234 protein-coding genes, 1 other RNA gene, 4 pseudogenes and 3 riboswitches (2 of these 242 only partly in view) are annotated in these 230686 nt (G+C 36.2%); of the genes and pseudogenes, 71 read left to right on the top strand and 168 right to left on the bottom strand.

All coding sequences use genetic code 11. From position 1 onward, the window contains the following. Nucleotides 1-417 carry the 5' portion of a sigma-70 family RNA polymerase sigma factor gene (locus ACK3CR_RS13670; protein WP_243513212.1) on the bottom strand. Its footprint begins 123 nt before the window's first position, so the window shows 417 of its 540 coding nt (coding positions 1-417); it begins with the start codon at nucleotides 415-417; the stop codon falls past the left edge of the window. Between the two features lie 115 nt (nucleotides 418-532). Between ACK3CR_RS13670 and ACK3CR_RS13665 the strand changes: the two genes are divergently transcribed. The 3 genes from ACK3CR_RS13665 (at nucleotide 533) to ACK3CR_RS13655 (ending at nucleotide 2211) form a co-directional block, all read left to right on the top strand. Next, complete coding sequence (locus ACK3CR_RS13665) at nucleotides 533-778, top strand: hypothetical protein (protein WP_124050512.1); 246 nt, start codon at nucleotides 533-535, stop codon at nucleotides 776-778. A gap of 315 nt (nucleotides 779-1093) precedes the next feature. Further along, nucleotides 1094-1234 carry a YrzI family small protein gene (locus ACK3CR_RS13660; protein ID WP_019393291.1) on the top strand — a complete coding sequence of 47 codons (141 nt, stop codon included), beginning with the start codon at nucleotides 1094-1096 and terminating at the stop codon, nucleotides 1232-1234. A gap of 182 nt (nucleotides 1235-1416) precedes the next feature. Next, the gene (locus ACK3CR_RS13655; protein ID WP_243513224.1) at nucleotides 1417-2211 is read left to right on the top strand and encodes an ABC transporter ATP-binding protein; all 795 of its coding nucleotides are present in this window, start codon (nucleotides 1417-1419) and stop codon (nucleotides 2209-2211) included. Between the two features lie 10 nt (nucleotides 2212-2221). Here the strand turns inward: ACK3CR_RS13655 and ACK3CR_RS13650 are convergent, their stop codons facing one another. The 5 genes from ACK3CR_RS13650 to ACK3CR_RS13630 all read right to left on the bottom strand — a co-directional run bounded on the left by ACK3CR_RS13650 (nucleotide 2222) and on the right by ACK3CR_RS13630 (nucleotide 7997). Beyond that, nucleotides 2222-3466, bottom strand: coding sequence for a DNA polymerase IV (locus ACK3CR_RS13650; RefSeq protein ID WP_488975571.1), 1245 nt, complete (start codon nucleotides 3464-3466; stop codon nucleotides 2222-2224). Between the two features lie 102 nt (nucleotides 3467-3568). After that, a complete protein-coding gene (locus ACK3CR_RS13645; RefSeq protein ID WP_243513235.1) occupies nucleotides 3569-4015 on the bottom strand; it encodes an OsmC family protein in 447 nt (148 codons plus the stop codon). 46 nt (nucleotides 4016-4061) lie between these two features. Beyond that, nucleotides 4062-5183, bottom strand: a complete 1122-nt coding sequence (locus ACK3CR_RS13640) for a GerAB/ArcD/ProY family transporter (RefSeq protein WP_243513243.1) — start codon at nucleotides 5181-5183, stop codon at nucleotides 4062-4064. 17 nt (nucleotides 5184-5200) lie between these two features. Next, a complete protein-coding gene (locus ACK3CR_RS13635; protein WP_328123560.1) occupies nucleotides 5201-6412 on the bottom strand; it encodes a Ger(x)C family spore germination protein in 1212 nt (403 codons plus the stop codon). Further along, the gene (locus ACK3CR_RS13630; RefSeq protein ID WP_488975570.1) at nucleotides 6402-7997 is read right to left on the bottom strand and encodes a spore germination protein; all 1596 of its coding nucleotides are present in this window, start codon (nucleotides 7995-7997) and stop codon (nucleotides 6402-6404) included. The genes ACK3CR_RS13635 and ACK3CR_RS13630 overlap by 11 nt, the downstream gene beginning before the upstream one ends. 133 nt (nucleotides 7998-8130) lie before the next feature. On the opposite strand from ACK3CR_RS13630, the gene ACK3CR_RS13625 reads away from it, so the two are divergent. After that, on the top strand, nucleotides 8131-8352 hold the full coding sequence (locus tag ACK3CR_RS13625; protein WP_476744325.1) for a YczF family membrane protein: 222 nt from the start codon (nucleotides 8131-8133) through the stop codon (nucleotides 8350-8352). Between the two features lie 38 nt (nucleotides 8353-8390). Here ACK3CR_RS13625 and ACK3CR_RS13620 read toward each other — a convergent pair whose 3' ends face one another. The 3 genes from ACK3CR_RS13620 to ACK3CR_RS13610 form a co-directional block, all read right to left on the bottom strand. After that, entirely contained in the window at nucleotides 8391-9128 is a 738-nt protein-coding gene (locus ACK3CR_RS13620) for a TspO/MBR family protein (RefSeq protein ID WP_488975569.1), read from the bottom strand. Between the two features lie 119 nt (nucleotides 9129-9247). After that, entirely contained in the window at nucleotides 9248-10657 is a 1410-nt protein-coding gene (locus ACK3CR_RS13615; protein ID WP_243513253.1) for an amino acid permease, read from the bottom strand. An 88-nt stretch (nucleotides 10658-10745) separates the two neighbouring features. Continuing rightward, a riboswitch (Lysine riboswitch) is annotated at nucleotides 10746-10921 on the bottom strand. A 111-nt stretch (nucleotides 10922-11032) separates the two neighbouring features. Continuing rightward, the gene (locus tag ACK3CR_RS13610) at nucleotides 11033-11914 is read right to left on the bottom strand and encodes a Cof-type HAD-IIB family hydrolase (protein ID WP_268582792.1); all 882 of its coding nucleotides are present in this window, start codon (nucleotides 11912-11914) and stop codon (nucleotides 11033-11035) included. Nucleotides 11915-12255: 341 nt separating this feature from the next. Here ACK3CR_RS13610 and ACK3CR_RS13605 point away from each other — a divergent pair, with 341 nt between their 5' ends. Both ACK3CR_RS13605 and ACK3CR_RS13600 read left to right on the top strand, forming a co-directional pair. Beyond that, entirely contained in the window at nucleotides 12256-13041 is a 786-nt protein-coding gene (locus ACK3CR_RS13605) for a hypothetical protein (RefSeq protein ID WP_243513257.1), read from the top strand. 90 nt (nucleotides 13042-13131) lie between these two features. Further along, nucleotides 13132-13548, top strand: coding sequence for a putative periplasmic lipoprotein (locus ACK3CR_RS13600; protein ID WP_328123556.1), 417 nt, complete (start codon nucleotides 13132-13134; stop codon nucleotides 13546-13548). Between the two features lie 77 nt (nucleotides 13549-13625). On the opposite strand, the gene ACK3CR_RS13595 is transcribed toward ACK3CR_RS13600, so the two are convergent. The 9 genes from ACK3CR_RS13595 to ACK3CR_RS13555 all read right to left on the bottom strand — a co-directional run bounded on the left by ACK3CR_RS13595 (nucleotide 13626) and on the right by ACK3CR_RS13555 (nucleotide 21524). Then, nucleotides 13626-14183 (bottom strand): GrpB family protein, encoded by a 558-nt coding sequence (locus ACK3CR_RS13595; RefSeq protein WP_243513268.1) that lies wholly within the window; start codon nucleotides 14181-14183, stop codon nucleotides 13626-13628. 104 nt (nucleotides 14184-14287) lie between these two features. Then, nucleotides 14288-15016, bottom strand: a complete 729-nt coding sequence (locus ACK3CR_RS13590; RefSeq protein WP_488975568.1) for a glycerophosphodiester phosphodiesterase — start codon at nucleotides 15014-15016, stop codon at nucleotides 14288-14290. Between the two features lie 50 nt (nucleotides 15017-15066). Continuing rightward, nucleotides 15067-15363, bottom strand: a complete 297-nt coding sequence (locus tag ACK3CR_RS13585) for a hypothetical protein (protein ID WP_019393275.1) — start codon at nucleotides 15361-15363, stop codon at nucleotides 15067-15069. Between the two features lie 248 nt (nucleotides 15364-15611). After that, entirely contained in the window at nucleotides 15612-15902 is a 291-nt protein-coding gene (locus ACK3CR_RS13580) for a hypothetical protein (protein ID WP_243513271.1), read from the bottom strand. A 117-nt stretch (nucleotides 15903-16019) separates the two neighbouring features. Next, nucleotides 16020-16859 carry a glycerophosphodiester phosphodiesterase gene (locus ACK3CR_RS13575; protein WP_243513272.1) on the bottom strand — a complete coding sequence of 280 codons (840 nt, stop codon included), beginning with the start codon at nucleotides 16857-16859 and terminating at the stop codon, nucleotides 16020-16022. A gap of 193 nt (nucleotides 16860-17052) precedes the next feature. Continuing rightward, on the bottom strand, nucleotides 17053-18345 hold the full coding sequence (locus ACK3CR_RS13570) for an amidohydrolase (protein WP_488975567.1): 1293 nt from the start codon (nucleotides 18343-18345) through the stop codon (nucleotides 17053-17055). 112 nt (nucleotides 18346-18457) lie between these two features. Beyond that, complete coding sequence (locus tag ACK3CR_RS13565) at nucleotides 18458-19360, bottom strand: extracellular catalytic domain type 1 short-chain-length polyhydroxyalkanoate depolymerase (RefSeq protein ID WP_328123553.1); 903 nt, start codon at nucleotides 19358-19360, stop codon at nucleotides 18458-18460. A gap of 281 nt (nucleotides 19361-19641) precedes the next feature. Next, nucleotides 19642-20898 (bottom strand): SulP family inorganic anion transporter, encoded by a 1257-nt coding sequence (locus ACK3CR_RS13560; RefSeq protein ID WP_488975566.1) that lies wholly within the window; start codon nucleotides 20896-20898, stop codon nucleotides 19642-19644. Between the two features lie 41 nt (nucleotides 20899-20939). Beyond that, nucleotides 20940-21524 (bottom strand): beta-class carbonic anhydrase, encoded by a 585-nt coding sequence (locus ACK3CR_RS13555; protein ID WP_488975565.1) that lies wholly within the window; start codon nucleotides 21522-21524, stop codon nucleotides 20940-20942. 294 nt (nucleotides 21525-21818) lie between these two features. On the opposite strand from ACK3CR_RS13555, the gene ACK3CR_RS13550 reads away from it, so the two are divergent. Beyond that, a complete protein-coding gene (locus ACK3CR_RS13550; protein WP_040058141.1) occupies nucleotides 21819-22259 on the top strand; it encodes a YtoQ family protein in 441 nt (146 codons plus the stop codon). A gap of 37 nt (nucleotides 22260-22296) precedes the next feature. Here ACK3CR_RS13550 and ACK3CR_RS13545 read toward each other — a convergent pair whose 3' ends face one another. The 8 genes from ACK3CR_RS13545 to ACK3CR_RS13510 all read right to left on the bottom strand — a co-directional run bounded on the left by ACK3CR_RS13545 (nucleotide 22297) and on the right by ACK3CR_RS13510 (nucleotide 29998). Further along, nucleotides 22297-23664, bottom strand: a complete 1368-nt coding sequence (locus ACK3CR_RS13545) for a PTS transporter subunit EIIC (RefSeq protein ID WP_243513277.1) — start codon at nucleotides 23662-23664, stop codon at nucleotides 22297-22299. A gap of 27 nt (nucleotides 23665-23691) precedes the next feature. After that, nucleotides 23692-24576: an N-acetylmuramic acid 6-phosphate etherase gene (murQ, locus tag ACK3CR_RS13540; protein ID WP_328123551.1), complete on the bottom strand. Its 885-nt coding sequence runs from the start codon at nucleotides 24574-24576 to the stop codon at nucleotides 23692-23694. A gap of 111 nt (nucleotides 24577-24687) precedes the next feature. After that, the gene (locus ACK3CR_RS13535) at nucleotides 24688-25530 is read right to left on the bottom strand and encodes a MurR/RpiR family transcriptional regulator (RefSeq protein WP_243513281.1); all 843 of its coding nucleotides are present in this window, start codon (nucleotides 25528-25530) and stop codon (nucleotides 24688-24690) included. Nucleotides 25531-25645: 115 nt separating this feature from the next. Further along, a complete protein-coding gene (locus ACK3CR_RS13530; protein ID WP_328123550.1) occupies nucleotides 25646-26116 on the bottom strand; it encodes a TraR/DksA C4-type zinc finger protein in 471 nt (156 codons plus the stop codon). Nucleotides 26117-26212: 96 nt separating this feature from the next. After that, complete coding sequence (locus ACK3CR_RS13525; RefSeq protein ID WP_488975564.1) at nucleotides 26213-27511, bottom strand: nucleotide sugar dehydrogenase; 1299 nt, start codon at nucleotides 27509-27511, stop codon at nucleotides 26213-26215. A 99-nt stretch (nucleotides 27512-27610) separates the two neighbouring features. Beyond that, nucleotides 27611-28498 (bottom strand): diacylglycerol/lipid kinase family protein, encoded by an 888-nt coding sequence (locus tag ACK3CR_RS13520; protein WP_488975563.1) that lies wholly within the window; start codon nucleotides 28496-28498, stop codon nucleotides 27611-27613. A gap of 169 nt (nucleotides 28499-28667) precedes the next feature. Next, nucleotides 28668-29429 (bottom strand): TPM domain-containing protein, encoded by a 762-nt coding sequence (locus tag ACK3CR_RS13515; protein WP_243513285.1) that lies wholly within the window; start codon nucleotides 29427-29429, stop codon nucleotides 28668-28670. Further along, nucleotides 29426-29998 carry a LemA family protein gene (locus ACK3CR_RS13510; protein WP_243513286.1) on the bottom strand — a complete coding sequence of 191 codons (573 nt, stop codon included), beginning with the start codon at nucleotides 29996-29998 and terminating at the stop codon, nucleotides 29426-29428. Before ACK3CR_RS13510 ends, ACK3CR_RS13515 begins: the two co-directional genes overlap by 4 nt. Before the next feature lie 184 nt (nucleotides 29999-30182). Between ACK3CR_RS13510 and cls the strand changes: the two genes are divergently transcribed. Beyond that, complete coding sequence (cls, locus tag ACK3CR_RS13505) at nucleotides 30183-31652, top strand: cardiolipin synthase (RefSeq protein ID WP_243513287.1); 1470 nt, start codon at nucleotides 30183-30185, stop codon at nucleotides 31650-31652. Nucleotides 31653-31683: 31 nt separating this feature from the next. Here cls and ACK3CR_RS13500 read toward each other — a convergent pair whose 3' ends face one another. The 4 genes from ACK3CR_RS13500 to ACK3CR_RS13485 all read right to left on the bottom strand — a co-directional run bounded on the left by ACK3CR_RS13500 (nucleotide 31684) and on the right by ACK3CR_RS13485 (nucleotide 34858). Further along, on the bottom strand, nucleotides 31684-32301 hold the full coding sequence (locus tag ACK3CR_RS13500) for an NUDIX hydrolase (protein ID WP_328123548.1): 618 nt from the start codon (nucleotides 32299-32301) through the stop codon (nucleotides 31684-31686). 84 nt (nucleotides 32302-32385) lie between these two features. Then, the gene (locus tag ACK3CR_RS13495; protein ID WP_019393257.1) at nucleotides 32386-32841 is read right to left on the bottom strand and encodes an NUDIX hydrolase; all 456 of its coding nucleotides are present in this window, start codon (nucleotides 32839-32841) and stop codon (nucleotides 32386-32388) included. A 124-nt stretch (nucleotides 32842-32965) separates the two neighbouring features. Next, the gene (locus ACK3CR_RS13490) at nucleotides 32966-33451 is read right to left on the bottom strand and encodes a DinB family protein (RefSeq protein ID WP_243513289.1); all 486 of its coding nucleotides are present in this window, start codon (nucleotides 33449-33451) and stop codon (nucleotides 32966-32968) included. Between the two features lie 90 nt (nucleotides 33452-33541). Then, entirely contained in the window at nucleotides 33542-34858 is a 1317-nt protein-coding gene (locus tag ACK3CR_RS13485) for an MATE family efflux transporter (protein ID WP_488975562.1), read from the bottom strand. Nucleotides 34859-35242: 384 nt separating this feature from the next. Between ACK3CR_RS13485 and ACK3CR_RS13480 the strand changes: the two genes are divergently transcribed. After that, a complete protein-coding gene (locus tag ACK3CR_RS13480) occupies nucleotides 35243-36154 on the top strand; it encodes an ABC transporter ATP-binding protein (RefSeq protein ID WP_061803758.1) in 912 nt (303 codons plus the stop codon). After that, entirely contained in the window at nucleotides 36151-37068 is a 918-nt protein-coding gene (locus ACK3CR_RS13475) for an ABC transporter permease (RefSeq protein WP_243513294.1), read from the top strand. The genes ACK3CR_RS13480 and ACK3CR_RS13475 overlap by 4 nt, the downstream gene beginning before the upstream one ends. 46 nt (nucleotides 37069-37114) lie before the next feature. On the opposite strand, the gene ACK3CR_RS13470 is transcribed toward ACK3CR_RS13475, so the two are convergent. From ACK3CR_RS13470 to ACK3CR_RS13450, 5 genes are all read right to left on the bottom strand, one after another. Next, nucleotides 37115-37333 (bottom strand): hypothetical protein, encoded by a 219-nt coding sequence (locus ACK3CR_RS13470; protein ID WP_243513295.1) that lies wholly within the window; start codon nucleotides 37331-37333, stop codon nucleotides 37115-37117. Between the two features lie 68 nt (nucleotides 37334-37401). Then, complete coding sequence (locus ACK3CR_RS13465; protein ID WP_243513297.1) at nucleotides 37402-37842, bottom strand: hypothetical protein; 441 nt, start codon at nucleotides 37840-37842, stop codon at nucleotides 37402-37404. 83 nt (nucleotides 37843-37925) lie between these two features. Next, nucleotides 37926-38276, bottom strand: coding sequence for a polymorphic toxin type 35 domain-containing protein (locus ACK3CR_RS13460; RefSeq protein ID WP_328123545.1), 351 nt, complete (start codon nucleotides 38274-38276; stop codon nucleotides 37926-37928). Between the two features lie 92 nt (nucleotides 38277-38368). Beyond that, nucleotides 38369-38593 carry a hypothetical protein gene (locus tag ACK3CR_RS13455; RefSeq protein WP_243513301.1) on the bottom strand — a complete coding sequence of 75 codons (225 nt, stop codon included), beginning with the start codon at nucleotides 38591-38593 and terminating at the stop codon, nucleotides 38369-38371. A gap of 115 nt (nucleotides 38594-38708) precedes the next feature. Further along, nucleotides 38709-39809: a M24 family metallopeptidase gene (locus ACK3CR_RS13450; protein ID WP_243513306.1), complete on the bottom strand. Its 1101-nt coding sequence runs from the start codon at nucleotides 39807-39809 to the stop codon at nucleotides 38709-38711. Between the two features lie 190 nt (nucleotides 39810-39999). Between ACK3CR_RS13450 and ACK3CR_RS13445 the strand changes: the two genes are divergently transcribed. Beyond that, nucleotides 40000-41100, top strand: a complete 1101-nt coding sequence (locus ACK3CR_RS13445) for a mechanosensitive ion channel family protein (RefSeq protein ID WP_243513307.1) — start codon at nucleotides 40000-40002, stop codon at nucleotides 41098-41100. A 41-nt stretch (nucleotides 41101-41141) separates the two neighbouring features. Here ACK3CR_RS13445 and ACK3CR_RS13440 read toward each other — a convergent pair whose 3' ends face one another. The 4 genes from ACK3CR_RS13440 to ACK3CR_RS13425 all read right to left on the bottom strand — a co-directional run bounded on the left by ACK3CR_RS13440 (nucleotide 41142) and on the right by ACK3CR_RS13425 (nucleotide 44304). Further along, nucleotides 41142-42509, bottom strand: a complete 1368-nt coding sequence (locus tag ACK3CR_RS13440; protein WP_243513308.1) for a hemolysin family protein — start codon at nucleotides 42507-42509, stop codon at nucleotides 41142-41144. Nucleotides 42510-42621: 112 nt separating this feature from the next. After that, nucleotides 42622-43017 (bottom strand): MerR family transcriptional regulator, encoded by a 396-nt coding sequence (locus ACK3CR_RS13435; protein ID WP_410914930.1) that lies wholly within the window; start codon nucleotides 43015-43017, stop codon nucleotides 42622-42624. A 123-nt stretch (nucleotides 43018-43140) separates the two neighbouring features. Beyond that, the gene (locus tag ACK3CR_RS13430; RefSeq protein ID WP_243513309.1) at nucleotides 43141-43881 is read right to left on the bottom strand and encodes an NAD-dependent protein deacylase; all 741 of its coding nucleotides are present in this window, start codon (nucleotides 43879-43881) and stop codon (nucleotides 43141-43143) included. A 12-nt stretch (nucleotides 43882-43893) separates the two neighbouring features. Continuing rightward, nucleotides 43894-44304 (bottom strand): CBS domain-containing protein, encoded by a 411-nt coding sequence (locus ACK3CR_RS13425; protein WP_243513310.1) that lies wholly within the window; start codon nucleotides 44302-44304, stop codon nucleotides 43894-43896. Nucleotides 44305-44475: 171 nt separating this feature from the next. Between ACK3CR_RS13425 and ACK3CR_RS13420 the strand changes: the two genes are divergently transcribed. Continuing rightward, on the top strand, nucleotides 44476-45015 hold the full coding sequence (locus ACK3CR_RS13420; protein ID WP_243513311.1) for a 5' nucleotidase, NT5C type: 540 nt from the start codon (nucleotides 44476-44478) through the stop codon (nucleotides 45013-45015). Nucleotides 45016-45061: 46 nt separating this feature from the next. Here ACK3CR_RS13420 and ACK3CR_RS13415 read toward each other — a convergent pair whose 3' ends face one another. The 4 genes from ACK3CR_RS13415 to ACK3CR_RS13400 all read right to left on the bottom strand — a co-directional run bounded on the left by ACK3CR_RS13415 (nucleotide 45062) and on the right by ACK3CR_RS13400 (nucleotide 48194). Further along, nucleotides 45062-45193 carry a hypothetical protein gene (locus tag ACK3CR_RS13415; protein WP_260393240.1) on the bottom strand — a complete coding sequence of 44 codons (132 nt, stop codon included), beginning with the start codon at nucleotides 45191-45193 and terminating at the stop codon, nucleotides 45062-45064. Between the two features lie 331 nt (nucleotides 45194-45524). Beyond that, on the bottom strand, nucleotides 45525-46862 hold the full coding sequence (locus ACK3CR_RS13410; RefSeq protein WP_243513312.1) for a sensor histidine kinase: 1338 nt from the start codon (nucleotides 46860-46862) through the stop codon (nucleotides 45525-45527). Next, nucleotides 46859-47521 carry a response regulator transcription factor gene (locus ACK3CR_RS13405; protein ID WP_243513313.1) on the bottom strand — a complete coding sequence of 221 codons (663 nt, stop codon included), beginning with the start codon at nucleotides 47519-47521 and terminating at the stop codon, nucleotides 46859-46861. Before ACK3CR_RS13405 ends, ACK3CR_RS13410 begins: the two co-directional genes overlap by 4 nt. 133 nt (nucleotides 47522-47654) lie before the next feature. After that, entirely contained in the window at nucleotides 47655-48194 is a 540-nt protein-coding gene (locus ACK3CR_RS13400; RefSeq protein WP_243513324.1) for an HD domain-containing protein, read from the bottom strand. Between the two features lie 249 nt (nucleotides 48195-48443). On the opposite strand from ACK3CR_RS13400, the gene ACK3CR_RS13395 reads away from it, so the two are divergent. From ACK3CR_RS13395 to ACK3CR_RS13375, 5 genes are all read left to right on the top strand, one after another. Continuing rightward, nucleotides 48444-49751, top strand: coding sequence for a hemolysin family protein (locus ACK3CR_RS13395; protein WP_243513326.1), 1308 nt, complete (start codon nucleotides 48444-48446; stop codon nucleotides 49749-49751). 23 nt (nucleotides 49752-49774) lie between these two features. Continuing rightward, nucleotides 49775-50032, top strand: a complete 258-nt coding sequence (locus ACK3CR_RS13390) for a DUF2651 family protein (protein ID WP_243513329.1) — start codon at nucleotides 49775-49777, stop codon at nucleotides 50030-50032. 127 nt (nucleotides 50033-50159) lie between these two features. After that, nucleotides 50160-50639, top strand: a complete 480-nt coding sequence (locus tag ACK3CR_RS13385) for a helix-turn-helix domain-containing protein (protein WP_243513332.1) — start codon at nucleotides 50160-50162, stop codon at nucleotides 50637-50639. A 97-nt stretch (nucleotides 50640-50736) separates the two neighbouring features. Next, a complete protein-coding gene (locus ACK3CR_RS13380; RefSeq protein WP_430239320.1) occupies nucleotides 50737-51492 on the top strand; it encodes a DUF4397 domain-containing protein in 756 nt (251 codons plus the stop codon). After that, nucleotides 51459-52016, top strand: a complete 558-nt coding sequence (locus ACK3CR_RS13375) for a class F sortase (protein ID WP_243513342.1) — start codon at nucleotides 51459-51461, stop codon at nucleotides 52014-52016. Before ACK3CR_RS13380 ends, ACK3CR_RS13375 begins: the two co-directional genes overlap by 34 nt. Nucleotides 52017-52154: 138 nt before the next feature. Here ACK3CR_RS13375 and yidC read toward each other — a convergent pair whose 3' ends face one another. The 4 genes from yidC to ACK3CR_RS13355 all read right to left on the bottom strand — a co-directional run bounded on the left by yidC (nucleotide 52155) and on the right by ACK3CR_RS13355 (nucleotide 54589). Then, the gene (gene yidC, locus ACK3CR_RS13370; protein WP_243513351.1) at nucleotides 52155-52916 is read right to left on the bottom strand and encodes a membrane protein insertase YidC; all 762 of its coding nucleotides are present in this window, start codon (nucleotides 52914-52916) and stop codon (nucleotides 52155-52157) included. Between the two features lie 11 nt (nucleotides 52917-52927). Then, nucleotides 52928-53221, bottom strand: a complete 294-nt coding sequence (locus ACK3CR_RS13365; protein WP_243513354.1) for a hypothetical protein — start codon at nucleotides 53219-53221, stop codon at nucleotides 52928-52930. Nucleotides 53222-53387: 166 nt separating this feature from the next. Then, the gene (locus ACK3CR_RS13360; RefSeq protein WP_328123537.1) at nucleotides 53388-53879 is read right to left on the bottom strand and encodes a PTS sugar transporter subunit IIA; all 492 of its coding nucleotides are present in this window, start codon (nucleotides 53877-53879) and stop codon (nucleotides 53388-53390) included. Between the two features lie 134 nt (nucleotides 53880-54013). Next, nucleotides 54014-54589 carry a hypothetical protein gene (locus ACK3CR_RS13355; RefSeq protein WP_488975560.1) on the bottom strand — a complete coding sequence of 192 codons (576 nt, stop codon included), beginning with the start codon at nucleotides 54587-54589 and terminating at the stop codon, nucleotides 54014-54016. Nucleotides 54590-54917: 328 nt separating this feature from the next. Here ACK3CR_RS13355 and ACK3CR_RS13350 point away from each other — a divergent pair, with 328 nt between their 5' ends. Then, entirely contained in the window at nucleotides 54918-56093 is a 1176-nt protein-coding gene (locus ACK3CR_RS13350) for an FtsW/RodA/SpoVE family cell cycle protein (protein WP_243513360.1), read from the top strand. Between the two features lie 212 nt (nucleotides 56094-56305). Here the strand turns inward: ACK3CR_RS13350 and ACK3CR_RS13345 are convergent, their stop codons facing one another. Continuing rightward, nucleotides 56306-57607: a hemolysin family protein gene (locus ACK3CR_RS13345; protein WP_410914269.1), complete on the bottom strand. Its 1302-nt coding sequence runs from the start codon at nucleotides 57605-57607 to the stop codon at nucleotides 56306-56308. Nucleotides 57608-57743: 136 nt separating this feature from the next. Between ACK3CR_RS13345 and ACK3CR_RS13340 the strand changes: the two genes are divergently transcribed. Further along, on the top strand, nucleotides 57744-57911 hold the full coding sequence (locus ACK3CR_RS13340) for a twin-arginine translocase TatA/TatE family subunit (protein ID WP_243513362.1): 168 nt from the start codon (nucleotides 57744-57746) through the stop codon (nucleotides 57909-57911). A 159-nt stretch (nucleotides 57912-58070) separates the two neighbouring features. Here ACK3CR_RS13340 and deoD read toward each other — a convergent pair whose 3' ends face one another. Continuing rightward, complete coding sequence (deoD, locus tag ACK3CR_RS13335; RefSeq protein ID WP_019393224.1) at nucleotides 58071-58775, bottom strand: purine-nucleoside phosphorylase; 705 nt, start codon at nucleotides 58773-58775, stop codon at nucleotides 58071-58073. Between the two features lie 181 nt (nucleotides 58776-58956). Here deoD and ACK3CR_RS13330 point away from each other — a divergent pair, with 181 nt between their 5' ends. After that, nucleotides 58957-59085: a hypothetical protein gene (locus ACK3CR_RS13330; protein WP_019393223.1), complete on the top strand. Its 129-nt coding sequence runs from the start codon at nucleotides 58957-58959 to the stop codon at nucleotides 59083-59085. Nucleotides 59086-59110: 25 nt separating this feature from the next. Here ACK3CR_RS13330 and ACK3CR_RS13325 read toward each other — a convergent pair whose 3' ends face one another. From ACK3CR_RS13325 to ACK3CR_RS13305, 5 genes are all read right to left on the bottom strand, one after another. After that, the gene (locus tag ACK3CR_RS13325) at nucleotides 59111-59419 is read right to left on the bottom strand and encodes a hypothetical protein (protein WP_243520917.1); all 309 of its coding nucleotides are present in this window, start codon (nucleotides 59417-59419) and stop codon (nucleotides 59111-59113) included. Nucleotides 59420-59523: 104 nt separating this feature from the next. Beyond that, nucleotides 59524-60027: a hypothetical protein gene (locus ACK3CR_RS13320; protein WP_243513363.1), complete on the bottom strand. Its 504-nt coding sequence runs from the start codon at nucleotides 60025-60027 to the stop codon at nucleotides 59524-59526. A 36-nt stretch (nucleotides 60028-60063) separates the two neighbouring features. Then, nucleotides 60064-60705, bottom strand: a complete 642-nt coding sequence (locus tag ACK3CR_RS13315) for a phosphatase PAP2 family protein (RefSeq protein WP_243513365.1) — start codon at nucleotides 60703-60705, stop codon at nucleotides 60064-60066. A gap of 54 nt (nucleotides 60706-60759) precedes the next feature. Further along, nucleotides 60760-60891, bottom strand: coding sequence for a hypothetical protein (locus tag ACK3CR_RS13310; RefSeq protein WP_276517191.1), 132 nt, complete (start codon nucleotides 60889-60891; stop codon nucleotides 60760-60762). Nucleotides 60892-60951: 60 nt separating this feature from the next. After that, entirely contained in the window at nucleotides 60952-61704 is a 753-nt protein-coding gene (locus ACK3CR_RS13305) for a serine/threonine protein kinase (protein ID WP_488975559.1), read from the bottom strand. Nucleotides 61705-61917: 213 nt separating this feature from the next. Between ACK3CR_RS13305 and ACK3CR_RS13300 the strand changes: the two genes are divergently transcribed. Further along, nucleotides 61918-62991 carry a DUF2515 family protein gene (locus tag ACK3CR_RS13300; protein ID WP_488975558.1) on the top strand — a complete coding sequence of 358 codons (1074 nt, stop codon included), beginning with the start codon at nucleotides 61918-61920 and terminating at the stop codon, nucleotides 62989-62991. A 36-nt stretch (nucleotides 62992-63027) separates the two neighbouring features. Here ACK3CR_RS13300 and ACK3CR_RS13295 read toward each other — a convergent pair whose 3' ends face one another. Then, nucleotides 63028-63201 carry a YozD family protein gene (locus ACK3CR_RS13295; protein ID WP_019393216.1) on the bottom strand — a complete coding sequence of 58 codons (174 nt, stop codon included), beginning with the start codon at nucleotides 63199-63201 and terminating at the stop codon, nucleotides 63028-63030. 144 nt (nucleotides 63202-63345) lie between these two features. On the opposite strand from ACK3CR_RS13295, the gene ACK3CR_RS13290 reads away from it, so the two are divergent. After that, the gene (locus ACK3CR_RS13290) at nucleotides 63346-63516 is read left to right on the top strand and encodes a hypothetical protein (RefSeq protein WP_243513371.1); all 171 of its coding nucleotides are present in this window, start codon (nucleotides 63346-63348) and stop codon (nucleotides 63514-63516) included. Here ACK3CR_RS13290 and ACK3CR_RS13285 read toward each other — a convergent pair. Then, nucleotides 63511-64179 carry a hypothetical protein gene (locus tag ACK3CR_RS13285; protein WP_019393214.1) on the bottom strand — a complete coding sequence of 223 codons (669 nt, stop codon included), beginning with the start codon at nucleotides 64177-64179 and terminating at the stop codon, nucleotides 63511-63513. The genes ACK3CR_RS13290 and ACK3CR_RS13285 overlap by 6 nt on opposite strands. A 153-nt stretch (nucleotides 64180-64332) precedes the next feature. Further along, nucleotides 64333-64548 (bottom strand): YozE family protein, encoded by a 216-nt coding sequence (locus ACK3CR_RS13280; RefSeq protein WP_019393213.1) that lies wholly within the window; start codon nucleotides 64546-64548, stop codon nucleotides 64333-64335. Nucleotides 64549-64912: 364 nt separating this feature from the next. Between ACK3CR_RS13280 and ACK3CR_RS13275 the strand changes: the two genes are divergently transcribed. Then, complete coding sequence (locus ACK3CR_RS13275; RefSeq protein WP_019393212.1) at nucleotides 64913-65944, top strand: acyltransferase family protein; 1032 nt, start codon at nucleotides 64913-64915, stop codon at nucleotides 65942-65944. A gap of 114 nt (nucleotides 65945-66058) precedes the next feature. Further along, nucleotides 66059-66895 (top strand): aminotransferase class IV, encoded by an 837-nt coding sequence (locus ACK3CR_RS13270; RefSeq protein WP_243513373.1) that lies wholly within the window; start codon nucleotides 66059-66061, stop codon nucleotides 66893-66895. Nucleotides 66896-66933: 38 nt separating this feature from the next. Here ACK3CR_RS13270 and ACK3CR_RS13265 read toward each other — a convergent pair whose 3' ends face one another. Both ACK3CR_RS13265 and ACK3CR_RS13260 read right to left on the bottom strand, forming a co-directional pair. Beyond that, entirely contained in the window at nucleotides 66934-67206 is a 273-nt protein-coding gene (locus ACK3CR_RS13265) for a YokU family protein (protein WP_243513385.1), read from the bottom strand. Further along, a pseudogene (locus tag ACK3CR_RS13260) lies at nucleotides 67206-67628 on the bottom strand (lysine 2,3-aminomutase); the annotation flags it as partial. The gene ACK3CR_RS13265 and the pseudogene ACK3CR_RS13260, both read right to left, overlap by 1 nt. Nucleotides 67629-67674: 46 nt before the next feature. On the opposite strand from ACK3CR_RS13260, the gene ACK3CR_RS13255 reads away from it, so the two are divergent. Beyond that, the gene (locus ACK3CR_RS13255; RefSeq protein ID WP_488975556.1) at nucleotides 67675-69231 is read left to right on the top strand and encodes a recombinase family protein; all 1557 of its coding nucleotides are present in this window, start codon (nucleotides 67675-67677) and stop codon (nucleotides 69229-69231) included. A 208-nt stretch (nucleotides 69232-69439) separates the two neighbouring features. On the opposite strand, the pseudogene kamA reads toward ACK3CR_RS13255, so the two are convergent. The 6 genes and pseudogenes from kamA to ACK3CR_RS13225 all read right to left on the bottom strand — a co-directional run. Then, nucleotides 69440-70444: pseudogene (gene kamA, locus ACK3CR_RS13250) on the bottom strand (lysine 2,3-aminomutase); the annotation flags it as partial. 43 nt (nucleotides 70445-70487) lie between these two features. After that, a complete protein-coding gene (ablB, locus tag ACK3CR_RS13245; RefSeq protein WP_488975555.1) occupies nucleotides 70488-71354 on the bottom strand; it encodes a putative beta-lysine N-acetyltransferase in 867 nt (288 codons plus the stop codon). 14 nt (nucleotides 71355-71368) lie between these two features. Then, nucleotides 71369-72637 carry a peptidase gene (locus tag ACK3CR_RS13240; RefSeq protein WP_243513393.1) on the bottom strand — a complete coding sequence of 423 codons (1269 nt, stop codon included), beginning with the start codon at nucleotides 72635-72637 and terminating at the stop codon, nucleotides 71369-71371. Nucleotides 72638-72649: 12 nt separating this feature from the next. Further along, a complete protein-coding gene (locus tag ACK3CR_RS13235) occupies nucleotides 72650-73306 on the bottom strand; it encodes a 3-oxoacid CoA-transferase subunit B (RefSeq protein ID WP_243513396.1) in 657 nt (218 codons plus the stop codon). Beyond that, on the bottom strand, nucleotides 73285-73983 hold the full coding sequence (locus ACK3CR_RS13230) for a CoA transferase subunit A (protein ID WP_276517192.1): 699 nt from the start codon (nucleotides 73981-73983) through the stop codon (nucleotides 73285-73287). Before ACK3CR_RS13230 ends, ACK3CR_RS13235 begins: the two co-directional genes overlap by 22 nt. Continuing rightward, nucleotides 73980-75329, bottom strand: a complete 1350-nt coding sequence (locus ACK3CR_RS13225; RefSeq protein WP_243513398.1) for an aspartate aminotransferase family protein — start codon at nucleotides 75327-75329, stop codon at nucleotides 73980-73982. Before ACK3CR_RS13225 ends, ACK3CR_RS13230 begins: the two co-directional genes overlap by 4 nt. A gap of 189 nt (nucleotides 75330-75518) precedes the next feature. Here ACK3CR_RS13225 and ACK3CR_RS13220 point away from each other — a divergent pair, with 189 nt between their 5' ends. The 5 genes from ACK3CR_RS13220 to ACK3CR_RS13200 all read left to right on the top strand — a co-directional run bounded on the left by ACK3CR_RS13220 (nucleotide 75519) and on the right by ACK3CR_RS13200 (nucleotide 81952). Continuing rightward, the gene (locus tag ACK3CR_RS13220) at nucleotides 75519-76214 is read left to right on the top strand and encodes a response regulator transcription factor (RefSeq protein WP_488975554.1); all 696 of its coding nucleotides are present in this window, start codon (nucleotides 75519-75521) and stop codon (nucleotides 76212-76214) included. Next, a complete protein-coding gene (locus ACK3CR_RS13215; RefSeq protein ID WP_243513405.1) occupies nucleotides 76211-77194 on the top strand; it encodes a sensor histidine kinase in 984 nt (327 codons plus the stop codon). Before ACK3CR_RS13220 ends, ACK3CR_RS13215 begins: the two co-directional genes overlap by 4 nt. Before the next feature lie 112 nt (nucleotides 77195-77306). After that, nucleotides 77307-78077, top strand: a complete 771-nt coding sequence (locus ACK3CR_RS13210) for an ABC transporter ATP-binding protein (protein ID WP_488975792.1) — start codon at nucleotides 77307-77309, stop codon at nucleotides 78075-78077. Beyond that, nucleotides 78052-79947, top strand: coding sequence for an FtsX-like permease family protein (locus tag ACK3CR_RS13205; RefSeq protein ID WP_488975553.1), 1896 nt, complete (start codon nucleotides 78052-78054; stop codon nucleotides 79945-79947). Before ACK3CR_RS13210 ends, ACK3CR_RS13205 begins: the two co-directional genes overlap by 26 nt. Before the next feature lie 19 nt (nucleotides 79948-79966). Further along, nucleotides 79967-81952, top strand: coding sequence for an ABC transporter permease (locus ACK3CR_RS13200; RefSeq protein WP_488975552.1), 1986 nt, complete (start codon nucleotides 79967-79969; stop codon nucleotides 81950-81952). Nucleotides 81953-81982: 30 nt separating this feature from the next. Here the strand turns inward: ACK3CR_RS13200 and nagE are convergent, their stop codons facing one another. From nagE to ACK3CR_RS13180, 4 genes are all read right to left on the bottom strand, one after another. Then, nucleotides 81983-83344 carry an N-acetylglucosamine-specific PTS transporter subunit IIBC gene (nagE, locus tag ACK3CR_RS13195; protein WP_243513420.1) on the bottom strand — a complete coding sequence of 454 codons (1362 nt, stop codon included), beginning with the start codon at nucleotides 83342-83344 and terminating at the stop codon, nucleotides 81983-81985. A 414-nt stretch (nucleotides 83345-83758) separates the two neighbouring features. After that, nucleotides 83759-85159, bottom strand: coding sequence for an ATP-binding protein (locus ACK3CR_RS13190; RefSeq protein WP_243513423.1), 1401 nt, complete (start codon nucleotides 85157-85159; stop codon nucleotides 83759-83761). 149 nt (nucleotides 85160-85308) lie between these two features. Then, nucleotides 85309-85437: a sporulation protein YjcZ gene (gene yjcZ, locus ACK3CR_RS13185; protein ID WP_243513426.1), complete on the bottom strand. Its 129-nt coding sequence runs from the start codon at nucleotides 85435-85437 to the stop codon at nucleotides 85309-85311. Nucleotides 85438-85509: 72 nt separating this feature from the next. Beyond that, nucleotides 85510-85827 carry a hypothetical protein gene (locus tag ACK3CR_RS13180; protein ID WP_243513428.1) on the bottom strand — a complete coding sequence of 106 codons (318 nt, stop codon included), beginning with the start codon at nucleotides 85825-85827 and terminating at the stop codon, nucleotides 85510-85512. A 331-nt stretch (nucleotides 85828-86158) separates the two neighbouring features. Here ACK3CR_RS13180 and ACK3CR_RS13175 point away from each other — a divergent pair, with 331 nt between their 5' ends. After that, nucleotides 86159-86902: a DUF4397 domain-containing protein gene (locus ACK3CR_RS13175; RefSeq protein ID WP_243513430.1), complete on the top strand. Its 744-nt coding sequence runs from the start codon at nucleotides 86159-86161 to the stop codon at nucleotides 86900-86902. 40 nt (nucleotides 86903-86942) lie between these two features. On the opposite strand, the gene ACK3CR_RS13170 is transcribed toward ACK3CR_RS13175, so the two are convergent. From ACK3CR_RS13170 to ilvA, 5 genes are all read right to left on the bottom strand, one after another. After that, complete coding sequence (locus tag ACK3CR_RS13170; RefSeq protein ID WP_019393190.1) at nucleotides 86943-87518, bottom strand: YpmS family protein; 576 nt, start codon at nucleotides 87516-87518, stop codon at nucleotides 86943-86945. Next, nucleotides 87515-88336, bottom strand: coding sequence for an SGNH/GDSL hydrolase family protein (locus ACK3CR_RS13165; protein ID WP_243513432.1), 822 nt, complete (start codon nucleotides 88334-88336; stop codon nucleotides 87515-87517). The genes ACK3CR_RS13170 and ACK3CR_RS13165 overlap by 4 nt, the downstream gene beginning before the upstream one ends. 124 nt (nucleotides 88337-88460) lie before the next feature. Continuing rightward, nucleotides 88461-89066, bottom strand: coding sequence for an SCO family protein (locus ACK3CR_RS13160; RefSeq protein ID WP_488975551.1), 606 nt, complete (start codon nucleotides 89064-89066; stop codon nucleotides 88461-88463). An 85-nt stretch (nucleotides 89067-89151) separates the two neighbouring features. Then, nucleotides 89152-89403, bottom strand: coding sequence for a DUF2535 family protein (locus ACK3CR_RS13155; RefSeq protein ID WP_019393187.1), 252 nt, complete (start codon nucleotides 89401-89403; stop codon nucleotides 89152-89154). A gap of 93 nt (nucleotides 89404-89496) precedes the next feature. After that, on the bottom strand, nucleotides 89497-90765 hold the full coding sequence (gene ilvA, locus ACK3CR_RS13150) for a threonine ammonia-lyase IlvA (RefSeq protein WP_243513437.1): 1269 nt from the start codon (nucleotides 90763-90765) through the stop codon (nucleotides 89497-89499). Between the two features lie 207 nt (nucleotides 90766-90972). Here ilvA and ACK3CR_RS13145 point away from each other — a divergent pair, with 207 nt between their 5' ends. Then, the gene (locus ACK3CR_RS13145; RefSeq protein WP_243513441.1) at nucleotides 90973-91212 is read left to right on the top strand and encodes a hypothetical protein; all 240 of its coding nucleotides are present in this window, start codon (nucleotides 90973-90975) and stop codon (nucleotides 91210-91212) included. Between the two features lie 11 nt (nucleotides 91213-91223). Here ACK3CR_RS13145 and ACK3CR_RS13140 read toward each other — a convergent pair whose 3' ends face one another. The 11 genes from ACK3CR_RS13140 to ACK3CR_RS13090 all read right to left on the bottom strand — a co-directional run bounded on the left by ACK3CR_RS13140 (nucleotide 91224) and on the right by ACK3CR_RS13090 (nucleotide 102429). Further along, on the bottom strand, nucleotides 91224-91967 hold the full coding sequence (locus ACK3CR_RS13140; protein WP_243513442.1) for a lysophospholipid acyltransferase family protein: 744 nt from the start codon (nucleotides 91965-91967) through the stop codon (nucleotides 91224-91226). Between the two features lie 67 nt (nucleotides 91968-92034). Beyond that, nucleotides 92035-92520, bottom strand: coding sequence for a type 3 dihydrofolate reductase (gene folA, locus ACK3CR_RS13135; RefSeq protein WP_243513444.1), 486 nt, complete (start codon nucleotides 92518-92520; stop codon nucleotides 92035-92037). Continuing rightward, nucleotides 92517-93311, bottom strand: a complete 795-nt coding sequence (locus ACK3CR_RS13130; protein ID WP_243513446.1) for a thymidylate synthase — start codon at nucleotides 93309-93311, stop codon at nucleotides 92517-92519. The genes folA and ACK3CR_RS13130 overlap by 4 nt, the downstream gene beginning before the upstream one ends. Nucleotides 93312-93343: 32 nt before the next feature. Further along, entirely contained in the window at nucleotides 93344-94246 is a 903-nt protein-coding gene (gene purU, locus ACK3CR_RS13125) for a formyltetrahydrofolate deformylase (RefSeq protein ID WP_243513448.1), read from the bottom strand. Between the two features lie 231 nt (nucleotides 94247-94477). After that, entirely contained in the window at nucleotides 94478-95071 is a 594-nt protein-coding gene (locus tag ACK3CR_RS13120; RefSeq protein ID WP_488975550.1) for a YpjP family protein, read from the bottom strand. 314 nt (nucleotides 95072-95385) lie between these two features. Continuing rightward, complete coding sequence (locus ACK3CR_RS13115) at nucleotides 95386-96174, bottom strand: class I SAM-dependent methyltransferase (protein WP_243513450.1); 789 nt, start codon at nucleotides 96172-96174, stop codon at nucleotides 95386-95388. Nucleotides 96175-96238: 64 nt separating this feature from the next. Further along, nucleotides 96239-96676: a BrxA/BrxB family bacilliredoxin gene (locus ACK3CR_RS13110; RefSeq protein WP_019393178.1), complete on the bottom strand. Its 438-nt coding sequence runs from the start codon at nucleotides 96674-96676 to the stop codon at nucleotides 96239-96241. Between the two features lie 143 nt (nucleotides 96677-96819). After that, complete coding sequence (ilvD, locus tag ACK3CR_RS13105; RefSeq protein ID WP_243513454.1) at nucleotides 96820-98535, bottom strand: dihydroxy-acid dehydratase; 1716 nt, start codon at nucleotides 98533-98535, stop codon at nucleotides 96820-96822. 202 nt (nucleotides 98536-98737) lie between these two features. Then, nucleotides 98738-99859, bottom strand: a complete 1122-nt coding sequence (locus ACK3CR_RS13100) for a conserved virulence factor C family protein (RefSeq protein WP_488975549.1) — start codon at nucleotides 99857-99859, stop codon at nucleotides 98738-98740. A gap of 46 nt (nucleotides 99860-99905) precedes the next feature. Beyond that, nucleotides 99906-101786 carry an ABC-F family ATP-binding cassette domain-containing protein gene (locus tag ACK3CR_RS13095; protein WP_328123592.1) on the bottom strand — a complete coding sequence of 627 codons (1881 nt, stop codon included), beginning with the start codon at nucleotides 101784-101786 and terminating at the stop codon, nucleotides 99906-99908. Continuing rightward, a complete protein-coding gene (locus ACK3CR_RS13090) occupies nucleotides 101767-102429 on the bottom strand; it encodes an HD domain-containing protein (protein WP_243513458.1) in 663 nt (220 codons plus the stop codon). The genes ACK3CR_RS13095 and ACK3CR_RS13090 overlap by 20 nt, the downstream gene beginning before the upstream one ends. A gap of 150 nt (nucleotides 102430-102579) precedes the next feature. Here ACK3CR_RS13090 and ACK3CR_RS13085 point away from each other — a divergent pair, with 150 nt between their 5' ends. Further along, a complete protein-coding gene (locus ACK3CR_RS13085; protein ID WP_243513461.1) occupies nucleotides 102580-103041 on the top strand; it encodes a polyadenylate binding domain-containing protein in 462 nt (153 codons plus the stop codon). Between the two features lie 36 nt (nucleotides 103042-103077). On the opposite strand, the gene ACK3CR_RS13080 is transcribed toward ACK3CR_RS13085, so the two are convergent. After that, complete coding sequence (locus ACK3CR_RS13080) at nucleotides 103078-103584, bottom strand: glutathione peroxidase (RefSeq protein WP_243513463.1); 507 nt, start codon at nucleotides 103582-103584, stop codon at nucleotides 103078-103080. A 182-nt stretch (nucleotides 103585-103766) separates the two neighbouring features. On the opposite strand from ACK3CR_RS13080, the gene metA reads away from it, so the two are divergent. Then, the gene (gene metA / locus ACK3CR_RS13075) at nucleotides 103767-104675 is read left to right on the top strand and encodes a homoserine O-acetyltransferase MetA (RefSeq protein ID WP_243513465.1); all 909 of its coding nucleotides are present in this window, start codon (nucleotides 103767-103769) and stop codon (nucleotides 104673-104675) included. A gap of 42 nt (nucleotides 104676-104717) precedes the next feature. Here metA and ACK3CR_RS13070 read toward each other — a convergent pair whose 3' ends face one another. Then, on the bottom strand, nucleotides 104718-105410 hold the full coding sequence (locus tag ACK3CR_RS13070) for a class I SAM-dependent methyltransferase (RefSeq protein WP_243513467.1): 693 nt from the start codon (nucleotides 105408-105410) through the stop codon (nucleotides 104718-104720). 92 nt (nucleotides 105411-105502) lie between these two features. On the opposite strand from ACK3CR_RS13070, the gene ACK3CR_RS13065 reads away from it, so the two are divergent. Then, on the top strand, nucleotides 105503-105730 hold the full coding sequence (locus ACK3CR_RS13065) for a DUF3892 domain-containing protein (RefSeq protein ID WP_019393169.1): 228 nt from the start codon (nucleotides 105503-105505) through the stop codon (nucleotides 105728-105730). Nucleotides 105731-105745: 15 nt separating this feature from the next. Further along, complete coding sequence (locus tag ACK3CR_RS13060) at nucleotides 105746-105916, top strand: hypothetical protein (protein ID WP_019393168.1); 171 nt, start codon at nucleotides 105746-105748, stop codon at nucleotides 105914-105916. 26 nt (nucleotides 105917-105942) lie between these two features. On the opposite strand, the gene ACK3CR_RS13055 is transcribed toward ACK3CR_RS13060, so the two are convergent. From ACK3CR_RS13055 to ACK3CR_RS13045, 3 genes are all read right to left on the bottom strand, one after another. Further along, nucleotides 105943-106827, bottom strand: a complete 885-nt coding sequence (locus tag ACK3CR_RS13055) for an EamA family transporter (protein WP_488975547.1) — start codon at nucleotides 106825-106827, stop codon at nucleotides 105943-105945. 92 nt (nucleotides 106828-106919) lie between these two features. Then, nucleotides 106920-108224, bottom strand: a complete 1305-nt coding sequence (locus ACK3CR_RS13050) for a Na+/H+ antiporter NhaC family protein (RefSeq protein WP_243513469.1) — start codon at nucleotides 108222-108224, stop codon at nucleotides 106920-106922. A gap of 214 nt (nucleotides 108225-108438) precedes the next feature. After that, complete coding sequence (locus ACK3CR_RS13045; RefSeq protein WP_328123521.1) at nucleotides 108439-109026, bottom strand: VanZ family protein; 588 nt, start codon at nucleotides 109024-109026, stop codon at nucleotides 108439-108441. Between the two features lie 257 nt (nucleotides 109027-109283). Between ACK3CR_RS13045 and ACK3CR_RS13040 the strand changes: the two genes are divergently transcribed. Together ACK3CR_RS13040 and ACK3CR_RS13035 are read left to right on the top strand one after the other, a co-directional pair. Then, the gene (locus ACK3CR_RS13040) at nucleotides 109284-109961 is read left to right on the top strand and encodes a GntR family transcriptional regulator (RefSeq protein ID WP_113754544.1); all 678 of its coding nucleotides are present in this window, start codon (nucleotides 109284-109286) and stop codon (nucleotides 109959-109961) included. A gap of 14 nt (nucleotides 109962-109975) precedes the next feature. Beyond that, a complete protein-coding gene (locus tag ACK3CR_RS13035) occupies nucleotides 109976-110482 on the top strand; it encodes a GNAT family N-acetyltransferase (RefSeq protein WP_488975546.1) in 507 nt (168 codons plus the stop codon). Between the two features lie 28 nt (nucleotides 110483-110510). Here the strand turns inward: ACK3CR_RS13035 and ACK3CR_RS13030 are convergent, their stop codons facing one another. Further along, nucleotides 110511-110858: a winged helix-turn-helix transcriptional regulator gene (locus tag ACK3CR_RS13030; RefSeq protein WP_019393162.1), complete on the bottom strand. Its 348-nt coding sequence runs from the start codon at nucleotides 110856-110858 to the stop codon at nucleotides 110511-110513. 185 nt (nucleotides 110859-111043) lie between these two features. On the opposite strand from ACK3CR_RS13030, the gene hxlA reads away from it, so the two are divergent. After that, entirely contained in the window at nucleotides 111044-111676 is a 633-nt protein-coding gene (gene hxlA, locus ACK3CR_RS13025; RefSeq protein WP_243513478.1) for a 3-hexulose-6-phosphate synthase, read from the top strand. A gap of 3 nt (nucleotides 111677-111679) precedes the next feature. Continuing rightward, on the top strand, nucleotides 111680-112237 hold the full coding sequence (gene hxlB / locus ACK3CR_RS13020) for a 6-phospho-3-hexuloisomerase (protein WP_243513483.1): 558 nt from the start codon (nucleotides 111680-111682) through the stop codon (nucleotides 112235-112237). 29 nt (nucleotides 112238-112266) lie between these two features. Here hxlB and ACK3CR_RS13015 read toward each other — a convergent pair. Then, a pseudogene (locus tag ACK3CR_RS13015) lies at nucleotides 112267-112935 on the bottom strand (DNA topoisomerase); the annotation flags it as partial. A 207-nt stretch (nucleotides 112936-113142) separates the two neighbouring features. On the opposite strand from ACK3CR_RS13015, the gene ACK3CR_RS13010 reads away from it, so the two are divergent. Genes ACK3CR_RS13010 through ACK3CR_RS12995 form a run of 4 tightly spaced genes read left to right on the top strand, consistent with a single transcriptional unit; the run spans nucleotide 113143 to nucleotide 119638 of the window. Continuing rightward, nucleotides 113143-114492 carry a site-specific integrase gene (locus ACK3CR_RS13010; protein ID WP_488975545.1) on the top strand — a complete coding sequence of 450 codons (1350 nt, stop codon included), beginning with the start codon at nucleotides 113143-113145 and terminating at the stop codon, nucleotides 114490-114492. After that, complete coding sequence (locus ACK3CR_RS13005; protein ID WP_488975544.1) at nucleotides 114473-117184, top strand: hypothetical protein; 2712 nt, start codon at nucleotides 114473-114475, stop codon at nucleotides 117182-117184. The genes ACK3CR_RS13010 and ACK3CR_RS13005 overlap by 20 nt, the downstream gene beginning before the upstream one ends. An 11-nt stretch (nucleotides 117185-117195) precedes the next feature. Next, a complete protein-coding gene (locus ACK3CR_RS13000) occupies nucleotides 117196-118941 on the top strand; it encodes a site-specific integrase (RefSeq protein ID WP_488975543.1) in 1746 nt (581 codons plus the stop codon). After that, nucleotides 118919-119638: a hypothetical protein gene (locus ACK3CR_RS12995; RefSeq protein ID WP_488975541.1), complete on the top strand. Its 720-nt coding sequence runs from the start codon at nucleotides 118919-118921 to the stop codon at nucleotides 119636-119638. Before ACK3CR_RS13000 ends, ACK3CR_RS12995 begins: the two co-directional genes overlap by 23 nt. A gap of 127 nt (nucleotides 119639-119765) precedes the next feature. Here the strand turns inward: ACK3CR_RS12995 and ACK3CR_RS12990 are convergent, their stop codons facing one another. Both ACK3CR_RS12990 and ACK3CR_RS12985 read right to left on the bottom strand, forming a co-directional pair. Next, complete coding sequence (locus tag ACK3CR_RS12990) at nucleotides 119766-121922, bottom strand: type IA DNA topoisomerase (RefSeq protein ID WP_488975540.1); 2157 nt, start codon at nucleotides 121920-121922, stop codon at nucleotides 119766-119768. Nucleotides 121923-122037: 115 nt separating this feature from the next. After that, complete coding sequence (locus ACK3CR_RS12985) at nucleotides 122038-123336, bottom strand: GIY-YIG nuclease family protein (RefSeq protein ID WP_488975539.1); 1299 nt, start codon at nucleotides 123334-123336, stop codon at nucleotides 122038-122040. Nucleotides 123337-123458: 122 nt separating this feature from the next. Here ACK3CR_RS12985 and ACK3CR_RS12980 point away from each other — a divergent pair, with 122 nt between their 5' ends. After that, the gene (locus tag ACK3CR_RS12980) at nucleotides 123459-123689 is read left to right on the top strand and encodes a helix-turn-helix domain-containing protein (protein WP_488975538.1); all 231 of its coding nucleotides are present in this window, start codon (nucleotides 123459-123461) and stop codon (nucleotides 123687-123689) included. A 411-nt stretch (nucleotides 123690-124100) separates the two neighbouring features. On the opposite strand, the gene ACK3CR_RS12975 is transcribed toward ACK3CR_RS12980, so the two are convergent. From ACK3CR_RS12975 to ACK3CR_RS12965, 3 genes are all read right to left on the bottom strand, one after another. Then, the gene (locus ACK3CR_RS12975; protein ID WP_488975537.1) at nucleotides 124101-125153 is read right to left on the bottom strand and encodes a YncE family protein; all 1053 of its coding nucleotides are present in this window, start codon (nucleotides 125151-125153) and stop codon (nucleotides 124101-124103) included. A 44-nt stretch (nucleotides 125154-125197) separates the two neighbouring features. Continuing rightward, entirely contained in the window at nucleotides 125198-125818 is a 621-nt protein-coding gene (locus ACK3CR_RS12970; protein ID WP_488975535.1) for a hypothetical protein, read from the bottom strand. A 633-nt stretch (nucleotides 125819-126451) separates the two neighbouring features. Then, nucleotides 126452-127003 (bottom strand): adenine nucleotide alpha hydrolase family protein, encoded by a 552-nt coding sequence (locus ACK3CR_RS12965; RefSeq protein ID WP_488975534.1) that lies wholly within the window; start codon nucleotides 127001-127003, stop codon nucleotides 126452-126454. 289 nt (nucleotides 127004-127292) lie between these two features. On the opposite strand from ACK3CR_RS12965, the gene ACK3CR_RS12960 reads away from it, so the two are divergent. Continuing rightward, the gene (locus tag ACK3CR_RS12960; protein WP_488975533.1) at nucleotides 127293-127433 is read left to right on the top strand and encodes a hypothetical protein; all 141 of its coding nucleotides are present in this window, start codon (nucleotides 127293-127295) and stop codon (nucleotides 127431-127433) included. 75 nt (nucleotides 127434-127508) lie between these two features. Here the strand turns inward: ACK3CR_RS12960 and ACK3CR_RS12955 are convergent, their stop codons facing one another. The 10 genes and pseudogenes from ACK3CR_RS12955 to ACK3CR_RS12910 all read right to left on the bottom strand — a co-directional run bounded on the left by ACK3CR_RS12955 (nucleotide 127509) and on the right by ACK3CR_RS12910 (nucleotide 141402). Continuing rightward, nucleotides 127509-130214, bottom strand: coding sequence for an AAA family ATPase (locus ACK3CR_RS12955; RefSeq protein WP_488975532.1), 2706 nt, complete (start codon nucleotides 130212-130214; stop codon nucleotides 127509-127511). 1 nt (nucleotide 130215) lies between these two features. Further along, entirely contained in the window at nucleotides 130216-130737 is a 522-nt protein-coding gene (locus ACK3CR_RS12950; RefSeq protein WP_488975531.1) for an ABC-three component system middle component 1, read from the bottom strand. After that, nucleotides 130738-132444: a dsDNA nuclease domain-containing protein gene (locus ACK3CR_RS12945; RefSeq protein WP_488975530.1), complete on the bottom strand. Its 1707-nt coding sequence runs from the start codon at nucleotides 132442-132444 to the stop codon at nucleotides 130738-130740. 360 nt (nucleotides 132445-132804) lie between these two features. Beyond that, nucleotides 132805-134301 (bottom strand): annotated as a pseudogene (locus tag ACK3CR_RS12940) (DNA topoisomerase); the annotation flags it as partial. Between the two features lie 397 nt (nucleotides 134302-134698). Then, nucleotides 134699-135670 carry an arabinan endo-1,5-alpha-L-arabinosidase AbnA gene (gene abnA, locus ACK3CR_RS12935; RefSeq protein WP_488975529.1) on the bottom strand — a complete coding sequence of 324 codons (972 nt, stop codon included), beginning with the start codon at nucleotides 135668-135670 and terminating at the stop codon, nucleotides 134699-134701. 161 nt (nucleotides 135671-135831) lie between these two features. Further along, complete coding sequence (locus ACK3CR_RS12930) at nucleotides 135832-137079, bottom strand: MFS transporter (RefSeq protein WP_243513489.1); 1248 nt, start codon at nucleotides 137077-137079, stop codon at nucleotides 135832-135834. A gap of 115 nt (nucleotides 137080-137194) precedes the next feature. Then, nucleotides 137195-138175: a glycoside hydrolase family 43 protein gene (locus tag ACK3CR_RS12925; RefSeq protein WP_328123591.1), complete on the bottom strand. Its 981-nt coding sequence runs from the start codon at nucleotides 138173-138175 to the stop codon at nucleotides 137195-137197. Nucleotides 138176-138656: 481 nt separating this feature from the next. Next, nucleotides 138657-139550, bottom strand: coding sequence for an AEC family transporter (locus ACK3CR_RS12920; RefSeq protein ID WP_328123481.1), 894 nt, complete (start codon nucleotides 139548-139550; stop codon nucleotides 138657-138659). A 131-nt stretch (nucleotides 139551-139681) separates the two neighbouring features. Beyond that, nucleotides 139682-140533 carry an MBL fold metallo-hydrolase gene (locus tag ACK3CR_RS12915; protein WP_488975528.1) on the bottom strand — a complete coding sequence of 284 codons (852 nt, stop codon included), beginning with the start codon at nucleotides 140531-140533 and terminating at the stop codon, nucleotides 139682-139684. A 14-nt stretch (nucleotides 140534-140547) separates the two neighbouring features. Then, nucleotides 140548-141402, bottom strand: a complete 855-nt coding sequence (locus tag ACK3CR_RS12910) for a manganese catalase family protein (protein WP_243513499.1) — start codon at nucleotides 141400-141402, stop codon at nucleotides 140548-140550. Nucleotides 141403-141601: 199 nt separating this feature from the next. Between ACK3CR_RS12910 and ACK3CR_RS12905 the strand changes: the two genes are divergently transcribed. After that, nucleotides 141602-142735: a zinc-dependent alcohol dehydrogenase gene (locus tag ACK3CR_RS12905; protein ID WP_410915313.1), complete on the top strand. Its 1134-nt coding sequence runs from the start codon at nucleotides 141602-141604 to the stop codon at nucleotides 142733-142735. A 238-nt stretch (nucleotides 142736-142973) separates the two neighbouring features. Continuing rightward, on the top strand, nucleotides 142974-144434 hold the full coding sequence (gene katA, locus ACK3CR_RS12900; RefSeq protein WP_328123476.1) for a catalase KatA: 1461 nt from the start codon (nucleotides 142974-142976) through the stop codon (nucleotides 144432-144434). 34 nt (nucleotides 144435-144468) lie between these two features. Here the strand turns inward: katA and egtD are convergent, their stop codons facing one another. Both egtD and egtB read right to left on the bottom strand, forming a co-directional pair. After that, a complete protein-coding gene (egtD, locus tag ACK3CR_RS12895) occupies nucleotides 144469-145410 on the bottom strand; it encodes an L-histidine N(alpha)-methyltransferase (RefSeq protein WP_243513505.1) in 942 nt (313 codons plus the stop codon). Next, nucleotides 145411-146676 (bottom strand): ergothioneine biosynthesis protein EgtB, encoded by a 1266-nt coding sequence (gene egtB, locus ACK3CR_RS12890; RefSeq protein WP_488975527.1) that lies wholly within the window; start codon nucleotides 146674-146676, stop codon nucleotides 145411-145413. Between the two features lie 178 nt (nucleotides 146677-146854). Between egtB and pbp4b the strand changes: the two genes are divergently transcribed. Then, on the top strand, nucleotides 146855-147994 hold the full coding sequence (pbp4b, locus tag ACK3CR_RS12885; RefSeq protein WP_328123474.1) for a penicillin binding protein PBP4B: 1140 nt from the start codon (nucleotides 146855-146857) through the stop codon (nucleotides 147992-147994). A 16-nt stretch (nucleotides 147995-148010) separates the two neighbouring features. Here pbp4b and ACK3CR_RS12880 read toward each other — a convergent pair whose 3' ends face one another. Continuing rightward, nucleotides 148011-148154, bottom strand: coding sequence for a DUF4025 domain-containing protein (locus tag ACK3CR_RS12880; protein WP_082023622.1), 144 nt, complete (start codon nucleotides 148152-148154; stop codon nucleotides 148011-148013). A 301-nt stretch (nucleotides 148155-148455) separates the two neighbouring features. Between ACK3CR_RS12880 and ACK3CR_RS12875 the strand changes: the two genes are divergently transcribed. From ACK3CR_RS12875 to ACK3CR_RS12865, 3 genes are all read left to right on the top strand, one after another. Then, nucleotides 148456-148743, top strand: coding sequence for an ABC-2 transporter permease (locus ACK3CR_RS12875; RefSeq protein WP_243513508.1), 288 nt, complete (start codon nucleotides 148456-148458; stop codon nucleotides 148741-148743). Between the two features lie 97 nt (nucleotides 148744-148840). After that, nucleotides 148841-149614, top strand: coding sequence for an alpha/beta hydrolase (locus ACK3CR_RS12870; RefSeq protein ID WP_243513509.1), 774 nt, complete (start codon nucleotides 148841-148843; stop codon nucleotides 149612-149614). Nucleotides 149615-149695: 81 nt separating this feature from the next. Beyond that, nucleotides 149696-149968 (top strand): DUF2564 family protein, encoded by a 273-nt coding sequence (locus ACK3CR_RS12865; protein WP_243513510.1) that lies wholly within the window; start codon nucleotides 149696-149698, stop codon nucleotides 149966-149968. 38 nt (nucleotides 149969-150006) lie between these two features. Here the strand turns inward: ACK3CR_RS12865 and ACK3CR_RS12860 are convergent, their stop codons facing one another. Both ACK3CR_RS12860 and ACK3CR_RS12855 read right to left on the bottom strand, forming a co-directional pair. Beyond that, nucleotides 150007-150207 (bottom strand): zinc-finger domain-containing protein, encoded by a 201-nt coding sequence (locus ACK3CR_RS12860; RefSeq protein WP_019393143.1) that lies wholly within the window; start codon nucleotides 150205-150207, stop codon nucleotides 150007-150009. Nucleotides 150208-150223: 16 nt separating this feature from the next. After that, nucleotides 150224-150877, bottom strand: a complete 654-nt coding sequence (locus ACK3CR_RS12855; protein WP_243513511.1) for a reverse transcriptase-like protein — start codon at nucleotides 150875-150877, stop codon at nucleotides 150224-150226. Between the two features lie 227 nt (nucleotides 150878-151104). Here ACK3CR_RS12855 and ACK3CR_RS12850 point away from each other — a divergent pair, with 227 nt between their 5' ends. Next, the gene (locus ACK3CR_RS12850; RefSeq protein ID WP_243513512.1) at nucleotides 151105-151491 is read left to right on the top strand and encodes a reverse transcriptase-like protein; all 387 of its coding nucleotides are present in this window, start codon (nucleotides 151105-151107) and stop codon (nucleotides 151489-151491) included. A 31-nt stretch (nucleotides 151492-151522) separates the two neighbouring features. Here ACK3CR_RS12850 and ACK3CR_RS12845 read toward each other — a convergent pair whose 3' ends face one another. The 9 genes from ACK3CR_RS12845 to ACK3CR_RS12805 form a co-directional block, all read right to left on the bottom strand. Then, nucleotides 151523-151846, bottom strand: a complete 324-nt coding sequence (locus ACK3CR_RS12845) for a hypothetical protein (protein WP_243513513.1) — start codon at nucleotides 151844-151846, stop codon at nucleotides 151523-151525. Between the two features lie 108 nt (nucleotides 151847-151954). After that, nucleotides 151955-152215 carry a YpbS family protein gene (locus ACK3CR_RS12840; protein ID WP_019393139.1) on the bottom strand — a complete coding sequence of 87 codons (261 nt, stop codon included), beginning with the start codon at nucleotides 152213-152215 and terminating at the stop codon, nucleotides 151955-151957. Between the two features lie 30 nt (nucleotides 152216-152245). Continuing rightward, complete coding sequence (locus tag ACK3CR_RS12835; protein ID WP_488975526.1) at nucleotides 152246-155875, bottom strand: dynamin family protein; 3630 nt, start codon at nucleotides 155873-155875, stop codon at nucleotides 152246-152248. Nucleotides 155876-156219: 344 nt separating this feature from the next. Further along, nucleotides 156220-156780 carry an isoprenylcysteine carboxyl methyltransferase family protein gene (locus tag ACK3CR_RS12830; protein WP_243513516.1) on the bottom strand — a complete coding sequence of 187 codons (561 nt, stop codon included), beginning with the start codon at nucleotides 156778-156780 and terminating at the stop codon, nucleotides 156220-156222. 4 nt (nucleotides 156781-156784) lie between these two features. After that, the gene (locus ACK3CR_RS12825) at nucleotides 156785-157873 is read right to left on the bottom strand and encodes a type III polyketide synthase (RefSeq protein WP_243513517.1); all 1089 of its coding nucleotides are present in this window, start codon (nucleotides 157871-157873) and stop codon (nucleotides 156785-156787) included. Between the two features lie 124 nt (nucleotides 157874-157997). Then, entirely contained in the window at nucleotides 157998-159302 is a 1305-nt protein-coding gene (locus ACK3CR_RS12820; protein WP_243513518.1) for a nucleobase:cation symporter-2 family protein, read from the bottom strand. Continuing rightward, nucleotides 159299-159889, bottom strand: coding sequence for a xanthine phosphoribosyltransferase (locus ACK3CR_RS12815; RefSeq protein ID WP_019393133.1), 591 nt, complete (start codon nucleotides 159887-159889; stop codon nucleotides 159299-159301). The genes ACK3CR_RS12820 and ACK3CR_RS12815 overlap by 4 nt, the downstream gene beginning before the upstream one ends. A gap of 151 nt (nucleotides 159890-160040) precedes the next feature. Further along, a riboswitch (purine riboswitch) is annotated at nucleotides 160041-160143 on the bottom strand. Nucleotides 160144-160281: 138 nt separating this feature from the next. Then, nucleotides 160282-161790 (bottom strand): carboxypeptidase M32, encoded by a 1509-nt coding sequence (locus ACK3CR_RS12810; protein WP_488975523.1) that lies wholly within the window; start codon nucleotides 161788-161790, stop codon nucleotides 160282-160284. Nucleotides 161791-161868: 78 nt separating this feature from the next. Then, nucleotides 161869-162060, bottom strand: a complete 192-nt coding sequence (locus tag ACK3CR_RS12805; RefSeq protein ID WP_019393131.1) for a DUF3921 family protein — start codon at nucleotides 162058-162060, stop codon at nucleotides 161869-161871. A gap of 132 nt (nucleotides 162061-162192) precedes the next feature. Between ACK3CR_RS12805 and ACK3CR_RS12800 the strand changes: the two genes are divergently transcribed. Next, entirely contained in the window at nucleotides 162193-163176 is a 984-nt protein-coding gene (locus ACK3CR_RS12800) for a Gfo/Idh/MocA family protein (RefSeq protein WP_243513525.1), read from the top strand. A gap of 40 nt (nucleotides 163177-163216) precedes the next feature. Here the strand turns inward: ACK3CR_RS12800 and ACK3CR_RS12795 are convergent, their stop codons facing one another. From ACK3CR_RS12795 to ACK3CR_RS12765, 7 genes are all read right to left on the bottom strand, one after another. Then, nucleotides 163217-164368 carry a THUMP domain-containing class I SAM-dependent RNA methyltransferase gene (locus tag ACK3CR_RS12795; protein ID WP_151583984.1) on the bottom strand — a complete coding sequence of 384 codons (1152 nt, stop codon included), beginning with the start codon at nucleotides 164366-164368 and terminating at the stop codon, nucleotides 163217-163219. 140 nt (nucleotides 164369-164508) lie between these two features. Further along, an RNA gene (gene rnpB, locus ACK3CR_RS12790) (RNase P RNA component class B) lies at nucleotides 164509-164896 on the bottom strand. A 78-nt stretch (nucleotides 164897-164974) separates the two neighbouring features. Next, a complete protein-coding gene (gpsB, locus tag ACK3CR_RS12785) occupies nucleotides 164975-165307 on the bottom strand; it encodes a cell division regulator GpsB (protein WP_243513527.1) in 333 nt (110 codons plus the stop codon). 168 nt (nucleotides 165308-165475) lie between these two features. Next, nucleotides 165476-166021, bottom strand: coding sequence for an SLOG family protein (locus ACK3CR_RS12780; RefSeq protein WP_113754523.1), 546 nt, complete (start codon nucleotides 166019-166021; stop codon nucleotides 165476-165478). A gap of 57 nt (nucleotides 166022-166078) precedes the next feature. Further along, nucleotides 166079-166342, bottom strand: a complete 264-nt coding sequence (locus ACK3CR_RS12775) for a spore coat protein (RefSeq protein ID WP_111923369.1) — start codon at nucleotides 166340-166342, stop codon at nucleotides 166079-166081. Between the two features lie 311 nt (nucleotides 166343-166653). Next, nucleotides 166654-167877: a ribonuclease H-like domain-containing protein gene (locus ACK3CR_RS12770; RefSeq protein ID WP_243513529.1), complete on the bottom strand. Its 1224-nt coding sequence runs from the start codon at nucleotides 167875-167877 to the stop codon at nucleotides 166654-166656. A gap of 27 nt (nucleotides 167878-167904) precedes the next feature. Next, nucleotides 167905-170151, bottom strand: a complete 2247-nt coding sequence (locus ACK3CR_RS12765) for a DEAD/DEAH box helicase (RefSeq protein ID WP_488975522.1) — start codon at nucleotides 170149-170151, stop codon at nucleotides 167905-167907. Between the two features lie 501 nt (nucleotides 170152-170652). On the opposite strand from ACK3CR_RS12765, the gene ACK3CR_RS12760 reads away from it, so the two are divergent. Then, on the top strand, nucleotides 170653-171741 hold the full coding sequence (locus ACK3CR_RS12760) for a GntR family transcriptional regulator (RefSeq protein WP_243513532.1): 1089 nt from the start codon (nucleotides 170653-170655) through the stop codon (nucleotides 171739-171741). 136 nt (nucleotides 171742-171877) lie between these two features. Next, on the top strand, nucleotides 171878-173275 hold the full coding sequence (locus ACK3CR_RS12755; protein ID WP_328123465.1) for a sugar porter family MFS transporter: 1398 nt from the start codon (nucleotides 171878-171880) through the stop codon (nucleotides 173273-173275). Nucleotides 173276-173337: 62 nt separating this feature from the next. Here ACK3CR_RS12755 and ACK3CR_RS12750 read toward each other — a convergent pair whose 3' ends face one another. The 5 genes from ACK3CR_RS12750 to ACK3CR_RS12730 form a co-directional block, all read right to left on the bottom strand. Continuing rightward, complete coding sequence (locus ACK3CR_RS12750) at nucleotides 173338-174165, bottom strand: sugar phosphate isomerase/epimerase family protein (protein WP_488975521.1); 828 nt, start codon at nucleotides 174163-174165, stop codon at nucleotides 173338-173340. Between the two features lie 31 nt (nucleotides 174166-174196). Continuing rightward, on the bottom strand, nucleotides 174197-175576 hold the full coding sequence (locus ACK3CR_RS12745; protein ID WP_488975520.1) for a sugar porter family MFS transporter: 1380 nt from the start codon (nucleotides 175574-175576) through the stop codon (nucleotides 174197-174199). A gap of 60 nt (nucleotides 175577-175636) precedes the next feature. Further along, the gene (locus ACK3CR_RS12740) at nucleotides 175637-176641 is read right to left on the bottom strand and encodes a LacI family DNA-binding transcriptional regulator (protein WP_243513538.1); all 1005 of its coding nucleotides are present in this window, start codon (nucleotides 176639-176641) and stop codon (nucleotides 175637-175639) included. A gap of 78 nt (nucleotides 176642-176719) precedes the next feature. Next, on the bottom strand, nucleotides 176720-177745 hold the full coding sequence (locus ACK3CR_RS12735; RefSeq protein ID WP_488975519.1) for a Gfo/Idh/MocA family oxidoreductase: 1026 nt from the start codon (nucleotides 177743-177745) through the stop codon (nucleotides 176720-176722). 149 nt (nucleotides 177746-177894) lie between these two features. Continuing rightward, nucleotides 177895-178365, bottom strand: coding sequence for a GNAT family N-acetyltransferase (locus ACK3CR_RS12730; protein ID WP_243513545.1), 471 nt, complete (start codon nucleotides 178363-178365; stop codon nucleotides 177895-177897). A 155-nt stretch (nucleotides 178366-178520) separates the two neighbouring features. Between ACK3CR_RS12730 and ACK3CR_RS12725 the strand changes: the two genes are divergently transcribed. Together ACK3CR_RS12725 and yyaC are read left to right on the top strand one after the other, a co-directional pair. After that, on the top strand, nucleotides 178521-178766 hold the full coding sequence (locus tag ACK3CR_RS12725) for a hypothetical protein (protein ID WP_019393115.1): 246 nt from the start codon (nucleotides 178521-178523) through the stop codon (nucleotides 178764-178766). 123 nt (nucleotides 178767-178889) lie between these two features. Then, on the top strand, nucleotides 178890-179423 hold the full coding sequence (gene yyaC, locus ACK3CR_RS12720) for a spore protease YyaC (RefSeq protein ID WP_243513547.1): 534 nt from the start codon (nucleotides 178890-178892) through the stop codon (nucleotides 179421-179423). Between the two features lie 43 nt (nucleotides 179424-179466). Here yyaC and ACK3CR_RS12715 read toward each other — a convergent pair whose 3' ends face one another. Next, entirely contained in the window at nucleotides 179467-180777 is a 1311-nt protein-coding gene (locus ACK3CR_RS12715; RefSeq protein WP_430239779.1) for a CitMHS family transporter, read from the bottom strand. Between the two features lie 198 nt (nucleotides 180778-180975). Next, complete coding sequence (locus ACK3CR_RS12710) at nucleotides 180976-181836, bottom strand: LysR family transcriptional regulator (RefSeq protein WP_243513549.1); 861 nt, start codon at nucleotides 181834-181836, stop codon at nucleotides 180976-180978. 144 nt (nucleotides 181837-181980) lie between these two features. Between ACK3CR_RS12710 and ACK3CR_RS12705 the strand changes: the two genes are divergently transcribed. Continuing rightward, nucleotides 181981-183108 carry a 2-methylaconitate cis-trans isomerase PrpF family protein gene (locus ACK3CR_RS12705; protein ID WP_243513550.1) on the top strand — a complete coding sequence of 376 codons (1128 nt, stop codon included), beginning with the start codon at nucleotides 181981-181983 and terminating at the stop codon, nucleotides 183106-183108. A 140-nt stretch (nucleotides 183109-183248) separates the two neighbouring features. On the opposite strand, the gene ACK3CR_RS12700 is transcribed toward ACK3CR_RS12705, so the two are convergent. Next, nucleotides 183249-183422 carry a hypothetical protein gene (locus tag ACK3CR_RS12700; RefSeq protein WP_328123457.1) on the bottom strand — a complete coding sequence of 58 codons (174 nt, stop codon included), beginning with the start codon at nucleotides 183420-183422 and terminating at the stop codon, nucleotides 183249-183251. Nucleotides 183423-183877: 455 nt separating this feature from the next. On the opposite strand from ACK3CR_RS12700, the gene ACK3CR_RS12695 reads away from it, so the two are divergent. Beyond that, entirely contained in the window at nucleotides 183878-185077 is a 1200-nt protein-coding gene (locus tag ACK3CR_RS12695) for an AGE family epimerase/isomerase (RefSeq protein ID WP_488975518.1), read from the top strand. Between the two features lie 126 nt (nucleotides 185078-185203). Here ACK3CR_RS12695 and ACK3CR_RS12690 read toward each other — a convergent pair whose 3' ends face one another. Next, the gene (locus tag ACK3CR_RS12690) at nucleotides 185204-185689 is read right to left on the bottom strand and encodes a spore coat protein (RefSeq protein ID WP_243513566.1); all 486 of its coding nucleotides are present in this window, start codon (nucleotides 185687-185689) and stop codon (nucleotides 185204-185206) included. Nucleotides 185690-185866: 177 nt separating this feature from the next. Between ACK3CR_RS12690 and ACK3CR_RS12685 the strand changes: the two genes are divergently transcribed. Beyond that, nucleotides 185867-186628: an SDR family oxidoreductase gene (locus tag ACK3CR_RS12685; protein WP_328123453.1), complete on the top strand. Its 762-nt coding sequence runs from the start codon at nucleotides 185867-185869 to the stop codon at nucleotides 186626-186628. Between the two features lie 37 nt (nucleotides 186629-186665). Here ACK3CR_RS12685 and ACK3CR_RS12680 read toward each other — a convergent pair whose 3' ends face one another. Continuing rightward, the gene (locus ACK3CR_RS12680) at nucleotides 186666-187190 is read right to left on the bottom strand and encodes an NAD(P)H-dependent oxidoreductase (protein ID WP_243513571.1); all 525 of its coding nucleotides are present in this window, start codon (nucleotides 187188-187190) and stop codon (nucleotides 186666-186668) included. 155 nt (nucleotides 187191-187345) lie between these two features. Between ACK3CR_RS12680 and psiE the strand changes: the two genes are divergently transcribed. From psiE to ACK3CR_RS12660, 4 genes are all read left to right on the top strand, one after another. Further along, complete coding sequence (psiE, locus tag ACK3CR_RS12675) at nucleotides 187346-187750, top strand: phosphate-starvation-inducible protein PsiE (RefSeq protein WP_243513575.1); 405 nt, start codon at nucleotides 187346-187348, stop codon at nucleotides 187748-187750. Nucleotides 187751-187827: 77 nt separating this feature from the next. Beyond that, nucleotides 187828-188478: a DUF421 domain-containing protein gene (locus tag ACK3CR_RS12670; protein WP_488975517.1), complete on the top strand. Its 651-nt coding sequence runs from the start codon at nucleotides 187828-187830 to the stop codon at nucleotides 188476-188478. Between the two features lie 146 nt (nucleotides 188479-188624). Beyond that, nucleotides 188625-189845, top strand: a complete 1221-nt coding sequence (locus ACK3CR_RS12665) for a DUF819 family protein (protein WP_488975515.1) — start codon at nucleotides 188625-188627, stop codon at nucleotides 189843-189845. A 63-nt stretch (nucleotides 189846-189908) separates the two neighbouring features. Beyond that, nucleotides 189909-190301, top strand: coding sequence for a YxiJ family protein (locus ACK3CR_RS12660; RefSeq protein WP_328123449.1), 393 nt, complete (start codon nucleotides 189909-189911; stop codon nucleotides 190299-190301). Between the two features lie 67 nt (nucleotides 190302-190368). On the opposite strand, the gene ACK3CR_RS12655 is transcribed toward ACK3CR_RS12660, so the two are convergent. The 4 genes from ACK3CR_RS12655 to ACK3CR_RS12640 form a co-directional block, all read right to left on the bottom strand. Further along, nucleotides 190369-190593 carry a hypothetical protein gene (locus ACK3CR_RS12655; protein ID WP_243513580.1) on the bottom strand — a complete coding sequence of 75 codons (225 nt, stop codon included), beginning with the start codon at nucleotides 190591-190593 and terminating at the stop codon, nucleotides 190369-190371. Between the two features lie 131 nt (nucleotides 190594-190724). Continuing rightward, nucleotides 190725-191456, bottom strand: a complete 732-nt coding sequence (locus ACK3CR_RS12650) for an alpha/beta fold hydrolase (protein WP_328123448.1) — start codon at nucleotides 191454-191456, stop codon at nucleotides 190725-190727. A 57-nt stretch (nucleotides 191457-191513) separates the two neighbouring features. Further along, entirely contained in the window at nucleotides 191514-193718 is a 2205-nt protein-coding gene (locus ACK3CR_RS12645; RefSeq protein WP_488975514.1) for an MMPL family transporter, read from the bottom strand. 258 nt (nucleotides 193719-193976) lie between these two features. Then, the gene (locus ACK3CR_RS12640) at nucleotides 193977-194573 is read right to left on the bottom strand and encodes a TetR/AcrR family transcriptional regulator (RefSeq protein ID WP_328123445.1); all 597 of its coding nucleotides are present in this window, start codon (nucleotides 194571-194573) and stop codon (nucleotides 193977-193979) included. A gap of 331 nt (nucleotides 194574-194904) precedes the next feature. On the opposite strand from ACK3CR_RS12640, the gene ACK3CR_RS12635 reads away from it, so the two are divergent. Genes ACK3CR_RS12635 through kduD form a run of 3 tightly spaced genes read left to right on the top strand, consistent with a single transcriptional unit; the run spans nucleotide 194905 to nucleotide 197212 of the window. After that, entirely contained in the window at nucleotides 194905-195558 is a 654-nt protein-coding gene (locus tag ACK3CR_RS12635; RefSeq protein WP_243513586.1) for a bifunctional 4-hydroxy-2-oxoglutarate aldolase/2-dehydro-3-deoxy-phosphogluconate aldolase, read from the top strand. Nucleotides 195559-195584: 26 nt separating this feature from the next. Further along, nucleotides 195585-196415 (top strand): 5-dehydro-4-deoxy-D-glucuronate isomerase, encoded by an 831-nt coding sequence (gene kduI / locus ACK3CR_RS12630; protein ID WP_243513588.1) that lies wholly within the window; start codon nucleotides 195585-195587, stop codon nucleotides 196413-196415. 14 nt (nucleotides 196416-196429) lie between these two features. Next, nucleotides 196430-197212, top strand: coding sequence for a 2-dehydro-3-deoxy-D-gluconate 5-dehydrogenase KduD (gene kduD / locus ACK3CR_RS12625; protein ID WP_243513589.1), 783 nt, complete (start codon nucleotides 196430-196432; stop codon nucleotides 197210-197212). Between the two features lie 154 nt (nucleotides 197213-197366). On the opposite strand, the gene ACK3CR_RS12620 is transcribed toward kduD, so the two are convergent. The 14 genes from ACK3CR_RS12620 to ACK3CR_RS12555 form a co-directional block, all read right to left on the bottom strand. Then, nucleotides 197367-198494 carry a glycoside hydrolase family 88/105 protein gene (locus ACK3CR_RS12620; RefSeq protein WP_243513590.1) on the bottom strand — a complete coding sequence of 376 codons (1128 nt, stop codon included), beginning with the start codon at nucleotides 198492-198494 and terminating at the stop codon, nucleotides 197367-197369. A gap of 43 nt (nucleotides 198495-198537) precedes the next feature. Continuing rightward, nucleotides 198538-200052, bottom strand: coding sequence for an MFS transporter (locus tag ACK3CR_RS12615; RefSeq protein ID WP_328123439.1), 1515 nt, complete (start codon nucleotides 200050-200052; stop codon nucleotides 198538-198540). A 462-nt stretch (nucleotides 200053-200514) separates the two neighbouring features. After that, nucleotides 200515-201813: a Gfo/Idh/MocA family protein gene (locus ACK3CR_RS12610; RefSeq protein ID WP_328123438.1), complete on the bottom strand. Its 1299-nt coding sequence runs from the start codon at nucleotides 201811-201813 to the stop codon at nucleotides 200515-200517. Between the two features lie 18 nt (nucleotides 201814-201831). Beyond that, on the bottom strand, nucleotides 201832-203322 hold the full coding sequence (locus tag ACK3CR_RS12605) for a UxaA family hydrolase (RefSeq protein WP_328123437.1): 1491 nt from the start codon (nucleotides 203320-203322) through the stop codon (nucleotides 201832-201834). A gap of 14 nt (nucleotides 203323-203336) precedes the next feature. After that, entirely contained in the window at nucleotides 203337-204797 is a 1461-nt protein-coding gene (locus tag ACK3CR_RS12600) for a tagaturonate reductase (RefSeq protein ID WP_488975513.1), read from the bottom strand. A gap of 67 nt (nucleotides 204798-204864) precedes the next feature. Then, nucleotides 204865-205863, bottom strand: a complete 999-nt coding sequence (locus ACK3CR_RS12595) for a LacI family DNA-binding transcriptional regulator (RefSeq protein WP_243513597.1) — start codon at nucleotides 205861-205863, stop codon at nucleotides 204865-204867. 101 nt (nucleotides 205864-205964) lie between these two features. Further along, complete coding sequence (locus ACK3CR_RS12590; RefSeq protein WP_488975512.1) at nucleotides 205965-207341, bottom strand: glycoside-pentoside-hexuronide (GPH):cation symporter; 1377 nt, start codon at nucleotides 207339-207341, stop codon at nucleotides 205965-205967. Nucleotides 207342-207378: 37 nt separating this feature from the next. Beyond that, a complete protein-coding gene (uxaC, locus tag ACK3CR_RS12585) occupies nucleotides 207379-208806 on the bottom strand; it encodes a glucuronate isomerase (protein WP_430239408.1) in 1428 nt (475 codons plus the stop codon). Nucleotides 208807-209003: 197 nt separating this feature from the next. Further along, nucleotides 209004-209618, bottom strand: coding sequence for a malonate decarboxylase holo-ACP synthase (locus tag ACK3CR_RS12580; protein ID WP_243513607.1), 615 nt, complete (start codon nucleotides 209616-209618; stop codon nucleotides 209004-209006). Then, nucleotides 209609-211294, bottom strand: coding sequence for a biotin-independent malonate decarboxylase subunit beta (gene mdcD / locus ACK3CR_RS12575; protein ID WP_488975511.1), 1686 nt, complete (start codon nucleotides 211292-211294; stop codon nucleotides 209609-209611). Before mdcD ends, ACK3CR_RS12580 begins: the two co-directional genes overlap by 10 nt. Beyond that, nucleotides 211287-211583, bottom strand: a complete 297-nt coding sequence (locus tag ACK3CR_RS12570) for a malonate decarboxylase subunit delta (RefSeq protein WP_488975510.1) — start codon at nucleotides 211581-211583, stop codon at nucleotides 211287-211289. Before ACK3CR_RS12570 ends, mdcD begins: the two co-directional genes overlap by 8 nt. Then, entirely contained in the window at nucleotides 211558-212421 is an 864-nt protein-coding gene (locus ACK3CR_RS12565; protein WP_488975509.1) for a triphosphoribosyl-dephospho-CoA synthase, read from the bottom strand. The genes ACK3CR_RS12570 and ACK3CR_RS12565 overlap by 26 nt, the downstream gene beginning before the upstream one ends. Nucleotides 212422-212425: 4 nt before the next feature. Then, nucleotides 212426-214063 carry a malonate decarboxylase subunit alpha gene (mdcA, locus tag ACK3CR_RS12560; RefSeq protein WP_410914367.1) on the bottom strand — a complete coding sequence of 546 codons (1638 nt, stop codon included), beginning with the start codon at nucleotides 214061-214063 and terminating at the stop codon, nucleotides 212426-212428. A 15-nt stretch (nucleotides 214064-214078) separates the two neighbouring features. After that, complete coding sequence (locus tag ACK3CR_RS12555) at nucleotides 214079-215011, bottom strand: ACP S-malonyltransferase (RefSeq protein WP_488975508.1); 933 nt, start codon at nucleotides 215009-215011, stop codon at nucleotides 214079-214081. 186 nt (nucleotides 215012-215197) lie between these two features. On the opposite strand from ACK3CR_RS12555, the gene ACK3CR_RS12550 reads away from it, so the two are divergent. Further along, nucleotides 215198-216094 (top strand): LysR family transcriptional regulator, encoded by an 897-nt coding sequence (locus tag ACK3CR_RS12550; RefSeq protein ID WP_243513619.1) that lies wholly within the window; start codon nucleotides 215198-215200, stop codon nucleotides 216092-216094. Nucleotides 216095-216166: 72 nt separating this feature from the next. Here ACK3CR_RS12550 and ACK3CR_RS12545 read toward each other — a convergent pair whose 3' ends face one another. From ACK3CR_RS12545 to ACK3CR_RS12520, 6 genes are all read right to left on the bottom strand, one after another. Beyond that, the gene (locus tag ACK3CR_RS12545; protein ID WP_430239422.1) at nucleotides 216167-216637 is read right to left on the bottom strand and encodes a FixH family protein; all 471 of its coding nucleotides are present in this window, start codon (nucleotides 216635-216637) and stop codon (nucleotides 216167-216169) included. A 32-nt stretch (nucleotides 216638-216669) separates the two neighbouring features. Beyond that, nucleotides 216670-218055 carry a PepSY-associated TM helix domain-containing protein gene (locus ACK3CR_RS12540; protein ID WP_488975507.1) on the bottom strand — a complete coding sequence of 462 codons (1386 nt, stop codon included), beginning with the start codon at nucleotides 218053-218055 and terminating at the stop codon, nucleotides 216670-216672. Nucleotides 218056-218252: 197 nt separating this feature from the next. Then, entirely contained in the window at nucleotides 218253-219440 is a 1188-nt protein-coding gene (locus ACK3CR_RS12535; protein ID WP_243513627.1) for an MFS transporter, read from the bottom strand. Between the two features lie 254 nt (nucleotides 219441-219694). Continuing rightward, complete coding sequence (locus ACK3CR_RS12530; RefSeq protein WP_328123424.1) at nucleotides 219695-220255, bottom strand: GGDEF domain-containing protein; 561 nt, start codon at nucleotides 220253-220255, stop codon at nucleotides 219695-219697. A gap of 48 nt (nucleotides 220256-220303) precedes the next feature. Further along, on the bottom strand, nucleotides 220304-221269 hold the full coding sequence (locus tag ACK3CR_RS12525) for a histidine kinase N-terminal 7TM domain-containing protein (protein WP_488975506.1): 966 nt from the start codon (nucleotides 221267-221269) through the stop codon (nucleotides 220304-220306). A gap of 88 nt (nucleotides 221270-221357) precedes the next feature. Next, nucleotides 221358-221915, bottom strand: a complete 558-nt coding sequence (locus ACK3CR_RS12520) for a YdhK family protein (RefSeq protein WP_243513636.1) — start codon at nucleotides 221913-221915, stop codon at nucleotides 221358-221360. Nucleotides 221916-222169: 254 nt separating this feature from the next. Beyond that, a riboswitch (cyclic di-AMP (ydaO/yuaA leader) is annotated at nucleotides 222170-222312 on the top strand. Nucleotides 222313-222429: 117 nt separating this feature from the next. Between ACK3CR_RS12520 and ACK3CR_RS12515 the strand changes: the two genes are divergently transcribed. Together ACK3CR_RS12515 and ACK3CR_RS12510 are read left to right on the top strand one after the other, a co-directional pair. Further along, nucleotides 222430-224259 (top strand): APC family permease, encoded by a 1830-nt coding sequence (locus ACK3CR_RS12515; protein ID WP_243520931.1) that lies wholly within the window; start codon nucleotides 222430-222432, stop codon nucleotides 224257-224259. A gap of 319 nt (nucleotides 224260-224578) precedes the next feature. Further along, nucleotides 224579-225040: a hypothetical protein gene (locus ACK3CR_RS12510; protein WP_234962031.1), complete on the top strand. Its 462-nt coding sequence runs from the start codon at nucleotides 224579-224581 to the stop codon at nucleotides 225038-225040. A 14-nt stretch (nucleotides 225041-225054) separates the two neighbouring features. On the opposite strand, the gene ACK3CR_RS12505 is transcribed toward ACK3CR_RS12510, so the two are convergent. From ACK3CR_RS12505 to ACK3CR_RS12480, 6 genes are all read right to left on the bottom strand, one after another. Beyond that, the gene (locus tag ACK3CR_RS12505) at nucleotides 225055-225603 is read right to left on the bottom strand and encodes a hypothetical protein (RefSeq protein ID WP_243513637.1); all 549 of its coding nucleotides are present in this window, start codon (nucleotides 225601-225603) and stop codon (nucleotides 225055-225057) included. 95 nt (nucleotides 225604-225698) lie between these two features. Further along, nucleotides 225699-226427, bottom strand: a complete 729-nt coding sequence (locus ACK3CR_RS12500; protein WP_488975504.1) for an exonuclease domain-containing protein — start codon at nucleotides 226425-226427, stop codon at nucleotides 225699-225701. Between the two features lie 3 nt (nucleotides 226428-226430). Then, nucleotides 226431-227408 carry a DUF294 nucleotidyltransferase-like domain-containing protein gene (locus ACK3CR_RS12495; RefSeq protein ID WP_488975503.1) on the bottom strand — a complete coding sequence of 326 codons (978 nt, stop codon included), beginning with the start codon at nucleotides 227406-227408 and terminating at the stop codon, nucleotides 226431-226433. Nucleotides 227409-227525: 117 nt separating this feature from the next. Further along, nucleotides 227526-228797 carry an ammonium transporter gene (locus tag ACK3CR_RS12490; RefSeq protein WP_124050337.1) on the bottom strand — a complete coding sequence of 424 codons (1272 nt, stop codon included), beginning with the start codon at nucleotides 228795-228797 and terminating at the stop codon, nucleotides 227526-227528. A 227-nt stretch (nucleotides 228798-229024) separates the two neighbouring features. Further along, on the bottom strand, nucleotides 229025-229771 hold the full coding sequence (locus ACK3CR_RS12485) for an ABC transporter ATP-binding protein (RefSeq protein ID WP_243513645.1): 747 nt from the start codon (nucleotides 229769-229771) through the stop codon (nucleotides 229025-229027). Next, on the bottom strand, nucleotides 229744-230686 hold the 3' portion of the coding sequence (locus tag ACK3CR_RS12480) for an ABC transporter permease (protein ID WP_328123415.1). Its footprint extends 209 nt past the window's final position; 943 of the gene's 1152 nt are visible here — the last part of the coding sequence; its start codon lies off the right edge, out of view; it ends in the stop codon at nucleotides 229744-229746. Before ACK3CR_RS12480 ends, ACK3CR_RS12485 begins: the two co-directional genes overlap by 28 nt.

Here is a 230686-nt window from a genome sequence, read left to right as displayed (position 1 = left end):
AAGGTAAATAACTTCTCTATATTTTATAGGTAGATTCATGACAACACTTACTAAACTTTCATCTTCACTTTTTTGGATTACTTCTTCTTCAACACTTTTTTGCTTAGGAGAAGAAAAAAGCGAGAGTTTTTCAGATACCATAACTTTTCGGTAGTGCCAGCTTTTAAAATAATCTTTACAGTGATTAATCGCAATCCTCCATAGCCATGTTTTCATTTTAGCTTGCCCTTTATATGTAGGAAGTGCTTTGTAGCACTTTACGAAAATTTCTTGCGTCAAGTCTTCCGCAATTTCGCGACTTTTCACATATGAATACACAAGCTGCAGCACATCTTGGCCATAATCAATCATGAGTTCTTGAAGTACTTCATCACACTGATCCTCTTGGATTAGCTTTTCGAGTGCAACCTCACTCATTCTGACACCCCCTTCTTCTCTTTTCATTTGACGAACTCCCCTCTCTAAAAGTTTGGTTTTTTAACTTATGTTTTTATGGACATACTAATGCTATATGTATGAAAGGAGAGATTAGATGAGTCAATACTCTGGTTTAATCGTTTCAGGACACTATGTTAGAGAAGAAAATATGTTTTATATTCGAGCAATTAACGATATTTTTCATTCTTCATCTTATACAAAGGATGAACTGAACTTTTTTTATGAACAAATAAAAAAAGGTGGCTTCCTCAATTTTGAAGACCCTGCTCCTCTTTCACATACTGAACAACATATGCTTCTTAATGATTTAAAAGAGATTAGCCATCTATACTCTCTTTAGCTATTTTCTTAGAAACCTTTTATAATTTCTACCCTTTTTGCCTATTTTTTCAAAAATACCTTTACCTTTTTCTGATTTTTCTATATAATTACATCGTTAAGAAAAAAATTCCAAGGAGGTCGACATTTATGAAAAAGTTTGCGCATACTCTTGATTGCTGCCGTTTTTCTGTATTCCATCCGACCTTCCGTGGAGTGAAATAAGTTTTATTCTTTTCACGTTCTACGCCACAGGACGGATGATGTTCTGTGGCTTTATTATGTTTAAAGCCATGAGTATTCTCGTGGCTTTTTACTTTGAAAGGAGGTGAAAAGAATGACGCTCAACTTAATATTTTTTACCATTTCATTTAAAAAGCGGAAGTATACAAACGAAGAAATCGAGTACAACGAGTTTGTAGAAAAGATTATGAAAGAACAGCACGATAAGATTATTAACTATTACTACCACAACTAATAAATCCATTTTGAAAGGTGATGATATGTATGAAAAGAATGACACTATGGAAAAGAATCCAAATTACACACTATATAGAGAGTGACTCAACATAGCCTTTTTGGAAACGGTAAGCTGGACGAATTCAGAAAATAAAGTAAACTATACTAATAGACTTTTATTTTTTGGTAGGAGGAACAGCAATGAATACCGTTATTTCGCTAGACAACATTTCATGGATCAGACAAAAGCAACCGATTATTAAAAATGTGTGCTGGACCATACAGGAAGGTGAACACTGGGCACTTGTTGGTCGAAACGGCTCTGGGAAAACGACACTTTTAAATATGATTAACGGCTATCTTTGGCCAACAAAAGGAAGCATTTCTGTTCTTGGAGAAACGTTTGGTCGCGTTAATTTACAAGAGCTTCGCAAGCATATTGGAATTGTTAGCTCTTCTCTTAGCGAACGATTTTCTTCAACAGTGCTCTGTGAAGAAGTTATTGTAAGCGGAAAATTCGCTTCTATTGGATTATATGACCAAACAGAAGAGGCAGATTTTGAAAAAGCGACTGAGCTTATGAAGATGCTTGGAATCAAAGGTCTAGCAGCCCGAGAGTATGGTATCTGCTCACAGGGTGAAAAGCAAAAGGTGCTTATTGCACGAGCTCTTATGGCAAATCCCAAGCTTCTCATTCTTGATGAGCCATGCAATGGCCTTGATTTACTTTCACGTGAAGCATTTTTAGAAAGTATTGAAACACTAGCATGTCTTGAGGATGGTCCGACCTTAATTTATGTAACACATCATATTGAAGAAATTTTACCTGTTTTTAACAAAACTTGTTTATTAAAAGATGGAGAGGTCTATGCTCAAGGAAATAAGGAAGAGCTTTTAACCTCTAAAACGTTATCAACTTTTTTCAACGTTCCTCTTGAAGCTCAAACAGAAAACGGAAGAACTTACGTTAAAATTCTTCAACAAGAAAAGCGCTAAACAATTATGTTTAGCGCTTTTTCCATGCTCCATATTTTTTCTTGAAGTTTTCTTCAAAAGAAGAAGATTTTTGAATATGATGAACTCCTCGGTGTAAAAGCGGCTTATCAAATTCTTTATTAATATCCTCTACAACATCTAGGATTTCTTCGTCTTGGATTTCATTTTCATATGTAAACAAGCTAAGCTGTTTTAATGATTGCTCTTTTTCTTCAACCCGAAGAGCTGTTACACCAAGAAGGCGTACAGGAGAACCGTTCCAGTGTTTGTCAAACAAAGAAGAAGCAACTTGAAAAATATCTTCTTTCTCTTCAATTGGATTCATCAATTGCTGACTTCTTGTTACAGTTTGGAAATTGGCGTACCGTATCGTAATTTGGATATCGTCTGTTACCGTATTTCTCAATTTCATTCGTTTGCTAACCGTTTGAGACAAGCTATTTAACGTGTTTAATAGTAGTTCATCATCGTCACTATTAAAGGCAAGCGTTGTTGAATTTCCTATGCTTTTTACCGTTGCTGCCGCATCAGGATCAACAGGGCGTTCATCTATTCCATTTGCACGCTTTTTTAGCTGTGGTCCTAGAATACCAAGTAAAGAAGATAACTTCCTCTCTTCTTCCCGAGCAAGGTCCCCTATCGTTTGAATTCCAATACTGTGAAGCTTTTCAGCCGTTTTTTTGCCAATGCCGTGCATTTCATGTACCATCTTTGGCCACAGCTTTTTTTGAACATCTCTTTTTCTTAAAATAGTAATGCCAAGCGGTTTTTTAAAATCAGAAGCCGTTTTCGCTAAAAATTTGTTCGGTGCAATTCCGATTGAAACAGGCAAATCGTATTTTTGTAAAATATCTCTTCTAATTCTTTCAGCAATTTCAACAGGCGTACCAAGCTCATGGCAGTTCGTAATGTCTAAGTACCCTTCATCAATTGAAGCAGATTCAAGCAACGAGCTTATCGTTGATAAATAGGTGAAAAGGTTTAGGGATGCTTCTCGGTATAGAGAAAAGTTAGGCGTGCAAACAACAAGCTCTGGACATTTCTTCCTTGCCTCCCACAAAGGCATTGTTGTATAAATTCCATATTTTCTCGCTTCATAATTGCACGTTAAAATAATTCCTCTTCGCTTCGTTCCTGCTACTGCAACTGGTTTACCTCTCAAAGATGGATTGTTCGCAATTTCAACAGAGGCGAAAAAAGCATTTGCATCAATATGTAAAATAACACGTCCCTTTTTTGGATACATCGATTTCATGAGCATCTTCCTTTAATATCGCTTTCCCTTTATCTTACCAAAAGAACGTATGTTCCTCAACAGATATAAAAAAGGATAAGTCCATATAGGACTCATCCTTTTTCAAACTACCCGAACAGTTTCTTCTGTTGCTAATTTTACATTTCCAGCTAAAGCTCTTGAAATCATACATGACTCTTCCGCTTTATGTGCTAGACGACGCGCTTTCTCAACTTGAAGAGGAGTTGATTCCGCTTTTAATGTAATAACAGGCTTATGCATTATGCTTTCATATGTAAAGATGTTGTTTGTAACATCCACAACAGCATCTGAATGAAGAGTTAAACTCTCTACCCCAATGTCTGCTCTCTCAAGCATAGCAGCAAGTGTTATCACATAACACGTTGCAGCTGCTCCGAGCAGCATTTCATCAGGATTTGTTCCAACTCCAGGGCCGCCCATTTCTTTTGGAATCGAAATAGAAGACGTTAAATTCCCTGCTTCAATATGCCCGTCGCTGTTTCTTCCTCCATTCCAAACGGCTTCTAATTGAAAAGGATGTTTAGCCAATGTAATTCCTCCTTCTAAGTGTTTGACTTTGTCACTATAGCACACATTACGAAAGGCGCGTACTTTTATGCTCTTTGTTTTTCCTTATCTTTTTTTGTATATAAGCAATAACTAAAAGAAGCAGTGGAAGCATTTGTGGCACAATATGAATCATAATAATATTATGTCCTGTTCCTTCTTTAATGTGCTCAGGATAGCTGCTTGCAATTGACATTGAAAGGAAGAGAAGTAAAATGCCGAATGGATATGTGAGCTTTTTATAGTCTTTAAATTTAAATAATTCTGCAGTGCCAATCAAAACAGCGTAAAAGAAAATACTAATTTTAAAGAATCCACCAAGAATAAGATAAACCATAAAAAACACATCAAGACGCTCTAAAAAATTAGCTACTTCAATTCTTTGAATTGTTCCGAGTAAGGGAAATTGAGAGCGCTCAAAAAGATCTAATCCAAGTACAGATATGTTAATCACCATTGTAAGCGTTAAGTTAATTCCACTTAACAAAATAGCTGAAATTCCTGCTATTGTACTTTTAGACTTATCCTTTAAATAAGGAAGAAGCATTAAAAATACAACCATTTCTCCGAACGGAAAATAGATCGTTGACGTTACTAATGTTTTCAATACAGGTTTCCAGCCATTTTCAAGAATCGGTTTTAAATTACTTAAATCAATAAGGCCTGACGCCATGATTAAAATAAAACCAGGTATAGCTAATAAATAAAGAAGGGCAAAAAACAGCTCACCTGTTCTAGCAATAACTTCAAACCCTTTATAAACGGCATATACCATCGTCATCATCATTAGCATACTAATGATAAATAAAGGGGTATCTACGTACGAGAATGCAATAAGAAACTCTCCGAAATCACGCAGCACCCGTGCAGATATATAAAGAAAATAGATAAGATACATCACAGCTACAATACGTCCTAGAAATGGGCCAAGAATTTTTTGAACATAGCTTGTTAGAGGTTCATCTGGATAATATTTGTACAGGCGATCGTAGAGAAAAAAGAGACATATCCCACTAAACATCCCAAGCAAAACAGCAATCCACGCATCCCTGTCAGCGCCTCCGCCAAGACCAACAACAAGAGCACTTCCATGTTCAAAAAAGATAATAAGAAAGAATAGTTGTTTTGTACTGATTTTAATATTTTCCACGTTATTCACACTTTCTGTTACCGATTAGGATTAGAAAGGAACGGTTGATTACGAAGACCTGTTCTACGGATAAAAGCGTTGACGTTTACCTCCACATCTACTTCAGTAAATCCTTTTACATTCCAATCGTCTTTCACTTCTTTCCATTTTGTTGGACTATGTTCATAAATCGTTCTTCCAAACCCAAAAATATCACTTTTATCCTTTTTCGCTCTTTTTACTGTTTTCATTACTTCTTGTTCAATTCGCTTCTCCCATAATCTTTCTATTTTTTGAATAGTCTGTGGATCTCTTAAATCAACAGAAACATTAACTCCATTAATGTTTCCTTCTGTTTCGATATTCATCAGAATAATAGGGCGTCCATGCTTCCATTTGACATTAAGTTTTGATTTTGCTCTTATTGTTTGTAGTGCAATTGCTTTTTTATGATTTTCCCAGTCTATGCTATCTACAATGTCTTTCACTTTATTTGTTGACCACAAAATTCCGTGCACATTGTCTCCTTTTACCCAATCAATTAGTTTTCCTTCTCTAAAAACAGCAATGCCGCTTGCTTCTACCTTTCCCTTTGGGTCACTTCCTTGGATACTTTCTTGCATTGATCCTTCTTCTGCACTACCTTGAATCGAAATACCGTTAATAATAGGTTCTATTCCATGAGAAGTGATTTTTTGCAAAACTTCATCAACATTTACTTTTATATTCTGTCCTCCATTGTCTTCCGCATTTTCAAGCATTTTGTTCACATAAACGGCTGGAATTCGATCAATAGGAGTTAAGTTTTTAATTACGTTCTCAGCACTTGTACCTTTTGCAATCACAATTGTAGCCGTTTCCCTTAGTTGATTACTTCGTTCAATAAAATCAAATAGTTCATATAGTCCTTTTGTTCTTGCTAATTCTTCATCAATGACAATTAAGTTTGTATGAGCATAGTATAAATTTCGTGACATTTTGCTTGTCACATGTCGACTAGCTTCAAATGGATTAACTGCTGTACTAGACATAATCGTCACAGGAGCATCTTGAACACTTGCTTGTTGTCCACCTGCAACGCTTCCTGGATTCACCACCTGCAGCGAAACTTTATATTTTTTTCCTTCTTTATCTTTACTAATTCCAACTGCTGTAACAAAAGCTAAATCAGACATTTCTTTACTGCTCCAACAACCTGATAAAAAAAAACAACACAAAATGATCATAAAAGCCCGTAGACTACGTTTCATCTTGATTTTCCTCCTCTTCTGTTGGAGGATATGGACGTTGATTTTTTCCTTGTCTTTTGACATTATCTTCATTTATAAGCGCAGGTCTACGATCAAGTGACCAAAAAGGAGCTCGAATAAACGTATCTCTTAGACCTTGAAAATCGAGTGGGGAAAGAGGGGACATATAAGGGACACCAAACGACCGCAAACTACATAAATGAACAACCATTATGATTAGTCCTAGGAAAATACCATAGAAGCCAAACGCAGCTGCACAAACCATTAAAGCAAAGCGAATAACACGGGCTGAAATAGCAATTGAAAAAGACGGAGTAGCAAAGCTCGCAATTGCTGTTAACGAAACAATAATAATCATAGCTGGAGATACAAGCCCAGCCTGAACAGCTGCTTGTCCAATAACAAGTGCTCCTACAATAGAGACAGCTTGCCCGACTGCCCTTGGCATTCGAACTCCTGCTTCTCGTAAAATCTCAAAAGTCACTTCCATAATTAGGGCTTCTACAAATGATGGAAATGGAACAACTTCTCGTTGTGCTGCAATCGAAAAAGCAAGCTGAGTTGGAATCATTTCTTGGTGAAACGTTGTTGCTGCTATGTAACTTGATGGCGCAATTAAAGAAATAAAAAAAATCATAATGCGCAAAAAGCGTAACCCTGAACTAATATCAAACCGAGTATAATAATCATCAGGAGACTGAAAAAATTGAATGAATAAAGCAGGCACAACAAGGGCGAACGGCGTCCCGTCTACAAGAATAGCTACTCTCCCCTCAAGTAAATTGGCTGCTACAACATCAGGACGCTCTGTATGATAAACGGTCGGAAATGTTGTAAATGTTTCGTCTTCAATAAGCTCTTCAATATTTCCCGACTCTAAAATGCTACCAACATCAATTCCTGAAATCCGGTCTCTTACTTCCTGAACAATTTTATCTTTTGCAATGCCATTGATGTAGAGAATGCTCACATCTGTTTGAGTTGCTTTTCCAAGCTTTTTTGTTTCCATTCTAAAATCCGTATTTTTAATTCTTCTTCGAAGCAGCGCTGTATTTGTACGAATTGATTCTGTAAAACCATCTTTTGGTCCTCTAATGGAAACTTGCGTCTGTGGCTCCTCGATAGCTCTTTGTTCTCCCCCTCTAGCGCTTCCCGAGAGTGCTTGTGGATATCCATCAATCAAAACAATGGTTTCTCCATCTACTAAAGACTGAAATAGCGTTTCCCAATCCAACACTATCTTCACGTCATCAAGAGCTACCACTTTCGTTTGCAAAAGTTGAATAGGATTCCACTCCTTAAAATAGCGTTCAATATTAGGCTCCTCAAGCAGCATCTTAAGGAGAGAATCATTAATAATACTCGCCTCAACTAGTCCATCAATAAAAACAATGGCAGACGGAATCTGTTCGTTATAACCAATTGAAAATTCTCTTATAATAACGTCTGAGCTATATCCAACTTCTTCCTTTATCCTTTTAATATTACACGTTAAATCACGCTGAAGAAGTTCTGCTGGAGATTGCTCTTCATGGGTGTCACCTGATTTGCTGTCTTCTTTCTTTTTTCGTTTCTTAAAAAACATGGCAGAGACCTACCTTTTTTTATCCATTTTCTGCAGAAAAGAGCACAATTATGCATTCATCTGTATAAAGAGAACTTCAAATGAAAAAAGTAAAAAAACAAATGATAATCGCTGGAGGAAGACTACTTTGAAAATGCTTCTTGCTCTTTTGCTTATGAGTTCTTTATCTTTCTCTTTAGTCATTGTTTTAGACCTTTTTATGAACTACTCTGTAGCGAGAGCTATTTATAACGTATTTTATGGTTTTCGCGTTATGGCAGCTTTAGAGTTCTTTTTGCTTTGTTTTCTGCTTTTGTCTCTTTTTATTTATGTAGGCAAAGAAATATGGCAACAAAGAAAAAGCAAAAAAAATTAAGAGCCAGCTTTATTTTGATAACAAAGCTGGCTCTTATATTATGAAAGACGTTTTTTTCTTCTAATAAGGTTTACAATAATGGAAATAATGATAAGGATGATAGAAATAGATGCTGTGATAACGATAGCATTCATCTCTTGTCTTTGAACGATGATAGCAATGTATGCCCAAATGAAAACAAGAGAGTAGGCAATATCTCGATTTTTCAGTGTAAAGTAAATACTTAGTAATCCTCCTACTAATAGCATAATAATTGTCCATCCATATTCACCAACACCGAAAAGTTCTGTAACTCCTTTATATTTTAGGAGGGTAAAAAAATTTACAATTGTCGCAACTGAAACCCAACCAATATAAATAGAGAATGGAAGACGCATGAGCCATGAATGATGCTTTGTTGTATTCTGTGTTTTCGTGTAAATTACAATAAGCGTAACTAAAACGCCTAAAATGATAATAAGAGAAAGTGCAATATTTCCACTTCCAAAAACAGGACTCCATAATCCATTAAAAATTAAGTTAAGTGCAAACCAAAGGCCAACTCTTTCATAAATTTCTTTGTCTATCCCTTTGGCAAAAAATTGACGAATAACATAAAGAGCTAAAAGAAGAAAAATGAGGCCCCAAATTGAAAAAGCGTAGCCAGCTGGTGTTATAAAAGCATTGATGCTGTCCGAGATTTTAGACACATTGCGGCTTTCTGGAAAAAAATAATTTGTACTGATCGTAAATAAGAATGCTAAAAGATTAATAGCGCTTATAATAAAATATTTCATCGTTATTCCTCCTTCTTCACCTTGTATTCCACTTTTTATCACTTGATAAACACTATTCAGAACACTGCCTTTTCATCCATAAAAAAGCTGAGGGAAAGTTCCCCTCAGCTTTTTATACTTTATTGTTTTTTTCCTTTACGCTTTACAAGCGGATAAAATACAATTCCAATTAAAAAGAGACCAATTCCTAAAGAAAAAGTTTTCATATCTGCAGTTCCGGAAATAATAACCCATGCCGCATAAATGAATGCAAGACCCGCAATAATTCCGTCTTTTATGCGTGAAGATCTTCCACCTAGTTCTGCGTATGTTTCACCTTTAATGACAACTTTTAAGAAATAAATAGTTGAAATTAAATATGGGATAAGATAAGCAAGCGTTGATGATGTTGTTAAGAAAGAATACGCTTGACTAATCGTTCCCGAAACAGTTGAAAAAATAAAGATTTGAGACATAATATTCGTTACAAGTAAAGCATTACTTGGGCTTCCTTTTTTGTTTGTCTTTGCAAAAAAGGCTGGAAAGTTTCCTTCACGGGCTGCTCTGTATGGAACTTCTGAACTTAATAAGATCCACCCAAGCATTGATCCAAACAAGGAGACAAGTGCAAGAAGTGCCATAATGATACTGCCGCCACGACCAATTAAAACGTTTAAAACGTCTACGAAAGGCTTATCTGATGCTTGAAGTTCACTATGTGGGAGTGCCCCCATTGTGATCATTGTAATTGTCATATAAATAATAATAGCAATTGTTACACCTGCAACAGTGGCCTTTTTAATATCGCGCTGTGAAGATGCTCGACCTGATAAAATAACGGCTGACTCAATACCAACAAATGCCCATAGTGTTGAAATAGCGGCATTGTACACTTGACTCGAAAGTCCAAGCGGATTTCCTCCATCTGTGCTCTCAACAGGATAATAAAAACTTCCCATTGTGGAGAACTGAAAAGCAAATAACCCAGCAATAATGAAAAGAGCGAATCCCACGACTTTTGAAAATGTCGTAACAAAATTCAGTTTACCTGCTGCATTCATACTTGTAACTAAGATGGTATGAGTTCCCCATAAGAAGATAGAGCAAACTACAAAAGTAATAAGCTTCCCTAATTCAATCGGTTGAGACCCAACATGAAATAATACTCGACCGTCTCTCATAATTGGTAGAAAAGTAGATAAATAACCTGCAAAACTTGTAATAATCGCTACGTTGCTAATCCAGTTTGCTACCCAATATCCCCAAACGGTTGTAAAACTTGCTACATCACCTGTTTTTTTATTTTCAAATAACGCTCTCGCATAACTCTGCGGTCCCGCTTGTAGCTCTGGTTTTCGAATTGATAGCGTTCCAAAAGTTAGGGCAAGCATTAATACACCAAACCCAGTAACAGCCCATGCTGTCATAACGCCAAGTGGACTTGCCACTTGTGCAAGCGTACTTGGAAGCATGAAAATTCCTGATCCTACCATGTTTCCAACAACAAAAGCTGTTAAGAGCCAAAAGCCCCATTTTTTCGTTTGTTCCATGCTGCAAAAATCCTCCAATAAGTAATTTTTAGCAGACAAAATAAAAAAGTATGGAAATGCCCATACTTTTGCATTCACTCTGCCATATCTCTCTGATAGCCCTCCACAAAAACTTGTGGCAGTCCTGTACTTATTTAATACAGGCCCAGCTTATAAAAAAAGTGGTTTTTTATAAGCTTCGGCGCTCATTCCTTTCACATATGTTCATAAGCTCCACTTGCTTCCCATATGTTACTCCTAATACGCGCAACCTCTACCTCACCGAGAAAGAGTGAGGATTTATATTATTTTTACTACGTTATAATACCAAAGAGAGCATGCGCTGTCAAAGCCCTATTTTGTGTAAAATAAGGAAAAACAGCTCATGTTTGTTTCTTATGCTTTTAGAGAACTTTTTAATACTTTCTCAATCGCTTTTGCTACTCCATTATTATCATTCGTTTCGGTTACATAGTCACATAATGACTGCACTTCAGGATCTCCATTTCCCATTCCAAAACTTGTAGCTGCTTCATTAAACATACTAATATCGTTGCGATTGTCTCCAATAGCGACTGAATGTTTCATATCAACTTTTAAATGCTCTGCCATTTTACGAAGCGCAATTCCCTTTGTTGCCTTCAAATGGTTGACCTCCACGTTATGCAAAGCAGATGAGCTAATAGCTACGTTATCGCTTTTTCCTAATTCATCTTTTACAACTTGTAGCTTGTTTAAGTCGAAGGAGAAAAAGAGGAATTTAAAAATATTAGTATCTTCTTGGAGCGCTTTTTTCATAAGCTCTTCTTTTGGTAAAAAGGTAACGCCAGCCTGTTGTGACTGTTTGGCAGCTAAAAGATCAAGTTCAAAACGAGAAATTTTTTCATTGGAGCTTCTCACTCGGTCTGCTTCTGCTTTCATTACATCTCCTGCATTTTCATATGTATAAACACCGTCTTGCACATACATTTCAAAATAAACTTCCTCATCGTTATGGAAGCGAAGATTCATAGCATTTTGAATGTCTTGCTCCTCTAGAGATTGGCGATGAAGAACGTTTCCTTCTTCATCTCTTACGTCTGCTCCATTTGCACAAATCTTAGGAAGTTTAAGATCGAACGGTTGTAAAGGACGCATTGCATCCTCATAGCTTCTTCCCGTTGCAATGACAACCTTAACCCCAGCGCGTTGTGCATTTTTGATCGCTTCTACATTCTCAGCAGGCACCTTACCTTCACTATTTAATAATGTTCCATCCATATCAATTGCAATAATCATCAATTGTTCCCCCTTGCTGTATTTGTTTTTACTATAGCGTATGAAACGCTTTTCACTGAAAGATTTTTTATTATTTCATGTTATTTTTTAGACATAGTAAAAATATTATTCCCTATTTCATATGTTTCAATCAAAAATTAGAGTTCCATGAAATGATTGTGAATTATTGCTCTTTTTTGTTGTTCTCTTCTCCTTATCTATAATACTATAGAAAGAAGAAGATTTTTTACGATTTCTTGGTCTATTCACAAATTTTGTCGATTGTTTTTTCACATGCTGTATATTATCTTGTATGTAAGTACCTTTAGGAACTATCCTAGAAAGGGGGGAAAGAAAAAACATTGATTCGTTCATTAAAAAAAGCTCATCGCCTATCATCTGTTTCATACCTTGATTCACCAACGGCTTTTTCGTTTTATGCCTTGAATTTTACATATATCGTACACATCGGGATATTAACGTTTAAACCACTTTCTACCGAGCATTATATAAGCGCTTTCGTCAACTTTCTTATTTTGTTGATTAATGGATTTTTATTAGCTACAGATAAAAGGGTTATTAAAAGCGTACGCTATAACAAACAAGCTCGGTTTCTCTACTTCTCAACAGCAGCCATCTGGTTATCTGCAGGAGCTATTTTTACAGAAAACTACTTTTTAATGGCTGTAACAGTCACTTTTATCTTTTATTTAATTGTAGAAGCTGTAAGACTTCTTTTATCCTTTTTCTACTATTGGGGAATTGCGCTATTTTTCCCTTATGAATACAAAGAAAAAAGTGACGATATGATCCGTTCAGGTCAGGAACTTTCTATGTTTTTAACAGCACCTGAACAAAAAGGACTTGCTTTCATAAGGCTTGTACATGGAATGTTGTATATAGCTGCTATTTTTGTTCTTTTTATGATTGTTTCTATTACAATGCCTATTCCAAACGAGAGCCTGTTTTCTTTATTTGATCAAGGAAGAAAACTTGCTACTGAAGCAGAGATAACAAAACCATTTCATATTTTTATTTTTGGGGCGCTTTTCCTCTCTGTTCTTGCTTTTACAGTTCCAAAAGTGAAGCAGCTTGAACAACTTGCACTAGAGCGAAAGGCAGCTATTCAAAAATCACATGCTGTATAACGTATAAGTTAAAAAGACTTATACGTTTTTTTGTGTAGAGTAACGTAAAGTATAGTAAGATAGTGGGTAAGAGTAGGAGGCTTTTTTCTTATGAAATACCTATTAATCTTTTGGGTGGTGATTGTATTGGCTGGATGCTCGAATGATCGACAAGCTCGGAAACAAAAAGTGGAAGATAGCATATTAAGAGCCGAGGTAAATATTTCCTATCAATCTAAAACAGAAGAATACACAATAGAGGCTTCACTACACAATAAAACAACCAAAGATATTCAACTCTTATTTGATCATGGCACTCTTCTCTGGCTTAATAAAAATGGAACAACTCAATCTTCTAATACGTTTTCAACACAAGTATACTCAATGCTTCTAGAAGGAAAAACAAGTGAAACCGTTAGTAGAACTCTTACAAAACAAGAGTGGAAAAAAGAAGACTATGCCCTTTATGTTCAATATAAAGATCAAAATGGAAAAAAGCATATTCTTGCTCTTCATTCTCCTACGTAGCTAAAAAAGCTCATGCGTCTAGACGCATGAGCTTTATAATAAGTTAAATGAATATAACAATTTCAGCGTGGTTGAATTTAGCGACTTAAAATGCCTGTAATGACGCTCGTTTTCGCTTTCGCGTATTCATTTGTACTTTCCCATTCTCGCAGTGCAAGTTTTCGCTTAACAGAAGCATATGCCTCTAAACTATCTTCACTACTTCTTAAAATATCACGAAATTGTAGATGCCTTTCCCATAAGTTGCTCCCCTTTACAACAACATGAAGATGTGCTTCATGATGAAAATCGGCATCCTGTGAAAAATCATGATCTCCATCCCTGATAATGTCCGGAAGACCTTCCTCTTTAAATCGAACGAAATAGCGTCGATTTGGCAAAATGGTTTCATATTGTTGCACATATGTATAACCAAGCTCTCGAATTGGATCAATAGCATACTGTAGTTCTTCTTCTTTTTCCACTCCTACAATTACGTCAATGATTGGTTTTGCCATCATATTTGGTACAGAAGTGCTACCAATATGCTCAATGCTAACCTTCATTGGTGCTAACTTTTCCTCCAACTGTTCTTTCAGAACTCTAAACTTTTCTGGCCACTGTGCATCATACGGAACAAGCTGTACTTTTGCCATTCTTTCTCCCCCCTCATCACTTTCCCATATTATTATATAATAGAAAGATTAATTGGGAAAAGAAGAATTATTGTTTTTTCAGAAAATAAGCGTATTTTGTCGGTTTAACGCGCTTTTTGATTTTCCACTACAAGATCAGGATAATCACAAATAATACCATCAACACCTAGATTATGAAAGCTTTGAATTGTTTTTTTACGATGCACAGCATAAGGAATAACTTTCATACCATTTTTATGAATACGTTTCACAAGCTTCTTTGTAATCAGTCTTCTGTTTGGATTCACATATGTAGCATATGCTGATAGTTCTTTTAATTTTGCAGAAGATATCCCCCATATACTGTACTTTACAAGAACCCCTACTGAAATTTTCGGAAGACGTTTCTTAATCCGTTGGACAGCTTTCTCATCGAAAGACTGAACAATAATGTTGTCAGATTCCGCTAATCGAAAACTTTCAAGCGTTCGTGCAAGCTTCTCCTCAATCCCAGGATATAAAGAAGGATGTTTTAGTTCGATTAGAAAACCTACTTTCGTTCGGAATGTTGCAAATACTTCTGGAAGTGTAGGAATACGCTCGTTTTTAAACTCTTCGGAAAACCACCCTCCAGCGTCAAGTTCCTTTAGCTCATGAAGCGTTCTTTCACTAACAAGACCATTTCCATTCGTTGTTCGCTCTACTGTCTTATCGTGTATAAGAACAAGTTCTCCATCTCTGCTCATTTGAACATCAATTTCAAGATAGTCTGCCTTCATTTTCAATGCTAAAAAGTAAGCTGCAAACGTATTTTCTGGAGCATACCCTGAAGCACCTCTATGAGCAATATTCATGACTTCTCCCCTCTTATCTTTTTTCTTCATAAAAAAGGTGGAGTAATAACTCACTCCACCGAAATTTTGCTTGCTAATTCTCCATTTTTTAACCATACGTGTACTTCTTGACCCTTTTTCAGTCCAAACACGCCTTGATCTCCGCCCTCAAATTCTGTATCTTTATCTGCTGTTACTTCAATGATTTGATATCCTTCATCTTGAGTTAATGGACCAAGGTATACTTTGCTTCCGCTAATATCAACTACTTTCCCATGATAATCCGCTCTTGTAAAAATAAAAAAAGCCGCACATACAAGAACAACAACTGCAACAGCAGGTATAACGATTCTTTTTTTAAGCTTCACTGGCTTTCGTTCCTTTCATCTCTTTTTCTTATATTTTCTTATTTATTCGTTCTTTTCCTTTAAGAGAAAAAGAGGAAATATGCAAATGTTTCTGTCATTTTTTGACGACTCTAAATGTATTTTTTAGGATTGTACTTTATATAAAATTTCATTTCTATTGCTCTCAAGCGTTCTTTAATAAAAGAGGAGGCTTTTCAATAAAAGCTTAAGACCTCTCTAGAGCTTCTTTAGAAAACTTCCTCTTTTGATTAATACGCACTTGGCATGTGAGCCGCTGCAATAGAAAGAAGAATAAAGACGATGAGTACAGCACCATTTATAATGACCGATACGATAGACATTTTTGTTTTCTCTTTAAAAAAGCTGACAATCGTTAATACGATTCCAACAAAAGATAAGAGAAAAGCCCCGAAGAAAAAGAAAATGCCAAACGCAAATTGTAAAACAGTCGGTATAAAGAAGATCCCTGTACAAATAAGGCTTGCTATGCCGAACCATAACGAAGTTTTTGCAATATTCTTTTTTGTTTCTCTATACAATGAAACCTCCCCTTTTGTTTTCATTTCAAATATGACCGGTAACTTGATAATTATTCCAACACTGTACATCTTATCACGAAAAAGAGAAAGAACAAAACATAGAAAAAAGAGAAAATTCTATGAGTTCTGATTCTCAATTACATCCTTTAATACGTCAGGATTATTGGTAAAAAGACCATCTACGCCCCAATGTATCAGCTTCCCCATTGCCTTTTTATCATTGACTGTAAAAGCATGAAGAAACAAACCTTGACTATGGACTTTTTCAATATATCCTTTATCTAAACACGTAGCACGGGGACCAATTCCGTCTGCATACGTTTTAATTTCCTTTATTTCCTGTAATGATGGACGACAAAGAGAAAGCTTAATGAGTGAAAGTTCAGGCTTCTTCTCATGAATGCTTTTTAAACTTTTCGCACTGAAAGATTCAATTAAAAGATGCTCTTCTGGAATATTGTATTTATCCACAAGCTTAAGCAAATTCTCTTCCATTCCTTTATAACTTTGAGGCGATTTTGTTTCAATATAGTAATGCTGATCACGCCCAAAGTAAGCAAAAATTTCTTCGAGTGATAGTATTGATTCTTTTTCAAACGACCCTTTTGCTTGCTTAGGATATTTTCGATTAAACCATGAACCAGCATCAAGATTCTTTAATTGATCATATGTGTAATCTTTCACACGACCTTTTCCATTTGTTGTTCTTTCTAATTTTGAATCATGGATCGCAACAAGGACGCCATCCTTTGTTTGCTGAAGGTCTATTTCAAGATAGTCTGCTCCCATATCAAGAGCTTTTTTATAAGAAATCATCGTATGTTCAGGTGCATATGCAGACGCACCACGATGAGCAATATTTAAAATAGGATGAGTAGATTGTGCTAGAACAAATCTATGCTCAGAACTCACGAGAAGCAGAAGTAACCCAATCGCGATAAAAATGCGTTTTGTCATCGTTTTCTCCTTTTTATGTAAGCCGTGTTTTTTACTATTCACGGTTCTTTCTTTTTTTATGTAAAAAGATTGTGTTTCTTTCATTATCATCTGTTATCCGCATTTCAAATGCTATCATAATTCTCTCATGTTGGGAACATTAGGAAAGGAGAAAGCGTAAAAAAGGTGCTAAAAGTAGCACCTTTTTTACATTTTATAATGTTTTATAGTAGTAATTTAGATCGTATATGATTCTTTCTTCATCTAGCGTTAAGAGAACACGGTTCTCCATTACGACATTTCCGTTAATAACACTATCAGAAACATCTTTTCCACTTGCTGCATATAGGAGATGTGAAGAGGCATTTTCAAGAGGTTGAAGATGGATTTTATCTCTTGGATCAATCGAAATAAAATCTGCTTTGTATCCTTCTTTTAATACACCTGTATCCTCATATCCTAACGCTTTTGCTCCATTCAAAGTTGCCATTTTTAGCATGCTATAAGCAGGCATTGCTTCTGGCGTTTTATGTGTACCTTTTTGCAAAAGTGCAGCTGTTCTCATTTCTTCGAACATATCTAAATTATTATTAGAAGCAACGCTATCTGTTGCAATAGCTACATTCACGCCTGCACGATTTAGGCGAGAAATATCAGCAACTCCAGATCCTAGCTTTAAATTACTAATAGGGTTATGAGCAATTGATGTTCCTTTTTCATTTAAAAGAGCCACATCTTCGTCTGTTAAGACAACTCCATGAGCAAAAATGGTGGGCTGTTCGTAAAAATCAAGATCTGCTAGATATTGTACAGGAGTTGCTTCATGTTCGCTAAGACAATCATTCATCTCTTTTTCTGTTTCAGACACGTGAATGTGAAGAGGCAAATCAAGCTCTTTTGCAATTGAAACAGATGAACGCAGAAGCTCTTCACTACAAGAGTACGGACTGTGTGGAGCAACTGTTGTTCTAATTAATGAACGATCTTTCTTAATATATTGAGCGATATCATAGGCTTCTTTTGCTATAGCTTCATCTCCCTTGTCATTAGAAAACAGGGTATACGCCAAATTACCTTTCATTCCGGTATCTTTTACCGCTTCGTAAAGTTTAAATACATCAAGACCAATTGGATTAAACATGTCGTTAAAAAGCGTTGTCCCGCTCTTTATCATTTCAACAATAGCTGCTTTTGAGCTTGTAATAGCAAGATCTGTTGTGAATTTCGCTTCAAGCGGCCAAATTTTTTCCGTTAGCCATGGATGAAGAAGCATATCATCTCCAACGCCACGTAGAATGTTCATGACAATATGAACATGTGAATTCACAAGCCCTGGCATAACCCATTTTCCGCTCCAGTTGTAAGTTTCTTCACAATCTTGCAATCGCTCTTCTTCCATTTTTCCAATATAGGCAATTTTCTCGTCTTCCGTTATAATCATTCCGTCTTTAATTATTTTTTCCTGATCTAAGGTGAATATATCGCAATGATAGAACGCTTTTTTCATTATATGCTTCCCTTCTTTTAAGGTTTGAAGTTAAATTTTTTCAAGTATAGCATACCTGCTAAGCTCTCCGTAAGGCGTTCGTTTACTTTCCTAACATTCAAAATAATCAAGCTTATTGCTGTTTAAAAAAGTGCCACATCATTTCACTAGCACTTGGAGCAAGAGGATCTGTGAACGTTCCTTTTACGCTTCCTCCTGGCCATGAATGAAGCATGCTATTGATTGATACGTAGTGAATTTTGATGCTTTTATCCGGAGATTCATATTCTTCAATTTTATACGTCTTCCCAAGCGGTACCGCCCCCTTATGTGTTCGAACAGGAGTAGAGGGAATTGTGCCATCCTTTTCATTTTTGTTCATTAAATTACACAAAGTGATCCATTGTTTTATTAATTTATTGGCGTTTATTGGATGAACAACACGGTCATATGTACCGTGAAAGACAATAAGAGGCACCCTTTTATCGTATACAGCCGTTTTTTCGTATAAAAGCTCTCCCATCTTTTCAGCATCATGCTGTGGTCCGTTAATCATAGCGAGTGCACGCTCTGATTTGGTTTCGGCTGCTTTATAAGGGAGACCTCCTACAACTCCTATTCCTGAAAAAAGATCTGGATAAACGCCCCCTACGATCAGAGCCATTGCCGCTCCGGCAGAAAGACCTGTTATGTATATATCAGATATTTCATATTTTTCTTTTACATGATTAATCATGCTAACAATTTTGTGAGGCTCTCCTTTCCCTCTTTCTTGATGCTCTACATCATGCCAACTCCAGCATTTCCCAGAATCTTCACTTCTTGGCTGATCAGGATATAAAACAAGAAAATTGTTTTGTCGAGCCGTATCATTCATTTCTGTTGCCGTAGCAATAATGAAAGGATTTTGCGTGCATCCATGCAAGACAACCATAAGTGGAGACTTTTCATGTGGGCGATTATTTGGTGGTACATAAAGATAGTAAGAGCCCTGTTTAGATTCATATTCTTCAAATCTTTCTTCTGCATTTATCATATACACCCTACTCCTCGTTATTTTCAGAATAAAATTCGCTTCATCATAGCTTCATCGTTTCCTACTCTTATTCCTTCTTTTTTTAAAAACAAGATAAAAAAAGCATTCTCTCTTGTTTAGAGAAAATGCTTTAATAGAGGATGAACTTTTACCTAAAGTCCACCATGGACGGAGTTTCTTAACCATATACCTGCACTCAAAGGACTTACCTTTACTGTAGGTTAATTTACATGTTTTGTCTTCTTTTTTGTTAGAAGAACGAACACATCATATCATTTTTCTTACATTCCAGCAGTTGAGCGAACTTTTTTCCCTATTGCTGTCTTATTAAAGTTAAGGACAAAGTATGCGAGCATTCCAATGCCAATTCCAACCATCAGATCAAAAAAGACGGTAAAAAAGAAGGTAACAAGCAATACAAATGATTCACGTGATTTTTCTTTTACAATGCCCGCAAAATGTTTACGTTCACTCATATTCCACGCTACCACCATTAAAACTGGAGCAAGGCTTGCAAGAGGAATATGAGAGGCATAAGGAGCGAGCACAAGGAGGACAATTAAGGCGAATAAAGCATGCACAACGCCTGAGAATTGAGTTGCTGCTTTGTTTCGAATATTTGTTGCCGTTCTTGCAATAGCTCCTGTAGCAGGAATTCCCTGAAAAAAAGGTAATATAGTGTTTGCAATGCCTTGGGCAACAATCTCTCGATTACTTTTATGCTTTGTACCAGCCATTTCATCTGCTACAACAGCCGAAAGTAGAGATTCCAAACCACCTAAGAAGGCAATGGCTAACGCTGCAGGAATAAGGGTAATAATTTTTTCTAGCGTAATTTCAGGAAGTCCAAACTGTGGAAGCGTGTTCGGGATTGCTCCGTAGAGAGTATTAATGGTTACAAGCTTATCAGGGAAAAGCAAAAGCGCAAAAGCAGTTGAGACAAGCACCCCAATAAGAGCACCTGGAATTTTAGGAACAAAGCGAGTTGCTAAAATAATGCTTACAAGACCAACAATGCCTGTTAACACTCCATAAAAATTGGCTTCTGGTAGACTTTTAACAATGGAAATCATGCCAGCTAAAAATCCAGCTTCATCATTTGTATCGTATAGCCCTAAAAAGTGTGGAAGTTGACCGTAGAAAATGATAATCGCAATCCCGGCTGTAAAACCGATAATAACAGGTTTCGGAATATATTTAACAAGCGAACCTGCTTTACATAGTCCAAGCACAATGAGAATAAGCCCTGCCATAAAAGTCGCAATCATTAGATTATCAAATCCATACTGTGTGACAATCCCAAGCAGTATCGGAACAAATGCCCCTGTTGGTCCTGCAATCTGAAATTTCGAACCTCCTAATGTAGAAACAATAATCCCGGCAATTACAACGGTATAAATTCCGTGTACAGGTTCCGTTCCTGAAGCAATAGCAAATCCCATCCCAAGTGGAATAGCTACGATTCCTACAATAATCCCAGCAATCAAATCACGCCTCAGCATCTCAAGCGTATACGGCTGTTTCTTTGTTTTATTCATCTTCTTCCTCCTCCCCCATCTTCCTTCGTCCTCACTTTTTCTTAAACAGTACGCTCTGCTCTTTCTTCTTTTGTAAGCGATGTGACATGATCAACCTTTCCATTCTCTGGATCAATGATAAGACCGTGAATTTTTATATCTTGAGGCAGGAGTGGGTACTCATGGAGGAATGAAACGCTCTCTTTCACGCTATCTTCTATATGATCAAATCCTTTGAGCCATCTTTTGAAATTAACTCCTTCATTTGATAATTGTTGCACACCTTGTTGAACGTCACTTCTATCCTTCCATTTTTCAAGTAAATTGTCGCAGCAAAAGCCTGCCATACCGCAATCATAATGTCCTACGACAAAAATTTCTTCAACACCAAGCTCATAGACAGAAACAAGGATGCTTCTAAGAACATTTTCACTTTTTCCACAAACAAGAGCACCTGCTGTTTTAATAATGTTGGCATCTCCATTTTTTAAACCAAGGGCTTCTGGCAACATTTTAATTAAACGAGCGTCCATGCATGTAATGACAAGCATGTTTTTATTAGAAAATTTACTTGCTTTAAACTTTTCTCCTTCACCTTTTGCTACAAATTCCTCATTTTTCTTTAACATGCTTTCTAATCGTTCCACCTTATTCATCCTTTCTTCCCTACAGCTTTTTAAGTTGAACCGTTTTCTTTTATGTTCTTTTAAAGAATAAAAGGAAAATATGAGAGAATAATTAGATAAATATTAGAATTCTATTAGATTTTAGAAAAATTAAAATATATTTAACTTTCTTAACTTTTAACAATACTCAATTTTGTTAACTTATTGTAAATTAAACAACAAGTATTACAGAACTAATACAAAAGCACCTTTCTAAAGAAAGGTTTCTTTCTTATGATAAAAAGGTATAATGAACTGAAAAAGGAGGATTACATAATGGAACTTACTGTTTACTTAGCAGGACAGATTCACGATAATTGGCGCGATATATTAAAAAATGAAGCAAGCGACTTAAATTTACCACTAACATTTGTTGGTCCGATGGAAAATCACGATCGTTCTGATAACATTGGTGAAGAAATTCTAGGAAAACAACCTAATAATATTTTCAAAGATGAAGCAGCTTCTGCTATTAATAATCTACGAACTGAAATTTTAATGAATAAAAGTGATGTTGTTATTGCTCTTTTCGGAGATAAATATAAACAGTGGAATACAGCAATGGATGCATCACGCGCAATTGAAAAAGGAAAACCGCTTATTTTAGTTCGCCCAGAAACTCTTCATCACCCGTTAAAAGAACTGTCAAACAAAGCACAAGTTGTTGTGGAAACACCACAGCAAGCTTTGCAAGCTCTTTCTTATGTATTCTCATAAAAAAAGCGTCTCGCATATGCGAGACGCCTTTTGCCTTCTATTCTACTGAAATCTCTTTTTCTTTCCTAAGATTTTGAGCCATTTCTTCTTTATAGCCAAAGAAGTAAGTGAAAATGAAACCTGCCCCGTAAGAGATTAAAAGACCAAGCAAGTATAAAATAATTTTCCCATCTACAACAAGCAGTGTAAGCGGGAGCCCTGAGATTCCTACTGCTTTTGTTGCTGTTGCGAAAACAGCTTGTGAAGCTCCTCCAACAGCAGCGCCTAGACATGCTGTAATGAATGGACGTCCAAGCGGTAAAGTCACCCCGTATAAAAGCGGTTCTCCTACCCCTAAAAATCCTACAGGAAGCGCTCCATACAAGTTTTTCTTAATGCGCTCGTTTTTCGTTTTTGCTAAGATAGCAAGCCCTGCTCCAACTTGACCTGCCCCAGCCATCGCTAAAATAGGAAGAAGCGGAGTAGCTCCTGTTGCTTGAATAAATTCCATATGAAGAGGAATCAATCCGTGATGAAGCCCTACCATTACAAGAGGCAAAAATGTACCTGCTAGTACGGCGCCAGCGAGAGGACCACCTATTTCTAGTACAGCAGTTAAGATGCTTAAAATTCCTTCTGAAAGAAGCCCTCCTAGTGGCTGAATAATATACATTGTACTTATTCCGACAATAAGAAGCGTGAGAAGAGGAGTTAAAATAATGTCTACAGCATTTGGAATAAACTTTCTTACATTTCGTTCAATAACAGTCATAAACCAAGCTGAGATCAAAACAGCAATAAGTCCGCCCCGTCCTGCTGTTACTTCTTCTCCCATAATTGTAAGATCAAGAGTATCAAGAGCTGGGTTAATAATTAATAAACCTGCAATTCCCCCCAGAACTGGCGTACCCCCAAATTCTTTTGCAGCATTAATCCCAACAAAAACTCCCAGATAGGTGAAAATACATCCTCCAATAAACTTCATTAACACAATCAGTTCATTTGCTTCATCAACACCACCGTTGATAAGCGTACTTACGATCCCATTAATAAGTCCTGAAGCAATAAGTCCTGGCAAAAGAGGGATGAAGACGTTCCCAATTTTCTTTAGACCATTTTTAAAAGGTGTATTGTTCTTTTCTTGAGTTTTTCTTTTTTGATCTTCTTCAACTGAAGATTGATTAAAAAACTGCTGAAATTCTGAAGCCACTTTATTCACAAAACCAGGTCCTAAAATAATTTGAATTGTTTCATCTTCTACAACTCCAATAACGCCGTCTATTTCTTCGAGTTTTTGAATATTGACCTCTTCTCGGTTATAGACGTTCACTCTAAGCCTTGTCATACAATTTGTAAAATTAGCGACATTCTCCTCAAACCCAAGACAAGCTAAAATTTTGCGTGCGACTTCCCGCTCTTTTGACATTGTACTCCCCCTCTTTTTTTACCTCTCTTAAAGAGCCTGACGTACAAATCCATTGCTAGTCTGCAATTTTTTTAGTGCTTCCTCTACTGTACAATTTGTTAGGACCATTAGAATAGCAACTTTAATATTTTGTTTTGATTGATCATAATAGGTAGAAGCCTCTTCATATGATATACCTGTTGCCTCCATAATGATTCGTTTTGAGCGCTCTACAAGCTTCTCGTTTGTTGGCTGTACGTCCACCATTAAGTTTTTATATACTTTGCCTATTTGAATCATTGAAACAGTTGAAATCATATTTAGTAAAAGCTTTTGGGCTGTTCCTGCTTTTAGTCTTGTTGAACCTGTAAGAACTTCCGGTCCTGTATCAACTTCAATTGCCACGTCTGCTAGAGCGCTAATAGCTGTTTCTTTATTACATGAAATTGCACATGTTGATGCACCTCTTTCTCTAGCATATCGTAAGGCTCCTATAACATATGGCGTTCGTCCACTTGCCGCAATACCAATTACGGTATCATTAGAGGTAATGTTCAGCAATTTCATATCTTCTGCTCCTAAATCTTCACGATCTTCTACTGCTTCAACAGCTTTGATAAAAGCTGATTCTCCTCCTGCCATGACCCCTTTTACAAGGCCTGGATCTGTACCAAACGTTGGTGGACATTCAACAGCATCAAGAACACCAAGACGTCCGCTCGTTCCTGCTCCAACGTACAAAAGCCTCCCCCCTGATTTAAAGCTTTCTACAACTAGACTCACAGCTCTTTCAACATTTTCTAATTCCTTTTGAATCGCTTCTGGAACTTTCTTGTCTTCTTCGTTCATAGTACGCAAAATATCTTGAATACTCATTGTATCTAATTCCTCTGTTTGATTGTTACGACGTTCTGTTCCTAAACGTTCTAACACTTCTCCACCCCTTTGATAGCGTTTTCATATATTCTTATTTTATGAAAAATTGAAACAAATAGTCAATATATTTATTAATTTTAATGAAATTATATTTCATTAAACATATTGCTACCTTCTTAAATTTATGACGGCTTCTCTTGTTTCATGAAACTTTTGAAGAATATCATCGCTAAGACGATTAAAGACATTAATATATAGGGCATCCACAATGTTAAGCTGGGAAGTTCTAGAAGCAATGCTCCCAATTCGGTAATCTTGTTCAACATCTGGAATACAAAGGGGAAAATCAGCTGTTTTATAAAGCGGCGTTTTTTCAAGCTTTGTAATAGCTACGACACATATCCCTCGTTTCTTAGCTAGTCGAGCTAGTTCGACGACCTCTTTTGTTTTTCCAGATGTTGAGATTCCGACAAAAAGATCTTTTTTCTCCATGCTTGTCATTAAATTGATAGCCATATGAAAGTCGTATGAAACTAACGAAGGATAGCCAAGCTTTGAAAATTTATATGTAGCATCCATAGCACTTACAGCAGATCCACCAACACCGAAAAAAAAGATTCGATTTGCTCCTAAACATTTCTCAATGACACGTTCAAATACCTTTCCATCAAGAGAACTTTCCGCCATATCAAGCGCTTTTCGACTAGCATTCGTTACTTTCATAAAAAGCTGCAACGGAAGATCATCCTTATGAATTCTCGAAACTTCGTTAATATAATCGTTTCCACTGAGTTCACGTACCAAAGACATCTTAAATGTTTTATAACTTTTAAGCCCTATTTTCCTACAAAAGCGAACAATGCTAGCTTCACTTACCTTACAACGAATAGAAAGCTCTTTTGTTGTTAAAGTTGGAATTTCTTCAACATTATTTAAAATATACCCAGCAATCTTTTCTTCTGACTTTGTAAACCCTTTTTTACCTTCTTTGATTTGTTGCAATAAGCTCACTGACAATCCCTCACTTTTTGTAAAGTAAATCTATTTTCTTTATTTTACGGTCTAAAAAAATGGAATACAATCTTTCTTTTCCATATAAAAAGCACAATCACCTCTTGTGATTGTACTAGAACGCATCCTGTTCTTTTTTTAATGAGTCAACGGTTAAAGTCTTTTCTTCATCAATGTGTCGACTTGGCTGTGTCGCTCGGTCTGCATTTGGAGAAGGCTGTCCTTTTTCAAACTTCTCCTGTGCTTTAGCTGTTCGTTTTGCATAAGGATTAGCTTTTAAGCGTTCATATGGAATTTCTTCGCCAGTATCTACACAAATACCGTATGTTCCATCTTCCATACGCTGTAATGCTTCATCTACTTGTTGAATTAAGCGTTCATCAACTTCCCGAATCGTCTCATCTCGTTCACGCTCGTATTGCTCTGTCGCAATGTCTGCTAGATGATTGTCAACTCCGTTCGTTAATTCACCTGTTGATTCTTGTAAACCTTCTTTTAGCGTTTCTTCTACTCGCTCTGTTTTATATTTTTTCATATTTAAAAGCATTTCTTTTAAATGCGTTTCTTGTTCTTTGGTTAAAGCCATTTTCTTCTCTCCTTTTTCCTTTACTATTTTCATTCCCCCTTTCCTATTGTTTAAACATATAAAAAAGCTATCTCAAAAACAGATAGCTTTTTCCCCTTACTTCTTAAAGAAAGCTGTTCCGCCACCAAGCTCAACTACTTTAGCTTTTCCTTTTGCGTCTTGGAGCACTCCGCGCGTGTCAAAAATAAGGTTTGCTTTTTCTAAAATCTGCTCTTTTGGAAGCACGCTATGATCTGTTAAAATTACCACACAGTCGCTTTCGCTTAACTCTTTGTCAAGTAACGAGACACTATGATGAACTTCTCCATTGATCATAATACGTTCAAAGTGTGGATCATGATAAGTTACATTAACCCCTTTTTCAAGAAGATATTCCATCACTTCTACAGCTTTTGAATCTCGCACATCTGGCACATCTCTTTTATACGTTAATCCATAGAGTAAAACGCTTGTTTCTCCAGGTGCTTTGCCTACTATTTCTAATGTTCTTTCAACAATATACTGAACAATTTTTTCATTTGTAAAAGTTGACAACTCAATGAAATTGCTAGTAATTCCTTTTTCTTTTGCTTTAAATTGCAAATAGAGAGGATCTACGGGAATGCAGTGGCCACTAATACCTGGGCCTGGATAAAAAGGCGCGAATCCATATGGCTTTGTGCTTGCAGCTGCAATCACTTCCCATACATCAATGTTAATTTGGTCACAAAGCATCGCCATTTCATTAATAAAAGAAATGTTGATAAATCGATACGTGTTTTCTAAAAGCTTTGTAAGCTCGGCAATTTCAGGCGAGGAAACAGGGACCACCGTTTGATAAATCTTTGAATATAAATCACAAGCAACTTCCTGACAATCTGAAGTAATGCCTCCAATTACTTTCGGAATATCTCCAAGCGAAAATTGAACATTCCCAGGGTCAACGCGTTCTGGAGAATATGCTAAATGAAAGTCTTTCCCTGCTTCAAGCCCACTTTCTTCTAAAAGAGGTTGAAGAATCTCTCTTGTTGTTCCTGGAAACGTAGAACTCTCGAGAACAACAAGCTGACCTTTTTGAAGATGAGCTTTCAACGCCTCTGCAGCTTTCTCGATATAAACAAGATTTGGAGCATATTCTTCCTTAAGAGGAGTTGGAACACAGATAATGATTGCATCTGCTTCCTCTACATTTTTATAGCTAGAAGAAACAGAAAATCGTTTTGATTTCATACTTTCTTCTACACTCTTGTCACTAATATCTGAAATATAGCTTTTCCCATTGTTTAAAGAGCGAATTTTATTTTCATCTAAGTCAATTCCAACAACCGTAAATCCTTTTGATAATAGCAACATAGATAGAGGCAATCCAACAAATCCTAACCCTACTACAGCTATTTTCTTCTTATCATTATACATATAAAAACCCGCCTTTGCTCTATTCCTTTTATAAGGTATGCATAATGAAAGAAGTTGGCATGGACACCACACCAGTTATAAAATATTAATTCTTTTATTTTAGAGATTTCCTACAATCACTTCTAGAAATCGTGGTAGAACGATAATAGAATCCGGAGTATAATATTTGCGCTCGCCATCACAGTCAATTTTTTGTGCTGATGATGTAGTTACTTTAACATGCTTAGCTTGAAATTTAAGAATACTTTCCTCTTGAATAACTTTCTCATCTGAAAAATTTGAGAGAAAAAGCTTCCAAAACGTCTGGACGTTAGATTCCGTCACAACAAGCACGTCCAAACAAGAATCTTGAAGATGGTTTTTCGGAAAAAAAGGTCTTAGCCCTCCTGTAAAAGCCCCGTTTCCTATTACAACCATAACAGCCTCTCCTTTAAACTCCTCTTTATCCCCTTCTATTTCTACATAGAAAGGTTCAATATTCGTAATTGTTTTAGCTGTACTCATATAATAAGAGAGTTTACCAAAACGAGCTTTTGAATCTTCCTCAATGTTTTCAGATACTTCATTAATGAGCCCAATTCCCCAAAAGTTTGAAAAGTATTGATGTTCACTCTTCCCAATGTCTACTTTTTCAACTCTTCCTGTTGCAATTTGCTGTGCCGCTTTGATAATATTTTGATCCATTCCAATACCTCGTGAAAAATCGTTACATGTTCCACCTGGAAGCACTGCAAATAAAGGTCTTGTTTCTAGCTTACACATAGCATTAATAAGCTCGTGAATCGTTCCATCCCCCCCTGCTCCAATAATTAAATCAACTTTGCTTTCAAGCTCTTTTACTAAACGAGCGCCATCTCCTTCTCGTTTTGTTTCATAAACAGAAAGTGGAGCATACGTGCTTTCTATGATTTCTTTTATATGTTGTAACTCTTTTTTTATTTTTCCATTTCCTGCATTAGGATTTAAAATTAGTGCTGCTGACCTCATCTTCATCTTCCCCCATTCATAGTACTTTATCTTTGTTTATTCCCTTTTTCAAAAAATTGTACACCATCCTCCCTGTATTGCTTGGCTTGGCCTTTTTCACATGAGTTTTAGAGAAACGCTCACAAAGAACTTATCGTTCAAATGAAAGAGTTTCTCTCACTTTTATTTTCTACCATTTCCGGCTTGCTCCCCCACCACCAGCGCTTCCACCACCGCCGCCGATATTACCTCCACCTCCACCTCCTCGAAAAAGAAAGAGAAGCTGAAGCAATAAATTTGTAAGAAAGCCACCAAAAAACTTTACATCAATCACAATAAGAATAATTAAGATAATACCGATAATAATTACAACAAACGGATTCATTTCTTGTCCTGAAGAAGCTTCCTTTTCAGCTGGTGTGGCTGTTTTTCCTTCCCATTTTGTTTCCACTCCGTATTCTTTAGCTGTTTCCGCATAAAGAACGCGATATGTTTCAACAATTCCTTTTCCATACTTCCCTTGTTTAAAATAAGGAAGAGTAAATTCATCCAAAATAGCTCCTGCTTTAGAATCAGGTATTGCTCCCTCAAGACCATATCCAACCTCAATACGAACTTCTCTTTGTTCACTCCCTTTTACAACAAGAAGAAGAATGCCATTGTTAAGCTTCTTGTCCCCTAGCTTATACTGTCTAAATGCTTCAATTCCGTACTCTTCAATTGTCTTTTCCTCTGTTGAGGAGACCGTTAGTACCGCAATTTGAGCTTTTGTTTTTTGTTGAAGACTTCTCCCCATTTGCTTCAATTCCTCGGCTTCTTCTTTTGTTAGAAGCCTTGCAAAATCCTGAACATAAATATCGCCAACTGGTGTTGGAGCATTAGCACTTGCTGAAAAAGGGGCAAGAAATAAAGTAAAAAAACAGAGAAACATAAAAAAACGGGAGAGGCTCATTCGCTTCCACTCCCAAAGTCTACTTGAGGATTTTCTTGATCTTTCTCACTTACTTCATAATACGATTTTTTTGAAAATCCAAAAATATTAGCCATAATGTTTCCTGGGAAACGTCGAACTTTTAAGTTGTATGTTTCGACACTTTCGTTGTAATCACGGCGAGCAACAGCTAAACGATTTTCTGTTCCTTCAAGCGTATCCATTAAACTCCTAAAATTCTCGTTTGATTTAAGATTTGGATAATTTTCAACAACAACGAGAAGACGATTCAAAGCTCCGTTCAAGTTCTCATCTGCGTTTGCATATTCCTTTGGAGTATTTGCTCCCGCAAGCTGGGCGCGAGCATCTGTTACAGATTGAATGACTTCTTTTTCTTGACTTGCATATCCTTTTACAGTTTCAACTAGATTAGGAATTAAATCTGAGCGACGTTTTAGCTGATTTTCTACCTGTGCCCATGACGTATCTACTTTTTGTTCCTGTGTGACAAGTCCGTTATATGAACTAAACGAAAAGATTGCAAGCAGTACAATGACGCCAAGGACAACCCAAATCCCCCATTTTTTCACGTTATTCACCTCTTTTTTTGATCTTAGTTATAGTATGAACGAAAAACATTTTTTATTTCATACGTTGTTAAAATAGCTATTTCTTTTCTTTCTAACGCTTTTTTTCTATAATTGAACAGAAGTAGCGGTTAAAAAGATAAAGATCAACTAAACCTACTACAACAGCAAACTAAAGGAGCATTCTATGGAAGTAAACGATTTCTTTGCCGGGATCATGCCTCCTTATGTCCCAACAGTGCTGCTTGTTCTAAATATTTTGCTTGCAATGGCAATTGTCTTTTTAGAACGACGCAACATTACAGCAACATGGGCATGGGTTATGATATTAGGGTTTATCCCAATTGTTGGATTTATTTTATATTTAATATTTGGTCAAAATTTAAGCAAAAGAAAGATTTTTACTTGGGATAAAAAAAGTAAGGAATATATTAAGAAAATCGTTGCAAATCAGCGCGAACTTCTTCAATCACATATGTTTGATTTCCATAATCCCATCAATAAAAAGCATCAGCATTTAATTGCTATGCTTTTAAATAACGATCGAGCTATTTTCACTCAGGATAATGAAGTTGATCTTTTTATTGACGGAAGGGAGAAATTTGACTCTCTTTTTCAAGATCTTGAAAACGCGAAACATCATATTCATATGCTGTACTACATTTTGAGATCAGACGAGCTTGGAACTAAACTTGGGAATTTGCTTATTAAAAAAGCGAAAGAGGGCGTTAAAATAAGGCTTCTTTACGATGATATGGGTTCTAGAGGACTCAGTCGGAAGCTTGTCAAAAGCATTCGAGCAGCAGGGGGAGAAGTTGAAGCATTTTTCCCGGCTCGCTTTCCACTCGTTAACCTCCGCTTAAATTACCGCAATCACCGAAAGCTTGTTATTATTGATGGAAGCATTGGATATATTGGTGGATTCAACGTTGGAGATGAATATTTGGGGTTAAATGAAAAGTTTGGATATTGGAGAGATACGCATTTACGTGTCAAAGGTGAAGCTGTTCACCATATTCAAAGCCGCTTTATTTTAGATTGGAATCAAGCTTCAAAACACGATATTTCTTTTAAGGGACATTATTATCCTCCAGCTTCTCCAAGAGGAGACGTTGGTGTTCAAATTGTTTCAAGCGGTCCTGATTCTCAATGGGAACAAATAAAAAACGGCTATATTAAACTGATTTTGTCAGCAGAGCGCTATATTTATATTCAAACTCCTTACTTTATTCCTGATGATAGCTTACTTGATGCACTTCGAATTGCAGCTCTTTCAGGTGTGAAAGTAAAAATTATGATTCCAGACAAACCTGATCACCCTTTTGTATATTGGGCAACATATTCGTATATTGGAGAGCTTTTAAAAGCAGGAGCAGACGTTTATATTTATGAAAATGGCTTTCTTCATGCAAAAACTATTGTTATTGATGATGAGATTGCTTCAGTTGGTACTGCCAATATTGATGTAAGAAGCTTTCGTCTAAACTTTGAAGTAAACGCTTTTCTTTATCATTACAAAACGGCTATGAAGCTTGCCGCAATCTTTGAAGATGACATGCTAAAATCAAAGAAATTGACTCGTGAGATTTATGATCAGCGTTCCTACTATATCCGCTTTAAAGAATCGATTTCGCGCTTATTATCACCTATATTATAAAAAAGAGACAAAGCTAGGCTTTGTCTCTTTTTTAATCAACAATCGTCTCCATATTAGGATTTTCAAGAAACCGGAAAAAGGTGTCGATTTGGGCCTTTGTCACACGTTTGACAGAAAGCGGTGGCAAATTTTCTTGCTCACAATATTGAACATCAAGTGTTTCCATCCCTGCTTTAAGCTCTCCGCCTTTTACTTCACAAAGAAGATAGAGATTGTAAATGTGGAAAAATGATGGCGGGTGATCGTGGTGATGCTGATCAAAAACGGCAAGAAGACGTACAGGCTCTACCTCAATCCCTGCTTCTTCTTTCACTTCTTTTACAACCACTTCACGCGGACTTAATCCAACATCTGCCCATCCTCCAGGAAGAGACCATAGCCCGTCTTGTTCTTCTTGCACCATTAAGATTTTATTTTCCTGAAACACAACTGCTCTTACCGCCACTTTTGGAGTTGGATATCCTACTTCCCCCGCCAATAGGATGTCTAATGTATTAGCATCTACTTTTGTATACTGAAGCAAAATTTCTTTGCTTAGTTCTCTAAGTTGTTCGAAACGTTCAATATCATACTTATCTTTTGAGTATGCTAATCCCGCTTGCGCAATTCCCTGCATTTGTTGTACCCATGCTAACCAGTTTTCACTCACGGTCTCTCACCCTTTATCTAGTTTTCGAGCAAAAAGACGCTCGTCTTTTATAGTATGCAAAGATGAAAAGGCATGTTTCTCTATTTATTCTAGTATTGTTGCACCTACTTTTAGCAACACTTTACTCGTTCTCTTCTCAAGCGGCGGTAAATTATCTTGAGAAAAGAAAGAAAGTTTCTTTGCTTCCTTAAAGTTACACTGCAAGCTTCCATATGGGTCAATAGCTAAAAAAACGGAAATGATATTATACACTTCATCACCGTTAGGATATTTAAAATAGTAGTCTTCCCCTGAAAGAATATCCATAAATTGAAGTTTATGAGCTGTTAACCCTGTTTCTTCTTTGAGCTGTCTTGCGGCTGCTTCTTCAAATGTTTCTCCAAGCTCCATAGCTCCACTCGGCAATCCCCATGTTTCTGTATCTTTCCTATGTAATAAAAGTACTTTATTTTCCTCATTCACAACGATAATCATGGCACTTGGGACAAAAAGAGAAGACGCCCCTATTTTCTTTCTCATCTGCTCAACGTATCTTTCCATAACAATCCTTCCTCATAACAGCGATTTTTCCTAATCTTAACATAGATTTCATCCCTGTTGTGTACTGCTTTATATTTATTTTCTTCTAAATAAGAAAAAGGCCGTCCGATGAACGGCCTTCTCCTTATTTATTTTGCCCTTTTAAAGCATAATTCAATCCTTTAATTACACCATCATGAAGAGTTTCGTGCCAAAGGCTGAAAGAAAAAAGCTCTCCAATTGTTTTCATTTCCACGCTTCCAAGTTTGAATGGTTCAACAAGCTCCTCATCAAATTTCCCTGCAAATGTTTGAGGAAATTGTTCAAGCTGACGAGTCAATTCTTTCTTGACTTCTTGTAGTGATGGAGCTGTTTTTTCCCATCCGTCTTCTTTTGGGTCTGTTCCCATATCAAAATGAGAAATAAATTCTTCTGAAAGCTCTGGTTTTTGTCGTAATCCTAATCCATATAGCACGCGTTCTTGAATAACGGCAATATGTCCTAAGTTCCAGTGAATAGAGTTGCTGAATCCTTCTGGAATAACGTCAGCCTTTTCCTCTGACGTTGTCTCTAGTAAACGAATTGTCCCTGAACGTAAAAATTGAAATTGACTTATTAAACCTTTTTCCATAATATCGCCTCCCATTCCTATCTTACACTTTTCAATTAGGAAATATAAAGCAATAACGTCTGAAACTCTACTAAAATAGAGCAAATATATTTAAACAGACATCCCTTTGGTCAGTACCTGTTTTTTCAGATTTGGCAAAGAAGCAACCAAAAATAAAGAACGACCAGCGTTAAATACTAAAAAGGCAATCCACAACCCGTGATTTCCATAAAACGGGGGAAGCAAAAAATATGAAGCTAAAAAGAAAAAGAGTGCAAAAATAGTAGAATCTCGAATTGGTTTTGCTCTTGTTGCTCCTGTGAAAACACCGTAAAAAAGCAAACCAGCACCTGTAGCAAAAGGAAATAGAGTGAGCCAGAAACTATACTCTTTAGCGGCTTCAATTGTGCTCATGTCGTTTGTAAATAACGAGAACAAAGCGCTGTCTATAAAGAAGTAGCACAAACTTAAGAAACAAACAACAATGAGGCCCCAATATATTGTAAGCGAAAGACCTTTGTTATACAAAGATTCGTTATTACCTCCAACAGCTCTTCCTATAACAATACTTGTAGCATTAGCAAAACCATCTAAACAATAAGCCATAATAAATTGAATTTGAAGAAGAATGGCGTTTGCTGCTAGTATTTCTGTACCAAAATCCGCTCCTTTTGCTGTAAATAGATTGTACATAACAATTAAACAAAACGTTCTAATAAAAAGATCACGGTTGACTTCAAGCATTTTTTTTAAAGAGGAAAAATCAGCAGTGCTCCCAAATGACCATTTTTTTAAAGAAAGGTTAAATGTTTGAGCAATGATAATTATTCCCACGACAGCTCCCGAAACTTCAGCAATGAGGGTTGCAAAAGCAACGCCCTTGACTGCCCACCCAAATCCTTGCACAAATAAAAAGTCTAGAGCGATATTTACAACATTCATTCCAATTTGAAGAAAAAGAGACGCTTTTACCCGCCCAGTGCCTATTAAAAAGCCTAATATGACATATGTTATAAGTGCAAATGGTGCTCCCCATATGCGGATATAAAAATAGTTTACTGCAAGTTCCTGAACTTCCTGACTTGGTTTGATAACCATTAATGCTATCTTGCCGATCGGCCACTGCAATAAAATAAAAGAAACGCCAACAAGTAGAGCAAGAAACATCGGCCGTGTTAAAGCATGAAGAAGTTCTTCTTTTGCTCCCTTCCCTACTGCTTGGGCTGAAAATCCCGACGTACTTACTCTTAAAAAACCAAACAGCCAATAAATCGTGCTGAAAATTAAACTACCAATAGCAACTGCTCCAATATATGTAGCTCCGCTTACGTGTCCAACAACTGCTGTGTCAACGGCACCGAGAACGGGAGTTGTCATTGTTGACAGCATAAGCGGAATAGCTAAGCTAAGATATTCTTTATGTCTCATAGTTTCACTTCCTTACTCTTTTAAAAAGCAAATGTTCTGGCTAACATGTATCAACACTAGCTCCTTCTTTCATTAATCTATTTTTGTCGCTCCCCCCTACACAGAAGTTAGATTATGCGAAAGAAACAAATAAGGGATTCCATATTATTCTTTTAAAAATTCTAAAATAGAAAAAGCAGTTAAAGATAAAAACAACCCTTTAATTTTCTTCATGGCACCCCTATAATGCGTAATGATTACGATTTATCCTTACTAAGGATAATGGATTTTCAAAAGAAAGTAAATAATTTATTTAAAAATGAACTTTTAACGAAACCAACTTCTTCCTTCTTCGTACTACTATATTGTGAAAGAAACTCACAATCTATCAAAGGAGGAAATAGAATGGAAAACATGGTTGAAGTTCGTGAACTTCAGAAAGTAATTGGTAAGAACACCATTATTGATAATCTTTCTTTTTCAATTCGAAAAGGCGAGATTATTGGACTTGTTGGTCCAAACGGCGCAGGTAAAACAACAACGATCAGGATGATGGTTGGCCTTATTTCAATGAATAGCGGGGATGTTTTAATTAACGGCCACAGCATCAAGCAGGAATTTGAAAAAACGCTTGAGGGAGTTGGAGCAATTGTTGAGAATCCGGAGTTCTATCCTTATTTAACAGGACGTCAGAACCTTCTCCATTTTGCTCGTATGCATAAAAATGTTACAAAGGAACGAATGAAAGAAGTTGCAGAATGGCTAGAAATTGATTCTTACCTTGATAAAAAGGTAAAAACATATTCACTCGGCATGCGTCAGCGACTAGGTTTAGCTCAAGCTCTCCTACATAATCCTAAGTTTTTAATTTTGGATGAGCCAACAAATGGTCTTGATCCTGCTGGTATTCGTGAGTTCCGTCTTCTTTTAAAGAAGCTTTCTCATGAAAGAGGACTATCTGTGTTAGTTTCTTCACATTTACTTGCTGAGATTGAACAAATGTGTGATCGTATTGTTGTTATTAGTAAAGGGAAACTTGTTCGCGTGCAAGATGTGAATCAAAACAGTACTGATGATACTTCTTCTATTTATGAATTGCAGTGTGATCAAGCAGAAAACGTTGTCGCTTTCTTAACGGAAAAAGGACTAAAAGCGGAGCAAAAAGAAGATCTTGTCCAAGTTTCAATTACAAAGCTTGAAGCTTCTCCTCTTATGAAAGAACTTTTTGACAATGGATTTACGCTTTATCGCTTTAATCCTGTTCGCAAAACACTTGAAGATTCATTCTTTGAAATGACAGGAGGCGACCAAAAATGATGAGTTTAGTACAAAATGAATGGATGAAAATCTTTAGACGTCGCGGGACGCTCGTAATGCTGATTTTAACCGTAGTTGCGGCAATTGGAATTGCCATCATTAGTCAGCAAACAACTAACTTCCTTGCAGGAGATGACTGGAAGCAGACAGTGCAAGATGAAATCAAAGATGATCAAAAAACATTAAGTGATTCAAAAGCTTCAGATGCAGAAAAGCAAATGGCTCAAGAAAATATTGCGACAAATCAGCTTGCACTTGATAACAATGTTAATCCTTATGGATATACACTTCCTGAGTTTTTAAATGACTCTACCTTTTTAATCTCCTTTGTTGCTCTATTTATGGTTGTGATCGCAGCAACAACAGTTTCAAGTGAATTCTCTTTTGGAAGTATTAAACTTCTTATGATCCGTCCGTTTAAACGCTACAAAATTTTAACATCAAAACTTATTGCTATTTTCTTAACTTCTCTTGTCTTTCTTGCTGTATTGCTTGCTTCTTGTTTCCTTATCGGAATCATCTTGTTTGGATTTGAAACAAGCGCTACAATTCTTGATATGAGTTCTGCAAGTGGAATTAAAGAAGTTGCTATTGATGGAGATTTCTTTTTGTCTTATCTTTATGGAATTATGAACATTATGCTTGTCGCTATTTTAGCATTTGCGCTTGCAACTGTTTTTAAAGCAAACGCCATTGCAGTTGGAATTTCTATTTTCCTTATGCTCTCAAGTAACGCAATTGATTTCTTCCTTCAGTCAAAATTTGACTGGGCAAAATATTTATTCTTTGCAAATACTTCCCTTGTTGGAGCTGAAGACGTATCATTTACGTTTATTGTCCAAATTGTTCACATTGCTGTCTTTTTATTTGCTGCCTATTTTGTCTTCTCAAAACGGGACATCACAAATGGTTAATATCAAAAAAGAGGTGGATGCGTACGCATCCACCTCTTTTAAATCTTTAATCACATCCTCCTCCACCGCCATCACTTCCGCCACTATCACACGAACTTGAATCACTTGAAAAAAAGCTAAAACTGCTCGTATGGCCAGCATCGCTTGACACTTGGCTTCTTTTCTTTCTATCTTTTTTCTTTTCATCATTACTCATATTTACAAGTAAAAGAATAATACCTGCCATAAATAATAAAATAATGGCTCCTATTACAAAAAAATTCATCTTTTTCCCTCTCTTTCCTTATTACAGTAATACGAAAAGAGAGGCTATAAGTTTCAATTTTCTGAAATTTAAGCAAGTAAAGATAATGTAAAAGATGAACCTCTTAAGAAAAATGTTAACCGCTGCTCCATTTTAGCTAACAAATCTCTAATATCTGTTGCAATTCGTTCATGTTGCCAATAAATAGAGCCTGTATGATCTATGAACATATAAATATCTTCTTTTACTTCTAAAAATGGTAGCATTTTCGCTTCTCTAGAAGATAGCTCCATTAATTCTGAAGGACTGATAATTCGATTAAACAACCGCTGCGACGCTTCAGGATACACAAATCCAAACCCTACTTCTTTATAAAAAACGGCAAGCTCTTTTGGTAATCCTCCCGTAAAATACTGCTCACATTGTTTGATTTCTTGAGAAGAAGCAGGAAAGAAAACGTGAAGAGCGGCAGGAAAAGATGTTAAAGGTTTCTTATGAACATAGCTTTGCAAATACTGAAATTTTTTCATTTTTTTCTTCCTTTCTTTTCACAAATAATTTTATAAATAAAATATAAAAAAAGCAGTACACGACGCACCACTTTCTCAGCATGCTATAACGTTTTTCCTTCGAAGTTTATCCATGCGTTTGAAAGTTTGTAGGATCCGTCTTTTAATTGTAAATAAACAACTTCAACAGGTTCTCCCTCAATCCTCTTTGTACGCTTAAAAATTTTTTTATATTTTTGATCTTGTCCTGTTTGAATTACAAGTCTAATGATTTTATCAATCTCGTCCCAATTTCGATTTGGTACAAGACGCTCCCAATAGTGATTGCTTCGCCTACTCCCATAAATAACATGGTGAATTTGATTTTCATTCATTGCTTGCAGATGAACTAACAAATGATCCACTAACAGAGAGGTAGAATATACGGGTGAAAACGGAGCTAAACCAACGGGCAACACCTCGCTAACGTTTAATACTAGCTTATTGCAAACTTTCTGTTATAATGACAAATCTCCATAAAAAAAGAAGCACTTTTTGTGCTTCTTTTTTAAATATGAAAGTGATCCATATCTACTATATAGCTTGTTGACTGTTCATGAGGAACTTTTGGCGCTGGTGGTCCAATATCACGAGGCTTTTCATTTGGCGTTGGCTGCATTAAAAAGGCCACAGCCGCCACAACAAGTGCTCCTATAATTGGAACAATCCAAATTAGCCAAAATATTCGCTTTCCTTTTCTGTATTCATCTTCATTTTCATTAGGTTCATTCATTTTTTGTAGCTCCTTCCCTCCTCCAAATTAGACCATATATTGAGGAGTGAAAACAAGAAAATAGCGTTTTAAAAAATACCTTTTCTTATTAGTGTCACCACTTGTTCACAATTTATTAAGAAATAACGAGAAGCTCTTTTGGAAATTTTGTGAGTGTTTCATATCCATCTTTTGTAACTAATACATCATCTTCAATTCGAACTCCTCCAAGATCTGAGAGATAGATACCAGGTTCAATTGTATAAACCATTCCTTCTTTTAACGCTCCGTCATTATTTTTACTCATTGATGGAAACTCATGAACGCTAATTCCTAGTCCATGCCCAATGCGATGCGTAAAGTACTCCCCATAACCTGCTCTCTCAATTGTATCTCGTGCTACAATATCAAGATCACCAATTCTTGTTCCTGGACGGCTCTCTTCGAGTGAAGCATTGTTAGCTCGAAGTACTGTATCGTAAATTTCTCTTTGTTTATCACTTACACTTTGATAAACAACTGTTCTTGTAATATCTGAGCAGTACCCGTCAAGCACAACACCAAGATCAAAAAGTACAAAATCGCCCTTCTTCAAAGTGCGGTTTCCTGGATTACCGTGGGGCTGGCCTGATTTTTCTCCGAAAAGTACAAGCGTTGAAAATGACATTTCACGAATTCCTTTTCGCTTGAGCTCATATTCAATTGTTGCAACAACGTCCATTTCTGTAACGCCTTCTTTTAACGCTTTTACCCCTACTTCAACTCCATAGTCCGCAAGCTGTGCTGCTTTTCTCAAGATCTCAATTTCTTTTTCTTCTTTAATAAGACGAAGTTCGTTCATCTTCTTCGATCCATCCACAAAGCTCGCTTTTTCGAAAATCTCACTAAGTTTTTCAGCTCTTTCGTATGTTAAAACTTCTTTTTCAATTGCTACCTCTTCTGCTCCTTGAAGCCCCAGTTCACTTATTTTTTGACCAAGAATCTCCCATGGATCTTCATGATCTTCATATGATAGCATTTCATCTTCCCATCCTGCATCTCTCGCTTGTGTTGCTTCCATTTTAGGAAGGATGAGAATCGCATCTCCTTTTTTTGATGCTAATAAACCTAAAAGACGCTCATGTGGATCTGTATAAAACCCGCTAAGATAAAATACATTTTCTGTTGAAGTAAAAAAAGCTCCATCAATGTTTTCTTCCTCTAACCATGTTGTTACTTTTTTTAATCGTTCATTCATTATTCTTCCTCCTTAATTATTTCATCTTGTTTACTTTTCTAAGATAGCATTTCTCTTTACTCTTTTAAATCTTATCAAAAAGTTTTATTATAAGTATAATCATGCTAATTAAAGGGTATCATATATATACATTTGTTACTATTTTAATAGAATGATTAGGCGTGAGATTTATATATTTGGAGGGAAAGGCTTGGAAATCTTAGGTTTAAACATTGATATTGAAACATGGAAAAGAATTGGAATAGCAGTAGTGATCTTTGTTATCTTTTTAGGACTTCGCAAACTATTTACGTCATACCTTTTCAAACTTGTTCTTGGTTTTGCTCGTCATAAACGAATTAATCTTATTACAACAATATTAGAAGGCTTTGAAAAGCCAATAAGATGGCTATTTGTTATCATTGGTCTTCAGTTAGCACTTAAATATTTCCCATTTACAGTGCTAGAGCATGATCTTCATCGTCATCTTTTTCGTTCATTATTTATCGCGATGATTGGATGGGGAGTTTACAATGTAGCAGGCTCAACTGCTATTTTTATGGCTACCTTTATTAAAAAATTTGATATTCAAGTTGATAGAATTATTATTCCATTTGTACAAAAGCTTATTCGCTCACTTGTTATTGTTATGGCAATTTCTATTATTGCACAAGAGTGGGGCTTTAACGTAAGTACATTTGTAGCAGGCCTTGGGATTGGAGGATTAGCATTTGCTCTTGCGGCAAAGGATGCGATCGCAAACCTTTTTGGCGGGATTATTATCATTACAGAAAAACCTTTTACAATGGGAGACTGGATTAAAACACCAAGTGTTGAAGGGGTTGTAGAAGATATTACGTTCCGAAGCACAAAAGTACGAACATTTGACCAAGCACTTGTTACTGTACCAAACGCGACCCTTTCAAGTGAATCGATTATTAACTGGTCTAAGATGGGAAAACGTCAAATTTCCTTCACCTTAAGTTTGACATACAATACGCCTCTTCACGTCGTGAAAGCGTGTGTGGAAGAAATTCAAAGTATGCTTGAAAATCATGATGAAGTTGATAAAGAAACCATTATCGTTCGTTTTGAAGACTTTAGTCAATCTAGCCTTGATTTACTTGTCTACTTTTTCTCTAGCAACACTGCCTATGTAGAGTATCTTCGCATTCGTGAAGATGTAAACTATAAAATAATCGGTATCTTAGAAAAGTACGACGTTTCTATTGCATATCCAACACAAACGCTTGTTGTCCAACAAAATGACCATCCACTTGCTGAAAATCAATTTCAACGCGCAAACAGCTAATCGCAAAAGCGATTAGCTGTTTTCATTTCTTTCTTCTGTTATTAAGACATTGCTTCAGACTGCTGTGCCGTCTGCATTGGAGCTGACGCTTGCTGCGTTTTTAACAACCTTGGAGCAGATGGTTTTGTTACTTCAATATACTTGATGTGATGGCTATCCATTTCCACCACTTTGAATTTGAATTCTCCGTGCTCGACAACGTCTCCTTGTTTCACATCAAGCTTTTCTGTTAGAATCCATCCTCCAATGGTATCAATATCTTCATCGTCAATTTCAATTCCTAATAAGTTATTAATCTCACTTACAAGTAATTTTCCATCAACAAGATAGTGGTTTTCTTTAATTTTACGAATCTCTGGGATTTCGTCTGTGTCAAATTCATCGCGAATTTCGCCCACAATTTCTTCTAAAATGTCTTCAACAGTTACAAGACCGCTTGTTCCACCATATTCATCAATTAAGACTGCCATATGAATTCGCTCTCTTTGCATTTTAAGCAGAAGATCGTGAATTGGAATAGAATCAATTACTTGAATGATTGGTCTCGTATATTGTTCAAGTGACTTCTCGTCTGGCTGTTTTTCGTGAACAAGATCTGCAAACATTTCTTTTACATTTAATAACCCGATAATATGATCTTTATCTCCGTCAATAATCGGATAGCGAGTAAATTTTTCTTCACGGATAATCTCAATTGCTTTTGTAATAGACTCATCCTTTGAAAGACTTATCATCTCTGTACGAGGAACCATAATTTCTTTCGCTACACGATCGTCAAATTCAAAGATTTTATTTACATATTTAAACTCAGATTGGTTAATCTCGCCGCTTTTATAGCTTTCAGATAGCAAAAGACGGAGCTCTTCTTCCGAGTGAACCATCTCGTGTTCGCTTGCTGGACGAAGCCCAAACATTCCTACAAACAAACGAGCTGAACCGTTTAATACCCAAATGAATGGATACATTACTTTGTAGAACAAAATAAGAGGACGCGCTGATAAAAGCGTCACTTGCTCAGCTTTTTGAATGGCTACTGTTTTTGGTGCAAGCTCCCCAACAACAACGTGTAAAAACGTTACGGAAGCAAATGCGATACCAAATGTAAGAATATGAGAAAGTGTAGATGGTATGTTCAGCTCTACAAACAGCGGGTTAAGCAACCTTTGAACAGTTGGCTCACCAAGCCATCCTAATCCTAGAGCTGTTACAGTAATACCAAGCTGACACGCTGATAAATACTCATCAAGATGTGAGACGACTTTTTTAGCTGCAAGAGCATTTCGTCCTCCCTCTGCAACGAGCTGATCAATTTGTGAGCTCCTCACTTTCACAATGGCAAACTCCGATGCTACGAAGAAAGCAGTTAAGGCGATCAAAATCGCCACAAGCACCAAGTTTAATATGTCCAAATAAAGCCCCCACTTACCAAAAGTAAGCGAGGTGTCACCTCCTAATAATCCAAAATTTTTACTATTATATCTTTATTTTTAAATATTCAGACTAACTTTTATACGAATAAGCTCAAATATTTCGCAATGATGCTAGCGAGTTCATAAGTGCTGAGCTACGATTGGACAATTTGTGATTTATTGTACGTTTTTCCCCGTCATTTAACAACTGAAAAAAAGGCAAAAGCTCACAAATATCGTGTTCTAGCCGTTCCATCCGTCCTTCTAAATATTCAGCCTGTTTTTTAAGAGCCTCATTGTCTTTTTCTAATGAGCGAACCATATCTAAGCGCTGTTTAATTTCACACAAAGGCATATGTTCATTTTTACATTGCTCAATAAATTTGAGGTCTTCTAAAGCTTGCTCCGAATAGAAGCGATAGTTTGATGGAGAACGAACAGCTTTTAATAAACCTTTTGTTGTATAATAATCAATTGTCCGTTTAGATACATTAGCTTTTTGAGCCAATTCACTTATCCGATACTCTGCCCCATCCTATCACCTCTTTCATTTTAATTAAATTAATCATACAATACAAAAACCATACAGTCAAACGTGACAGTTTGGCTTCTAACATAAAAGCTTATTTTCTTATACGTTATGCAGCGGTCCTAAAATGTGTTGAAAAGCATCGCTAATATTCATATGAAAAGTGTAATCGAAAAGCGAGTCAAAGCGCGTCTCCTCTCGATTAATGATAATGAGCTTTGCATCTGTGTGTTCTTTCACGATAAGTGGAATTTGGTTTACTGGTCCTACTTCAAGTGACGAGCCAAGCACAAAAAACAAATCGGATTGTAGAGCATCTCTTACCGCTTCTTCAAATTGCTGAATTGGATCGCCAAAAAGTACAACATTAGGTTTTAAAATTTCCTCGCATTCCTTACATCTTGGACAATCATGTTCATTTAAATATTCTAAATCATACTCATGATAGCAATAACGACAGTGCGCTTTTTTAATTGTACCGTGAATTTCATAGACCGGTTCATGTCCTGAATCATAATGAAGGCCGTCAATATTTTGGGTAATAACGCGAATATTCTTCCCTTTTTCTTGCAGTTTTGATATGTAATGATGCCCCTTATTTGGTACATAGTTATGAAGCATTCTAATTCTAAAAATATCTTTAAAAAGCGTCCAAAATAAGACAGGATCTTTTTCATAAAAATCAAGCGAAATAATGTCTGTAAAATTCATATTTTGTTTATACAATCCATTTGAAGAACGAAAATCCGGGAGGCCTGATTCTGTGCTCATTCCTGCTCCTGTGAAGAAGGTAATTGTATCTGCTTGCTTAACTAGCTTTTGAACTTTTTCAATATCTGTCATGAAAATTAATATTCACTCCTCTATGACTAGTCTATTAACATAGAACTCCATAATTTCGCGTCTTCTAATAATCCCAATAAAAATACCTTGATCGTCTACCACTGGGACAAAGTTGCGCTCCATCACACTTAAAAACATATGATCCACTTTCTCATTAATCGAGATTGCTTCTACTTTCTCATGCCTTGGCACGTTAGAAAGAGGAATGCGTGGCGTATCTTCAAATGTAAGATGCTGTTCACTTTTTAGCTTCCAGAGTAAATCTCCTTCTGTTAAGACCCCTATGTAATGACCTTGCTGATCAATAACTGGAATGGATTTGTAACGGTGATATTCCATTTTTTCTAACGCTTGCCTCATCGTCCATTCAATGTTAACAGTAACAACTTCTTGTTTTGGTATCAGAAAAAAAGCAATATTCATGTATAATTCCCCTTATCGTTTGTTCGTACAACAGCAATATCCCCTTGCCTTGCTATTCTTCATTTTACCGTAAATTCACGCTACGCTCAAAGAATAATAGGAAACTTCATTTTCTTTTCAGGATTATGTTTTATATAATAAAAAATAGATTGCACAAAAGGAGTAACTATAATGAAGACACTGCTTATTGATATGGATTCTGTTTTATGCGACCTTATGACAGATTGGCATAAGCGGTACAATGAAGATTATAACGATAATTTATCAGTGGATCGTTTACTATGCTGGGACTCAGCAAAATATGTAAAAAAAGAGTGTGGAAATAAAATTTACGACTATTTAGATGAAGAAGGACTTTTTCTACATTTAAAGCCGCTGCCAAACGCTATTGAAGTTCTAGAAAGGCTTCATAAACACTTCAACATTTTTATCGTTACAACAAGCCATACATATGCATACACCGAAAAAGAACTGTGGGTCAGAAATCATATCCCTTTTATTGGGGCAAAGAAAATCATTTTTACACACGAAAAAAATCAAGTAAAGGGTGATCTGCTTTTTGACGATGCTCCTCATAACTTAGAAGCATTCAAGAATGCAGGACGAGAGGTTGTTGCAATGGATTATCCATACAACCGCAACATCGGTGTTCCTCGTGTAAAAAGCTGGCTCGAATTTGAAGAGTTTCTTCAAACAAAAGCATTTTATTAAAAAGGAAGCACGAGTTTGCGTGCTTCCTTTTCTATAAACTGAACGTTTATTTATCATACGTGTTGTGAGAAAATAACGCTTGAAAAGCGTGTGAAATCTCAATTGATTGAAATACTAATAAAAATGTTGCCGTTATTGAGAAAAACCCAATAAGTAATGGTCTCATAATCGCTAACATATATTTCAACTCCCCTTTGTTTGAAAAGTTAACAATTACTACACTTAGTATAACATTAATTTAATGAAATAAAAAGTTAATTGTTCCCAATTTCATTTTTTTAAATAAAAAAGAGCTCTAGGCTATATTAAAACCTAGAGCTTTCACTTATTTACAGTATCCGTAATAGTCGTTAATTAAATCTAAAATGGTTGGAAATTCTTCAACAGGCGTAAAAATTTGTTGCTCTTTTCCTTTTTCTTCTCCTTGTTCCATTTTCATGTCCCCTTTCCTTCATTCTGTTATAATACATATGAAAGAAAGTATGGATTGTTGCATAACAAATCAAAATTCATTGCTTTTGATTTGGAAATTCAAGTGAGAATAGAACTCCATGCTCATTATTTTCTACTGAGATTTCTCCTTCATAAAGCGTCACAAGGCGCTTCACAATCGCTAATCCAAGACCAAAGTTTCCCTTGTCTCCTTTTTGAAAAGGTTGAAATAATCTTTGAATTAAATTTTCTTCAATATGTGGACCATCGTTATAAAAAGAAAGAAAAACCGTGTCTTCTCTTTCTTCCAAAGAGATTGAAACGTGCTCTTTTGCATATTTTAACGCATTATCTACCATGTTTTCACATATCACACGAAAATGCTCTTCTTGACCATAAACAACAAGGGACGGACATGCTACATTAACAGCAACATCCGGTCTATTTGTTCGCAGTCGCTGAACAACCTCTTTTACAAGAACGTTCATTTCCACTTTGTGCTTCTCTTGATTTTGTTGCGAAATATAGTCAAGCTTTGTCAAATAAAGCAAATCTTTAATTTTACTTTCCAAACGATTAGCTTCACCATCAATCGTTTCAAGTGTGCTTTCAAACGTTCCGTTTGGATGAATACCATCACGTAGGGCTTCCGTATAGCTTCGAATAACCATAATGGGGGTTTTTAAATCGTGCGAAATATTTTGAAGCATCGATTGCTGTGCTTCATCTTGCTTTTTAAGCTGAATGCGCATTTCGTCAATCGAACGAGCAAGAACCCCTATTTCATCTGACCGATCTGTTTCAAGCGTACTATTCCATTTTCGATTAGCAATACGCTGAACATGTTGCTTCATTTCTACAATCGGCTTTGCGAGCCATTTTGCAAAGAAAAAAGCAATTAAAATTCCACATATAAGAACAATTAAAGAAACGAGAAAAATACGTTTAAATAATGTTTTCACAAGCTGCTGGCGGTAAGAATCCCACATATAAGAAACTTGATAAAAACCTTCGCCCTCTACACGAATTTTTCTAATGGCATAAAGCATTTCTTGATCGTTGACGTTCAGCTTATAACGCTGTGTATTCTTATCTTGGCTTATTGCTTGCTTATATAAAAAATTGAGTACGTCTCTTGGTAAGCTTGTATCATTAGCAATCTCTCCACCAACTCCAAGAAATACGTGTTGAACAGAGCGTAGGTTTTGCTGCTGCTTCAAATCTTGAGGCGTTGTTTGAAAAGGCTCGTTATGACTTGTTAATGTTTGCTGTGAAGCCTCAATTGTTGCATATGTTTCACTTGTAAAAAATTCATTAAGCGTTCCTCTGACAAAAATTAAAATCATCGCTCCCATTAAACAGATAACGGCGGTAAATACAATTAAAATTTGTGCAAAAAGCGGTTGCTTTTTCATAGCGAAACGGCTCGATATCCATAAGCATAGATTGTTTCAAGCTTTAAGTATGGCACCTTTTTCCGAATTCTTCTGACAAGGTCGTCGACAACGCGATCAGAACCAAAATAATTATCTCCCCAAATTAAGTTCAAAATTTCTTCTCTTGAAAAAGATTGTCCAGGATGGGACACAAAGAGGAATATAATATCAAACTCTTTTGGAGAAAGAGAAATTTCCGCTCCATTTTCTTCAATCGTTCGCATAGTTTGATTGATTTTATACGGACCGTACTGCAAAACACTTGGTCTAGCTTGTCCATATATACGCTGAAGCAATTTTTTTGTTCGGACAACAAGTTCTTTTGGCAAAAACGGCTTTGCCAAGTAATCATCACTCCCCATTTCAAGACCGATAATTCGATCAAGATCTGCATCTCGAGCTGAAATATAAATAATGGGTACATTTTCATCTACTTTTTTAATTCGTTTTAAAAGCTCATAGCCATCTAAATCTGGCAACATAATATCCAAAATCCATAGATGAGGTTTTTGAGGAATAAACCGGCTAGCTTCTTCTCCTGTTAAAAAAGAGGTTACATTCCAGCCTTCTTTTTCTAAATACGTTTTAAGTACAGTGTTCAACGTTTTTTCATCTTCTACTAAATAAATATCATACATAACGAAGGATTCCTCCACGATTACTTTTCTTCAACTACTCTTTTTCTATTGTACAAAAAGTAAGGAGGATGGCAAGGAGAAAGGTGGGGAAGACATAGGAAATAGCCAGCTTCAAAAAAGCTGGTTGAAGGAGTTAACTTGATTTTTTGTAGCGCTGATCTTTTTTAAGCACATCCGCTACTTTTTGGTCCAATGCTTGAATCTTTCTTAGAGCTAAGTCATAGTCCATCTTTCGATAGTGATGGTTACCGCCTGGCTCTTCGTCTGCTTCGTCTGCTAAACGAACGACTTTTTGAAGATTGTTCTTATCAAGATAACCCTCTGGTAAATAAGAGTCTGTATGAAGTAAAACCGCCAGTGCCATTTCTTTTGCAGAAGCAGGATCTTCACCTAGACGAATTAATAATTTATGAGCGCGCTCTGCGCCTTTTATCGCATGAATATCGTTTTCACGGTACTTTTCATAATCCCACTGTCCGTTCGTGTACCACTCGTAATGTCCAACATCGTGGAGAAGGGCGGCTTTTGTAGCAAGATCTGGGTTAACCTCATATTCAAGCGCTAGTCGAAAAGCGTGATGGGCAACAGATACTGCATGAGCAATCCCTGATCGTCCTAGATATTTTTGTGCGATAGGATGTGTAAAAACATCTGTCAAAGTTACGTTTCTCAACTTCTATCCCTCCTTTGTTTTGGGTATTTCTATAAACATTAACACAAATCATGTGAGGTTATCAATAGTTTTGTTACGCTATTTTACAAAATTAACATCAAAATAGTGCGTAAAAAAGTGCCCTTTTTTCACAGTATTGCATTTTGTACGCTTGTCCCTATCTTCTCCTTCTGTTAGTAGAAACACGTTTGTTGGACAAACTAAGGAGAAATATTTTGGAAAGGAGATGACCTTGGCTTTTCAAGGACTATGATGATTTTTCTTAATCTGTTTATTATCGTTATTTTAATTGCCCTAACAGCTATGTTCGTTTCAACAGAGTTTGCAATTGTAAAGATTAGACACTCTAAAATTAAGCAGATGGTAGAAGAAAATATAAAAGGAGCCGAAGCTGCTGAGCAAGTTGTTTCACATCTTGATGAGTATCTCTCTGCTTGTCAACTTGGTATTACAGTCACAGCTCTTGGAATCGGATGGATTGGAGAATCAACAATAGAGTCTATTTTACATCCCCTTTTTGTTTTTCTACATCTTGAGCCATATGTTCCAAGAGCATTTTCGATTGTTTTAGCTTTCCTAATCGTCACATTTCTTCATGTTGTGATTGGAGAACTTGCGCCTAAAACGTTCGCCATCCAAAAAGCAGAAAAAATCACCGTCATGTTTTCTCCTTTCCTTATCTGGTTTTATAAAATTACGTATCCGTTTATATGGCTTTTAAATCATTCTGCTCGCATGATTACGAAAACATTTGGGCTTCACTCTGTTAGCGAGCATGAAATGGCTCATTCTGAAGAAGAGCTTCGGTTGCTGTTATCCGAAAGTTACGAACGTGGCGAAATTAATCAATCAGAATTTCGCTATGTTGATCGCATTTTTGAATTTGACGACAGAGTTGCTCATGAAATTATGATTCCTCGTACAGAAATGGTTGCTGTTAACAAAAATATGACGCTGAAAGAATTCTCACAATATACGGATCAACAACCTTACACACGATATCCTGTTATTGAAGGGGATAAAGATCATGTAATTGGATTAATTAATGTAAAAGAAGCGTTAAAAAGCTATGTTCGCGAAGACTCTGCTAACTCAAGAACCATCGAGGAGCTCATTAAACCAATCATCACTGTTTTAGATTCTATCCCTGTTCGTGATCTTCTCTTAAAAATGCAGAAGGAACGAATTCATATGGCCATTTTGTTTGATGAATACGGAGGAACGCAAGGACTTGTTACAGTAGAAGATATTTTAGAAGAAATTGTAGGAGAAATACGAGACGAGTTTGATGTAAACGAAATCCCCTATATTCAAACGCTTTCACAAACTCACTATATCTTAGATGGAAAAGTGCTCATTGAAGAAGTTAATCATTTGCTTGGTATCTCTATTGAGGAGGATGAAGTAGACACAATTGGCGGCTATTTGCTTCTCCAGCAAATTGGAGATGGATCAAACCTGTATGCGGATGTTGAAGGCTACCGATTCACCCCCAAAAACATGATTGGAAATCAAATTAAATCTGTTGAAGTAAATAAGGTTCCCCCTGAACACTAATTATCGAAAGAAGGTGAAGGAATGTGGAAATATTTTATATTACTCCAGAACAGCAGCTTTTTATTACCCTACCGCTTTTAGCTGTTATTGCAGGTTTTCTTTATGAAGTTTTGTTTCGCAACATTTTTATAGGTCCTTTCTTTTCCTTTTGGTTTCCACTTTTGCTCTACTGGAGCATTCCTTCCTTTCAACATTCACTGAATTGGATATTATACAGTATAGGATATGCGTTCATTTCTTTACTTTCTTCTTATACAACTAAAAAGTGGCTTAACCTCTAAAAATCGCATTCCCGTAACAAAGAGGTTTCTTTCTTTATACATTTCCTTACATTTTGGTTACAACGCTTGTATTTTGTTTTCTATACGATATGATACGAACGAATAGCTTTTTCGTACGGAGGGAACTATGGATAAACAATACTTCACAGAACTCATATCAAATCAGATTCGTTATGTACGTTTAGAACAAAAGTTTACTCAAGAAAGAATGGCTTATTTACTTGGCATTTCAAAAAAGACACTTTCTCAAATTGAGAAGGAAAAGAAAACAGCAAGCTGGGCTGTTATTGTAACCCTTTGCGCTCTTTTTGAAGAAAGTACAGCATTGAAAAAAGCTATTGGAGACAATCCTGTTGATACAGTTCAATTTATTGCTTTAGAAGACTCCGATCCTCCGAAAGATAAACGACTTGGCGGCGGTATTTGGTGGCGCGAATTAAAATCAAGCGGCCCATTTCGCTTACAGCAAAACATTATTAGTAAACACTATCGCATTTTAGATTTTCATAATTATCGTTATTCAAGCTCTTTTTCAAAGAAAGAAATGATGAGTAGAATGAACGAATTACTTAAACAGTGCCCACTGCAGCCTATTTTTAAAAAATAGGCTATTATTTTTGCCTTTTTCTCCTTTCTCCTTCTGCATATATTTCAGCAACCGAGCCATTATAAGAATAACCTATTATAATGAAGGAGATAAAAAGATGAGAAAGCTTTGGCTTGTTTTATTTAGCGCTACAATTATGCTTCCTTCTTTAGCACATGCTGAAGAAAAAGAAACGCTAGTCCGTATTGTGAACGCTTCAAGCAACAATGAATCTGTTGACATCTACATTGACCATGAGCCAGCTGTGGAAGGAGCTCTTTTTAAAAATGCAACAGATTATATGACTTTAGAAGAAGGAGCTCATACAATAGAGGTCTATCGTTCTGGTGAAAAGGAAACACCACTCATCGTAGGTGATGTAGAAACAGAAGGAAATCAAGCATATACTGTGATTGCATTCGAGAAAGAAAAAAAAATGAGCTTAAAACTTCTTAATGATGAAACTTCAGCCCCGAAAGGAAAAGCAAATGTACGAGTTTTAAACCTTGCTCCTGTTTCTAAAGATCTTGAAGCAAGTATTAAAGATGGAAAAAAACTTTTTGATAATCTTGCTTTTAATGATGTTTCTTCTTATGAAGAAATTAAGGCGGAATCAAAACTTCATATTAAAGATAATGATAAAAAGGTAACGTCACTGTCGCAAACACTTCAGTCAGGATCTGCTTATACAGTATTGGCGGTAAACTCGCGAAATAAAGTTGAGACCGTTCTCCTTCAGGATAACGCCATTTTATCACCATCTCTTGTTCCGAAAACTGGAATGGGTGGAATGAGTTCTTCCCATACCCTTTCATATGCTGCTCTTGTTATTTTAGGAGGATGCGTATTTTTCCTCCGTCGCCGTCACCAATGAAGCACTTCTTTTTAGGCAGTATTTTTCTAGTTTTCCTGTTTTTAAATTCACCTTATACTCTTGCTGCTCATCGTGATCAGCCTGTTCTGCTTCTTATTCCAACGGCAAACATTGTAGCCCCTATTGAAGCGCATGGACTTTCACAAAACGGGGAGCTTATTTTACCCGAAAACAGCAGTAGCGTAACGTGGTTTCAAAATAGTTCTTCCCCAGGAGAACGAGGGAATGCTGTTATTGCAGGACATGTTGACAGTAAAAAAGGACGGGCTATTTTTTATTCACTTCCTAAACTGCGAAAAGGCGACACGTTTTTTATCCAAAAGAAAAGCGGAAAAACGATGTCTTTCACAGTGACAAAAACAGCAGTATATGAACGAAATCAGTTTCCCGTGAACAAAGTTTTTGGTTCTTCTTCAAAAAGAACCGTCCATTTAGTTACATGTACAGGGCTGTTTAATAAAGCAGAAGGAACACATGCAGACCGTCTTCTTGTGACTGCAACATTAAATCCTTTTTCACATTAAAAAAAGCGTTCTTTTACAAACGCTTTTGGTCACGCTCTTACGCCCAAAGGTTACGCGAGCCTGCTTAATTTTAGTATAAGTTATGAAACGGTTTTCAGAACAAGTATAAAAAGCGCGGAGAAAATCTCCGCGCTTTTTTTATGCGTTATTCTTTTTTTCAGCATCTTTTGCTTTCAAAATCGACATACGTTTCTTAAGGTAAAGACCTTGGAATGTTCCAAAGACGTTTCCGATTACCCAATAAAGAGCTAACGCAGATGGTAAACTTAAACCAGCGATTAAAACAAAAACTGGCATAATGTACATCATAATTTTCATTTGCGGTAAGACTTCATCAGTTGTCATCCCTGCTTTAACTTGTAAGAACGTTGTACAAGCAGCAACAATCGGGAAGATAAAGTATGGATCTGGAGCTCCTAAACTTACCCATAGGAACGAATGATCAGCAATTTCTTGTGTTCTTGCGATAGCATAATAGAAAGCCATAATAATCGGCATCTGGATAAAGATTGGTAAACATCCACCAATCGGATTGATGCTATGCTTCTGATAAAGCTGCATCATTTCTTGCTGTAATTTCTGTTGTGATTGAGCATCTTTTGACGGATACTTTTCACGAAGTTTTTCCATTTCAGGACGAAGCGCTTGCATTGCCATTGTACTACGTTGTTGTCTAATGATAAGCGGCAATAGAATAAGACGAATTAAAATGGTAACTAAAATAATTGACAGTCCATACTCGTTTCCTAACCAGTGAGCAACATGTGTTAATAATTGAGACATTGGATACACAAAGTACTCATTCCAAATCCCTGTACTATCTGCAGTAATAGGCTCTTTAATACTACAGCCGGCTAAAAGAAAAAGGGCCGGGATAAATAAGGCTAACTTTTTTTTCATAATCCTTCCTCCTAAAAAAATCGTGGTTGAAATACGACGTTCATTACAGAAGAGAAAGGATCTTCTTCATCTATGTTAGCTGGCTCTTTTACGGGCTTTTTCACTTGCAAGTAGGAAAAATAGTGTAAAGGTCTACATACTCTCCCTTTTTCAAATAAATGTTTCCCTGTTACTAACTGCTTGTCTATTCTTTGGGCACGAACATAAAAGTAAGATCTTTTATTGCATGCTAAATAATAGGAAACCGCTAGTAGAAACAAACTTGCATATGAAACGCACAGCAATAATTCAATTGAAAAGTCCATATAACAACTCTCTTTCGCGTTTCTACTTAATTCCTTCCCTAGTATACCATTTTCACTTGTAATATAAAACTGTTCATTTAAGATTATAGGGAAAAATGCCAAATTCTCCTCTATACAAAAAAAACGCTCTCCCATCCCTTTAGTGGAAGAACGCTTTGAATGTCCATTATTTCATTGTTACTGTCATACAAACGGTTTCTCCTTTTATAACAGAATCCGTAGCTATCAAAGAGATTTTTTCCGAATCGGCACTGTTTGTGACAACAACAGGCGTTACCGTACTTTTAGCCTTCTCTCTTACTTTTTCTAAGTCAACAGTTAATAGCTTGTCTCCCTTTTTAACTTTTGAGCCTTCTTTTACATGAGCAGTGAATCCATCTCCTTCCATAGCTACTGTTTCAAGCCCAACGTGAATAATAATCTCTGCTCCGTTTTCTGTTTTTAACCCTATGGCATGTTTTGTATGAAAAAGCTGGATAATCTCACCGTCTATTGGAGCGACAACTTCTCCATTTGTTGGTTCAATTGCAAACCCTTCTCCCATCATTTTTTGCGAAAAAACAGGGTCTGGAACGTTTTCAAGGCTAAAAATGCGGCCAGTAAGAGGGGCGGTAATATTCTCTTCTCTCGTTTTCTTTCCAAACAATTTTTTGAACACGTCTCTCTCTCCCTTACATTTTTTAATAGTTTAATTTTTTAAATCTTTTGCTTATTTAATCATTTTTTCTTTCGCTCTGCAAAAAATAAGGCTCTATAAGAAAAAGTACAGAAATCTTTCTGTACTTTTTGCAACTATTTTCGTTTCGAACCGTTCATACTTGTAGAGTTATTTTTTATATTAAAGAAAGAATGGAAAATCTCGTACGTGTAGAAGATGATGAGAAGGACAACCCCAGCTACAAATGGACTTTGAAGCCAGTTTTTTATAAGTGCACCTTCTTCAAGAGGTATATTCTTAAATAGAAGATAAAGAGCGAACGTTGCTAATAAAACAGACAAAAGGAGCTGTAATTCAAATAAATCACCTGCATCTCTCCGCTCAAACGAAAGATATATCCCTGGAAGAGAAAGAGAGCTTATGCAAGCTGTGAGTATACCGAGGAGAACCATTCTTATGCCTGATACTCTACCAATAACAAAGCCTGTTAAAACTCCTATGAAAAAACAAAGAACAAGTGCATTATAAAGAGACAAAGGTAAATGGAAGCAGCAGAGGTAGATGGCGGAAAAGGTAGCTGAAATAGTGGTGGAAAAAGTAATAAGCGCCACTGTCGTCTTTTTTTCTTTTAGTGATGTTTGATAACGATAAAGATAGAAAAGCGTCCAAGTAAAGCACCATAGTAAGAAAAACAGAATAAAAAACAGCATATTTTTCCTCCTTTAAATCTATTTATATTCGCACTTCATCATTCGAATATTTAGTAAGGTAACTCTATCTTACATATATGCGTACTATGCTAGATTTAGTCCTTTCTTCTCTACCTTCTATGTTAATTGAACTATTTTTTTAAAGATGATGGAAAATACTTTGCACATTTCACAAAGAATCGCTAAGATTAAGAAGGACTAGAATCCTCTTTTTTCCTTTTATAAGTGCTAGAAGAGAGCTGATGAAAAGAGAAGTTTAGCTTTATGTTTCAAAGGAATTACGATATAATATTTTTCTACAAAACAATGAAATTGCTAGGTGAAGAGAATGGGAAATAATCGATCTAATGTGCCTCGTTTTGATGTTAATATAGCATTTTTGCTATTTTTATTTTTTTGTGTTAGCTGTATCGGCATCTACAGCGCTCAGTCTTCAGGACAGTACAACGAAAACTTTTTAGTAAAACAAATTATATGGTATATCGTTTCAGGAGGGATTGCTTTTGGGGTCATGTTTTTAGACAGTGACCAACTTCAAAAGCTTTCCTGGTATGCGTACGCATTTGGAGTCTTTTTATTACTAATTTTATTTGTAGCCCCTAACACAAGTTTTACACCAGTTCGTAATGGAGCTCAAAGTTGGTTCATCTTTCCAGGGCTTGGTTCTATTCAGCCTTCGGAGTTTGTGAAAGTCTTTCTTGTAGTTGCATTAAGCAACGTCGTCACAAAACATAATGAAAAGTATCGTATTCGCGGTTTTCGTGAAGACTTTCTTCTTCTTTTAAAAATGGGGCTAACGCTTGCTCTTCCACTTGGACTTGTATTGAGTCAGCCTGACCTTGGAACAAGCCTTGTACTTCTTGCTATCTTTGTTGGACTTGTGTTTGTGTCAGGTATTTCATGGAAACTTATCGTTCCTGCTTTTTCTGTTTTAGCTGTTTTTGGGGGAACCGTATTGTCTCTTGTTATGTACGCTCCTGACTTTCTTGAAAAGTACTTAGGAGTCAACCCATACCAGCTTACACGTATTTACGCATGGCTTGATCCGCGTTCTTACAGTGGAGAAGGCGCTTATCACCTCTTGCAGTCGTTAATGGCAATTGGTTCAGGAATGGTTGAAGGAAAAGGAATTAGCGGAGAAGGCGTCTATATTCCTGAAGGTCATACAGACTTTATCTTTGCTATTATCGCCGAAGACTTTGGCTTTATTGGAGGAAGCGTCGTAATTAGTCTTTTCTTTGTACTTATCTACTATCTCATTAAATTAGGTCTTGAAACAAAGGAAGCTTTTAACTCCTACCTTTGTGTTGGTGTAATTTCAATGGTTACGTTTCACGTTTTCCAAAACATCGGTATGACAATTCAAGTTCTTCCGATTACAGGTATCCCTCTTCCGTTTATTTCATATGGAGGAAGCTCCCTTATGGGGAATATGCTTGCGATGGGTCTTATGCTTGGTGTTTCGTATCATCACAAACGCTATATGTTTAGTTCAAACGGGTAGTAGAGCAATTAAAAATTGCTCTACTTTTTTTATTTACAAAATTATATAAAAGTGGTATATTTATTTCATAGAAAGCGTTTCCAATATGATTTCTTCCTGAAGCATTGTTGCTGAACGCTTTTGCTCAAAGGCCTTGCCATTAGCCTTTTATCCTTTTTTCATTATACAAACGATTAGCCCCTAGAACCGCGTTCTAGGGGTGCTTTTTTTCGTTAAGCAACATGTTTCACTTCTACTTTTTGAATGCTTTTACCGTTCATCTCTTTTACCGTAAAGAACACATGATCATCATATGAAACAGTATCTCCTTCTTTCACATCGTAATTTTGCATAAGAAGCCAGCCGCTAATTGTATCAACTTCATCATCTTTGAGTGAAAGATCTAAAAGCTCATTCACTTTTGCAATGAGTACTTTTCCATCAAGTAAAACTGTAGAATCATCCACTTTCTCAATGTATGGTAATTCATGGATATCAAATTCATCACGAATCTCTCCTACGATTTCTTCTACAATATCTTCAAGGGTAACAATGCCAGACGTTCCTCCATATTCATCAAACAAAACAGCTAAATGCGCATTCTCTTTTTGCATTTGCAGGAGCAAATCATGAATGGCTACTGAATCAATGACTTGAATAACAGGACGAACGTAACGACTGAGATTCACATTTGGGCTCTTTTTCTTCATCAAAATGTCGTTATATAAATCTTTGACATTAACCATTCCAACGATTTGATCTTTGTCATCGCCATGTACAACAGGATAACGAGTAAATTTATGCTGCTTAATTTCCTGTAAGTTCTCTTGTAGTGATTTTTCAAGCTGCAGCACAAACATCTCTGTTCGGGGCACCATAATTTCACGCGCTAATCGATTATCAAATTCAAACACATTTTGCACGTATTGCAGTTCCGAAGAGTTGATCTCTCCACCTCGATAGCTCTCAGCTATTAGAAGGCGAATCTCTTCTTCACTATGAGCCATTTCATTCTCTCCAACGGCTTTAAAGCCAAACATACGAGCTAATACTCGCGCTGATGTATTTAAGAACCAAATAAATGGATAAAAAATGCGATAAAACCAAATAAGTGGGGTCGCTGTAAACATCACAATCTTTTCAGCTTTATAAATCGCAAATGTTTTTGGCGCAAGCTCCCCTGTTACAACATGCAAAAAGGTAACAAGAGCAAAGGAAACGACAAAAGAAATGGTTGATGAAAGAGAAGCAGCTAAACCTATTTTTTCAAAAAGCGGTAGGAGTAAACGATGTATTGTCGGCTCTCCTAACCATCCAAGCCCAAGAGACGTTAGCGTAATCCCAAGCTGACAAACAGATAAATATTCATCAAGGTGAGTGACTAGCTTTTTCGCAGCAATCGCTCGCTTGTTTCCTTCTTTTATGCGTTGATCTAATTGTGAAGCCCGCACTTTTACAATGGCAAACTCAGAAGCAACAAAAAAGCCCGAACATATTAAAAGTAAAATTAATGAAACTAATTTAATGGCAATCAATTCCGTCGTACACGTTAAAATGTACGAACTACACCTCCTTAAAAATTATAGTAAAGTTCTTCCACTCTTTCCTTTCCAAGCTTTTCAGTGTATGATAAATGCACGTGATACATCTTTAGTAAGGTGGGTGAACAAAATGGCAATTGGTCCTGGTGAATGGTTCATTATTATTGTTGTTGCTCTCCTTATTTTTGGTCCTAAAAAACTTCCAGAGCTTGGCCGAGCCGCTGGTACAACTCTTCGTGAGTTCAAAAAAGCGCTCTCTGGTGAAAGCTCTTCAGACACCGAAGAGAAAGTGAAGTAAAAAAGTCCCTTTAAGGGACTTTTTTAACTTTAAAGTCTTGTTCCATGAATATCGTTACCCTTTTCATAAAGTTGCTAACCTTTTTAAAAAAGCTTTATCATAAAGACATGAAGGAAAGGGAAAAAAGCTGCTGTCCACCCGGACAAAGCAGCCTCTTTCTTATTGCTGTATCGCTGTTTCAAGTGCTACTTCAATCATTTCGTTAAATGTAGTTTGTCTTTCTTCTGCTGTTGTTTCTTCTCCTGTTAATACATGGTCACTAACCGTTAAAATGGATAGTGCATTTCGGTCAAACTTGGCAGCAATCGTGTAAAGAGCTGTTGTTTCCATTTCAATCGCTAACATACCATAGCGAGCCCATTTTTCCCAATCTGCATTTTCATTGTAGAACTGATCTGCCGTAAAGACGCTACCAACGCGAAGACTCAACCCTTTTTCTGTGCCAACATCGTACGCTTTTTTCAGCAAATCAAAATTAGCTGTTGGAGCATAATCAATGCCGCCAAACGTCATACGGTTCATTTGTGAGTCTGTTGAAGATGTCATAGCTAAAATAACATCACGAACGTTTACATCTTTCTTTAAAGCGCCACACGTACCAACGCGGATAAGATTTTTCACATCATAAGATTGAATTAATTCTGTTGCATAAATAGAAATAGACGGAACACCCATACCTGTTCCTTGCACAGAGATGCGCTTTCCTTTATATGTACCTGTATATCCAAGCATACCGCGCACTTCGTTATAGCATGTTACATCTTCTAGAAATGTCTCAGCAATGTATTTTGCACGAAGCGGATCTCCTGGAAGTAAAATTGTTTCTGCAATTTGTCCTTTTTCTGCTCCAATATGTACACTCATTCAATTGTCCTCCTAATAGAAATAGCTTCTCTTTACTATACCATATAAAAAGCTGAACTTGTAATTCCCAAGGCCCCTTCCTCTTCCTAGTGAAAAATGGATGGCTATTTTTTGTTGAAATGCTCATCCTATGAAAGAACATATCGTTCACATTAAAAACGAAAGTAAGGAGCTGATGGAAGTGGGAAAAAAGCAACGCAACCGCATTAATAGCCCAAAGAAAAATAACCATGTAACAGTCGATAAAGAGGTTCATGAAAAAGAACATAGCGCTATAAAACGAAAAAATGGCCCTGGCAATCATATATAAAAAAAGAGCCTCTACTGGCTCTTTTTTATACGTGAGAATGAAGTTGGACAGGCTTCCATCCTCCTGAAAGAAGCTTATAATAATATTTCCCTCTTGTTCCTTCATCAATTAAAATGATATCTCGCGTTCCAACATAGCGAGCGTGAAAATCCTTTGGCAAACGATCTGATACATTAAAATTTCGAAATACTTGGCTAATAACATCCGAATGACTGTGCCCTTTTAAAGACATCTTATACACTTGACGATAGCCGTTTCGTTCCCCAGGATTCGGCGTTTGCATAATGGTAATTTCATATTTCAATGGTCTTTTGACAAGTCGTTTGAAAGTCATTAACACGCTAATTCCCCCCTGCTTTTTCTTCTTTACATTATTAGCTAAGAGGAGAGCGATTTCCTTTCTCTAAAAAAAACTAATTTTGTCGAACATTTACATATCTAGGAAATCCGGTTACGCGGTTCCTTTTGAGCATGGATTTGCGACTGTATGTCTTGATCTTTCATTTTTAAAGTAGCATGAGAAATCAAGTCATATTGAGTTGCAGAAAGGGAAACGAAAAACACGGTATCATGCGGATAGCATGTTACAGATAAATCTGCTGTTACCGCAAATTCCCCAGCTTCATTTAGCTCATAAGTTTGGGGGCCACATAAAACATATGGACGCCTATTTGGCACAAACTTAATATCCTCTAAAAAGGTTAATGCTCTCTCTTTTACTGCATACCCAAAAGAAGAAGTTAAAATTTTAATCATCTCACCGTGCACTTCTCCGTGTAAAAACGGAATTTTTTCAAACATATATTGAATTTGTCGATATGGGACCATTGCCTTTAGTTTTTCATAGTATTCTTTTACTTCTAAAAGAGGAGACTCTTGTAACAATTTAGAGGCGCTTTTTAAAAATAAAGTTTGTAAAGACAAGTAAGCTCTCTGTTCCATTAGATGTATAATCCTCCCTTTGCCTAAATCAACTCATCATTCATGGGCTCGCTTTTCTTCCGCTGAATCTGTTAATCGTTGATGAATTTTGAGTAACAAAGTTAATACAACTCCTCCAGCGAGAAATCCAGCTGTTACATCTGTAAAATAGTGAACGCCCAAATAAATGCGACTAAAACCAATTAAGCCAATGAGCAGGCTAAACAAAACAACCACAACAACTTGTTTTGCTTTGCGAGAAACACAGTATGTTATTAATACATAAGCTACAAACCCAAAGAAAACAAACGAATTCATTGAATGACCGCTTGGAAAGCTAAAATGTGTGGCTGGGACAAGCTGGTCTTGTGGACGTGTTCTTGCAAAAAACTCCTTTAGCATAAAGTTTAAAGTGCGTGGCACAATAAAAGAAAGAATGGCAAACAAAGCAAGAACTTTGTCACCTTTATATAAGCTATATCCAAACAAGATAAGCGTAAAGAACAGAACAAATTTCCACGATCCTAAGTTTGTAATAAATAAGAAAACGGTTGTAGCTGCATCGCTTTGAAATGAAGAGGAGACTAAAGCAACCTCTTTATCAATTCCTACGATAAAAGATGTTTCATACGTAAATCCAATTATTAAAAAAAGTAAAATCATTAAACATAACCATACAGTTAAACGAAACTTCCCCATTATTTTCATCCTTTATTAAAGAAGACAAAGCTCCCTCTGTCTTCTTCTGACATGTTATTTTTTAGGTTTTAAGTAATGTTCACTTTTAGGAGATTGGTTGATATATGGAAGAAATTCGTGTGAAAACTCCATTTTCTCTTTTTCATTCGTGTTCCCTTTTTTCTTCTCCTCATAACGATTACGCAATGACATCGCCTCCTTTCACACATTAATGTGTGTTAAGGTGGAGAACATTATCCGCGCTAATCACTTTTTCAGGTGCTTTTGAATATCATTTTGTAATGCTTCAATGTTTTGATAACAAGGATCTGTACCAAACATTTTACGTATAATAGCTTTCACGTTATCGTGAATGGAAAGCTCTTCTTCCCAAGACTTTTCTTTTTCACTAGGGGTGTATGTAGAGTAAAGCAAGAAGAGCAAGAAATGTGCAAGCATATATAAATCATCTTGAATTTCTTCTTTCTTTTTACGCTCTTCTACCCTCCTAGCTAATCCAAAATCGATAATTGAAATAGAATTTTCTCGTAAAATGATGTTTGGAATACGCAAATCGTTGTGAACAATGCCTTTTTTGTGAAGGATCTGAACCAAGCTTGTAACATCAAGCAGAGCTTTTAGCGCTTCCTGCTCAGAAAAATTTCTGTCTTCTTCAAAAATCAGGTCTTCAAATGTTTTACCGTGAATGTAATCCATCACAATGCAATAGTTGTTATTCCAAATGAAGGCATTCCGAAGAGTGGGAAATTCCGTATTTGTTAAAGAGGCTAAAATATCGGCTTCCGTTAAAAACGAGTTCTTTCCTTTTTTTGTTCCTTTTCGGGAAGGACGCAGCTGTTTTAACACATAGTGATGTTCTTTATTTCGTAAATCTTGGACAATATACGTAATGCCGAAGCCTCCAAATCCTAAGACTTCCTTGACAACGTAGCGGTTTATAATAATCGTATTTAGTTTAATTGGATGATCACACAGCAATCGTTTTATATGTTTTAACATGTAATTACCGCTTTTTGATTTTTGGCTTTTTGTTTTCTTCTCCAATTCATGATTCCCGTCCTCTGCTTTTATAGTGAAATTCATCTACTTTAATAACGTTTTATCAGCTTTAAGAGTTTCACAATACGAGAGAACATACACCTTAATTATGTTCCCCTTTTGATCATTTTCAAACCTATTATACATAGAAATATGAAAAGGAAGTGGTTTTCGTTGTTCACAAAATTATGGTCTTCCTTCAAAAAAGAAAATAACAACTCTTTTCCAATTTCAATGGCTTTGTGCGTATCATTATTAAAATCGAAGTTAAAGGAACAGCAATCTTCATCTCTTCTTTCGACAAAAGAAGAAACCATTATTAAAGATATTCGGTCAATCACAAGACGTGCAAATATTAATAATATAACAAGGACAAATGCTTACCTTGACTTTTTTAAGGAGCACCCTTCTATTCATTGGGCACTTCTTGCGCACTTTGTTTCCCGCAATGGCGGGTATCATATGACAGATTTAGAAGGAAGGTTAATTCCGCACCTTTTAAAGCAAAAAAACCGGAAAGCTTTCTTCTTATTTTTAGAACAAGCCAATGCTCTTATTTTTCATGATGCCTTTCCACAGCTTCTTCTTTTTAAAGAAAGTACACTCTGTCAAAAACCTCTTTTTCATCTTCTCCCTTTTTTTAACGTTTCTTGTTTCATGGAAAAAGTATGGAACGTTTTTTGGGAATATCCTAACAGTGAATTTCTTACAACAGCTCTTATTATTAATGAGCAACATCATCTTGAACAGAAGCTTGTGACCACAAAAGTCGTACAGCAGAACGTACTTAGAACATGGCCTTTTTTACTTCAGCAATCTTTAGGATTAACAGAAGTCTTACTACCGTCATCTTCCCGTTTGTTCAGCATTACTGTAAATGACTTCTCATCTCTTACAGAACGTATTAAAGTAGGGAAAATGTTGTATAGTATCCTGTACGATAGAGTTTTATTTGATGACTTCTTTCTCTTTGCAGCATCTACCATTCATAGAGGATCACGCGAAGATTATGCCGAGCACTTATTTTCCATTGTAGAAATGCAAAAAACAAAGCTGTATAGTCCTCCTCTTAAAACAGCGTGGCCTAATGTTGTTCATCCTTCTCTTCCTCATCAAGACTGGTATAAAAATGATTATGTTTTATCTTTGTTTGCAAGTGAGAAATGCGTCATTCCTAAAGATATAACGGCCAGCTATTCTCGTAAAATTAAAGCGCTAAACTCGCTTTCTCATACGCTCTCTTCATAAAAAAGAGCACAGAACAAAGCTCTGCGCTCTCTTTTTCTATTCTTCTTCCTCTTCTTCATCAATGATGCTTTTCACAATAAGATAGTCAAACATAATGTCCGCAAGTTCTTCTAGCTCTTGGGATGAAGGGACAAACCCTCGGCGTATTAACTCCTCATAGAAAAAATCAGCCATTTCTTCCGTGTCAATCACAACTTCGATTTCTTTCACAGAATCCCTCCTTTGTAAAACGTATGAAATATAGAAGCTATGTATGTACAAAAAGCATAAACAGAACTCTTTTTTCTTTTTTAGTTCTACTAACTCTAGTTTATCCATAAAGTAGAGTAACTAGTAAAAAGGAGCGTGTTTATCATGAAAAATTCTTTTGCACAAAAAGAAATCCAAGCAAAAAGCCATACAACTTCTTCGTTGGAAGAAAGAATTGATGAGTGCTTGGAAAAGGGTCTTCATATTTTACTTTACGCCGGAGCGCTACCTGTGACGCTCTGGATCATCCTACAGTTTTTCACTAGCTTTCTATGAAATTTTACGTAAATGTTTCAATACTAACTCCATCACTTCTTTATATTCTTCATCTTTGAACCACTCATATAAAAAGGAATAATCATTATAGACATCTAATAGACCATCGATAATTTTTAAACGTTCTGCCATAAGACGCTCCTTGTTTTCTCCTACTTCATTCGGCTTTTTCATCGCTGGTAACAACTCCGTCTTATTAATTTCTTTTCCAGAATAAAGAATACCAACATTTTGAATGTAACGTTCTGCATACTCATACGGAGCAACAAGATGAAGTTCTTCTTCTCCTGCTTCAAGCCACTCTCCGTCTTTTACACGAGATAGTTCGTAAATAATATCTTCCCAGCTGTCTTCTTGATAGCGCCAAATTTCAGTGCGAATCCCAATAATTTTAAACAAATCTTCGCCATAATTATGGACTTGCACAACATCACCAAAAAAATATTTGTACTCTAGGTCGATTCTTTCTTGAATAATGATTTGTCCATCATACTCTTCAAGGGATTCAATCGCATCTTCTAGAAACAAGCCTTCGCTATGATTAACCTCATATACATGCATCCCGTCCATCAATTTGATGTCGGTAATGGTGCCAACTGTTCCATAGATGGTAATGACAACAGTATCTCCAATGCTAAATTTCGGTTCTTTTCCATTAGCCATCTTCTTGCACCTCCTTAACACCTCAGCAACAATTACGAAAAGTTAAGATAGTATATGCAAAAAGAGAAAAAGCGCAATAGGAAGATGAAAGAAAGATGCATTTAACCTAAAAAACTTTTACATAGAAAAGCCGAGGGAGAACTCCCTCGGCTTTTAACGCTCTTCTTCGTAAAGCTCCCATGCTAGATCAAACGTTGACATTCCGTCAAAATAGTCACCGTTAAGTTCTAAGTAAGAGCTAATTTCGTTATAATCTGTTGAATCTTTAGGAAAACTATGGTCTTCATACATATGACGTGCAAGCTTACCAAGCGGATCAGAAGCTTTATTATGACGATGCTTCATCATGTAGTGGTAAAAAGATTTCATTGTGATTCTCCTTCTTTACGATAATTTCTATTATGAAGCAGCAAGGGAGTGAATTCTCGCAGTAGCGATACTTGAGCTTTTAAGCTTATAATCATACTCTTTTATTTTCAAGATTGCTGTTTGTATTTCAAAAAGTTGGGTAAATTGATGGATAAGGATATAGACTACCCTTCTGTCTACTCCCACTGCAAAGTGTGGGAAACTATGTGAAATCGTAACATAAAATTAATGTTTGTTAAAGAAGGATTACAAATCATTGAAGAAACGTTAACAGCGGACAAATATTCACACTTACGCGATAAGATAAGAATACACTATTTCTTAAATGAAAGTTAACTAATTTTATCAAACGTTGGAGGTACCTATGAGTACAGGTCAAACAAATAAACGAACAGCGTATTTTGATAACGCCAAGTTTGTGCTTATTTTCCTCGTTGTGTTTGGTCATACGATATCTCCTTACCGAACTGAAACGAGCGAACTTCTGTCTGTCTATCACTTTATTTTTATCTTTCATATGCCGGTATTTATTTTACTTGCCGGATATTTTTCAAAGAATTTTCATAAAAAAGGATACTATAAAAAAACTTTTACAAAAGTCCTTCTGCCGTATTTAATATTTCAAACGGTATATACTTTTTTCTATAATTTCATCTATGGCGTTGATACGTATAGCGTAGACTACTATCTTGTTCCTAGATGGGCAATGTGGTTTTTACTGAGCTTAGTATTCTGGAAACTTATGCTTCCTTACTTCGCAAAGCTCAAACCATCGATTGGAATGACCGTTTCGATTTTACTCGGTTTACTCGTTGGGCTCTTTAACTTTTATGATGGAATTGAAGATTTCTTAAGCATTAGCCGTATGCTTGTTTTCTTCCCATTTTTCCTTCTTGGTTATTATTTATCACAACGAGAAAATCCGTTTGGTTTGCTAGTAACTCCTGTCGGACGGGTATTATCAGTCGTTATTTTACTTTGCACGCTTATTGGATCGTATTATTTCTTAAACGATACGCAATATACGGAAATGCTTTATGGTACAAAAATGTATGATAGCTTTTCAGATTTCTACATTCGAATTGCTCACTACGTTATTGCCTTCATTGTATCATTCGCATTTATGGCCCTTATTCCAAGCAAACGCTCCATTTTCACAGGAATTGGGCAGCGCTCCCTTTACGTTTATTTACTACACGGCTTCTTCCTAAAATGGTTTTTCACAACAGATTATGCTCAGACGATGCAAACGGTCAGTGATTTTGCATTTCTCACGCTTCTGTCCATTGCCATTACGCTATTAACAGGAAGTAAACTTGTAGATATTGTGCTTAGTAAAATAAAAGGAATGAAACGCTTGTTTCGACCAAAAAACGTTACGGCATCTTCTAAATAAAAAAAGCTTCTTCCAAATTGGAAGAAGCTTTTTTCTATGGAAAAGAAGGTTTTTTCTCTATATGAGAGAATTGTTCTTTTAAAGGACTATCTCAAAACGTAAGGAGAATTAAACATGGAAATTGCTTACTATCAAAACAAATTTATAGACGTAGACTCCCCGGCTCTTCCTATTGATGAACGAGGACATCAATTCGGAGATGGAGTGTATGAGTATGTTCGAGTATATGAGGGGACTCCGCTTTTTTTAGATGAGCATCTTGATCGCTTAGAAAAAAGTGCAGCTGAAATTAAGCTGACCCTTCCGTATCGAAGAGATGAGATAACAGGAATTATTTATGAAGGAATTAAACGTTCTTCCTTAAAGGAAGCAGCGGTCTATTTCCAAATCACACGGGGGATTGCTCCTCGTAACCATTCGTTTCCAAATGTTAAAGCTGTATTTTCTATGACTGTAAAGGAAGCTACTATTTTTACAGATGAAGCTCGCGACAAAGGTATTTCTGTCATGCTAAAGCAGGACGAACGGTGGGCCAACTGCTTTATTAAATCACTGAATCTGCTTCCAAATGTGCTTTCAAAACAAGAAGCAATTGAAAAAGGATATGATGAAGCGATTTTTGTACATGAAGATTTCGTGCGTGAAGGTACAAGTTGCAATGTCTTTATGGTAAAAGACGGCACTCTTTATACTCCTCCTGCAACAAGACATATTTTACACGGCATTACAAGAAAAGCTGTGCTAGACTGCGCGCGCGAATATAATATTCCTGTTCGGGAGCAAGCCATTAATACAACATTTTTCAAAAACTGTGATGAAGCATTTATTACAAGCACATCCATTGAAATTATGCCTATTTATTCTATTGAAGATCAAATACTGCAGAAAGAGCGCCCTGTAACAAAAAGACTTTATTCTGCTTATCAGAGCTTTTATAAACAAGAAGTATAGAAAGAAAGCCTTTCATATTGAAAGGCTTTCTCTTCTCCCTAAAAGTTAAAGTAGTTGCGCTTGAGCAAGCGAGGTTGTTTCATTAAGTGATGAAATGAAATAGAGTCGTCAATTTTGTTCGTATCAATCAGTAAAAGTTGATCTTCAATATTTTCAATAACATCTTCTTCTTGATACTCCATTAAACAGTTTTCGCATTTCACACAAGGAGTCTCTGTAATTTCAATGCTTCTCGTGCCATCAGGAAGTTCCCAATACACTGTATTTTTTTCGTTTTTTGCTCCTTCTGCTTCACACCATAAACAGTTCATCATCCTCTGCTCCCTTCCTGTTTGTCACGTTCACTCTCTTTCCGGCGCTCTGCTTCATATTTCTTTTCTTTTAATTCATCACGCTTTTCTCGTTTATTTTTCAATGTTTCATGTGTTGGATTACTTTCGTACGTTTGGCGTCTGTTATATCTTTTTAATCCTTCTGGCACAAGGTTGAACTGTTCATCATTCATTAAACTGGAGATACCTGTTGTTGTCTTTTGCTCTTTCATATATGGATAAACTTCTTCAAAATAAGCATCTGCTGTTCCTTCTGTATAACTTTCAGGCTCTGGATATGTTGTAATAACACCTTCAAAGTTTCTGAGCACAACTTTTTTGGCGCTTTGAGAAATAATATAATTTGGCTGAACAGAAATCTTTCCGCCTCCTCCTGGAGCATCCACAACAAAGGTAGGTACGAACATTTTTATTGATCCTATCATAGAAAGGAGCCTCCTCTTAAAAATGACTATTCGTCATGTTGCTATTTATTTGCGCATTTCAAGGGATAAAAAAGAGGGAATTGATACTCTTTCTAATCATCGAGACATTTTAATTGACTTTTGTCGCTCTTCTCAGTGGACATATGAACGTTATGAGGAAATTGTGAGCGGAGGTGGTTCAGAGCTTGAGAACCGACCAGAGCTTTACCGCCTTCTTAATGATATTGACTTGTTTGATGGAATTTTAGTTTTTGAGTTGTCCCGTTTAAGCCGGAATGGTCTTGTTTCTCAACAAATTAAACAAGTTTGTATTGATTACGATAAAAAAATCATCACCCCTTATCAGATTTATGATTTAGCAAATAATCACAATGATCGTCTTCTCTATGACTTCGGATCTGTGATTGCTTCACAAGAACATGCGCTAATTGGAAAAAGATCGAAAACAAATAAAAAAATCATGGCAAAGTCAGGTCTTCATGTTAGCGGCAGTGTACCTTTTGGTTACATTCGTAATCCTCATACTAAAAAGCTTGAAATTCATCAAGAGCAAGCAGAAATTGTAAAGCTTATTTTTCAGCTTCATGCGAAAGGCTATGGCAGCTTTTCTATTCGTAATATTTTAAATGAACGAGGATATAGAACAGCTAAAGGAGGCTACTTTGAGCTTCCAACCATTAAGCGAATCATAAGAAATCCTGCTTATAAAGGAACAAACGTCTTCAATGACCGCAGAAAGGTAAAAGAAAGGGATAGGTTTATATACAAAATCGTAGAAACGATTCAAGTACCAAACGCATGGGATCCTATTATTCCTCCTGAAGAATGGGAAAAAGCAAATGAAGATCGAAAAAAAAGGGCCGAGCATGCCGAAACAACACGGGAAAAAGGGGCAAATAAAACAGGCGTCACTCTATTGAAAGATCTTTTATACTGCGGCGTATGCGGCAAAAAAATGACCATTCGAAAAGATAAAGGTTCACAATATATGTTAAAACGCTGTGAATATTTGCTTCCAAGTGGGGAGAAATGTCCAAACAGAGGGGTTATGTTGAAGTATGTAGAAGAAGATGTTGTCGAACATATTAAACAATATAAAGATGAGATTATTTCCATCTTATATTCATTAAAGCTTGATGAGTGGAGCGGAACAGAAAAAGACTATAACAACCATCTTGAGCAGATCGAAAAAGAGATACGCCGCATTCGAATGGAAGAAGAAAACTTATTAAATCTTGCCATAAAGGGCCTTTTTTCAGAAGAACAAATCTTAACAAAGCGACAGGAGCTTTTGAACACGCTTCATACGTTTACAGCTCAAAAAGAAGCAATTATAGATGAGTTAACAAATTTGAAAAAGCTCGATACAAAAGAAAGACTGCAAACAGCTGTTGAAGGGATTCATAAACTAGAAATTGTGTTAGAAAACGATATGAGTGAGGAAGCAAATAGAAGCATGAAAAGGATCATTCATAAGATTTATTATAAGAGAGTCCTACCAGAAGATCTTTTAAAAAAATCAACGCGGAATAAAGAACGCAAGCTTTATCCGTTCACACTTAATATTCATTATAAGTAACTCTTTTACAAATAGAGCCAACCCTTCTTTGCATATGGTGAATAAGGGGGACTCATTATGAAACATGCTGAACAAAGACCTTCTTCAGTTGTGACAAGCAATGAGCCAGACCTTGAAAATATGGCTCTTGTTCTTTTTGAGCTATTTGTAGAACGTGGGATTGCTTCTTAGAAGCAATCTCTTTTTTTATACATATTATTGGAGCCTCGGTAGGTACGGCATACCCTGATGTGTGACCACGCAACCCTTCCATAATTTCTAATCCTTTTGAGATAGGTGCTCTGAAATGACTAATTCCTTCTGATAGGTCACATTGATAAATATAATATGGGCGAACCCGAATCTTCACTAAGTCATGCATAAGCTTTTTCATAATTTCAACGCTGTCATTAATTCCTGTTAAAATAACTGCCTGATTGCCAACAGGAACTCCTGCATCTGCCAACATCTCACACGCTTTTTTGGATTCTTCTGTAATTTCAATAGATGTGTTGAAATGCGTATTCAACCATACAGGGTGATACTTTTTTAAAATGGTACATAAGTTTTCTGTAATGCGCTGAGGAAATACAACAGGTGCTCGTGTGCCGATCCGAATAATTTCAACGTGTGGAATATCTCGTAAACTTTTTAAAACATACTCTAAAATTCTATCATTAATTAAAAGACCATCCCCACCTGAAATTAAAACATCTCGTACAGCTGGTGTATTCGCAATATAGCTAATCGCTGCATCAAGCTGTTTTTTAGGAACGCCCATGCCAATTTGCCCTGAAAAACGTCGTCTCGTACAGTAGCGACAGTACATAGAACACTGATTTGTAACAAGAAATAAAACGCGATCAGGATAGCGATGTGTAAGTCCTGGAACAGGAGAATCTTCATCTTCATGAAGCGGATCTTCTAAATCATAACGTGTTTTATAAATTTCCTTTCCGACCGGAACAGACTGCATTCGAACAGGACAGCGCGGGTCTTTTTCATTCATAAGCCAAGCATAGTATGGCGTAATATTTAGAGGAATTGTTTTTGTTGAAATCCGAACCCCTTCTTTTTCTTCCTCTGTTAAATCCACCACTTTCTCTAGCTGTTCAAGCGTGCGAATCGTATTGGTTAGTTGCCATACCCAGTCGTTCCATTGCTCTTCTGTTACATCCTTCCATAGCTCAATATCTTTCCAATGTCGATTTGGTTTATAGAGTGATGATTTCACACTATCAGCCTCCTTATTCCATTATATGTGAGAGGGTTCCTCCCTAGAAGACAATCTCTTTGTCAGAATTTTTCACCCACACATTCATATTTTCAAGCGTTTTATAAATATAACAATTGTTAACAAGACGACCATAATAGCGATACTGAAGCTGATGAAATGCTACATTCATTCCAAATGACTGAGCTCGTGCAATTGTATACAAACAAAAAATTTGAGATTTTGTGAGCTCTTGCTCGAGCGATAGAAGCAATCTTTTCATCAGTCCTGCCTTTCTATGAGAAGGAAGTGTTGCACAATCTGTAAGCTCTGCGTTGTGATACATTATATTGACGTCTGCTGATGCTGCGCTCACAATCTCTCCCTTATGCTCAGCAACATACCATAAGTAATCTTTTTTTAGAAGTGATGAAATATACGCTCGATCATGAAGAGGTGTTGGATAAACTGAAAAAACTTCTTGATAAAGCTTTGAAAGGTTTTCGCTATCCGCATCTGTTCCTTTTCTAATGTTATAAAGAGACGACTCAACTGCTTCCTCTCCCTTTTCGATAGACTGAACGGCTCTTAACGTTTGAGACTCTTTTACATATTGTTCACTATAGCGACGTTGATCTTCTTCATAGCGAACCATAAAAAAAGCGTCATCTCCGTTAAAATAAGAAGGAATCAATGCTTCACACTCATAACCATTTGATAAAAGAGACAGAAATTGAGCCTGTCGTGCTTTAACAATTGTTTTATGAAGATGATGCTTGCGCGTTAGAAACTGAACTTTCTCAATAAGTAAAGGAGTTGAGCCTCTATAGTCTTCAACGCGAATACGTTCATTAAATAAATCAATAATAACCTCAGCCCACAGCGCATCTTCTTTAATTTCTATTTCCTCATAGTACCCGTTTTCTTTCATCTCCTCACTCCCTTTTATTCTTTCACCCCACACCAATCTAGCATTGTTAATGCAATAATTTCTGCTGCTTGAAACACCGATTCAATTTCAATATATTCATTTGGAAAATGGGCTACTTCTGTCACGCCAGGACCAAAAATGATAGCTGGAGTTTTAGCACAGTTTGTTAAGAGTCCCCCATCTGTTCCCCATGGGGAAGCTTCAACAGTTGGCTCCTGTTTACATGTCAAAGAATATGCATCAGTCAGACACTTTATAAGTGGATGCGTTTCTTCTACTTCACTTGGAAGCCAGTGCGCTCCAAACCAAGAAACCTCTGCTGGATGGAGAGCGAACCATTCATCTTCCTCACTGAGCGTTAAAAGCGATGTTTCGACCATTTTTTTTGCAGCATGGATGTTTTCATGCGGTCCAATACCAAGTCTCCCTTCTAAAACTACTTCATCTGGTACAGAAGAAGGCCAAGAACCTCCGCTCATCTTTCCAACATTAATGGGAATCGGAATTGGCACATTTTTATAAAGAGGACTTGTAATTTCTTCGTTTCGTATTTTCTCAAGCATGTTTAAATGGTGCAGTACCTTTTGAGCTTTTTCAATTGCACTTACCCCCTCATAGCGTGTTCCACCATGTGCCGATCTTCCTTTCACTTTGATGCGAAACCAGGCTGATCCTTGCTGGCTAGGAAATATTTTCATATTGGTTGGTTCAGGAATCAAAGCTCCGTCTGCTTTGTAGCCTCTTAAAATGCAAGCAAGTGTCCCAGCCCCTCCGCTTTCTTCTTCAATCACACTTTGAAAGATAACGTCTCCTTTTAAGGAAACCTTTAATTCCTTCATCACTTTAAGAGCTAAAAGCATTGAGACGTTTCCCCCTTTCATGTCTGTTGCACCGCGCCCGTACACCTTGCCATCTTTTACAACTGCTTCATAAGGATCAGAATCCCACCACGCTATATCTCCTTCTGGCACAACATCAATATGACCGTTCAATATTAGCGAACGCCCTCCTCCACTTCCACGTAAAAGCCCCACAACATTTGGACTTCCTTTAAACGTTTCTCTTGTCGAAACAAAGGCAGGATGTGCTCTTAGTTCATTAATATCTGGTTCCCAGACGTCAATTTGAAGACCAAGCGAACGTAAATATTCAATGACAATAGCTTGAACGCTTTCTTCATAGTTTTGAACACTTCTTTCATTTACTAACCTTTTTAATAGATTGATTCCTTCGCTTTTATATGTTGTTAACATTTCATGGACTTTCTCTTTATATTCCTTCATCCCTTTACCTCCTTAAAATGACGAAATGGAACTTCCAAGGTGAACCGTAGCGTCTGTTGCTTTCACAACATCTTTTACACTGTAGGACTCCATAACTTCCGTGAGCCAAAGTTTTTCTTCTTTAATGTGAAAGACAGCTAAATCGGTAATAATCATATCCACACACCTTGAAGATGTAAGCGGTAAAGAACAGTTTTTAACAATCTTTGAGCGCCCTTTTCGGTCGAGATGACTCATAACTACAACTACCTTTTTAGCCTTTTGAGCAAGCTCCATCGCTCCCCCCATACCAGGCACGCGTTTCCCCGGAACAATCCAATTGGCTAAATCTCCTTTTTCACTTACTTCAAGAGCTCCTAAAACCGTCATATCAAGAAGACCGCGCCTTATAATAGCAAAAGCAATAGAGCTATCAAAATAAGAAGCTCCCTCCACTTCTGTAACAGGCAATCCTCCTGCATTACATATATGAGGATCTTCATGGCCTTCGTACGGAGTTTCTCCCATTCCTAACATTCCATTCTCAGCGTGAAACATAACGTTTTGTGCGGTTAAGAAGTTGGGAACGAGCGATGGAATGCCGATTCCTAAGTTCACAATCATACCATTTTTGACTTCTTTAGCTGCTCTTTTGGCAATTTTATTTCTTACGTCTTTTCCCATACCCATTTCCAGTTCACTCCTTTGCTTTGCACAACCATGTCAACGAAGCATCCTTGTGTCATAATTTCGTCTGGGTTCAAACTTCCAAGCGGGACGATTTCCTCTACTTCAGCAATCGTTTTTTCTCCTGCCATTGCAATAAAAGGGTTTGTATTTTGAGCAGTCTTGTCATAAATTAAATTTCCGAACGAATCTGCCTTTTTAGCATAAATAATAGACACGTCTGCTGTAAGAGGTGTTTCAAGTAAATACGTTTTCCCTTGTACTTCTACTTTTTTCTTCCCTTTTGTGACTGTTTCATTATCCATTCCAATGTCTATTAAAATACCCCCTAACCCCACCCCGCCTGCTCGTATCCGTTCAATTAGCGTCCCTTGTGGAGAAAACTCGATTTCAAGTTCTTTATTTGTCATCTTTTCCCCTGCTACTGGATTTGACCCAATATGAGATACGATTACTTTCTTTGCGGCGCCGCTGACAATAAGCTTGCCAATTCCAATTGTCGGAAATCCTGTATCATTCCCAATCAGAACAAGATCTTCTATCCCTTTATCAATCATTCCTTGAATGAGTGTTGGTGGACTCCCAATTCCTCCGAATCCCCCAAACATTACAGTAGAATGAGATTTAATATGTGAGAGCGCTTCTTGAACTGAGACAACCTTCCCGTACACATTATTCATTCTCTTTCCTCCTGATTGTTTTTTAAGCGCTTCTCTATACTTAATAACGTTTTTTCAAATCGACATAAGAGTTCTTTTATCTCCCCTTCTTTTATTGTAAAAGGAGGTGAAATAATAACAGCATCTCCTCTAACGCCTTCAATCCCTGCTGCTGAAGGATAAAGAAGTAGACCATTTTGCATTGCGATTTGGATAATTTGATTTGTCAGTTGAGCAGAAGTTGGAAATGGATCTTTTGTTTTCTTATCCTCTACAAATTCTACTCCTAATAAAAGTCCTTCTCCTCTTACATCACCAATAATAGAAAAACGTTCTTTCAATTTTAATAGCTCTTTCTTTAAATAAGCTCCCTTTCGAGCTGATTCATCGACTAGATTATGTTTTTCAACATATTGAAGAACAGATAAAGCTGTTGCACAAGACAAAGGATTTGCGCTGAACGTATGCCCACTCATAACGAGCTTAGAACCTTTTTTTATAGGAAGCATCACTTCTTCTGTTGCAACAGCTGCTGCAATTGGCGTATATCCTGCACCTAATCCCTTTCCAAGCGTAACAATATCTGGCTTTGCTTCCCAATGATCGTATCCAAACATTTTTCCTGTTCGGCCTAGTCCTGTCATGACTTCATCTGCAATAAATAAAATATTATAGCGGTCACAAATATCCCGGATACGTTCATAATACCCAGGTGGTGGTGTAATGGCAGCTCCTGCTGCTCCAATGATTGGTTCTGCAATAAATGCTGCAATATGCTCTTCTCCAATTCGAATAATGGCTCGTTCTAATTCATCAGCACAGCGTAACTGGCAGGAAGGAAACTCCATATGATATGGACATCGATAGCAATAAGGAGCTGAAACAGTTGGATAATCTTGCAAAAGAGGAACAAAACGCGTTCTGCGGATAGAGTGACCTGACATTGATAAAGACCCAATTGTAATACCGTGGTAGCTCATCCAGCGTGATAAAATTTTCAGTTTGCTTCCTTGCCCTTTTTCTTGAAAGTGTTGCAGCGCCATTTTCATCGCCGTTTCCGTTGCTTCTGTTCCACTGTTAACGAAAAAACTGTAGCTTAGATGGCCATTAGAAAGCTTATAAATTTTTTCAGCCAATCTCTCAGCAGCTTCGCTTGTAAACTGCGAGCGATAAACAAAACTAACGCGTTTTGCCTGATTTTCTAAAACATCTGTTATTTCTTGGACGCCGTGACCAACACTAACAGTAACCGCTCCTGAAGAAGCGTCCAAATAGTCTTTACCATGTTCATCATATAAAAAAACGCCTTTTCCATATGAGACTTTTGGATATGTGCCGTCAAGAATGGGTTTAATTAAATGAGACATCTCTTTCTCCTCCTATCGCGCAATCGAGCCTTTGTCTAGAAAAGAGATTTACCCCGCCTACTTTATAGATATGTGAGAGGAAGGTCTTTTTTTCATATAATTTTTAAAAGCATATTTTGGATATCAACAGTAGAAATCAGAAAAATTTGGTAAAATGGGAATGGAGATTGTACATAAGGAGATTACAAGATGCGAAAAATTTTTATTGTAGAAGATGATCCAAGCCTCGTTGTACTGCTAGAAGAACACTTACAAAGGTTCGAATATGAAACATGCAGCGTTCAAAATTTCGAAAAGGTAACAGAAGAATTTCAGACCTTTGCACCAGATCTTGTTCTTCTTGATGTGAACTTACCTAAATTTGATGGTTATTACTGGTGTCGACAAATGCGTGCTTGTTCAACATGCCCTATTTTATTTATTTCAGCGCGCGAAGGAAAAATGGATCAAGTGATGGCGCTTGAAAATGGGGCTGATGATTATATTACGAAACCATTTGATTTTGAGATTGTAATGGCCAAGATTAAAAGTCAGCTTCGTCGTGCATATGGCACATATGCTAATAACTATCATGATCGTAACGTTAAAGCTGGAGGCCTTACCTTAGACTTTGAACGTCTCTTTTTATCTTATAATCAAAAAAAGGTAGAACTTAGTTTAACAGAAGCAAAAGTCTTAGATGAAATGATGAAAAAGCATGACCATGTCGTAAGCCGTGACCGATTACTCGAAAAAATTTGGGATGAACAAGCTTTTGTGGATGATAATACGCTAAATGTATACATTGCTCGCGTTCGTAAAAAACTAAAAGAATTGGAGATCTATAACGCTCTGCAAACAGTAAGAGGCGCAGGATACCGGCTCTATGTTGGTGAAGGAGGATGAAACTTTTTTTCAAAGATCACCTTCTTCTCACAATACTCTATGGTATACAGCTTGTTCTCACTTTACTTATTTATTGGCTTGACGGAAACGTGCGGATTACAACAGCGCTTTACTCTATCTTATTAAGCAGTGTGATTTACGTTGTGTACCTTTTTTATCGCTATACAACACATCGTTCATTTTATAAAAAACTTTCTTACCCTCCAGAGAGTCTAGACGATGTTGGAGAGAAAAAAGAAGAAACTCCTTTATCATCTGCGTTTTATGAGTTTGAAAGAAAAAGACTGCAGCAATATCAACAAAACATTCACCAATATAAGCACAGGCTTGATCATCATATTACCTTTATGAATCAGTGGGTTCATCAAATGAAAACACCCCTATCTGTCATTCACCTTATGATGGAAAGGCGAGATGATCGGGAAGCCCTTGCAATTCAAGATGAAGTAGATCGGCTTAAAAAAGGGCTTGATCTTGTTTTATATACGTCACGTCTTGGTGCTTTCACCCATGACTTTCACGTTGAAATGTTAGAACTAAATGAGCTTATCCGGAAAGTGACATCTTCTCAAAAACGTCTATTTATTCGTAACCGCGTTTATCCACATATCGACATCAAAAAAAAGACGTGGATTACATCGGATGAGAAATGGTTGTCTTTTGCACTTACCCAGTTGATCACAAATGCTGTCCGCTATTCAAGCGAAGGAAGCAAATTATTTTTCACCTCTTATAATGAAAAAGACCATATAGCTCTTGAAGTGAGAGATGAAGGCATTGGGATTCCTAAAGAAGACCTTTCACGCGTTTTTGATCCCTATTTTACAGGAGAAAATGGTCGGAAATTTCAAGAATCAACGGGTATGGGGCTTTATCTTGTGAAACAGATTGGTGAAAAACTTCATCATAACATTACGATTACTTCAAAAGTTGAAGAAGGCACAACAGTCCGACTTCTTTTCCCAAAAGCAGCACATTAAGTGCACTGCTTTTTTATATTACAACATTGTAAGGTTCTTGTAAGAAAGCAACATAGCAACATATCCCCCTCTCTTTTACAATAAAACTATCAACCAAAAAGGAGTGCTTATGATGGCTATTTTAGATGTTAGGCATCTAACGAAAATATACGAAGGGAACATCTCATATAAAGCGCTAGATAACATCAACTTTTCGATTGAAAAAGGTGAATTTGTGGGCATTATGGGACCGTCTGGAAGTGGAAAAACAACCCTTTTAAACATGATTGCCACAATTGATAAGCCAACATCAGGAGAAATATTTATTGGAGGAAAAAATCCTCATTCTTTAAACAAACGAAATACGGCTCTTTTTAGACGCCGTGAGCTCGGATTTGTTTTCCAATCCTTCAATCTACTTGATACGTTAACAGTTGAAGAAAATATTGTTCTTCCATTAACACTTGATGGTGTGAAAATAACAGAAATGGAAAAGAAACTTGTTTCTGTTTCAAAAAAGCTTGGAATTGATAACATTTTAAAAAAGCGTGTCTATGAAATCTCAGGAGGACAAATGCAAAGAACCGCCATTGCTAGAGCAATTATTCATACTCCGTCTCTCGTATTAGCAGATGAACCAACAGGTAACTTGGACTCTAAATCATCCAAAGATGTGATGGAAACATTGTCTGCTATTAACATGGAAGAAGGTGCCACAACGATGATGGTAACTCATGATGGTGTTGCTGCAAGCTACTGTAATCGCGTTATTTTTATTAAAGACGGAAAATTTTATAACGAAATCTACAAAGGAGAAAATAGACAAGCATTCTTTCAAAAAATTATTGATATGCTTTCTCTTTTAGGAGGCGACACACATGACCTTTCAACAGTTCGCTTATAAAAATGTAATCCGAAACAAACGAACATATGGAGCTTATTTTTTAAGCAGCGCTTTTTCCGTTATGATTTTCTTCATGTATGCATTGTTTATTTTTAATCCCCATATTAAAACCAGTCTTGTTGTAGGAGTCGCCGTTCAAGCAATGACAATCTCTGAATATATTATGTACATTTTCTCGTTTTTCTTTGTGCTCTATTCCGTTAGCACCTTTTTAAAAACAAGAAAGCGAGAGTTTGGCATTTTAATAATGCACGGTATGTCTAAACAACAACTATATCAACTCGTTTTTTTGGAAAATATGCTCATTGGTATCTTCGCCATTATAACCGGAATGGTATGCGGACTTCTGTTTGAGAAACTCTTTTTACTGCTTGGGGCCCGTTTACTTGGTATTAGCGAAATTCCTTTTTATCTATCATGGAAAGCCGTCAGTTTAACCTCTCTTTCCTTTTTATGTTTGTTCGCCGTTGTATCCATATTCACTCTTTTTACACTTAGAGAGAATAAACTCATTGACCTTTTTCAAGCCGTGCAAAAACCAAAAAGAGAACCGAAAGCATCTGTTTTACTTTCCCTTTTATGTGCGCTCCTGCTCTTTTCTTCTTATTTCTTAGCTTTTACAACAAAAGGCGGAGATATTGTTATCAGAATGCTTCCGGTCATTATAATGACGATTGTTGGGACCTATTTTTTCTATACGCAAATGAGCATTTTTATTCTTAAGCTTTTACAGAAAAAACGAACGATTTTCCTGCAGAAAACAAATATCGTGACAATCGCAAATCTTGCTTATCGACTGAAAGATAATGCTCGGATGTTTTTTCTCGTTACGATTGTGTCAACCGTTTCTTTTTGTGCAATTGGAGCATTTTCTTCATTTAATGTATTAAACAAAGAAGTAGAAAAAAGTTATCCAGTAGCTGTAAACTATATTTCAAAAAAGAACAATACGTTGGAAGAAAAACACGTGCAGGCTATTGAAGATGGCTTACAACAAAACAACGTATCGTATAGCAAAATGACTTTCCCTATTCGCTATGTAAAAACAACAGAAGGAGAAGAAGTTTTATATGTTTCATTTTCCCAATATCAAAAGTTTTTGAAGGAAACAGGAAAGACGGAAACGATTCGCCCGTTAAAAAATGGTGAAGCTTACCTTCTTCCAACAACCCTCTGGGACGAAAAACAGTTTACAGCACAAACATATTCGCTTATGGGAAAAAACCGTGGTTCCCTATCTATTAAAGATGTAGCTAGCCACATTATGTTGCCAAACACCCTTTTGTCAAGTCGAGGCGTAATCGTAAGTGATGAACTTTACGAAAAACTTTCTCCCTCTAATACTGAAACATATGTTGGTTGGAACACAGAAAGCTTCTCCAAAACAAACGGTATTGGCGCAACTATTAGTCGTACCGGCCTTGTTTCATCGAGCGATAATAAATCATATACACTCGCCGTTGGAGGAACAGTGTTAGCTTCTCAAAAGCAAGTTTTCAATACGATGTTCTTCGTAGCTTTGCTTGTTGGAGCTGTGTTTTTCATTGCATCCGGAAGCTTTTTATATTTCAGACTCTATGCGGATTTAGAGTACGACATAAGACAATATAATACGATTGCAAGAATTGGACTAACAGATCAAGAGTTGCATACCATTGTTACAAAACAACTTCTCTTGCTTTTCTTTGTTCCTTTTATGCTCGCTGTCTCTCACAGTCTGTTTGCTTTTAAAGCGCTACAAAGCCTATTTTCTATTTCAATTGCTCATAATATGAGTCTTGTTCTATTAAGCTTCTTAGCAGCGCAAATTGCTTATTTTCTACTTGTTCGAACACGATATTTAAAAATACTCAAAACAATGCTTTTATAATACAAGGAGAAGATACCTCTTGACTTTTCGCCAGTTCGCTTACAAAAACGTTACTAGAAACTTAAGAACATATGCCGCTTACTTTTTAAGCAGCGCTTTTTCCGTTATGATTTTCTTCGTGTACGCCCTATTCATTTTTAATCCCTACATTCAGCAGGGAATTACTGTAGGAGCAGCCATTGATGTAATGAAAGCTGCGGAATATATTATTTTCCTTTTTTCATTCTTTTTTGTACTCTACTCAATGAATGCATTTTTAAAAACGCGAAAACGTGAATTTGGGATTTTAATGATGCACGGCATGTCACGGCATCAGCTTAATCGAATGGTCTTTTTAGAGAATATGCTTATTGGAATAGGGGCAATTATAACAGGGATTTTATTTGGGCTTTTAACCGCAAAACTATTTTTAATGATGGGTGCCAAAGCCGTGGGAATAACAAATATCCCTTTCTACTTTGCATCAAAAGCCTTTTTCTTAACTGTTTTTTCATTCTTAGGATTATTTTTTGTAATTTCATTGGTTACTAGTTTAACGATTCGAACGAAAAAACTTCTTGATCTTTTCCAAGAATCTCAAAAGGTAAAAGAAGAGCCAAAAAACTCAATTATCCTTTCTCTTATTGGCTTAGCGTGCCTTATTACAGCCTACTATTTACCGATAACAGCAGAAGGTGGATTATCTGTTTTAAAGCGCTTCTTTCCTGCTGTCATTCTTACGATTATTGGTACATACTTTTTCTTTAGTCAAACAAGTATTTTTATCATTAATCTTACTAAAAAGCCAAAGTACTTTTTTTTCAAGAAAACAAATATAATCACAATCGCAAGTCTTGCCTACCGTCTCAAAGAGAATGCACGTATGTTCTTTATGGTAACGATCGTCTCGACGGTTTCAATATGTGCTATCGGTACGCTCGCTTCTTTTAATACGTTCGCAGAGCAAATCGAACAAGATTACCCATACGCCATTAGCTATATAGCAAATGGCAAACATAAAACAGAGCAAAAGCATGTTGAAGAAATTAAACAAGCGCTTAAAGAAAAAAACTTGGACTATACGGCATTCTCCATGCCAATTCTCATCATTCAAGGAAAGATTGAAACAAAAGAGGCGAACATATCAGCAGGAGCTTCTATTCAAAGAAACAGCGTAAGTGAAAATCGTCCCTTTGCCTTTATTTCGCAATCAAATTATATAAAGTATATAGAAGGAGCTGGCGATTATGTTTCGTCTCCGTCCCATCTAAACGAAAATGAAGCACTCATCCCTCCAGCAAATACGCTCACCAAAACGTTTATGGATGAGAGCTATATGAATGTTTTAAAAAAAGATAAGTATCAAATTCCTGGAGAACCTGCAATGTATATTAAAGATAAAGCAGAACACATTTTGTTTCCTCCTGATATCATGGCTTCAGATACTCTTATTGTAAATGACGCTGTGTACAAACACCTGCTTTCAAAGGGAAAAACTGAAATGTTCACAGGATTCAATATTCGGGAGTGGAAAGAAACGGCGGGACTCCTACCCCGTTTAGCTGGAAACAATGGAATTGTCCCCTACAACCCGAACAAGAGCTATTCCATAGCCGTTAGTGGAAATCCTTATGCTGAACAAATGAAAATGGCGAACATGCTTCTATTTGTTTCTCTACTTGTTGGCGCTGTCTTCTTTATTGCGGCCGGAAGTTTCCTCTATTTTCGTCTTTATGCTGATTTAGATTATGATAAACGCCAATATGCAACAGTTGCCAAAGTTGGTTTAACGGAAAAAGAGCTGAGCTATATTGTAACAAAACAGCTGCTTTTGCTCTTTTTCATTCCTCTTCTTGTAGCGACTATTCATAGTACTTTTGCTTTTGCCGCTCTGCAAGATTTCTTTGCTCTCTCAATTTTAAAAGAAATCATTGCTGTACTTATTAGCTTTTTCATTTTCCAGACTTGCTATTTTATAGTCATTCGAACTCGTTATCTAAAAAAAATCAAGCGATCACTCATCTAAAAAAGCCGCTCAAGTGTGAGCGGCTTTCTTCTATTCCAGTTTTCTACGAATCTCGTTTGCTACAAATTCAACGTCTGTTCCAATGACAACTTGAACATCTCGTTCATTTAGTTTTATTACCCCTTTTGCCCCTGCTTTCTTTAATACTTCTTCTTGAATGAGTGATGTATCTTTTATTTTCAAGCGAAGCCTTGTAACACAGTTATCAAGCTCCTCAATATTTGAAACGCCTCCAAGACCTGCAATATACTGCTCTGCTGCCTTTTCATACTTTCCTTCTCCATTATGATGCACTTCTTCTACCACTTCATCTTCACGACCTGGTGTTTTAAGATCAAATTTCTTAATCACAGCATAAAAAATAATGAAATACAAAATACCGTAAATAACACCAACACCTAGAAGAAGCAGAGGCTTTTGTGCAATATTATAGTTCAGCAGATAATCAATAGCACCCGCGGAAAATCCAAATCCATCATGAATATCTAAGCTTACCGTAATATACATTGATAATCCTGTTAATAGAGCGTGTACAACATATAAAACAGGAGCTAAAAACAGGAAAAGAAACTCAATTGGTTCTGTTACCCCTGTTAAGAAAGACGTAAAGGCAAGACTTACAAGCATTCCTGTTACAAGTTTGCGACGCTCTTTTTTGGCTGTTGCAATCATTGCAAGTGCAGCTGCTGGTAATCCAAACATCATAATAGGGAAAAATCCTGTCATATACGTGCCTGCTGTTGGATCTCCTGCAAAGAAGCGAGCAATATCCCCGCGTTCACCGTTATATTCACCAAATAAAAACCAAACAATATTATTTAAAATATGATGAAGACCAACTGGAATAAGTAAACGATTTAATACACCATAAATCCCTGCACCAAGAGCTCCTAAATCAATGAGATACTGCCCAATTCCATCAATAAAACTTTGAATTGGCGGCCACACGTACCCAAAAACTCCTGCGAGTACAAGCATAGATCCAGCCGTTATAATAGGGACAAACCGCTTTCCACCAAAAAATCCGAGCCACTGTGGCAGTTGAATATCGTGATAACGATTATATAGCAGACCTGCAACTGTTCCAGCAATAAGACCTGCAAAAACAGCCATATCGTTATGCTTGTCAATGGCTTGGGTTCCCCCTACAAGCACAAAATAGCCGATTGCTCCTGCAAGAGCCGCTGCTCCATTGCTGTCTTTTGCTAGTCCAATGGCAACCCCAATCGCAAAAATAAGCGGAAGCTGTGCCATTATGGCATCACCTGAAGCTTCCATAAACGGGATATCTAACATATCTTCCTTCCCTAAGCGAAGCAGCAGAGCTGCTGCTGGCAGCACAGCAATTGGAAGCATAAGTGCTTTCCCTATTCTTTGTAAGAAGCCTAACATTTTGATTCCCCCCCATATCCACCTTTTTTATTTATAATCACACTTTCTAGTAAAGAAAGACGTGAATAACAATTTTCTCGCTATCTCAACTTTTAATTTTTACCGAGATCCTTTATATAACGACCACAGAGCTTCAAACTTTCTGCATCTTTCCATAAATAATACGGCACTTTCTTCTTTAATATGCCATTGGGATGCTTCTATTTCATTTGCTTGTAATATATATTCCTTTAGAACATCAATTTATTTGAGAAGTTTACCTCATATCATAATGAGAATTTGGTTTATAACTACTAAAAATTTCACTCTATTCATCCAGATGAAAGATAACAACATCTTTATCCCTATATTAAAAGGGAGAAACAATGTTAGCCTATGTGCCAAACATTATGTCAGACGTTAAAAAAGAGCCCTCTAAGACTCTTTTTCACAATTTAAAACAATTGGAAGCGTAATTTTCACTTTTGTTCCTACACCTATTTTACTTGTAAACGTCATTTTTCCTTTATGTTGTTCAATGATTTTGTAGCTAATCATTAACCCTAAACCTGTCCCGGTTTCTTTTGTAGAAAAGAAAGGTTCACCGATCTTTTGTAAAACACTTTCCTCCATCCCACAACCTTCATCCGTAATCTCAACAACGGCCAAGCTCCCTTCTGTTTTTAAAGAGATATGAACGGTTCCTCGCGTCATTGATTCAATCGCATTCTGGATAACGTTAATAAATACTTGTTTTAAAGCATTTTCCTCACAGTAAATCCATGCATCTACCTCTGTAAGGTCTGTTGTAATTTGACAATCTCGATAGCTTGCATGGGTGTTAAGTAACAGAGCAACATGCTGTAAAATACGACATAGCTGTTTAGGTTTATAAGCGGTTTCCTTTTTTGATTTTGCAAGCGTTAAAAATTCTTCAATAATGACCTCAATTCGTTCAATTTCAGCAATCATAATTTCGCTATATTCTTCATTATATTCTTTAGATACTTTTAAAAGCTGAATAAACCCTTTAACAGCTGTCATTGGATTGCGAATCTCATGTGCCACTCCAGCGGCCAGTTTGCTTACCATTGTTAATTTCTCAGAGGTTCTTGCCATCTCATCATATTTCTTTCGATTCGTAATATCACGCATAAAATATTGGATAGCAGGCTTTCCTTGAAACTCCATTTTAGTTACGGATGATTCAATAAATTTCACGCCTTCCTTAGCCAGGATTTTCACTTCTACTCTTGGTCTAAACGGCTTGTCTTGCATGATGGCATCCATTCGTTTTTTTACAAACCTAATATCGTCTTCATGAATGAACGTCAGCAGCTCTTTCCCAATATATTCATACTTACTTCTTCCACCTAAAAGTCGAATAGCTGCCGGATTTACATAGCGCACTTTTTCATCCACTACAACTAGAAAAGCATCTTGACTTTCTTCAATAAAGCGTTTGTACTGATTCAACTCTCTTAAAACAGCATCCTGCTTTTCCAGAGACAATGACACTTCATTAAACTGAATAAGCTGATACATGCTTTTACTCGTCTTAATCGGCTTTATCGTCATATCGTACTCTAAATTTGAGATGTGTTGAACTCTTATTGTCTTTTCTATGCTTTCTTTTAACAAGGTTAATAATTGTGCTAATGACAAATTGAATAAAGCCGTGAAGTAAAAGAAAAAAGAACGCTTTTTTTCCTTTTCAACATCGAGAAGCTTTTCTGCTTCATCATTTGCAAAAATACACGCCCCGCTTTGGTCGATAATCAAAGTTGGCACAACGCTCTTCTTAAAAGCTTCTTTTAATAATATTAAATTATCCATAAATCCACCTTCGTTTTGCTTATGTATCACTAGTATAGTATGGAAAATAAGAGATTTATATGGTTTTTCAACATTTATTTGAAAGTTTTTCTCTTTTCCTTCTATAAAGTAAACGGGATGGATCATCATCCACCCCGTTTACTTTATTATTAATGGAAACAAACTGCTCCAATAATGATTAACAAAATAAAGAGTACTACAATTGTTACGAAGCTAAAGCTTTCACAGCCCCCGCTATATGGATAGTAATAGCCACAGTTTTCATACGGATCATACATCTCTCTATTCCTCCTCATTTTCATTTACAAAAACAGCTTATGTTTTCTTATAAAAATAGTTTGTGCATTTGCCTATTTGTTCTCCTTATCATTGAACAAAAGAGTAAGAAAAAAGAGAAACAAAGAAAGGGAAAGAATAGGAACGATCATACTTTTTACATAACCTACAACATAACCAATATAAGGAATTTTATACAAATAATGATGCTCACCACTTACGTATTCTGTGACAACTAGTGATCCTTCAAAAGCAGATGTGTTGCTATTTACAACGCTCACGTCATAGCCGGCTAGAAGAGGCAAAAGAGCTAATAAAAACAGTGTAAAACAAATTGTATATAGAACAAGGATATAACGGTAGGCAGTAAAAACTTTCTTCTTATTCTCCATTGTTCTCCACCTCAAACGTTATAGTGTGCTTCGCTTTAGAAGGCGAATTCTCCACTGCGTTTTCCGTAAAATATGTTAAACACGACAGGAGGATAATGCCTCCTAACATGAAGCGAAATGTTTTAACATAGAAATGTTTCATCCTCTCACTCCTTACTTTTCAGTATAGCGAGTATCTTTTTACTTTCGAGTTCTCCGTACCCCATTATATGCGCCTATCGCCTTAAAGGTTATTCATAAATAAGCTTTAAAAAGAGGATACGTAGCATTTTTCATTCTTTTCTTGCATAAACTTGCTACGTAAAAATTTTGCTTTGAGGAGGACAAAGTCTTGAATAATAAACAGCAGCACTATGCTCAAAAAGCGGCTATGTACGATTTATTAGCTCAGTACTACAAATACAGAGATCCTTCTTTACACATTGCTTACTACCAAAAACATTTTAAATATGCTACGAAGCTTTCTTATTCGTTATCAAATATGCGTAATAGACAAGGAACAAGAATTCGTATTCTTCACGCTTCTCCAGGTGCTCCTTCTGTTGACGTATACCTTAATGGACGAAAAACAATCCCAAACTTAATCTTTAAACAAGAAACAGATTATATTGAACTAAGAGAAGGTGGGCGTTATAGAATTGATCTGTACAAAGCAGGCGAAACAGCTCGACCTCTTCTTAGTGCAGAAAGAGAAATACAAAAAGATATGCAATATACAATTATTGCAGCTGGGGAACCTACTAATTTGTCACTGCTCGCTATAAAAGATGAAGACACAGTACCAAAAGGAGAAGCAAAGCTGCGCTTTATTCATCTTTCTCCAAACGCTCCTTCCATTGATGTTGCAGCAGTGCGTGGAGACGTTGTTTTCCCGAATGTATCTTTCAAAGAAGCTACAAGCTATTTAGCATTAACTCCAATGGAAGTGAACCTTGAGCTGAGAAGAAGCGGATCAAAAGAAGTTTTATTAAAAATCCCACCGCTTCGTCTTCGTCCAGACCGCGCCTATACGGTATACGGAGTTGGACTTGTAAATGGAAATCCTCCTCTTGAAGCTTTAGTTACACAAGATTAGCTCAATAAAAAAAGAGCCTTCTCGTTAGAAGGCTCCTTTTTTACGGTTGAACAGTTGGATCAATAAGTTTAATTGATATTTCGTCATTTTTTAAGTCGAATTTCTCAGCTTTTACTCGGAAACCATTTTCAAGCTCCATTTGATTTAGAGCAACATAAATGGATTCTTTTTTCGGATTAATACTTACCCACTCAGGCATTGGGAAGTGATTGTTCACATACTTCAAGACTGTCTCAACCGGTAATGGTAACGCCCCGACGGAAAGACCTGTTTGTTCAAGAACAAGGTTACCGTTTTTCTGGACAATAGGTGCAAATGTCATTTTAATATCAACGTCACGACCAAAAGCGACGATTTTTCCATATACTTCAACTTCGTCATTTAAAACAACATTATATGCTAACGCATCACTAGCAAACTCTTGTTTCAAATACTTATCAATAAGCGCGTTCAAGTTTTTCTTATCTCCTACAACTCCGAGTTCTATACCGTTTATCTCTTCTTTTGAAGGAGCCTGTCGCTGTTCAATTGGCTGAAAAATAGCTACTACAGCGACTAGAACTAAAATAATATTTAAGCAAAGTAAACTAAAAAAAAGCGTCTTCCATTTTTTCATCCTGCTTTGTCCTCTCCTCTATATGTTGGATTGGCGAACACCATTTTTTCATCATCCATGTTTTCAAGAAAAACGCGCTCGCTAATTCTGTCTGCAATTAATTTATACCCTTTTGTGTTTGGATGAAAATAGTCATTTGATAATAAGTTTTCATTTGTACTTGTGAAAATATCAGCAACTTCAATATATGTTATCCCTTCGTATTGAGATGCCACTCGTTCACTTGAACCATTCCATTCTTCTACAACAGTATCGATCTCTTTTAAATCACTAAGCGTATTTAAAAACGGATTGTAAAATCCAATAAGGTAAATTGGAGCATCCTCGTTAATACTGCGCATCTTTTTCATTACTTTTTGTAGTCTTTTTTCATACTTTCTCTGCTCTTTTTTATACGTTTTGAAGGTAATATTATCATAATGATCTCGCATAACTTTCATCATATCATTGCCGCCAATTGTGACGAAGATAATGTCCGCATCTTCAAGGCTTGATTTAATATTTTCATAATCTAACCTTTTAAGAAGCTGATCTGTACGATTTCCCGTTTTCCCAAAGTTGCTCACTTTTACTTTTCCAACAGAAGGCTGTTTTTCAATTTCTGAAGCAACGCGTGTTACATAGCCTTCTTCCTTCGTTGAATCGCCAACTCCTTTTGTTAAGGAATCACCAATCGCAACCATGTTCACATTTGCAGGAAATATATCTTTTCCTTGTTTTGTTGACACTTCTTTGGACTCTTCCTCATTTTGAGTTGGAGGTGAAGCAGAACAAGCTGACAAAAAGAGAATAAGAAAAATAAGACCTATTTTTTTCATCCTATGTTCACCCCTGTTACTAGATGTCTCTAATGTATTATCATATCATATTCTTTAAAACTAAAAAATCATCCAAAAAAAAACCAACCTATATTCCCCCTACTAAAGGGGTCGGTTGGTTTTATCAGGACGATTTTTCTAATTCCTTTGCTTCACGAATAATATCCTCATAAGGAACATTAGACACCCCATCATAGTCCTTTACAATTTGACCTTTTTGATTTAATAGAAAAAATGTTGTGCCATGAATCACTTGATCTCCTGAACTCGGCTTTTGAACATTCATATAAAAATTCTCTCTTGCGAATGTTTCAATCTCTTCTTGAGAATAACCTGTAAGAAATTGCCAATTATCGCTATTCGCCTCAAATTCTTCGCTAAATTCTTTCAGCTTCTCACTGCTATCAACAGTTGGATCAACTGTGAAAGAGACAAATTCCACATCTGCTCCTTCCTCTTTCGCTTTCTCTTGAAGCTTTGCCATATGAGACGTCATTGGCGGACAAACAGTTGTGCAGCTTGTAAAGATGAAGTTTGCTATCCACACTTTTCCATCTAAGCTTTGTGATGAAAATGGTTCACCACTTTGGTTTTCGTATGTAAAATCAGCAATTGGGCCTGATAATTGCTGTTCTTCTTTTGTTTCTGCCTTACTTTCTTCTTTCTTCTCTCCACATGCTGTCAGTAAAAAAAGAGAGCATACTAACCATAAAAAGCTTTTTCTTTTCATCTCCAATCCCTCCTAAAAATGTTAAAAAACGCTTTCATATTTTAGAAAAAAAGAAGAACGGTCATTTTAGCCCGTTCTTCTTTTTTTAAGCATTATGTTTTAAAGGAACTGTTAAAAAGATTTGCTCATATGTTGTCCATTTACAATGTTTTTTCATATATTCCTTAAATGAATAGAGTTCTTTTCGGATTTCTTTTCTTTCAATCATTTTGACGAACGATTCAAAATGAACAGAAATCATAAACGAAAGTGGATGATGATGTGGCACAACCGGAATTTCAATAACCTTTACTTTTTGTCCATTTGCAAGCTTAAATTCCAAACTTTTAAATAACAAGCAGATCAGCCCTCTTTTTCACCCGTTTTTCTCTATTATAACTTCCCTTTAACGTAAAATCATGTCATATTATGACGCTTCATTAATTTTTTTTTAGACAAATAGGTGGAAAAGTTGACTATCTTTATTAATCTCTGTAAATGGGAAAGCTTTTTGATTCATTCGTTCAATAAGAGGAAAATAGTCTTCTTTATGCTTCACTTCAATCCCCACAAACGCCGGTCCGCTTTCACGGTTATTTTTTTTCGTATATTCAAATCTTGTAATATCGTCTGTTGGCCCTAATACTTCATCAAGGAATTCTCGAAGGGCCCCTGCACGCTGTGGAAAGTTGACAATAAAATAGTGCTGAAGTCCTTCATAAAGCTTTGAACGTTCCTTAATTTCCTGCATGCGGCCAATATCGTTGTTCCCGCCGCTTACGATACAAACAATGGTTTTTCCTTTAATTTGATCTTTATACGCATCAAGAGCTGCGATTGAGAGCGCTCCTGCAGGCTCTGCTACAATAGCATTTTCATTGTAAAGAGATAGAATTGTTGTACAAACTTTCCCCTCCGGAACAACTACAATATCGTCAATAACTTGTTGACAGATATGAAATGGCAAACAGCCTACCGTTTTTACTGCTGCTCCGTCTACGAACCCATCAATATGTTGAAGCGTTTGAACACTTCCTTTTTTTAGAGCTTCATGCATTGAAGGAGCTCCTGCAGGTTCTACACCGACAATTCGTGTTTGAGGAGAAACGCTTTTAATGTAGGTACCGATTCCTGAGATAAGCCCTCCTCCACCAATGCTTGCAAAAACATAATCAAAATCTTTCTCTGTATCGTTTAGCATTTCAACTGCAACTGTTCCTTGTCCCGCAATAACATCAGGATCATCAAACGGATGAATGAACGTTCTTCCTTCTTCTATACCACACTCTGCCGCTTTAGCATAAGCATCATCAAATGTATCTCCCGTTAAGACGACTTCTACAAATTCTTTTCCTAAAAATGTAACCCGATTAATCTTTTGTTTAGGAGTTGTGGCAGGCATAAAAATCTTTCCATCGATTTTTAAATGTTGACAGGCATATGCAACTCCTTGCGCATGGTTTCCTGCGCTTGCACAAACAATGCCGTTTTCTCGTTCTTTTTTTGATAGCTTTTTGATTTTATTATAAGCTCCGCGAATTTTAAAGGAACGGACGTTTTGTAAATCTTCTCTTTTTAAATAAACTTCACATTCATAGCGCTCTGATAAAAGATCACTTTTTTGAAGAGGCGTATGTTCCACAACATCTTTAATTGTTTGATGAGCGATCAACACATCCTCAAGATGAATGTTTTTCTTTGTTTCTACTTGCTGGCTCATAATCAACTTCCTTCCTTTTCATTCCCTTTTTAATTTGTACATTATAGCACAAAAAATTAAGAAAAATCACTATATTTTATAAATTTCATCATTTCACTATGTGAAAATTACATAAACTAACAGATAATCCTATTAAAACTTCTTATAGTAAGGAGGAACTCCCTTTTTAATAGAAAAGTGAGAAGTAGTTGGAGAAAGAGATTTCAGATGGAATTCACCCTAAAAAGTAAAAAAAGTGCGATCCCTTGTTTAGTAACGCTTGATGATGAAAACGGTTGTTATATGATTCGAAAAGAACATACAAGCGGAGAAGTTTTCAATAGTCCTTCACAGCTTATAGCTTGGGTTTCAGCTAATTGGCATGAAGATGATTTTGTAGACTCAGATTCTTTTCATCATATGATGAAAGAGCTTGATAAATACGAAGAAGAGATGCGTCTGCAATAAAAAAAAGAGGATCATGATTGATCCTCTTTTTCTGCGCCCTCTTTTAGAAGGCCACCTTGAAGGGCTTCTTCTACTTTTTTAATCAACTGCGGTTTTGTGATAGTATCATCTAAATGCTCCCGTATTGGGGAACCAATATGAACAGACAGCGTGCTCGGACGAATGCGAAATGTTCCTTGCTCATCAATTTCTTTCGTTCCATCAATAGAAACTGGCACAATGGGCACCCCAGCTTCTACTGCCATTGAAAGGTCTTCTCCGTTAAGATGATGCAAATCCTTGGAACCTTTTTCTTTACGTTCAGCAAATACGAGCAATGAATGACCTTGTGTTAATAAATGGATTCCTGTACGATAAGCTTCTTTCATTCTTGTACTATCATTGCGATCCATAAGGACGCAATGCATAGAGTTCATCCATTGATTCCATAGCGGATAGTTTTCAAACTTTTGCTTTGAGAAGAAACCAAAAGGCTTTTGAATATAGCCTAAAAGAGCGGGAATATCGTATGGGCCTTGATAGTTACTAACAAATAATACAGGCTCATCCAACAGCCTCTCTTTTTTGTTTACTTCTACTTTGGATCCGGTTAATTCAATAACTTTACGTCCCCATTTTTTTGGTTTATCATGCACTTCCTTGTCCCGTTTTGCAGGCGACATTAAAGGTGGAAGATTTCGAACACGATTTAGCTCAGATAAACTAAAAAAAAGAGAAGAAAGTGAATAACCACCAATATAAATTGTACGAATCATGTTGGAACCCCCTTTAAAAGCTGGTTTTCCCTCTTTCTCGTCCTGTTTTCATCCGAGAAGTATAATGCTAGCTTCGTTCATAGACAACAAATTCATAATCATAAGCATTTTTTTCATCTTTTTTATGCTCTTTGGAATCTATTATCTTCCATTCTTCTTTTAAAAATGCAGGAAAATGCGTATCTCCATCAAACGTAGCACGAATGTGGGTAACATACAAACGATCTGCAACAGGCAGTAGCTGTTCATAAAGACGAGCTCCTCCGATAATAAACAGCTCCTCATTCGAATGGTTCGCCATTTCTTTCAGCTCGTCCAATGAATGAATAACCGTTACGCCATCTTCTTGGAATGATGTACTGTGCGTTAACACAACGTTCTGCCGGTTTGGAAGAGGTCTACCAATCGACTCATATGTTTTTCTTCCCATTACAATTGTATGATTTGTTGTCACCTTTTTAAAATAAGCAAGGTCAGCAGGAAGATACCATGGTAAAGCATTATCTTTTCCAATTAGATTATTGTCATCCATTGCAACGATGAAAGAAATCATACGCTAACAGCTCCTTTTATATGCGGATGTGGATCATATCCAACAAGCTCAAAATCGTCATACGTAAAATCAAAAATGTTCTTAACGTCTTTATTAATTTTCATTTTTGGCAGCGAACGCTCTTCACGTGTAAGCTGCAGCTTTACTTGTTCAATGTGATTTGTATAAATGTGTGCATCACCGAGCGTATGAATAAATTCTCCTACTTCTAGATCACACGCCTTAGCAATCATCATTGTTAAAAGAGCATATGACGCAATATTAAACGGAACACCTAAGAACACGTCAGCAGAACGCTGATAAAGCTGACAAGATAGTTTACCATCTGCTACATAAAACTGGAAAAGGCAGTGACATGGAGGAAGTGCCATATTCTCGATATCAGCTACGTTCCACGCGCTTACGATAAGACGACGTGAATCTGGTGTTTCTTTAATCTGTTTTATGAGATTTGAAATTTGGTCGATGCTTTCTCCGTTTGGCGTTGGCCATGAGCGCCACTGATGTCCATATACAGGGCCAAGCTCTCCTTTTTCATCTGCCCATTCATTCCAAATTCTTACTCCGTTCTCCTGCAAATAAGCAACATTTGTGTCTCCTGCTAAAAACCAAAGAAGCTCATGAATAATAGACTTTACATGAAGCTTTTTTGTCGTTACAAGTGGAAAACCTTCTTTAAGATCAAAGCGCATTTGATAACCGAACGTACTAATTGTTCCCGTTCCTGTTCGATCCTCTTTTTTCGTACCGTTGTTTAAAATGTGTTGACATAGATCTAAATATTGTTTCACTTTGATCCCTTCCTCTCACTTACTTCTTATCATTAATCAAAAACGATCGTTTTATTTCCATACACAAGAATACGATCTTCTAAATGCCATTTTACACCGCGAGCTAAAACGCTTTTCTCAACAGAACGACCAATTCTTTTTAGTTCTTCAATTGAATCACGGTGGTCAACTCGCTCAATATCTTGCTCAACAATTGGTCCTTGATCAAGCTCATCTGTTACATAATGAGCTGTTGCTCCAATCAGCTTTACACCGCGCTCATATGCACGCTCATATGGTTTTGCTCCAACGAATGCAGGTAAAAAAGAATGATGAATATTCATGACACGATTCGGATGTCTTGTGACAAAATCAGAAGATAAAATTTGCATATAGCGAGCTAAAATCACAAAATCAATTTCGTTGCTTTCTAAAAGTTCAAGCTGTGCTTTTTCTGCTTCTGGCTTTGTATCTTTTGTAACTGGAATATAGTGAAAAGGAATGCCTTTACTTTCTACGAACTCTCGCATTGTTTCATGGTTACTAACAACCATTGCTATATCTGTATAAAGCTCTCCACGCTCGTAGTTCCAAAGAAGCTCCTGTAAGCAGTGATCTTCTTTAGAAACAAAGATCGCTGTCTTTTTGCGATTTGAAGCTGATTGTAGCTGCCAGTCCATTTCAAAAGATGAAGCAACTTCATGAAATGACTTCTTAAGTTCGCTGTAACGTTTTTGAAAATCAGGGCATTCAAACTCTATTCTCATAAAAAAAAGACCATCAGTATGACTTGTTGAATATTGGTTTGATTCAACAATGTTTGCTTTACACTCGAAAAGCCACTGAGACACTTTTGCGACAATCCCTGGTTTGTCATTACAACTAATAAGCAGTCTTCCTCTATTTTGATATTTATTTGTTACATATTCGAATTTTTTTTGGCGATAACTGTTCATCTTTCTTCCTCACTTCTCCATCCATTTTTGTTTCTTCAACATATGTAAAAACTGAAATATCCTTTTGATTCCAAGAGCACGTTTATTTTATCTTATTTTTTAACCTTTTTCAAAAGCCATTTAATATAGATTTTAGTGTAGCATACCGCTTTTTCTTTTTCTATGAAAAAGATAAGGCAAAAAGGGTGCAATAAAAAAAGCGCTCGTATTTCTACGACGCTTCTTCGATGTTTAATTTAACCATTTTGGCGGCATATTTTGATTCCAATAAATTTTTCCTAAATCATAATGTTTCTGAAAGCCGTCTTCACTTGTATGATAATGAAAGTTAAACCAATAACCATCTTTTGGCGGATGATCTCTTCTGACATGAAAACGAATAATATCTTCTCCTGTTTCCCGATTGTATACATTAAAGATTTTTTCTCCATATCCTCCAGAAGGAGACTCGGTAATTCCTAAGTTGGACAACTCTCCTTCGTCAGTTTGTTCTGATACCTCTGTTAAAGCCTCTTCAATCTTTGGTAGAATTGCTTCTCTAAATTCCTCTTCAATAACAGGTGAAATTTTGGTTCCAAACTTTTGAAAGGACTGACTTTCTGCTTCAGCTAAGGCATTTGTTACAAAATCTTCTTTTGAAAGAGGTGGACTATAAGAATAAGAGGTTTCTTCACTATATGGAATTGCTACATCTTCAATATAACTTTGCTTTTCAGGCTTGTCCGCTTTTACATCGTCTATATACAAGTAATCTGGCGGACTAACAAGGCCAAACGTAAACACCGTAATTAACACAATAAACGTCTTTCGCAACCATCTTGGCATACACTTTTCCCCCTCTTTCCAACGTGGATCATTACTCCGAGCATACTTTTTCTTTATTTTAACATTTTTTAAAAAGAGTCCCCTGAACTTTTCAGATTTTTAACAAAAGTAATGAAGGTGAAACCTCTCTTAAAATCTTTGCAATATTTCTACTTTTTCATATAACGGTTGAATTAGGCTAAAAGTTTCATTTTTCTTTTAAAAGAGTTCTTTTGTGAAACACTATGTAAAAAGGAGATGAATGAAGTGGATACTATTTTTGTCATTTCATTGTGTATTGTTCTCGTCTATAATATTACACTTACACTTTTTGATTAAAGCTCAATTTTGAGTAGTTTTTTTACACCGTAGTGGAAAAGAGCCGTTTTTCGTTTATGAACATCAAAATTTAAAGCATCAAAAAGAGGACTTCTGAAATGATCTTTTAACACAACTCTTTTTCTTGCAACTCGGCACGCTTCCTTCACCATCTTTTTTGTCACAGGATGGTGAAGAGCGAGCGGACGGAGACTTTCAATTCCTGCTGATTCTTCTACAGTTTGATGAAACATCGGGTCAAAATACACAACGTCAAACGACTTATCTTCACAGGAAATCAAATACTTTTCGCTTTCTTCTGCGATTACTTCTATTCTTTTCATTGCAAGGTTCAATTCAGCAATGGATGTTTCCCAGCTTTTTAATCCTTCTTTTACAATATAAGCAACATAGCGATTGCCTTCTGTTCCAACGACTTTTCCTCTTTCTCCAACAGCAAGACTTGCCATAGTACTGTCAGAGGCAAGGCCAAGCGTACAGTCTAAGAATGAATCTCCTTCTTTAAGATTTACGGCCTCCAAAAACGGATCCCTCTCCCCTTTTATCCAACGTTTTGCACGAAACATGGCTGAATTAGGATGAAAGAAAAAAGGTTCACTACTCTCTTTATAAAAAAGCTCAAGTCTTTCTTTTCCGACAACGAGAATGTTACAACCCCTCTCGTCTCTAAGCTTTGATATCGAGCGCTTTCTTCGTTCTTCAAACGGAACTTTAAGGACCTTTGAGATCTTATAAGCCCGTTCAATCATCTCTTGATTTGTTCGTCCAGCAGTTGTAACAATCATCTCTTTCGTCCCTTACATGTATTTTGAACGTCAAAAAAGAGTGTCACTAGACACTCTTTCCCGCTTACTTACAATGTGTATTTAGTCCTGTAATAATATTTTCCATAATGCTTTCAAGTGCATGATCTTCAATGTTATGACGAGGAATAAAGTGAACAACTTCTTTTCCTTTTAGCACCGCCATTGATGGAGAAGAAGGCTCAATATCTGTAAAATATTCTCTCATTTTAGCTGTTGCCTCTTTATCTTGTCCTGCAAAAACCGTTACAAGATGATCTGGCTTCACTTCGCTATACAAAACAGCTTGCGTAGCAGCTGGACGAGCAAGACCTGCTGCACATCCACAAACAGAATTTACAACAACAAGCGTTGTTCCTTCAACATGCTCCATAAAGTCTTCTACTTCTTCAGCTGTTGTCAATTCACTAAAACCTGCCCGAACAAGCTCCTCACGCATCGGCTTGACAAGTTGACGCATATATTCTTCATATGCCATTGACATAATTCATTCCTCCTTATTCCTTGACGGTAACAGCATACTATAAAAGAGGGCAAAAAATCAACGAGCTTGCGCTAAATTCGACAATATTTTTACTATTCATTTCAAAAAGAAACCTCAGCAGTGCCAAGGTTTCTTTCTTAATATTATTTTGAAAAAGTCGTCTCTTTTTTTGCTGTTTTTTCAAATTTATCTGTTACAGCTCCTTCTGATGAGCATGATACAAGATGTGCATATTTTCCTAATACGCCTTTTGTATGAAGAGGTTTTGGTGTCCAAGCATCACGGCGTGCTTTTAATTCTTGCTCTGAAACGTTCATTGATACGGTCTGAGCAATAGAATCAATTGTTACTTCATCACCTGTTTGCAACAAAGCAATCGGACCTCCAACTTGGGCTTCAGGCGCAATATGCCCTACAACAAGTCCATGTGTTCCACCTGAGAAACGCCCGTCCGTTAGAAGCGCTACTTTTTCTCCAAGTCCTTTTCCAACGAGCATGGAAGAAATGGAAAGCATCTCAGGCATCCCCGGTCCACCTTTTGGTCCCACATGGCGAATAACTAAAACATCGCCTTCCTTAATTTCATCATCTACAATTGCTTTTGTTGCTTCTGCTTCTGAATCATATACTTTTGCAGGACCTGTATGGACTTTTACTTTTACCCCGCACATTTTTGCCACAGCACCACTTGGAGCAAGATTTCCTTTTAAGATAATAAGCGGCCCGTCTTCTCGTAGCGGCTGATCAAGAGGAACGATAACGTCCTGACCTTCTGCTAGATCTTGTGCTTCCTCTAAGTTTTCAGCAAGCGTTTTTCCTGTTACCGTTAAGCAATCTCCATGAAGATAACCTGCTTTATATAGCATTTTCATAACAGCTGGTACCCCACCAATGTTGTGAAGATCTTGCATCACGTATCTTCCGCTTGGCTTTAAGTCTGCAATATGCGGTACTTTCTTTTGAATACGATCAAAGTCTTCAATTGTTAAGTCAACGCCAACAGAATGAGAAATTGCAAGAAGGTGAAGTACAGCATTTGTAGAACCACCAAGCGCCATTACAACTGTAATTGCATTTTCAAATGCTTCTTTTGTCATGATATCTTTTGGATAGATGCCTTTTTCAAGCAAGTTATAAACAGCTTGTCCTGCTTTATAGCAATCTTCTGACTTTTCTTTCGACTCTGCTGGATTTGAAGAACTTCCAGGTAAGCTCATTCCAAGGGCTTCAACAGCAGATGCCATTGTATTCGCTGTATACATACCACCACATGAACCAGATCCAGGACATGCATTACATTCAATTTTGTTTAGTTCTTTTCCGTCAATATCACCTTTATTGTATTGACCAATTCCTTCAAAAACAGAAACAATGTCAATATCTTTTCCATTGTGTTTTCCAGGAGCGATGGTTCCTCCGTATACGAAAACAGCTGGTACGTCTGTACGTGCAATTGAGATCATACAGCCTGGAATGTTTTTATCACATCCTCCAATTGCAACGTAGCCATCTAAGTTTTCAGCCCCAATTACAGTTTCAATAGAGTCAGCAATTACTTCACGACTTGAAAGAGAGTATCTCATACCGTCTGTTCCCATTGAAATTCCATCGGAAACAGTAATGGTATTAAAGATCATTGGAGCACCGCCAGCTTCACGAGCTCCTTTCTTTGCCTCAACTGCCAAATCATCAATGTGAATGTTACATGGCGTTACTTCACTCCACGTACTAGCAATCCCAATCATTGGTTTTTTAAAATCTTCATCTGTAAAACCAACCGCACGAAGCATAGCACGGTTAGGTGCCTTTTTTACATCATCACTAATTACTTTACTTTTAATTCTTAAATCTTTTTTCACTACAATGTCCCCCAAATCAATTGTTATTGTTAAATAATATAGTACTTTTCAAGAGTGATTGCAATAATATTCTCAATTTTTTATTTTATATAATTTTTCTGTTAATATAAAACAGTTCATTCCCTTCTTTTCTATTCTCTTACGGAAGCGCTTTATTATTTTTATATAACAAAAAAGAGTAAAGGGAATTCCCCTTTACTCTCTAGTGTTTACGCGCTTCTGTCATTTGCTTCCAAACGGAACCTTTTGCTTCTTCTCCACCTTGAATACGCTCAATAGCAAGTTTGATTTGCATACTGACTTCAAATTCCGGATCATCTTCAGCAGCTTTTAAAGCTGGTAGGGCACTTTCATCTCCAACTTCATATAAAAACATAGCTGCACGCCAACGAACTAATTTACTTTTATCTTCTAATGCCTCTATCGCTGCAGGCATAGCTTCTACAAATCCTAAGTCTGACAAACAGTCTGCTGCTGTTCTTCTAACCGTTACAGATTTGTCTTTTAATGCTTTATCAAGATATGGAAGCACGATTTGATCTTCAATCATGCCAAGATAAACTGTAGCAAGACGTCGAATTGACACTTTACTGTCTTCTAATGCTTTGTTTAAAAGAGGAAGATCTTCAATAGTTGGATCCATCTGCTCTAAATGTGCATAGCGTTTTGTCCAATCTTCATCTTCAAACATTTCAAGCGTAACTTTATAGCTTTTACGTTCTACAACCGCTGATTTTGTTTCTCCTTTTTGTGAAGAGCTAACAAGTTCTTCTAAACGTTCCTCTGGATATGCAGCATCAATTTCACTTGCAACTTCCTTTGCAATTTCCTCAAGATCACCATAGCGAACTCCATGATCTTTCCATTTTCGTTCAAGGACAACGTTGTCATCTTCTCGCTGAGCCTTCACAACCGCTTCTTTGAATCGAGCTGGCAGACCTTCACGTTTTTCCGTTTCCCCATCTGTTAGCTTAATCTGCATTGGAATACCTTTGAAAAGTTGAAGAGCAACGTTCACTTCACCAAAGTGCTCATCAACTTTATCCTGTTTTTCTTCACCTTCTACTTCTTCACCAAATAAAGCACGCACTTTTGGTAAGATTTCTTTCCAATCAAATTTTGCATTACGCTCTACTGCCAAAAAATCAGCTACATGATAAACGCCTTTCACCCCATCGATTTCCATCAAATCTTGAATAATCTTTGGTGCTTGCTCAACGTTTGTCCCATTGTAGTTATTGCTTTTACCAGCTGGAAGCTCACTATCAAGCGTGACTTTCATCGTGTTTGGACTTGGCGTAGGTTCAATTGACTTAATGTTCATGTTTCCACTGCTCCTTTTTTTACTTCTTAAAGGGATTGTAACACAATTACCCGTTCAGCTCTTCTATAAGCTCTGAAAGCTCTGCCCAGCGCTCAATTGCTTGTTCAAGCTGCTCATTCAACTCCTGTTCACGGTTCATAAGCTCTTGAGCTTTTTCATAATTTGTGCCGACTTCAGCAAGGTCATTTGCGACAGTTTCAAGCTCTGTTTCAAGCTCAGGTATTTTTTCTTCAAGCTCTGTCCACTCTCGTTTTTCATTATAAGACAAGCGGCGTTTCTTTTTCTCTTGTGAAGGCGTTTCTTTCGGCTTTTGTTTCTGAACCGTTTTCTTTTTTGTGCTTTCTTCTAAAAGCTCACTATATGAACGAAGATATGTTGAAACTTCTCCTTCTCCTTTGAAAACAAATAAGTAGTGCGCAATTTTATCTAAAAAGTAGCGATCATGTGAAACAGTAATAACAACGCCAGGAAACTCTTCAATATAGTCTTCAAGAACTGTAAGCGTTTCTGTATCAAGATCATTTGTCGGCTCATCAAGAAGCAAAACGTTTGGTGATGTCATTAAAAGACGAAGAAGGTAAAGACGACGTCTTTCTCCTCCCGAAAGCTTTCGAATTGGTGTGCCGTGCGTATGAGTTGGGAATAGGAAACGTTCAAGCATTTGAGAAACAGAAATGGTTTTTCCATCTGTTGTTTGAACAACTTCCGCTCCTTCTTTTACATAATCAATCATACGCTGGTTAAGATCAATTTCTTCACTTTCTTGTGTATAATAAGCAATTTTCACTGTCTGGCCTTGCTCAATTTCGCCATGATCCGGCTGAATTTTCCCTGCAATCATATTTAAAAGCGTTGATTTACCGCTTCCGTTATATCCTACAATACCAATATGGTCGCCTCTTTGAATAATGTGAGAAAAATCTTTGATAAGCAAACGATCTCCAAAGGATTTGTTCACTTCTGTAAATTCCACCACTTTTTTCCCAAGTCTACTTCCTGATAAACTAATTGAAAGTTTATCATCTTGGCTATGATCAAGACGCCCTTCAATATCTTCAAAGCGCTGAATGCGTGCTTTCTGCTTTGTTGAACGTGCTTTAGCTCCACGTCTAATCCAAGCTAGTTCATTGCGGTAAAGATTGCGAAGCTTTGCCTGACTTTGGCGCTCTTCTTCTTCTCTTTGTGCTCTTCCTTCAAGAAAAGATTGATAGTTTCCTGTGTACGTGTACATATTTCCTTCATGTAGTTCAAAAATGCGGTTTGTAACGCCATCAAGAAAATAGCGATCATGCGTCACGAGTAAAACAGCCCCACTATATCGTACAAGATAATCTTGCAGCCACCCAATAACTTCATAATCAAGATGGTTTGTTGGCTCATCTAAAATAAGTAAATCAGGCGTTTCAATTAAGCATTGAGCAAGAGCTACTCGTTTTTTTTGCCCTCCTGATAAGTTGCCCATTTTTTGACGAACATCATGAATACCAAGCTTAGATAAAATAGCTTGAACATTTGCGTTTGTATCCCATGCATTCATTGCATCCATTCGTTGTTGAAGAGCATAAAGATTTTCTTGATGTTCTTCATTTTCTGGATGCTTTTCAAGATCATAGAGAGCTTTATCATATTTTTTCAGTAGCTCAAACATGGGGGTACTGCTTGTAAATACTTGCTCAATGACTGTTAAATTCTCATTAACTTCCGGATGCTGTGCTAAATAACTAATTGTATAATCTTTTGAATGAGAGATTTCTCCTTGATCGTCTGTATCAAGGCCTGCAATAATTTTTAATAGCGTTGATTTACCTGTTCCATTAACACCGATAATACCAATGCGCTCACGTTCATTAATTGTAAAGCTTATATTGTTAAAGAGAAGCTTTTCTCCGTATGTTTTTGTCATATTTTCAACTGTTAGCATCTTCATTTGTACCATTCCATTCTTCCTTAAATTTCTCTAAAAACTCCATCATAAAACGATGACGATCTGTTGCAAGCTCAACTGCTTTTTTGGTGTTCATCTTTCCTTTTAAAAGAAGAAGTTTTTCATAAAAATGTCCAATAACGCTCGACGGATCTTGACGATATTCATCTTCTGTCATCGCTGTTCTAGGAGTCTCGTCCTCTTTAAACAAAATATGACCTTTCGCCCCTCCATACGTAAACGCCCTTGCAATTCCAATCGCCCCAATAGCATCAAGTCGATCTGCGTCTTGAACAATTTTCCCCTCTATTGTAGAAGGAGACTCCCCGTTCCCTCCTTTAAAAGAGACGCTTTTAATGATGTGAATAATGTGATTAACATCATTCCTCGGGACATCACAAGCTCGGAGAAGCTCATCAATACGCTTATATGCTTCCTCTTCTGAAGAAACAAGTTTTGGGTCTGCACAATCATGAAGGAGGGCTGATAGCTCAATGATCTCCCGGTTACCTCCTTCATGAACAGCGAGGTATAAAGAAAGATGTCTCACGCGAAAAACATGGTCTAAATCGTGCCCAGTCCGATCATCTTTCAACACGGAGCATACAAATTTTTCTACTGTTTTTACTCTTTCTTGTTCGTTCATTTTCTCCTCCGGTACTTTTCTTCTCCCCTATTTTAACACAGCGTCTTAAAAGGATAGGCACTTGCGGATTTTTTTTAGACGATTATCTCTTTTTGTTTTTTTTACATAGGATACTAACGTACGAATTCAAACTACTGAGGAGCTGACAAAATGTTTCGACATAGAAATCACCACTGTTGTATGCCAATGCCAAAACCTATGCCTTGTCACCAGCCAATCATGCACCATATGCCTTGCCATCAGCCAATGACAAATCCTACACAACAACTGCCTTACAACATGCCTCATGACCATATGATGGGCACTCACAATATGCCTGAACAATATGACATGATGGACTACAACATGATGCCGCATATGGATGATCAACAAGTGATGGGAGACTACGATATGGGACATGAACCTCATATGATGAATATGCCGTATGATATGGCACCACAGCATATGGATATGCCTCATCACACAATGGGAGATTATGACATGCAAATGCCTCATCATCAACAACTGCCTTACAACATGCCTCATCAAGGCCATCAAATGATGCCTGAGCATCAATACCCTCAGCATTATCCACAAGAACCATCCTGTTCATGTGGAAAAAAGAAGCGTTAACTAAAAAAGAAGCGGCATTATAGCGCCGCTTCTTTTTTATCTTTCTTGCACAACATCTGTTTTTTCTTCTAAAAGCTGTTCAATATCATGCTCTAAATCTTTCGGAGCCGTTTTTGGACTAAACCGTTGAACAGGTTCACCATCTTTATCAATTAAAAATTTTGTAAAGTTCCATTTAATAGCTTTCGAACCTAATATGCCTGGTGCTTTTTCAGCTAGGTACTGAAAAAGCGGATGAGCATTATCCCCTTTAACATCTATCTTTGCAAACATTGGGAAGTCAACCCCATAGTTACGCTGACAGAACGATTGAATCTCCTCCTCGCCTCCAGGCTCCTGCCCGCCAAATTGATTACAAGGAAAGCCTAAGATGACAAAATTGCGGTCTTTATACTTTTTATATAAATTTTGAAGACCTTCAAACTGTGGAGTAAATCCACATTTGCTGGCTGTATTAACAACAACAATCACTTTTCCTTTATATTGTTCTAGTGACTGTTCTTCACCTTTTATATTTTGAGCTGAAAATTGATAAATGTTCATCTTTATTTCCTCCTATAGGTCAACGAGCTTTTTTTTACTTTTCCCTTTTTTTCAAGAGATGAAACTGCCTATATAATCGTTTATACAATATTTTTCACACTTTCTGTTGAAACTTCTTGAAGTTGTTCTTATAATAGATTTATTGCAATTTTTCAGATTTTTAGAAACAGGAGGGATATTCCATGCCGATTAACATCCCCTTTGATCTTCCGGCAAAAGAAATACTTACAAGCGAGCGGATCTTCGTAATGGATGAAACAAGAGCTTTCACCCAAGACATTCGTCCATTAAATATCGTTATTTTAAATCTTATGCCTCAAAAAGAAAAGGCTGAAACTCAATTTTTACGCCTGCTTGGAAACTCTCCTCTTCAAGTGAATATAACGCTTATTCATCCTGAAACACACCAAGCAAAAACAACGAGTAAAACTCATCTTGAGCGCTTTTATTCAACGTTCCCACAGATTAAGCATCAAAAATTTGACGGGATGATTATTACAGGAGCTCCTGTTGAACATATGCCATTTCGTGACGTTACATACTGGCACGAGCTCTGTGAGATTATGGACTGGTGTAAAACTAACGTCACTTCTACTATGCACGTATGCTGGGGTGCACAAGCTGGGCTTTACCATCATTTTGGAATTGATAAAATCCCTCTTGATAAAAAGTGTGCAGGTGTTTTTTCTCATACTTCCATTGCTGAACCAGTAAAACTGCTCAGAGGGTTTGATGATCTATTTTTCTCTCCTCATTCACGTCATACAGATGTAGATATAGAAGAAGTCAAAAGGCATCCTGCCCTTGAGCTTCTTTCTTCATCAGAAGAAGCAGGCGCTTATTTAATGATGTCTCGTGATGAGAAGTTTATTTTTGTAACAGGACATCCTGAATATGATGTTCAAACGTTAAAAGAAGAATATGACCGAGATATTCAAAAAGGACTGGAAATTCAAGTACCGCGTCATTATTTCCCAAACAATGACCCTGCAAGCTCTCCACTTAAAACATGGCGCTCACATGCCAATCTTTTATTTATGAATTGGCTTAACTATTATGTTTATCAAGAAACGCCTTACAATTGGAATTGAAAGAACCGATTGTCCGCACTACAACAGTAAAAGAAAGAGCATCTACTGCTCTTTCTTTTTTTCTAGAACAAAAAGCCAAAAGAAGGATAAGGCTTGCTGAAGTGGCCGAGAAAGTTTGTCAGCTTCGTTCTTTTGTACGCCTGTCTTATAAACAGGATAACCATCAAGAACGTCCCATCCATTTTCAGAAGCCATGCGTTCAAATTCCCATGGCATCATTGTGTTGCAAATCACGTCTTTTTCATACAAGCGATCATAGCTGTTTGACCTTGGCCCTGCTGTAGGCCCTAAAATTGCAACAAAAGCCTTTCCGCCTTTTTTTAATACTCTTTTTAATTCTTGCACAGAAGAAAGTGGAGTTTCTGTCCACTCCAATGCATTAATGACCATTGCTCCATCGAATTCTTCGTCTCCAAAAGGAAGAGATGCAAAATCACCTTGAACAAATTTCAATCCCTCTTGTCCAAAAAGCTCTGCTGCTTTCTCAATCATTTTAGAAGACAAATCAACTCCTGTTACATTTATATTTTTGCTATGTAAAAGAGAAGAACCAAACCCATCGCCACAGCCAACATCAAGATATTTTTCACCTTTTTGTGCAAACTTCTCAATTGTTGGAATTACAATACTCCTGCTTCCTGTTTCCCACATTTCTTTGCTTTTGCTGTTCCATGTATTTGCTTGATTGTCCCATTTTTCTTTTGATGTTTCATGCCATTTAAATTGTTTCTCCATCTCTGTATCCTCCTCTTTCTCTCCCTTTTCTTTTATAATACATAAATTTATCAATGACTCAAATATTAAAGATTAAAGAAGGAGGAAAGTTTATGGAACAAAAACAGTTTGTTGCTGTGCAAAAAAATGCTGATGGAGATCTGACAGCATTCAAAACTTCCGATGGTTCTTTGCTTTCATATGAAGAAGCTCTTCAAGAAGTTTTAGCAGGTTCAATTGCTAACGTCAGCGCATTTAAAGGAAAAGATGGGGAAACTTATATAAGAAGCAACCCTGATAATCGAAAAGATAATAATCTTGATCAACTACCTCTATTCTAAAAGGAGTGTCCTTAGATGACTAAAAAACCAAACAAAGGCAGCATGAATCAAAACTCTCCAAAACTTCAGCACTATTTAGTTGAATCAGGAGAAGAAATCACAAGCGGTGATAACAGTAAAGGAAATAAACATAACAAAGATCAATCAAGTAAAACAAAAGAAAAGAAGCTTCATCGTAAAAGATAACAAAAAACCACGCCAAGTGCGTGGTTTTACATTTGCTGTCTGATTTTAGTTTTTGTGAGCCCTTTAAACTGCGGATAAGCAATCCCCACAAAAATAAGAATTAATCCTGTCCACTGTAAGGGTGAAATAGACTCGTGAAGAAAGATCCCTGAACAAATAACAGCTGTTGGAAGCTCTGCAGCTCCTAAAATACTGCCAATTCCAGGATCCACTTTAGGCATACCAAGTGCAAAAAGCAACGGTGGCAAGCATGCTCCAAAAAGACCAAGCATGCTTCCCCACAGCCACAGTCCCTCCCCTAAGTCTCCGTTAAACATAAAAGTTGGCTGAAGGACAATAAATGTTAACACAACTGCTCCAATACTCATGTAAGCACTGCGCTGAATAGGCGGTACACTCACTTCTACTTTGCCACTAGAAAAAATAAATAAAGTAAAAGACAATGCGGCAAGAAGCCCAAGTACAATTCCTTTTGGATCCAACTGAAGTCCTTTTCCTTCTAACAAAGCACCAGCTAGCACTGTTCCTCCTAAAAGAAACAGAGCGGATACAACGTACCGAGCACTTGGTCGTTTTTTAGCAAAGATACTTTCCAACAAAATCCCCATCCATGTAAATTGAAAAAGAAGAACAATAGCAATTGAAGCTGGAATGGTTTTTAAAGCATTATAATAAAGCACGCTCGTTGAAAATGTGAAACATCCAACAGCAATCAGCTTCATCTTTTGTTTCCATGTTAAACGATTACGCTTACAAAATAAATTTAACACCCACAGAAGCACAGCACCAATTAACATCTGACTTCCAATTACATTTTCAACACTGAACCCTTTTGAATAAGAGATTTTCACAATGGTTGATAAAATTCCATAGCTGCACGAACCAGCAAGCACGAATAAAATAGCTTTCATGTCTTCTTTCTCCTTTATTTGAACTAAAAGAGGGCTTTTCACTCAGAAAAGCCCTCTTTTATTATCCTATACATTAATGTTATGGGAAACGCCTATTCCCCCACTTCTTTTCCTTTCGAAGAGAAACGTGGATAACCTATTAAGATAGCAACAATACCGCAAACCGCAATTAAAAATGGATAATAGGCATAAGGTAAAATCTCAACTGGTGATAGTGAAGCAAATTGAGCGGCTGCAAGCATTTGAGCTCCATACGGGATAAGCCCTTGTACAAAGCAAGCAAAAATATCTAAAATACTCGCTGATTTACGACGGTCAATTCCGTACTGGTCTGCTACATTGCGAGCAAGAGGACCTGCAAAAAGAATTGCAATCGTATTATTTGCTGTAGATATATTTGTTAAACTAACAAGAGCGGCAATTCCAAATTCTGCTCCTTTTTTGGAAGAAATGTTTTTCGTAAGAACATGAAGGAGATAATGAATTCCTCCATTATATTTAATAACTTCAACCATTCCTCCAATAAGCATTGATAAAATGACAAGTTCAGACATTCCTAGAATACCGTCTTTTATTGCTGAAAAATATTCCACAAGATTATAACTAGACGTTAACATCCCTATAATTCCTGTAATGATGATGCCTCCTGTTAATACAGCCAAGACATTTACACCTAAAAGAGCGGCAATAAGAACAGCAAGATAAGGCAGAACCTTAATAAGTTCAAAATCATGCTCTCCAATAGACGTATGATTTCCAAGTGTCATTACAGTCAAAACAATGATTGTTACAATAGCTGCCGGCAATACAATGAAAAAATTCGTTTTAAACTTATCTTTCATTTTTGTTTGCTGTGTACGAACAGATGCAATGGTTGTATCAGAAATAAACGATAAGTTATCCCCAAACATTGCTCCTCCTACAACGGTTGCCATGACAAGAGCTAAAGAGATATCTGTTTGGCTACTAATCCCTACACCAATTGGACCAAGAGCAGCAATTGTTCCTACTGAAGTTCCCATTGCAAGCGATAAAAATGCTCCTATCACAAATAAACCTGCAAGAATAAGATTTGCTGGAAGAATAGATAAAGCCATATTAACTGTTGCATCAACAGCTCCCATCTCTTGAGCAGTTTGTGAAAAGGCCCCCGCTAGAATAAAAATAAGAACCATTACAATAATATCCGAGTTTCCTGCTCCTTTAGAAAATCTCTCTACTTTATCTGTTAGACTTTCTTTTCGATTAAATAAAAAGGCTACAATAGCTGCAATAAGGATGGCCACTAGGACAGGAAGCTTATAAAAGTCTCCTGTAATAATACCTGAACCGAGAAAAAGACCAAGAAATATCACAAGCGGCAATAAAGCAAGAGGATTTCCTCTTGAGTTTTTCATGTTGTTATCCCCTCTTTCTTTTTTCAATAAAAAAATTCTTCTTACCAAGAAAGAAGAACATTGTCATACTTTGTATATAAACAGAAAAATATTTCCCGTCATTTTAACGTTTTTACAAACATTCTTTCATACTGTAATAGGAAAGAGAGAAAAAGTCAATTGATTTTACTATTTTCAGATAACTCCAACACTTTTTCTCCCTTTCCATTCTAAATTATTTCATCAGTAAATTGAGTTTTTTTCCTAATTTCTCTTTTGTAGACGAAGAAAGCATAGCATTTAATATTTTAGCTAAACTAGCTCCTATCAATGTCCCCACTGTATTGAGAATAAGGTCATCGACGTCTGTTGATCTTCCAATCGGGAAAATATATTGAAATAGCTCTACAGCAAAGGACAAACACATTCCATAAAAAGTGACTTTAAAAAGGGACGCTTTTTTTCTCAAGCAGAGAAAAAGAAAAAGAAAAAAGCCAAACGGCATAAAAAGCAAAATATTCAATCCTAAGTTGCTTATTGTGACATTTGGATCTGTTGAATACAGAAGCAAATTGTACATCCCTTTTAATGGTTCAACATTAAGCACTCGTGCATCTCCATAATTATAGCCTGTCGGGTACATCGTGATAAATAAAATGGAGATAGTACTTATGCCTAGTGCGCTTTTTAGAAAGAAACGGCTTACCTTAAACGGCTTTTCCCTCTTTTTTTCCAGAAAAGAAAGGGTAAGAACATACAAAATAGACGTCGCAACTAACGGCGGAACAGCTGAACCGAAAATCGTCCAAAGAAATCCAAACATCTTTCTCACCTTTTCTTTTTTGCGTGTTAGCTTTTAAACTCTATCATAACTATTTCCCTCTTCCAATAAAGAACTACGCTTCTGATTAATATGTAATACAAATGTAAAGGTCCAGTAAAATTCCGGTATATTAACTCTCCCTCCCTCGTCTTTCTTCTTTATTCTCTGCGATATTTCTTGCATTCTTTTTTCCTATCCTTGCTGTTTTCTGATAATATAATAGAGGAACTGTACGTAATGAATGTGAGGTAATGGCCATGACGTATTCAATAAAGAAATCGCTTTCTTATCATGAGCAAGTGTACAAATCACTGAAAGAAATGATTTTCAAAGAAGTTTTTCAGCCAGGAGAACGCATTTATGAAACCAAAATTGCTCGTGAATTTGAAATTAGTAGAAGTCCTGTCAGAGAAGCAATCCGAGCTCTTGAACAAGAAGGACTTTTAGTAACAGACGAAAAATCAAGAGTGACAGTCTATGAACCAACGTTAAAAGACGTTGAAGATATTTATGAATGCCGTAAAGCACTTGAATCACTTGCAGCTTCATTAGCAGCTCGTCATGCAAGAGACGAAGATATTAAAAAACTTTCAGAGAACTTGAAGCAGTCAAGAGAAGTAATTAGAAACTTAAAAGATAATCAAAAAGGAAGCGAAGAGATGCTTCATTTAAACACGGAGTTTCATCAAATTATTAGACGTTCTACAAACAACAAGCGCCTACAAAAACAAATTAACGATCTTCAGTCTCTTACTTACTTTTATCGAAAGCTGAACATGGAAGGAGAACAAAGATGTCAGCGCATTGTAAAAGAACATGAAGAGATTTTTGAACTTATTAAAAATCGTGATGAAGAAAAAGCTTTGCTGCTTATGAAAGAGCACATTAATAATGATCTTCAACATCTAAAAATTGTGATTACAAATCATCAATAAAAGAAGGAGCAGCAATGAATATCCAAACTTTTAATGCCGTGTATTCTATTATGGAAGCGGCTTTTCCACCATCAGAACGACGAACTCGAGAAGGACAGCTAGAGCTTCTTAATCATGAACAATATAGCATCAAAACAAAAGAAAATGAAAATGGCGAGATTGTAGCTTTTCTAGCTTCTTGGCAGTTTCCTACCTTTTCATTTATTGAACATATCGCTGTTTCCTCTTCTTGTCGTGGTCAAGGATTAGGCAAACTGCTCATTCATGACCATTTACAGTCAACAAATAGGCCTACAATTCTTGAAGTGGAACCTTGCTGTGACGATATTACAGAGCGCAGAATTCGTTTTTATGAAAAACTCGGCTTTCATAAAAATGTTTTTCCTTACATGCAGCCTCCGCTTCAAAAAGGTGCGGATTTTATTCCGCTTGATATTATGAGCACGCCTAGCCTGCTCAATGATAGCGAGTTTTCTACCATAAAAGAACAACTTTTTAGAGAAGTATACAAATTACAATAAAACGCCAAAAGCTAGCAAGGATATCCTGCTAGCTTTCATGCTTTTCTAATACATTTTCCATATAATCTTTTCCCCATTCATACATCGCATCTAAAATTGGCATCAAACTTTTCCCGTGTTCTGTTAAAGAATATTCTACTTTTGGAGGCACAACAGGATACACTTCACGGTGCACAATAAAGTGTGCTTCAAGCTCTCTAAGCTGGTTCACTAACATGCGCTGCGTAATCCCCGGCATAAGAGCTTTTAATTCACCAAATCGCTTTGTTCCTTCTTTCCCTAAGTGCCATAAAATAAGCATCTTCCACTTTCCACCTATAACAGCTAGCGTTAGTTCCTTTTCACAATTAAATGTTTTTTCTGCAAAATTCGGCAATTTCCTCCACCATTCCTTTTCTCATAGTATACTTTTAGACACTATATGATTTCAAAGTGCGTACTTTCATAAGAATAATATACCTAGTATACTAGCCAACATAGTGTTAGTAAATGTAAAACAGCTGAAGACACTACCACATTCACATTATTTATCAAATTTAAAAGAAAAAGGAGAATCTACACATGAAATTACAATTAGCTTTAGATCTTGTAAATATCCCAGAAGCAATTGAAGTTGTAAAAGAAGTTGAAGAACATATTGATATTGTTGAAATAGGTACACCTGTTGTAATCAATGAAGGATTAAAAGCTGTGAAAGAAATGAAAAATGCGTTTCCAAACTTAACAGTGTTAGCAGACCTTAAAATTATGGATGCAGCAGGCTATGAAGTTTCTCAAGCGTCTGAAGCTGGAGCAGACATTATTACAATTTTAGGCGCCGCAGAAGATCAGTCTATTAAAGGAGCTGTTAAAGAAGCGAAAAAACGTGGAAAACAAATTTTAGCAGATATGATTGCTGTTAAAGATATCGAAACTCGTGCTAAAGAACTTGACGAACTTGGCGTTGATTATATTTGCGTTCATACAGGCTATGACCTACAAGCAGTTGGGAAAAATTCATTTGAAGATCTTGCTACAATTAAAAACGTTGTTAAAAATACAAAAACAGCTGTTGCAGGCGGCATTAAGCTAGAAACACTTCCTGAAGTCATTAAACAAAAGCCAGATCTTGTTATTGTTGGCGGAGGTATTGCAACACAAGACGACAAACATGCTGCTGCAAAAAGCATTAAAGAACTTATTAACAAAGGTTAAATAATGGATACTATTCACTATTTCAATAAAATTGTGAAAGAGCTTGAACACTCTGCTCCACTGATTTCAAGTGATGAAGCTGAAATGCTCTTGCGTCATATCGCAGGAGCAAAAAAAGTTTTTGTTGCAGGTGCTGGCAGATCTGGATTTATAGCCAAATCGTTTGCAATGCGAATGATGCATATGGGGATTGATGCCTATGTTGTTGGTGAAACAGTGACTACTACATTTGAAAAAGACGATCTACTCATTCTTTGTACAGGCTCAGGTGAAACGAAAACATTAACAGCCATTGGGGAAAAAGCAAAAACGGTCGGCGGCACAATCGCATCTGTTACCCTTTCTCCTCTTTCAACGATTGGGAAAATGGCAGACACGACAGTCACATTGCCAGGTGCTCCAAAAGATCAAGATGGAAGTTTTCATGAAACGATCCAGCCAATGGGTTCTCTATTTGAACAAATAATGCTCCTCTTTTTCGATGCATTAATTCTTCGATTTATGCATTATAAAGAACTTGATACAAACAAAATGTATGGAAAACACGCAAATCTTGAATAAAAAAAGAGGCAACTTCAGTTGCCTCTTCTTTAGTTTTTATTAAATTCCATCTTCCAGCTATAATAATCATTATCTGGATTTTTCTCATAACGCAGCATCGCATCAAACTTATTGCCTTTTTTACTTGTTAGTCCTTTAACAGGCGCAATGCCGTTCTTTAAAAGCGCTTTAACCATCGTTTTCGTTGGTTTTTTCTTCATTGAGCCTAGAAATTTATCATTTTTCCAAATTACAAATTTACAACCGCTTTTCCAATTACTGCAGCCAAACCCTTTTTGTCCTTCAATTACTCCGTGTCCACAAACAGGACATTTACCAAGCACTTCGTTTGGTTTCCGCTGTAACGATACTTCATTAATTGTTACATCTTTCTCATTTTTAATCGTTTCAACCGACTTTGTGGTAAAGTCAAAAATCAGCTTCAAGAAATCGTCTTTTGTAAACTGTTTTTTCTCAATATCAAACAGTGATTTTTCAAGTCGTCCTGTAAAGTCTAGATTAAACAAATCTTGAATCGGAAATGTTTCAACAAGCTTGCGACCAAGCTCTGTTGTGACAAGGTTTTTGTTTTGACCTTCAATATAGCCAACGTCTTTTAATTTTTTAATCGTTTCAGCCCGGGTTGCTGGTGTACCAATACTAAAGCCATCTAAAACAGCACTCACGCTTTCTTCATCGTCTCCATCAACGTTTTTCCCCGCTTTATAGGTACGTTTATGGGTTATAACTTACAAAATCACTATAAAACCTTTATATAAGTTGAACTTTGCATAACTGTTTTGCCCATAGAGGATTATATAGGGCAAAACGGTTAGAATTTTTAATATTCAAATTTGCTATACAATTATGCATAATGGTAGTAGACTATAGAGTTAAAAAGAGAAGAAAGGAGCATCACCTATATTATGTCTCTTACAAACTTTAAATTTGTGGTAAAAGAACATGAAATTGAGGAATCTAGGAGGAATGGTGAAAATACAAGTAAACGTGTAGTTAGTATCGGTGTATATGATAAGAAGAACAAAATATCTATTCCCCACCCCATTACAGATTTTATTCGTTATAGATATGAGTATCAAGGTAGCAGCATTAATACGGAAAAAGCACCTGCCTATGTTATATGTCGTTTTCTAAATTACTTACTGAGAAAGATTAATGAGAATGATAATGATTTTACACAACTGATTCAAAGTGGGATAGGAGGCTTAAACTTAAAACATGGAAGTAACTACTTAACTTATCTTACAAATACGGGAGTAAAAAGAAGCACATTGCTTTATTATGAAAACTATCTAAAGGAATTCTATTTATTTTTAGAGGAGAAATCTTTGTTACAACAGCATATCGACTTCAAACAGTACCAAGACGTAAAAGGGAATTGGATTAAGGCATCACCTTTCAGATCAGCAGAGTTAGGAACAAGGTATCCACCTAGAGCACATAATAATAATAAATTTATGAAATTAAAGGACTTTGGAGTAAATAGAAACAAATTAGTTGTGGAATTCTTAGAAGAATCTAGACAGATAGCTCCTGAAATTTCATTTGCATTATGTCTTCAGTTCTTCGGAGGCCTTAGACGTGGAGAAGTTATAAACATAACAAGAAGCGATATGGAGGTTAAACTTAGAAAGTCTATGTCTGTGAAAATTAGAGATAATCGCTCCCTTCTCTTTCCACATCTTAAAGATACAAGTTGTGAAAATCCTAAACGACTAAATCACTTGGAAACTCCTTTGGCTACCCAGATGATAATAAATAGTGACTTATTATGGGACTACTATGATTCTCACATAGATGATTTAAACATAAAGCTTAAAAATGGATATCTCCAGAACCCTTATATCATGTTCTACAATAATAACGGTAACGCAATGTCTGGTAAAGTATTTGAAAAACGGTTCAAAAAAGTTAAGAAATCTTTTTTAAAGAGATTGAGTGATACCCCAGGTCGAGAAGAAGACTATTTCTTCCTAAAGGATTCATATTGGTCTACTCATATCGGTAGAGGTATTTTTACTAATTTCTTGCTGGATATGGGCTTAAGTGTTTTACAAATTGCTATCGCTAGAGGTGATACTAATATTACTTCAGTTTTAGATTATGTAGAGAAAAAAACTACTATACAACGTATTACGGAACTTCAAAATGAGTTATTCAGAGTGGAGACAGCAGAATTAGGCTCTATAGACCAAACTATGTTAAAAAATGCTTGGATAAGAGAGGTTCCAAAGTATGACAGATACTTTCGTTAACTTTAATAAAATATATAAAGACCCTACATACATGCATGTCAAAGCTTCTCCTGGAAAGTTAAAAAGACTGGAAAAACAAGGCCTAATAAAAGTTATTGAAGATAGTGATGGATTTAGGAAAGTTGAACTTAATTCACTTGAAGAATATATAGAAAGAGAAAAACAAATATCTAAAGATTGCCTCTCTATAGGGCAAGCCGCGAGGCTGTTAATTAGCCATAAATACAAATTTAAGGGTGAATTTCGACTAGCAAGTTATAAAAAGCCTATATTAAAACTCATAGATGATAAGATTCTTGATTTTTCAAGTCTTGGAAATGATATTTATATTACAAAGAAATCTTTAGATCAATTTCTTAGGAGCTATATTAGCCACGAAGAAGCCTTAGAAAAACTCAATGCAGGCGATATGACTCTGAGAAAAATTATAAAACGAAATGATATAGCTAAAGTCTATGTATCCTACCATCATATATTCTACTCTAGAAAGTGTTTAGAGTCTCTTATAACTAAGTATAATGAGAAAGTCTTACCAGATGGAACTAACGAGAATGGAACCGTAATTAAAGGTAAAGTTTATAATACGGAAAGATTTTGTCCTACAAGTGAAGCAAGGAAAATACTAAATCTAACTGTAGCACAATGGAAGGAAGTGAGAAAAGAGAATAACTTGACTGATACTATACTAGGTGGGATACGCCATTATGATAGGGATCATATATATACTTTGAGAGAAAAACAACAGAAGCTGAGAAAAGACTACTACACAGCTCATGAAGTCCAACACCTCCTTAACCTTCAACGTCAAAGTGCTCACAGTCAAATTGAAGAGTCAAGAAAAAGAGCACCTACTCTTTTTCGAGGGATAGTCCCACACGAACGCTTATACTATATTTATCCTAAAAAAATTGTAGATGAAGTCGTTTTAGAAAATAATTTAAAAACTATCATTACCTCATTTTCTGACTATATGGATGCTTACACTCATGCACTTAAAGAGTTAGGGATTGACTTATCAACTCAGAATTCCTCTACTTTCAAAGAATGGAGATTATTTATAAATAATCTCTTAGCAACTACTATTGAAAGTTCCGAAACAATTCACTATACAATATTTAAATATGTAAAATGCACAAAATTATTAACCGATTTATTGAAGAGTAAAGAAATATTTGATTTCACCTCAAATGATATTAACTTACACTTATTTAATGAATGTGTTCCATTATCTTATCAGAAAATATTTTTCACCTTTATAAAAATGAATTATAGAAATCTTTTTAATACATCACAAAATAAGCTATTTAGGTTAGAACGGCTTTCAAACCCTCATAAAAAACAAAAACATGAAAAACCTAAATCTATATATTCTTTTAAGGAATATAAAGAACTATTTAAATTTGTTAGTAATTTGTCTTTACACAAAAACAATGCTATTTACTACGTTGAGAAACAAATAGCTAATAACAATGACATGAAACAATCACTTACTCAGAATTCAAATTACGATTCTGCATGGCTGTATGTACTCCTACATCTTAATAATGCTTGGAGGCATAAAGACATCGTGAGACTTCCTAGAATTAATCTAGAGAGACTGTCCGTATCAAATATAAACCTTGCATGGTTAAAACGGAACGACTTAAGTTACGAGGATGCGAGGCATATAATATTACAAATTATGAGTAAGGATTTAAAAACAACAAAAACTAATGCTGCTAATCATTTTTTCTGTTCTAAAGACCTCACAATCCCTGTAGCGACAGCTGTCGTAATTTGTGAACTAAGAACATCTATGATGACCCCGACCTATAAATATTTAATAAATTTCCGAACCAAAAGAAATGAGTTTACTTTACCAATAAGAAAAGTCTTTTTTGAACATTTTGATAAGCATTTTAAATTTGAAAATTTGAAAATGAATCGCTCTTTATTGTCATATACCTATCATCTGCTTGTACAGAAAGGTCATTCTCAAGCTGCATTAGAAGTAGCTCAACGCTTACGTGCTCATTTCAACTTTGAAACTACTAATATTTATATCCACATTCCAGAAGAGGAACTAGACACTCTAACCAGGCAATTATTCCAGAGAGGTAATTTTGGATATATACCAGACCTATTTTCTAATGTAATATTGGGCCATACGAATAATAGACAAAAGAGAACAGAAGAGATAATTGAAATTAAGGAAAAGTTTGGTGGTGTATACAATATTGAGTGTACAGCAGGATTTCTGAATACTATACAAGCTGAGAAAAAAAGTGTTTCTGAAATGATTCTGAGTATGGGGTTAGATGAAGCTATAGAATATATGTTTAAAATTGATGCACAACTTTTACCAAGTAAAGAAGACCATTTTCAATGTCTAGTTGGTCCTGATAATTGTATTAAAGATCATAGGCACTGTAAAAACTGTTCTATGGCTATTCCTAACTTTTACGCCCTTTCCTCTCTTGCCAATAGTTTAACATCTAGGATTCAAAAGATAACAGAATTTCATGAAGAGGGATTAGAGATTGAAAAGAAAAAGATGGCTAACCTTTGTTATCTTGAAATTGATCATTGGAGAAGAGCTATAGAAATATTCGGAAAGGATACCGTATATAGTTTTGTTGAAGGTGGAAGTGAAACTTTACAAGAAAACTTCAAAAGAATTTCACTATCTCAAATATCCAATTCTCAAAGTTAAGGAGCATTATTATGAACATAAAAAATTCTACCTCTCTTAACACTGAACAAATAAACATATTAGCTGATTCCTCTTTTGTATTGAGAGAAAGTGTTGAAGCAGCAAAGTTAAGTTTACAGAATGAAACTTCCTTGTATAGTGGGAATTTTGACGATAACACTTGGGTATTTTATGCTGACAACCTTAATACTGGTTTAAAAAATAAGTTTCAATTTAGTCTGATAGACCAATATATAGAACCAAGGGATTCATTGAATAGCTTTAAAACAATTGTGAAATGTTGGATTTGCGGATTGATTTCTCAATACGCCATAAGTACAGTTACATATTACTATTCTTCTTTAATTAAAGTCTTAAAACTTACTTATGGACTTAGTAAGGATGAAGACCATGTAAACTACTTTATGAATACACTAGCATCAACACAGGAAATATCTAATAAAGAAAAGCAACATATAATTCATGTAATGCTACATTTCTTTGATTACTCAGATATTGAACATGGAGAACTTTATATAAAACCTTTATTAAATCTAAAAAAGAAAATACGGAGGAAAAATAGTATTCGCGCTTTACCTCCTTCAAGAGATATTTTAATCTTTTCCCAATGTATTAATATGTTCTATGAAGAAATTAGATCTCTAAAAAATTCAAAATTGGATGATAACCAAATTTTATCATTTTATCCTATCATAATATGGTGGAACTTAACTACAATTATTCCCTTACGTCCATCAGAGTTCTGTAATATAGAGAGAAATTGTTTGAAAGAGGATAACGGGAAACACTACATTATCCTTCCTAGACATAAATACCCTAAAAAACATCCGAATGTTGTTGATAAAATTCACATTGATACAACTTTACTCGAATTAATTTCTAATTACATTACATATACTGACAAATATGGCGAATCTGAAACATTAATCTCTTATAATTCTATTTTAAAAACTAGCTCTAACAAAATCCGTAGTACAAGGGAAAACCGTAAGATTAATAATAAAGTTTTTCATTTAGGTCAACTTAGTCTATTAATTCAAAACTTCTATAAAGATATTGTATATCAAAAATATGGTTTTAACATATCAAAAGAAAATCAAGTTCTTCCTAATGATTCAAGACATTTAGCTGTATTCTCTTTGATGATGCAAGGAATCTCTCCTATTGAGATTGCTCGTTTAGCCAATCATAGAACACTTTCTATGCAATTAAATTATGCTCAACATACTGAATATTGGATAGACTCTGAAGTATTTGCACTATTACAGAAGTTTAAGTTTTCTCATTCACCGAATTCTAATGAACAAGATAATAATAAAAGCTTTTTATTACAAGATTCTTTTACATTAACTTCATACATTCCTAATGATATTGTCCTTCAGGCCTTCAAGCCACCTACAACACAAGGATTTAAAGAACCTTTAAAAGAAATAGGTTTTTGTTCTGATGACCAACAACGATGTGAAACGGAAGATTGTATATATTGTAGTCATTGGAGAGTAACACCTCAAGAATTAAATCAAAAATCTTCTATTATTAAAGAAAAAGTCTCTAAAAGCAAAAAAAATGTAGAAGAACTTGTTATATTCATTAAAAATCTACATTCTACTATGATTTCCGACGAATTTTCTAAAATGAATCTATCTAACATCAACAGTTTGAAATCAACTTCATATCAAATAAAAGAGACTATAAAAGAAATTACTCATCTTAAGATACTGGGGGAAGCTAAAGATGAACAGAAGAATAGGTCGTAAAGCAAAACTAACTAAGGAACAAATTAACGAGATTATTTATTTATATAAAACTGAAAAAAAAGTAAATGGAGATATTAGTTATAAGGATATATATCTTTATAATAAGGAATTGGTTGAGCAAGGTAGATTTCCTACAAGTATGGGGGAGGACTTCTGGAGAAAGAAGCAGCGATTAGGAAGGATTATGATTGATCAAGCGAACGAGGTCTTCACACATAAACTATCTACTTCTGAATTGTTGAATAATCATATTTTTAATTTTACTGATGTTATTAATAAGTACTATCCCGATAAAGAAAAACTCATATCTGAAATGTTGATGTTTGAGTCTGAACTCTATAAATCTTTCAAACAAAAGAAAGCCCTAGAAGAAAAGCTCATAAAAACAGAAAAAAAAGCCCAAGAATATAAGGACAAAGTATTAGCCACAGAAGAAAGACTAGAATATTGCCAAGACTTGCTTTTTAAATTACTAAGATATAGTTCCAATAAAGAAACACCTATAGTTAATCATCTTACTACTGGAAAAAAACAAACACTTATGGTTAAGTGTGCTCTAGAAAATATGTTCAGCAATCCGATAGACTTTTATAATTGGTTCGAAGAAAAATCAACAAGTTCACAGCTACAATCTGATAACGTTATTCCTATGCGAAAAGAACGTACTTTAGCTGATGAATTTAATGATATTTTCTAAAAAGATTAGGTAATATTAAATAGTGTAAGGGCCTGTATAATAATATAAACAGGCCCCTTTTACTAAAAATACTTTTAAAGATAATTAAATCCACTATAAGCTCTATATAGTGTAATGGATTATAATACTATTTATTAAACTCCATTTTCCAACTAAAGTAATCATTATCTTTGTTCTTTTCATAACGTAAATAGGCGTCAAATTTATTACCCTTTTTACTGGTTAATCCCTTAACCTGTGCGACCCCATTTTTCAACAAACCTTTTACCATCGTTTTTGTAGGCTTCTTCTTCATTGTTGCTAAAAACTTGTCATTCTTCCAAATTACAAATTTACATCCATTCTTCCAGTTGCTACATCCAAACCCTTTTTGTCCTTCAATCACTTCATGTCCACAAATAGGACATTTTCCGAGCACTTCGTTCGGCTTACGCTGTGAGGTTACCTCATTGATAATTACTTCTTTCTCATTTTTAATCATTTCTACAGACCTTGTAGTAAAGTTAAATATCAATTTTAAAAATTCTTCCTTACTAAACTTCCTCTTCTCAATATCAAATAAGGATTTTTCTAATCGGCCTGTAAATTCAAGATTGAACAAATCTTTGATTGGGAAAGTTTCGACTAATCTTCTTCCTAAGTCTGTACACATTAAGTTTTTATTTTGAGTAGAAATGTAACCTACATCTTTTAGTTTTTTAATTGTTTCTGCTCTCGTAGCTGGCGTACCTATACTAAATCCACTTAGGATAGCATCCAAGTCTCCTTGTTCCTCGCTATCACTATCATAATTTTTCCCACATGTCTCCATTACTCTTAATAGAGTTTTTTCTGAATGAGGCTTCGGTGGCTTTGTTACATGGGAGGTAACTTCATTTTTTATTAAATCTACAGCCTCATTAACCTGAACTAGGGGTAAAATAGTATCTTTTGATTGGATTCTCTCTACTTTCTTCCATCCCTCTACAAGTTGGACTTTCCCCTTAGAAATAAATATGCCTTTCAAGGGAGTATTAAGAATTTTTGTTTCTATTCGTGTCTCTTCATACTCAGCAACTGGCATGAATTGCATAATAAACCTATTCTTTATAGCTTGGTAAACATTTTCTTCATCTGCTGACAGCTTTTTAGGTTTAAGATAAGTAGGTATTATAGCACTATGGCTTTCTACTTTTGAATTATCAAATACTCTTTTAGACTTGATAAATTTAATTTCTTCTTTATAGGGTAAGTCTGCAGCCAATGTTTCAAGAACTTTAGCTGTTTTTCCAACAAGACTCTCTTCAAGAGCAATACTGGATGTGCGGGGATAGGTGATAAATTTTTTCTCATATAGTGACTGGGCTACTTTTAGAACCTTGTCAGATGTCCATCCCTTATATTTATTAGTGATGTATCCTTGTAAGTTTGATAAATTGAATAAATAAGGGGGATATTCCTTTTTCTTTTGGACCTGCTTGTTATGAATGACCCCTTGTTTATCTTTTAACAATTGTTGAATCTCTTTCAAAGGCTCCATGCTTTTAAATTTTTCTTCTTTGCCTTCAGTATAGATTCCCTCATATTCTTTCTGATCCTTGGTTTTAAACGTGGCTTTTAATTTATAATAGTTTTCCGGCACAAAATTCTCAATTTCTTTATCACGATCATAAATGATCTTGAGTGTTGGTAAGAGTACTCGACCAATATTTAATGCTTTCCCTTTACCTTTTTGATACTTAAGAGTCGCTACTGATGTTAGATTAATTCCAATAATCCAGTCAGCCCACTGACGGCTCACCCCCGCATCTTGTAAGGGTTTCAACTCCGTATTTAATTTAATATTTTCTAGTCCATTGATAACTTCAGTAGGTGTCCATTCATTCAATAATAGTCTATAAACTGTTTTATCTGTCTTAAGGTTATAAATGATACTATCACCTATCACTTGGCCTTCACGATCATAGTCACAAGCTGAGATAATTCCCTCAACATCCGGTCGTCTCATTAAACTTTGAATAATTTTCAACTGTTTCTTGGCACCTGTATCAGGTTTTTCTCTATCCCGGGGATTACTTTTAACTTTATACTTAAAGACTTGAGGAATGAATGGGAAATTTTCCATTTTCCATGTAGACATCTTGTCGTCATAATCTTTTGCATCATATAACTGAAGTAAATGCCCAAATGCCCATGTCACAATATACCCATTTCCCTCAAAATAACCATCTTGTCGTCCTTTTATTTTTAATGCATCTGCAATATTCTTCGATACAGATGGCTTTTCTGCAATAATTAACTTCATCTAATTAATCACCTTACATTTAAATTTCCCAAAATAAACTGGCTCAGTTTTATTATTTTATCATATAAAAGCTTCTTACAATATAATGGGTAAAAATGGACTCTAGTTGGGGTATTTATATATCTAATTTGTAGTTAAGTATTTTCATAAAATCACTATCTTGTTTATACTCATCATTTAAGAAATACTTCAATTCAGATTTTGTAAGTAGAAACCATTCAGTAGAATTAAATAGTGGATGACGTTGTTGTTTAAATTTACTTTTTATATAGGACTCTAAATTAAGAGCATTTAAACTCTTTATAACCTTTACCTCCTGAAGTACATGTGTAGGAAAATGATTTTTATAACTTTCGTCAGCTTTCATATATCTATTTGCTAAATTTTGTTTCGTCACTCCTACTTTAACTGTATTAACATCACTATTTCCATATATATAAAGTAAATGATACATGCCATAAGTTTTTATCATTTTAAAACTATATTCAATTTCATTAAATGATTTAAGTAATGTATATATTTCACCTGGAAAAACTCGATTAATAATATACTTCTCTAAATTAATATATCTTTGTTTAGCTAATATTTTTATTTCACTGTTAAACCTCTTCAATGAATAATTACTTGGAAGTTTCCTTTTACTTTTTAAAATCTGATACAGGACAGTTACTTCTACAATCTTTTCATTATATTTCTCAAAACGTTTATATAAACTAAGGTATCGTAACTCTCGCAAAAGTTCTTCAAGATAGTTTACATCTCTAACTTCAACAGATTTTGAATTCCATTTGTACCCTTGATAAAAGTTTTCCCATTTTTCAAGGTACACATTAATTCCTTCTAGAATCCTCCTTGCATCTGAATCTAACTTGAAATTATTTCTATAGAAACAGCTCTCGTACTGAGCCAATTGCTCTTTAATTTCATAAATAACTCTTACCCTTCTAACTTTTTGATTCCCCATAACAAGTAATTTCTTAATTAATAAAAGGACCTTCTCTACAATAATTAGTATAGATTTTCTATTCTCATACTTAAAGTCATGTTTACTTGAACTGTAATATTCAACAAGGATTTTGAGACTTAATAACTCTTTAACTTGATTATTAATTCTCTCCAAGTATGAACGCTGTAAATCCCGTAAGTAGTTATTTTGTTCTTGAAGTTTATACACTTCCTGATCAGATTTTTGTTTTTCTATTTCATATATGGATAACTTGTCATTTATGTTTTTATACTCTCCTGTTAATTCATGAACATATTTCTGTACCTTTCTATTTTCTTCCTCCATTCTCATAAGTTTATTTTGAGTATTGATTAATTCACTATCAATTAATTCCTTTTCTTTTTTTTCACTCAAATACATCTCCTGAAAATGTTTAATGGTTTCTTTCATTTTTCTATAAAGGTGCACTATCCTAACCCCCTTCTATTTAAGAATATTTTACAAAAAAATACACTTGTAGACTATAGTCTGTAGAACAAACCTTACTGCTCTTTAAGAATAGTCTTATAGACTTTTAAGGGCGTGGTTTCTTGGATATTGAGCAAGCATTTGGGTTAGTAATAAAGAAATATCGTCTAGAACGTTCTATTAGTCAAGAGAAGTTGGCTTTTGGAGCAAATTTAGATCGTACTTTCATAAGCCTTTTAGAAAGAGGAAAAAGGAAACCAACTATTAATACATTGTTTTCCATTTCAAAAGTATTAGAAATAAAACCATATAAAATAGTGAAAGATGTAGAAGATCTTTTACAGCAAAAATAAAACCACAGCATATTATTAGAGCACAAAGAAGCAGCTATCAAAAGCTGCTCCTTTGTGCTTTTATTGTAAAACAGTTTATTCCAATGAACATACGTCTCCCCTAACATATCTTATAACCACTTCAAATGATTATAAATTTATATGAATCCCTCCTACATGACTGTTTACTACTATAATATCATGCAGAAGCTTTCACCAAATTTATGGAGAACCATTTTAGCATCGTTGATAACAAAAACGCCCTCTAATAATGGAGAGCGCTTTTGTATTACCTTAAATCTACATCATTTTCCTGATTTCTTTAAATATACTAATTCTAAATCTGTTTAATTAAATGACTAATCTTTGTTTATTACTTTTAAAATATGCAGTCTCTAAATTGGAAATGAAAAAAAGCAATACATTTTATCATTAAAAATTTGTTACTTTCCAAATGGTTCCTGTAGTCATAGAGCAAATAAACATATTTTTACCGTCTGGACTAAACCTTACACACGTAGGCATACTTAGACCCTTTACAACTGGAGGATCGAATCGGTAATCCCTTTTATCACTTGGGTCTATAGCCATAACTGTCCCTTTAAGTGGTTGAGTCACATATATCAAGCCATCTTTTCTGTTCATTATCATACCACCAGAGAAATCTAACCCCCATGCAAACAAATGACCTTTATCTATAAGGTCAAAATAGTTTCCACCTTCTTTTGGAACCTTGATGATTTGTCCTAGGACTGAACAACTTAAATATAATCCTTCTGACCTTGAAAATCCATTACTTGGGTAACCAAAATCTATATCAGTTGGAATAGCTATCGTCCATGAACCACACTTGGTCGACCCGATTACGTTTTGCATATCAATATACGGTGACAAACCTTCAAGTCCAGGTAAAGGAGTAACAGGAATTCCTGTTACAATCGGTTGAGTTTCACTAACTACTTCTCTAGCACCAGTAATTTCAGATAGTTCTAGATTAGATAATTCTTTTTGCTCCGTAGCGTAAATCTTCCCATTTAAAGTTGACAAACTATATGGCTCACTAAGATTTAAATATGGTGGTTTTTCTGCAGCATTTCCACCATAAGTAATGTCAGTTACTCTATTCCCCCATGCTTCAGCTACTAGAATACGACCATTTGGCAATGGAAGGATGCTTGATGGTCCCTGTAATCCGTACGCCAATGGTTTTACATCTTTTAAATCTCCACCATGTGTTATATCTTTTACTTCTCCAGCAGTATGTTCAGAGACTAAAAGCCTGCCATCCTGGGTCCATTCCATATGAGTTGGTGTGCGAAGATTGAAGGCGTGAACTTCAACTTTAACTTTTTTAGGTGTAGAAGTGTTATTTCTTATATAATCGTTTGTTTTTTTTAATCCTTTATCAGGAGAATGATATGATTTATAAATATGCGGATTATTATAATACACATTTCTTTGAGGGTACATATATGGATTAAACATTTTTTTCCCCTTTCATTTTAGTAGATAAAGTTACTATTAAAACCTTAATGGTACAAGGCATTTCCCCCTAAGGCAAGGTAACAGAAGTGTGAAGCTGTAGTCCCTGTAAACCCTCCCATTATTCGTCCAAATTCTAATAAGATTGGTATTGGTAATCCTGGAAATAAAATATTGATTAATTGAATACCTGCGATTTGCCCAATTAAGAATCCTAAAAACGCATATGCTATCTCACCTAAAACACTTGGATGTATTCTTAAACTTGCTTTTTCCAATACATTACTTGCAATACTAGTTAAAGAAATGGCTGTAGGGGAGGCACTTTGTGAAATCAGCGTTTTTGATATATTAGATATTTGAGTTGCAGCATCCGGTCTTTCCGTTTTAATAATGTCAATTACATGGTTTAGAGCAGCCTGTTCATTAATATTAATTGAACCATATTGGGTTAGCTGTGGTAGTAAACTTGTTTGGGCAAAATCAAAAGGGGATAGATTTGATGTTTGATACTGGTGAAATAATTGAGAAACAATTTGATTAGAAAGTTCACCGATTCTCCCTAACTTATTTGGGTCAATACCAATTGTAAAAGTATCCGTTGGATTTTGTCTTACATGATAATTAGATTGATAGTAAGAAGATGGGTTATAAAAAGGTGTGTTCATTATTTACCTCCTGAAATATGAGCTCAAATTATATTTTATAATTATGTCTTGAACTTCTTTGGGTTCCCGGTGGAGAAGCCTATTTTCATGAAAAAGAAAACCCTAGGCTAGGCCTAGGGTCCTAAAAAGCTTTTAGCATGGTATAAAAAGCTCTTCCGGGGTGCTAAAGTATTTGCGAATATTAGCATATGGAGGAGTTTTTATGTCAAAAGACAATAACAGTTTAGAACACACCACATAGAATTGTAAGTAACACATTGTACTTAAAACCAAAATAGAAGACAAATAATCTATGAGAAAATTGAAGAGAATATTAGACAAATACTTAGCACTCTACTTTCAAGAAAAGGTCTGGAAATTATTAAGCACCAGCATGTAAACCAGAAGTATTAAATCTGGTAAATTTAAAGCAACACTAGTACGAATTACAAAGAGTGGTTAAAATAGACTATGCCATGCCTTGTATGGAATAAGTGATACTTAGTAAAGAAAACAAGTGATGCGATAATCTCTAGAGAAGAAACGAAGCAAAGACAAATTAAATAAAGTAGCATTATTGCTGTTTCCTAGTATAAACTTTCACATTTTAGGAATCCATTTATAGTAGATGGAAAATAAAACTTAGAATAAAGATTAGTATCCTTTAATACATTTTGGGCAATAACCACAATGAACTGAGTTCATGCAACTCACATACCGGAGATTCGTCATTCTAAGGCTATCCCTAATGCTTTTTGCGCGTATATTTCTGAGTGGCATTAATATTCTAAAATCAGGTATACATCTCCTCATTATTTGTTCTACAGCTTTATGATCAAAACATATATCATCACTATTGAAGCACATAACAATACCTTTCATACCATGACTTGCAGCAATAATACTGGCATTTAGTGCCATTTCTGTATCATACAGCGCGTGTATTTGATTGGTTTCCCCATCTCTAACAGGAATTGTTTGTAAGTCAGGACGCTCAATTCTAATAAATCTATCGAGCCAATTTGCAGTTGTAACAGCTGTCTGAGTCCTATCCCTATTAAGTCCCTCATAATGTATTAGATGCCGTGCTGTAGGTTCCTGTGCTATAAAATATGTTGAGTCAGCGCCACCGGAATAAAGAGTTAAATATCTACTATAATCCTGTTTTACACTCTCTTGTGACTGTTCATTTCTTCTTTCCCCCATGGTTAACCTCCTTTTAGCTGTTCTTTTACAAAATTTATTAGGAAGGAAATTAATTTATTCCTGATTAATATCCTATTTTATTCTTTTTATGTAAAAATTGATAATTTTATCTTGATATATTACTTTCTGATGAAGGTAATGTAGAGAAAACTTAGATAAAATTGAATTAGCAGGAATATTTCAATTAAACAACTTTGGGTTAATTTTTAATAATTTCTGGAGTTAGTATAGTTTCATGGACACCATTTAATTAAGTCCTTACAATTATTTTTGAGAGGATGTTTCCGAATTGAAATTTAAACCTACAGGCAAAAAGTATGAGGAAAACAAAGACCTGCTTATAAACACACTTTTTACAATATCAAAGCTTCTGGAGATAAAACCAAGATACATAATTGGAGATATAGAGGAACTTATAGACCAAAAATAAGCAAGCTTATATTTAAAAATTATAAGCTTGCTTATTTGAATAAATTTCGAAATCTTTACTCTCTTTACTCTATATTTAAAATACAATATGCTCCACCTTTTCAGGTAAAAGAAAAGGACTTTTAAAGTTATACACTTGTATATTGTGTTTCTTATATTCATTTTTTTTAATAAATAATTTTAGAAATTCAAAATCATGAGTAGAGAAAATCAATTGTTTCTTAATAGACCCTAATACATCACATATCGAAAATTGGTTTACATCATCCATATTCTGTATAGGGTCATCTATTGCCATAAAATCTAACTCGTGTATTTTTTGTGAGTCATTCATAGCTAAGAAAATTGAAATAGCAAGTACATTTAATTGCCCGGAACTCAGTATATTTTTAGGACTAGTAATATCACTTTCATTTTCGTTTTCATCAAAGATCACTTTAACAAACAGATCACTATTTTCTCCCTCAAATTTCACTGTACTCCTAGTAGGAAGAGGGTTCAAATACCTAAAGTATTTCTGTATAGGCGAACTATAACTATTAAGGTAATCCTTTGCATTTGTTCCAAAGTCACCAAACATAGTATCTATATATTTTGATAAATTTTCTATAATCTTTAATAGATTCTTTGCTTTGAGATCTAAACTTTTTTCTTCTCCTCTAATATTTATTATCTGTTCTTCAATATAACTATTTTGCTTAATTACGCTATATATACTTTGTATCTCTGAGATATTCTTTAAGGTATCTTCTATCCCTTTTAATTTTTGATTTATTATCCCTTTTATCTGATCAAGGGCATAATGATTATCCAATTTTAAATTCTTTATTTTCTTGAGAAAATTTCGTTTATTACTTTGTGATTGATTCACAGGACTCTCATTAACTTCACTTTTTAAGTTTAGGATACGATTGTGAATACGTTGCTCAGCTCTTGTAAGATTTCTAAGACGCTTAGTAATATCTTGTTCAGAGAGGATTGAACCTTGCTTTTTAAATACTTCCTTTCCATTAGTAAGCTTTTCTAACTTAAATAATAATTTAATTATGCGATTTAATTTACCTATCTCCACCGTATTCAGAGAAATCCGTTCATCTATCAAATGAGTATCTTCTTTCATTAGCTCAGCATCAAACAGACTATCTTCCTCTAATCTTTTTAGATTCGATTGAGATACTTCTAATAAATTATCGATGTTATTCAACTCATCATTAATTTCTCTAATCTTGCCTTCTATATTTTTCAAACTACTAGAAACCTTATTTTTAATTAGTAACAATTTTTCAACATAACGGGAAGTGTGAGTTATATTTTTTCTGTACTCTTCCAAATTCCCTTCAACTATTGGTAGTAAACCTTCTGATTTAACTGATGAACATACTGGACATGTCTCATTATGATTAGTATGTTGTAAGTACTTATGTATCTCCTTAATATTGTTCACAAGATTGATAACGGCCCCATTTTCGGATTCAACTAACCTATCGTTTATTCTCTTCAACAGTCTAATTCGATTACTACGCATTCTAGAAAAATAATTCAGTTTATTTTCTTGCCCTTTTCTTCTCTTAGGAAGAGAAATAATTGAAGTTCTATGCTTACGATAAGCTTCAGAATTTAACAATACGTATCTGTACCTTAAGTTTAATTCCTCTCTTTTTTCAATGTCAGTTTTAAAAAAAAGAATATCTGTAGAAGGGAGTTTGTAGGTTTCTAATTCCTGGTTCATCTCTTGAATTTCTATAGATTTCTTCTTATTGTTTATATAATCAAGTTTTTCCTGATTCAATTGCTTGACTAGGTTATCTATTCTATCTTTTAAAGATATATAAGAGTTTATTTTAAGATTTAAGTTCTCTCGTTTTTTCTCTACGAAATTGATACTGTGTTCTACTTCGCCAATATTATTAAAATCACTCTCTAAACTTTCAATCAGTTCTAATAAATCTTTATACTCTTTTTTATTAACTGCAGCTCTATCCCTTAGCTCATCAAGCTTATGTCCACTCTCTAGAATATTTTCACTAGGATTAAGCTTCAATAAGTCTAACTTATTATTTAATTTATACATGTCTACTTCTTGCTTAGTTTCTTCTTTACTCTTAATAGAGCTGCGCTTCTTCTCCAGTTCTTCTTCCAGGCTTCTATGACTAGACTTTAGACTTACATGAACTTTCTTCATGTTATCAGACAAATTCAACAAGGGTTTAAACCCCATTATACTTGCTATAGAACGAAAAGTTTCTCCAGGATCTTGACTAGTAATAAAATCTGTCACCTGATCTTGAGAAAGAATATAAGTTTGCTTCATCAATTTCCCAAATATATTTTTAGAAGAGCCTTGTTTTTTACTGAAAGTTCCACTTAAATATTCTTCCACCCTGTCCTTACCACTAATACTTTTCCCCTGATAATTCTTAAGTGTGTTATTCTCTTTATCGGTTATTCTGACTAATACATTTCCGTATGCTCCGTCATTAACACTGAACTTCCTAATTAATTTAGTACCATTAAACTCTATACAGACACTACATTCTATAGTTTCTCTCTCATTATTCGTTAACGTATATCGATTCACTATATCTTTCTTTAAGCGTTCACTTTCTCCTTCATCACTGAACCGACTTACTGTACCAGATATACACCACTCAAGTGCATCAAAAAACGAGCTTTTTCCAAAACCATTATCTCCATAAAAAATTGTAATATCTCTGGAAAAATCAAACTCATGTGTTCCTAAATAATTTCTAAAATTATTTATAGTTACCTTTTCTATTCTCATTTTAATCAATCATCCCGTCCATTACTTTATTCACTATTTCTCTTACCTTTTCATTAGAAAGTCTTTGCTCTACTCCATTATCATCCTCAATCATTTTTCTAATATTTAAAGCATCAGAGTTATCTTCCACTTCTGATGAAGTAATATCAAAATCATTTCCTTCTAACCCTTTATCAAAGATAGGTATCCTATTAAAATCCCTAATGTCCTTAATGATATATTTTCTTAATCCCTTTGTATCTTTCTCAATCATATACGTGAAGTCTTTAGACACGCTTTCTGAAATACAAACCAAAAGATAAGAATTCCAAACATTGTAATCTAAATAAAATAAGGATTGCCTGATGTTTATGGATTCTTCTCTTATAATTTTTTCATCAGGTTTCGTATAATGCTTAACTAATATATTAAATTGTTTGTTTTTATATAAGGTACATCCTAATTTATCTATATCCTTAACTTGATCTATTACTTCATAACCTAAACTTTCTAATTCATTATGTGTTTTATTAAAAATATTCATCTATACCTCACCCAATTCTTCCCAAAATCCAATTAATTCTTCAATGCATTGCTTAAAATCTTCTGCCGTTAGATACTCTTGCCAATCGTTTTCAATTACTTTGCCAGGTACTATTATTGACGGCAAAGAAACTTTGTTTATATCAGAGGAATTATCCTCTAACCCTTCTATATCATCAATTTGTATTCCAGTTTTCAATTCTCTATGAACTGATTTCTTAAAGGTCCGATCAGTATAATTTTGCAATATTATCTTCAGCTGTTTATCTAAGAAGAAAAGATGCTCCCTTTCATCAGCATTCTCCATAATTAGATTTATCTTTTGTACAGCCTGAACTAAGTTATGATGTTTTTCTGTATTAAAAATAGACAACAATTTTTTACCTTTATATCTATTAGATTCTTTAGTTATGAGATGGGCGTTTTCGCAAAACTCCAATGTTTCCTCATGAACAATATTCAAGAAGATTATCATTGTTATAAGCTTCTGCAACGTTTCCTCTCTAATACGAGAAGAAGTTTTAAAGTAAGCTTGCGTTTTAATCGTACCATCCACATATCTATTAAATAATTCCCTTATATTACCTTTTTCATTCAACCACTTCAACATATATTCTTTATACGAATAAACTTTATCCTCAATTTCTTGATAAAGATTAAAACCCTTTATTTCATCTAAATATGCATCTAATACATTTGATAGAACTTTTCTATTATCATGTTCCACACTAAATTCTTCAATATTCCTTAAACACTCTTCTCTAATCTCATATAAAATATCGTCTAGTTCTTCTTTTGTAACTTTCAGATATCGGACATCCCCGTTTACATTACAGCGTGAACAGAGCATTCCTATTAATCGATATAGATCGTTAATACCTAAGGTAATATTTTCAGTTTTAAAATCTTTAAATACCCTTTTGCTTAACTCTATTCTAAGGTTATTTATAAACTTATTAACATCCTGCATATAATCCCCTGTTCTAATGTAAAACCTAGACAGTAGATTTGATAAAGATTCTCCACACAAATCTTCGTATTTAATTTCTTCTAAATCAGAGGAATGGGTATTTCCCTTAAGGGCCCTTAGCAACGAATCATTTACACTGACCTTTTTGTTATATAATTCATTACCAGTATAAGCATCAAAGTTATAATTATCAGTTTTAACTACATGGTAACTGGTATATAACTGGAATTGAGTTTTATATTCCTCATCAGTTCTAAAAAATTGAGCTTTTGAAATTAGCTTATCTACCCAAGAATCTTTCACTCTAACTTTTTTTGTTTGCTTTTTGTTCTTAGAATTTTCATCTTCCTTAGTTTTAGGCGCGTCTTTCTTAGAACCTTGGTATAAATCAGAAACCTTACTAGGTGTCTGAGAATTTTTATTACTTGTTTTAACTTGAACAAATCTTACTAATTTCTCCTTCTCATTTCCCACTACGATATCATCATGTAGTTCAAATGCCACGAAATCCCATTTACCATCTAACATTTCAATGAAGTATTCTATAGTGACAAGGAACTGATAATAAAATCCCGAGACTGCCGTAAGCCCTCCTATTTCTTCTGGCTCCAAGGATAATAGATACTCCATAATCTCCGTATCTTTTCTAGCAACTATATTTTCTTTTAGAAACTCTTCCTTCTCTTCGCTCTTAGGATATTCACAACTAAAACAATTTAATATACTATTATTATCCAAAAATCTTCACCTATTTTTCTGTATTTATAAGAAAATGTGTCTAATAACTATTTTTAATATCTTAGTAAATTTTCAGTATATATATATCTATATACCTACTTCTTCCATTATAAAGATATTCTAGTATAAAACACTATAAAATTATTTATTTTTAAATGGAATACTCACAAATTAATATTCTTAACTTATCCATCAATATGAATCCACCTTTAGTGGATTGAATATTCTGAAATTTAAATATAGATGATGAATTAATTTTTAGGAATTCATTAAAACTCTATATATTAAAGAGGCAAAGATGGGTAAAATATTTATAAGTACTTATAGTACTACTTTAATCAATTTTGCCCATTAAAAACAGTACCTATAACCAGCTGTTTCCATAAGACGTAAAAGCGTTTTTTCTGTATGCTGCTTTGGAGGCTTTGTCGTATGAGTTGTGACTTCATGTGCAACTAACTCAACAGCTTCTCCTTTCTGAACAAGAGGAAGCATCGTGTCTTTAGACTGAATGCGTTCAACTTTCTTCCACCCTTCAACAAGCTGAACTTTTCCTTTTGAAACAAAAAGACCTTTTAAATCCACGTCTTTCACTTTTGTTTCAATTCTTGTTTCTTCATACTCTGCAAGAGGCATAAACTGCATAATAAATCTGTTTTTCACTGCCTCATAAACTTTTTCTTCATCACCTGTTAACTTTTTCGGTTTTACATATGTCGGAATGATTGCGCTATGACTTTCTACTTTTGCATTATTGAAAACGCGTTTTGATTTTACAAACTTTACTTCGTCTTTATACGGAAGATCTGCTGCTAGTGTTTCAAGCACTTTTGCTGTTTTCCCAACAAGGCTTTCTTCAAGAGCAATACTTGACGTCCTTGGATACGTAATAAACTTTTTTTCGTATAGAGACTGCGCAACTTTTAATACTTTATCAGATGTCCACCCTTTGAATTTACTTGTGATATAACCTTGTAAATTAGAAAGATTGAATAAGAATGGTGGATACTCTTTTTTCTTTTGAACATCTTTCTTATGAACAAGTCCCTTTTTATTCTCAAGCTTTCTCTCAATTTCTTCTAATGCTTCTTTGCTTTTAAACTTCTCTTCTTTTCCTTCAAAATAGGTTCCATCATACTTCTCGCCTTTTTCAGTTCCGAACGTTGCTTGAAGTTTATAGTAGTTTTCAGGAACAAAATTTTCAATTTCTTTATCTCTATCGTAAATAATTTTCAAAGTTGGTAAAAGAACGCGTCCAATATTAAGCGCTTTTCCTTTTCCTTTTTGATATTTAAGTGTTGCAACAGACGTTAAATTAATTCCGATTGCCCAGTCTGCCCATTGTCTGCTTACCCCTGCGTCTTGAAGTGGCTTTAACTCTTCATTTCGCTTTACATTATCTAGTCCATTTAGAACTTCAGCAGGTGTCCACTCATTTAAAAGAAGACGATAAACAGGCTTTGTTGGCTTTAAGTTATAAATGATACTATCTCCAATGACTTGGCCTTCACGATCATAATCACATGCTGAAATGATGGCTTCAACGTCTTGTCTTCTCATTAAACTTTTAATAATCTTCAGCTGTTTATTTGCTCCACTATCCGGCTTATCCCGGTCCTTTGGACTGCTTTTCACTTTATACTTAAAAACGTCTGGAATGAACGGAAAGTTATCCATCTTCCATGTTGCCATTTTATCATCGTAATCTTTTGCATCATAAAGTTGAAGCAAATGACCGAATGCCCATGTGACAATATAGCCATTTCCTTCAAAATAGCCGTCCCCACGTCCTTTTATTTTAAGTGCGTCTGCAATGTTTTTGGAGACAGACGGCTTCTCTGCTAATATTAATTTCATTTGAATAATCACCTTACATTTTATTTTTCCTATTTCATTACTTGCTAATTGCAAATGATGAGTGAGATGCGTTGTAAACTTAGAAACTAATAAGTATTGTACTCTAGCATCATTTATAATCCATAATTTATCCTTTAAAATCAAGATGTAAGTCACATAAGAATTTAATTTTATCACATTAACATTATAAGAAGCATTGTGTTTCTTCCTTACTAGAAGATATTTGTTTCCATAAGTGAGTGATCTATTACATCTATATTTATAACTTAAATACCAATAAAAATAGGCCTTTGTTCTATAAAGACAAAGACCTTATAACATCTAAATTAAATTATGCAACTTATTTTCTTAAAACTAACGCATACATGCTTATTTCTTTTACATTTTGTATTGATTTTTAATAAGTAGGCCATCCTTTTGAATCCCAATAAAGGTCATTAATCAACATTGTAGGTGAACCATTTGCTAAAGAGTCATACGAATGCCAAACAATAAGATTATTATTTAAAATATCTGAATGTCCAGGCCCTTTCCATCGCTCATTTCCCGCATCAAAAATAGTGCCCCCCCCATTCATCATATCAACACCATTTTTATCATAATATGGACCTGTAATATTTTTAGATCTTCCGACAACCATTTTATATGTGCTATTTACGCCTTGACAACATTTATCGAAAGAAACAAACAAATAATAGTAGCCATTTCGATAAACAATATTAGGCGCTTCTATAGCCCCACTATTCTCGGGTCTAGAAGCAATAGAAGAAAGAGAACCTATAGGTTTCATTGTCGTTTTATCAAGGCGAGTTAACTTAATTCCACTCCAGAAAGAACCAAATGATAGCCATGGATTCCCATCTTTATCAATTATCAAATCACCATCTATAGCGTTATAGTTATTATCTGGTGTAGAACGAATAACTAATCCATCATCACGCCATTGCCCAGATGTAATACTAGATGTAGAAAGTAAACCGATTAACGAAGTGTTAGAACCAAAAGAAGAAACGGAATAGTAAAGCCAATAACGTCCATTATAGTAACTAATATCAGGGGCCCATTGATTACTCTCATAATTTGGCACGTAGTTCTTCCACCAAGATGGGGCTATGGGGAAGATACTAGGAGCCTTATACCAATGTGTACCATTATCAGACCGTAATACTCTTATTCCGTTCTCTCCTACCAAACCAGTGCCGAAAGTATACCACGTATTTCCCTCTTTAATAATGGATGGGTCATGAATAAGGGTATCCCCTGTAAGGGACCAATTACTAGCTGACGCCGGCCTATATATTGAGAAAATTAGTAACAACGATAGAGCCAAAATAAATAGTTTCTTCCCCGCTTTTGAATAGTTTCTCATGAGCGCACCCCTTAAATTCGATTATCACTATTTAAAATACCGTATAAGAAATCGCATACATTTCCTTACACACTCATTACACAGCCAACAACCCTATTCCTTTTCACCAAAACAGCCATTTCCACCTTACTCTCTTTGAAAAAGAGTTCATAATTATACCGCTATTTTGTTGACGTATAAAGAGGCTCTCCAACTTGTACTTGTATTCTCTTATCATCCGTTAAAGTGAAATAAGAAATGACCGTAATTATTAACACAATAGCACTTAAGAAAAAATAAGTATTTTGGAATCCCATAGACGAATACATATTTCCAGCGATAGAAGAGAAAATACCAACAGCACTTTGTTTAGCAAAATTAAAAGCTAGCAAATAGATGGTTGCTGAAAAACGAACATCAAATACTCCTGTAATATATTTAAAAATGGAAACTAACAATAGCGGCATTTCAAAAGCTGCAATTAGCCGACATACTGATAACAATATAGGCTCTGAAGCTACAGCGCTTCCAAAAATCCTAACAAAAGTTAAGATTCCAAAGAGAATCAATCCTTTCTTAGCGCCTATCTTATTAACGATTACAGGAGCAAAAATCATTAGAATAGCTTCAAGTCCGACCTGAACGGATACTAGTTTACTAAAAATATCTGTACCTATCTCTTTAGAGGAGAAAAATTGAACATAGTAATTAGGAAATTGTTGATCAAATACATCGTATATAGCTGCAGTCCCAACAATAAGGAGCGAAAGAAACCAAAAGTTTTTTAATTTAAAGATAGAAACGATAGCTCTCTTGTTGATTTCACTACTTTTAGGATTTGTTGGTTTTATTAAATCTTTCCCTTTGACTTTTGCAGTGAACAGGAGTATGGCAAGAAAAACTGCTGCTCCTGACGCAAACCAAAAGATAGAATTAGGATTTCTTACAAACATCATACCGCCGATCAATGAAGCTGTTGCTCCTGCAATGGACCCAAATAATCTTACACGTCCATACTCAAATCCATTATTACGGCTAACTCTCTCTATATAGGATTCTACAACACCTACTCCTGCATAAAAGACAGCACTAAGGTAGGCACTTCCTATAACAGCTCCCACAAATATATTCGTTTGCAGCAATGGTACGTACAAAAAATTAAAAAATGGACCCATAAACATCAGAAGTACAACAACAACCCAAAATAGGTTCTTTTTAAAACCTAATTTATCAGAAATAATCCCAAAAAACGGTTGATAACATAGGGCTATTAATGACATAGACGAGAAAACAATACCCGTCTCACTTGTATTAAGTCCTGCTACATCTTCTAACCATAAAGGTAAGAATCCTAAGACAATGGCCCAAATAATAAAATAGAAAAAGAATAAACCCCCAAAGTTCCAAAAGCCTCGATTAGGAATATTCATTATAAAATCTCCTCTACATTCTATAGAAATACATACACTTATTCAAAAGAGTGCGTAGCTATGAGAAACCTTTTAACCCTTTCCAACAATACTTATAGAAAACTCACTGTCTTGTTTAGCGTTCAGATTTAGTTTCTTCTGCGTCTGGAACAGGTACTCCAAAATCAGGAATCCCTTCTTCTGTCCATTTAATAATTTGGGCACGTGTATGTCTGTTAGGATCATATAGTGGGTCACCTTTAATATCTGTATAATTCCGGCCATGGTAAATGAGAACATCTTCTTTGTTATCCTCAGAAACTGTAAAACTATTATGACCAGGCCCATATTGTCTATTCTCTGGAGCGCTCTTAAATACTGGATTTTGAGACTTAACCCATGACTTAGGGTCTAACAAATTACTCTCTTCATCAGCCGTTAATAATCCCATACAATAGTTGTGGTCTGTAGCACTTCCTGAGTACGTCATAAAAATTTTCCCATTACGTTTAAGGATAGCCGGCCCTTCATTTACCCAAAAACCTACTGTTTCCCACGGTAATTCAGGTTTCGAAAGCATCACTTGAGGACCCTTAATTGTCCATGGATTTTCCATTTCTGCAATGTATAGATTAGAATTCCCTATAATATCAACATCTCTTTGAGCCCATACATAATACAGAATTCCTCTATGAGTAAACGTTGTAGCATCTAGCGAAAATGACTCCCAATCTGTCTTAACTTGCCCTTTTTCCGTCCAATTTCCCTCCATTGGATTGACATTTTCATTTTCAATGACAAACATCCGATGATTGAAGGTGCCATTTACAGGTTGATCTGTATTTGCTGCTGCGAAGTAGATATACCATTTCCCTTTAATATAATGAAGTTCTGGTGCCCAAATCAGTGCGCTCATTGGTCCCTCTTCGTGTTTCTTCCACACGGTTACTCCCTTAACTTCCCCTAATTCCTCGATAGACTTTGCACGTCTAATTTCAAGACGATCATATTCAGGAACTGATGCAGTAAAATAATAATATCCATCCCAATGCTTATATACCCATGGATCTGCTCGTTGCTCTATAATTGGATTTTTATAAGTTTTACATGTATTCATCATGTCATCCCCTCTACATTCAAATATTAAATAAAAAAAGACATAATATTCAGACTAATAAATGTTTAAGACACTCAATTCTTTAGCAGATAAGGTTACATACGACTAAAGGTAGCTTACGAACTCCTTTCTGTAATTTGCAAACGCTTTCTTAAGAACAAATATATTATTCATACGTATAAATGTCAATGTTATTATTTTTATATGTATATATTTTTATCTTTCATAATGTTTAAACTGGCTGTCTAGAAGATATTTTATAAACCTTATAAATCCTTCTCTACTCTCTCTAAGTATTGCTTTATTTGGGAAATTGGTCATAAAAAAACAAAGGCATACTAAGGGGAGACCCTCATTAGTATGCCTTTGTTACTTACCTTTATAAATAAGAAGTTACAATAAATACAAAATAGATTTATACCTATATATTCAGCTACCCCACTTTACTTAGCTCATACTCTACATAAAACCTATCTCTTTTTTAATGCAAAATACTAAGTAAAATGGTCAGCGTTCCGAAACTAAGCACTGTTGTAATTAATGTTCCGCTTGAAACAAACTGTGGCTTTGTATTAAATTGAATAGCATACATTGCCGTTGTTGCAGCAGACGGCATTGCAGCCATAATGACAATTACGTTTCGTAAAAGCGGATCAATTGGGAACATGAGACAAATGAGATAAGCTAAAATAGGAGAAGCAATAAGACGGATGCCGCTTGCAATACTAATATTCCCCCATTCAAGCTTTTTAGCATTTACGTCTGCAAGCTGCATTCCTAAAATAATCATCACAACTGGAATACAGCAGTTTCCTACAAGTTCAATGCTTGCATAAAAGTTATCGGGAATGGAGATATGGAATTCTTGCAGCAAAACAGCTGGAATAATAGCATAGTTTGTTGGCTGTTTTAAAACCGTGCTCACGGCAAGCTTTATTCCTCCTTGACTTCTAGCTGCGAAATATACGCCAAAAACACTCATCAAAATAGAGTGAAACACCATAAGTGGAACAGCATAGTTCATACCAGCCTGCCCAAAAGCAAAGAGAACAATCGGTGCTCCATAATTTCCGCTGTTTGCAAAAGCAGAGGTTAAAATAAGAGCACTTTCCTGTTCTGTATCTTGTTTACATAAGCGAGAGGTTACAATGCTCACAACAACTAATGCTATAAAAATAAGCGTTGATGTAATCACAATATAAAATAAATTACTATCAAGCGGCGTTGTGTAAAACGTTTGAAATACAAGCGCAGGCATTAGAATATAGATGGATATGGTTGAAATGGGTTTAATATCAACCTTAAAAATCTTTTGAATCATATAGCCACTAAAGAAAATAAGAATAACAGGTAAAATTACTTCGAAAAAAATCATTCTTCCACTCTTTTCTTAAAAATAATGTATACAAAGATTATATCATTGTATACGGTTGTTCATTAGGGCTATAATGAAATTTCTCAAAAGAAAAAGCACAATCTTTTAACAAAAGATTGTGCTTACAATACTTACTCATCAACGTACTTCCCATAGTCAGGGATAGCTATTCGATCGAAGTCCCTTGCTAATAAAGCTAAATGTTCAGCTAACCATTTGCCTTCTACAGGTTTGCCGTGACCTGTTATGGCTACTTCAGGATGAAGGGACGCAAGGTGTTTAACAGACTTTTTCGCCGCTTCCCAGTCTGTTGTTAAATATCTTGGTGGTCCGCTTATTTCTAGCTTTTGCGTAATCACGTCAAATAAGTTTTCTTGCTTTGTTGTAATAAACGCATCTCCTACAATAAGAGCTCTATCTCGTTTTCTGAAAAACGAAACATGACCTTCTGTATGACCTGGCGTATGAATCCATTCCCACTCAGGCAGTTCTGGAATAGACCCGTCATCATGAAGAGGAGAAACGCGGGAACTTATGTTAATGCTCTCTATTGGAAACATTGGAGACATTTTAACAACCATTCCACCTTCAACAGTTTGATCTGGGCGTTCATAGTCTTTTTCCCCTTGAAGATATGGAAGCTCAGCTTTATGAGCATAAACAGGAACATCATCCCAATGCTGAAGAAGCTCAAGGAGGGCTCCAATATGATCAAAATGAGCATGTGTTAAAAGAATCGCTTTTGGACGGGCATTGGAGCCAAAACGATTTTCTATTTCTGAAATAATACTTTGAGCTGACTTCGTCATTCCCGCGTCAACAAGGACAAACTCGTCTCCTTTTCCTCCGATAAAGCAAACGTTCACAATTTGGGTTGTATAACTGTAAAGATCAGGGGTAACTTCGACTCCTTCTCTATCTTGAACAGATGTAACAGGAATAAATCGTTCTGTTGAAGAACTTCCGTGCAGTTCATTTTCCATTTCTGAAGATTTCCTTATGCATTCATATCGCCTAAACCAGGGCTATGCTCATTTGGCATCTCTGGAAGCATTGGTGCAGGGAATCCTTCTGGCGGATTTGTAACTGTCATTTCTCCACCGTTACGACTTGGTACTTGACCTTGTAAAATTTCACCAATTCTCGTTGGGTCAAGACGGAAGTTAAACTGTGTATTATGATAACCCATCTCAACAAACTTACGACACTCTGGGTACTTATTAATATCGTAGTTCGGAATAGGAAAAACCTTTCCCCAATTTACGCCTAGTGTCTCAAGAGCTTTTGCAAATGCATTTTGATGAGCGTTATCCCGTACAATTAAAAAACCAAGTGTTTCACGAAACGTTTGGTTTGAGCTCATCTCATAAATACGAGTTTTCTGTAAAACCCCCGTTGATTCCAATACAACGTTATTAAGAAGATCAGATATTAAATTTCCATGGCTGTATACCCAAGATCCGTTCCAAGGGTTTCCACCTGCATCAACAGGAAGAGAGCTTTGTGCTGCCATAATATAATGATGAGGGTTAGCATGTTTGACTGCTTCATCAAGAGGAGCACGATCGGCACCTTGTGCTCCAACTCCTTCACCACCCGATTCATCAAGAAGGGCATTGATTGTATTTTGTACAAGTTCAACGTGAGCAATCTCCTCTAAAAAAACGCCGCGCATTAAATCTCTAAACTGTGTTTCTTTTCCACGAAAATTTGAGCTTTGAAAGAAATACTGCATCATTGTTCTCATTTCGCCATAATGACCACCAAGAATTTCTTGCAGCACTTTTGCTGCTGCTGGATCTGGCTTATCCGGTTTAATTTCATTAATTAATCCTTCTTTGTAATAGTACAAACAAAGCACCCCTTTTTTATTTTTAAAAGCAGTTGAAAATTTCCCCTTTTCAATATGCCCGAATTACAACGAGTTTATGTGAAGTCTTCACTTTTTCTCTCTTCCTAAAAGCGAAAAGTCCGATGTAAAAGTATGCTTATATTTTACATGGGCTAAGAGAACGATAAATAAGACAATAAAAGAGGTGTGGAGGTTATATATGAAAGCTGTTACATATCAAGGAAAAAAAGAAATTGCCGTAAAAGAAGTGGAAGCACCAAAAATTCAAGATGCACAAGATGTTATTGTTAAAATTACATCAACAGCAATTTGCGGGTCTGATTTGCACCTTTATCAAGGAAATTTCCCGCTTCCAATTGGATATGTTATCGGACACGAACCAATGGGGATTGTAGAGGACATTGGACCAGAGGTGACAAAAGTAAAAAAAGGGGACAGAGTTGTTATTCCTTTTACAGTTGCTTGTGGAAGCTGTCCATACTGTGACAATCATCTTGAAAGTCAGTGTGATAATTCAAATCCTCACTATGATTCGGGAGGCCTTTTTGGCTACTCCGAAAAGTTCGGCAACTATCCTGGCGGGCAAGCCGAATATTTGCGCGTTCCTTTCGGAAATTATACGCCTTTTGTTATTCCCGAAAGCTGTGAGCTTGAAGATGAAAAACTTCTATTTCTATCAGACGTTTTACCAACCGCCTATTGGAGTGTCGAAAATGCAGGCGTAAAAAAAGGGGATACTGTAATTGTGTTAGGATGCGGACCTGTGGGGCTTATGGCTCAAAAATTCGCCTGGCAAAAAGGAGCAGAGCGCGTGATTGCCGTTGATTACTTTGATTACCGCCTCAATCATTCTAAAAAAATGAACAAAACAGAAACGTTTGATTTCACTCAGTATGACGATATGGGCGAAACACTAAAAGAGATGACAAAGGGTGGCGCAGATGTTGTCATTGACTGTGTTGGAATGGATGGAAAAAAATCTCCTCTTGAATATGTAGAACAAAAACTAAAGCTACAAGGTGGAACAATGGGTCCTATTCAAATTGCCACAAAAGCAGTAAGAAAATGTGGAACTGTTCAACTAACAGGCGTATATGGTGGCTTGTACAATATGTTCCCACTAGGCCCTTTCTTTTCAAGAAATGTTACATTAAAAATGGGACAAGCACACGCAAGAAGCTATATGCCGAAAATGTATGAGCAAATTATTAAAGAAGAAATCGATCCAACCCAAATTATTACGCATACTCTTCCATTAGAAAAAGCTTCACACGGCTACGATATTTTTAATAACAAACAAGATAATTGCATTAAAGTTGTGCTAAAACCATAATTATTATAAAAGAGAACTTAAAATTTTTAAATTGATAAAAAATGCATTAAAATAAATAAAAAGGGCTTATTTTGTTGTAAGCTCTTTTTATTTTACCCCTTCTCCTTTCCAATATTACCCTTTAATAATTTATATAAAATATTTATTTATAATAATTATAATTAAGTATTGATTTTTTATTGATAGATGTTATTATGATATTAAGCTATTTATATTATAAATATGAGGTGAATCTAGTATGGGGAATAACAATAATAATCTTACAACTAGTTGGGGAGCTCCTGTTGGAGACAATCAAAACTCAATTACAGCAGGCTCAAGAGGTCCAACGCTTATCCAAGACGTTCATTTGCTAGAAAAACTAGCACATTTTAATAGAGAGCGTGTACCAGAGCGTGTTGTTCATGCTAAAGGGGCAGGAGCACACGGCTACTTTGAAGTAACAAATGATGTAACAAAATATACAAAAGCAGACTTTTTATCAGAAGTTGGCAAACGTACGCCGCTATTTATTCGTTTTTCAACTGTTGCTGGTGAAAATGGATCTGCTGACACAGTACGAGACCCGCGCGGATTCGCTGTTAAGTTTTATACAGAAGAAGGAAACTACGATATCGTTGGAAACAATACGCCTATTTTCTTTATTCGTGATGCTATTAAGTTCCCTGATTTCATTCATACACAAAAGCGTCATCCACAAACACATTTAAAAAATCCAACAGCTGTATGGGATTTCTGGTCTCTATCACCAGAATCGCTTCACCAAGTCACATACTTAATGGGTGACAGAGGAATTCCAGCAACGTTCCGTCATATGCACGGTTTCGGAAGTCATACATTCAAATGGACAAATAAAGATGGTGACGGCGTTTGGATTAAGTATCATTTCAAAACAGAACAAGGTGTTAAAAACCTTCATCCAGATGTAGCAACAAAAATTGCTGGTGAAAATCCTGATTACCATACAGAAGATTTATTTAACGCAATTGAAAACAAAGATTTCCCAGCATGGAAACTTTACGTTCAAATTATGCCGCTTGAAGATGCTAACACATATCGCTTTGATCCATTTGATGTTACCAAAACATGGTCTCAAAAAGACTATCCACTAATTGAAGTAGGCCGTATGGTACTTGATCGTAACCCAGAGAACTATTTTGCAGAAGTAGAACAAGCAACATTCTCTCCTGGCACACTTGTTCCTGGTATTGACGTATCACCAGACAAAATGCTTCAAGGACGTTTATTTGCTTATCATGATGCACATCGCTATCGCGTTGGCGCAAACCACCAAGCACTGCCAATCAACCGTCCACGTGCAGATGTGAAAAACTATCAGCGCGATGGTCAAATGCGCTTTGATGACAATGGAAAAGGTTCTGTTTACTATGAGCCAAACAGCTATAATGGTCCAACAGAATCACCTGAAAACAAGCAGGCTTCATTCCCTGTTTCAGGTGTTGCTGAAAGCGTAGCGTATGATCATAACGATCATTATACACAAGCAGGTGATCTTTACCGTTTAATGAGTAAAGAAGAGAAAGATCGCATTGTTCAAACAATCGTAAATGAAATGACACCTGTTGAAAAAGAAGAAATTAAAATTCGTCAAATCGGACACTTCTATAAAGCAGATCCTGATTTTGGAACACGCATTGCAAAAGGCCTTGGCCTAGAAGTGCCTCAAGAAGTAAAATAAGAAGAAAAAAAGACAGCCACTTGGCTGTCTTTTTTTATGCCTTCACTTCTAGATAATGAACACTAAATAAATTCTCTTCATCTGTCCATACTTTTTTGGGGATAAAGTTCGCTTCCTTCGCAAGATTTTGAAACTCTTGCACTGAAAACTTATAAGAGCTTTCTGTATGAATTGTCTCTCCCTTTTGAAATGAGATTTCTTCTTCACCAATTGTAACAATCTGATCTTTCAAGCTCTCAATATGCATCTCAATTCGCCCTTCTTCATGATTGTAAAAAGCTTTATGCTCGAAATTCTCCACCATAAAATTAGCAAGAAGCTCGCGGTTCATCCGCTGAAGTAAATTTAAGTTAAAGGCTCGTGTTACCTGTTTGGCATCGTTATAGGCGGAATGAAGCAATTTTTCATCCTTTTTCAAATCTACTCCAATGATAAACCCGTCTCCTTTTGTTAGAAGAGTAGACATTTGATTTAAAAAAGTCTTCCTTTCTTGTTTATCAAAGTTTCCAATTGTCGAACCTGGAAAGAATAAAACTTTCTTTTTCACTTTTAAAGAAGGAAGAGAGAATGGGACTGTATAGTCGGCACAAACAGTATGCACATAAAGATGTTGGTGCTCTTTCTTCAATTTCTCTACAGACTGTAGCAAAAAGCTTTCTGATATATCAATCGCCACATACTCTTTAATACCTTTCAAATGATGCAATAAAAATTTGATTTTTTCACTGCTTCCGCTTCCAAATTCAATTAATGCTGCCTCATCCCCAATATAGTGCGAAATACTATTAAGCTCTTTTTTCAAAATTCCCATTTCTGTACGTGTTGGATAGTATTCTGGAGTTTTTGTAATTTCTTCAAAAAGCTCTGAACCTCGATAATCATATAAATATTTAGGTTCTAATCTTTTAGGAACTGAGCGTAATCCAGTCAAAACATCTTTATAAAATGATTTTTCCATCGCTTTTACACTTGTCATTTATATGTCCTCCGCTAAGCGGAAACCCGTAAATTGCCAGCGTTTTTCTGGCTGAAAGAAGTTTCTATATGTTGGACGGATATGACTGTGAGGAGTTGCACAAGAACCGCCTTTCAGCACCATTTGATTACACATAAATTTTGCATTGTATTCTCCAAGTGCCCCTTCTAAAGGTTTGCTTTTTGGATATGGTACATATGGACTTCGTGTCCACTCCCACACATCTCCATATCCTTTATAAAGCGGACCGTTTCCTTTATACTGTGAATTTGGATGATAAAAGTTATTTTCAACAAAGTTGCCTTCACATTCTATTCCATGAAAAACATGTTCCCATTCTTGCTCTGTTGGCAATCTTTTCCCTTTCCAGCGCGCAAACGCGTCTCCCTCATAGAAACTCACATGACAAACAGGTTCATCTAAGTTTAAAGTGCTTTGTCCGTGCAGAGTAAAGATACTCCATTCATCACCATATTTTTCCCAGTATAAAGGATGTTTCCATCCTTCTTTTTTGATATGAGCCCATCCGTCTGAAAGCCATAACTCTGGTCGTTCATACCCTCCATCTTCGATAAATTCTATATATTCTCGATTAGTAACAGGCGCATCAGCAATTCGGTAAGGCTCTAACCATACTTTATGGCGAGGGCGCTCATTATCAAATGAGAATGAAGAATCGCCATGTCCAACTTCAATAAGTCCTCCTTCTATTTCAATAAATGACGTCTCCTTCCTTTTTCCATTTTCTTCTGTAGTTTGACTAATATATGCAGGAAGCAGAGGGTTGGTGAAAAAGTTATATTTAATATCTGTTAAAAGAAGTTCTTGGTGTTGCTGCTCATGCTGAAGGCCGATTTCAACGATAGAAAGAACTTTATCTCTATTTTCCTCTGTTAATTCTTCAAAAAGCTCTTTCATATGTGCATCAACGTAATATCGATATTGCTTTACTTCCTCAATGCTCGGTCTAGCAAGCACTCCCCTTTTCGCTCGAGGGTGAAATTCTCCAACTGTTTCATAGTATGAATTAAAAAGATAGTCAAATTGATCGTTAAGTGATTCGTATGTAGTCTTATATTCTTTTAAAACAAATCGTTCAAAAAACCATGTTGTATGGGCAAGATGCCACTTTGGAGGGCTTGCATCAGGTCCTGCTTGAATAATATAATCCTCTGTTTGAAGCGGAGCTACAATTTTTTCTGTGCATGCTCGCACCTCTTTATATTTTTCTGAAAGATGTTCTTTTACTACTGTTTCATTTTTCATCTTATTCCTCCCTATCAAAACATGTTTTACGATTTTTGAACAAACTTCTAACTCTTAATCTTAATAACCTTTTTTTGAAAATTAAAACACTTTATAACACATAATCATAATCTATGAAAAGTTCACTTTTTTTAGTACTATGATAGACTAGAAAAAGGAATAAAAAGGATGTGAAAAAATGGAGAATTTGATTAAAAAAGATGTGGAGAAAGGATTTCCTGGTGGTTCTTTGCTTGTAAAGAAAAAAGGAAAAGAAGTTTACCGTGAAACGTGCGGATATCAACAGAAATATGAGAAAAAGCAGCTTCTTTCGCATCCTCGAAAGCTTAAAAAACAGACATTATTTGATCTTGCTTCAAACACGAAAATGTATGCTACAAACTTCGCATTACAAAAACTCGTTACAGAAGAAGAACTAAACCTGCTCTCTCCTCTCTCTTTCTACTTTCCTTCTTTCAAAGAAAACGTACGTATTATCGATCTTTTGCAACATACCGCAGGATTTCCAGCTGATTTTCCATACTATAATCGTGAAAAAGCTAGAGATCTATATTCACGAGATCGTTTAACAACGATTGAGCATATTCTTAAAACGCCGCTTTCTTATAAACCACATACTCAACATCTCTACAGTGATTTAGATTATATGATGCTTGGTGCTCTTGTTGAAAAATTAACTTCTCAAAAGCTTGATCTATTTGTAGAAAAAGAGATATTTCAAAAGCTAGGATTAACTCGAACATTATTTAACCCGCTAAGAAAGGGATATGTTCGCTCTGACTGTGCAGCAACAGAGCGAATGGGTAACACACGAGATGGATTTATTCATTTTCCAAATGTTCGAACACACACGCTTCAAGGTGAAGTTCATGATGAAAAAGCCTTTTACTCTATGGATGGTGTTTCAGGGCATGCGGGTCTTTTTTCAACTGTTGATGAGCTTTCCGTTTTGGTAGAAATTATGCATCACAATGGTTCATATGGAACAAAGCAGTTATTTAGTGAAAGTACTGCAAAAACGTTTGTTACCCCTTCACAGCGAAATCCTTCTTATGGTCTTGGATGGCGTTTAAACAACGGAGATATGAAGTATATGTTTGGAGAGCATGCAAGTTCCTCTGCATTTGGTCATACAGGGTGGACCGGCACGCTAACAATCATTGATCCAGCACATGAACTGACAGTTGTCCTTCTTACAAATAAGAAGCATTCTCCTCTAAAAGATCCTTTAAAATCTTTAAATCTTTTTGAAGGTGATGAATTTAAGACAGGACAATATGGACCTCTTGTAACAGAACTATATAAAAATCTCCTCTAAAAAAGCCTAGAATATTCTAGGCTTTTCGGTCGTTTCTTTCGTCACTATTAAACGTATCTTCGCTTACAGCGCCTTCCATATACGAATCGCTTACTTGTTCATGTGTTACATCAAGCTCAGATGTTAATTTCTCATTATTTTGTTTCTGCTTTTCTTTCATGACTTTCCCTCCTTTTTTTACTTCCGCTTTCTATTTTCTCTTATTTTGAAGAAATTATGTAAGAAAGTGGTTAATATCCCCTCTGAAAAACCAATTTTCAAAATGGTCTCTCTTTAGAGCATATCAGATGATTAATGTCACTCTTTCTGTATTCATTGCGACAATGGCGGTCTTGATTATGTCCTGTTACAGTATAACTTCGCATATTTCACTTTTTTATACATGATTTTTTTTATTTTTAACCTTTCTTACTTTCGTATCTCTTACACAGCTTTTCATTGTTTTATTTGGACCAGGAGGAATGATTTTTAATATTATTTTACTGTCTCTCCAACTGGTTAGTGCAGGCGTTATAGTATCTCGCGAAATGCTTTCATTATTTTATGAGAAAATAAGTGCCGTTCTCCCTGCCACATATGTTGCTGAAGATCTTTTCACCATTGCTTTTGGTGGAAGCAACATTTTTTCTGAAGTATTGGCGCTTGTGATCATTCTTTTTTCTGTTCTCATTCTTGCTGTTCTTCGCCTCAGCTTTTCTCGCATAAAAAAAGCTGATACTGTAGAAAAATCGAAAGCAGCTCTTCCATAACTCTAAACAACAATACTCCTTTGTATAAGGAGGAAGAACTTGCTCAAACTAATGATATTCATTAAAAAGTGAAATCATTTCAATAGAGGAGTTTACAATGCCTTATTATCATGTGAAAGATACAAAATTATTCATTGAGGATGAAGGAAAAGGCGTCCCTATTATTTTTCTTCATCCTGCTGGTATGGGGCGCAAAGTGTTTTATTATCAAAAGGAGCTTGCAAAGCAGTTTCGCGTTATTATGCCTGACTTATCAGGATGCGGAGACAGCGAAAATCCGAGCTATACAAAATACGGATTGTTAAGTACGTATGCTGAAGAGCTAGTTGAACTATTAGATGTATTAGGCATTGAAAAAGTAATTCTTTGTAGCTACTCATGTGGTGGAACAGTTGCTCAGCAATTTTGCCTTCTTTACCCTGAACGTGTAAAAGGACTGATTCTAACAGGAGGCTTCCCAGTTGTAAATACAAGACCTCTTCAATGGGAACATCTCTTAGGTCTTCACTTTATAAAAAAGTCTCCTTCTTTTGTTAGCAACGTGATTTCACTTGCACACACTAGAGATAGAGCATTTAAAAATGAGCTTCTGCAGCATATGAAAAAAGCAAATCCTTCTGTTTGGCACCAATTTTATGTTGAATCATATCGCTTCAATATTGTTCATGATCTCCATCGATTCTCATGGCCTATTCTTGCTATGTATGGGGCACGCTATGACATTACGAGTCATTATCACCATTATTACGATGAGCTCACTTCGGACGTATTTTTTATTCACGATGCTTTTCATGAACTTCCAACACTAAACTGGCGTCAAGTTAATCTTCTAATAACGGGCTTCATTTATAAACACGACCTTCAGGAATAAAAGAGCTTCTGCATATTTTTAGTCCGAACGAATCAATCTATAAGGTGAACAACTAAAAATATAAAAGTGGAGGCGGTTATAGTGGAACGCTTTTCAAATGATAACGTAACAACAGGGTATAATGAGCTTGGAGCAACAAATGCAGCTGTAGAAGCAACAAAAAACATTATTGGGGCGGCAACGAGAAATATGGACCCTGAACGTTTAAGAGAAGCAACAGAAGCTCTGTCATCTGCCAAAGCGCAGCTTGAAAGTGCCAGAAACAGCGCAACAGGGGTTGATGAAGCTTTTTTACAACGCTGTGAAGAAACGCTTCAAAAGTGTGAACAACAGCTAAATGCAGCCAAGATATAATCAAAAAAGCTGACAGAACAATGATGTCTGTCAGCTTTTTATTGTTTATTTCGAGCAGGCTCTGTCATAAGTAACTCACCGTACTTCTGAAGCTTCTCTCCTACTGTACACTGCTTAATACAAAATGTTTGAGCGTGCTTTTTCCCTTTTTCTTTATTTAGCGTTTTTTTGATTAAACACCCTTCACAATAATAATCTGAAAGATGAGTAAGCTCTTCCAATATCTCCTTACGATTCAATTTTTTCATCTCCTGTTTACTCGATTTCATACGTACTTGATACCTCTTTTCCATGCAGCGCTTGAGCAGCAAGGGTATCAGCTTCTTCATTTTCTTTTCGAGCAATATGTGTATATGTTGGTTTAATATGCAATTCTTTTAGTTCTTTTTCAATTCTGTCGAGCCATCGATTAAAACTTTCTTCATAGCATGGCCATTCTCCAGCAAGCTGCTTTAATACAACTTTTGAGTCTCCTAAAAACGTAACCGGAAGATGGTGTACACCAAGCTCCTCTAACTGTTTTACCACATAGTAAAAAGCTGCATATTCAGCTTCATTATTTGACTCAAGTTCATCAAAAGAAGCGCTTGAACGCAAACGATAGTTTTTTCCATTTTGTCTATAATAGATAACAGCTCCAACGCCAGCCTTTTTAGTTAAAAGGTCAAATCCACCATCAAAATAAGCTTTCACATAGTGAGGCTGTTCTTTCACTTCTTGTAAAAGCTTCTTCATCTCTTTTAATGTCCATGATTGATCCATTTCATCTACAAATGTAATCTCTTTTAATCGCCCTGTTTTCAGAAGATCTTCCGCTATGAGGAGAGCCTCTTTACCATTTGTAAATGCAGATTGAAAATCAAGACTTCTTCCATGACTTTTATACGTCCATCGTAATTGAAAGTCCATCTTCTCTCCTCCTACTAACTTCTTTTTTGACAGTTCGTTAAAGTACAACGACTATCGTACCACTTGTTTTTTGTTTAATCAATTCAAATCTACTTTCTGATTTATTCATAATTTTTGCAACCGCTTCTCTTCTTATTCTTAAGAAAAATATATTTTCCTGCTTTCTTCCTTATACGTTCTGTAAAGTTATATGCTATAATTTTTGTGAACAAAAGGAGGGATACTTTATGATTGAAGTATTTATTGATGGTGCAAGCGCAGGTAATCCAGGACCGTCTGGTGCAGGCGTTTTTATTAAAACACAAGACGATGTTCATCGTTTTTCTTTCCCTCTTCCTCATATGACAAACCATGAAGCTGAGTATCATGCTCTTATTAAAGCACTTGAAGTTTGTATTGATAAAGGATTTAAGACAGTCTCATGTAAAACAGATTCCCTGCTTGTTGAAAAAGCAGTTGATACAAGATATGTGAAGAATAAGCTCTATGCCCCTCTCTTAGAAGAAGCTGTTCAGTTAATTGATCAGCTTGATCTTTTTTTCATTAAATGGATTCCTGAAAAACAAAACAAAACGGCCGATGTGCTTGCTCGGCAGGCGATTGTTCGTTCATAATAAAAGCACCGCATTTTTGCGGTGCTTTTTGTTATTTATCCTTTTGAATGCCTTCGTTCATTTTCTCAGCTTCCACTTCTGCGTAAGAAGCAAATCGATGTTTCTTGCTTCCACCCTTTGGCGTTTTTTCAGTTGAGTATTCTTCGGCATATTTTTGCGCTTTGTCTTTATCAAGACGCGCTTTATACTCAGGACTTGGGTTATATTGAGAAGCGAATTCTTCTGCATAGCGGCTGTTCATACTGCTCTTGCTCTTTTGTTGCATACTCGGCATTTCAGAAGCAAACTCTTCCTTTTGTGCCTTTTTGTTGTTGTTAATTTGAGCATTTCGATTAGCATTTTTCGTACGACCCATTGCTATCTCCCCCTTATCGTTGTGCAAATGTTGTGCACATCTTTATTATGGAGAACTGCTCGCTTTTTTATAGATAGCAAATGGTGAAAAAACAGCCAAGTTTTCGCTTTACTTTTCTAGACGTTCAACATATTCCTTTACCATTTCTTTCGTCACTAACTTACGAGTTGGCACAATCCCTTTCTTCGCAAGCTCGTTAATTCTTTTCGTTACTGCGTTAATCGCATCAACTGAAAATGTTTCACCATTTCTGCATTTGCTTACGGCTTGATCAATTTCAAATTCTCTCATGCTTTCTAATTCAGCAAATTTTTTAACCTTTTCATGCTGTGACTGTGAGTGTTTTGTAATGGCTTTGTGTACGCTCAATCTTAATTCCTCCTACATGCTTCTAGCTGTTTACTGTTTGTCTTCTTTATTATAGCGACTTTGAGTTAAAATCGCACTTAGTTCTTTTTCAGACTTTTCAATTTCTCTTATATCAACAGGTGTTGTTAAGCTTTTTTGAAGTCTGTAAATATGCTGCTCAATGTTTGTATTCATCTCGTGCTGATAATAATATAGCGTATCTTTAATCCACTGTGCATAGTAGATATTAAAGAGATCTGCCTGCTTTATCCCTGCTTCATCCATTTCCTCTAAGAGCGGTTTTTTCAATTCATCAACCATTTTTTTCTTTTCGTCTCCTTCAAAAAACGTGCGAGCATTTCGATAAAGAGATAATGCTTTTTCATAGCTATCTTGTTGCTGCTCGAAAGGTTTATAAATCGTAACTTCCTTCGCTTTTGGAATAGGGATTGGAGCAGGCGCAAATGAATCATGAATTTCCTTCATTCGCTGAAGTACAACTTCATGTGCCCCGTAAATAAGCTTACTTGAAAAAGCTTCAAGTCTTAGTGTTGTTGCTTGAATCTCTTGTACAAAGTCAAATTGAAGAAATTCAAGAAGCTCGTTTAAACAGCCTCGAAGCTTCTCTTGTTCTTGCTTTTTTGTTCCTTTTAAAACAGAAGGATTAAACGACTCTTTAAAAAAGTCATAGTATCTCATCATCACTCTCTGTTTTACATAGTGAACAAGCTCTTCTGTTTCTTGACGAATTCGCTTTTGCTCGCTTTCAAACTTAAGTTGTTGAACTGTTAAATGAAGGGCTTGCTTTACTTTTTCAATGTGAGCAAGTCGCTCTCTTTTTTCTTCCTTAGATTTCCGACTAAGCTCTTTTAAATCAAGAAGCGCTTTGTACGCTCTCTCTACAATTTCATAAGCTGATTCTGTTACCATTGTTGTTAAGTCTTCTTTAATAAAGTGAGAGAAAGAAGTCCAAAACTGATTAAACTGCTCATCCTCTACTCCGCTTTCTAATGCACGATGACTTGAAAGTGGGTAAAGACGCGGCTTCCGAATTCCATACTGAAGCAATTGTTCATAAACATAGCGCTTTACATCAAGCAGTTCATTCTCATCGTGAGCTAAATCTGCCGCATTAATAACAAAGAACATTTTATCAAGCGTAAAAATGTCTTTAACACGACCAAGCTGAATAAGAAATTCCCGATCAGCCCGAGAAAATGCATGATTATAGTAAGTAACGAAAAGAAGCGCATCAGCGTCTTTTACATATTGGAAAGCAACGCCTGTGTGGCGGGCATTGATCGAATCTGCTCCAGGTGTATCAACAAGCGTTATCCCCATATCTGTTAAAGTACATGAATAATAAAGCTCAATTTCATCCACAAAACAAGATTTTTGTTCATTTGCAACATAGCCTGGAAACTCTTCAATTGAAACGGTTAAAACGGTATCAAAGTGGTTTTTCATCTCTTCATAGCCGCGACCAACTGCCTGTAAAAACGAATAATGAAGACGCTCTTTTCCTTCTAGCTTCTCCGTTATTTTTAACTCTTTAATCTCATCTAATGCTTCATCTAAAGAAGACGGGGTGATTCCAAACATATGAAGGGAAGCGGAAATATCGCTAAACATCTCTTTTTCACTTTTCACGTGGACTCTTACTGTCTCATGTTTGTATTCTTTTGTTGGCGGCAAAATTTTATTAATTGTCGCTGTTGTTGGATTTGGTGACACAGGAAGCAGCTTTTGACCAATTAAAGCATTTGCAAAAGATGATTTACCTGCACTAAACGCTCCAAAAAGAGCAATTGTAAACGAATGTTGACCAAGTGCTTCCATCTTCTTTTTCAATGGAAGAATAAATTTCTCAAGCGGCGGAAAAGGCTCTAATGCTTCCACTGTTTTATCAAGATGAACAATCGTTTGCTCCATAGAGTAACTTTCTTGGCTCTCTGTTATCTCCTCTTCAACAGGCATCATTTCTTTCGTAATTTGAAAAGCTTGCAGCCCTTCTTTGACAATGGGATGTTCCTTATGTTGAATTAACAGGCTCCAGTCAGGTTCTTCTTGAAAACGTTCACCTCGTTGAATAAGTCTTGCTTCGATAATATCTTCTTCTTTACGATCTAGAAAATGTCCAACGCTCTCTTTGAGCTTTGCAGCCTTCTCATATTGTGAAATTTTTTCTTCTTGTCCATTTCGCCATTCCTTATACTGTTCTTCTTTCATTTGCTTTAGATGGGACAAAATTGGATACGCTTTTTGTTTAGCCTTTGTTTTAATAAATGTTGAGACATCGTTGCTATACGTTAAAATATACTCATTTGTTATGCCAACGTCGCTTTTCACAATACTTTCTATATCATCTTCTGTAATCACGATATCGTAGCCTTCAATTTTTGCTACAAGCTCCTCTGAAAAAATCTCTTCTTCTCGCATGCGCTTATGGAGAAGTGGAGTAATATGCCAAACAAGCTCTGCTGTTGTTTTCTCTCTAAGAGCTTCTACAAAATTATGAAGCCGCTGCTTTTGAACTTCCTTTGTTTTTTGTTTTGAGAAAAGAAAGCCTACTTTGAACTGAGGTTGAATACTTTCTAAATATTCTCGCCCTTTCTCTCTTACTTCGTACGGAATAAGCTGCGCATTTTCAGCTAGCGTGCTTATTTCTTTGCGAATCGTTTCCTCAAATGCTGCAAGCTCTTGCTCTTTTTCAAGCAACACCTCATTCATTTCTTGAATCATATTACGAAACGGAAGTGCTTCACTTGTTCCCATTTCTTCTAATGCGAGAGACAGTTCTTCTTTTGCCTCTTCTTTCTCATCACTTACTTCTTTTATATATTCTCCTATTAAAGCTTGTAGCGTATTTTGCACAGAGTTCTTTAAAAGCTCTTCGTAATCTTGAAACATGGTTTGGAGTGTTCGCTTTACAAGAATAAACTCATTTCTTTCATGCTCTTCTTTTTTTAAGGATGTGAAAAACATACCGTTTGGCTCTGCCTGCCAGTTTTGAAAGGATGTTTTAACAGAATGAGTAAACTGCTCAAATGTAAGCTCTTCTTCCCGATGTTTGTCAATCTGATTAACGATTAAATAAACCGTTTTTCCTTGTTCACGTAACTTTTTAACGAAATCAAAGTTTACTTCAGATTGGACGTGATTATAATCAGTTACGTAAAAAATCACATCAACAAGATGAAGAGCAGATTCTGTTGCAACACGGTGGGCATCATCTGCTGAATCAATGCCAGGCGTATCCATGAGTTCAACATGATCTGGAAGCGTGCTTTTCTCTGTTGAAAGATGAATCTCCTTAATCGCATCTCCATCTCTACAAAATTGTTTAATTGCTTCAAAGTCATATGGAGCCGTATAGCGAACAGGAGCATCGTGTTTATAGTACACTGTTGCATGTTCTGCACCTTTCACTACTTTCACTAAATTAGCACTTGTTGGAATCGGGCTTGAAGGCAACAGCTCTTGGTTCATCAACTTGTTAATCATTGTTGATTTACCTGCTGAAAAATGACCGCAAAATGCAACGGTAAACGTTTTTTCTTCTAACTTTCTTCCTAAATCTTTTATTTTCTCAACTCTTCTTTTGTCTTCTCGGCCTTGAAAAAATGCGTATGCTGTCATTAACTTTTTTTGTAAAGATCTTTCAATCTGCTGTTTTTCCATAACTATCACAATACCCCTTTTGTAAAATCAAACTGTCGTTATGTAGGCTAGTCGCCCTTTTATTTCTCTTTCCTTCTTTCATTTTAAATGATTCTTCAGAAAATTTATACGAAAAATAGACAGTTTTTGGACAAACAAAAAAAGACGAGCATCTGCTTCGCCTTTTTTCTTATTGGATCTGTTTCTGTGCTTTCTTTACACCTTTTAACATATAAGTTGCTACAGCACCGTACGCTACAACAACACCTGCAATGATCATGCTTAACATTGTTAACACCTCACATTGATAGTGATAATCTTTATCAGTAGTGTATCATTAAAGATAATCATTTTCAATTACTTTTTTAATCAATATTCACTCTTTTTCGAAAAAAGAAGAAGCGACCCTTATTTTCCATAGCCCTTTCATAATCTGTCCACTTCTCTAATGCTTCTTCTTCAGCGCTGATTCGAACAGATAAGATGCACAGGTTCAATAACGAAAATGCAATAAGAGTTGCATAAGCATGAAGAATAAGCGGCACTAGCAGAAATTCACATGTAACAACAAAGTAATTCGGATGCTTAATGTACTTATAAGGCCCTTTTAATACAACGTTTGTATCTTTTAAAATCAAAATTTTTGTATTCCAAAAGCGTCCAAGCGAAACTAAAGCCCACACCCTGATAATTTGAACAGCTACAAATAAAATAAAAAGGAGACCAATTACCTGACCTTGAAATTCCCTCCATAGAAAAGCTTCTCCACCAAGTGAAACAAAAAATAGGAGATGAATAATGACCATAAGTGGATAATGTTCTTGGCCATGCTCAATTGCTCCCTTTTCCTTCATCCATCGCTCGTTTCGCTTTGCTACAAAAAGCTCAGCAAGACGCTGTACAATAAGAAAAAGAAATAAAAACATTGTTTTATACCTCCCATTTCAGGAGAAGCAGCTCAGAGCTGAACCCAGGTCCTAGTGCTGTTACAATTCCGTAGTCTTGTTCCATTATTTCTTGTTGTAGAAATTCTTTTAATACATAAAGAACAGTTGCTGATGACATGTTTCCGAAACTTTGAAGCACATGAGAAGATATTTCTGTCATTTCTTCACTAAAGTTCAGCGTTTCTCGATATGCTTTTAATACTTTTTTCCCACCTGGATGAGCGACAAAATGCTTGATATGCTGCTCAGTAAGACTATACTTCTTTAAAAACCCTTTTACTTGATTACCAAGCCACGAGCGAACGATAGAAGGAATATCTCTTGAAAAAACGACATATAACCCGTTATTACGAATATCCCAGCCCATCACATCTTCAGAGTTTGGCATAAGTGTTGACTCTACTCCCTTAATAGAAGGAAGCCTTTTTTTCTTACTATGTATTCCTATTGCTTCATCTCCTGCAAGGAGCACACATGCTACACCATCTGAAAAAAGCGACGTTCCTACAAGATTACTTTTTGATTGATCGTCACGCTGAAATGTTAAGCTGCAGAGCTCAACAGATAAAAGGAGCACCTTTGCTTGTGGATATGCAAGACAATACTCATATGCGCGCGCTAATCCTGAGGCTCCCCCAGCACAGCCTAATCCCCAAATAGGTATGCGTTTTGTATGTGGTGAAAAAGGAAGCCTATTCATAATACGTGCTTCAATGCTCGGCGTTGAAAGCCCTGTTGTTGAAATAAAAAAAATGGCGTCAATTTCTTCTACTGGCACCGTTTTTTCCAGAAACTCATTTTCCCTAATACACTCTTTAATAGCATTTATTCCGAACTCTACGGCATTATGAATAAAAGCTTCATTTTTTTCTTCAAAGGTATGATTTTCTTTGTACCAATCGAGCGGCTGTGCGAAATAACGGGTTTTAATATCGCCATTTTGAAATACTTTAAGAAGGCGCTCAATATCTGAGAAAGAAGAAGAAAACATTTCTCGTGCAAATTGGAGTGTCTCTTTTTGTAAAAGTTTATGAGGTGGTGTACCGACCCCCACTGAGATGACTTTTGGCAAATGAACCACCTCCTTCATAGAATACTTTTATCTTTCTTCTAGAAGGTTGTTTTTATACAAAAAATTCCTGTTGAACTAAAAAAAACCCTAACTTCTATTTATAGAAGCTAGGGTTTTTTTTCAGTTAAACAACTCTCTCTTCATGCAAACTTTTTACATGTTGAGTTTTGCGAACTTTAATGATATTAAAGAAAATATTTAATACAATTGCTGTAAGGCTTCCAGCCACAATTCCATTGCTTGTTAGGATTTGCAAACTTTGTGGTAAGTTGGCAAAAAGATCTGGAACAACCGTTACACCCAGTCCCATACCTACCGAACACGCGATAACAAGTAAGTTTTCTTGAGCTGCAAAATCAACAGTGCTTAACATTTTAATTCCGTATGCAATTACGGTTCCGAACATGGCAATCATCGCCCCACCTAAAACAGGGTTTGGAATTACTGTTGTAAAGGCTGCGATTTTTGGAGCGAAACCAAGGACAATTAGAATACCACTTGCTGTGAAAATAACTTTACGTGACTTAATGCCTGAAAGCTGGATAATTCCCACGTTCTGAGAATAAGTTGTGTATGGAAAAGCATTGAAAAGTCCTCCTAAAAGGATCGCAAGACCTTCTGCACGATATCCGTTTGCAAGATCTTTCTCAGAAATTTCTTTTTTACAAATGTCGCCAAGTGCAAAATAAACCCCTGATGATTCAACTAGACTTACAACTGCCACAAGAACCATTGTAATGATAGCTGTTATATTAAATTCAGGAGCTCCAAAGTAAAAGAAGTGAGGCATATGGAACCAAGATGCTTCTGTCACAGCTGATAAATCCACTTTTCCCATAAAATAAGCGACAACAGTTCCTCCAACAAGACCAAGCAAAATAGCAACAGATCGAAGGAACCCTTTTGCAAAACGATAAATACAAAGAATAAAAAGTAAAACACCAAATCCTAATACAATGTTTGAAAGAGCACCAAAATCTTTGCTTCCATCTCCACCACCAAGGTTTTGCATGGCTGTTGGAATAAGCGTAATTCCGATAATCGTAACAACAGACCCTGTTACAACAGGAGGGAAAAAGCGTACAAGCTTACCGAAAAATTGGGCAATCACAATAACAACAAGACCTGCAACGAGAATTGAACCATAAATAGACTGAATACCGTATGAAGTTCCAATAGCAATCATTGGACCAACGGCTGTAAATGTACACCCGAGGACAACCGGTAACCCAATTCCAACATATCCTGTTCGTAAAACTTGGAGAAGCGTTGCAACCCCACACATTAATAAATCAATAGCCACAAGATACGTAAGTTGAGCGCTTGTTAATCCAAGTGCTCCCCCTACAATAAGCGGTACAACAACGGCTCCACCATACATCGCTAGAACATGCTGAAAGCCTAGTGAGAACACTTTCCAGTTATTCATCGAACAAGCTCCTCCTCTTTAGCAAATGAAACAGCGCCATTTTCAAGTGAACGAATTGGTGCAAGTGATTCAATTCGAATCCCTTTTTCACGCAACATTTGCCCGCCGTTTTGAAATACTTTTTCAATTACAATACCAAGGCCAACAAACTCTGCCCCTGCCTCTCTTACAATATCAATTAAACCAAGTGCTGCTTGCCCATTGGCTAAAAAGTCATCAATAACAAGTACACGGTCATCTTTATGAAGAAACTCTCCTGATACGGTAATCTCATTCTCTTCTTGCTTCGTAAAAGAATAAACTTTCGCTGTTAGTACACCTTCATTTAATGTTAATGATTTCTTTTTACGAGCAAAAACAAGTGGGACGTTCAGTTCAAGTGCTGTCATCATTGATGGAGCGATACCTGAAGATTCTAGCGTTAAAATTTTAGTAATACCATCCTTCTGAAATCGCTTTGCAAACTCCTTACCGATTTCTTGCATAAGAAACGGATCAATTTGATGATTTAAAAATGAGTTTACTTTAAGTACTGTTTCAGATAAAATAACGCCTTCTTTTTCAATCTTTTCTTGTAAAGCTTTCATGAGTTACCCTCCATAGTCTGTTAATAAAAAAGAGCCCAGAACTTCCGATAAACGCTTCTCTTTTTTGCGAGTAGCGCACCGGATGTCCTGAGCTCATAATGACTCTCTAGACGTTACACAAAGAAACTTAAAAAAACCTTTGTGCAAATTAAAAGACGTGCTGCCTACTCATAGTCGAATTATTTACGGTAATCCGGTAGAAACTTAGCGAGCCATATTCTCGCAATTATATGAGTTACAATACATATGAATCTTATTTTATTAAGATGATATGTTGAATTATAACAGCTATTCTTCCCTATGAAAAGAGGGTATTTTAAAAAAGTCGAACTTTCACAAAGGTTTTACGCTTGAATATTCGTCATTATTTTAATTTTCTTTTTATTGCTCTTTTATAGATTATAAAGCCTGCTATATTTTTCTGCTAAATGTTCAACTAAATAGCGAGCTTCTAATCCTTCTCCTGTCGCTGCTTTTAATAATTCTAACGGATCTTTTAATTTTCCATATTGATGAATATGTTTCGTCAACCATGCTCTTATCTCAGTCACTTTCCCTTGTTGAATTCGTTCTTCAAAGTCTGGGATATCTTTTACAAGTGCATTTTTTAACTGTGCTGCATAAATATAGCCTAGAGCATAAGAAGGAAAATAACCAAAGCTTCCATCAGACCAGTGTACGTCTTGTAGCAATCCTTCTCCATCATGTGCTGGACGAACTCCTAGGTATTCTTCATATTTGTCATTCCAAATCGTTGGCAAGTCTTTTACTTTGATTTCTCCGTTTATGAGTGCTTTCTCAATTTCATAGCGGATAATAATGTGAAGAACATACGTTAATTCGTCCGCTTCAATGCGGATAAGTGACGGTTTTACTTCATTTACCGCTCGATAAAACTCATCAAGATCAACGTTTTGGAATTGAGAACCTCCATGCTCTTTCAATGCTTCATAATGACGCTCCCAAAATGCTTTTGTTCGCCCAATCATAAGCTCATAAAAAAGAGACTGTGATTCATGAATTCCCATTGACGTTCCTGTGCAAAGATTTGTTCCAACAAGTTCTTTTGAAATGTTTTGTTCATATACGGCGTGCCCGCATTCATGAATTGTTCCAAAAATGGCAACGCGAAAATCGCTTTCATCATATTTAGTTGTAATTCTCACATCTCCTGGATTAAGTCCAATTGCAAAGGGATGAACCGTTTCATCAAGGCGGCCTGCTTCAAAATCATAATCAAGCTCTTTTAATATTTCTAAGCTAAATGCTTCTTGTTTTTCCTTTGGAAATGCTTCATATAAAAAATCTGTTTTAGGAGACTCGGCTTTTTGGACTTTTTGTAAAAGAGTTAAAAGCGTTTCTTTTAAATCTCCAAAAACACGGTCAAGCGTTTCTACTGTAACGCCTGGTTCGTATGTATCGAGAAGTGCGTTATATTTATGCCCTTCATATCCCCAGTACTCTGCAAACTTTTGATTAAAGGCTACAATCTGTTCCAAGTACGGTTCGAAAAGAGAAAAGTCACTTTTCTCTTTTGCTTCTTCCCAGATGCTTCCTGCTTCAGAAGTTAGCATTACATATTCACGATATTCTTGCTCTGGAATTTTTTGATTTTGCTCATAGTCTTTTTTACATTCTTCAACCATTTTTAGCGTAATAGCATCAAGCTCTTTTTTAACTTCTTCGTCTCCTAAATCCTTTATGTACCCCGCCATTTCATTTGAAATAGACATTGAGAAAATATCGCTTGAGAGCATAGCCAAAACGTTAGAACGTTGCTTTATTCCTTTTTTCGGAGCTCCTGTTCGCATATCCCAATACATTACGTTTACAGCTTCTTCATATCCTCCCATTTTCTCAACATATGCGTGAAATTCCTCTTTTCGTTTATTTATATCCATTCACTGCACACTCCTTTTGGTTACTTATTCCTATCGTATCATAAAACAAAAAAAGGATGCTGATTTTAGCATCCCTACTTACTTATGTGAGATATAATAGGAATATCGTTTTCCAACAAGCATTTCATAGTTTTGAGCAGCAAGTAAATCTTCTCTCGCATTCGCAAACTCAGTTGCTGTAATCTCGGACATTTCGCCTGTTCCGTTTAACTCATTGTAACTTCTCTCCAGCGCTTGCTGGATGAGAGAAAAATTGATACGTTCTTTCATTCAAGCATTCCTCCTTATATTTTTCATGAATACCTCTACTATATTCAAGGATTCTCATTCTATGCCTTCTTTTATTGTCGTCTTTTTCATAAAAGGATATACTTACTATAGAAAGTTGAAGGAGGAACAAAAATGATACGATTTGGCGTTATTGGGACCAACTGGATAACAGAGCGTTTTATTGATGCAGCTAAAGAACTCGATGATTTCTCTCTTACGTCTGTCTATTCAAGAACAGAAGAGAAAGCGCGCGAATTTGCTCATAAAACAGGTGCTTCTTTTACCTTTACTTCTATTGAAGAAATGGCAAAAAGCAATGAAATTGATGCAGTTTACATTGCAAGCCCAAACTCTTTTCATCATGACCAGGCTATTCTTTGTATGAAGCACGGTATTCATGTTTTATGTGAAAAACCGCTTGCTTCAAATGCAGCAGAAGTAGAAAATATGATTAAAACAGCTCAAGAACAAAAAGTAGTATTTATGGAAGCTATGAAAGCAACGCTTTTACCAACCTTCCTAAACATAAAAGAAAATGTTCATAAACTAGGGACTGTCCGCCGCTATGTTGGGAACTATTGTCAGTACTCATCACGCTATGATGCATTTAAAGAAGGGACTGTCTTAAACGCATTCAATCCAAAATTTTCAAACGGCGCACTTATGGACCTTGGCGTATACTGCCTTTATCCTCTCGTTGTCCTCTTTGGGCAACCAAAAAGCGTAAAAGCAGAAGCAACAATGCTTTCTTCAGGGGTTGATGGACAAGGAAGCATCATTCTTACATACGAAGATATGGAAGCTGTTATTACGTACTCTAAAATCACCAATTCTTCTCTCCCTTCTGAAATTCAAGGTGAAGAAGGAAACATGGTAATTGATGAAATTCACACGCCGAAAAAAGCACACATTTATTACCGTAATGGTGAACAAGAAGACATTAGCGTAGAACAAAATGAAAAAGCAATGTATGCTGAAACAAAAGAATTCTTAACGCTCATTAAGGAAGGGCGTTTAGAATCAAAAGTGAATTCACATAAAAATTCACTTATCACAGCAAAAGTTTTAACAGACATCAGAAAACAAATCGGCCTTGTTTTTCCGGCTGATCAATAAAAATAAGGGTTGAAAAAGCACTGCTTTTTCAACCCTTATTTTATGATTGAGGCTTTCGTGGTGGACGCGGTCCCCAATATTGATAATAATTCGTTTCAATAAAGCCATTAAACAATTTACGTTTCTTTGTTGCTTGTTTTCCGTAAAACTGTTCGAATCCTTTATGTGACGTAATAATATATGCGCTCCATGTATCAAGTTTATTGAAAGATATACCAATCTCTTCATAGAGACGTTCAACTTGCTTGCGCTCTTGCATACGTTCACCATACGGAGGATTCGCCACAATAACTCCGTATTCTTTGTTTGACGTAAGGTCACTTGCCTGCATTTGCTTGAATTCAACCAAATCTCCAAGACCTGCTTCAATGGCATTATTTTTTGCAATATCAATCATTTTGTGGTTAATGTCATATCCTGCAATATCAAGCGGTTGATCATAGTTTGCAAGATCTTCGGCTTCTTCGCGTGCTTTATCCCATATTTCCTGTGACATCCATGGCCACTGCTCTGAGTCAAACTCACGGTTAAAACCTGGAGCAATATTTTGACCGATAAGAGCTGCTTCAATCGGAATTGTTCCAGACCCACAGAACGGATCAAGGAACGGACGATCTGGATGCCATGTTGTAAGTTTAATAAGAGCTGCTGCGAGCGTCTCTTTTAACGGAGCTTCCCCTTGTCCTGTTCTGTAGCCGCGCTTATGTAATCCAGCACCTGACGTATCAATTGTGATTGTTGCAATATCTTTTAAAAGAGAAACTTCAATTTTAAAGAGCGGTCCTGTTTCTTCAAGCCATCCGCTTCTTACACCATAATGGCTTTTCACTTTCTCTACAATGGCTTTTTTCACAATACCTTGACAGTCTGAAACGCTAAAAAGCTTTGATTTTACTGATTTTCCACTCACAGGAAAGTTTGCATCAGCAGGTAAAAAGCGTCCCCAATCAAGTGCTTTTGTTCCTTCAAAGAGCTCATCAAATGTTGTTGCTTTAAACTCACCAACTTTAATTTTCACACGATCCGCTGTTCGAAGCCAAAGGTTTGAACGAGCGATAGCTAGCTCGTCTCCTTTAAAAACAACTTGACCGTTTTTTACGTTTGCTTCATATCCTAATTCTTGTACTTCTTTACCAACGATTGCTTCAATTCCCATTGCAGCCGTTGCGATTAGCGTATATTGCTTTTTCATTGTTCACATCCTCATTATGTTCAGTCATTCATATCATATCAAAATATTTCCCACAAAAAAACTCTCCTAGTAATCCACGCTAGGAGAGCTGATGTTGGAATGAAATTATTTAAGCTACAGTGTAGCCGTTCATAATAGCGTTTCGTAAGCCATGTTCTGTTCCGTTGTACTGCAAGCGGCTATATAGCCTCGTACTCAGGTGGTAATCATTTATCTACGAAAGCATGTAGCTTTCGTCCTTCCCTCCGTTTGGTTCCTTTAGGAAGATGCCCCTACCATTATTTGGGTTTCTCGCTCGAGGGGTTTACCGCGTTCCACTCTCACTATTTCTAGTGAGACTACGTCACTGTGGCACTTTCAGAGTACTCCAACCATATCGAATGACTTAGGTTGTTTCCCCGCCGTTAGCCCTTATAAGGCTACCCTAGCTTATGAATTGGCTAGGCACGAACACTACAAGCATCTCAGCTTGTGCGAGCATGGACTTTCCTCTACATTATCAAAGTAATGCAGCGATTACCTAAAACGCCACCATGAATAGCGACAAAGTTTAGTATAATAAAAATAACCGCACTTTGCAACTTCTTTTTTTTGTTAAAGTTACCATCAGTCGTATAACTTGCTGCCAAACACGTGCTTTTCTAGGTTTGAAAGACGTTTTAAAATATCGAAATTTGTTGTACCTGCTTGTGGCTGTGTTGCCGCCTGTGGCTGGCTGCTAGGCTGCTGTGCTGAACGTTTTGGCATCTCTGTTAACTGACGTTTCAAACGATTGTTTTCTTGACGCAAAGCTTCTAGCTCCTGCTGAAAGTTCTCATAGTCTTTAATAATGGTGTCTAAAAACTGATCAACTTCCTCTTGGTTATAACCACGCATACTTGTTTTAAAATCTTGTTCTAAAATTTCCTTTGCCGTTAACTGAATTTTATCTGAAATCATTTTTTCACCTCATACATAACCCTTTTCATGATAACTGCTTTCTGTACCGGATCGCTATGTAGTGCCTATCGCGAACGTTTTTCTTTAAATTAGTAAAGAACTCTTGCCTCTATTTTTTCAAAAAATGAGGCACTTGTCAATTTTCTTTTACAGAAATGTTACAAAAAGCTAATAACTGTCTTCATTAACAATTTCCTGCAAATCATCCATTGTAATCACATCAATCGGATAATTTCCTGTTTCTGCTTTCTTTTGAGCGAGTTTATACATATACTGTGGTGTTCCCTCATTATTCTCATCATAAACAATAATCATACTGTCGCTTTTCGCCATAAAAATTTGATTCTTTGCTCTAAATTGAGCTGGGTTTTCATATTTCTTTTTTGAAATGCTGTCAAAAAAGTCAGCGCTTCCGCAAATAAACTCATAAAACTCTTTATTTTCTTCATTCCAATTTTCTTCTTGATGGAGAAAAGGAGTTAAAATCGCTAGTTTTAAGTCGGGATATTCAAGCTGCAGATCAAGCACAACTTCAGCGCTCCAGAGCTCAACACCAAGCTGACCACTTATTAAGACCCATTCGCCTCCTTGTTCAATAAATGACAAAAGGCGTCTCTTTATTCCTTTTTTTATATAGTCAATACCAGGATGTGAAGAAGAAAACACACCAAGCTCAAATGGCTTATATCCTGTTATTGTTACAACACGACTCAATGCTTGTCCTCCTATCTATGTAAAAGAAGGAACTAGATCTAGTTCCTTCTTCCTTTTCTAGTAGCGGCCTCCAAATGGAGGGCGTTGTCCGTATGGAGGGCGTTGTCCGTAGTTGAATTGCTGGTTCGTTACCACATTTTCAGTAGACTGAGTATGCGGGAAGTAATGCTGATGTTTGAAATTTGTGTGATGAACATGTGTCGTGTGCGATGGATGAATGTGTGGTACGATCACTTCTTCATAGCTGTTTGTTGTACAACATTTTGTTGGATGAACAATCGGTGGCAATACTTTCGGACGATGACAATGATTTTTAAACATTTTTCATTTCCCCTTTCCTTTCTGTTGGTACAATACTAACTTATGATGAAAGGGGACTACATGTACTAATATAAACACCTAATTTCGGTAGTTTTTCACATAAACAGCATGTTTATATTTTTTAAACTACTGAATATAACAACTGTTAAACCGACAAGTGCAAAAAAAGACACTAGTAAAATCTGTCTCATTGAAACCTCTCCATCTTTCTCTATTTTCTTTTGATATGGCAATATTTTAGCAACTCTAAATCACATGAGCAAGCAACATTTTATTACATTTTCACAATGCAATGATTCCTTTTAAAAGCGCTACAGAGCAACCTTTTTCCGCAATCTTTTCAACCTTTTTTCAAGCTCTTGTTTTAGACGTTCATTTGTTGTTTCGTCTATATAACTATACGCTTTTTCGGCATGAAAAGTTGCATCTTTTATTTCTTTAAATTGATGTTCATAAAGCTTAGCAAGTTCAATTTGAGCTTGCATAATGAGGTTTCTTGTTCGTGTGATTCTCCCAAAATACCCTCGACTTTTTTCCCACTCTTTCTCACGTTTGGCCTGGATTCCTAAGGCAAACAGCGCCTTTTCTGCTTCCTCGTCCTCTCCATCGATTACTTCTTCATATTGACGTACGGCTCTTTCCTTTTCACCAAGCGCTTCGTACCATCTTGCTACTTCATACGATTCTGTAGACGTTCTATCAACATTTTGCAACAAATGTTTTGATAGGTGAATGTACAGCGTAATAAGCGACAAAATATCGTGTTCATTATGCTGCATCACTTTCATAAGACCCTCAGTTTTTTTGGTTTCCACATAGTCAAAGTAAATCATTGGTGCTAAAAAACCCGGGATGTCATCATGACGCTCAATATTTAAAATTTCTTTCTCAACGTTAACAAGCTTGACAGATTCTAACTTACGCTTCCATAACCTTCTTGCCGCATGAAGTAAATCAAAGTGACCGAATGAAGGAAGCTTTGGCAGATGCTCACGAAGCAGTGTATGACGCGTTTTTACCATTGGCCAATCAAAGGATTTGCCATTATACGTAACAAGAGCTTCATAGTTCACTTCCTGTAAAAAACTCTCATAAAAAGCAATTTCCCCACTTTGATCAGGTAAAACATGCTGACGAAAAACAACCCCGTCTTGTTCAACCCGCGCATATCCGAGCAAAAAGATTGTTGTGCCCGCTCCAGTACTTAATCCTGTTGTTTCCGTGTCAAAGAAAAAGAGTTCATTTGTACTATATCCTTTTGATGATAATGGATGATGATAATCCGTTGCATTCCATCCTTCAATGACATGAGCAAGCTCCTTGAATGTGTATAAGCCATGTTTATAATCAAGCGGGTATTTTACTTCTCGAATTAAACAAAATCCTTCTGTTCCCTTATAGACAGTCGTATTAAAGTTTTCCCACTCTTCCAAATGTGGAATACTTTTTACAGGAGGACGCGATTTTGGTTTTTCTTTTCCTTCTTCTACATTCAAATGCGATTTCATTCGTGCCAGTTTGTTTTTAAGTGACATTTTTTTCACTCCGATTAAGTAACCCTTCTATAATAAATCAAGCAGCTCTAAGCTTCTTTCTTTAGCGTTTTGGGTATCAATTTCTGTTCCAATACAAGACGGACAGCCATCTTCACATGGACATCTTACAATAAGATCCTTTGCTGCTTCTTTAATTTCAGCAAATCGTTTAAATACATTTTCACTAAGTCCAATTCCCCCTGGATATCGATCATACAAAAAGACTGTTGGAAGCCCTGTATATGTTGCTTTAATTTGGGGAACAACATATATATCATTACGATCACACATAACATGAATAGGTACAACGTGACGCAGGACATTTGAAATACCTGCTAAAAGTTGCTCTAGTGCTTTTTCTTCAAATTCTCCTACATCTTGTAGCTCAAACCATGCTGAACTTGTATGAAGCTCTTCCTCCGGCAAATGAATTGGCCCTGATCCAATATTTTCAAACGTACTTAAACGGATTTTCTTAAAAATCGTTGGCATTGCATTAACCGCTACTTCTCCATAGTGAACATTTGAATGCTTATTTTCCATGCTTTCATCAATTTCAAGCACCTTTAAATTGACCGCTAAGTTTGCATCTGTAAAATACTCAACGTCAACTTCTCTCACATATGCTTTCTTTTCTTCCCAATCAAGTTCTTCGACTTGATACTGAATACCTTGATGAAGATAAATAGCTTCTTCATGAAGCAGGGTCATAGCGCTAAAGCGATCCATTTCCCCAATAATTTGCCGATTTCCAGTTTCAGAAATATCCACAATCACCACATTTTCTTGTGATGCTGAACGAAGACTAATATTTGTAGCAGGGAAGGATTCATTAGCCCAGTACCATTTTTCTCCTGACTCGTAAAGCACTCTTTCCTCCACTAAAAATTCTAAAACGTCTTCAACCTCAACTCCACCAAAAACTTCTCCTTTTCTAAAGGGAAGTTCGTATGCTGCACATTTTAAATGATCAACTAAAATCACTAAGTTATCGGGATTAATGCGCGCAAACTCAGGTGAACGTTCAAAAAAATAGTCTGGATGCTGAATGACGTACTGATCCATTGGAGAGGAGCTTCCAACCATCACAATGAGCGCTTCTCCGTGCTTTCTCCCCGCTCTTCCTGCTTGCTGCCACGTACTTGCAACAGTTCCAGGATATCCCGTCATAACACACACTTGAAGCTGACCAATATCTACACCAAGCTCAAGGGCATTTGTACTCACAACCCCCATGATGTCTCCTGTTCTTAAGCCTCTTTCAATTTCTCGGCGCTGTTTCGGTAAATAGCCTCCTCGATATCCTCTGATCGACTTTGGTCCAAGCTCACGTTTCACAAGCTCCTTTAAGTGACTTAAAATAATTTCAACTCGCACTCGACTTCTTGCAAACACAATTGTTTGAATATTATTCCTTAAGAAATCTTTGGCAAGTTCATTCACTTCAACTGTTGCACTTTTTCTTATATTAAGCGGCTTGTTCACAATGGGAGGATTATAGAAAACAAAATGTTTTCTTCCGCTTGGCGCTCCGTTATTATCAATTAACGTCATCTTCTCTCCCGTGAGCCCTTCTCCGAGCTCAAGTGGGTTGGCAATTGTTGCAGATGTACATATAAAGAGCGGATAACTTCCATAAAAGTTGCAAATTCTTTTTAATCTTCGGATAACATTTGTAACATGGCTGCCAAAAATACCTCGGTATGTGTGAAGTTCATCAATTACTATATATTTTAGGTTCTCAAAAAGAGAGACCCATTTTGTATGATGAGGTAAAATAGCCGAATGAAGCATATCAGGATTTGTAATCACAATGTGCCCTGCTTTTCGAACCGTTTGCCGTATTTGAGGAGATGTATCACCGTCATATGTGTAACTTTTAATATCAATTCCCATTTCATCAATGATTTCATTAAGCTCGCTTTTTTGATCTTGAGCAAGCGCCTTTGTCGGAAAAAGGTAGAGGGCTCGGTTTTCTTCGTTCTCAGCAATCGACTGCAAAACAGGTAAGTTATAACACATTGTTTTCCCTGAAGCTGTTGGTGTAACAGCTACAATACTTTTCCCATCTTGAATTTCCTTATATGCTGTTGCTTGATGTGTGTAAAGCTCTTCAACACCTCGTTTTTTCAATGCTCTCTTAATGCGCTCATCAATACTTTGGGGCATTTTCACTGTTTTAGCTTCTTTTGGCTCAATTTCATGCCAATAGGCAATATTTTCATTCTCTCTTAATCTATTAATTAACTCTTTTAAAGATTTTTTATGCTTCATTTTTGTCACCTCTATTCTTTTTATTCTATCGAATGTTTGTTTCGGTTTCTATAAGAAATATTTCCTTTCACTTTAAATATAAAAGCATAAAATTCCGCTTTTCTTCATATTTAAATATACTTTCTTCTCTTTTATGTTTTTTTACAAAATAAAGCGATGAACAAAATCTTTCTTTGTTCATCGCTCCTACTTCTTTCTATATAAAATTCCTCATTCTCATCTGAATTTTACATAAGCTTTGGCATTACCTATTCAGACGCGATTTTCTCTCGATAGCGAGCTAATAAAGTTTCAAAATTAACTCCATTTGAATACTCGCTCCCTGTTTTCTCCCACCTTTTCAATGTAAGAGATTTCTATGAATCAACTGTAGTATTTATACGTGCAAATATAAAAGTTGTTATTTTTATGAGTATTTATTTTCGTAAATCAATTTTCTCTTTTCTTGTATGAAGCATATAAAATGGTTATGATGTTAGTAAGATTGATGGAGGGATTACAATGCAACCAAAATATAAAACTGTAAAAGACGAAATTAAATCGTGGCTTATGAGTGATAAGTTTTCCCCGCATGATAAATTACCAACTGAAACACAGCTTATGGAAAAATTTCATGTAAGTCGACATACTATCCGTAGAGCGATTGGAGATTTAGAAGTAGAACATTATCTATATCGTATTCAAGGGGGCGGAATGTATGTTGCAAATTGGCGAGAAAAACAGGAAACTCAAACGCTCACCAAAACAATTGCTGTGCTAACGACTCATATTGCTGACTATATTTTTCCCAGCATTATTGTTGGCATTGAAAAAGTTTTGTCAGAACATTCTTTTTCACTTTTACTTTCTAGTACACATCATGACATTTTATTAGAGCGGAAAAGCTTAGAAAATTTACTCTCACATCCGATTGAGGGCATTATTGTAGAGCCAACTAAAAGCTCCTATCCTAGTCAAAACATTGGGTTTTATAAAAACTTAGAAAAAAGCAATGTGCCTTGTGTTATGATTCACTCTACATATCAAGACACAAATTTTCCTTCTCTTACAATGGATGATACAAAAGGCGGATATATGGCAACTGAGCATTTGCTATCACTTGGACATCGTAAAATCCTTGGAATTTTCAAAACGGATGATCATCAAGGGTTAAAACGAATGAATGGCTTTATTTCTGCTTATCAACAAAATCCTTCTCTATCCGTTCCAGGAGATTTTATTACATATGGAACAAACGAGGAAAAGAAAGAATTACCCCAGCGTATTAAAGCAAGTTTAACAAGTTCAAATCGCCCAACTGGTATTGTATGCTATAACGATCAAGTTGCTTTAACTGTGATGAGCATCGCCAAAGAACTAGGCCTGAGTATTCCAGAAGATTTATCAGTTGTTGGATATGATGACTCACAGGTCGCAAAGATTGTAGATGTTAAATTGACAACGATAAAGCACCCAAAAGAACAGATGGGAATTGACGCAGCAAATATGATTTTAAAACTTATTGAAGCCCCTCTTACAAAAAAAGTAGAATCGATTGTATACCAACCAGAGCTTGTCATCAGAGAATCAACAAAAGAAATAAAAAATTAAACATCTATTTTTCAATAGGTGTTTTTTTGTATGCATATTTTTTAACCATTGACACTTATACGTATAAATTATAGAATCAATTCCATAGAAAGCGTTTTCTTTTTATTATTGTTAAGTATACAAAGGGGGAAGTACAATGGGCCATAAGCAAAGGGTAGTGAAAAATTCAGTCTGGTATATTGCTGTCATTTCAATGGCCGCCGGAATGGCTGGGCTTCTATATGGATATGACACAGCTGTTATTTCAGGAGCTATCGGTTTCTTGCAAGAGCTGTATGGTTTATCACCATTTATGGAAGGGTTCGTAATTTCTAGTATTATGGTTGGAGGTATTATTGGAGTTGGTATCTCTGGATATTTAGGTGATATTTTTGGACGTCGAAAAATCTTAATGGCAGCAGCCGTAATCTTTTCTATCTCCTCTATATTATCTGCCCTTGTTAATTCAGTCGAAATGCTCATTGCGGCCCGTATCTTTGGAGGTCTAGGGATTGGATTAGCTTCTTCACTAGCTGTGACATATATTACAGAATGTGCCCCTCCTGCTATCCGGGGACGATTGTCATCAATGTATCAACTATTTACAGTGCTTGGAATTTCTTCTACCTACTTTGTCAACCTAGCTGTAGCAAATGCCGGCACGCACAGTTGGGGCATTGAAACGGGCTGGCGATGGATGTTAGGATATGGCATGATTCCGTCTCTTCTCTTTTTCATTACGCTCCTTTTTGTTCCGGAAAGTCCTCGTTTTCTTATTAAAAAAGGGAAAGATCAAGAAGCTCTTTCTATTTTGCGCCGGATTAATGATAAGCAAACAGCAGACTTAGAGATGAAAGCGATTAAATTATCCATTACTACAGAAACCAATTCTTCTATGCTAAGGTTATTTCAACCTGGATTAAGAAAAGCACTTGGAGTAGGTATCTTTTTAGCGCTCTTCAACCAAGTAATTGGCATGAATGCAATTACGTATTACGGTCCTGAAATTTTTAAATCTGTTGGATTTAAAAACAACACAGAGTTTGTAGCAACAAGCCTTGTTGGCGTTGTGCAGCTCATCTCGACAATTGCCGCTGTCTTTTTAATTGACCGTGCAGGTCGAAAAAGATTGATGGCGATCGGCTCAAGTTTAATGGCCTTTTTCATGCTTTTAATTGGAGGCGTTTTCTTCTTTAACATTACAGGTCCATGGCTTATTATCTTTATTATTGGATTTACAGCTGCATTTTGTATTTCAATGGGACCTATTCCTTGGATTATGATTCCTGAAATTTTCCCAAACCATTTAAGAGCAAGAGCTGTTGGATTAACGACGATGTTCTTATGGGGAGCAAACTGGGCAATCGGACAATTTACCCCAATGCTCCTAAGCGGATTGGGAGGAGCATATACTTTTTGGACGTTTGCTGTTATTAACGTTATATGCTTTATCTTTGTTATGACAATTGTACCGGAAACAAAAAATAAATCTCTTGAAGAAATTGAACAGTTTTGGACACCAAACAAAAAGGATACTCGAAAACTATCAGTTTAAATGAATAGTGACTCTCTTTTTATAATAAAAAGGCCAAATGCTATATTAGCATTTGGCTTCTTTTATACTTGTATTTTATTTTGCTCCCATTCTTTTATAATAGAAAGAGAGTCTTTATAATAATTTTTTACAACCTCAATATATCCTTCTTCCTTTACGGGTGTAAATGGATTTGGTCCAGGAGCAGTCATTTCCATAATAATTGGGCCTCTGTAGTCAATCTCGTGCAGCACTTCAATTTGTTCATGAATATTAGCGTGTCCTTGGCCAATACCTTGGCGGTTTGAATCCCCAATATGATACACACCTAAATGTTGCCTAACCTCTTTTAGCGCTTGAGTTGGATTTTCCTCTTCAATGTTCATATGATATGAATCAAGGAGAACTTTCAAATTGGAGCTTTTCACATCTTCAATGAGTTTTAACGCTTCTTGCCCTGTTCGTACTTGGTGATTTTCATATCTGTTTAATACTTCAAATACAACTTCAATATGAAGGTTCTCAGCTTTTTGTAATATCTTTTTAGAGCTTTCAACAAGCCTTGCCCAATCTTTTTGTTCGTCTCCGCATCCAACAACTTTTCCAACATCCCCATGCAAACAAATTCGCTTTGCTCCAAGCTCATCTGCCCATGAAAGGAGGTCTAGAAAATACTCAACCGCCTTTTTGCGAACGCTTTCATTATCATTTGAGATATCTACATTGTTTGGCGTAATAGACAGGATTTTTAAATCATATTTAGAAAGGATAGTGACTATTTCTCTAGGATCTTGACTAATATCTCCTTCCACTTCTACCCCATTTACTCCAACTTCACTTGCTAGACGACACTTTTCTTCAAAAGGAACATTTCCAAATGTCCATAAACATAGTCCATAGTCTCTTTTCATAGTGACCTCCTATATGTGATAATTTTTCATTTTACTTTCGAATAGATACCGCGACTTCTCTAGAACGAATCGTTTTCTTTGATGAGATTTCAGCTTCAATTTCTTCAAGCGTTTTTCCTTTTGTTTCAGGAACAAATTTATAAACGAATAGAAAGGCAAAGATGCCAATCGCACCGTACGTAAGGAAAAGCGAACCTGAGCCAAAAGCATTTAATAAAACAGGGAATGAAAGGGATACAGCAATGTTTGCTAACCAAAGCGTCGTACTTGCTAATCCGATTGCGGTACCTCGAATTCTCAGTGGAAAAATCTCTGCAAGGACAACCCAGACAACCATTCCCCAACTGGCTGAATACGCTACCATAAATAAGCATAAGCATGTTAATAAAAGCCATCCAGGCGCTGTGAAAAATAGCGTGCTAACCCCAAGCACAACAAGAGCAATAGACATTCCTACATTACCGAGCAGCATGAGCATTCTTCTACCTATTTTATCAATCAGAACTAGACCAATCATTGTAAAAAGTAAGTTTACAATTCCAATTCCAATTGTTCCAGCAATAGCACTCGAAGCCCCAAAACCTGCATTTTCTAAAATGGTTGGGGTGTAATAAATGATCGTGTTCGTTCCAATCACCTGTTGAAAAATAGCTATTCCTACCCCGATGAATAAAATGGGTTTTACAGTTGGAGCAAACAGAGCAGAGAAAGGAACTTTTTCCGCTGCTTTTACCTCTTGGATATTCTTAATTTCTTCTTCAACAAGCTTTGCATCACGAGTTAACAGCAAAACTTTACGCGCGTCTCCTTCTCGATTTTGCTTTAATAGCCAGCGTGGACTTTCCGGCATAAAAAACATTCCAACCATTAAAAGAACAGAAGGTACAACGGCTAAAAGCAACATCCAATCCCATCTTCCTGAAGCAGAAAAAGTGAAGTTGATGATATAAGCCATAAGAATCCCTAATGCATTCATTAATGTGTTTAGTGAGGCAACTCTTCCCCGTATTGCTGCAGGTGCCATCTCCGAAAGATAAAGCGGTACAAGAGCAGAAGCTCCCCCAACAGGAACACCAAGGAAAATCCGAAATAATACAAGGACTTCCACATTTGGTGCTAAACCTGTTCCAATTGCTCCAATTGTAAATAGAACACCAAGCAATATAATTGTTTTCTTTCGGCCAACCTTGTCAGCTATAGGTCCGCAAAGAGCGGCCCCAACTAAGGCACCAATTAAAACGCCGCTTACAACTAGTCCTTCCATAAAAGGGGTTAATCCTAAATCTTCCTTGATAAATAACAGCGCTCCAGATATAACGCCTGTATCATAGCCAAAAAGCAACCCACCTAAAGCTCCAAAAAAATAAATGACGCTAATATATGCTTTTTTAGATTTCATAACGTCCTCCAAAACAACTGTAGTTTTTATTTACCTCTTGGCAAAAGGCTTGCTTCTGTACTGCGCTCTTTTTTATTTCCTACAATGTGAAGTTGACTCTCTTATAACGAGCTTTGGTGAAAGAGTTACTCGTTGTTTTACATCGCTTTTTTGCTCAATCTCACTTATAAGAAGTTCAATGACTTTTTCGCCCATTTCTTTCTTTGGCTGTTCAATTGTTGTAAGCTGTGGATCGCTAATTTTAGCAAGTATGCTATTATCAAAGCCAATCACAGAAAGTTCATGTGGAACGGAAATATTTAAAGAACGAGCAGCTTGCAAAACCCCGAGAGCAAGAATCTCGGTTGAAACGAAAATAGCAGTTGGTCTTTCTGAAACATCTTTCAACAGTTTTAAGCTTGCTTTTTTACTTTCATGAAGATCGTGCGGACAGTAGACAATATCTTTATCATTAAAAGGAAGATTTGAAAGCCGAAGACCTTCTTTAAATCCCTCTGCCCGCTGTTTAATAGAAGGAACATCAACATCCTCTGCAATCATGGCCATCCTTTTATGTCCAAGGTCTGCAAGATGAGTAGCTGCTTCATATCCACCTTGAAAATCATCAACTACCACCGTATGAAGCGGAAGATAAGGAACATCACGAGAAAGCATGGCAACAGGCATATCGCTATCAACAAGCTCTTTTATTGCTTTTCTGTTTTTTAATCCTGTTGCAATAATAAGTCCATCAACGTATTTTTGACGAAGCATTGAAATATATTGATCTTCTCTTGTTGAGTCATTATCTGTACTGCAAATAATAACGTTAAATCCCCTCTTCCTTCCGCTGTCCTCCACGGCTCTTGCTACCTCAGCCATAAAGGGGTTTGCTACATCTGGAATTAATAATCCAATTGTTTTAATTGCTTTTTTTACAGATGAAACAACACTTGGCTGATACTGAAGTTCTTCGATTATATTACGAATTCTTTTTTTTGTTTTCTCACTAATGTTTCCTGTTCCATTTAATACTTTTGAAACAGTTGAAATCGAAACGTTCGCTTTTTTGGCTACATCATATATTGTCGCTTTCACGGGAAAACCACCTCTACTGTTGTTTACCATAAGTATAAGCGAACTTCGATTTCCTAAAAAGCTCTTCTCTGTCTTTTCTTATACAAGATTTGAAACATTGTGCTCGATTTGAATTGGTTTCTTTTGCACAACAGATTCAATGCAAGCACGTGCAATAAGAAGGGCCATTCTTGCTTCTTCTCCTCCAACTGCTGTTTTTTCGTTATTTTGAACAGCATTTACAAAAGAAGCTAATTCTTCTACATAAGCATCGTGTAATAGATGCTGATCATAGCGAAGTGTATTATAACTTACTCCATCTTTGTTATAGCGCGTCATATTAGATTCTCGAATACTTCCAATTGTCATCATCCCTTTTGAACCAAACGCTTCTGCTCTTACATCATATCCATATACAGCTTGAAAATTGGCTTCTGCGGTAGCAATTGCTCCATTATCATATTTAATTGTCACAACAGCTGTATCTAGGAAACCTCTTTCCTTAAAATCCGGTCTAACTAAAGCATCTGCTACAGCATATACTTCTACAGGAAGAGATCCTGGATTTAGATAGTTTAAAATATCAAAGTCATGAATGAGCGTTTCCAAAAATATTGTCCACTCTGGAACAGGGGCTGGGTCCGCTAATACTGGATCTCTTGTTAAAGAACGTAAAAGCTGCGGCGTTCCAAGATCTCCTTGTAAAATCTCAAGATGTGCGCTTCTAAAATCTTTTGAAAATCTGCGGTTAAATCCTACTTGCAGAGGAACGTTGTACTCATTAACTGTTTGAATTACCCGATCTGCTTCCTCAATCGTTATAGCCATTGGTTTTTCGCAAAACACAGCTTTTCCATTTTGCGCTGCTCTAATAATATTTTCAGCATGCGTTCTAGCTGGAGAAGCAATCACAACTCCATCTATATTGGGATCTTTAAACATATCTGATGGATTATCATACGCTTTAGCTGACGAACCTAGTGTATGAATTAATTTTTCAGCAGCTCCACTCACAGGATCTGCTACAGCATATAATTCTGCTCCAAAAAGTCGCTTTTCTATTGTTTCTGCATGAAAAGCTCCCATTCTTCCTGCACCAACTAGACCAATTCTAATTTTCTTCATCTCCAACACTCCTATGTTTGTTCTATTCTAACTAAATAATTTAGGAAAGCTCTTTCCTTATAAACTGATTGTAAGCATTTTCATCTGTAAGGTCAATATCTTTTTTTATTATTCAGAAAAATACACAAAGGACAAAGCAGAAAAAAGCTTTAGTCCTTTGTGTATGATAAAGAAGTGTTGATATAAATTCTCAGTTTCTCTCCTTCAATAGAATAACCATCTTTCATATAGTCCCATCCATATTTTTCATAATAGTCTTCAAGCTCTGTTGACAGGTAGAGCTCATCAAATCCTTTCTCTTTTGCTTTTTGAATTCCATGCTCTAAAAGGCGTTGACCTAAGCCCCTTCCTCTCCATTCTTTTTTCACATAAAGACAGGAGAACCAAGGCATTAAATCTTGTCGACTGATGAAATCTGTTCGTAGTAAAGCGTAAGAAGCAATAATTTCATTTCCGTTCACCATAATGTAAAAACGGGGTAGCTCTTCATTTGTATAACAAGAATGAAGCATACAATCTTGATAAAAATGCTGATTAGTTTTTGTTCCCCAAGCATTCCAAAAGAATTCTACTGCATGATTGAAAAGCTCCATTTTCTCTTTCAATTCATAAATGATCATCTTTTCCGCTCCTTTTCCACTCATCTTTCTTCTCATTATAAACACCAAGCTTTTGCTTTAGTCTAGAGTAAACATTCATTCTTGACAGAAATAGTTAAGAAAACGCATGAACGTAAAGAACATGGAGATATTAGAGAAAGAGGAGGTGCTAATATATGACAAATCCATATCTTTGCCCAAGCTGCAAAACCAATCGCACTCGTTTCAACCTTATTTCTCAAGTTGCTCAATCTGTAAAAATGGATCCACAGTCTGGAGAAATTACAAATGAATATGATGATAGCAATCGGGATGCATTCCATTTAGCTTACAAAGGACCAGAACGAAAAGTTCAGTGTGGAACGTGCGGGCTTGTGGAAGAAGAACAAACATTTATTAACCATGCCAAATTGAATCGCTAAAAGACTCAAGACTATCTTGAGTCTTTTTATTTACCTTTCTTATTTAATGCACTTCTTTTCTTTTACTCGTATAATAACAAGAAAACACATTATTTTTATAAAGCAAAGGAGGACTTTTTTCTCGTGAATTCCGCTGAACAAAGCTTCATAAAGCTAACATCAGATCTCGCTCATATTATGCAGTCTAAAGAGTATGAACATCGTGACATTATCTTTTTATGTATAGGATCAGATCGATCTATTGGAGACTCTTTAGGTCCTTTAGTTGGAACAATGCTCAAAGAAAAAAAAGTTCCCTTTGAAGTTTATGGAACGTTAGAGACCCCTGTTCATGCGTTTAATTTAGAAGATACGTTAAAAAAAATCACCAAAAGATTTAAGAAATCTCTAATCATCAGCATTGATGCTTCTTTAGGGGATGAGGATCATGTTGGGTCTGCTTTTCTTAAAAAAGGGCCTGTTGTTCCTGGAAAAGCCTTAAAGAAACTGCTTCCCAAAACAGGTGATTTTCATATCACAGGCGTTGTAAACTATGTTGATCCCCTCCCTTCTACTCAATTCCTCAACGATACACGTCTTTATATAGTAAGAAATCTTGCTCTAGCTATTTCGGAAGCCATATATCAAGCTTCATTAGAAAATGTTCAGCATTTATGAAAAAAGCGGTTGTATAACCTCTACTAGTTATACAACCGCTTTTTTATATAATAGCTCCTGTGATAATTGAGATTACGATCATTACTAGTGAACAAATAAGAGCCCATATAAAAGCAAACTTTTGAATCTCACCAAGATCTTTTTTTACCATTCCGACGAGCAAGAGTGTTGAAGCAACAAGAGGGCTTAAAAAGTGAATAGGCTGACCTAACACAGAGGCTCGTGCAATTTCAGCAGCTGTCGCTCCATAACTTGTTCCTGCTTCAGCTAAAATAGGTAAAACCCCAAAATAGTAAGCATCGTTAGATAAAATAAAAGTAAAAGGCATACTTGTTAAAGCCACAACAATAGGAAAGAACGATCCTAGTGATTCGGGGATAATAGCGACTAGAGAATTAGCTATAGCATCCACCATTTTTGTACCAGAAAAAATCCCTGTAAAGATACCGGCGGCAAATACAAGGGTAACAACCGTAATTGCATTTCCTGCATGAGCTATAATCCTCTCTCTCTGCTGCTCTATATTTGGATAATTAATAACAGATGCTACGACAAAACCAATTAGAAACAAGACTGGAATGGGAATTAAACCCATAATTAGAACAACCATAACAGTGATAGTTAAAATCAAATTCAGCCATCTTAAGTTTGGTCGTTTTAAGTTATCTTGTGCAATAGAAGTGACTGCAGCTTCACTAATGGCGCTTTTCATCTCTGCAGCTTCCTTTATTGTGATGACTCCAAGGCGCTTTCGCTCTTTTCTCCCAAGCATATAAGCCGTAAAAACAATACACATCATTCCTGCTAACATTGTGGGAATAATACCGATAAAAAACTCATTTGCATCTAAATTAAGCGAAGCAATCGCCCTTGTAGCAGGTCCTCCCCATGGAGTCATTCCACTCATAATACTAACGGAAAGCAATGAGACGGTAGCCAAGATTAAAGGATTCATTCCAAGTCTTAAATATAGCGGTAGCATAGCAGAAATAGTAATCATATGAGTTGTTGTGCCATCTCCATCCAATGCAACCGTCATAGCTATCACTGCACTTCCAATCGCAATTTTTACAGGATCTCCCTTCACAATTTTGAGCATTGTTCGAATAAGTGGATCAAAAAGACCTGCATCTATCAAAATACCAAAAAAGAGAATTGCAAATAATAAAAGAGCTGCGGAAGGAGCTACGATTTTTAAACCGTCAAGCATCATCTCCCCAATTTGGGACCCAAATCCCCCTATTAAAGCAAAAACAATAGGGATAATGGTAAGTGCGGCTACTGGTGATAGACGTTTAGACATCATTAAATACGTAAAAACAATAACCATTGCTATTCCTAGAAATGTTAAAATGTTAATTCCCTCCCCTTATAAAAAAGAAATCGCTTACAAAATCTTAAGAGACAATGAAGCAAAGCATATAAATTTCCCCTCGTTATTATTTACAGATTAGTCTAAATATTTCGATGTGTAAAATATATTTTTTTGATAAAAAGATTAAAAAAAACTTATAATCCAAATTTAAAAGAAAAAAGCACGCAATGCGTACTTTTATAGTTTTATCTTATTTATGAAATCAATAAACTGTTTTACAGCGGTAAGTTTTAATGAATCTTGATGGTACATAAGCCAAGTATTACGAAGAACAGGTTCACCATTTTTATAAGAAAGACCATATGTATAAAGATTATCGGAAGGCTGCATGCAAATCTCCGGAAGAATAGAAACACCTAAATCATTTTTCACCATCTCTTTGCATGTTTCTTGCCGGTCGGTTTCCATTGTGACACGAGGAGGCATTGAAAATCGATCATTCCACCATCCTGTAATAAGATTTTTTAAAGAGCTATCTGTTTTATAGTTAATGAACGGGATTGTTGGTAATTCGTTTAAATTTACTTCCCTTTTTGAAATTAAGCAAAGGCGCTCTCTGTGAAGAAGCGTCTTCATTCCATGCCAGCGATAATTTCCTCGTAAAATGCCAAGTTGCACAACCGAGGAGTTTAAAAGGTTCATAATCTCTGTGCTCCACCCTGTGTTTACGTTAAACTGAACAAGTGGAAACTGATTTGAGTACTGTTTTAAAATTTTTGGCAGTTTATATTGAGCAAAATTACTCGACGCTCCCAACCTTAGAGTGCCTCTAACCTCATTTTTCATATTCAACATATAATCTTTTGTAAGCTGCAGCTTTTTAATCATTTCTTCTGCATAACTAGCCAAGTGAATACCTTCTGAAGTAAATTCAATCCCCCCTTTAACTTTTAAAAATATAGAAGTACCAAACTCATTTTCTAAGTTTTTAAGCCTGTACGTTAAAGCAGGCTGTGATATGTAAAGGCGCTCTGCCGCTCTGCTTATATTTTTCTCTTCATACAGCGTTTTAATGGCTACCCAATCCTTTTCATCCATTCTAATTCCTCCCTATCTGGATTATAAAATTCTTTTATACTATTACTTTAAAAATATGTATTTTACTTATAATCAAACATATCATACTATATTTGTAAAGGAAGCGGTACCAAATAAAATCTTATTATAAAGGTGGTTATCCTCATGAAAGTACCTGTAGCTTTAATGCGCGGTGGAACAAGCAAGGCCGTATTTTTTAACTATGATCATATGCCTTCAGATCATTCTCAATGGGAAGCTTTTCTGCTTGATATAATGGGAAGTCCTGATCAACGTCAAATTGATGGTCTTGGAGGGGGGAACTCTTTAACAAGTAAATCTGCTATTATTCGTAAATCCGCTTCTCCTCATATTGATGTTGAATATACATTTGGACAAGTGAGTTTAACAAATCAGACCGTTGATTTTAAAGGAAACTGTGGAAACATATCATCAGCAGTTGGCCCATATGCTATTGAGCAAGGACTTGTCCAAGCGGTAGAACCAATTACAACAGTAAGAATTTTCAACACAAATACGAAAAAGCTTATTACGGCAGACGTTGAAGTGAAAGATGGACATGTAAAAACAGATGGAAGCTTTTCAATTCCAGGCGTACCTGGTACAGGTTCCCCTATCTATCTTTCTTTCACCAAAAGTGAAGGAGCTGTGACAGGAAAACTTTTTCCGACTGGAAATCCTAAAGATACAATAAAAGTGAAAGATAAAATCTTGCAGATCTCAATTGTAGATGTTGCGAATCCACTTGTATTTATACGGGCTGCGGACATCGGTTTAACTGGAACGGAATTACCACATGAATACACACCTGAACAATTAGATTTTTTTGAAAGTATTCGTTCCATTGCTGCTGAACTGTGCGGTTTTTCTCCTAAAGAAAAGGCAACCGTAAAAACCCCAGCTGTTCCAAAGCTAACTCTCATTGCTCCCCCTATGAACTATACGGATGTAACAGGTGTAAATAGAGAAGCCAAAAATATGAATCTTGTCATTCGAATGATGTCTATGCAAAAACCTCATCAAGCATTAGCGATTACAGGAGCTATTTGTTCTACAGCCTCAGCTTTCTTAGAAGATACCATTGTTTCTGACCTAGTAAAAGTGAACAATGCTATATTTCGTTTAGGTCACCCAGCAGGCATTATGGAAACAAAAGTTGATATTGAAGCAGGTCATATTCAAAACATTAAAGTAGCTCGTACAGCTCGGAAAATTTTCGAAGGTTATGTTTATACAAAACATAACTATGAGATATCTTGCAATCTCGCCTAACCTTCTACATTTAAACTTCTAGTAATATTCTGTTGCTAAAAAGCCTTAACAACAATTAAGGCTTTTCTTTACATATCTCCCTTCTTCTTTACTTTTTCGCACTTGCTAAGTTTTCAACAATTACCTCTTCCCCAAATTCTTCATGAATCAGCAGCTCTATCTAGGTGAAGACTTGTCGTTTCACCTGCTGTCTGAAGCTCTCCTTTTTCATATGCTTCTTGAAATAAATGAACAAGCAGAAAATCATCTTTACGAATGGAACGAATTTCCTTTTGTTCTAACGAAACATTTTTTGTGAAAGAGTCAAGGCCCACCTTTGACGTGCTATAGCAACTTTGTGAACAGACTCTGAAGAAATATTCAATATTCTTTTATCACAATGGAGCAACTCGAGTTAATATCGCGGCATTATTAATTAAGCATACTCCTTCGGCAGCAGTGATATTTTGGCATATAATCTTTATTTTCGTTTCTATCTTTTCGGTTTCTCGTAAATTTAGTTGATAAAAACAGAATGATTTATTTTGTCTCTCTGCTAGCTTTTCTAACTCTATATTTCCTCTTCTTAATAAACTCATAATTTAATTTTTTTCTTCTTATTTAAGATCCTTTTAGCTAGTGCTTCTTCGATCCTACTCGTTCCTGCAATCACATAATATCCCACCCCCCACAAATCCATATATATCCAAATATTCATATTGAAAGTTTATCACAAAAAAGAAAGGGTAACGTTCTTTTATATACTATCTTTCATAGGGCGGTAGATGAGATGAATGCAGAACAAACATTAAATTTTAAAGATAAAGAGTATTTAAGAGAACAGGTTTTTGACATTTTATCTTTTTATTATCCTAGATGTATTGATAAAAAGAACGGTGGATATATTAACGGATTTTTAAGAGATGGAACAATTATGGATGAAGAAACAAAACATCTTGTTGGTACTTCTCGCTTCATCTATATCTTTAGCCTTGGAGCTCTTTTGGACGGTCCTGAATGGTGCAAGAAAGCAGCTCACCATGGGCTCCAGTTTCTTGAGAATCATCATCGTGATAAAGAAAATAAGGGGTATTTTTTTGAATTAGAAAACCAAGAAGTTGTAGATTCTTCAAAACAAGCCTATGGGCATGCTTTTGCATTGCTCGCCTCTTCTATTGCTCTTCAAGCGGGAATTCCTGGAGCTGAAAATGTCGTAAACAATCTTTTTTCCATTACAGAACAATATTTTTATGATTCGGAGTATGGCTATTATATGGAGGAATGGAATGAAGATTGGACAAAGTCTTCTTCATACAGAGGGCAAAATGCCAACATGCATATGTGTGAAGCACTGCTAACAGCTTTTGAAGCAACAGGAGATAAAAAATATATAAATAGAGCCTATCATCTTGCTAGATATGTTACAGGAGAACTTGCTGAACAAACAGGTGGGATGATATGGGAACATTTCAAAGAAGATTGGACACCAGATTGGGAGTACAACAAGATGGATACAAAAGATGAATTTCGCCCATATGGGTTTGTGCCAGGACATCAAGTAGAATGGAGTAAACTGCTTCTTTGGATAGATCGTCACAAGTCAGAACCATGGATGCTTTCTCGTTCAAAGGAGCTCTTTCTAACAGCTTGGAAAAGAGCTTGGGACCAAATCTTTGGTGGAATGTATTATTCACTGTCTCCAGAAGGAACGGTTATTGATCATGACAAAAATTACTGGGTAATGGCAGAAATTATTGCAGCATCTGCTCTCCTAGCAACCAAAACAGGAGAAAATTCATTTTGGGATTACTATAATGAAACATTCTCCTACTGTAATAAGCATTTTATTGATCATACTTATGGAGCTTGGTATCCACTGCTTAGCGAGCAAAACAAACCTTACAGTGAGGAAAAGAGTTCAGCACCTAAAACAGACTATCACCCAGCATCCGCTTGTTATCAAGTAATGCAGGCCCTTTCATTTTTATAAAATTTCAAAGTGAAATAGAGAGGTTAGCCCAAGCTAACCTCTCTTTCGTCTAGGAATAGTTTTACACTCTGTACAAGTTGAACACAAAAGGCCGATAAAATTATCGATCTCCGTAGCTCAAGATGTTCACCTCATTTGAAGCGCTTTATTTGCTATTTTTAAATCATTGCTTAAAAGGGCATTTAAATCATATGAAGGATAGTATCCTTTTTTATACATATAGTTAAAGATTTGTGCATGCCCTTTAATAGATTTTAAAAGGTGATTTGTAAGTACATTGCGTAAAGAAGGAGTAGCTGTTTCCGTAATAGCAATTGAATAGTTACGAACAGAAGTTTTTAAAAGTCCTAATAAATCTCCTGAATAAAACCCAAGGTCACTTCGCAACTCTTCTTCTCGACCGGCTGGAGCCAAGGAATAAAATGGAATAAGCTCTTTAATATTGCCTTCAATATCAAGGATAGATTTTCGATAAATTTCTCTTAATTCTGGATCATTCACTTCTTTTATCATTTTCTTAAGCTTTATTAACCCATTGGATTGAAAAGCAACAAGCTCATGAATTTCAAGCGTCTCGTGCCATGCTAGTGTTCTGCGTTCTTCCGTAGACATGATGATGCCTCCTCTAATCTCTTTGTTCGTCAACCCATCTTATTCTGAAACGAAAAAATGGTTAATTGTCCTGATTCAATTCTTCATTTGTAGAAAGCATGTTTATAAAATGTTTGGTAAATCTAAAAGGGTGAAAATGAATAAAAAAAAGCTTCTTAAAAAAGGGAGGAATACAAAATGAAAATGGCTGGAAATACCGTCCTCATTACAGGGGGAGGCTCAGGAATTGGGTTAGCTTTTGCCGAGCGCTTCTTAGAAAAAGGAAACAACGTTATTATTGTAGGTCGTCGCGAAGAAAAGCTTCAGGAAGCAAAAGAAAAATTTCCTGAACTGCATACAAAAGTATGTGATCTTTCTAAACAAGAAGAACGAATTTCTTTATTTGAATGGGTTACGTCTCACTTTCCGGATATTAATGTATTAGTAAATAATGCTGGAATTCAGCAAAGAGTAAATGTGTTAAAAGCAACGGAGAGTTGGGACTATTACAGCAAGGAAATCCACATTAATGTTGAAGGACTAATCCACCTTTCCATGTTATTTATTCCTTACTTTTTAACTCGAACAGATGCATCAATCATTAACATTTCATCAGGATTAGCAATAAGACCTGGGGCATGGGTGCCTATTTATAGTGCTACAAAAGCAGCTGTTCACTCTTTTACAACTTCTCTGCGCCTTCAGCTTGAGGATACTCATATATCCGTTATAGAAGTGTTTCCACCAGCTGTGAATACAGATTTAGGAGGGGTTGGGCTTCATACGTTTGGGGCTCCATTAAATGCTTTTGCTGACTCGATTTTTGAACGCTTTGAAAAAGGAGACTTAGAAATTGGCTATGAAGATTCGGAAAGAAGGCTTCATGCTTCACTAGAGGAAAATGAAGAAGGAATGAAAAAAGCGTGGGAAGGGTTTTTAAAAGGAAATCCTGACTTTTAACTTCCCCCTCGCTTCCTTATAAAGCGAGGGGGAAGTTCTATGATAGGGGTGTTAAAATGTACTCCGCGTACTCTTTAGCACTTTTCTGAATTTCTTCTTTTGTTGCTTCGGACGTACCGTAAAAAAGATACGAAGGTAAAAAAGTTGTTCCAATTAAATTACTTGTTGCTTGAAAAGGCTTCAACAGCTCGCTCATTGAATAATGATTAAGTCCTCCTGCTCTATACTTCTCTTCGCCACTTCCTGTTGTAACCGCTAAAATGAGCTCTTTTCCATGCAGCGCATTCCCATTTGATCCATATGCCCATCCGTATGTAAGTACTTTATCTTGCCACTCTTTTAAAAGTGAAGGAGAGCTATACCAATAGAACGGAAATTGCCACACAATACGGTCATGCGCTTCGCAAAGTTCTTGCTCTCTTTTCACATCGATCTCTTCTTTATATTCTTGATAAAGTTCATGAACTGTTATATTATCATGCTTTTTCAGCTCTTCCCTCCATGCTTTATTAACTGTTGATTGTTCAATTGCAGGATGAGCGATAATCACTAAAACCTTCATATGAAATCCTCCTTTTATTTTCTTGTTTCTATTTTAACAGCCTAGTTCATTTCAGCCTAATGATTACACTTTTGATTATGGACATGTTTTTTCCTTAGGTGAATATATTTAAAGAATAGCCGATGTGCTATCCATCTTTGAAGGAGTGACAAACTGTGAAAGGAAATCACGATAACTATGCTTCTATTTTCTTTCAGCGTATTTTAAATACAATGATCTTCTTTTTAGGCATTATTCTTTCTTTGTTTCTTGTTAAAAAAACCATTTTTCTGATTCAAAGCCTTGCGCTACACGATGACAAAACGTCTTACTACTCTCTTGTTGAGGGCATTCTCGTTTATTTCCTTTACTTTGAATTTTTAAGTCTTGTTGTGAAATACTTTCAAAACAACAATCATTTTCCCCTTCGCTATTTTATTTATATTGCAGTTACAGCCATTGTTCGATTGATTATCGTTAATCATGAAGAACCAATGACAACGTTCGTCTATACGCTAGCCATTTTAACTCTTATTATTTCTCTTCTTCTTGCTAATCTGCGCTTTGTTCGTGATGACTAAAAAATCCTCGCATAAAAAACCATCATCTGACAAACCTACTTATAAAACATCCTTTTAGATTATGTGAAGGAGCGAAAATGATGGACGAATATTTTCATCTGCTTTTACGCACGCCGTTTATGTTTGTTGTCATCCTAATCTTTTTTCGCTTAACAGGAAAAAAAGACCTCGGAGACGTTAGTGTTTTAGATGTTGGCATTACCCTTATGATTGCAGACTTAGCTGTATTAACCATTGAAAATCCTGAAAGCTCCATTTTCAAAGGGCTTCTTCCTATTATTTTACTAATTATTATTCAGTTTATCCTTTCTAAAGTAACGCTTAAAAGTCAAAAAGCTCGAGCCATAATGGATGGGCGTCCTTCACTTGTTATTGAACATGGAAAATGTAATCAAAAGGTGATGAGTGACCTCGGCTATACGTTAGATGATTTATATCTTCAACTTCGCAGCAAAGATATTGCAGACATCTCAAAAGTAAGCTTTGCTCTTTTAGAACCAACGGGCCATTTATCGGTTTTTCAGCATAAAGATGATTTTTCACTTCCGCTTATTCTAGATGGAAATATTCAAAGACAACATCTTCATCTGATTAATAAAGATGAAAAATGGTTAAAAGAAGAGTTAACAAAGTTAGGAAACGAGAAAATTCAAGATATTTTCATTTGTAGTTATACAAATGAAGAATTTTATATTGAAATGCTTGATAATAAAGCAGCAATAGAGTAAAAAAAGCTTTCTTTCCTTTCACACAAGCAGAGAAAGCTTTTGTTTGCTTTTTCATTTTCTCTATATGCTACAATACAGCTAATTATATCTCTTTAACAGTTTTTCACATCATGAATCAACCTCTGTTTAAGGAAAAGGAGGATTATATGATAAATACAATTGTTCATTCTGACGATACGTGGATGCTTTGGGGAATATTGGCTGTTTGGGCCTCGATTAGTATTTTTCTTGAACAGAAATATAAGTGGGCCTCAGTCCTGTCAGGAGCCGTAATTGCCCTACTTGGCGCTCTCATTCTTTCCAACCTTAACATTATTCCAACAGAGTCTCCTGTGTATGATAATGTATGGACATACCTTGTTCCACTCGCAATCCCCCTTTTACTTTTTAACATTAATATGAGAGAACTTTTTCAAGAAAGTAAAAAGCTTATTTTAACTTTCTTGATTTGTGCTATTGGTACTGTTATCGGAAGCTCAATTGGTTTCTTTCTTTTGAAAGATTATATTCCAGAGCTTGCCAAACTCTCTGCTGCTATTGCTGCTTCTTATGTTGGAGGCGGTGTTAATTTTGCGGCTGTAACAGCCCGGTTCGAACCTTCTAGTGAAATGGTATCAGCAACCGTTGTAGCAGATAATATGGTGATGGCTGCTATGTTTGCTCTTTTTATGCTCATTCCATCTCTTTTGTTTTTTAAAAAACGGTTTAACACTCCGCGTATTGATGAGCTTGAACGTGGAAGAGTAAATAAAGAAGAAACACTTGCATCAAAGTATTGGCGTAGAAAGGAAATTTCCTTAAAAGATGTCGCCGCCTCTGTTGGGACTTCTTTTTTCTTAGTTGTTCTTTCATTTAAACTAGCCGAATTTTTCGATCGTGTCATTCCTAGTGATGAAAATACTTCAGGGATTGTAGTTTTTCTAAATGGTATGTTAGGAGAAAAATATTTGCTCCTCTCAACGCTTACGTTCCTTTTTATCTACTTCTTCCCAAACTATTTTAATAAAATAAGAGGCGGACAAGAACTTGGCACATATCTTATTTACATTTTCTTTGTTGTAATTGGTGCCCCTGCTTCAATTTCTTTAATTATTGAAAAAGCGCCGCTTTTAATTTTATTCGTTTCAATTGTTGGTTTATTTAACTTAGGAACAGGACTTCTGCTTGGAAAACTATTTAAGCTTGATCTTGAACATATTGTTCTAGCAAGCAATGCAACAGTAGGAGGTCCAACAACAGCAAGTGCAATGGCAATTGCAAAAGGATGGAGAAATTTAGTAGGGCCTATTTTAGTTGTTGGCACATTAGGGTATATTATTGGAAACTATATTGGATTTCTACTTGGTCACTGGTTTTTAACATTTTAAATGCACCAAACCATCCAAATAGTGGTATTATATTCAATAGTTTAGTATATTTTGTAAAAGGCGGTGCCTACAATCGATAACATAGTGATTTATGAAAGGTTAAAAGAAATAAATGAGGAACTATACGATCCTTTCCCGTATGAAGAAACAAAGAATATTAAGAAAGATTTTAAAGAGTGTTTAACGTCTGAAGCTTGTTTTAATGCTGATCTTAATACATACATGATGAACATTGTAGGAAGCGTTAATTACGTTTTGCGCGGAAAAGGAACGAAAATTCCTGAGCGACAGATGAATGCTCTTAGTCTCACTTTCTTTGAAGCTTTTCCTCAATATATTTTTTTAGAAAACAAGATGAACCAGTACCCGCTTTTTTATCGGGAGTATGCTAGAAATGAAGAAGCACGAAGACTTATTTTACGCTATGTAGAGAACGAAGGGGTTTTAAGTAAATAACCCCTTCTCTTTTCATTCTCTTCATCCTTGATTCTTTCTACAAAAACGAGTGAAAATATCTCCTACATTACATTTTACTCCTGTTTAAAAACTGAACATATCCTCCCTTTCCTTCATTATCTACCTTCCATCCTATCTCACTGAAAATGCCGAGATTTCCTTCGTATTTGAGCACGCTTTTTTCTTTTATTATTTCGTATTGATGATACACATATATTGAAAAGGCTAGGAAACCGAGTAAGAAGCTTAAAATAATTACTGCTTTTATACGAACTTTGTTTCTCTTTCCCATCTTGTCACTCCTTTCAAGTCTCCTTGAAAGGATACAAGGTTAATGTTAAAAATTGGTTAAACTATAGTTAATACATGTTTAATTTATCTCCCTACCACCTAAGAGGATATGTTTCTCATATAATCATCTTTTTAACTCACCTTTTGAAGCCATTCTTTTGTCACACGAACCATTTCATCTTGCTGTTGTTTAGACGTGATTGTCGCTTTGTTATCTCCTTTTTGTTTTCCATATAGTCCAAACTGAGCATGATTTCCACCCTTAATTTCATGCACAACTGCACCTTTAGATAAGAGATGATGAGTTTGTGCTATTTTCTTTTTAGTTGATAAACCATCAAGCTCCCCGTAGAGAGACAGCATTGGAAGTTCTTTTTCCGAAAAATCATTACTTTCATTTGGATAAGACCCAAGGAAAATAACGCCATTTATCTCTTTTGGATGTTTATAGGCATAAGAAGCGGCACTAACACCTCCAAGAGAATGTCCTGCAATATACCACTCTTCAATGTCATCGTATTTTTCAATAATATCTTCTGCTCTATTTTGATCAAAAATGGAAAAGTTCAATAAAACATGTGGAATAGCCACAAAATAGCCATCTTCAGCTAGTTTTTTTCCATAGTAGCTGTATGCCTCTGGCTCTACTTTTGCTCCAGGATAAAGAATAATTCCTTTTCCATTGCTTTTTTTAGGTTGAAGAATAACAGCATCGTCTTCGTGCTGTATATTTTCAATATTAACAAGTGTTGTAAGCTCTTTTGATGGTTCATATGTAAGTTGTGACCAAACAAAAAAGCTTCCTACTCCAATAAGAAGCAAAACAAAAACCGTAATAAGGCTGTATTTGATTCCTTTTTTCATCTTTTCTTTCTCCTTTTTAAAGAAATCCTTTGAACAAAGTTCAAAGGATTTCTTCGCTTAATTCTCTTCTCTTGCTTTGACCTTTCCAAGCTTTGAAGGCCAGAATGCCCATTTTCCTAATAGACTTGTAATCGCTGGAACGAGCAGTGGACGAACAATGAACGTATCAAGCAAAACTCCAATTGCTGTAATTAAGCCAAACTGAACAAGCACTTGAATCGGAAGTGTTGTAAGTACAGCGAACGTTCCTGCCAAAATAATTCCTGCAGACGTAATTACACCACCGCTTTGGCCAACTCCTTCTTTTATTGCTTCCTTAAGCGGCAACTCTTTTTTCTTTTCCCATATGTTTGAAATCATAAAGATGTTGTAATCTTCTCCAAGAGCCACAATAAAGACGAAAGCATAAATAGGGATAAGCCCTGAAATAGCTCCTATATCAAATCCATAATGAAGAATAATCCAGCCAAGCCCAAGTGCGCTCGTAAATGAAATTAATACTGTTGCAATTAAGTACACCATTGCCACAATAGAACGTAAATAAAGTAAAAGAAGCAGGGCTACTACAACGATGACGAAACTAATAATCTTCATCTCATCTTGAGCAATAACTGTTCTTTGATCAAGCTGCTCTGCCGTTTGACCACTAATCCAGACATTTTCAAATCCTTTGTCATCTGAAAGCTCTTTAAGATCTTTACGCAACTGTTCTACATCATTCATCGCTTCATTACTATACGGATTTTGTTCAAGTTCAACTTTATAAGAAACAAAATTTTGATCACTTTGACTCGTTTCCGGATTTTCAACACGACTTATTCCGTCTAAACGAGCAAGATCGTTTTTAATATTCTCGGTTTCATCATTTTGTTCAAAGACAACTGTTAAAGGAGCAAGATCTCCTGCTCCAAATCCGTCGCTAATAAGGTCGAAGCCTTCGCGAGACGGCGTATCTTTCGGAAATGCTGAAAGCGTATCATATGAATATTTAATTCCTGTTACAAATGTGGAACTCACAATAAGAAACAAGAGTGTAATGATAACGGTACGAACAGGCCTGTTAGCTGAATAAGCTCCAATTTTATACCAAAAACGAGATTGCTTGTGAAGCTTAACTTTTTTATTTTTTTCCTGTGCTCTTTCTTTTTCCATCTCTTCTGTTCTTGGCACAAATGGGAAAAATGCGCTTCTACCAAGAATACTTAAAAGTGCTGGCACAAGTGTTAAAGATGAAATCATCATAATAAAAATAGATAAGCTAAACGGGATGGCAAAGTTGTGAATTGTAGCATATTGAGAAACAAGTAAAACTAAAAGTGCTGAAACAACGGTTAAACCACTTACTCCAATGGCTCCCGACGTATCTAAAAATGCACGTTTTAAAGCTCGAAGACGACTTCCTTCTTCATAGAGGAAAAGACGAAAGCGCGAAATTAAAAATAAACAATAATCTGTTCCAGCTCCGAAAAGAAGAACTGTCATAATGGAAATACCTTGAGAATCATAACTTATATAGCCAGCCTTTGCGAGAGCACCGAGAATTGGTGTTGCAACAGCATAAGCCGCTCCAACTGCAATAAGGGGAACAAAAGGCAAAATTGGCGAACGATAAATAAGCAGCAGAAATACTAGGACAAGTAAAACTGTTCCAATTAATAAAGAAACGTCAGCATTTTTAAATAAGCCTGTTGCATCAACGCTAATTCCCGCAGGCCCTGTAACACGAGTAATAAGGCTGTCTGACGTCATTTTTTCATTAAGAGGGTTTCCTTCAAACTCCCGATCTACACGCGTCTCTAATTCTGTAAGACTTTCTTTTAATTCATCAGAAGAAGCTCCTTTTTCAAATAAAACCGTCTGAATAAAGGTTGTGCCATCTTCAGAAACAAGTTCTTTTAAAGCAGGCATTGGCATTTTATCATACGGCACTGCCAACTCTTGATGAGGGAGCTTGCTTTCATTTAACTCTTTTGACAGAGAGGCAATAGCAGTAAGCTCTTTTTCACTAATGCCGTCCTTGTTATACCATGTAAGCAAGGCAGGTACACCATCGCTGTTTGGAAACTTCTCTTCTACAATACGAGCAGCTTCCATAGAAGGTTCACTGCTTGGAAGTGGCTCAACGCTATCATCTGTATAGGTACTTGAAGACGGAAGCACCATTTGTAAAACTCCAATAAGTAAAACCCATACAATTAGAGTAATCCAGCGACCTTTTTTACCAACAATTCCACTTATGAGTTTTTTCATAAAGTGATTCATATTATCCCTTCTTTCTATTTATCACTTGATAAGTATACATTAAAAAAATTTCTTACCCTGCGCTACATTGCTGGTTCTCTCCTTTATTAATCAATTGATAAGTTTTATAAACACAACCTCCTCACTCACGTTATATCATAAAACTATTTCACTTATCAACCGATAAATTATATTAATAGTGCGATATTGCGGGGGGGATTCCTACTCACACCCCCATTTATATCACAGTGCTCTTTTTTTTGACAATCATTCGATGTGCTAGCTTTCCGTTTTCTTTGTTCCATGTAAAATAAGATCAACAAGGGTTTTGAACTGTCCTGCTAAAGATTGTGGTTTTCCTTCCCATGTTGACATTGTTTGTCCTAAAGTAAGCAAACAAAAGCGTGCCGCCTCTTCCGGAGAGATTTGTTCCCTTAATGTTCCTTCGTTTTTCATCTCTTCAAAAACAGCAACAAACGAATCTAAATATGCTTCCTTCCAAAGCTTAAAAATAAAGCCTCTGTTTTCTTCCTTAAATTCAACGAGCGTATCGTGAAGCATCATCATCATGCTTGACGGATGTTCTTCAGAGAGAACTTCAAGCATTGTTTCTAATCGCTCTGCTACTGTTGGTTTAGACACAGACTTTAAACGTTTGCCAATCTTAGCAACGAATCCTTGAAGCATTGCCACGTACAATGACTCTTTATCAGAAAAGTGATAATATAATGCTGGCTGTGTAATACCACATTCAGAGGCAATTTCTCGTGTCGATACTGCCCGATAGCCTTTCTCCATAAATAAATTTTGTGCCGTTTTTAAAATACGCTCCCTTGTCCATGCTAGTTCTTCCGCTCTTGTTCGTTTTTTCTCCATAAGGGTATGCTCCTTTCATAGCCGCTAAATTCAACCTTATCTCTTATTTTACATGATTTAAGAAAAGATAGCACAGATGAGTATGGAGGGAGCTTCGCAACTTCCTTATCATTTTTTAAACATTTCCAAAAACAGGGGATAATAAGTGAAAAGCGTAAGCTCGTACTCACTTACATATCTATATTTTCAAGCTTTTTAAAATCCTTTGCTCACATTTATTCATTGAAGTTTTGACCCTCTTCTTATATAATGAAGTTATAATTTTCAGAATACTATCAATTATCTTTTATTTAAAATATTTTTAATATAATTCCCTTTTTTGGAGGATGCGATGAAAAAACTACAGGTGTTGTCAAAGATCTCAGAATGCGGCATTGTTGCCGTTGTAAGAGGTGACTCAAAGGAAGAAGCGATTCAAACTTCAGAAGCTTGTATTGCAGGGGGTATTACAGGAATTGAAGTAACCTTTACAATTCAAGGAGCTGAGGAAGTTATTAAAGACCTCTCTTTTAGCCACGATAAAAATGTTAACGTGTGCATTGGAGCTGGTACAGTTCTTGACTCTGTTACAGCCCGCACCGCTATCCTTGCTGGTGCACAGTTTATTGTAAGCCCTTGCTTTGATGCTGAAACAGCAAAACTTTGCAATTTGTATGGTGTTCCGTATATGCCTGGCTGTATGACGGTCACTGAGATGAAGGAAGCGCTCCGTTACGGAGTTGACGTTGTAAAGCTCTTCCCAGGAAGCGCATTTGGTCCTGACTACGTTAAAGCTGTAAAAGCTCCTCTTCCCCAAGTAAACATTATGCCAACAGGCGGCGTTGATCTTGATAATGTGGAAGATTGGATTAAAAGTGGATGCATTGCTGTTGGAGTTGGAGGAAAGCTAATGGCTCCTGCCAAAACAGGCGATTTCTCTCAAATCTCTCTTCTTGCCCGCCAATATGTTGAAAAAGTTCAAAATGTAAGAATGGCTCTTCAATAAACTAATGACGAAAAGGAGAATGCAAAATGGAAATTCGTTATGCACATCATCCTGAAGATGTAAAAAAGCAAACAACAGAGGAATTACGCAAAAACTTTTTAATTGAAACGCTTTTTGAAGCAGATCATGTTCATCTAACATATACACATAACGACCGCATGATCTTCGGTGGAGTCACTCCTAGTCAAGAAGAATTAACAATTAAATTAGATAAAGAACTTGGCGTGAGTTATTTTCTAGAGCGTCGCGAACTTGGTATCATTAACATTGGAGCGGACGGAACTGTTATTCTTGATGGTGTCGAATATGAAATGAAAGGTCGAGATGGACTATATGTTGGACGCGGAACAAAAGACGTTAAGTTCCGTTCAAAAGATGCAAACAACCCTGCGAAATTTTATATTAACTCAACACCAGCGCACCATACATATCCAACGGTAAAGATTGATATTAAGAAAATTGATCCCCTTCATAAAGGTGAGCAAGGAACGCTAAACGAGCGCAACATCTATCAATATATTCATCCTAACGTTTGTGATAGCTGCCAGCTTCAAATGGGCTTAACAATGCTTTCTCCTGGAAGCGTTTGGAACACAATGCCTTGTCATACACATGAACGCCGTATGGAAGTATATTTATATTTTGATATGGAGCCTGATACACGCGTTTTTCACTTTATGGGAAAACCCAATGAGACAAGACACCTTGTAATGAAAAATGAACAAGCAGCAATCTCTCCAAGCTGGTCTATTCATACTGGAACAGCAACAAGCAACTATACGTTCATTTGGGGAATGTGCGGAGAAAACATTACGTACGATGATATGGATCATGTCAAAATGGAAGACTTACGCTAAGGAGGAATATGTAAATGACAAAAGATGTAAGCTCATTTTCAATGGACTTCTTCCGCCTTAACGGGAAAGTAGCAATTGTGACAGGAGGAAATAAAGGATTAGGTCAAGGCTGTGCTGTTGCCCTTGCTAAAGCTGGTGCGGATTTGTTTATTGTGACACACGGAAAAGAGTGGGACGAAACACGAACTCTTGTGGAAGAAGCAGGAGGAAATGTTCATTTCCATCAAGCAGATTTATCAGATCGCACAGCTATTAAACAGGTAGTTTCAGAGTGTCTTAACATCTATAAGAAGATTGATATTTTAATTAATAATGCTGGAACTATCCGACGCGCTCCTATCCTTCAATATAAAGAAGAAGACTGGGATGATGTAATGTCAATTAACCAAAATGCTGTTTATTTTTTAAGTCAAGAAACAGCAAAGGTAATGGCTGAACAAAAGAGCGGTAAGATTATTAATATTGCTTCAATGCTATCCTTTCAAGGCGGAAAATTTGTTCCTTCCTATACAGCAAGTAAACATGCTGTAACAGGGCTTACAAAATCGTTTGCAAACGAACTTGCTGAATACAATATCCAAGTGAACGCTATTGCTCCTGGATATGTAGAAACAGCGAATACAGCTCCTATCCGGGCAGATGAACAGCGTAACAAGGAAATTTTAAGCAGAATTCCTGCTGGGCGCTGGGCAACTCCAGTAGATTTAATGGGTACAGCCGTCTTTTTATCAAGCAGAGCTTCGGATTATATGAACGGGCATATCTTAGCTGTTGATGGCGGTTGGTTAGCTCGGTAGACGGTTAAGCCGCATCAATATGATGCGGCTTTATTTTATACAAAGGAGAGGAAGCGCAATGAATTTAGGAATTAGCGGACACGATTTAGAAGCATACATGTTAGAGACGTTTGCAAATAAAAAAAGAGTTCTAGCATTTGCTAGAACTCTTTTTTTATTTTTGCTCATCATACAGCATTTCCATTTCAGCACTTGCAAGAATGAATGGTCCAACCCCTTTGTGGTCATTAGTCACAATTGGTTCACTAATATAGTAAGCAAACGAGCCATCTCTTTTATCTTTTCCACCGAGTCCTGCCACTTGGCATATTTTATTAACATTCACTAACCCATCTTTTGTTGTTAAGATAAATTCATCAATAATCCCTTTATAAATATGTTCAGCTTTTTCAAACCAGTCTTGTGATAAATAATTCTTTCTCACACCTTTTGCTATGGCATATAGCATCATAGCTGATCCAGATGACTCTAAATAGTTTCCTTTTCGCTCCGGCTGGTTCACAATTTGATACCATACTCCTGTTTCTTTATCTTGATAGTTCATCATTGCTTCTACCGTTTCTTCTAACATATTAAGAAGAACGTCTCTTCCTTCATAACTTTCTGGAATGTAGTCGAGTACATCAACAATTGCCATCACATACCAGCCGATTGAGCGGGCCCAATAATGTTTTGAAAGGCCTGTTTCTTTCTCACACCAAGGCTGCTCTCTTTTTTCGTCCCATGCATGATGAAGAAGACCTGTTTCTTCATCTCTTGTATGCTTGTAAGAAAGAATAAATTGTTTCATCACATCTTCAAACTCTGCTTCTTCACCAAATTCTTTAATGTAGCGGGCATAAAAGACAGATCCCATATAAAGACCGTCCAACCAAATTTGGTATGGATAAATTTCCTTATGCCAAAATGCTCCTTCACTTGTGCGTGGATGGTTTATTAACTGACTTCTTAAAAGATCTGCTGCCTTTTTATAGCGCTCATCTTCTGTATGTTCATAAAGAGCGAGAAGAACCTTTCCATTGTTAATGTGATCAATGTTGAATTCGTTTGATGAATACTTTGGAATATTGCCATTCTCATCAACGAATAAATCCATGCTTTTTATCATATATTCCAAATATTTTCTATCACCTGTTTTGTTGAAGACAAGCTCCATCCCTTGAAGAACAACTCCATCTTCATATTCCCATTTTGTGTTAATTTCCGGTCTTCTTTTCATCACAGAATCTGATGTTTTAGCAGCCCAATCATTATAAAGTTTCTTATCATTCATTTGTAACATTATTCCACCTCATTATTAGATTTTTTATTATATGAGAAAAAGCTTATGCTTTTAAACTTGAGTCGATGTCTGGCTTCTGCTGATAGCCAACGTTATTGTTTCCAAAACATTTTTCATATGAAAATCCTGTTAGCGCTTCCACTACAGTGCGCGTTTTGTTGTCAACTTCTTTCATTGAACCACCGCCATGAATACGGTCAATTTCTTTGATTAGAATACCGTGTGATTCGCGATCTAGTTTTAGTTTATAAGCTGAGATTACGCCTCCAATTGCAAGGCAGATAACGCCGATAGCAAATACTCCTACAACGGCTTGAACGGCTGCTTCCGGCTGCGTTGACTGACCCGATACAAAGCCAAATTTCCCCAATACCCAGCCGAGAATATATACTACAACAGCTCTCGTAAGTTTTCCTGCAAACGTCATTACACCAGCGTAAAGGCCTTCACGTCTTCTGCCTGTTACGGCTTCATCAACGTCAGCTAAAAATGTATATACGTTCCATGGAATGTAGAATACTCCTCCTGTTCCTAAGCCAAAGAACATTGTAATTGCAAACAGAAGAATGACAAGGTTTTCTGAACCTGTAAAGTAGAGAGCTGTATAGCCGATAACACTTAATATAACAACATTCAGAGCAATTCGAAATGGACGTGCAAACCCCATTTTCACGCAAAGCCAAATAAAGAAAGCGGTTGAGATAAGCTGCATGATTGAGCTGAAGCTTAATAAGTTAGAAACAAGTTCAGAACTTTGACCAAGACCAAAAACGATGAAATACGTAAATGCAGAAGCGAACAGCCACTCTGCTCCAAATCCAAACAAGTACATTCCTAGATGATGACGAAACGTCCGAACTCTAAACGTTGATATCATATCAATAAAGAGCTTTTTCAACGATTCCCATAAAGATCCTGTACGTTCATCTTTAATCTCATCTGCTGAGCGCTCCCACGAAAAGATATAAAGACTGATGAGTGCGATAACCATAATCCCTCCATAGAGAAGACCCGTATAAAAGAAAGGTAATGGTGAGTCTTGCCCATATTCAGCAATAAAACGTCCCGGAATAAAAGCAGCGAGGAAATTTGCAATCTTTCCAAAGATGGCTTTGAAACCTGTTAACTTTGAACGAAGGCTAAAATCTGTTGTCATTTCAGCTGCAATTGTTTCATACGGTACCATAACAGATGTGTAGATTAATTCAAACAAAATATAGGTTAATAGATAATACCAAAACCCGAATCCTTCTACCCATAGCATTGGATAAACAAGCATAAGCGGTATTCCTAAAAGAATAAAAAACTTTCTTCTTCCAAATCGTTTCCCTAATCTTGTTTTATGAAAATTATCCGTAATAAAACCCATGACTGGATTACTTACAGCATCTACAACGCTTGCGATAGAAAAGATAGCTGCTGCTTGAACAATTGATAATCCACAGAACGTGGTATAAAAATACATGAGCCATGCTCCACTGATGGCTAATGCCCCACTTCCAAGTAAATTCGCACTTCCGTAAGCAAGCTGATGGCTTAACCCTATTTTTCTCTGCACGAGAATCTCCCCTTCTTTACAGCACCGATAAAGAAACATGAGTTTTTGTTTGTCATAGATCGCAATTTATGTTTCAATAATGGTATGTCTATGAATTTATTAAAAATGACAGGCTATGTTCGCAAGAGAAATTACCCACTAATTTCTCTTGCTTTTTTATTGCGCGACCTTTTTCTTAAAACTGTTATCTATCTCTACTTTTCTAAAATGTTAACGTTAACATTTTAGAGGCTGCTAACTTACAAAGCTAAGAAGTTTTCTTCTCTTTTTTATAATCTTCAATCTTCTTAGCTTGAAATTCACGCTCACATATATGCCAAAGTCTTTTTTATCCCCGCCCTCCTTTCTGCTTTTTCTTCGTTAGCATAAAAATCGCTCTAATGTTAACGTTAAGCTTTTATGTTTTCATTATAATATTTTCCCTGGAAGAATACAACACATTTCTGAAAGCGGATTCATATTTTATTTCCTGCTTTTTTCTTTGAGTTTTAGCAGATTTTCAATTGAAATTGGACGCTTTTCTTGGACTGAACGCCATACTCCTTCTCCTACTGCAATGGAATAGGCACCAGCTTCTGCTCCTGCTAAAATATCATAATTTCGCAATGGATCTCTCCCTAAAAAAAGCTCTTCTAAAAGAAGTGGATCTCCGCCTCCGTGCCCTCCTTCGGTTTCTACAACTTCAATGCTTTCTTTTGCCCCAAACAGCGGAAAATAATCAATTTTCTGCTTTGGAAATTGAAATGAAATTCGACTTGGCTCATGATATTCCGTTGTCTCAATTCTTCCTTTTGTTCCATTAATAGCAAGGCGATATCCTTCATACGGAAGCGAAAAGTTAATAGAATAGCTTAAGAGCGCACCTTTTTTATATTTAATCGCAGCAGCATACGTATCTTCAATTTCAATGTCATCGTCAAAAATACAAGCATCAGGACGATAGTTTGTATACATAGCTTGATTGCCGTTCATCATATCCTGTTGCAGATGATCATCTTGAACTGTTCTACTCTCACTTCTATTGTTCCATCTTTGGTAATAATGACATCGATTTTTCACATGACAAGTACCACAAAAACGACCGCTTTCTTTTAATGGATTCCATTCTCCTTCTTCTCCATAGTAATGTAGACTTCCATATGCAAAAACTTCCTCGGGCACATCGTTAAGCCACCAGTTAACAAGATCAAAGTGATGTGTTGACTTGTGAATAGAAAGTCCTCCTGAACGATCGCGATATCTGTTCCAACGTTTGAAATAACTTGCGCCATGATACGTATCAATATACCAATTTAAATCAACAGAAGTGATTCTTCCTAGTTTTCCATCTAAAATCATTTCTTTGATTTTACGATGGTAAGGGTTATATCGATAGTTAAACGTCACCTTTACAGAACCCTCACTTTTTTTCTCCGCTTCCATTACTTTTCTTGCATCTTCTGCTGTTGTAACCATCGGTTTTTCTGTAATCACGTCAAGATTGTTTTCTAAAGCTTTCATAATATAATCAACATGTGTATCATCTCTCCCCGCTACAATCACTGCATCAGGTTTCTCTCGTTCTATCATCTTCTGAAACTCCTCTGGAAAATAAACGGGAGTCATAGCAAGGATGGGGAATCTTTTTTTACAGGCTTCAAATCTTGCTTCATCATGGTCTAATAAACTAACAATCTTATGATCTGAAAAGGTTGTTAACATTGGCTTAATAAACATTCCTAATGCTCTGTTACTTACTCCACAAATGGCATACTTTTTCACTCTTCATTCCCCTTTCTTCTAAAGCGTAACACCTGATTTAAAAATTGCTATTTCTCGGAAGCTGTTCTTTTCATTGTTCACAAGTTCTCCATTTGCAACAGAAGTAATATACGTAATAAAACGGTCTAAAGAAGCTTCTTCATTTTCTTCTTCAACAAGTGTTCCTGCATTAAAATCAATCCAATGTTTCTTTTTTTCATAAATCGACGTGTTTGTTGATATTTTCATTGTTGGAACAAAGGTACCAAAAGGAGTGCCTCTTCCTGTTGTAAAAAGTACGATTTGACACCCTGATGCAGCAAGAGCTGTTGAAGCAACAAGGTCATTTCCAGGAGCACTCAAAAGATTTAAACCTTTATCTTTCAAAGACTCTCCATATTTCAACACATCTACAACAGGCGAAATTCCTGCTTTTTGTGTGCACCCAAGCGATTTATCTTCAAGCGTTGTAATTCCACCTTCTTTATTTCCGGGAGAAGGATTTTCATAAATTGGCTGGTTATGGGCAAGAAAATATGATTTAAAATCATTAATCAAATCAACAATTTTAAGAAATACCTCTTCATTTTGAGCCCGCTCCATCAATAAGGTTTCGGCACCAAACATTTCTGGAACTTCTGTAAGGACACTTGTTCCTCCCTGTGCAATGAGCCAGTCAGAAAATCGACCAAGAAGTGGGTTAGCTGTAATACCAGACAAACCATCAGATCCTCCACACTTTAGCCCAACTTTAAGCTCGCTTAACGGTACCTCTTCTCGTTTATCATCGCTAGCAGCTGCACTAATTTCCTTTAACAGTTTTACTCCTTCCTCAATTTCATCTTCTACATCCTGCGAACGTAAAAATTTGATCCGATTTTCATCGAAAGAACCAAGAGCTTCTTTAAAATCTTCTAAACCATTATTCTCGCATCCAAGTCCCAAAACGAGAACTCCCGCTGCATTCGGATGCTTAACCATTTTAGTTAGAATAGTGCGTGTATTTACATGATCGTCCCCAAGCTGCGAGCAGCCATAGTTATGTTTTAAAACCATCATATTATCAAATGGGTTATTAGGACCTACTTCAAGCTCAAATTCTTTAATCATCCGTTCCCCAATTCCATTGACACATCCAACTGTCGGAACAATCCATAGCTCATTACGGATACCTACATTTCCATCTTTACGCCGATATCCTTTAAAAGTTCTATGCTCTTTCACTCCTGTATTGTGTGCTAGATTTTGTTTAAATGTATATTCTATTTTGTCACTCAAATTTGTTTTCGTGTTATGAGTGTGTATCCATTCTCCTTTTGCAATACTCTCTGTTGCATGCCCAATAGGAGCTCCATATTTGATAATATTTTCTCCTTGTCCAATATCTGTTAGCGCAATCTTATGTCCGCTTTTTATTCCGTCTTTAACTTCTACTTCATCTCCTGCAACCGTAATTTTTTCTTTGTCATGAAAACTTCTTAACGCAACAGCTACATTATCAGCTTCATGAATTTTAATTATGTTTTTCATTTTCTCGACTCCTTTTATGTTGTTGATAAATGAAAAAGTTTTTTTAGGGCGTTCTCCATACCAGCTTCTTCAATTTGCAAAATAGCACTCTCTACAGCATGTGCTAATCCAGGGATTTTGCTTAAATCTTCGCCCCAATGTTCTTCTAGCGAAAGAACGGTGCTCACAAGATGCTGAATTCCCTTCTCACTATTGCTTTTTTCCCAAAGAGATTGGAATAGCTCGATAAGCTCTTTCTGATCTGAAAGTGGAATCTTCTCTTCTCCTCTTTTACCTTTATAAAAAACAAAAAGCGCACCAAGAGAAAAAGAAAGAAGCTTTGGAACTTTCCGATACTTTTCCACATACTCTCTCAATGTTGGAAGATTCCTAGCTTTAAATTTTGTAAGACTATTAAGAGAAATACTTAATAAGTCATGACGAATAAACGGATTTTGAAATCGTTCAAGCACTGCCTCTGCAAATGCCGATGCTTCTTCTTTAGAAACAGAAAGAACAGGGATAATCTCATCATAAGCAAGGGCTCGAATAAAAATCCCAATGTGATGACTGCTAATCGCTTCTCTTACTGTATTACATCCTGCAAGATATGCAATAGGCATCATTGCTGTATGAAGGCCGTTTAATATCCTTACTTTCTGAAGTGAATATGGGGTAATATCGTCTACAAATTTCACATTCAACATTGCCTTTTCAGCTGGAAATTCCTCACGTACAAACGAAGGAGCTTCTATAACCCACTGATAAAAAGGCTCTGCAACAACAAGAAAATCATCCTCGTATCCTTCTTCTTCTTGTATTCTCCCTGCTTCTTCTTCCGAATAGCCAGGAACAATTCGATCAACAAGCGTTGAACAAAAGGTGTTGGCACCCTGAATCCATGTGCTAAATTCTTTCTCGAGATTCCACTTTTCAGCGTAGCGAAGTAGAAGTGATTTCAATTTTTCTCCATTTTGATCAAGCAGCTCGCAAGGTAAGAAAATAAGACCTTTTGTTTTATCTCCTTTAAAAAATTGGTATCTATGATACAAGAAAGCTGCTACTTTGCCTGGGAAACTTTCCTGTGGTTGATCTTCAAGTTTATCTTCTTCTCGAAACGCAATACCTGCTTCTGTTGTATTGGAAATAACGAAACGCAGATTTTCATTTTCTGCTATTTTTATATATTCATCATACTGTTTATACGGATGAACCCCTCTTCGCACACAGCTTACAATAGAGGAGGTTTTAACTATTTCACCATGTTGTAGTCCCTGTAAAGAAACCGTAAACAATCCATCTTGCTCATTTAATTTTGGCGCATTTCCTGTTCTGCGAGGATTCACGGCTACAACCCTCCCATTAAAGTGGCCTTTCTCATTCATTTTCTGAATTTGCCAATCAACAAAGCCACGGAGAAAAACACCTTCTCCAAATTGAAGCACATTCTCTGCTTGAACAGAATGAGATTCTGCATTTTTACGGCTTAATTTCATTTTTATTCCTCCTCATTTGCACACGTTAACAATCAGAAGCCGGCTATTCCTATAACCGGCTCTATATTCATAAGCTTTTCACGGATTTGCGGCGAATTAATTCCGTATTAATAAACGTCTTCTTTTGAAGATTTTCTTTTCCCTTAATAAGCGATAAAATGGCCTCAACGCCTGTCATGCTAATTTTTTCAATCGGTCTTTTTACCGTTGTTAAAGATGGATTTGTATACTTTGCAGATTCAATATCATCAAAACCAATCACAGAAATGTCATGAGGTACGCTTAAGTTTCGCTCAAAAACAGCATTAAGTGCTCCAATCGCCATATCATCATTTGAGCAAAATACAGCTGTTGGCCGGTTTGGTAAATCAAGTAGCTTACACATCGCTTCATATCCGCTTTGCATATCATAATTTCCTTGCACAATATATTCTTGACGGATTGTAATTCCATTGTCTATTAATGATTGTAAGAAACCGTCTCTTCGCTGCTGCGTTGATTTGAATCCTTGAATTCCTTCAATAATAGCGAGATCTTTATGACCTGAAGAAATGAAGTATTCTCCAGCTTCATAAGCACCTTCTTTATCATTAGACAAGATATTCATAACAGAGTCATCGTCCACTTGCCTATTGAGTACAACAAGCGGAATTTGCTTTTCGATAATATTGTAAATAAACATATTATCACGATCACTTTGACTCATTAGGATAATCCCATCAAAGCGCTTATTATTTATATAAGAAAAGTCGTCATAGTCATCAATTCCGCGCACAAACAAATTGTACTGAACATCAATAATTTGGTTCACTCCTCGAATTGTATCAACGAGAAAGCTTGGTGATGTTCCTGTTCCCATACTTGTAAAAAACAAACCAATTGTATGTGATTTTTGCATCACTAAATTTTTGGCGTGATAGTCTGGAATATAGTTAAGCTGATTTGCGATATCTAAAATTTTCTTTTTTGTTTTTTCTTTTATAAGAGGGCTATTGTTCAAAGCCCTTGAAACTGTCGTATGTGATACATTAGCTAGCTTTGCAATATCCTTAATTGTAACACTCATTTCATTTACCTACCTTTAGTGAGTTACCCTGTATTTTCAGTATAAGAATATCACAAAAACTCTCGAATAATAAGCAGATATCGGCTAAAGATGAGGATTTTCTAAATTCTAGCTTGAAGATCTTTCACCATTTCTTCGTGCTTTTCGTCCGTTAATTTATAAAGCAAGCCAATTACAAGCATTGCAATCCCCAAAGCAACAGCAGGATAGAGAAGCAACAGACCTTTTATACCTAAAAGCGTGCTTGATGCTTGTGTAACATTTGGAATGTATCCAATAATACCAAGTCCAACTCCTGAGAGAAAGCCTGACAGAGATTGAGCGAGCTTTCTTGAAAAGTTAAAGAGAGCATATGTTGTTCCTTCTTTCCTTTCTCCTGTTTTCCATTCTCCATAATCAATAATGTCTGAAACAAGCGCCCATGTAATTCCGTTTGGAATGCTAATCCCAATAAAGGCAATGCTAGCTAAAACAGTGAATAGCACAACATTTGACGGCATTAAGAAGTTTGCTGTATCTGCTATAATACTTATGGCGAGCCCAATCATTGCCGTTTTTTTCTTACCAAATCGCTTCACAAGCTTCGGCAGCATGATAACCCCTAGAAAAGAGGAACCAATAATAATAAAATTCATATAAGCCATAAGCTGAACATTTCCGAGATTATATTGAGCAAAATAGATAAGCATTGCTGATTTAATATTGTAGGCAGATATCGTAAAAACCGTCATAAGTACAAGTGTTAAAAGCGGCTTATTTGAAGCAAAGGTTCTGATGATAGACATGAACGAAAGTTTTTCCTTTGGACCTTCTTTTACCACAATGCGTTCTTGGCAGTTACGATAGCATATATAGAACCCCAACACGCCAACAAGAGACATTATCCCCATTACAACAGGGTAGCCAATCTTTTCACTCGGAAACAATAGAATAAGAGGAACAACAGCAATGCTTGTGATAAAAAGTGCTCCAAGAGAACCTGTTTGTCTGAAAGCAGCAAGAGATGTTCGATCAGCAGCGTTTTGTGTCATTGCCGCCCCAAGTGAACCATAAGGAATATTAACAAAGGAATAGCCAATTCCCCAAATCATATAAGAAGCATATGCATAAACGAGCTTTCCTGTTGAGGAAATATTCGGTGAAATAAAGGTCAAAACAGTTAAGATGGCTAAAATAATACTTCCAAATAGAAGATATGGTCGAAACTTCCCTCTTTCACCAATATTTCTCCGATAATCAATAGAAGAGCCTACAATTGGATCACAAATGGCGGCAAAAAGTTTGCTAACAAGAAAAATTCCTCCAGCAGCGGCGGCTGGGATTCCTGCTACATCTGTAAAAAACTTTAGTAAGTATAGCTGTCCTAAGTCAAACATAAATCCATTTCCAAAGTCCCCCATACCATAGGAGACTTTTTCTTTTATGCTAAGTCCTTCTACTTTGACCTCTACTTTTCCTTCTGTTTTTACAACGCTCAATCGCGAACTCCCCTTCTTTTACAATCTCCTCTCTTAGCTAAGATTGTTGAACTGTATAAGCTGGAAAATTGAAATAGCTTTTAGCATTGTTATAGCAAATCCCTTTTATAACGCGTTCTAAAAGTTCTTCATCAAATGGTACTTCCCCTTGCTCAACCCATGTACCAACAAGGTCACAAACAAGTCTTCTAAAATATTCATGTCTTGTATAAGATAAAAAGCTTCTTGAATCTGTAAGCATGCCAATAAACTGACTGAAAAGACCCATGTTTGATAACGTTTTCATTTGATCTAACATGCCTTCTCTCTGGTCGTTAAACCACCACGCTGTTCCAAACTGCATTTTCCCTGGTACTCCGCCTCCTTGAAAGCTTCCTATTACTGTTGCAATAACAGGATTGTCTTTTGGATTTAGAGAATATACAACAGTTTTTGGCAAACTCTCTTCTTTCTCTAGCTGATTGAAAAGACTAACAAGCGGCTTTGCTATTTCTCCGTCGTCCATTGCATCATATCCCGTATCAGGTCCAAGATTTTCAAAACCTTTCGTACTGTTATTTCGAAGAGCATGGATATGAAATTGCATAACCCAATCAAGTTCTTTATATAATTTCCCTAAGAAAATAAGCATATATGTCTTATATTTTCGCTCTTCTTCCTCTGTAATGCTTTGTCCTTGAAGCATTACTTTCTCAAAAATCCGTCCTGCTTCTTCTTTTGTTACCTCTTCATATACAACACGGTCAAGAGCGTGATCCGATACTCTTCCTCCGACAGAATGGAAAAAGCGAACACGGCTTTCAAGTGCTTCTAGAAAACGATCATAGTTGTCAATGGATATACCAGCAGCTTCTTCGAGAGATTTAACCCAATTGCTAAACCCCTGCCGATTGATTTCAAGTCCTTTATCAGGTCTGAAACTCGGTAATACAGCTGTATCGAAGTTTTCAAGTTCTTTTATTTTAAGGTGATACTCTAAGGAATCCACAGGATCATCTGTTGTACAAACAACTTCAACTTTTGAAGCTGTAATAAAGTCCCTTGCTCTTAGGGACCCGTCTGCTAACTTCTCACTTGTTTTCTCCCAAATATCATCTGCTGTGCGTTCATTCAGAAGTTCATCAATATTAAAGAAGCGCTGCAATTCAAGATGTGTCCAATGAAAAAGCGGATTTCCAATTGTCATTGGTACAGTCTTAGCCCAAGCAATAAATTTTTCGTAGTCACTTTTGTTTCCTGTAATATAATCTTCCTCAATTCCGTTCGCTCTCATCAATCTCCACTTATAATGATCACCATCTAACCAAATGTCTGTTATATTACGAAACTGCTTATTTTCATAAATCTCTTTTGGACTTAAATGGCAATGATAGTCAATAATCGGCATATCTTTTGCGTATTCATGATATAGCTTTACTGCTGTGCTGTTTGTAAGTAAGAAATCTTCCCTCATAAATCCCTTCATCTATTAAATATCCTCCTTTTTGTTAACGTTAACATTTTGTAATAAACAATATTTATTTCATCAGTTAATTACTAAATTGATATCTTATCACTCTCAAACTCTCAAAATGTTACCGTTAACATTTTATCTTATTGTAGTCTGAATTTTAAATATTTGCAACAGGTTTCCTTAAATTCTCTTTAAGTTCAAAAGCCCTTCTAAAGAAAGAAAGGCTTTTGAATCAATTTTGGACCTTCTATTGTTTTTAACAAGAAACTTTCTTTACTGCAATATTCCAACAGCGAGAAACTTCCAAACTTTGTTTCTACAGAAATATCAACTCGACTTTGGAGATCATCCAAATAGGCTAGCAACTCTCTCGCTTTTTTTATATTTACCACATCTTCTTTATATAAAATAACATCAACATCACTTGTCTCTTTTACAGTTTGTACTCCTGTAGCTAATTCAAAGCCAACACTTCCTCCAAGGCCCCATCGCTCCTCAGTTTGTAGAAGCTCCCTCACTTGCTTTAGCGTCTGAAAGGCTTTTAAATGTTGTCTTTCCTTTGATGGAAAACTCTCTTGTAACTGAATAGGTGAAATCACCTTACTAATGACACTCTTACTTATATAAAGGCCAAATCGTTCACTTCGCTTTTTTCCCCGCACACCAACAGGGATATATTCTCCCCTAAAAGGCGCTCTTCGTACGACAACATACGGAGAAGCTTGAAGAGAATGCTGTGCCCACTGTGGTAACTCGTTCTCTTCTGCTAAAAATCCATCCCTTAATGAAGAAAGTTTAATTAAATCATGTGGTTTTAATTCCACTGTTTTTTCATTCTTTCTCTTACCTCAATAGAGGCTTTTCGTCCGCCTAAAAGAGCTTCCTTTGTTTCCAAACGAATGGAAAGGGAACGATCATTTCGGTTTTGAACATCGTGAATACTAGTTATAAGCGCGTCTTTAACAATATGAATATCTTCTTCTGAAGGATGATCTCCATTGATATTTGTTATAAGCCGTGAAAGAGCACCAAGCGTTTTATAAGAATGAATATCATAAGCCATAGCAGGAACCTTCTTTGTTGCTTCTTCAAGCTCTCTAATCGTTCTTTTTGTAATACGCGCTGCTGACTTTTTTGACATCGCTTGTACATTAATTTTATCATCCTCTATTGAAAGCAAAACATTAGCTTGAAGACCTAGTGCTAAAAAAGCACCTGAAATAGCGTTTCCTGGAATAATTCCAATCACTGGATGACCGCAAAGTCTTGCTTTTGCTAACATGTTTACAGAAGCAGCAAGAGCTACATTAATGCCAAGCACTTCTTCTTTGTAACCGTAAGCTTGTGATGGAACATCAATAACAGCAATAATGGCCCGCTTTTTTTCATTCTTCTCATCTCTTTTAATAAACTCTTGCACCGTTTGCGCAATTTTCCATCCTTCATATAAACCTACTTCACCGTGACGGGCTCGCTTGAATCGGCTATAAGAATCAGGAACTACTGCTATATAGTTTTCATTTTCATCAATATGTGAAAGAACGGTAGAGGCCCATCCAGAAGGACTTTGAACGCTTGTTAATGCTTCAAACCACTTTCTTCCTCGACTTTGATCTTCTTTTTGATCACTCCCTTTTACTCTCTCTTTAGGGAGTTCCTCTACCTCTTGTTCCTTTAAATGATGATACAGTTTCTCATAATCTTTCGGAGTAAAGGTATCTTGTGCAAATGCTTTATTAATTAATGTTAAATAGAAGTTAATTTCCTCTGTCCGATTTTTAACAGGATGTTCTTTCATCGCTTTTTTAACGTTTGAAAGGATTTCATCAATATCGTCTTCAACAAGCGTGTCTACAAGACCTGTTTTGACTCTTTGTGTTCCGCCGATCATTTCCCAAATCATTTTTTTATCGCTTGAATCAAGTTCTCTTACTCCTGCTTCTTGTTCAATCACTTCAGGTCCATTTAAACCATAGCGTCCACTGGGTGTAATCATAACGTGAGAAAAAAGAGCTGCTGTAATAGACATCCCGCCGAATCCACCAACTTTGCCTGGGATGATTCCAATTGTTGGAACATATTCATTTAAAGCAACAATGGCTCCTTGAATTTCTGCAATTGCCAAAAGTCCATAGTTTGCTTCCTGCAGCCGAACACCTCCTGTATCAAATACAACGACAGGTACGATTTTCTTTCCTTCTCTGTTGTCTTTTAAAGCAAGCTCAAGCGCACCAGCAATTTTAGCTCCCGATACTTCCCCAATACCGCCTCCTTGAAACGCTCCTTCTATTGAAATCACAACCACTCTTTCTCCATCAATTTCACCTTTTATAACGATAACCCCATCATCATTTTGAGGAACGATTCCTTGTGGCTCGAGATGCGGAGACTTCATCCCTTCAAAAGGATCTAAAAGTTCAATTCCTGCCCCACTGTCTAAAATTGCTTTTGCCCGTTCACGTCCGTTTAATTCGATGAAGCTTTCTTTCAATTTACTCATGTTCACTCACCTCTAACACTTGAGCTAAACGCAGTCCTACAACACCAGGAGTTGCTCCAAAGTCGTTTATTGTGAATATTCCTGTTACCTCATTTTTTATAAAAAAGCGCTCAAGCACAGCTTCCCACACTTCTTTAAATCCTTCACTTCCAGTTTTAATTGTCACGATTGCTTCCTTCTCTTCTGTTGGCTCAACAAGTATTTCTAGATCACCTGATGCAACAACCCCAATATGCGCACGTTTGGTTATTTTTCGCTTTCCTTCATAAATGTAACGAAGTGTTTCCATCTAAATTCCCTCCAATTCCTCTCTTCTCTAATTCATATAAAAAGAGACCTGCCGCTAGTAAATCTGCACTCCCACCAGGGGACACAAAAAGCGCTTCAACAAGGCTATTTAATTTTAGAAGACTTTGAAATCCTTCTCTTGTTCCAACTCCGCCATCTTGAAGAACGGCACGAGCCCCTTCTTTCACCTTTTCTAAAGCAAGAGGTCCTCCCCTATGAAGAATACACGTATCATCTAAATGGGCCATTACAGCCATCAAGGCATTTAAACGACTATGATTTATATTTTTTGTTTCTCTAAGCATTGGTAAAACAAATTTTATAATATGAGGAAAACCAGCTTTGGCTTCTCCTACAGCTCCATTTACTCCGTACTTTTTCTTTACTTTCGTTCCATTTGTTAACTTTTTTATCATAAAAGCATCCTCAAAACGAGCTATTTTGCCCGCTCTTTTCGCAATTTCCTCTGAAGTACTGTTTCCTTGTGAAGCAACACTTCCAATCAGTAAACCAAGAGACCAAATTGCTCCTTTATGCGTGTTTATTCCATTTGTTACAGCAAACATTTTTTCTTCTGCTTTTCTTCCTATTTCCCCTAATGTCTCTCGCAATGATTGGGAGGGTTGTTTACCTTTAGCAGCTTGAGCCATGTCCACAAAAAAAGGATAAAGGGAACGAGCAGAAGCTTTCATCATGGAAAGTGTCAAATCATGATGAGAGCCGTTGTTTTCTTCATCAACTAGTCCTGGCTTAGGTGTTAAACATACTTCATCGACTAGCGCCTTTACAGCTAATGTACCTAAATATTCACTCGTATTAAAAACGGCTATTTTCCCCATAACATCACCAGTTCTTAAATTTTTCAGGCGGATCGTAAAGACCGTCTGACCATTGAACCAATTCACGTACATTCTTAGCTGCAAGCAGGGAACGCTTAGCTTCTGTTCGTTTCACTTTTAAATCTTCCGGTAATGCGACAAGTCCTTTATCTCGTAGCTTTTTCATTTCTTTTGGGCTTTGTTCGCGTCCGAGCTTTGTTACTCCAGCAATTGCCGAAAGTGCCTGTCTTCTTTCCTCAAGCCCTTCAGCTTTATAAAGATACGCAACTCCTTCTTCTGTTACAACATGTGTAACATCATCTCCGTAGATCATCACAGGAGTTGTTGCTAGATTTGCTTCATCACGCACTTTAATAGCATCTAATGATTCCACAAAAACAGGGGAGTTTCCTTGTCCATATGTTTCAAACATTTGCACAACAAGCTTTTTCCCTCTTTCCATACTTGAGTTTGTTGTAATCATATCTAACCAAGCTGGAGTTGAATGCCTGCGCCCATGTGGATTATGCCCCATGTTTGGCGCACCTCCAAATCCTGATAAGCGCCCTGAAGTTACTGTAGAAGAGTTCCCGTAATAATCCATTTGCAGTGTAGAACCAACAAACATATCTACTGCATATTGCCCAGCAACTTGACAAAGGGCTCGGTTCGAACGCATTTTTCCATCTTTCCCTGTAAAGAAAACGTCAGGACGCGCTGCTGTATACCTCTCCATTCCAACTTCCCCGCCGAAGCTATGAATGCTTTCAACCCAACCGCTCTCAATAGCGGGAATGAGTGTTGGATGTGGATTAAGCGTCCAATGTTTCGCAATTTTACCCTTTAGTCCTAAAGACTCTCCATACGTTGGCAAAAGAAGCTCAATTGCTGCTGTATTAAATCCAATCCCATGATTTAAGCTTTGTACATTATGCTTTTCATAAATACCCCGAATAGCCATCATACCCATTAAAATCTGAAGTTCAGTTATGCCAGAAGGATCTCGTGTAAATAAGGCCTCAAGTTGATATGGTTCAGGAGACTGAACAACAAAATCCACCCAATCAGAAGGAATATCAACGCGTGGAAGCTCTTCGACAATTTCATTTACTTGAACAATAACAATTCCATCTTTAAAAGAGGCTGCTTCAATAATTGTTGGCGTTTCTTCTGTATTGCTTCCTGTATACAAATTCCCTTTTTCATCTGCTTTCTCAGCTGCTACAAGAGCAACTTTTGGAATTAAATCAACAAACAAACGTCCGTAAAGTTCTAAATAAGTATGAATTTCCCCCATTTTCAACATGCCGTCTTCAATCATTTGCGCAACGCGTAGACTCTGTGGGCCAGCATAAGAAAAATCAATTTTACTTCCAATTCCTTTTTCAAAAAGAGTTAAATGATCAGGCCTTGAAATACTTGACATAATCATGTGAAGATCATGAACTTTTTTAGGATCCACACTATTTAAAGCTTCTGAAAGAAAAGATGCTTGCTTTTGATTATCCCCTTCAAGTACAACTCTATCACCGCTTGAAATAAGACACTCAAGGGCTTCTTTCATATTTTTGGCGTCAATAATTTTACCCTTTACAAGATGTTGTACAGACGCTAGCTTTTTTCTTTTCTCATCTCGTTTTGTCGTCCATGAACAATTCTTCATCATACTCACCTCTTGTTATTTACTTTTGTATTTCTGTACTAGAAAAAGGACATCATCTAATGAAAAGGATGAAAGAGGAAAAAAATGTCCTTCTGGGAATTTACGTTTGATAAGATCTACTAGAACATGACCAGGAGCCATTTCAACAAATAGTTTTACACCAAGTTCCTTCATAATAGTGGAACAGTTATGCCATAAAACAGGATGAGAAACGTTAAAAGCTAAGTCTTCCTTGACAGTTGAGCCTGTTTGAAGTGGGCGAGCATTTTTATTTCCGATGAAAGGAACAGTAGGATCTGAAATTAGACATTTTTCAAGTTCATCAAAAAGGGTTTTCCCTACGTTGTCCATAAGTGGACAGTGTGAAGGAACTGTCATGTTTAAAAACTTTGCCTTTGAGGCTCCCTGCTTTCTTGCTTTTTCTAACACAACTTCTATACCTATCCGCTTTCCTGAAACAGTATACTGATCTTCTGCATTTTCATTAGCTATATAAACAGGCGTTGTTTCATTATGAATAGACTCCACCATGTGAACTAACTTTTCCTTGTTCACCCCAACAACAACGCCCATGCCATATTCTTCTCCGCCAACGTTATCCATTAATTCAGCACGTTTTTTCACAATGTAAAGTCCATCTTCAAAAGATAGGACTTTTGCCGCTACAGCTGCAGCGAAACTTCCTATTGAATGCCCTGCAACAACGTGTGGATAAATGTTTTCCTCCTCAAGATGAGCTTCTAAAACAACACCTTTTATAAACAAGCTAAGCTGAGTACCAACAGATGTATTAATATACTCTTGATCATCAAGCAGAAGAGGATCGTGACCCAACCGATTTTGAGCTCTCTCGAGAAGTGAGGAAGTAAGAGTTGTTTTGGGGAGATCATCAAGCATCCCTTCATACTGCGTTCCTTGCCCTGGAAAAAGAAAAGCTATTTTGTTCACTGGTCCATCTCACCTCCTTAGCGTTATTTTCTAAAAAAAAGAACGCTCAAATTGTACGCAAAGCATTCTATTTATTATGTAATATCTTATTTTTAGTGTATTCTTCTCTTTTCTTTATGTAAAATATGGATTCGTTTATAATAGATATAACTCTGGGGTTATAAGTAAGAAAGGAGAAGCCTTTTCATGGATTTATTACAGCTTCGCTATTTTCAAACAGTAGCTAAATATGAACATATGACAAAAGCAGCAAAGTCTTTATATATTTCACAGCCTTCCTTAAGCAAAACGATTCGCACGCTCGAAAAAGAACTTGGTGTTGATCTTTTTTGGCGTAAAGGAAAAAGCATTAAGTTAAGTACGGCTGGAAGAGTGTACTTAGAACATGTGGAAAAAGCCCTTTATTCTTTAGAACAGGGGGAAAAAGCACTGCAAGGGTTACAGCCACATGTCTTTGGAACATTACGTTTCTCTATGCTTGTTGGTTCTCCTATTCTTCCTGAACTTCTTCAAAAGTTTAGTGAAATTCACCCTAAAGTGGAATTTCATATTAGCCAAAATATTGATGGTAGGGAAGTACCAAACTCATTTGATATTTGTCTTTCGTCTTCTCTTATCAATCTAAAAAATGTAGAAAGTACTCGTCTGTTTACAGAACGAATTATGTTAGGCGTACCCAAAAGTCATCATCTTGCTCAAAAAGAGACGGTCTCCCTAAAGGATATAAAAAATGAGCGCTTTATTTTACTAAATGAAAATAAAAATTTACGCAAAACAGCTCAGTCTATTTGTGAACTCGCTGGCTTCTCGCCTACCATCTCTTATGAAAGCGACAACCCGTCAACAGTAAGAGATCTTATTAACGCAGGGCTTGGCGTCTCGTTTATTCCGTCTATTACATGGCATAAAGTATTGAATTCAAGCGTCGTGTTATTACCAATAGAAGAGGCTTTTTCAGAACGAAACATTTACCTTTCGCTTCCGAAGGAAAAGCAGCATTCTAACGTTTCGTTGTCCTTCCAAACTTTCTTAATTGAGTTTTTTTCCAATCTTACATCTTCAAAAAACTTTAAAGATATGTAAAAACTATACCAATAAGTTATCAATCATAAAAAAAGCTCTTCCTCTAAAAGGAAAAGCTTTTTTGTCTATTTGTTAATGGTGTGAATGGTGATTACTTTCTTTCTCTTTTTTTGATTTTAATGATTTTGCGTCCTCTTCTGAAAGCTCTCCAACAATCATCTGTTTTGTTGGCATAATATGAAGGTTCTTTGTTCGAACATCTGCTTTAACGTAGTAGATCCCATCTTCACTAAATGTGTTTACTACTTCATATGTTCCTTTCGCTGTTCTTTGTCCTTCTATCACTTTTTTATTTTCTTCATTTCCCTTTTTCCATATTTCAACATTCATTCTCTCTAGCTCTTCTACTTTCTTATCTTCCTTTGTTACTTCTACTTTCAAGCCTACTTCCTCATTCGGATTCATAGTTTTAGGAATCATAATAACTGCTTTCAGCTTTTCTGACTGTCGGTACAATTTAGCCGCATCAGAATCAACACTACAAGCTGAGAGCAAAAGTATAATAACAAAGCTCGAAAAGAGATAAAAAAATTTTTTCATCATTTACACCTCTGAACCCCCTATCTTTTGTCTCCCTAAGCGTTTAGAAATCTTTTTAATTGTGGTACTCTCTTGACAATGAAGAAATCAAATAGAAGTACAACAATAATTGAAATGCCCACAAGCGGAAACAAAATTCCCATTATAATAATGATAAAAGATAAAATTTTCATTTGTTTTGGATTTTCAGCTGCTTTTGGAGCCCCGAGCTTACTTTTTGGCTTACGTTTCAACCAAAGATAAAAGCCGCTTAATACAACGCCTGCAATTCCTAAACAAACAAGAAGTCCTATAAGCTGATTCATAAGACCAAACTGTGTTCCTTTATGAATTGTGATACCAAAAGCAATCATTTTGCCTAACGGTTTATAGCTATCATATCGATAATCAGCAAGTACTGCTCCTGTGTATTGATCAATATGCATTGTCACTTCATCCTGTGCTTTAGGTGGAAATAGTGAAAGCGTATATACTCCATCATCTGTTTGCGGAAATATGACGTTGTATCCTTTTGTAACATTTTGCTCATCAGCTATTTTTACTACATCATCAATTGAAAGTGGCAAAAGGTCTTTTGATGTTGAAAGAGGAACCTTCATTGTCTCAGCTGCCCAAGGCACATCTGCAATTTCTTTTGTTTGTACATCAGACTTCGGTGCGTCACCAACCCAAACAGAAGGTGGATATCCAAGTCCTGCATTTGTTGTAATCTGCTGAAACGTATTCCCCCACAAACCAGACCATGGAAGACCTGTAAAAATAAGAAACAGTAAGCCTGCTGAAATCCAAAAGGCAGGTACTGCATGCAAATCTCTCGTAAGAACTTTCTTCCCCTTCGAAAAACGCGGCAGTACAACGCCCCAAAACTTTGTTTTTCTACGTGGCCACCATAAGTAAATACCTGTTACAACGAGAACAAGTCCCCAGCATGCAGCAAGTTCAACAATACGATCTCCTATCGTACCTACCATAAGCTCTCCATGGAATTTTTCGATATTATCCATAAGGCGGTCTTTATCATTTAATTGTCCAATAATTTCTCCATTGTGTGGATTCACAAAAATAGTATACGTTCCATCTCCTATATGAACGCCTACTTCTGATGAACGAGTAGGTGAATCACTTGGGCGATATTTATATACATGAGCATCTACATATTTCGATGTTACAACTTCAATTTGTTTTGAAGGCAAGACGCTCCCCTCTTCATTTTTTACTTCATATAAATCTTGATACAAAAAGTTCTCAATCTGAGGTTTGAATAAATAAATTCCTCCTGTTATTGCTAATATAAGCAGAAAAGGAGTAAAAATTAACCCCGCATAAAAGTGCCATCTCCAAATTGTCTTATAAAAGGAGGAAGATGAAGTTTTTGCTGTGGGACGTTCATCCCGGTTTGAAGTTTTATCATCTGATGTCATTTTGTGTTCACCTTCTTAATTTTAAAATAGATGTTATTGTATAAAAGAACTAAATTTTTCGAACAATGTTTCCTTATTAAGATTAGGTGACAGCTAACTATTAAACAAGAGGGGGAATGAAGAAAGATGTGAAAAAACATTGAACAAAAAAGCCAGGGTATTTTGGCCTATAAAAAAACAGCTAAACCGTTAATGGTTTAGCTGTTTTGAGGAGCAAAAAGAGATTTGTCTTCAACTTTGTGGGTCACAAAGGTTAAAACCAAGCCAAATAAAATCATTCCTGAGGCAATTAACGTAATAAGGGTAAAACTCGCTCCAACATTTAAAAAGACTGTGCTTAGAGTTGCACCAATTGAATTAGCTAAATTAAAAATAGAAGCGGCAATCGTCCCTGAAAGTGATGGAGCTTCCTTTCCAGCTAAAATAATCTTAGCATTTAAAATTGGTGTTGTACCAAAGGTTCCAGCCCCAAATAAAAAGCACATGACAAAAGCTACAAATTTAAATGGAATAAGGAAAGTAAACAAAGCAAGAACGGCTGCTAATCCAATGAGAACCATCATTAGTCTTTCTGTTAAAAGATGCGGAGGGATTTTGCCAGATGCAAAAGTTCCAATAACAGCACCAACTCCAAAAACAAAAAGACCAATTGTAATATTCGTTACGTTAAAACCCGCAATTTGCGTAAGCATTGGTTCTGTAAATGTATAGGCTGTAAAAACACCTGAAAAACCGAAAACAATAATAGCAAGCACAAGTAATACATTTCGATTTTTAAATATTTTCAGCTCTGAACGCAAATTAGGAGCAACACCAACCTTTTGATTTGGAACAACAAGGATAAGACCAATAAGTGAAATAAAGCCTAATAATGCTACAAACCAAAACACATAGCGCCAGTCAAAAATCCCGCCAAGATAAGAACCAAATGGAACACCCAACATAATAGCAATTGTTAGGCCACCTTGTACAGCAGCAATTGCACGCGTTCCTTTCTCAGGTGTTGAAAGCGTAAATGCAATGCTCATACATAAACCAAAGAAAGGAGCATGCATTACAGCAGATAACAAACGAGATAAGACAAGCACCTGAAAGTTTGGTGCCGTAGCTGCGATAATATTACTTATAATAAACAAGCCCATTAAACCAAGAAGAAGAGGCTTTGATGGTAATCTGATTGTTGCAATTCGCAAGAGAGGACCGAATATTGCAACGCTTATTGCATAAACACTTAAAAGAAGTCCAGTTGTGGAAACATTCACATGTAAATCCTCAGCAAATTGAGTTAAAAGACCTGTTACAACATATTCAGTCATTCCAATAGCGAATGTTGAAATCATAAATACAGTTAAAATAATATTTCGAGAAGCAGAGAATCTGCTCATATTCTTCTCTCTCCTTTCATTCTATATTTTCATACAAATGACTAGGATATAGGATTTTTTCGTAAAAGTCTATAGAAATGCGGTCATTATAAAAAAATCTTTACAAACCTTCTCCACATTTTTACGTACCCTTATGAATTGTAGAAAAAACAGTTTATCGAGGAGAGGAAGAGGATTTCTAACTATACTACATAAAGAAGCTAGAAATTTAACGTCACATATACAATAAAAAAAGACGCTGTTTTTGCGCCTTTTTACGTTAATTTCTCATATAAACTAGAATGCATTACAAAATGATCACGATTTCTTCCATTTCTTTTTGCCTTAAACAAAGCCTCATCTGCTTCTCGAATTACATCTTTCAACGTTGAAGATGAGGAATGGTACGTGTCATCAAAGCAGGAAATGCCAAAGCTTGATGTAACATTGATTTTTGCTCCTTGGACAATAACAGTTTTTTGCTCTATTTTTTGACGAACTTGCTCTCCCCATTCATACGCTTCAACAAGGGAAACATCAGGAATATAAATAATAAATTCTTCCCCTCCATATCTTCCTATAAAACCCCTATTTATTAAAGTATCTTTTGCAATTTTAGAAATACTCGTTAATACCGCATCACCTGCTTCATGACCAAATGTGTCATTTACACTCTTAAAACGGTCCACATCAAACATAATAATACAGGCTTGTCCACCATGTTGCTGAAACTTTAGAAACTGTGCTTTTGCTTTCTGCATAAAAAACGTACGATTTAAAACTCCTGTTAATCCATCAATGCTTGCAAGATGTTGAAGTTTCTCTTGAAGAATCACTCGTTCTGTGATGTTACTGAACGTTACAATAAACCCAACTTGAAATCCTTACTGATTTTGAATAGGAGAAAATCGAACGTGAAAATATTCTTCTTTATTTTCTTGTATCACTTTATAGTCACAGTCTTTTCTTTCTTCCATAATGCAAAAAAGGTCCACGTTATCTCTCACAATTTGCAGGACACTCGTTCCAATAGAGCATTTGCTAAGAGCGGGTATAATAGACGTCATCTTTTGATTGTAATCGACAATATGAGTCTGTTGATTTAACACAATAACGCCTTCTTGCAAACTCTTAAAAACCCGATCTCTTGCAATGGGCGCAACATTAAACATTTGAAACATAAAAAGAGCTATACCGTGAAAAAGAAACGAAATACTCATTGAGATCGGTCCAAGGTCGATCCCATAGGAGCTAATTCCATTCAAGTAACCATAATTTGCTATCATGGGAACAAGCAATCCAAAAAACATAAGAAGAAGCTGTATTTTGAAACGAAATTGTGCTTTTTTTATTTCTATCAGCAGCACAATTGCTCCTGTTACAATACACGCAAACATAAAAAATGAATGAAGATAAAAAAAGGGACCGTGTTCTAGGTTTGCAACTGGAAATGGTGCATCCGCTCTTAAAGAAACAGTCGTATAGTAAAGATGGTGGAGATCATTCGTGCTGTGCATAAAGATTGTCACAAGTGGAATAGCGAATAAAATATAACGAAGCCACACGCTAATCTTCTTGCCTATGTATTCAAAACACATGAGTAAAATAAAGGGAGGAATAAAAGGCAATGCTAAATATTCCATCCCTACCCAAAACTTTATTTGCACCAATGAAGTGCTTTTAAGTTCGAAAACGTAAGAAAAAGTGAAAAAGGTGGACAAAAGTGTCACAAGTGTATAGGAAGTAGCCCCAGGTGCATCTTTTATCTTAAAATAAGAATAACAACAAAGAAAAAAGCTTAATAAACCTGCATCTGCTACAACAGTAATATACACCCATAATTCTTCCACGACCCGTTTCCTCTCAATAGTTAAAAAGAACTATTTTTTTCATTATATAGCAAATCTCTACTTATTGACTAGTTTTTAATTTATTCTCTTATTTTATTTCTTCTAGCTCATCTTCTGTTACCCATTTGTGATTTTTCACTTCTTTTCCTGATGTTTTTGAGGTATAGCTTACCGTATAAACTGTCGTTTCCTTAGCGGACACAATCGTTGCCTCTGCTCCCTTCATCCCTTTCATATGGTTTGCTTCAAGCATAACTTTATCTCCTTTTTCCATCGTTTTGTTTCCTGTATTTTTTATCTCTTCTTGAATCACCCATTTATGATTTTTGACCGTCTTCCCTCCTGTTGTTGGCTTATATGAGACAACATAAGCTATTGTGTTATAGGCCCCTTCAATTGTTGCTTGTGCTCCTTTCATTCCTTCCATATGACCTGATGTAATAATAGCTTCACTTCCAACTTTAAAATGAGGATGTTTTTCTTTTTGTAAATCTTCAGGGACTTTCTCGGTTCCGCTGTGCTCTTCTTTATGCTGATGTTCATTCTGCATTGTTGTCTCTTCTGTAGCCTTTGAGTCACTTTTTTCACTGCATCCGCCAAGACTTATACTAGCTGCTAATCCTATCAAACCAAGCTTTTTATACATCGTTACCACTCCTCTCTTTATTCTCTTTCACAATATACCCCATATAGGTATAAAACAAGTTATAATATGCCCATCTTCTTTTAAAATCATGGGTTTGTTAAAAATTTTTAACTTATCATTTTAAAAAATAAGCGAAGACATTTAAAGAGGCGAATGACCTTTTTCTTTTGAAAAAAAGCTAAAAATCTTTCTCTTTACAAATTGAATTTTTAGCAGTATATTACCTATGAAAACATCATATTGAAATTCCATTTCACCTTATATCGCTTAATCTGTAAGGAGTGGGGGACCCAATTTTTGTGCTTTGTCACTAGGGGTGAATCCTTTTAAAAAGGTAGGGCTACTCTAAAGGCCCGAATCCGACAGCTAACCTCATCAGCGTTTATAGAGAAGGTTTGCTTTATGCTGCTTAATATGAGCGCTAAGGAAAACCTTAGGGCTCTTTTTTGTGCTCTTTTTTAAGCCTAGTAAACACTTCCTTCATGAAATGGCAAAATCTTAGGAGGAAAAAATGATGAACTATTCAGCTCTTAAAAAGTGGTTAATTGGAAAGCCTTTAAAATCAAACGAGCTTGGAGAACAAAAGTTAAGCAAACTAAAAGCGCTTGCTATTCTCTCGTCTGATGCGCTATCTTCTGTTGCATACGGCCCTGAACAGATTTTAATTGTTCTTGCAACAGTTGGGGTTGTCGCATACTGGTATTCTATTCCAATTGCTATTGGAGTCCTTATTTTACTAATGGCGCTTATTCTTTCTTACCGTCAAATTATTTATTCTTATCCCGAAGGTGGCGGAGCTTACGTTGTATCGAAAAAAAACTTAGGAGAAAATCCTGGACTTATTGCAGGTGGCTCACTTTTAGTTGATTATATTTTAACCGTTTCAGTAAGTATTGCAGCTGGAACAGACGCCCTTACATCGGCTTTTCCTGCCATTCACGATTATAAAGTAATTATCGCTTGTATACTCGTTATTGTTATTACTCTTTTAAATTTACGAGGTGTGACAGAATCGGCGTCTGTCCTTGCTTATCCTGTGTACCTCTTTGTAATTGCTCTTTTAATCTTAATTGCAGTTGGTCTTTGGAACGTTGCAACAGGGCAAACTCCCCCTGTTACACATACAGCAATGGGTACAGCTGTTCCTGGAATTAGCTTATTTCTTCTATTACGAGCTTTTTCATCAGGATGCTCAGCTCTTACAGGAGTTGAAGCTATCTCAAATGCGGTAACAAATTTTAAAAATCCTGCTGCTCAAAACGCAGTCAGAACGCTTAGCGCAATGGGAATCATTTTGGCAATCCTTTTTTCAGGAATTATTTTTTTAGGCTATTGGTACGGCATTTCTCCAAAAGGAAATGAAACAGTTGTCTCCCAAATTGCAGCTGAAGTTTTGGGAAGAAACGGATTATACTATTTCGTTCAAGGAACGACAGCCTTGATTCTAATTCTTGCAGCAAATACAGGATTTTCAGCCTTTCCTCTTCTAGCTGTTAATCTTGCAACAGACAAATATATTCCGCGAATGTTCACTATTCGTGGAGACCGATTAGGATATTCAAATGGAATTGTGACTCTTGGTGCTGCTTCTATTTTGCTTATTGTTATTTTCAATGGCCAAACGGAAAAACTTATTCCGCTCTATGCTGTTGGTGTATTTATCCCTTTTACACTTTCACAAACAGGGATGATTGCAAAGTGGCTGAAAGAAAAGCCTAAAGGATGGCAAGGAAAAATGATCATTAACCTAGTCGGCGCTCTTATTACATTTATTGTACTCATTATTTTCTTTACAACAAAGTTCACTCAAGTGTGGGCAGTACTCATTTTCTTACCAGTTATGGTTCTGGCTTTTCATCGTATTAAACGTCATTATGAAGCAGTTGGTGAGCAGCTTCGCATTTCAGATGACGATCAAACCACATTTGCTTTATCAGGAAATGTAGTGATCATTCCTGTCGCAGGAATGACAAAAGCTGTAGAACGTTCATTAAGTTATGCAAACCTTATCGGAGATACCATTATTGCTGTTCACGTTGCTTTTGATCGTGAAAGTGAAAAAGTACTTGAAGAAAAATGGAAAAGAGTACATCCAGACATTCGACTTGTTACGTTTTATTCTCAATATAGAAGCCTTGTCCGTCCGCTTCTGCGGTTCATCGACATTGTGCAAGAAAAATCAAAAGATAGCAATATGGCAGTAACAGTCCTCATTCCACAGTTTATTACAAGCAAAAGCTGGCACAATATGCTTCACAATCAGTCCAGTTTATTGTTGAAAGCACATTTGCTTTATCGAAAAAACGTTATTGTAACAACTCTTCCATTCAAGTTTAAGAAATAACTAAAAAAGGAAAGCGTATTTTTCATCATAAATACGCTTTCCTTTTTGCTTACTTCTGATATTATGACTTTACCCGCATAAATTTCCAGTAATTGAAAAAGATAAAAAGAAGCTTATTTTATAAAAGGAGGGTATTTATGAAGTTTCTCTACCCCGTTTTTATCCTTCTCTTTTCTTTACTAAATAGAAGAAATCTTTTTTCGTATGAAGTTACTATTTTTCCTTTTTTCCCGTTTAAGCAGGTTAATCCCGATAATCTCAGCTCCTATAAACCGCTCTCCTTTTCTAAACAAAACAGATTATCGGAAAGAGCTTGAAAATGGAGAGAATTTTTTGGAGTATTGCTTTCCCAGGGTTTGGTCAATTTTTAAACGGAAAATATATAAAAGGAATTACATTTATCATTTTAGAACTAGTAATTAATGTAAGAGCAAATTTTAATGAAGCAATTTACTATAGCTTTCTAGGAAAAATTGAGAAAGCTTCTGAAACAGCTGAGATAGGATGGCTCATGTTTTATCCTTGTATCTATTTTTTTGCAATGTGGGATGCCTTTAAAGATGACGGTGGTGGGAAACATCCGTTAACGTTCCTTCCCTTTGCCTTCTGCGCTTACTCTGTAACAGTTGGACTTATGTATTATTCAAAAATTGAAATTGCTCATCATAATTTAGGACCTGTGTTTCTCCCTATGCTCTTTGTTATTCCAGGAATTTTAATAGGGCTGTTACTCAAAATACTGCTATCTTTTTTGCTAAATGTAAAAAAAGAGCAGAACTAATTCTGCTCTTTTTATTACATTTGATTTGGTCTGCTAGTTCCCGTTTCAACAGGTTTAAGCTCTGGAGAAGCTTGTTTTTCTGGAGGGTTGTCCACATTTCCGCTCATTGTTTTGTTCTCGGACGCTTGAGGATATGCTTCAGCAGCTTGTGAACCTGCTTTTGCTACTTTTGAACCTACCTCTTTAATATCTTCTTTAGAATCTTTGACTGTTGAAACTGCATCTGAAGAAATGTCTTTCACTTCTTCTACTTTGCTAAATACGTCTTCATTAAATTTAGCATACAAATCTTGTGCATCACTAATAGCATCTTTTAGAGTCGTTGAAGCCGTCTTAAAACGGTCAATCATTTGATTTTTTGTTTCTTGAGGATTTTCTTTTACATTCACTAACATTTCTTTTGAAGAAGCCGTCATTCCCGACGCTGCCTTTTTCACTTTGCTGCGTGTTGTGGAATCAAAAAGAGTAAGAGCTCCGCCAATAATTCCACCAATAATGATTCCTTTTAAAAGCTTACTATTTGCTTCTTGATCCGTATATTCTTTATACATTTGTTTGTTCATCCTTTTCTCCTCCTCTTTTTATCGCTTAACTTACTATACCTCTTCCCCCTTCTTACTAAGAGTAAACCAAAAAGCATTTCATTACGAAATGCTCTCTATTTAGCTGCAATACGCTCGTATACATCTCTTAGCGTTTCACACCCTGATTTCTGAACTTTTTTAACATATGTGCACCACAGCTTTGCTGTAAGCTTTGCGTCTCCAAGTGCATGATGGCGATTCTCTACAACGATGTTATTATCAAGGCACCATTCTTCAAGCGGCTTATTATCATCTTTTTCATCAGCAATTCGATATAAAAAAGAAGTATCAATAATTCGGTGTTTTAAAGGTGCGCGAAATAGCTTCCAGCTTGCATGCTGTAAAAAATTCTTTTCATGATTTGCGTGATGAGCAACAATTGGCATATCTCCTACAAAAGAAAGGAAGTCAATGAGCACATTTGATAGAGAAGGAGCATTTTTGACCATTTCTTCATTAATTCCCGTTATCTCTTTGACCTCTTTTTTTAAGATTCCTTCATATTGAACAAGCGAATAAAATGATTTCGCTTCCATCATTTCTCCCTTTTCTACTTTCACAGCTCCAATAGAAAGAATTTCGTCCCCTTTGTTAGGAAAAAAACCGGTTGTCTCTAAATCCAACACAACAACGTCAAGTTCACAAAGAGGCACATTCAACGCTCTTTCTACATCAAGTTCTCGTTGAAGCTGACGCAAATAAGCTATTTGCTGAGAACTCATCCCTTGAGCTCCGCCAAAAATACTGGCATTTAGCTTACCATGCATCTCCCTCATAAAATGAATAAACGGCTCAAACCCCATTATCTAACATCCTTTTTTGATAATCTTTTGTACATATTCATGTAGCTTTCTCCCATTCTTCAAAATGTGCTTTACTTCTTTTTTTTCATCCTTGCTCAACTTTTTAATATTTAAGTAATGTACTTCATCATATGTTGTAGATGCTTTAAAAAGCGAGACTCTATAACTTAACATTCGTTCAAAATTCTCGTAGTACGATTTCAGCTCTTTATAGCAAGGAAATGAGCAAAGTTCAGAGAGCCTTTCTAAAGTTGACGTTGCATGAATTCCCTCCTTAATTGATAAAAGACGAACGCTGTTTACATATGGCATAAAAGCAGCGTTTTTAATATGAATAGAGTCTTTATGTGCCCCATTATCTTCAACAAAGATTTGCCCAAATGGACCAACAGCTTTTTTCACGTGCATCATATTATCTAAAAAACGCCTTAATAATGTGGGATGTTCTTTTTTAAAATCATGCACTTTGTTTTTTAATGTTGTGATGTACTTCTCTTCTCCAACAAGGGAGCGAGCATCATAGAAGATTTGCAAATAGCGCATACTCTCCCAACTTTGTGAATCCATCCATTCTAGAAGCTGTTCTTCCCACTCTTCTAGCGATTTTCTCCATACTTTATTTGAACTCATTACATTTCCTTCACAATAAGGATAGCCAACTTCATTTAAACCAAATGAAAGTTCTTCTCCAAGAGATTTAAAATATGTTTCATACTTTTGGCTTTTCGTCTCATATACAAGTCCATGATCTTGATCACTCGCAACCCCTTGTTCACGCCTTCCAGCACTTCCGACTACAAACCATAAAAAAGCACATGGTGGTTCACCACTTTGCTTTTTTATCGTTTGAAAAGCTTTGTTAAACACCTTTCTCATCAGCTCATCGTGAAATTGATTTAACTTCTTGTTATCTGTCAAATAAGCTTGAATGTGTTCAGAACGCCATTCTTTTAGTTCTTTGTACTGAGCTTCATTTTGCACTGTGCCACTTCCTTTTTCTTATACTAAAAGGGAACACTTTCTATTGAAATGAAATAAAATCCTCCACTTTCTTTTATGGAGGATTTCATTTCATTTATTGCAAAGTTTTCTCTTTCTTTATGAACTAAGCTTATTGTTTTCTTTTTGAGTTGTAAAGGCTTCAGGATATCCGTAACTTCCATGCTCGCTCATATCTAATCCCATAATTTCTTCCTCTTCTGTTACGCGAAGTCCTCCCATTACTTTTTTAACAATAGCTAAAATAATGAAAGAAACGACAAAAGCATAAAGAGCAGAAACAGCTACACCTGTGAATTGAACGCCAAGTTGGTCAAATCCACCACCGTAGAACAAACCTGGTTTTCCAACTGTAGCAAGTTCGGGCGTTGCGAAAAATCCTGTTGATAATGTTCCCCAAACTCCTGCTACACCGTGAACAGATAAAGCAAAAATCGGATCATCAATACGTCTTCTTTCAAAGAAACGTGCACTATAAAATACGATAAGTCCACCAATGAAACCAATAACAACAGCTGCCCACGTGTCAACAAATGCACAAGAGGCCGTAATGGCAACAAGTCCTGCTAATGCTCCGTTTAAGATCGTTGGAACATCTGATTTTCCAAGCACAAGCCATGAGATAAGAAATGCAGCAACAGCTCCAGCTGCAGCAGCAAGGTTTGTATTAAGAGCAACAAATCCAAAAAAGCCATCTGCTACAGAAACTGTACTTCCCGCATTAAAACCGAACCATCCTACCCATAAAATGAGCACTCCTAGAGCTGTAAACACTTGGTTATGACCATAAATGTTGTTTGCTGAACCGTCTTTATTATATTTGCCAATACGGGGTTTTAAAAGAATCGTTGCTGCTAGCGCAGCCATAGCGCCTGTTAAATGAACAACCGTTGATCCAGCAAAGTCTTGCTTACCGTGCTCAGCTAACCAACCTCCGCCCCAAATCCAATGTGCAACAACCGGATAGATAAGTGCCGCAAATAAAATAGAGAAGATAAAATAAACCGACATTTTTGCTCGCTCTGCAAACCCACCTAGCGCGATAGTTAACGAGATGCCAGCAAAAGCTAATTGAAAGACAAAGAATACAGCCGTTGAAAGTCCTTGCCCTTCAATTTCATAACCGGAATAGAAAAAGTGAGATAAACCAACAAGAAAGTTTGCATTATCTCCAAAGATAAAAGCAAATCCAACTGCCCAAAAGACAAGGGAAGAAATGCCGAATGTAAAAATTGTTTTCCCAGCAATATGGCCGGCGTTTTTCATTCGCGTTGATCCTGCTTCAAGAAGAATGAATCCGCCTATCATAAAAATAACTAAAATTGCTCCAAGCATAACCCAAACGCTGTTCATCAAAAATTCCATATCCATATGATTGCCCCCTTTTTTCATCACAAATCTCTTTAGTTACATCAAGTGTTACTTTTCCTTACATTTAATGATTTAATTTTATTTTATAGCATTAGAAAGAAAAGTCAACACCATTTTTTAAATTTTCAGATTTATTATGTCAGAACTTCTTACACAATTTCAATTCATTTGAAAATGTATAAATTGTTTACATACAAAAAAGCAAGGATTGAACATTCAATCCTTGCTTACTTTAAGATGTGATAAATTAACTCTTCTTGGTTCTTTATATTCCAACCTTTATTTTCTGCATTATACTTAGCTTCCTCAATTGTTCCGATAAAGTCCATTCTTCCTTCTTTTAAAACTCCCATGCGGTGACAAATGGTTGTAATCTCACTCATATCATGTGTTGTATAAATAATTGTTGTTCCTTCAGCAGCTAGCTCTTTCACGTAACGATTAATTTCAAACTTAGATTGAATATCTATTCCAACCGTTGGCTCGTCCATAATTAAAATAGATGGTTCATGAATGAGGGCAATACCAATATTAAGCTTTCGCTTCATTCCGCCTGATAGATTTTCAACTCTATCATTCCACCTGTCACCAAGACCTACTTTCTCACATAGTTTATAAAGTTCTTCCTTCGATTTTTTACGTTTTGAGAGTTTACTCCAAAACATAAAGTTGTCTTTTACCGTAAACTCTTCCCATAGAGCTAAGTCTTGAGGAACATAGCCAATCTGTTCCCGTACTTTTTTCTTATGTTTTCGAAGATCGAGTCCTTGAACAGTGATCGCGCCTTTAGACGGCGGGACAATGGTTGCTAGCAACGATAACAACGTAGACTTTCCCGCTCCGTTTGGACCAAGAAGTCCAAAGATTTCCCCTTTGTGGATAGAAAGTGAAACCCCCTTTAACGCCATTCTTCCTTTATATTTTTTATACACGTCTTTTATAACAATTATCTTTTCTGTTTCTGTATTTTCCATACTGTTCCTCCCCATAAAATCACGCTTATTCCGATTATAAAAGCACTAAAACTATAATAATACTCATGAGCAAAAGATGCTTTTACAAAAAGCGATTGAGGCATCCAAGCTGATATATGTCCTAAGGAAGGTGAAAAATCACTGAGCGGAAAGAAACTTCCACCAAAAGCGCTTATCATCATTACAACTAAAAAAGATAGCAAATAATAGTTTCCACTAGAACGGATAAAGCTTGCCATAAACATACTTAACATACTAGAAAACAAACTAAATATGATCATACTTACTAATACTTTTATATTCATTGTAATATGGTGAAAGTATAACAAGACACCAAAAGATAATGCGGCGCTTCCAAACAAGAAGAGAAGCTGTGATCCTAATTTCCCGTAAATATAGGCCGTGAGTCCTTTATATGTTGTTCTCATTCTCGAAAACAAAAGCCGCTCTTTTAAAACCCATTCATTCATAATAAAACAAAGAAGCAATACTGAGAAGCTCCATAGTCCTAGATAAGAATTAAAATTCCCTTTAGTTTCTCTATTGCCGAACTTCTCTCCCTCTTGTTTATACTGGATTGTCATAAGTGGTTCTGGTTCCCACTGGTCGTCTGAATAACGATATGCATCTTTCCAAATTTCTTCCTTGTCTATATCTATTTTTCTCTTGTCATAAATGGCAATAACCCGGTTAGCAGCCTTTGCGTTGCTTGTCAGACGGGTCACTTCGCTTGCGACAAGTTCACGAACGATACGATAAGTAAGAGATGAAGGGGTAGAAACTAGCTTAATAACGCCCTCTCTTTCTTCAAGGTTTATTTTTTCTTCAAATCCCTCTTCAATGATAAAAACGCTATCTACTTTATTCTGTCCTAAACGACGAAAAGCTTCCTTTTGCGTTGCTGTTGAAACGTCT

Source organism: Priestia sp. TRM10 (assembly GCF_057808375.1).
Note: the sequence above shows the minus strand (reverse complement) of the source record. Positions and strands in the feature narration are given on the sequence as shown.

Bases quoted from the DNA above. Each gene is read 5' to 3' on its own strand.
- ACK3CR_RS13665 (WP_124050512.1), top strand. From the start codon at position 533: ATGAGTCAATACTCTGGTTTAATCGTTTCAGGACACTATGTTAGAGAA.
- ACK3CR_RS13660 (WP_019393291.1), top strand. From the start codon at position 1,094: ATGACGCTCAACTTAATATTTTTTACCATTTCATTTAAAAAGCGGAAG.
- ACK3CR_RS13655 (WP_243513224.1), top strand. From the start codon at position 1,417: ATGAATACCGTTATTTCGCTAGACAACATTTCATGGATCAGACAAAAG.
- ACK3CR_RS13650 (WP_488975571.1), bottom strand. From the start codon at position 3,466: ATGAAATCGATGTATCCAAAAAAGGGACGTGTTATTTTACATATTGAT.
- ACK3CR_RS13635 (WP_328123560.1), bottom strand. From the start codon at position 6,412: ATGAAACGTAGTCTACGGGCTTTTATGATCATTTTGTGTTGTTTTTTT.
- ACK3CR_RS13630 (WP_488975570.1), bottom strand. From the start codon at position 7,997: ATGTTTTTTAAGAAACGAAAAAAGAAAGAAGACAGCAAATCAGGTGAC.
- ACK3CR_RS13625 (WP_476744325.1), top strand. From the start codon at position 8,131: ATGCTTCTTGCTCTTTTGCTTATGAGTTCTTTATCTTTCTCTTTAGTC.
- ACK3CR_RS13620 (WP_488975569.1), bottom strand. From the start codon at position 9,128: ATGAAATATTTTATTATAAGCGCTATTAATCTTTTAGCATTCTTATTT.
- ACK3CR_RS13615 (WP_243513253.1), bottom strand. From the start codon at position 10,657: ATGGAACAAACGAAAAAATGGGGCTTTTGGCTCTTAACAGCTTTTGTT.
- ACK3CR_RS13610 (WP_268582792.1), bottom strand. From the start codon at position 11,914: ATGATTATTGCAATTGATATGGATGGAACATTATTAAATAGTGAAGGT.
- ACK3CR_RS13600 (WP_328123556.1), top strand. From the start codon at position 13,132: ATGAAATACCTATTAATCTTTTGGGTGGTGATTGTATTGGCTGGATGC.
- ACK3CR_RS13595 (WP_243513268.1), bottom strand. From the start codon at position 14,183: ATGGCAAAAGTACAGCTTGTTCCGTATGATGCACAGTGGCCAGAAAAG.
- ACK3CR_RS13590 (WP_488975568.1), bottom strand. From the start codon at position 15,016: ATGAATATTGCTCATAGAGGTGCTTCAGGGTATGCTCCAGAAAATACG.
- ACK3CR_RS13575 (WP_243513272.1), bottom strand. From the start codon at position 16,859: ATGACAAAACGCATTTTTATCGCGATTGGGTTACTTCTGCTTCTCGTG.
- ACK3CR_RS13570 (WP_488975567.1), bottom strand. From the start codon at position 18,345: ATGAAAAAAGCGTTCTATCATTGCGATATATTCACCTTAGATCAGGAA.
- ACK3CR_RS13565 (WP_328123553.1), bottom strand. From the start codon at position 19,360: ATGATAAATGCAGAAGAAAGATTTGAAGAATATGAATCTAAACAGGGC.
- ACK3CR_RS13560 (WP_488975566.1), bottom strand. From the start codon at position 20,898: ATGAATAAAACAAAGAAACAGCCGTATACGCTTGAGATGCTGAGGCGT.
- ACK3CR_RS13550 (WP_040058141.1), top strand. From the start codon at position 21,819: ATGGAACTTACTGTTTACTTAGCAGGACAGATTCACGATAATTGGCGC.
- ACK3CR_RS13545 (WP_243513277.1), bottom strand. From the start codon at position 23,664: ATGTCAAAAGAGCGGGAAGTCGCACGCAAAATTTTAGCTTGTCTTGGG.
- ACK3CR_RS13530 (WP_328123550.1), bottom strand. From the start codon at position 26,116: ATGGCTTTAACCAAAGAACAAGAAACGCATTTAAAAGAAATGCTTTTA.
- ACK3CR_RS13525 (WP_488975564.1), bottom strand. From the start codon at position 27,511: ATGTATAATGATAAGAAGAAAATAGCTGTAGTAGGGTTAGGATTTGTT.
- ACK3CR_RS13520 (WP_488975563.1), bottom strand. From the start codon at position 28,498: ATGAGGTCAGCAGCACTAATTTTAAATCCTAATGCAGGAAATGGAAAA.
- ACK3CR_RS13515 (WP_243513285.1), bottom strand. From the start codon at position 29,429: ATGAGCCTCTCCCGTTTTTTTATGTTTCTCTGTTTTTTTACTTTATTT.
- cls (WP_243513287.1), top strand. From the start codon at position 30,183: ATGGAAGTAAACGATTTCTTTGCCGGGATCATGCCTCCTTATGTCCCA.
- ACK3CR_RS13495 (WP_019393257.1), bottom strand. From the start codon at position 32,841: ATGGAAAGATACGTTGAGCAGATGAGAAAGAAAATAGGGGCGTCTTCT.
- ACK3CR_RS13490 (WP_243513289.1), bottom strand. From the start codon at position 33,451: ATGGAAAAAGGTTTAATAAGTCAATTTCAATTTTTACGTTCAGGGACA.
- ACK3CR_RS13485 (WP_488975562.1), bottom strand. From the start codon at position 34,858: ATGAGACATAAAGAATATCTTAGCTTAGCTATTCCGCTTATGCTGTCA.
- ACK3CR_RS13480 (WP_061803758.1), top strand. From the start codon at position 35,243: ATGGAAAACATGGTTGAAGTTCGTGAACTTCAGAAAGTAATTGGTAAG.
- ACK3CR_RS13475 (WP_243513294.1), top strand. From the start codon at position 36,151: ATGATGAGTTTAGTACAAAATGAATGGATGAAAATCTTTAGACGTCGC.
- ACK3CR_RS13470 (WP_243513295.1), bottom strand. From the start codon at position 37,333: ATGAATTTTTTTGTAATAGGAGCCATTATTTTATTATTTATGGCAGGT.
- ACK3CR_RS13465 (WP_243513297.1), bottom strand. From the start codon at position 37,842: ATGAAAAAATTTCAGTATTTGCAAAGCTATGTTCATAAGAAACCTTTA.
- ACK3CR_RS13455 (WP_243513301.1), bottom strand. From the start codon at position 38,593: ATGAATGAACCTAATGAAAATGAAGATGAATACAGAAAAGGAAAGCGA.
- ACK3CR_RS13450 (WP_243513306.1), bottom strand. From the start codon at position 39,809: ATGAATGAACGATTAAAAAAAGTAACAACATGGTTAGAGGAAGAAAAC.
- ACK3CR_RS13430 (WP_243513309.1), bottom strand. From the start codon at position 43,881: ATGACAGATATTGAAAAAGTTCAAAAGCTAGTTAAGCAAGCAGATACA.
- ACK3CR_RS13425 (WP_243513310.1), bottom strand. From the start codon at position 44,304: ATGAATATTGCTTTTTTTCTGATACCAAAACAAGAAGTTGTTACTGTT.
- ACK3CR_RS13420 (WP_243513311.1), top strand. From the start codon at position 44,476: ATGAAGACACTGCTTATTGATATGGATTCTGTTTTATGCGACCTTATG.
- ACK3CR_RS13415 (WP_260393240.1), bottom strand. From the start codon at position 45,193: ATGTTAGCGATTATGAGACCATTACTTATTGGGTTTTTCTCAATAACG.
- ACK3CR_RS13410 (WP_243513312.1), bottom strand. From the start codon at position 46,862: ATGAAAAAGCAACCGCTTTTTGCACAAATTTTAATTGTATTTACCGCC.
- ACK3CR_RS13405 (WP_243513313.1), bottom strand. From the start codon at position 47,521: ATGTATGATATTTATTTAGTAGAAGATGAAAAAACGTTGAACACTGTA.
- ACK3CR_RS13395 (WP_243513326.1), top strand. From the start codon at position 48,444: ATGATGATTTTTCTTAATCTGTTTATTATCGTTATTTTAATTGCCCTA.
- ACK3CR_RS13385 (WP_243513332.1), top strand. From the start codon at position 50,160: ATGGATAAACAATACTTCACAGAACTCATATCAAATCAGATTCGTTAT.
- ACK3CR_RS13380 (WP_430239320.1), top strand. From the start codon at position 50,737: ATGAGAAAGCTTTGGCTTGTTTTATTTAGCGCTACAATTATGCTTCCT.
- ACK3CR_RS13375 (WP_243513342.1), top strand. From the start codon at position 51,459: ATGCGTATTTTTCCTCCGTCGCCGTCACCAATGAAGCACTTCTTTTTA.
- yidC (WP_243513351.1), bottom strand. From the start codon at position 52,916: ATGAAAAAAAAGTTAGCCTTATTTATCCCGGCCCTTTTTCTTTTAGCC.
- ACK3CR_RS13365 (WP_243513354.1), bottom strand. From the start codon at position 53,221: ATGGACTTTTCAATTGAATTATTGCTGTGCGTTTCATATGCAAGTTTG.
- ACK3CR_RS13355 (WP_488975560.1), bottom strand. From the start codon at position 54,589: ATGCTGTTTTTTATTCTGTTTTTCTTACTATGGTGCTTTACTTGGACG.
- ACK3CR_RS13350 (WP_243513360.1), top strand. From the start codon at position 54,918: ATGGGAAATAATCGATCTAATGTGCCTCGTTTTGATGTTAATATAGCA.
- ACK3CR_RS13340 (WP_243513362.1), top strand. From the start codon at position 57,744: ATGGCAATTGGTCCTGGTGAATGGTTCATTATTATTGTTGTTGCTCTC.
- deoD (WP_019393224.1), bottom strand. From the start codon at position 58,775: ATGAGTGTACATATTGGAGCAGAAAAAGGACAAATTGCAGAAACAATT.
- ACK3CR_RS13325 (WP_243520917.1), bottom strand. From the start codon at position 59,419: ATGACTTTCAAACGACTTGTCAAAAGACCATTGAAATATGAAATTACC.
- ACK3CR_RS13320 (WP_243513363.1), bottom strand. From the start codon at position 60,027: ATGGAACAGAGAGCTTACTTGTCTTTACAAACTTTATTTTTAAAAAGC.
- ACK3CR_RS13315 (WP_243513365.1), bottom strand. From the start codon at position 60,705: ATGGGGAAGTTTCGTTTAACTGTATGGTTATGTTTAATGATTTTACTT.
- ACK3CR_RS13305 (WP_488975559.1), bottom strand. From the start codon at position 61,704: ATGTTAAAACATATAAAACGATTGCTGTGTGATCATCCAATTAAACTA.
- ACK3CR_RS13290 (WP_243513371.1), top strand. From the start codon at position 63,346: ATGAAAAATTCTTTTGCACAAAAAGAAATCCAAGCAAAAAGCCATACA.
- ACK3CR_RS13285 (WP_019393214.1), bottom strand. From the start codon at position 64,179: ATGGCTAATGGAAAAGAACCGAAATTTAGCATTGGAGATACTGTTGTC.
- ACK3CR_RS13280 (WP_019393213.1), bottom strand. From the start codon at position 64,548: ATGAAATCTTTTTACCACTACATGATGAAGCATCGTCATAATAAAGCT.
- ACK3CR_RS13275 (WP_019393212.1), top strand. From the start codon at position 64,913: ATGAGTACAGGTCAAACAAATAAACGAACAGCGTATTTTGATAACGCC.
- ACK3CR_RS13270 (WP_243513373.1), top strand. From the start codon at position 66,059: ATGGAAATTGCTTACTATCAAAACAAATTTATAGACGTAGACTCCCCG.
- ACK3CR_RS13265 (WP_243513385.1), bottom strand. From the start codon at position 67,206: ATGAACTGTTTATGGTGTGAAGCAGAAGGAGCAAAAAACGAAAAAAAT.
- ACK3CR_RS13255 (WP_488975556.1), top strand. From the start codon at position 67,675: ATGACTATTCGTCATGTTGCTATTTATTTGCGCATTTCAAGGGATAAA.
- ablB (WP_488975555.1), bottom strand. From the start codon at position 71,354: ATGAAAGAAAACGGGTACTATGAGGAAATAGAAATTAAAGAAGATGCG.
- ACK3CR_RS13240 (WP_243513393.1), bottom strand. From the start codon at position 72,637: ATGAAGGAATATAAAGAGAAAGTCCATGAAATGTTAACAACATATAAA.
- ACK3CR_RS13235 (WP_243513396.1), bottom strand. From the start codon at position 73,306: ATGGGTATGGGAAAAGACGTAAGAAATAAAATTGCCAAAAGAGCAGCT.
- ACK3CR_RS13230 (WP_276517192.1), bottom strand. From the start codon at position 73,983: ATGAATAATGTGTACGGGAAGGTTGTCTCAGTTCAAGAAGCGCTCTCA.
- ACK3CR_RS13225 (WP_243513398.1), bottom strand. From the start codon at position 75,329: ATGTCTCATTTAATTAAACCCATTCTTGACGGCACATATCCAAAAGTC.
- ACK3CR_RS13220 (WP_488975554.1), top strand. From the start codon at position 75,519: ATGCGAAAAATTTTTATTGTAGAAGATGATCCAAGCCTCGTTGTACTG.
- ACK3CR_RS13215 (WP_243513405.1), top strand. From the start codon at position 76,211: ATGAAACTTTTTTTCAAAGATCACCTTCTTCTCACAATACTCTATGGT.
- ACK3CR_RS13210 (WP_488975792.1), top strand. From the start codon at position 77,307: ATGGCTATTTTAGATGTTAGGCATCTAACGAAAATATACGAAGGGAAC.
- ACK3CR_RS13205 (WP_488975553.1), top strand. From the start codon at position 78,052: ATGACCTTTCAACAGTTCGCTTATAAAAATGTAATCCGAAACAAACGA.
- nagE (WP_243513420.1), bottom strand. From the start codon at position 83,344: ATGTTAGGCTTCTTACAAAGAATAGGGAAAGCACTTATGCTTCCAATT.
- ACK3CR_RS13190 (WP_243513423.1), bottom strand. From the start codon at position 85,159: ATGGATAATTTAATATTATTAAAAGAAGCTTTTAAGAAGAGCGTTGTG.
- yjcZ (WP_243513426.1), bottom strand. From the start codon at position 85,437: ATGTATGATCCGTATGAAAACTGTGGCTATTACTATCCATATAGCGGG.
- ACK3CR_RS13180 (WP_243513428.1), bottom strand. From the start codon at position 85,827: ATGGAGAATAAGAAGAAAGTTTTTACTGCCTACCGTTATATCCTTGTT.
- ACK3CR_RS13170 (WP_019393190.1), bottom strand. From the start codon at position 87,518: ATGAAAAAATGGAAGACGCTTTTTTTTAGTTTACTTTGCTTAAATATT.
- ACK3CR_RS13165 (WP_243513432.1), bottom strand. From the start codon at position 88,336: ATGAAAAAAATAGGTCTTATTTTTCTTATTCTCTTTTTGTCAGCTTGT.
- ACK3CR_RS13160 (WP_488975551.1), bottom strand. From the start codon at position 89,066: ATGAAAAGAAAAAGCTTTTTATGGTTAGTATGCTCTCTTTTTTTACTG.
- ilvA (WP_243513437.1), bottom strand. From the start codon at position 90,765: ATGAGCCAGCAAGTAGAAACAAAGAAAAACATTCATCTTGAGGATGTG.
- ACK3CR_RS13145 (WP_243513441.1), top strand. From the start codon at position 90,973: ATGGAATTCACCCTAAAAAGTAAAAAAAGTGCGATCCCTTGTTTAGTA.
- ACK3CR_RS13140 (WP_243513442.1), bottom strand. From the start codon at position 91,967: ATGATTCGTACAATTTATATTGGTGGTTATTCACTTTCTTCTCTTTTT.
- folA (WP_243513444.1), bottom strand. From the start codon at position 92,520: ATGATTTCTTTCATCGTTGCAATGGATGACAATAATCTAATTGGAAAA.
- purU (WP_243513448.1), bottom strand. From the start codon at position 94,246: ATGAACAGTTATCGCCAAAAAAAATTCGAATATGTAACAAATAAATAT.
- ACK3CR_RS13120 (WP_488975550.1), bottom strand. From the start codon at position 95,071: ATGCCAAGATGGTTGCGAAAGACGTTTATTGTGTTAATTACGGTGTTT.
- ACK3CR_RS13115 (WP_243513450.1), bottom strand. From the start codon at position 96,174: ATGATTGTTACAACTGCTGGACGAACAAATCAAGAGATGATTGAACGG.
- ACK3CR_RS13110 (WP_019393178.1), bottom strand. From the start codon at position 96,676: ATGTCAATGGCATATGAAGAATATATGCGTCAACTTGTCAAGCCGATG.
- ACK3CR_RS13100 (WP_488975549.1), bottom strand. From the start codon at position 99,859: ATGAACATTAAGTCAATTGAACCTACGCCAAGTCCAAACACGATGAAA.
- ACK3CR_RS13095 (WP_328123592.1), bottom strand. From the start codon at position 101,786: ATGAAGATGCTAACAGTTGAAAATATGACAAAAACATACGGAGAAAAG.
- ACK3CR_RS13090 (WP_243513458.1), bottom strand. From the start codon at position 102,429: ATGAACGAACAAGAAAGAGTAAAAACAGTAGAAAAATTTGTATGCTCC.
- ACK3CR_RS13085 (WP_243513461.1), top strand. From the start codon at position 102,580: ATGTTTCGACATAGAAATCACCACTGTTGTATGCCAATGCCAAAACCT.
- ACK3CR_RS13080 (WP_243513463.1), bottom strand. From the start codon at position 103,584: ATGAACATTTATCAATTTTCAGCTCAAAATATAAAAGGTGAAGAACAG.
- metA (WP_243513465.1), top strand. From the start codon at position 103,767: ATGCCGATTAACATCCCCTTTGATCTTCCGGCAAAAGAAATACTTACA.
- ACK3CR_RS13070 (WP_243513467.1), bottom strand. From the start codon at position 105,410: ATGGAGAAACAATTTAAATGGCATGAAACATCAAAAGAAAAATGGGAC.
- ACK3CR_RS13065 (WP_019393169.1), top strand. From the start codon at position 105,503: ATGGAACAAAAACAGTTTGTTGCTGTGCAAAAAAATGCTGATGGAGAT.
- ACK3CR_RS13060 (WP_019393168.1), top strand. From the start codon at position 105,746: ATGACTAAAAAACCAAACAAAGGCAGCATGAATCAAAACTCTCCAAAA.
- ACK3CR_RS13055 (WP_488975547.1), bottom strand. From the start codon at position 106,827: ATGAAAGCTATTTTATTCGTGCTTGCTGGTTCGTGCAGCTATGGAATT.
- ACK3CR_RS13050 (WP_243513469.1), bottom strand. From the start codon at position 108,224: ATGAAAAACTCAAGAGGAAATCCTCTTGCTTTATTGCCGCTTGTGATA.
- ACK3CR_RS13045 (WP_328123521.1), bottom strand. From the start codon at position 109,026: ATGTTTGGATTTCTTTGGACGATTTTCGGTTCAGCTGTTCCGCCGTTA.
- ACK3CR_RS13040 (WP_113754544.1), top strand. From the start codon at position 109,284: ATGACGTATTCAATAAAGAAATCGCTTTCTTATCATGAGCAAGTGTAC.
- ACK3CR_RS13035 (WP_488975546.1), top strand. From the start codon at position 109,976: ATGAATATCCAAACTTTTAATGCCGTGTATTCTATTATGGAAGCGGCT.
- hxlA (WP_243513478.1), top strand. From the start codon at position 111,044: ATGAAATTACAATTAGCTTTAGATCTTGTAAATATCCCAGAAGCAATT.
- hxlB (WP_243513483.1), top strand. From the start codon at position 111,680: ATGGATACTATTCACTATTTCAATAAAATTGTGAAAGAGCTTGAACAC.
- ACK3CR_RS13010 (WP_488975545.1), top strand. From the start codon at position 113,143: ATGTCTCTTACAAACTTTAAATTTGTGGTAAAAGAACATGAAATTGAG.
- ACK3CR_RS13005 (WP_488975544.1), top strand. From the start codon at position 114,473: ATGACAGATACTTTCGTTAACTTTAATAAAATATATAAAGACCCTACA.
- ACK3CR_RS13000 (WP_488975543.1), top strand. From the start codon at position 117,196: ATGAACATAAAAAATTCTACCTCTCTTAACACTGAACAAATAAACATA.
- ACK3CR_RS12995 (WP_488975541.1), top strand. From the start codon at position 118,919: ATGAACAGAAGAATAGGTCGTAAAGCAAAACTAACTAAGGAACAAATT.
- ACK3CR_RS12990 (WP_488975540.1), bottom strand. From the start codon at position 121,922: ATGAAGTTAATTATTGCAGAAAAGCCATCTGTATCGAAGAATATTGCA.
- ACK3CR_RS12975 (WP_488975537.1), bottom strand. From the start codon at position 125,153: ATGTTTAATCCATATATGTACCCTCAAAGAAATGTGTATTATAATAAT.
- ACK3CR_RS12970 (WP_488975535.1), bottom strand. From the start codon at position 125,818: ATGAACACACCTTTTTATAACCCATCTTCTTACTATCAATCTAATTAT.
- ACK3CR_RS12965 (WP_488975534.1), bottom strand. From the start codon at position 127,003: ATGGGGGAAAGAAGAAATGAACAGTCACAAGAGAGTGTAAAACAGGAT.
- ACK3CR_RS12955 (WP_488975532.1), bottom strand. From the start codon at position 130,214: ATGAGAATAGAAAAGGTAACTATAAATAATTTTAGAAATTATTTAGGA.
- ACK3CR_RS12950 (WP_488975531.1), bottom strand. From the start codon at position 130,737: ATGAATATTTTTAATAAAACACATAATGAATTAGAAAGTTTAGGTTAT.
- abnA (WP_488975529.1), bottom strand. From the start codon at position 135,670: ATGAGAAACTATTCAAAAGCGGGGAAGAAACTATTTATTTTGGCTCTA.
- ACK3CR_RS12930 (WP_243513489.1), bottom strand. From the start codon at position 137,079: ATGAATATTCCTAATCGAGGCTTTTGGAACTTTGGGGGTTTATTCTTT.
- ACK3CR_RS12925 (WP_328123591.1), bottom strand. From the start codon at position 138,175: ATGAATACATGTAAAACTTATAAAAATCCAATTATAGAGCAACGAGCA.
- ACK3CR_RS12920 (WP_328123481.1), bottom strand. From the start codon at position 139,550: ATGATTTTTTTCGAAGTAATTTTACCTGTTATTCTTATTTTCTTTAGT.
- ACK3CR_RS12915 (WP_488975528.1), bottom strand. From the start codon at position 140,533: ATGGAAAATGAACTGCACGGAAGTTCTTCAACAGAACGATTTATTCCT.
- ACK3CR_RS12905 (WP_410915313.1), top strand. From the start codon at position 141,602: ATGAAAGCTGTTACATATCAAGGAAAAAAAGAAATTGCCGTAAAAGAA.
- katA (WP_328123476.1), top strand. From the start codon at position 142,974: ATGGGGAATAACAATAATAATCTTACAACTAGTTGGGGAGCTCCTGTT.
- egtD (WP_243513505.1), bottom strand. From the start codon at position 145,410: ATGACAAGTGTAAAAGCGATGGAAAAATCATTTTATAAAGATGTTTTG.
- egtB (WP_488975527.1), bottom strand. From the start codon at position 146,676: ATGAAAAATGAAACAGTAGTAAAAGAACATCTTTCAGAAAAATATAAA.
- pbp4b (WP_328123474.1), top strand. From the start codon at position 146,855: ATGGAGAATTTGATTAAAAAAGATGTGGAGAAAGGATTTCCTGGTGGT.
- ACK3CR_RS12880 (WP_082023622.1), bottom strand. From the start codon at position 148,154: ATGAAAGAAAAGCAGAAACAAAATAATGAGAAATTAACATCTGAGCTT.
- ACK3CR_RS12875 (WP_243513508.1), top strand. From the start codon at position 148,456: ATGATTTTTAATATTATTTTACTGTCTCTCCAACTGGTTAGTGCAGGC.
- ACK3CR_RS12870 (WP_243513509.1), top strand. From the start codon at position 148,841: ATGCCTTATTATCATGTGAAAGATACAAAATTATTCATTGAGGATGAA.
- ACK3CR_RS12855 (WP_243513511.1), bottom strand. From the start codon at position 150,877: ATGGACTTTCAATTACGATGGACGTATAAAAGTCATGGAAGAAGTCTT.
- ACK3CR_RS12850 (WP_243513512.1), top strand. From the start codon at position 151,105: ATGATTGAAGTATTTATTGATGGTGCAAGCGCAGGTAATCCAGGACCG.
- ACK3CR_RS12845 (WP_243513513.1), bottom strand. From the start codon at position 151,846: ATGGGTCGTACGAAAAATGCTAATCGAAATGCTCAAATTAACAACAAC.
- ACK3CR_RS12835 (WP_488975526.1), bottom strand. From the start codon at position 155,875: ATGGAAAAACAGCAGATTGAAAGATCTTTACAAAAAAAGTTAATGACA.
- ACK3CR_RS12830 (WP_243513516.1), bottom strand. From the start codon at position 156,780: ATGTTTTTATTTCTTTTTCTTATTGTACAGCGTCTTGCTGAGCTTTTT.
- ACK3CR_RS12820 (WP_243513518.1), bottom strand. From the start codon at position 159,302: ATGAATAACTGGAAAGTGTTCTCACTAGGCTTTCAGCATGTTCTAGCG.
- ACK3CR_RS12815 (WP_019393133.1), bottom strand. From the start codon at position 159,889: ATGAAAGCTTTACAAGAAAAGATTGAAAAAGAAGGCGTTATTTTATCT.
- ACK3CR_RS12810 (WP_488975523.1), bottom strand. From the start codon at position 161,790: ATGGATATAAATAAACGAAAAGAGGAATTTCACGCATATGTTGAGAAA.
- ACK3CR_RS12805 (WP_019393131.1), bottom strand. From the start codon at position 162,060: ATGAAAGAACGTATCAATTTTTCTCTCATCCAGCAAGCGCTGGAGAGA.
- ACK3CR_RS12800 (WP_243513525.1), top strand. From the start codon at position 162,193: ATGATACGATTTGGCGTTATTGGGACCAACTGGATAACAGAGCGTTTT.
- ACK3CR_RS12795 (WP_151583984.1), bottom strand. From the start codon at position 164,368: ATGAAAAAGCAATATACGCTAATCGCAACGGCTGCAATGGGAATTGAA.
- gpsB (WP_243513527.1), bottom strand. From the start codon at position 165,307: ATGATTTCAGATAAAATTCAGTTAACGGCAAAGGAAATTTTAGAACAA.
- ACK3CR_RS12775 (WP_111923369.1), bottom strand. From the start codon at position 166,342: ATGTTTAAAAATCATTGTCATCGTCCGAAAGTATTGCCACCGATTGTT.
- ACK3CR_RS12770 (WP_243513529.1), bottom strand. From the start codon at position 167,877: ATGTCACTTAAAAACAAACTGGCACGAATGAAATCGCATTTGAATGTA.
- ACK3CR_RS12765 (WP_488975522.1), bottom strand. From the start codon at position 170,151: ATGAAGCATAAAAAATCTTTAAAAGAGTTAATTAATAGATTAAGAGAG.
- ACK3CR_RS12760 (WP_243513532.1), top strand. From the start codon at position 170,653: ATGCAACCAAAATATAAAACTGTAAAAGACGAAATTAAATCGTGGCTT.
- ACK3CR_RS12755 (WP_328123465.1), top strand. From the start codon at position 171,878: ATGGGCCATAAGCAAAGGGTAGTGAAAAATTCAGTCTGGTATATTGCT.
- ACK3CR_RS12750 (WP_488975521.1), bottom strand. From the start codon at position 174,165: ATGAAAAGAGACTATGGACTATGTTTATGGACATTTGGAAATGTTCCT.
- ACK3CR_RS12735 (WP_488975519.1), bottom strand. From the start codon at position 177,745: ATGAAGAAAATTAGAATTGGTCTAGTTGGTGCAGGAAGAATGGGAGCT.
- ACK3CR_RS12730 (WP_243513545.1), bottom strand. From the start codon at position 178,365: ATGATCATTTATGAATTGAAAGAGAAAATGGAGCTTTTCAATCATGCA.
- ACK3CR_RS12725 (WP_019393115.1), top strand. From the start codon at position 178,521: ATGACAAATCCATATCTTTGCCCAAGCTGCAAAACCAATCGCACTCGT.
- ACK3CR_RS12710 (WP_243513549.1), bottom strand. From the start codon at position 181,836: ATGGATGAAAAGGATTGGGTAGCCATTAAAACGCTGTATGAAGAGAAA.
- ACK3CR_RS12705 (WP_243513550.1), top strand. From the start codon at position 181,981: ATGAAAGTACCTGTAGCTTTAATGCGCGGTGGAACAAGCAAGGCCGTA.
- ACK3CR_RS12695 (WP_488975518.1), top strand. From the start codon at position 183,878: ATGAATGCAGAACAAACATTAAATTTTAAAGATAAAGAGTATTTAAGA.
- ACK3CR_RS12690 (WP_243513566.1), bottom strand. From the start codon at position 185,689: ATGTCTACGGAAGAACGCAGAACACTAGCATGGCACGAGACGCTTGAA.
- ACK3CR_RS12685 (WP_328123453.1), top strand. From the start codon at position 185,867: ATGAAAATGGCTGGAAATACCGTCCTCATTACAGGGGGAGGCTCAGGA.
- ACK3CR_RS12680 (WP_243513571.1), bottom strand. From the start codon at position 187,190: ATGAAGGTTTTAGTGATTATCGCTCATCCTGCAATTGAACAATCAACA.
- ACK3CR_RS12670 (WP_488975517.1), top strand. From the start codon at position 187,828: ATGATGGACGAATATTTTCATCTGCTTTTACGCACGCCGTTTATGTTT.
- ACK3CR_RS12665 (WP_488975515.1), top strand. From the start codon at position 188,625: ATGATAAATACAATTGTTCATTCTGACGATACGTGGATGCTTTGGGGA.
- ACK3CR_RS12655 (WP_243513580.1), bottom strand. From the start codon at position 190,593: ATGGGAAAGAGAAACAAAGTTCGTATAAAAGCAGTAATTATTTTAAGC.
- ACK3CR_RS12650 (WP_328123448.1), bottom strand. From the start codon at position 191,456: ATGAAAAAAGGAATCAAATACAGCCTTATTACGGTTTTTGTTTTGCTT.
- ACK3CR_RS12645 (WP_488975514.1), bottom strand. From the start codon at position 193,718: ATGAATCACTTTATGAAAAAACTCATAAGTGGAATTGTTGGTAAAAAA.
- ACK3CR_RS12640 (WP_328123445.1), bottom strand. From the start codon at position 194,573: ATGGAGAAAAAACGAACAAGAGCGGAAGAACTAGCATGGACAAGGGAG.
- ACK3CR_RS12635 (WP_243513586.1), top strand. From the start codon at position 194,905: ATGAAAAAACTACAGGTGTTGTCAAAGATCTCAGAATGCGGCATTGTT.
- kduI (WP_243513588.1), top strand. From the start codon at position 195,585: ATGGAAATTCGTTATGCACATCATCCTGAAGATGTAAAAAAGCAAACA.
- kduD (WP_243513589.1), top strand. From the start codon at position 196,430: ATGACAAAAGATGTAAGCTCATTTTCAATGGACTTCTTCCGCCTTAAC.
- ACK3CR_RS12620 (WP_243513590.1), bottom strand. From the start codon at position 198,494: ATGTTACAAATGAATGATAAGAAACTTTATAATGATTGGGCTGCTAAA.
- ACK3CR_RS12605 (WP_328123437.1), bottom strand. From the start codon at position 203,322: ATGAAAAACATAATTAAAATTCATGAAGCTGATAATGTAGCTGTTGCG.
- ACK3CR_RS12600 (WP_488975513.1), bottom strand. From the start codon at position 204,797: ATGAAATTAAGCCGTAAAAATGCAGAATCTCATTCTGTTCAAGCAGAG.
- ACK3CR_RS12595 (WP_243513597.1), bottom strand. From the start codon at position 205,863: ATGAGTGTTACAATTAAGGATATTGCAAAGCTAGCTAATGTATCACAT.
- uxaC (WP_430239408.1), bottom strand. From the start codon at position 208,806: ATGAAGGGATTTATGAGGGAAGATTTCTTACTTACAAACAGCACAGCA.
- mdcD (WP_488975511.1), bottom strand. From the start codon at position 211,294: ATGAGTAAATTGAAAGAAAGCTTCATCGAATTAAACGGACGTGAACGG.
- ACK3CR_RS12570 (WP_488975510.1), bottom strand. From the start codon at position 211,583: ATGGAAACACTTCGTTACATTTATGAAGGAAAGCGAAAAATAACCAAA.
- ACK3CR_RS12565 (WP_488975509.1), bottom strand. From the start codon at position 212,421: ATGGGGAAAATAGCCGTTTTTAATACGAGTGAATATTTAGGTACATTA.
- mdcA (WP_410914367.1), bottom strand. From the start codon at position 214,063: ATGAAGAATTGTTCATGGACGACAAAACGAGATGAGAAAAGAAAAAAG.
- ACK3CR_RS12550 (WP_243513619.1), top strand. From the start codon at position 215,198: ATGGATTTATTACAGCTTCGCTATTTTCAAACAGTAGCTAAATATGAA.
- ACK3CR_RS12545 (WP_430239422.1), bottom strand. From the start codon at position 216,637: ATGATGAAAAAATTTTTTTATCTCTTTTCGAGCTTTGTTATTATACTT.
- ACK3CR_RS12540 (WP_488975507.1), bottom strand. From the start codon at position 218,055: ATGACATCAGATGATAAAACTTCAAACCGGGATGAACGTCCCACAGCA.
- ACK3CR_RS12535 (WP_243513627.1), bottom strand. From the start codon at position 219,440: ATGAGCAGATTCTCTGCTTCTCGAAATATTATTTTAACTGTATTTATG.
- ACK3CR_RS12520 (WP_243513636.1), bottom strand. From the start codon at position 221,915: ATGTATAAAAAGCTTGGTTTGATAGGATTAGCAGCTAGTATAAGTCTT.
- ACK3CR_RS12515 (WP_243520931.1), top strand. From the start codon at position 222,430: ATGAACTATTCAGCTCTTAAAAAGTGGTTAATTGGAAAGCCTTTAAAA.
- ACK3CR_RS12510 (WP_234962031.1), top strand. From the start codon at position 224,579: ATGGAGAGAATTTTTTGGAGTATTGCTTTCCCAGGGTTTGGTCAATTT.
- ACK3CR_RS12505 (WP_243513637.1), bottom strand. From the start codon at position 225,603: ATGAACAAACAAATGTATAAAGAATATACGGATCAAGAAGCAAATAGT.
- ACK3CR_RS12500 (WP_488975504.1), bottom strand. From the start codon at position 226,427: ATGGGGTTTGAGCCGTTTATTCATTTTATGAGGGAGATGCATGGTAAG.
- ACK3CR_RS12490 (WP_124050337.1), bottom strand. From the start codon at position 228,797: ATGGATATGGAATTTTTGATGAACAGCGTTTGGGTTATGCTTGGAGCA.
- ACK3CR_RS12485 (WP_243513645.1), bottom strand. From the start codon at position 229,771: ATGGAAAATACAGAAACAGAAAAGATAATTGTTATAAAAGACGTGTAT.